221 protein-coding genes, 1 tRNA gene, 3 pseudogenes and 1 riboswitch (2 of these 226 cut by a window edge) are annotated in these 226,104 nt (G+C 65.7%); of the genes and pseudogenes, 91 read left to right on the top strand and 134 right to left on the bottom strand.

Annotated features, from left to right (window positions below; all coding sequences use genetic code 11):
• Together FDW83_RS01635 and FDW83_RS01630 are read left to right on the top strand one after the other, a co-directional pair.
• Window positions 1-519, top strand: the 3' portion of a protein-coding gene (locus tag FDW83_RS01635; protein ID WP_138135864.1) for a beta-ketoacyl-ACP reductase. The gene continues 207 nt to the left of window position 1, outside the view; only the last 519 of its 726 coding nucleotides appear in the window; the start codon falls outside the window, past its left edge; the stop codon is at window positions 517-519.
• Window positions 520-643: 124 nt separating this feature from the next.
• Entirely contained in the window at window positions 644-1,396 is a 753-nt protein-coding gene (locus tag FDW83_RS01630) for an SDR family oxidoreductase (RefSeq protein ID WP_138135863.1), read from the top strand.
• 148 nt (window positions 1,397-1,544) lie between these two features.
• Here FDW83_RS01630 and serB read toward each other — a convergent pair whose 3' ends face one another.
• Window positions 1,545-2,438 carry a phosphoserine phosphatase SerB gene (gene serB, locus FDW83_RS01625; RefSeq protein WP_138135862.1) on the bottom strand — a complete coding sequence of 298 codons (894 nt, stop codon included), beginning with the start codon at window positions 2,436-2,438 and terminating at the stop codon, window positions 1,545-1,547.
• Window positions 2,439-2,585: 147 nt separating this feature from the next.
• On the opposite strand from serB, the gene FDW83_RS01620 reads away from it, so the two are divergent.
• The 5 genes from FDW83_RS01620 to FDW83_RS01600 all read left to right on the top strand — a co-directional run bounded on the left by FDW83_RS01620 (window position 2,586) and on the right by FDW83_RS01600 (window position 6,585).
• Entirely contained in the window at window positions 2,586-3,371 is a 786-nt protein-coding gene (locus tag FDW83_RS01620) for an ABC transporter ATP-binding protein (RefSeq protein ID WP_138135861.1), read from the top strand.
• Between the two features lie 14 nt (window positions 3,372-3,385).
• Window positions 3,386-4,171: a sulfite exporter TauE/SafE family protein gene (locus tag FDW83_RS01615; protein ID WP_138135860.1), complete on the top strand. Its 786-nt coding sequence runs from the start codon at window positions 3,386-3,388 to the stop codon at window positions 4,169-4,171.
• Window positions 4,172-4,178: 7 nt separating this feature from the next.
• Complete coding sequence (locus tag FDW83_RS01610) at window positions 4,179-5,042, top strand: RNA methyltransferase (RefSeq protein ID WP_138135859.1); 864 nt, start codon at window positions 4,179-4,181, stop codon at window positions 5,040-5,042.
• A gap of 97 nt (window positions 5,043-5,139) precedes the next feature.
• Complete coding sequence (locus tag FDW83_RS01605) at window positions 5,140-5,397, top strand: type B 50S ribosomal protein L31 (protein WP_076803010.1); 258 nt, start codon at window positions 5,140-5,142, stop codon at window positions 5,395-5,397.
• Between the two features lie 93 nt (window positions 5,398-5,490).
• Window positions 5,491-6,585 carry a biotin/lipoate A/B protein ligase family protein gene (locus FDW83_RS01600; RefSeq protein WP_370281147.1) on the top strand — a complete coding sequence of 365 codons (1,095 nt, stop codon included), beginning with the start codon at window positions 5,491-5,493 and terminating at the stop codon, window positions 6,583-6,585.
• 19 nt (window positions 6,586-6,604) lie between these two features.
• Here the strand turns inward: FDW83_RS01600 and pepN are convergent, their stop codons facing one another.
• Together pepN and FDW83_RS01590 are read right to left on the bottom strand one after the other, a co-directional pair.
• Entirely contained in the window at window positions 6,605-9,238 is a 2,634-nt protein-coding gene (gene pepN / locus FDW83_RS01595) for an aminopeptidase N (protein WP_138135857.1), read from the bottom strand.
• Between the two features lie 29 nt (window positions 9,239-9,267).
• Entirely contained in the window at window positions 9,268-10,320 is a 1,053-nt protein-coding gene (locus FDW83_RS01590) for a YeiH family protein (RefSeq protein WP_138135856.1), read from the bottom strand.
• A 113-nt stretch (window positions 10,321-10,433) separates the two neighbouring features.
• On the opposite strand from FDW83_RS01590, the gene FDW83_RS01585 reads away from it, so the two are divergent.
• From FDW83_RS01585 to FDW83_RS01575, 3 genes are read left to right on the top strand one after another with little or no spacing between them, the layout of a single operon-like run.
• On the top strand, window positions 10,434-11,990 hold the full coding sequence (locus FDW83_RS01585; RefSeq protein ID WP_138135855.1) for a circularly permuted type 2 ATP-grasp protein: 1,557 nt from the start codon (window positions 10,434-10,436) through the stop codon (window positions 11,988-11,990).
• 60 nt (window positions 11,991-12,050) lie between these two features.
• Window positions 12,051-12,977, top strand: a complete 927-nt coding sequence (locus FDW83_RS01580; RefSeq protein WP_138135854.1) for an alpha-E domain-containing protein — start codon at window positions 12,051-12,053, stop codon at window positions 12,975-12,977.
• Complete coding sequence (locus tag FDW83_RS01575) at window positions 12,974-13,825, top strand: transglutaminase family protein (protein ID WP_138135853.1); 852 nt, start codon at window positions 12,974-12,976, stop codon at window positions 13,823-13,825. The genes FDW83_RS01580 and FDW83_RS01575 overlap by 4 nt, the downstream gene beginning before the upstream one ends.
• Before the next feature lie 96 nt (window positions 13,826-13,921).
• Here the strand turns inward: FDW83_RS01575 and FDW83_RS01570 are convergent.
• The 3 genes and pseudogenes from FDW83_RS01570 to glgC all read right to left on the bottom strand — a co-directional run.
• A pseudogene (locus FDW83_RS01570) lies at window positions 13,922-14,089 on the bottom strand (pyridoxamine 5'-phosphate oxidase family protein); the annotation flags it as partial.
• 16 nt (window positions 14,090-14,105) lie between these two features.
• Window positions 14,106-15,557 (bottom strand): SDR family NAD(P)-dependent oxidoreductase, encoded by a 1,452-nt coding sequence (locus tag FDW83_RS01565; protein WP_138135852.1) that lies wholly within the window; start codon window positions 15,555-15,557, stop codon window positions 14,106-14,108.
• A gap of 83 nt (window positions 15,558-15,640) precedes the next feature.
• A complete protein-coding gene (gene glgC, locus FDW83_RS01560; RefSeq protein ID WP_138135851.1) occupies window positions 15,641-17,050 on the bottom strand; it encodes a glucose-1-phosphate adenylyltransferase in 1,410 nt (469 codons plus the stop codon).
• Between the two features lie 102 nt (window positions 17,051-17,152).
• Between glgC and glgA the strand changes: the two genes are divergently transcribed.
• Window positions 17,153-18,358 (top strand): glycogen synthase, encoded by a 1,206-nt coding sequence (gene glgA / locus FDW83_RS01555; RefSeq protein WP_138135850.1) that lies wholly within the window; start codon window positions 17,153-17,155, stop codon window positions 18,356-18,358.
• A gap of 95 nt (window positions 18,359-18,453) precedes the next feature.
• Here the strand turns inward: glgA and FDW83_RS01550 are convergent, their stop codons facing one another.
• Window positions 18,454-20,526 (bottom strand): acyl-CoA dehydrogenase, encoded by a 2,073-nt coding sequence (locus FDW83_RS01550; protein ID WP_138135849.1) that lies wholly within the window; start codon window positions 20,524-20,526, stop codon window positions 18,454-18,456.
• Between the two features lies 1 nt (window position 20,527).
• Window positions 20,528-21,247, bottom strand: a complete 720-nt coding sequence (locus FDW83_RS01545) for a TetR family transcriptional regulator (RefSeq protein WP_370281146.1) — start codon at window positions 21,245-21,247, stop codon at window positions 20,528-20,530.
• 61 nt (window positions 21,248-21,308) lie between these two features.
• On the opposite strand from FDW83_RS01545, the gene FDW83_RS01540 reads away from it, so the two are divergent.
• Genes FDW83_RS01540 through FDW83_RS01530 form a run of 3 tightly spaced genes read left to right on the top strand, consistent with a single transcriptional unit; the run spans window position 21,309 to window position 24,920 of the window.
• Window positions 21,309-22,661, top strand: coding sequence for an acetyl-CoA C-acetyltransferase (locus tag FDW83_RS01540; protein ID WP_138135847.1), 1,353 nt, complete (start codon window positions 21,309-21,311; stop codon window positions 22,659-22,661).
• A 10-nt stretch (window positions 22,662-22,671) separates the two neighbouring features.
• Entirely contained in the window at window positions 22,672-24,012 is a 1,341-nt protein-coding gene (locus tag FDW83_RS01535) for a 3-oxoacyl-ACP reductase (RefSeq protein ID WP_138135846.1), read from the top strand.
• A complete protein-coding gene (locus FDW83_RS01530) occupies window positions 24,009-24,920 on the top strand; it encodes a MaoC/PaaZ C-terminal domain-containing protein (RefSeq protein WP_138135845.1) in 912 nt (303 codons plus the stop codon). The genes FDW83_RS01535 and FDW83_RS01530 overlap by 4 nt, the downstream gene beginning before the upstream one ends.
• A gap of 43 nt (window positions 24,921-24,963) precedes the next feature.
• On the opposite strand, the gene FDW83_RS01525 is transcribed toward FDW83_RS01530, so the two are convergent.
• The 5 genes from FDW83_RS01525 to FDW83_RS01505 all read right to left on the bottom strand — a co-directional run bounded on the left by FDW83_RS01525 (window position 24,964) and on the right by FDW83_RS01505 (window position 29,614).
• Window positions 24,964-26,082: an FUSC family protein gene (locus FDW83_RS01525; protein WP_240720798.1), complete on the bottom strand. Its 1,119-nt coding sequence runs from the start codon at window positions 26,080-26,082 to the stop codon at window positions 24,964-24,966.
• A 68-nt stretch (window positions 26,083-26,150) separates the two neighbouring features.
• A complete protein-coding gene (locus FDW83_RS01520; RefSeq protein ID WP_138135844.1) occupies window positions 26,151-27,260 on the bottom strand; it encodes a serine hydrolase domain-containing protein in 1,110 nt (369 codons plus the stop codon).
• A 46-nt stretch (window positions 27,261-27,306) separates the two neighbouring features.
• Window positions 27,307-28,395 (bottom strand): glutathione S-transferase family protein, encoded by a 1,089-nt coding sequence (locus tag FDW83_RS01515; protein ID WP_138135843.1) that lies wholly within the window; start codon window positions 28,393-28,395, stop codon window positions 27,307-27,309.
• Between the two features lie 9 nt (window positions 28,396-28,404).
• On the bottom strand, window positions 28,405-29,148 hold the full coding sequence (locus FDW83_RS01510) for a M50 family metallopeptidase (RefSeq protein WP_138136102.1): 744 nt from the start codon (window positions 29,146-29,148) through the stop codon (window positions 28,405-28,407).
• Between the two features lie 163 nt (window positions 29,149-29,311).
• A complete protein-coding gene (locus FDW83_RS01505) occupies window positions 29,312-29,614 on the bottom strand; it encodes a DUF4193 domain-containing protein (RefSeq protein WP_066275770.1) in 303 nt (100 codons plus the stop codon).
• A gap of 207 nt (window positions 29,615-29,821) precedes the next feature.
• Here FDW83_RS01505 and FDW83_RS01500 point away from each other — a divergent pair, with 207 nt between their 5' ends.
• The 3 genes from FDW83_RS01500 to FDW83_RS01490 all read left to right on the top strand — a co-directional run bounded on the left by FDW83_RS01500 (window position 29,822) and on the right by FDW83_RS01490 (window position 32,236).
• A complete protein-coding gene (locus tag FDW83_RS01500; RefSeq protein ID WP_138135842.1) occupies window positions 29,822-30,964 on the top strand; it encodes a glycosyltransferase family 9 protein in 1,143 nt (380 codons plus the stop codon).
• A complete protein-coding gene (locus tag FDW83_RS01495) occupies window positions 30,961-31,929 on the top strand; it encodes a glycosyltransferase family 9 protein (RefSeq protein WP_138135841.1) in 969 nt (322 codons plus the stop codon). The genes FDW83_RS01500 and FDW83_RS01495 overlap by 4 nt, the downstream gene beginning before the upstream one ends.
• 70 nt (window positions 31,930-31,999) lie before the next feature.
• Entirely contained in the window at window positions 32,000-32,236 is a 237-nt protein-coding gene (locus tag FDW83_RS01490; protein WP_138135840.1) for a hypothetical protein, read from the top strand.
• Here FDW83_RS01490 and FDW83_RS01485 read toward each other — a convergent pair.
• Entirely contained in the window at window positions 32,233-32,907 is a 675-nt protein-coding gene (locus FDW83_RS01485) for an SGNH/GDSL hydrolase family protein (protein WP_138135839.1), read from the bottom strand. The two genes, FDW83_RS01490 and FDW83_RS01485, sit on opposite strands and share 4 nt — an antisense overlap.
• 407 nt (window positions 32,908-33,314) lie before the next feature.
• Here FDW83_RS01485 and FDW83_RS01480 point away from each other — a divergent pair, with 407 nt between their 5' ends.
• Both FDW83_RS01480 and FDW83_RS01475 read left to right on the top strand, forming a co-directional pair.
• Entirely contained in the window at window positions 33,315-33,611 is a 297-nt protein-coding gene (locus tag FDW83_RS01480) for a hypothetical protein (RefSeq protein ID WP_138135838.1), read from the top strand.
• 87 nt (window positions 33,612-33,698) lie between these two features.
• On the top strand, window positions 33,699-33,905 hold the full coding sequence (locus FDW83_RS01475; protein ID WP_138135837.1) for a hypothetical protein: 207 nt from the start codon (window positions 33,699-33,701) through the stop codon (window positions 33,903-33,905).
• Window positions 33,906-34,028: 123 nt separating this feature from the next.
• Here the strand turns inward: FDW83_RS01475 and FDW83_RS19040 are convergent, their stop codons facing one another.
• The 4 genes from FDW83_RS19040 to FDW83_RS01460 all read right to left on the bottom strand — a co-directional run bounded on the left by FDW83_RS19040 (window position 34,029) and on the right by FDW83_RS01460 (window position 36,082).
• Entirely contained in the window at window positions 34,029-34,196 is a 168-nt protein-coding gene (locus FDW83_RS19040; RefSeq protein ID WP_171027406.1) for a hypothetical protein, read from the bottom strand.
• A gap of 102 nt (window positions 34,197-34,298) precedes the next feature.
• On the bottom strand, window positions 34,299-34,769 hold the full coding sequence (locus FDW83_RS01470; RefSeq protein WP_138135836.1) for a RidA family protein: 471 nt from the start codon (window positions 34,767-34,769) through the stop codon (window positions 34,299-34,301).
• Window positions 34,770-35,489: 720 nt separating this feature from the next.
• Window positions 35,490-35,831 (bottom strand): hypothetical protein, encoded by a 342-nt coding sequence (locus FDW83_RS01465; RefSeq protein ID WP_138135835.1) that lies wholly within the window; start codon window positions 35,829-35,831, stop codon window positions 35,490-35,492.
• Between the two features lie 168 nt (window positions 35,832-35,999).
• A tRNA-Leu gene (locus FDW83_RS01460) sits at window positions 36,000-36,082 on the bottom strand.
• Between the two features lie 168 nt (window positions 36,083-36,250).
• Between FDW83_RS01460 and FDW83_RS01455 the strand changes: the two genes are divergently transcribed.
• Together FDW83_RS01455 and FDW83_RS01450 are read left to right on the top strand one after the other, a co-directional pair.
• Window positions 36,251-37,555 carry a M20/M25/M40 family metallo-hydrolase gene (locus FDW83_RS01455; protein WP_138135834.1) on the top strand — a complete coding sequence of 435 codons (1,305 nt, stop codon included), beginning with the start codon at window positions 36,251-36,253 and terminating at the stop codon, window positions 37,553-37,555.
• An 11-nt stretch (window positions 37,556-37,566) separates the two neighbouring features.
• Window positions 37,567-38,727, top strand: coding sequence for an acyl-CoA dehydrogenase family protein (locus tag FDW83_RS01450; RefSeq protein ID WP_138135833.1), 1,161 nt, complete (start codon window positions 37,567-37,569; stop codon window positions 38,725-38,727).
• Between the two features lie 23 nt (window positions 38,728-38,750).
• Here the strand turns inward: FDW83_RS01450 and FDW83_RS01445 are convergent, their stop codons facing one another.
• Window positions 38,751-38,984 carry a DUF5703 family protein gene (locus tag FDW83_RS01445; protein WP_138135832.1) on the bottom strand — a complete coding sequence of 78 codons (234 nt, stop codon included), beginning with the start codon at window positions 38,982-38,984 and terminating at the stop codon, window positions 38,751-38,753.
• Window positions 38,985-39,023: 39 nt separating this feature from the next.
• On the opposite strand from FDW83_RS01445, the gene FDW83_RS01440 reads away from it, so the two are divergent.
• Window positions 39,024-39,287, top strand: coding sequence for a hypothetical protein (locus FDW83_RS01440; protein ID WP_013600974.1), 264 nt, complete (start codon window positions 39,024-39,026; stop codon window positions 39,285-39,287).
• 21 nt (window positions 39,288-39,308) lie between these two features.
• Here the strand turns inward: FDW83_RS01440 and FDW83_RS01435 are convergent, their stop codons facing one another.
• A complete protein-coding gene (locus FDW83_RS01435; RefSeq protein ID WP_138135831.1) occupies window positions 39,309-40,241 on the bottom strand; it encodes an aldo/keto reductase in 933 nt (310 codons plus the stop codon).
• 52 nt (window positions 40,242-40,293) lie between these two features.
• On the opposite strand from FDW83_RS01435, the gene FDW83_RS01430 reads away from it, so the two are divergent.
• Together FDW83_RS01430 and mshC are read left to right on the top strand one after the other, a co-directional pair.
• Entirely contained in the window at window positions 40,294-41,127 is an 834-nt protein-coding gene (locus tag FDW83_RS01430; RefSeq protein ID WP_138135830.1) for an undecaprenyl-diphosphate phosphatase, read from the top strand.
• A 15-nt stretch (window positions 41,128-41,142) separates the two neighbouring features.
• A complete protein-coding gene (gene mshC / locus FDW83_RS01425; protein WP_138135829.1) occupies window positions 41,143-42,420 on the top strand; it encodes a cysteine--1-D-myo-inosityl 2-amino-2-deoxy-alpha-D-glucopyranoside ligase in 1,278 nt (425 codons plus the stop codon).
• 74 nt (window positions 42,421-42,494) lie between these two features.
• Here mshC and FDW83_RS01420 read toward each other — a convergent pair whose 3' ends face one another.
• A complete protein-coding gene (locus tag FDW83_RS01420) occupies window positions 42,495-43,400 on the bottom strand; it encodes a PAC2 family protein (RefSeq protein WP_138135828.1) in 906 nt (301 codons plus the stop codon).
• Window positions 43,401-43,549: 149 nt separating this feature from the next.
• Here FDW83_RS01420 and FDW83_RS01415 point away from each other — a divergent pair, with 149 nt between their 5' ends.
• The 18 genes from FDW83_RS01415 (at window position 43,550) to FDW83_RS01330 (ending at window position 63,980) form a co-directional block, all read left to right on the top strand.
• Window positions 43,550-44,293: an HAD family phosphatase gene (locus FDW83_RS01415; protein WP_138135827.1), complete on the top strand. Its 744-nt coding sequence runs from the start codon at window positions 43,550-43,552 to the stop codon at window positions 44,291-44,293.
• Complete coding sequence (locus FDW83_RS01410) at window positions 44,286-45,449, top strand: site-2 protease family protein (RefSeq protein WP_138135826.1); 1,164 nt, start codon at window positions 44,286-44,288, stop codon at window positions 45,447-45,449. The genes FDW83_RS01415 and FDW83_RS01410 overlap by 8 nt, the downstream gene beginning before the upstream one ends.
• Window positions 45,450-45,548: 99 nt before the next feature.
• The gene (locus FDW83_RS01405) at window positions 45,549-46,607 is read left to right on the top strand and encodes a tRNA (adenine-N1)-methyltransferase (protein WP_138135825.1); all 1,059 of its coding nucleotides are present in this window, start codon (window positions 45,549-45,551) and stop codon (window positions 46,605-46,607) included.
• An 81-nt stretch (window positions 46,608-46,688) separates the two neighbouring features.
• Window positions 46,689-48,440, top strand: a complete 1,752-nt coding sequence (gene arc / locus FDW83_RS01400) for a proteasome ATPase (RefSeq protein ID WP_138135824.1) — start codon at window positions 46,689-46,691, stop codon at window positions 48,438-48,440.
• Window positions 48,437-50,110 (top strand): depupylase/deamidase Dop, encoded by a 1,674-nt coding sequence (gene dop / locus FDW83_RS01395; RefSeq protein WP_138135823.1) that lies wholly within the window; start codon window positions 48,437-48,439, stop codon window positions 50,108-50,110. Before arc ends, dop begins: the two co-directional genes overlap by 4 nt.
• Before the next feature lie 84 nt (window positions 50,111-50,194).
• Entirely contained in the window at window positions 50,195-50,398 is a 204-nt protein-coding gene (locus FDW83_RS01390; RefSeq protein ID WP_015937113.1) for a ubiquitin-like protein Pup, read from the top strand.
• A 96-nt stretch (window positions 50,399-50,494) separates the two neighbouring features.
• Window positions 50,495-51,316, top strand: a complete 822-nt coding sequence (gene prcB, locus FDW83_RS01385; protein WP_138135822.1) for a proteasome subunit beta — start codon at window positions 50,495-50,497, stop codon at window positions 51,314-51,316.
• Window position 51,317: 1 nt separating this feature from the next.
• The gene (gene prcA / locus FDW83_RS01380) at window positions 51,318-52,028 is read left to right on the top strand and encodes a proteasome subunit alpha (protein ID WP_138135821.1); all 711 of its coding nucleotides are present in this window, start codon (window positions 51,318-51,320) and stop codon (window positions 52,026-52,028) included.
• Between the two features lie 9 nt (window positions 52,029-52,037).
• Entirely contained in the window at window positions 52,038-53,402 is a 1,365-nt protein-coding gene (gene pafA, locus FDW83_RS01375) for a Pup--protein ligase (protein ID WP_138135820.1), read from the top strand.
• A gap of 112 nt (window positions 53,403-53,514) precedes the next feature.
• Window positions 53,515-54,438, top strand: coding sequence for an FKBP-type peptidyl-prolyl cis-trans isomerase (locus FDW83_RS01370; protein WP_138135819.1), 924 nt, complete (start codon window positions 53,515-53,517; stop codon window positions 54,436-54,438).
• 64 nt (window positions 54,439-54,502) lie between these two features.
• Window positions 54,503-54,898 carry an FKBP-type peptidyl-prolyl cis-trans isomerase gene (locus tag FDW83_RS01365; protein WP_138135818.1) on the top strand — a complete coding sequence of 132 codons (396 nt, stop codon included), beginning with the start codon at window positions 54,503-54,505 and terminating at the stop codon, window positions 54,896-54,898.
• Between the two features lie 133 nt (window positions 54,899-55,031).
• A complete protein-coding gene (locus tag FDW83_RS01360; protein WP_171027405.1) occupies window positions 55,032-57,014 on the top strand; it encodes a YafY family protein in 1,983 nt (660 codons plus the stop codon).
• Window positions 57,015-57,024: 10 nt separating this feature from the next.
• The gene (locus FDW83_RS01355) at window positions 57,025-57,372 is read left to right on the top strand and encodes a hypothetical protein (RefSeq protein WP_138135817.1); all 348 of its coding nucleotides are present in this window, start codon (window positions 57,025-57,027) and stop codon (window positions 57,370-57,372) included.
• Between the two features lie 32 nt (window positions 57,373-57,404).
• A complete protein-coding gene (gene tatA, locus FDW83_RS01350; RefSeq protein ID WP_009358592.1) occupies window positions 57,405-57,677 on the top strand; it encodes a Sec-independent protein translocase subunit TatA in 273 nt (90 codons plus the stop codon).
• Between the two features lie 48 nt (window positions 57,678-57,725).
• The gene (gene tatC, locus FDW83_RS01345; protein WP_138136100.1) at window positions 57,726-58,520 is read left to right on the top strand and encodes a twin-arginine translocase subunit TatC; all 795 of its coding nucleotides are present in this window, start codon (window positions 57,726-57,728) and stop codon (window positions 58,518-58,520) included.
• A 19-nt stretch (window positions 58,521-58,539) separates the two neighbouring features.
• Window positions 58,540-61,443 (top strand): RNA helicase, encoded by a 2,904-nt coding sequence (locus FDW83_RS01340; protein ID WP_138135816.1) that lies wholly within the window; start codon window positions 58,540-58,542, stop codon window positions 61,441-61,443.
• A gap of 48 nt (window positions 61,444-61,491) precedes the next feature.
• The gene (locus tag FDW83_RS01335) at window positions 61,492-63,147 is read left to right on the top strand and encodes an amidohydrolase (RefSeq protein WP_138135815.1); all 1,656 of its coding nucleotides are present in this window, start codon (window positions 61,492-61,494) and stop codon (window positions 63,145-63,147) included.
• A 92-nt stretch (window positions 63,148-63,239) separates the two neighbouring features.
• Complete coding sequence (locus tag FDW83_RS01330) at window positions 63,240-63,980, top strand: polyprenol monophosphomannose synthase (RefSeq protein WP_138135814.1); 741 nt, start codon at window positions 63,240-63,242, stop codon at window positions 63,978-63,980.
• Between the two features lie 75 nt (window positions 63,981-64,055).
• Here FDW83_RS01330 and FDW83_RS01325 read toward each other — a convergent pair whose 3' ends face one another.
• The 5 genes from FDW83_RS01325 to FDW83_RS01305 form a co-directional block, all read right to left on the bottom strand.
• Window positions 64,056-64,403 (bottom strand): RNA polymerase-binding protein RbpA, encoded by a 348-nt coding sequence (locus FDW83_RS01325; protein WP_138135813.1) that lies wholly within the window; start codon window positions 64,401-64,403, stop codon window positions 64,056-64,058.
• Window positions 64,404-64,647: 244 nt separating this feature from the next.
• Complete coding sequence (locus FDW83_RS01320) at window positions 64,648-65,595, bottom strand: SPFH domain-containing protein (protein ID WP_138135812.1); 948 nt, start codon at window positions 65,593-65,595, stop codon at window positions 64,648-64,650.
• 33 nt (window positions 65,596-65,628) lie between these two features.
• Window positions 65,629-66,093: an NfeD family protein gene (locus FDW83_RS01315; protein WP_138135811.1), complete on the bottom strand. Its 465-nt coding sequence runs from the start codon at window positions 66,091-66,093 to the stop codon at window positions 65,629-65,631.
• Between the two features lie 124 nt (window positions 66,094-66,217).
• The gene (locus FDW83_RS01310) at window positions 66,218-67,102 is read right to left on the bottom strand and encodes a putative RNA methyltransferase (protein ID WP_138135810.1); all 885 of its coding nucleotides are present in this window, start codon (window positions 67,100-67,102) and stop codon (window positions 66,218-66,220) included.
• 69 nt (window positions 67,103-67,171) lie between these two features.
• Window positions 67,172-67,852, bottom strand: a complete 681-nt coding sequence (locus tag FDW83_RS01305; protein WP_138135809.1) for a peptide deformylase — start codon at window positions 67,850-67,852, stop codon at window positions 67,172-67,174.
• Window positions 67,853-67,905: 53 nt separating this feature from the next.
• Between FDW83_RS01305 and FDW83_RS01300 the strand changes: the two genes are divergently transcribed.
• Entirely contained in the window at window positions 67,906-68,316 is a 411-nt protein-coding gene (locus tag FDW83_RS01300) for a nuclear transport factor 2 family protein (RefSeq protein ID WP_138135808.1), read from the top strand.
• 26 nt (window positions 68,317-68,342) lie between these two features.
• Here the strand turns inward: FDW83_RS01300 and FDW83_RS01295 are convergent, their stop codons facing one another.
• The 4 genes from FDW83_RS01295 to FDW83_RS19035 form a co-directional block, all read right to left on the bottom strand.
• Window positions 68,343-69,491 (bottom strand): NAD(P)/FAD-dependent oxidoreductase, encoded by a 1,149-nt coding sequence (locus tag FDW83_RS01295; RefSeq protein WP_138135807.1) that lies wholly within the window; start codon window positions 69,489-69,491, stop codon window positions 68,343-68,345.
• A 2-nt stretch (window positions 69,492-69,493) separates the two neighbouring features.
• Window positions 69,494-70,183, bottom strand: a complete 690-nt coding sequence (locus FDW83_RS01290; protein ID WP_255469928.1) for a class I SAM-dependent methyltransferase — start codon at window positions 70,181-70,183, stop codon at window positions 69,494-69,496.
• 5 nt (window positions 70,184-70,188) lie between these two features.
• Window positions 70,189-71,403, bottom strand: coding sequence for a type III polyketide synthase (locus tag FDW83_RS01285; protein WP_138135806.1), 1,215 nt, complete (start codon window positions 71,401-71,403; stop codon window positions 70,189-70,191).
• Between the two features lie 186 nt (window positions 71,404-71,589).
• Window positions 71,590-71,739, bottom strand: coding sequence for a hypothetical protein (locus FDW83_RS19035; RefSeq protein WP_171027404.1), 150 nt, complete (start codon window positions 71,737-71,739; stop codon window positions 71,590-71,592).
• 264 nt (window positions 71,740-72,003) lie between these two features.
• Here FDW83_RS19035 and FDW83_RS01280 point away from each other — a divergent pair, with 264 nt between their 5' ends.
• Entirely contained in the window at window positions 72,004-72,300 is a 297-nt protein-coding gene (locus tag FDW83_RS01280; protein WP_138135805.1) for a hypothetical protein, read from the top strand.
• 13 nt (window positions 72,301-72,313) lie between these two features.
• Here FDW83_RS01280 and FDW83_RS01275 read toward each other — a convergent pair whose 3' ends face one another.
• Window positions 72,314-72,787, bottom strand: a complete 474-nt coding sequence (locus FDW83_RS01275; protein ID WP_138135804.1) for a VOC family protein — start codon at window positions 72,785-72,787, stop codon at window positions 72,314-72,316.
• 70 nt (window positions 72,788-72,857) lie between these two features.
• Here FDW83_RS01275 and FDW83_RS01270 point away from each other — a divergent pair, with 70 nt between their 5' ends.
• On the top strand, window positions 72,858-73,259 hold the full coding sequence (locus FDW83_RS01270) for a DUF3054 domain-containing protein (protein ID WP_138135803.1): 402 nt from the start codon (window positions 72,858-72,860) through the stop codon (window positions 73,257-73,259).
• 112 nt (window positions 73,260-73,371) lie between these two features.
• Window positions 73,372-73,653, top strand: a complete 282-nt coding sequence (locus tag FDW83_RS01265) for an Lrp/AsnC family transcriptional regulator (RefSeq protein WP_138135802.1) — start codon at window positions 73,372-73,374, stop codon at window positions 73,651-73,653.
• A gap of 5 nt (window positions 73,654-73,658) precedes the next feature.
• On the opposite strand, the gene trpD is transcribed toward FDW83_RS01265, so the two are convergent.
• The gene (gene trpD, locus FDW83_RS01260) at window positions 73,659-74,714 is read right to left on the bottom strand and encodes an anthranilate phosphoribosyltransferase (RefSeq protein ID WP_138135801.1); all 1,056 of its coding nucleotides are present in this window, start codon (window positions 74,712-74,714) and stop codon (window positions 73,659-73,661) included.
• A gap of 208 nt (window positions 74,715-74,922) precedes the next feature.
• Between trpD and FDW83_RS01255 the strand changes: the two genes are divergently transcribed.
• The 4 genes from FDW83_RS01255 (at window position 74,923) to FDW83_RS01240 (ending at window position 79,202) form a co-directional block, all read left to right on the top strand.
• Window positions 74,923-75,501, top strand: a complete 579-nt coding sequence (locus FDW83_RS01255; protein ID WP_138136098.1) for a heme-copper oxidase subunit III — start codon at window positions 74,923-74,925, stop codon at window positions 75,499-75,501.
• A gap of 86 nt (window positions 75,502-75,587) precedes the next feature.
• Complete coding sequence (locus FDW83_RS01250) at window positions 75,588-76,376, top strand: c-type cytochrome (RefSeq protein ID WP_138135800.1); 789 nt, start codon at window positions 75,588-75,590, stop codon at window positions 76,374-76,376.
• A gap of 98 nt (window positions 76,377-76,474) precedes the next feature.
• The gene (locus FDW83_RS01245) at window positions 76,475-77,548 is read left to right on the top strand and encodes a ubiquinol-cytochrome c reductase iron-sulfur subunit (RefSeq protein WP_138135799.1); all 1,074 of its coding nucleotides are present in this window, start codon (window positions 76,475-76,477) and stop codon (window positions 77,546-77,548) included.
• A complete protein-coding gene (locus tag FDW83_RS01240; protein ID WP_138135798.1) occupies window positions 77,526-79,202 on the top strand; it encodes a ubiquinol-cytochrome c reductase cytochrome b subunit in 1,677 nt (558 codons plus the stop codon). Before FDW83_RS01245 ends, FDW83_RS01240 begins: the two co-directional genes overlap by 23 nt.
• A gap of 114 nt (window positions 79,203-79,316) precedes the next feature.
• On the opposite strand, the gene FDW83_RS01235 is transcribed toward FDW83_RS01240, so the two are convergent.
• Window positions 79,317-80,087: a GntR family transcriptional regulator gene (locus FDW83_RS01235; RefSeq protein ID WP_138135797.1), complete on the bottom strand. Its 771-nt coding sequence runs from the start codon at window positions 80,085-80,087 to the stop codon at window positions 79,317-79,319.
• Window positions 80,088-80,253: 166 nt separating this feature from the next.
• Here FDW83_RS01235 and FDW83_RS01230 point away from each other — a divergent pair, with 166 nt between their 5' ends.
• Complete coding sequence (locus tag FDW83_RS01230) at window positions 80,254-80,547, top strand: HPr family phosphocarrier protein (protein ID WP_171027402.1); 294 nt, start codon at window positions 80,254-80,256, stop codon at window positions 80,545-80,547.
• Between the two features lie 109 nt (window positions 80,548-80,656).
• On the opposite strand, the gene FDW83_RS01225 is transcribed toward FDW83_RS01230, so the two are convergent.
• The 5 genes from FDW83_RS01225 to FDW83_RS01205 all read right to left on the bottom strand — a co-directional run bounded on the left by FDW83_RS01225 (window position 80,657) and on the right by FDW83_RS01205 (window position 85,859).
• Entirely contained in the window at window positions 80,657-81,058 is a 402-nt protein-coding gene (locus tag FDW83_RS01225; protein WP_138135795.1) for a cytochrome c oxidase subunit 4, read from the bottom strand.
• Window positions 81,055-82,782, bottom strand: a complete 1,728-nt coding sequence (gene ctaD / locus FDW83_RS01220; RefSeq protein WP_138135794.1) for a cytochrome c oxidase subunit I — start codon at window positions 82,780-82,782, stop codon at window positions 81,055-81,057. Before ctaD ends, FDW83_RS01225 begins: the two co-directional genes overlap by 4 nt.
• Before the next feature lie 10 nt (window positions 82,783-82,792).
• Window positions 82,793-83,665, bottom strand: a complete 873-nt coding sequence (gene coxB, locus FDW83_RS01215; protein WP_138135793.1) for a cytochrome c oxidase subunit II — start codon at window positions 83,663-83,665, stop codon at window positions 82,793-82,795.
• A 187-nt stretch (window positions 83,666-83,852) separates the two neighbouring features.
• Window positions 83,853-84,239, bottom strand: a complete 387-nt coding sequence (locus FDW83_RS01210; RefSeq protein WP_009359026.1) for an iron-sulfur cluster assembly accessory protein — start codon at window positions 84,237-84,239, stop codon at window positions 83,853-83,855.
• 162 nt (window positions 84,240-84,401) lie between these two features.
• Window positions 84,402-85,859, bottom strand: coding sequence for a dipeptidase (locus FDW83_RS01205; RefSeq protein WP_138135792.1), 1,458 nt, complete (start codon window positions 85,857-85,859; stop codon window positions 84,402-84,404).
• Between the two features lie 93 nt (window positions 85,860-85,952).
• Here FDW83_RS01205 and FDW83_RS01200 point away from each other — a divergent pair, with 93 nt between their 5' ends.
• The gene (locus tag FDW83_RS01200) at window positions 85,953-86,555 is read left to right on the top strand and encodes a DUF3043 domain-containing protein (RefSeq protein WP_138135791.1); all 603 of its coding nucleotides are present in this window, start codon (window positions 85,953-85,955) and stop codon (window positions 86,553-86,555) included.
• Between the two features lie 79 nt (window positions 86,556-86,634).
• Here the strand turns inward: FDW83_RS01200 and FDW83_RS01195 are convergent, their stop codons facing one another.
• Window positions 86,635-87,705 (bottom strand): quinone-dependent dihydroorotate dehydrogenase, encoded by a 1,071-nt coding sequence (locus FDW83_RS01195; protein ID WP_138135790.1) that lies wholly within the window; start codon window positions 87,703-87,705, stop codon window positions 86,635-86,637.
• A gap of 74 nt (window positions 87,706-87,779) precedes the next feature.
• Between FDW83_RS01195 and FDW83_RS01190 the strand changes: the two genes are divergently transcribed.
• Complete coding sequence (locus FDW83_RS01190; protein ID WP_138135789.1) at window positions 87,780-88,775, top strand: alpha/beta hydrolase; 996 nt, start codon at window positions 87,780-87,782, stop codon at window positions 88,773-88,775.
• On the opposite strand, the gene FDW83_RS01185 is transcribed toward FDW83_RS01190, so the two are convergent.
• The 3 genes from FDW83_RS01185 to leuA form a co-directional block, all read right to left on the bottom strand.
• Window positions 88,733-89,560: an isoprenyl transferase gene (locus FDW83_RS01185; RefSeq protein WP_138135788.1), complete on the bottom strand. Its 828-nt coding sequence runs from the start codon at window positions 89,558-89,560 to the stop codon at window positions 88,733-88,735. The genes FDW83_RS01190 and FDW83_RS01185 overlap by 43 nt on opposite strands.
• 2 nt (window positions 89,561-89,562) lie before the next feature.
• Entirely contained in the window at window positions 89,563-90,315 is a 753-nt protein-coding gene (recO, locus tag FDW83_RS01180) for a DNA repair protein RecO (RefSeq protein ID WP_138135787.1), read from the bottom strand.
• An 85-nt stretch (window positions 90,316-90,400) separates the two neighbouring features.
• Window positions 90,401-92,140 carry a 2-isopropylmalate synthase gene (gene leuA / locus FDW83_RS01175; RefSeq protein WP_138135786.1) on the bottom strand — a complete coding sequence of 580 codons (1,740 nt, stop codon included), beginning with the start codon at window positions 92,138-92,140 and terminating at the stop codon, window positions 90,401-90,403.
• 254 nt (window positions 92,141-92,394) lie between these two features.
• On the opposite strand from leuA, the gene FDW83_RS01170 reads away from it, so the two are divergent.
• On the top strand, window positions 92,395-94,347 hold the full coding sequence (locus tag FDW83_RS01170) for a M13 family metallopeptidase (RefSeq protein ID WP_138135785.1): 1,953 nt from the start codon (window positions 92,395-92,397) through the stop codon (window positions 94,345-94,347).
• 68 nt (window positions 94,348-94,415) lie between these two features.
• Here FDW83_RS01170 and FDW83_RS01165 read toward each other — a convergent pair whose 3' ends face one another.
• The 5 genes from FDW83_RS01165 to FDW83_RS01145 all read right to left on the bottom strand — a co-directional run bounded on the left by FDW83_RS01165 (window position 94,416) and on the right by FDW83_RS01145 (window position 99,924).
• Window positions 94,416-95,999, bottom strand: a complete 1,584-nt coding sequence (locus tag FDW83_RS01165; protein WP_240720796.1) for an LCP family protein — start codon at window positions 95,997-95,999, stop codon at window positions 94,416-94,418.
• Between the two features lie 98 nt (window positions 96,000-96,097).
• A complete protein-coding gene (gene era, locus FDW83_RS01160; RefSeq protein WP_138135784.1) occupies window positions 96,098-97,057 on the bottom strand; it encodes a GTPase Era in 960 nt (319 codons plus the stop codon).
• Window positions 97,041-98,372 (bottom strand): hemolysin family protein, encoded by a 1,332-nt coding sequence (locus tag FDW83_RS01155; protein ID WP_138135783.1) that lies wholly within the window; start codon window positions 98,370-98,372, stop codon window positions 97,041-97,043. The genes era and FDW83_RS01155 overlap by 17 nt, the downstream gene beginning before the upstream one ends.
• Entirely contained in the window at window positions 98,369-98,842 is a 474-nt protein-coding gene (ybeY, locus tag FDW83_RS01150; protein ID WP_138135782.1) for an rRNA maturation RNase YbeY, read from the bottom strand. The genes FDW83_RS01155 and ybeY overlap by 4 nt, the downstream gene beginning before the upstream one ends.
• The gene (locus FDW83_RS01145; protein WP_138135781.1) at window positions 98,839-99,924 is read right to left on the bottom strand and encodes a PhoH family protein; all 1,086 of its coding nucleotides are present in this window, start codon (window positions 99,922-99,924) and stop codon (window positions 98,839-98,841) included. The genes ybeY and FDW83_RS01145 overlap by 4 nt, the downstream gene beginning before the upstream one ends.
• Before the next feature lie 304 nt (window positions 99,925-100,228).
• Here FDW83_RS01145 and FDW83_RS01140 point away from each other — a divergent pair, with 304 nt between their 5' ends.
• Window positions 100,229-101,173 carry a GerMN domain-containing protein gene (locus FDW83_RS01140; RefSeq protein ID WP_240720818.1) on the top strand — a complete coding sequence of 315 codons (945 nt, stop codon included), beginning with the start codon at window positions 100,229-100,231 and terminating at the stop codon, window positions 101,171-101,173.
• Here the strand turns inward: FDW83_RS01140 and FDW83_RS01135 are convergent.
• From FDW83_RS01135 to hrcA, 3 genes are all read right to left on the bottom strand, one after another.
• Window positions 101,160-101,954 carry a 16S rRNA (uracil(1498)-N(3))-methyltransferase gene (locus FDW83_RS01135; RefSeq protein WP_138135780.1) on the bottom strand — a complete coding sequence of 265 codons (795 nt, stop codon included), beginning with the start codon at window positions 101,952-101,954 and terminating at the stop codon, window positions 101,160-101,162. The two genes, FDW83_RS01140 and FDW83_RS01135, sit on opposite strands and share 14 nt — an antisense overlap.
• Window positions 101,955-101,956: 2 nt before the next feature.
• A complete protein-coding gene (dnaJ, locus tag FDW83_RS01130; RefSeq protein WP_138135779.1) occupies window positions 101,957-103,084 on the bottom strand; it encodes a molecular chaperone DnaJ in 1,128 nt (375 codons plus the stop codon).
• Window positions 103,085-103,168: 84 nt separating this feature from the next.
• On the bottom strand, window positions 103,169-104,182 hold the full coding sequence (gene hrcA, locus FDW83_RS01125; protein WP_138135778.1) for a heat-inducible transcriptional repressor HrcA: 1,014 nt from the start codon (window positions 104,180-104,182) through the stop codon (window positions 103,169-103,171).
• A gap of 173 nt (window positions 104,183-104,355) precedes the next feature.
• Between hrcA and FDW83_RS01120 the strand changes: the two genes are divergently transcribed.
• Both FDW83_RS01120 and FDW83_RS01115 read left to right on the top strand, forming a co-directional pair.
• The gene (locus FDW83_RS01120; protein ID WP_138135777.1) at window positions 104,356-105,204 is read left to right on the top strand and encodes a DUF3097 domain-containing protein; all 849 of its coding nucleotides are present in this window, start codon (window positions 104,356-104,358) and stop codon (window positions 105,202-105,204) included.
• Between the two features lie 120 nt (window positions 105,205-105,324).
• Window positions 105,325-105,744: a DUF4870 domain-containing protein gene (locus FDW83_RS01115; RefSeq protein WP_138135776.1), complete on the top strand. Its 420-nt coding sequence runs from the start codon at window positions 105,325-105,327 to the stop codon at window positions 105,742-105,744.
• Window positions 105,745-105,777: 33 nt separating this feature from the next.
• Here the strand turns inward: FDW83_RS01115 and hemW are convergent, their stop codons facing one another.
• Window positions 105,778-107,007, bottom strand: coding sequence for a radical SAM family heme chaperone HemW (gene hemW, locus FDW83_RS01110; protein WP_138135775.1), 1,230 nt, complete (start codon window positions 107,005-107,007; stop codon window positions 105,778-105,780).
• 36 nt (window positions 107,008-107,043) lie between these two features.
• Window positions 107,044-108,897, bottom strand: a complete 1,854-nt coding sequence (gene lepA / locus FDW83_RS01105) for a translation elongation factor 4 (RefSeq protein ID WP_171027400.1) — start codon at window positions 108,895-108,897, stop codon at window positions 107,044-107,046.
• Window positions 108,898-109,056: 159 nt separating this feature from the next.
• Between lepA and FDW83_RS01100 the strand changes: the two genes are divergently transcribed.
• Both FDW83_RS01100 and rpsT read left to right on the top strand, forming a co-directional pair.
• Complete coding sequence (locus FDW83_RS01100; RefSeq protein ID WP_138135774.1) at window positions 109,057-109,599, top strand: type II toxin-antitoxin system PemK/MazF family toxin; 543 nt, start codon at window positions 109,057-109,059, stop codon at window positions 109,597-109,599.
• 180 nt (window positions 109,600-109,779) lie between these two features.
• A complete protein-coding gene (rpsT, locus tag FDW83_RS01095; RefSeq protein ID WP_138135773.1) occupies window positions 109,780-110,040 on the top strand; it encodes a 30S ribosomal protein S20 in 261 nt (86 codons plus the stop codon).
• Window positions 110,041-110,109: 69 nt separating this feature from the next.
• Here rpsT and holA read toward each other — a convergent pair whose 3' ends face one another.
• From holA to FDW83_RS01055, 8 genes are all read right to left on the bottom strand, one after another.
• Complete coding sequence (holA, locus tag FDW83_RS01090; RefSeq protein ID WP_240720795.1) at window positions 110,110-111,003, bottom strand: DNA polymerase III subunit delta; 894 nt, start codon at window positions 111,001-111,003, stop codon at window positions 110,110-110,112.
• Window positions 110,952-113,039 carry a ComEC/Rec2 family competence protein gene (locus tag FDW83_RS01085; RefSeq protein WP_240720794.1) on the bottom strand — a complete coding sequence of 696 codons (2,088 nt, stop codon included), beginning with the start codon at window positions 113,037-113,039 and terminating at the stop codon, window positions 110,952-110,954. Before FDW83_RS01085 ends, holA begins: the two co-directional genes overlap by 52 nt.
• 1 nt (window position 113,040) lies before the next feature.
• Window positions 113,041-113,934, bottom strand: a complete 894-nt coding sequence (locus FDW83_RS01080) for a ComEA family DNA-binding protein (protein ID WP_138135771.1) — start codon at window positions 113,932-113,934, stop codon at window positions 113,041-113,043.
• 60 nt (window positions 113,935-113,994) lie between these two features.
• Window positions 113,995-114,990 carry a DegV family protein gene (locus tag FDW83_RS01075; protein ID WP_138135770.1) on the bottom strand — a complete coding sequence of 332 codons (996 nt, stop codon included), beginning with the start codon at window positions 114,988-114,990 and terminating at the stop codon, window positions 113,995-113,997.
• Between the two features lie 63 nt (window positions 114,991-115,053).
• The gene (gene leuS, locus FDW83_RS01070) at window positions 115,054-117,576 is read right to left on the bottom strand and encodes a leucine--tRNA ligase (RefSeq protein WP_138135769.1); all 2,523 of its coding nucleotides are present in this window, start codon (window positions 117,574-117,576) and stop codon (window positions 115,054-115,056) included.
• A gap of 254 nt (window positions 117,577-117,830) precedes the next feature.
• Entirely contained in the window at window positions 117,831-119,345 is a 1,515-nt protein-coding gene (gene glpK, locus FDW83_RS01065; RefSeq protein WP_138135768.1) for a glycerol kinase GlpK, read from the bottom strand.
• 60 nt (window positions 119,346-119,405) lie between these two features.
• Window positions 119,406-120,155 carry an MIP/aquaporin family protein gene (locus FDW83_RS01060; protein WP_138135767.1) on the bottom strand — a complete coding sequence of 250 codons (750 nt, stop codon included), beginning with the start codon at window positions 120,153-120,155 and terminating at the stop codon, window positions 119,406-119,408.
• Window positions 120,156-120,247: 92 nt separating this feature from the next.
• Window positions 120,248-122,041 carry a glycerol-3-phosphate dehydrogenase/oxidase gene (locus tag FDW83_RS01055; protein ID WP_138135766.1) on the bottom strand — a complete coding sequence of 598 codons (1,794 nt, stop codon included), beginning with the start codon at window positions 122,039-122,041 and terminating at the stop codon, window positions 120,248-120,250.
• A gap of 126 nt (window positions 122,042-122,167) precedes the next feature.
• Between FDW83_RS01055 and FDW83_RS01050 the strand changes: the two genes are divergently transcribed.
• Genes FDW83_RS01050 through FDW83_RS01035 form a run of 4 tightly spaced genes read left to right on the top strand, consistent with a single transcriptional unit; the run spans window position 122,168 to window position 126,031 of the window.
• Window positions 122,168-123,142, top strand: a complete 975-nt coding sequence (locus tag FDW83_RS01050; RefSeq protein WP_138135765.1) for a sugar-binding transcriptional regulator — start codon at window positions 122,168-122,170, stop codon at window positions 123,140-123,142.
• Window positions 123,143-123,152: 10 nt separating this feature from the next.
• Window positions 123,153-124,022, top strand: coding sequence for an aldo/keto reductase (locus FDW83_RS01045; protein ID WP_138135764.1), 870 nt, complete (start codon window positions 123,153-123,155; stop codon window positions 124,020-124,022).
• 6 nt (window positions 124,023-124,028) lie between these two features.
• On the top strand, window positions 124,029-124,958 hold the full coding sequence (locus FDW83_RS01040) for an alpha/beta fold hydrolase (protein WP_138135763.1): 930 nt from the start codon (window positions 124,029-124,031) through the stop codon (window positions 124,956-124,958).
• On the top strand, window positions 124,955-126,031 hold the full coding sequence (locus FDW83_RS01035) for a glycosyltransferase family 1 protein (RefSeq protein WP_138135762.1): 1,077 nt from the start codon (window positions 124,955-124,957) through the stop codon (window positions 126,029-126,031). The genes FDW83_RS01040 and FDW83_RS01035 overlap by 4 nt, the downstream gene beginning before the upstream one ends.
• Here the strand turns inward: FDW83_RS01035 and FDW83_RS01030 are convergent.
• The 13 genes from FDW83_RS01030 to pyrR all read right to left on the bottom strand — a co-directional run bounded on the left by FDW83_RS01030 (window position 126,028) and on the right by pyrR (window position 141,204).
• Entirely contained in the window at window positions 126,028-128,172 is a 2,145-nt protein-coding gene (locus tag FDW83_RS01030) for a primosomal protein N' (RefSeq protein WP_370281145.1), read from the bottom strand. The genes FDW83_RS01035 and FDW83_RS01030 overlap by 4 nt on opposite strands.
• 88 nt (window positions 128,173-128,260) lie before the next feature.
• Window positions 128,261-129,496, bottom strand: coding sequence for a methionine adenosyltransferase (metK, locus tag FDW83_RS01025; protein ID WP_240720793.1), 1,236 nt, complete (start codon window positions 129,494-129,496; stop codon window positions 128,261-128,263).
• Window positions 129,497-129,603: 107 nt separating this feature from the next.
• The gene (gene coaBC / locus FDW83_RS01020; RefSeq protein WP_138135761.1) at window positions 129,604-130,842 is read right to left on the bottom strand and encodes a bifunctional phosphopantothenoylcysteine decarboxylase/phosphopantothenate--cysteine ligase CoaBC; all 1,239 of its coding nucleotides are present in this window, start codon (window positions 130,840-130,842) and stop codon (window positions 129,604-129,606) included.
• Between the two features lie 36 nt (window positions 130,843-130,878).
• The gene (rpoZ, locus tag FDW83_RS01015) at window positions 130,879-131,139 is read right to left on the bottom strand and encodes a DNA-directed RNA polymerase subunit omega (RefSeq protein WP_003800778.1); all 261 of its coding nucleotides are present in this window, start codon (window positions 131,137-131,139) and stop codon (window positions 130,879-130,881) included.
• Between the two features lie 15 nt (window positions 131,140-131,154).
• Window positions 131,155-131,748 (bottom strand): guanylate kinase, encoded by a 594-nt coding sequence (gmk, locus tag FDW83_RS01010; RefSeq protein ID WP_138135760.1) that lies wholly within the window; start codon window positions 131,746-131,748, stop codon window positions 131,155-131,157.
• Window positions 131,749-131,792: 44 nt separating this feature from the next.
• Entirely contained in the window at window positions 131,793-132,110 is a 318-nt protein-coding gene (gene mihF / locus FDW83_RS01005) for an integration host factor, actinobacterial type (protein WP_171027399.1), read from the bottom strand.
• 111 nt (window positions 132,111-132,221) lie between these two features.
• Window positions 132,222-133,082, bottom strand: coding sequence for an orotidine-5'-phosphate decarboxylase (gene pyrF, locus FDW83_RS01000; RefSeq protein ID WP_138135758.1), 861 nt, complete (start codon window positions 133,080-133,082; stop codon window positions 132,222-132,224).
• A complete protein-coding gene (gene carB, locus FDW83_RS00995; RefSeq protein ID WP_138135757.1) occupies window positions 133,075-136,407 on the bottom strand; it encodes a carbamoyl-phosphate synthase large subunit in 3,333 nt (1,110 codons plus the stop codon). Before carB ends, pyrF begins: the two co-directional genes overlap by 8 nt.
• On the bottom strand, window positions 136,407-137,669 hold the full coding sequence (gene carA, locus FDW83_RS00990; RefSeq protein WP_240720792.1) for a glutamine-hydrolyzing carbamoyl-phosphate synthase small subunit: 1,263 nt from the start codon (window positions 137,667-137,669) through the stop codon (window positions 136,407-136,409). The genes carB and carA overlap by 1 nt, the downstream gene beginning before the upstream one ends.
• A gap of 64 nt (window positions 137,670-137,733) precedes the next feature.
• On the bottom strand, window positions 137,734-138,255 hold the full coding sequence (locus tag FDW83_RS00985; protein ID WP_138135755.1) for a hypothetical protein: 522 nt from the start codon (window positions 138,253-138,255) through the stop codon (window positions 137,734-137,736).
• Window positions 138,255-139,592 carry a dihydroorotase gene (locus tag FDW83_RS00980; protein WP_138135754.1) on the bottom strand — a complete coding sequence of 446 codons (1,338 nt, stop codon included), beginning with the start codon at window positions 139,590-139,592 and terminating at the stop codon, window positions 138,255-138,257. The genes FDW83_RS00985 and FDW83_RS00980 overlap by 1 nt, the downstream gene beginning before the upstream one ends.
• Window positions 139,592-140,620: an aspartate carbamoyltransferase catalytic subunit gene (locus FDW83_RS00975; RefSeq protein WP_138135753.1), complete on the bottom strand. Its 1,029-nt coding sequence runs from the start codon at window positions 140,618-140,620 to the stop codon at window positions 139,592-139,594. Before FDW83_RS00975 ends, FDW83_RS00980 begins: the two co-directional genes overlap by 1 nt.
• Window positions 140,617-141,204: a bifunctional pyr operon transcriptional regulator/uracil phosphoribosyltransferase PyrR gene (gene pyrR / locus FDW83_RS00970; protein ID WP_138135752.1), complete on the bottom strand. Its 588-nt coding sequence runs from the start codon at window positions 141,202-141,204 to the stop codon at window positions 140,617-140,619. The genes FDW83_RS00975 and pyrR overlap by 4 nt, the downstream gene beginning before the upstream one ends.
• A 180-nt stretch (window positions 141,205-141,384) precedes the next feature.
• On the opposite strand from pyrR, the gene FDW83_RS00965 reads away from it, so the two are divergent.
• A complete protein-coding gene (locus FDW83_RS00965; RefSeq protein ID WP_138135751.1) occupies window positions 141,385-142,662 on the top strand; it encodes a PrsW family intramembrane metalloprotease in 1,278 nt (425 codons plus the stop codon).
• A gap of 66 nt (window positions 142,663-142,728) precedes the next feature.
• Here FDW83_RS00965 and nusB read toward each other — a convergent pair whose 3' ends face one another.
• The 14 genes from nusB to FDW83_RS00895 form a co-directional block, all read right to left on the bottom strand.
• On the bottom strand, window positions 142,729-143,139 hold the full coding sequence (gene nusB, locus FDW83_RS00960) for a transcription antitermination factor NusB (protein WP_138135750.1): 411 nt from the start codon (window positions 143,137-143,139) through the stop codon (window positions 142,729-142,731).
• The gene (gene efp / locus FDW83_RS00955) at window positions 143,139-143,702 is read right to left on the bottom strand and encodes an elongation factor P (protein WP_050054941.1); all 564 of its coding nucleotides are present in this window, start codon (window positions 143,700-143,702) and stop codon (window positions 143,139-143,141) included. Before efp ends, nusB begins: the two co-directional genes overlap by 1 nt.
• Before the next feature lie 184 nt (window positions 143,703-143,886).
• Window positions 143,887-144,405 (bottom strand): tetratricopeptide repeat protein, encoded by a 519-nt coding sequence (locus FDW83_RS00950; protein ID WP_138135749.1) that lies wholly within the window; start codon window positions 144,403-144,405, stop codon window positions 143,887-143,889.
• A complete protein-coding gene (gene aroB / locus FDW83_RS00945; protein ID WP_138135748.1) occupies window positions 144,405-145,496 on the bottom strand; it encodes a 3-dehydroquinate synthase in 1,092 nt (363 codons plus the stop codon). The genes FDW83_RS00950 and aroB overlap by 1 nt, the downstream gene beginning before the upstream one ends.
• A complete protein-coding gene (locus tag FDW83_RS00940; RefSeq protein ID WP_138136092.1) occupies window positions 145,493-146,002 on the bottom strand; it encodes a shikimate kinase in 510 nt (169 codons plus the stop codon). Before FDW83_RS00940 ends, aroB begins: the two co-directional genes overlap by 4 nt.
• A gap of 56 nt (window positions 146,003-146,058) precedes the next feature.
• Window positions 146,059-147,258 (bottom strand): chorismate synthase, encoded by a 1,200-nt coding sequence (aroC, locus tag FDW83_RS00935; protein WP_138135747.1) that lies wholly within the window; start codon window positions 147,256-147,258, stop codon window positions 146,059-146,061.
• A gap of 26 nt (window positions 147,259-147,284) precedes the next feature.
• Window positions 147,285-148,145: a shikimate dehydrogenase gene (locus FDW83_RS00930; RefSeq protein WP_138135746.1), complete on the bottom strand. Its 861-nt coding sequence runs from the start codon at window positions 148,143-148,145 to the stop codon at window positions 147,285-147,287.
• A complete protein-coding gene (gene mltG / locus FDW83_RS00925; RefSeq protein WP_138135745.1) occupies window positions 148,142-149,791 on the bottom strand; it encodes an endolytic transglycosylase MltG in 1,650 nt (549 codons plus the stop codon). The genes FDW83_RS00930 and mltG overlap by 4 nt, the downstream gene beginning before the upstream one ends.
• On the bottom strand, window positions 149,788-150,387 hold the full coding sequence (gene ruvX, locus FDW83_RS00920; protein ID WP_138135744.1) for a Holliday junction resolvase RuvX: 600 nt from the start codon (window positions 150,385-150,387) through the stop codon (window positions 149,788-149,790). Before ruvX ends, mltG begins: the two co-directional genes overlap by 4 nt.
• 7 nt (window positions 150,388-150,394) lie before the next feature.
• Entirely contained in the window at window positions 150,395-153,073 is a 2,679-nt protein-coding gene (gene alaS, locus FDW83_RS00915; protein ID WP_138135743.1) for an alanine--tRNA ligase, read from the bottom strand.
• A gap of 109 nt (window positions 153,074-153,182) precedes the next feature.
• Window positions 153,183-153,413: a DUF6167 family protein gene (locus FDW83_RS00910; RefSeq protein WP_240720791.1), complete on the bottom strand. Its 231-nt coding sequence runs from the start codon at window positions 153,411-153,413 to the stop codon at window positions 153,183-153,185.
• A 19-nt stretch (window positions 153,414-153,432) separates the two neighbouring features.
• On the bottom strand, window positions 153,433-153,807 hold the full coding sequence (locus FDW83_RS00905; protein WP_138135742.1) for a DUF948 domain-containing protein: 375 nt from the start codon (window positions 153,805-153,807) through the stop codon (window positions 153,433-153,435).
• A 144-nt stretch (window positions 153,808-153,951) separates the two neighbouring features.
• On the bottom strand, window positions 153,952-154,578 hold the full coding sequence (gene rpsD / locus FDW83_RS00900; RefSeq protein WP_138135741.1) for a 30S ribosomal protein S4: 627 nt from the start codon (window positions 154,576-154,578) through the stop codon (window positions 153,952-153,954).
• Between the two features lie 171 nt (window positions 154,579-154,749).
• A complete protein-coding gene (locus FDW83_RS00895; RefSeq protein ID WP_138135740.1) occupies window positions 154,750-156,156 on the bottom strand; it encodes a replication-associated recombination protein A in 1,407 nt (468 codons plus the stop codon).
• A gap of 63 nt (window positions 156,157-156,219) precedes the next feature.
• On the opposite strand from FDW83_RS00895, the gene FDW83_RS00890 reads away from it, so the two are divergent.
• Window positions 156,220-156,894, top strand: a complete 675-nt coding sequence (locus FDW83_RS00890) for an acVLRF1 family peptidyl-tRNA hydrolase (RefSeq protein ID WP_138135739.1) — start codon at window positions 156,220-156,222, stop codon at window positions 156,892-156,894.
• A 45-nt stretch (window positions 156,895-156,939) separates the two neighbouring features.
• Here the strand turns inward: FDW83_RS00890 and FDW83_RS00885 are convergent, their stop codons facing one another.
• From FDW83_RS00885 to hisS, 3 genes are all read right to left on the bottom strand, one after another.
• Window positions 156,940-157,707 carry a GNAT family N-acetyltransferase gene (locus FDW83_RS00885; RefSeq protein ID WP_138136090.1) on the bottom strand — a complete coding sequence of 256 codons (768 nt, stop codon included), beginning with the start codon at window positions 157,705-157,707 and terminating at the stop codon, window positions 156,940-156,942.
• Between the two features lie 114 nt (window positions 157,708-157,821).
• A complete protein-coding gene (gene aspS, locus FDW83_RS00880; RefSeq protein WP_138135738.1) occupies window positions 157,822-159,624 on the bottom strand; it encodes an aspartate--tRNA ligase in 1,803 nt (600 codons plus the stop codon).
• Window positions 159,625-159,745: 121 nt separating this feature from the next.
• Complete coding sequence (gene hisS / locus FDW83_RS00875) at window positions 159,746-161,116, bottom strand: histidine--tRNA ligase (protein ID WP_138135737.1); 1,371 nt, start codon at window positions 161,114-161,116, stop codon at window positions 159,746-159,748.
• 222 nt (window positions 161,117-161,338) lie between these two features.
• Here hisS and FDW83_RS00870 point away from each other — a divergent pair, with 222 nt between their 5' ends.
• From FDW83_RS00870 to FDW83_RS00860, 3 genes are all read left to right on the top strand, one after another.
• Window positions 161,339-162,157: a peptidylprolyl isomerase gene (locus FDW83_RS00870; RefSeq protein WP_138135736.1), complete on the top strand. Its 819-nt coding sequence runs from the start codon at window positions 161,339-161,341 to the stop codon at window positions 162,155-162,157.
• Between the two features lie 67 nt (window positions 162,158-162,224).
• A complete protein-coding gene (locus FDW83_RS00865) occupies window positions 162,225-163,754 on the top strand; it encodes a DUF349 domain-containing protein (RefSeq protein ID WP_138135735.1) in 1,530 nt (509 codons plus the stop codon).
• A gap of 106 nt (window positions 163,755-163,860) precedes the next feature.
• A complete protein-coding gene (locus FDW83_RS00860; RefSeq protein WP_240720790.1) occupies window positions 163,861-164,592 on the top strand; it encodes a type IV toxin-antitoxin system AbiEi family antitoxin in 732 nt (243 codons plus the stop codon).
• Here the strand turns inward: FDW83_RS00860 and FDW83_RS00855 are convergent.
• The 9 genes from FDW83_RS00855 to pdxT all read right to left on the bottom strand — a co-directional run bounded on the left by FDW83_RS00855 (window position 164,473) and on the right by pdxT (window position 174,428).
• Window positions 164,473-166,863, bottom strand: a complete 2,391-nt coding sequence (locus FDW83_RS00855) for a bifunctional (p)ppGpp synthetase/guanosine-3',5'-bis(diphosphate) 3'-pyrophosphohydrolase (protein ID WP_138135734.1) — start codon at window positions 166,861-166,863, stop codon at window positions 164,473-164,475. The two genes, FDW83_RS00860 and FDW83_RS00855, sit on opposite strands and share 120 nt — an antisense overlap.
• A 161-nt stretch (window positions 166,864-167,024) precedes the next feature.
• Window positions 167,025-168,035 (bottom strand): protein translocase subunit SecF, encoded by a 1,011-nt coding sequence (gene secF / locus FDW83_RS00850; RefSeq protein WP_138135733.1) that lies wholly within the window; start codon window positions 168,033-168,035, stop codon window positions 167,025-167,027.
• On the bottom strand, window positions 168,035-169,792 hold the full coding sequence (gene secD / locus FDW83_RS00845) for a protein translocase subunit SecD (RefSeq protein WP_138135732.1): 1,758 nt from the start codon (window positions 169,790-169,792) through the stop codon (window positions 168,035-168,037). Before secD ends, secF begins: the two co-directional genes overlap by 1 nt.
• A 98-nt stretch (window positions 169,793-169,890) precedes the next feature.
• Window positions 169,891-170,304, bottom strand: a complete 414-nt coding sequence (yajC, locus tag FDW83_RS00840; RefSeq protein ID WP_138135731.1) for a preprotein translocase subunit YajC — start codon at window positions 170,302-170,304, stop codon at window positions 169,891-169,893.
• Window positions 170,305-170,513: 209 nt separating this feature from the next.
• The gene (gene ruvB / locus FDW83_RS00835; RefSeq protein WP_138135730.1) at window positions 170,514-171,602 is read right to left on the bottom strand and encodes a Holliday junction branch migration DNA helicase RuvB; all 1,089 of its coding nucleotides are present in this window, start codon (window positions 171,600-171,602) and stop codon (window positions 170,514-170,516) included.
• The gene (ruvA, locus tag FDW83_RS00830) at window positions 171,595-172,239 is read right to left on the bottom strand and encodes a Holliday junction branch migration protein RuvA (RefSeq protein ID WP_138135729.1); all 645 of its coding nucleotides are present in this window, start codon (window positions 172,237-172,239) and stop codon (window positions 171,595-171,597) included. Before ruvA ends, ruvB begins: the two co-directional genes overlap by 8 nt.
• Window positions 172,240-172,329: 90 nt before the next feature.
• Complete coding sequence (gene ruvC / locus FDW83_RS00825) at window positions 172,330-172,908, bottom strand: crossover junction endodeoxyribonuclease RuvC (protein ID WP_138135728.1); 579 nt, start codon at window positions 172,906-172,908, stop codon at window positions 172,330-172,332.
• A gap of 50 nt (window positions 172,909-172,958) precedes the next feature.
• Window positions 172,959-173,714 carry a YebC/PmpR family DNA-binding transcriptional regulator gene (locus tag FDW83_RS00820; protein WP_138135727.1) on the bottom strand — a complete coding sequence of 252 codons (756 nt, stop codon included), beginning with the start codon at window positions 173,712-173,714 and terminating at the stop codon, window positions 172,959-172,961.
• 3 nt (window positions 173,715-173,717) lie between these two features.
• Window positions 173,718-174,428, bottom strand: a complete 711-nt coding sequence (gene pdxT / locus FDW83_RS00815; RefSeq protein ID WP_138135726.1) for a pyridoxal 5'-phosphate synthase glutaminase subunit PdxT — start codon at window positions 174,426-174,428, stop codon at window positions 173,718-173,720.
• 91 nt (window positions 174,429-174,519) lie between these two features.
• Between pdxT and FDW83_RS00810 the strand changes: the two genes are divergently transcribed.
• Window positions 174,520-175,812: a Mur ligase family protein gene (locus tag FDW83_RS00810; RefSeq protein ID WP_171027398.1), complete on the top strand. Its 1,293-nt coding sequence runs from the start codon at window positions 174,520-174,522 to the stop codon at window positions 175,810-175,812.
• Window positions 175,809-176,567, top strand: coding sequence for a type 1 glutamine amidotransferase (locus FDW83_RS00805; protein WP_138135724.1), 759 nt, complete (start codon window positions 175,809-175,811; stop codon window positions 176,565-176,567). Before FDW83_RS00810 ends, FDW83_RS00805 begins: the two co-directional genes overlap by 4 nt.
• A gap of 2 nt (window positions 176,568-176,569) precedes the next feature.
• On the opposite strand, the gene FDW83_RS00800 is transcribed toward FDW83_RS00805, so the two are convergent.
• Window positions 176,570-177,853, bottom strand: a complete 1,284-nt coding sequence (locus tag FDW83_RS00800) for a CapA family protein (protein ID WP_138135723.1) — start codon at window positions 177,851-177,853, stop codon at window positions 176,570-176,572.
• Between the two features lie 84 nt (window positions 177,854-177,937).
• On the opposite strand from FDW83_RS00800, the gene FDW83_RS00795 reads away from it, so the two are divergent.
• Window positions 177,938-179,950, top strand: a complete 2,013-nt coding sequence (locus tag FDW83_RS00795; protein WP_138135722.1) for a M3 family metallopeptidase — start codon at window positions 177,938-177,940, stop codon at window positions 179,948-179,950.
• 235 nt (window positions 179,951-180,185) lie between these two features.
• On the opposite strand, the gene pdxS is transcribed toward FDW83_RS00795, so the two are convergent.
• The 6 genes from pdxS to FDW83_RS00765 all read right to left on the bottom strand — a co-directional run bounded on the left by pdxS (window position 180,186) and on the right by FDW83_RS00765 (window position 188,418).
• A complete protein-coding gene (gene pdxS / locus FDW83_RS00790; RefSeq protein ID WP_138135721.1) occupies window positions 180,186-181,112 on the bottom strand; it encodes a pyridoxal 5'-phosphate synthase lyase subunit PdxS in 927 nt (308 codons plus the stop codon).
• A gap of 141 nt (window positions 181,113-181,253) precedes the next feature.
• Window positions 181,254-181,877 (bottom strand): phosphatidylinositol phosphate synthase, encoded by a 624-nt coding sequence (gene pgsA / locus FDW83_RS00785; protein WP_138135720.1) that lies wholly within the window; start codon window positions 181,875-181,877, stop codon window positions 181,254-181,256.
• A complete protein-coding gene (locus FDW83_RS00780) occupies window positions 181,867-182,454 on the bottom strand; it encodes an HIT domain-containing protein (protein WP_138135719.1) in 588 nt (195 codons plus the stop codon). Before FDW83_RS00780 ends, pgsA begins: the two co-directional genes overlap by 11 nt.
• Window positions 182,455-182,471: 17 nt before the next feature.
• Complete coding sequence (gene thrS / locus FDW83_RS00775; protein WP_138135718.1) at window positions 182,472-184,481, bottom strand: threonine--tRNA ligase; 2,010 nt, start codon at window positions 184,479-184,481, stop codon at window positions 182,472-182,474.
• 116 nt (window positions 184,482-184,597) lie between these two features.
• The gene (locus FDW83_RS00770; RefSeq protein ID WP_138135717.1) at window positions 184,598-188,086 is read right to left on the bottom strand and encodes a DNA polymerase III subunit alpha; all 3,489 of its coding nucleotides are present in this window, start codon (window positions 188,084-188,086) and stop codon (window positions 184,598-184,600) included.
• Window positions 188,083-188,418, bottom strand: coding sequence for a DUF6504 family protein (locus FDW83_RS00765; protein WP_138135716.1), 336 nt, complete (start codon window positions 188,416-188,418; stop codon window positions 188,083-188,085). Before FDW83_RS00765 ends, FDW83_RS00770 begins: the two co-directional genes overlap by 4 nt.
• Before the next feature lie 189 nt (window positions 188,419-188,607).
• Here FDW83_RS00765 and FDW83_RS00760 point away from each other — a divergent pair, with 189 nt between their 5' ends.
• Window positions 188,608-188,997, top strand: coding sequence for a hypothetical protein (locus FDW83_RS00760; protein WP_138135715.1), 390 nt, complete (start codon window positions 188,608-188,610; stop codon window positions 188,995-188,997).
• Window positions 188,998-189,018: 21 nt separating this feature from the next.
• Here the strand turns inward: FDW83_RS00760 and FDW83_RS00755 are convergent, their stop codons facing one another.
• Window positions 189,019-189,339, bottom strand: a complete 321-nt coding sequence (locus FDW83_RS00755; RefSeq protein WP_138135714.1) for a chorismate mutase — start codon at window positions 189,337-189,339, stop codon at window positions 189,019-189,021.
• Window positions 189,340-189,358: 19 nt separating this feature from the next.
• On the opposite strand from FDW83_RS00755, the gene FDW83_RS00750 reads away from it, so the two are divergent.
• Entirely contained in the window at window positions 189,359-189,781 is a 423-nt protein-coding gene (locus FDW83_RS00750; RefSeq protein WP_138135713.1) for a VOC family protein, read from the top strand.
• 39 nt (window positions 189,782-189,820) lie between these two features.
• Here FDW83_RS00750 and FDW83_RS00745 read toward each other — a convergent pair whose 3' ends face one another.
• The gene (locus FDW83_RS00745; RefSeq protein ID WP_138135712.1) at window positions 189,821-190,582 is read right to left on the bottom strand and encodes an SOS response-associated peptidase; all 762 of its coding nucleotides are present in this window, start codon (window positions 190,580-190,582) and stop codon (window positions 189,821-189,823) included.
• A gap of 132 nt (window positions 190,583-190,714) precedes the next feature.
• On the opposite strand from FDW83_RS00745, the gene FDW83_RS00740 reads away from it, so the two are divergent.
• Complete coding sequence (locus FDW83_RS00740) at window positions 190,715-190,972, top strand: mycoredoxin (RefSeq protein WP_079596246.1); 258 nt, start codon at window positions 190,715-190,717, stop codon at window positions 190,970-190,972.
• Window positions 190,973-191,017: 45 nt separating this feature from the next.
• On the opposite strand, the gene FDW83_RS00735 is transcribed toward FDW83_RS00740, so the two are convergent.
• On the bottom strand, window positions 191,018-191,764 hold the full coding sequence (locus FDW83_RS00735; RefSeq protein ID WP_138135711.1) for a lipoate--protein ligase family protein: 747 nt from the start codon (window positions 191,762-191,764) through the stop codon (window positions 191,018-191,020).
• 109 nt (window positions 191,765-191,873) lie between these two features.
• Entirely contained in the window at window positions 191,874-192,677 is an 804-nt protein-coding gene (locus tag FDW83_RS00730; RefSeq protein WP_138136088.1) for a thioesterase family protein, read from the bottom strand.
• Between the two features lie 171 nt (window positions 192,678-192,848).
• On the opposite strand from FDW83_RS00730, the gene FDW83_RS00725 reads away from it, so the two are divergent.
• Complete coding sequence (locus tag FDW83_RS00725; protein WP_138135710.1) at window positions 192,849-193,526, top strand: endonuclease/exonuclease/phosphatase family protein; 678 nt, start codon at window positions 192,849-192,851, stop codon at window positions 193,524-193,526.
• Window positions 193,527-193,544: 18 nt separating this feature from the next.
• Here the strand turns inward: FDW83_RS00725 and FDW83_RS00720 are convergent, their stop codons facing one another.
• Both FDW83_RS00720 and FDW83_RS00715 read right to left on the bottom strand, forming a co-directional pair.
• Complete coding sequence (locus FDW83_RS00720; protein WP_138135709.1) at window positions 193,545-194,048, bottom strand: NUDIX domain-containing protein; 504 nt, start codon at window positions 194,046-194,048, stop codon at window positions 193,545-193,547.
• 51 nt (window positions 194,049-194,099) lie between these two features.
• On the bottom strand, window positions 194,100-194,291 hold the full coding sequence (locus FDW83_RS00715; protein ID WP_138135708.1) for a DUF1918 domain-containing protein: 192 nt from the start codon (window positions 194,289-194,291) through the stop codon (window positions 194,100-194,102).
• 73 nt (window positions 194,292-194,364) lie between these two features.
• Here FDW83_RS00715 and FDW83_RS00710 point away from each other — a divergent pair, with 73 nt between their 5' ends.
• Together FDW83_RS00710 and FDW83_RS00705 are read left to right on the top strand one after the other, a co-directional pair.
• A complete protein-coding gene (locus FDW83_RS00710) occupies window positions 194,365-194,871 on the top strand; it encodes a metallophosphoesterase (protein ID WP_138136087.1) in 507 nt (168 codons plus the stop codon).
• A 93-nt stretch (window positions 194,872-194,964) separates the two neighbouring features.
• On the top strand, window positions 194,965-195,858 hold the full coding sequence (locus FDW83_RS00705; RefSeq protein WP_138135707.1) for a glucose 1-dehydrogenase: 894 nt from the start codon (window positions 194,965-194,967) through the stop codon (window positions 195,856-195,858).
• A gap of 3 nt (window positions 195,859-195,861) precedes the next feature.
• Here the strand turns inward: FDW83_RS00705 and FDW83_RS00700 are convergent, their stop codons facing one another.
• Genes FDW83_RS00700 through FDW83_RS00690 form a run of 3 tightly spaced genes read right to left on the bottom strand, consistent with a single transcriptional unit; the run spans window position 195,862 to window position 197,227 of the window.
• On the bottom strand, window positions 195,862-196,305 hold the full coding sequence (locus FDW83_RS00700; RefSeq protein WP_138135706.1) for a DUF1810 domain-containing protein: 444 nt from the start codon (window positions 196,303-196,305) through the stop codon (window positions 195,862-195,864).
• Window positions 196,302-196,874, bottom strand: a complete 573-nt coding sequence (locus FDW83_RS00695) for a DNA alkylation repair protein (RefSeq protein ID WP_138135705.1) — start codon at window positions 196,872-196,874, stop codon at window positions 196,302-196,304. Before FDW83_RS00695 ends, FDW83_RS00700 begins: the two co-directional genes overlap by 4 nt.
• On the bottom strand, window positions 196,871-197,227 hold the full coding sequence (locus FDW83_RS00690) for a TraR/DksA C4-type zinc finger protein (protein WP_138135704.1): 357 nt from the start codon (window positions 197,225-197,227) through the stop codon (window positions 196,871-196,873). Before FDW83_RS00690 ends, FDW83_RS00695 begins: the two co-directional genes overlap by 4 nt.
• Window positions 197,228-197,548: 321 nt before the next feature.
• A riboswitch (cyclic di-AMP (ydaO/yuaA leader) is annotated at window positions 197,549-197,721 on the top strand.
• A 3-nt stretch (window positions 197,722-197,724) separates the two neighbouring features.
• On the opposite strand from FDW83_RS00690, the gene FDW83_RS00685 reads away from it, so the two are divergent.
• On the top strand, window positions 197,725-198,585 hold the full coding sequence (locus tag FDW83_RS00685) for a LysM peptidoglycan-binding domain-containing protein (protein WP_138135703.1): 861 nt from the start codon (window positions 197,725-197,727) through the stop codon (window positions 198,583-198,585).
• Window positions 198,586-198,670: 85 nt separating this feature from the next.
• Here FDW83_RS00685 and FDW83_RS00680 read toward each other — a convergent pair whose 3' ends face one another.
• From FDW83_RS00680 to FDW83_RS00655, 6 genes are all read right to left on the bottom strand, one after another.
• Window positions 198,671-200,146 carry a YdiU family protein gene (locus tag FDW83_RS00680; protein WP_138135702.1) on the bottom strand — a complete coding sequence of 492 codons (1,476 nt, stop codon included), beginning with the start codon at window positions 200,144-200,146 and terminating at the stop codon, window positions 198,671-198,673.
• On the bottom strand, window positions 200,143-201,585 hold the full coding sequence (locus tag FDW83_RS00675) for an APC family permease (protein WP_138135701.1): 1,443 nt from the start codon (window positions 201,583-201,585) through the stop codon (window positions 200,143-200,145). The genes FDW83_RS00680 and FDW83_RS00675 overlap by 4 nt, the downstream gene beginning before the upstream one ends.
• Window positions 201,582-202,523, bottom strand: coding sequence for a ribonuclease Z (locus tag FDW83_RS00670; RefSeq protein ID WP_138135700.1), 942 nt, complete (start codon window positions 202,521-202,523; stop codon window positions 201,582-201,584). The genes FDW83_RS00675 and FDW83_RS00670 overlap by 4 nt, the downstream gene beginning before the upstream one ends.
• Window positions 202,524-202,586: 63 nt before the next feature.
• Window positions 202,587-202,769 carry a hypothetical protein gene (locus FDW83_RS00665; protein WP_138135699.1) on the bottom strand — a complete coding sequence of 61 codons (183 nt, stop codon included), beginning with the start codon at window positions 202,767-202,769 and terminating at the stop codon, window positions 202,587-202,589.
• 106 nt (window positions 202,770-202,875) lie between these two features.
• A complete protein-coding gene (locus FDW83_RS00660; protein WP_138135698.1) occupies window positions 202,876-203,304 on the bottom strand; it encodes a hypothetical protein in 429 nt (142 codons plus the stop codon).
• 93 nt (window positions 203,305-203,397) lie between these two features.
• On the bottom strand, window positions 203,398-203,610 hold the full coding sequence (locus FDW83_RS00655) for a hypothetical protein (RefSeq protein WP_138135697.1): 213 nt from the start codon (window positions 203,608-203,610) through the stop codon (window positions 203,398-203,400).
• A gap of 325 nt (window positions 203,611-203,935) precedes the next feature.
• On the opposite strand from FDW83_RS00655, the gene FDW83_RS00650 reads away from it, so the two are divergent.
• Both FDW83_RS00650 and FDW83_RS00645 read left to right on the top strand, forming a co-directional pair.
• Window positions 203,936-204,790, top strand: coding sequence for a universal stress protein (locus FDW83_RS00650; RefSeq protein WP_138135696.1), 855 nt, complete (start codon window positions 203,936-203,938; stop codon window positions 204,788-204,790).
• 119 nt (window positions 204,791-204,909) lie between these two features.
• Complete coding sequence (locus FDW83_RS00645) at window positions 204,910-205,767, top strand: HNH endonuclease (protein WP_240720789.1); 858 nt, start codon at window positions 204,910-204,912, stop codon at window positions 205,765-205,767.
• A 13-nt stretch (window positions 205,768-205,780) separates the two neighbouring features.
• On the opposite strand, the gene FDW83_RS00640 is transcribed toward FDW83_RS00645, so the two are convergent.
• Entirely contained in the window at window positions 205,781-206,605 is an 825-nt protein-coding gene (locus FDW83_RS00640) for a nuclease-related domain-containing protein (protein WP_171027397.1), read from the bottom strand.
• A gap of 158 nt (window positions 206,606-206,763) precedes the next feature.
• Window positions 206,764-207,993 (bottom strand): hypothetical protein, encoded by a 1,230-nt coding sequence (locus FDW83_RS00635; RefSeq protein WP_138135694.1) that lies wholly within the window; start codon window positions 207,991-207,993, stop codon window positions 206,764-206,766.
• A 276-nt stretch (window positions 207,994-208,269) separates the two neighbouring features.
• Between FDW83_RS00635 and FDW83_RS00630 the strand changes: the two genes are divergently transcribed.
• On the top strand, window positions 208,270-210,195 hold the full coding sequence (locus tag FDW83_RS00630; protein ID WP_138135693.1) for a VWA domain-containing protein: 1,926 nt from the start codon (window positions 208,270-208,272) through the stop codon (window positions 210,193-210,195).
• An 86-nt stretch (window positions 210,196-210,281) separates the two neighbouring features.
• Entirely contained in the window at window positions 210,282-210,458 is a 177-nt protein-coding gene (locus tag FDW83_RS00625) for a CsbD family protein (protein WP_138135692.1), read from the top strand.
• Window positions 210,459-210,534: 76 nt separating this feature from the next.
• Here the strand turns inward: FDW83_RS00625 and FDW83_RS00620 are convergent, their stop codons facing one another.
• Both FDW83_RS00620 and FDW83_RS00615 read right to left on the bottom strand, forming a co-directional pair.
• Window positions 210,535-211,392 carry a hypothetical protein gene (locus FDW83_RS00620; RefSeq protein WP_138135691.1) on the bottom strand — a complete coding sequence of 286 codons (858 nt, stop codon included), beginning with the start codon at window positions 211,390-211,392 and terminating at the stop codon, window positions 210,535-210,537.
• The gene (locus tag FDW83_RS00615) at window positions 211,376-213,142 is read right to left on the bottom strand and encodes an FAD-dependent oxidoreductase (RefSeq protein WP_138135690.1); all 1,767 of its coding nucleotides are present in this window, start codon (window positions 213,140-213,142) and stop codon (window positions 211,376-211,378) included. The genes FDW83_RS00620 and FDW83_RS00615 overlap by 17 nt, the downstream gene beginning before the upstream one ends.
• A 179-nt stretch (window positions 213,143-213,321) precedes the next feature.
• Here FDW83_RS00615 and FDW83_RS00610 point away from each other — a divergent pair, with 179 nt between their 5' ends.
• Window positions 213,322-213,684 (top strand): UBP-type zinc finger domain-containing protein, encoded by a 363-nt coding sequence (locus FDW83_RS00610; protein ID WP_138135689.1) that lies wholly within the window; start codon window positions 213,322-213,324, stop codon window positions 213,682-213,684.
• A gap of 83 nt (window positions 213,685-213,767) precedes the next feature.
• Here FDW83_RS00610 and FDW83_RS00605 read toward each other — a convergent pair whose 3' ends face one another.
• Entirely contained in the window at window positions 213,768-214,265 is a 498-nt protein-coding gene (locus tag FDW83_RS00605) for a hypothetical protein (RefSeq protein ID WP_138135688.1), read from the bottom strand.
• A gap of 859 nt (window positions 214,266-215,124) precedes the next feature.
• On the opposite strand from FDW83_RS00605, the gene FDW83_RS00600 reads away from it, so the two are divergent.
• From FDW83_RS00600 to FDW83_RS00590, 3 genes are all read left to right on the top strand, one after another.
• Complete coding sequence (locus FDW83_RS00600) at window positions 215,125-215,796, top strand: hypothetical protein (protein WP_138135687.1); 672 nt, start codon at window positions 215,125-215,127, stop codon at window positions 215,794-215,796.
• Window positions 215,797-215,917: 121 nt separating this feature from the next.
• The gene (locus FDW83_RS00595) at window positions 215,918-216,310 is read left to right on the top strand and encodes a nuclear transport factor 2 family protein (RefSeq protein ID WP_138135686.1); all 393 of its coding nucleotides are present in this window, start codon (window positions 215,918-215,920) and stop codon (window positions 216,308-216,310) included.
• Window positions 216,311-216,414: 104 nt separating this feature from the next.
• The gene (locus tag FDW83_RS00590) at window positions 216,415-216,591 is read left to right on the top strand and encodes a CsbD family protein (RefSeq protein WP_138135685.1); all 177 of its coding nucleotides are present in this window, start codon (window positions 216,415-216,417) and stop codon (window positions 216,589-216,591) included.
• A 71-nt stretch (window positions 216,592-216,662) separates the two neighbouring features.
• Here the strand turns inward: FDW83_RS00590 and FDW83_RS00585 are convergent, their stop codons facing one another.
• Window positions 216,663-217,199 (bottom strand): GNAT family N-acetyltransferase, encoded by a 537-nt coding sequence (locus FDW83_RS00585; RefSeq protein WP_138135684.1) that lies wholly within the window; start codon window positions 217,197-217,199, stop codon window positions 216,663-216,665.
• A 242-nt stretch (window positions 217,200-217,441) separates the two neighbouring features.
• Between FDW83_RS00585 and FDW83_RS00580 the strand changes: the two genes are divergently transcribed.
• A complete protein-coding gene (locus tag FDW83_RS00580; protein ID WP_171027396.1) occupies window positions 217,442-217,870 on the top strand; it encodes a DUF6228 family protein in 429 nt (142 codons plus the stop codon).
• A 77-nt stretch (window positions 217,871-217,947) separates the two neighbouring features.
• Here FDW83_RS00580 and FDW83_RS00575 read toward each other — a convergent pair whose 3' ends face one another.
• A complete protein-coding gene (locus FDW83_RS00575) occupies window positions 217,948-218,346 on the bottom strand; it encodes a DUF4259 domain-containing protein (RefSeq protein ID WP_138135682.1) in 399 nt (132 codons plus the stop codon).
• A 165-nt stretch (window positions 218,347-218,511) separates the two neighbouring features.
• Between FDW83_RS00575 and FDW83_RS00570 the strand changes: the two genes are divergently transcribed.
• Together FDW83_RS00570 and FDW83_RS00565 are read left to right on the top strand one after the other, a co-directional pair.
• Window positions 218,512-218,934 carry a cupin domain-containing protein gene (locus FDW83_RS00570; protein ID WP_205754646.1) on the top strand — a complete coding sequence of 141 codons (423 nt, stop codon included), beginning with the start codon at window positions 218,512-218,514 and terminating at the stop codon, window positions 218,932-218,934.
• 268 nt (window positions 218,935-219,202) lie between these two features.
• Window positions 219,203-219,751: a hypothetical protein gene (locus FDW83_RS00565; protein WP_138135681.1), complete on the top strand. Its 549-nt coding sequence runs from the start codon at window positions 219,203-219,205 to the stop codon at window positions 219,749-219,751.
• Window positions 219,752-220,303: 552 nt separating this feature from the next.
• Here FDW83_RS00565 and FDW83_RS00555 read toward each other — a convergent pair.
• The 6 genes and pseudogenes from FDW83_RS00555 to FDW83_RS00530 all read right to left on the bottom strand — a co-directional run bounded on the left by FDW83_RS00555 (window position 220,304) and on the right by FDW83_RS00530 (window position 225,161).
• A pseudogene (locus tag FDW83_RS00555) lies at window positions 220,304-221,104 on the bottom strand (PspA/IM30 family protein).
• A gap of 186 nt (window positions 221,105-221,290) precedes the next feature.
• Entirely contained in the window at window positions 221,291-221,590 is a 300-nt protein-coding gene (locus FDW83_RS00550) for a hypothetical protein (protein ID WP_205754645.1), read from the bottom strand.
• Window positions 221,591-221,976: 386 nt separating this feature from the next.
• Window positions 221,977-223,239: an ABC transporter permease gene (locus FDW83_RS00545; RefSeq protein ID WP_138135680.1), complete on the bottom strand. Its 1,263-nt coding sequence runs from the start codon at window positions 223,237-223,239 to the stop codon at window positions 221,977-221,979.
• 2 nt (window positions 223,240-223,241) lie between these two features.
• A pseudogene (locus tag FDW83_RS00540) lies at window positions 223,242-224,110 on the bottom strand (ABC transporter ATP-binding protein).
• Between the two features lie 155 nt (window positions 224,111-224,265).
• The gene (locus FDW83_RS00535; protein ID WP_240720788.1) at window positions 224,266-224,502 is read right to left on the bottom strand and encodes a hypothetical protein; all 237 of its coding nucleotides are present in this window, start codon (window positions 224,500-224,502) and stop codon (window positions 224,266-224,268) included.
• A gap of 260 nt (window positions 224,503-224,762) precedes the next feature.
• Window positions 224,763-225,161 carry a helix-turn-helix domain-containing protein gene (locus FDW83_RS00530; protein ID WP_138135678.1) on the bottom strand — a complete coding sequence of 133 codons (399 nt, stop codon included), beginning with the start codon at window positions 225,159-225,161 and terminating at the stop codon, window positions 224,763-224,765.
• A gap of 95 nt (window positions 225,162-225,256) precedes the next feature.
• Between FDW83_RS00530 and FDW83_RS00525 the strand changes: the two genes are divergently transcribed.
• On the top strand, window positions 225,257-226,096 hold the full coding sequence (locus FDW83_RS00525) for an NmrA family NAD(P)-binding protein (protein WP_138135677.1): 840 nt from the start codon (window positions 225,257-225,259) through the stop codon (window positions 226,094-226,096).
• Window positions 226,093-226,104, top strand: the 5' portion of a protein-coding gene (locus FDW83_RS00520; RefSeq protein ID WP_138135676.1) for a Rid family hydrolase. The gene runs 837 nt beyond the window's last position; the window shows 12 of its 849 coding nt (coding positions 1-12); the start codon lies at window positions 226,093-226,095; the stop codon falls past the right edge of the window. The genes FDW83_RS00525 and FDW83_RS00520 overlap by 4 nt, the downstream gene beginning before the upstream one ends.

Below are 226,104 nucleotides of genomic sequence, written 5' to 3'. Positions count from 1 at the left end.
GAAGCAGCCCACGGTCCCGTGGAGGTCCTGGTGGCCAACGCCGGCATCACCAAGGACACCCTGCTGCTGCGCATGAGCGAAGACGATTTCACGTCCGTCATCGACACCAACCTCACCGGGGCCTTCCGCGTCATCAAACGCGCCTCCAAGGGCATGATCCGCCTCCGCAAGGGCCGCGTGGTCCTCATCTCTTCCGTCTCCGGCCTCTACGGTGCACCCGGCCAGATCAACTACTCGGCGTCCAAGGCCGGACTGGTGGGCATCGCCCGTTCGCTGACCCGCGAACTCGGTTCGCGCGGCATCACCGCCAACGTGGTGGCTCCCGGCTTCATCAACACGGACATGACCGCCGAACTCCCCGAAGCAACCCAGAAGGACTACCTGGCCAGCATTCCGGCGGGCCGGTTTGCAGAGGCCGCGGAGGTAGCGAACGTGGTCCGCTGGATCTCCAGCGACGAGGCAGCGTACATCTCCGGCGCCGTCATCCCCGTGGACGGCGGCCTGGGCATGGGCCACTGACGCCCCAGGCCCAATCCGGCCTGCAGTCCTTTGTCGGACCCGGACAACAGGATTCAGCGGCAGCCGCTGGCATGATGGACTGCAGGCCTTCAGGACTTAGACGTATCGAACAAAAGGAGCCCGTATGGGACTGCTGGACAACAAAACCGCCATCGTTACCGGTTCATCGCGGGGAATCGGCGCTGACGTAGCCAAGATCCTCGCAAGCGAGGGCGCCGCCGTCGTGGTCAACTACCGCCAAAAGGCGCCCCGCGCGAACAAGGTGGTCCAGGGCATCGAAGCTGCCGGCGGCCGCGCCGTGGCCGTAGGGGCGGACCTCACCAGCCAGGAAGGCGTCCAGGCCCTGGCCTCCGCCGCCATGGAAAACTTCGGCTCCCTGGACATCCTGGTCCTGAACGCATCCGGCGGCATGGAAACCGGCATGGGCGAGGATTACGCCCTCCGGCTCAACCGCGACGCCCAGGTCAACCTGCTCAACGCCGCTGTGCCGCTGATGAAGGAGGGCTCCCGCGTGGTCTTCGTCACCAGCCACCAGGCGCATTTCATCAACACCGTGCCCACCATGGAGGCCTATGAGCCGGTGGCCCGCAGCAAGCGTGCCGGTGAGGATGCCCTGCGTGAACTTATCCCCAGCCTCGCCGAGCAGGGCATCACCCTGGTGGTTGTCTCGGGCGACATGATCGAGGGCACTGTCACGGCTACGCTGCTGGACCGCTCCGCACCCGGTGCCATCGAGGCCCGCCGGGCGGAGGCCGGCAAGCTGTACTCCGTCGAGGAGTTCGCCCAGGTTGTGGCAAGCATGGTCACGGCCGACGTTGAGTCCGGCCACACCGAGTACGCCGGGGGAGCGGACTACTTCGGCAAGGGCGCGCAGTAAGCCTTCAGCCTCTCCAGCACCGCGGAATGACAGTTCGCGGCAATGTTCTACTGGGACACTGCCGCGAACTGTCCCCGCCCGCGCCCTTACCTCGCAAGCTCGGCCAGGGAACCCTGCGGGCGTGGGCCCATCTCGCGGCTAAGGACTGTCAGACCCCGGCGATGTGCCGGACGGCGTCGAGGTAGGGCATGTTCACCGCGGCGTCGGCCACCTCCCGGACGGCGGGCTTGGCGTTGAAAGCGACACCGATGCCGGCCGCGCCCAGCATGTCCAGATCGTTCGCGCCGTCACCCACGGCCACGGTGTGCTCCATCGCGATGCCTTCGGCGGCAGCCCATTCACGCAGGTACTTCTCCTTGGCCGCCCGGTCCACAACGGCGCCCAGCACCCGGCCCGTGAGTGCGCCGTCGACGATCTCCAGTTCATTGGCCTGCCAGTAGTCCAGGCCCAGGTCACCCGCGATGGGTTCCAGGATTTGGTTGAACCCGCCGGACACCACGGCCACCACGTGGCCTGCCGCCCTGAACGCCGCCACCAGCTCCGCGGCCCCTTCGCTAAGCTTCACTTCCTGCCGGACGGAATGGACGACGTCGGCCGGCAGCCCCGCGAGGACAGCCACCCGGGCGTGCAGGCTCTGGGTGAAGTCCAGTTCACCGCGCATGGCGGCTTCGGTGACGGCGGCAACCTCTTCGCGCTTGCCCGCGTACGCCGCGAGGAGCTCGATGACTTCCTGCTGGATCAGGGTGGAGTCCACGTCCATGATCAACAGCTTGCGTTCAGCGGTGCGCAGGCCGGCGGGTACCAGCGCGGTGTCCTGCCCCTCCAAAGCGGCGGCCGCGATGTCGCGCCGCAGCGCCGCCAGTCCGGCCGCGGTGGCATCGGGAAGCGTGAGATCCGCCACATGGACCTGGTAGCGGTCATCGCCGCCGCTGTTTTCGGAAACTACCCGGGCGCCGTGGGCGGCGAGGACGGAACGCAGCTGCTCCAGCCCGTTTGGAGTCATTTTGTGGCCGTAGCTGACCGCAGTCACGTTCGAAGTCATGCGTGCAATCTTATCGAGTGCCGGCACCGTCCCCTGAATTGGTTGCGCCCCGGCCGGCAATGCCCCGGTGACCCCGGCAAACCGGGCGTTTCAGCGCCCTGGCACCGGTTATCAGTCCGCCTCTTTTTTGTCCTAGTGTCTACTCCTATGAGTGATGTTCTGGAATTGTCTTCCGTCAGCGTTGTCCGAGGTAAGAAGACCCTGCTGGACAAGATCGACTGGGAAGTCAATGAGGGCGAACGCTGGGTCATCCTGGGCCCCAACGGTGCCGGCAAGACCACCCTCCTCCAGATCGCAGCCGCGCGCCTCCACCCGAGCAGCGGCACGGCCGGCATCCTCGACGAGACCCTGGGCCGTGTGGACGTCTTCGAACTCCGTCCGCGCATCGGCCTCTCCTCGGCAGCCCTGGCCACCCAGATTCCCGAACACGAGAACGTCCTGAACGTAGTGGTCACCGCCGCGTACGGCGTGACCGGGCGCTGGCGTGAAGGCTACGAGCGCGACGACGAGCGCCGGGCTTTCCGGCTGCTGAACGACTGGGGGATGGGCCCGCTGCTGAACCGGACCTTCGCCACCCTGTCCGAAGGCGAACGCAAGCGCGTCCAGATCGCACGCGCCCTCATGACCGATCCCGAACTGCTGCTGCTGGATGAACCCGCCGCCGGCCTTGACCTCGGCGGCCGCGAGGAACTTGTCCATAAGCTGGGCGAACTTGCCAGCGACGAAGCGGCGCCGGCCATGGTCCTGGTGACCCACCACCTGGAGGAAGTCCCGCCGGGATTCACCCACGCCATGCTGCTGCGCGACGGCGGCGTGGTGGCGGCCGGCCCCATCGCCGAGGTCCTCACCGATGAACACCTCAGCGCCACGTTCGGCCTGCCCCTGGATGTCACGGAGAATGCCGGCCGTTACTCCGCCACCGCCCGCCGCTAGGCGGCACCCGCTCCTTGGACCTGCTCGGCAGTATTTTTGTGTCCGTCGCCGGCCTGTGGGCCGGCACCATCAACGCGGTGGTCGGCTCCGGCACCCTGGTGACCTTCCCGGTGCTTATCGCACTGGGCATCACTCCCGTCGTCGCATCCATGAGCAACGCCATGGGACTCGTGGCGGGCGGCGCCGCGGGGGCCTTTGGGTACCGCAGGGAGCTGAAAGGCCGAGGCCGGCAGCTGCTCCGGCTCCTGCCGGCCTCGCTCCTCGGCGGCATCTCCGGCGCGTGGCTGCTGCTGCACCTGCCGGAGGAAGTCTTCCACTACGCCGCGCCCGTCCTCATTGTCCTGGCCCTCCTGATGGTGGTGTTCCAGCCCCGGCTGCAGGCGTGGGTCCGGAACCGCGAGGAAAATCCGGAGCACGCGGTGCGCGACAAACGCCACGGAATCCTCCTGGTGGTGCTGGTGTATCTTGCCGGGGTTTACGGCGGATACTTCGTTGCCGCCCAGGGCATCCTGCTGGTGGGCATCCTGGGCGTCTTCCTCACGGGCACCATCCAGAATGCCAACGCCATGAAGAACATCCTGGTCCTGGGCGTGAACCTGGTGGCAGCGGTGTCCTACATGCTGTTCGCATTCGACCGGATCAACTGGCTGGTGGTGTTGCTGATCGCGATCAGCTCCAGCATCGGCGGGCTCCTGGGAGCCAGGGTGGGCCGCCGGCTGTCACCCATAGTCCTGCGGTCGGTGATCCTGGTCCTGGGGCTGGTGGCCATGGGCTTCATGATCGCGGATCTGCTGCGATAATCACCCGGTGACAATCCACTACCTCGACTCCGCGGACGATCCGCGGGTGTCCGACTACACCCGGCTCACCGACGTCCACCTCCGCAAGCTCCGTGAGCCGGCGGAGGGGATGTACATCGCCGAATCGTCCAGGGTCCTCCGCCGCGCCCTTGCCGCAGGGCACCAGCCCCGGTCATTTTTCCTCGCCGAGAAATGGCTTGGGGACCTCGACGACGTGTTCCAGGCGCATCCGGACGTACCGGTCTTTGTGGGGAAGGCGGCCCTGCTCGAGGAGATCACCGGCTTCCACCTGCACCGAGGCGCCATGGCGGCCATGCAGCGCCCCGCACCCGTGCCCCTGCCCGGACTGCTGGCCGGCGCCCGGCGGGTGGCCGTGCTGGAGGACATTGTGGACCACACCAACGTGGGTGCCATCTTCCGGTCCGCAGCCGCACTGGACATTGACGCCGTCCTGGTTTCGCCTCGGTGCGGCGACCCGTTGTACCGGCGGAGCGTCCGGGTCAGCATGGGCACGGTCTTCCAGGTGCCGTGGGCGCGCCTGGACAGCTGGCCGCAGGACCTTCAGGTGCTGAAGGACCAGGGTTTCACTGTCGCTGCCCTGGAGCTGACCGAGGACGCCCAGGACGTGGATGCCGTGGCAGCCCGCAATCCGGAGAAACTCGCCCTGGTGCTCGGCACCGAAGGCGCCGGCATGAGCGCAGAGACGCTTGCCGCCGTCGACCTCGCCGTCAAAATCCCCATGCGCAGCGGCGTGGACTCGCTCAACGTCGCCGCAGCGTCAGCAGTGGCTTTCTGGGAACTCCGCGCACGGGACCAGGACGCCGCGCGGCAGGGACTCCCGGTTCGCCAGCCCTCCCCGCATCGGCTATGATTGGTAGCTGGCCGTCCTGCCCTGACTGCGCGGAACGGACCATCCCATTCATACCTGGCAGCTGGCAAAATCCAGCTGCGCGAACAAAGGTCCAATTATGAAGTCTGAGATCCACCCGAAGTACGAAGCTGTTGTTTTCAACGACCTGGCTTCCGGCACGAAGTTCCTGACCCGCTCCACCGTGTCTTCCTCGAAGACCATCGAGTGGGAAGACGGCAACACCTACCCGGTTATCGACGTCGAAATTTCGTCCGAGTCCCACCCGTTTTACACGGGCAAGCAGCGCATCATGGACTCCGCCGGCCGTGTCGAGCGCTTCAACGCTCGCTTCAAGGGCTTCGGCGGCAAGAAGTAATTCCTGCCCAGGCTTACCAGGAAGGCCCGCACCGGAAACGGTGCGGGCCTTTCCCTTTAACACCCGGCCCCGGTTCGGGGGAGGATGGGACGCATGACCAACCAGCATCCTGACATGAGTCCCTCCTCGAACCAGCGCCTGCACGGCGAGTACAAGGTCCCGGGCGGGAAGCTGGTGGTTGCGGACCTCACCGTCACCGACGGGCAGCTCGCCGGGGTCTCCATCAGCGGTGACTTCTTCCTCGAGCCGGACGAAGCCCTGCTGGACATCAACCGCGCCCTGACCGGCCTGCCGGAGTCAACCTCTGCCGCCGATCTTGCGGCGGCAGTAACAGCGGCCCTTCCGGCGGACGCCGCCCTGTTCGGATTCTCACCGGAGGCTGTGGCCGTCACGGTCCGCCGCGCGCTGGCGAAGGCCACTTCCTGGGCGGACCACCACTGGAACATCATCGGTCCCGCAGTCCTGCCCACCGAGATCAACGTCGCGCTGGATGAAGTTCTCACGGAAGAGGTGGGTGCCGGCCGGCGGAACCCCACGCTCCGGTTCTGGGACTGGGAGGAGCCGTCCGTGGTCATTGGGAGCTTCCAGTCCGTGCGGAACGAGGTGGACCCGCACGGCGTGTCGAAGCACGGCATCAAGGTGGTCCGGCGCATCAGCGGCGGGGGAGCGATGTTCATGGAAGCCGGCAACTGCATCACCTACTCGCTGTACCTTCCGCAGACGCTGGTGGACGGCCTCAGCTTCGCCGATTCCTACCCGTTCCTTGACGCCTGGGTGATGGCCGCACTGGAAAAGCTTGGCATCACTGCCTTCTACGTCCCGCTCAACGACATTGCCACGGACCAGGGCAAGATCGGCGGCGCGGCGCAAAAGCGGCTGGCGAACGGCGGCATGCTGCACCACGTCACCATGAGCTACGACATCGACGCCGACAAAATGGTGGAAGTCCTGCGCATCGGCAAGGAAAAGCTGTCCGACAAGGGCACGCGCAGCGCCAGGAAGCGGGTGGACCCGCTCCGCCGGCAGACCGGCCTAGCCCGCACGGAGATCATTGCGGCGATGATGGACGTGTTCACGGAGCGGTACGGCGCCACCCCGTCAGCACTGACTGTGGGCGAACTGGCGGCAGCCCGGGAGCGTGTTGCCACCAAGTTCGGCAGGGAGGAGTGGCTCCGCCGGGTGCCGTGACGCCACCGTGCAGCGTGGTTCAGGCGGGGGAAACCACGACGGCGGCCTGCGCCGTGAGTGCCCGCAGCAGGTGGCTGCGCTGCTCCACGATGATCCGGCGCAGTGCGCGCGGAGCGTCGGGATTGGCCGCCAGCCATTCGTCCGTCCGGCGTACCACGGGGTGTCCGGCCGGCTCCATCCCGTCCGCCAGGTCCTGGTCCTGGGGAAACAGGCCGCGGACAATGCGGCCGGCGATCTCGATGCTGCGGCTCTCCCAGACATCCCGCAGACAGCCGAAGTAGGGTTCGACGTACTGCGCCAGCAGTTCCGCCGGCGCAGTGTTGAAGCCGCTGATGGTTGCGCTGAGCAGCTGGTTGGACAGCGCCTGGCCGTGCACGGCTTCCTGCCACGCGGCAGCCTTGACAGCCAGATCCGGCCGTGCGGCGGCTGCCGTTGCATGCCCGGCGCGTCCCGAGGCAGTTGTGTCGCGTGCCAGTTCGGCATCGAGTTCGGCAAGGGTAGCCTGCCCGTTTGCCGCCAGCGCATGCCAGAAATGCCAGCGCAGCTCCGCATCCACCGCCAGGCCCTGCACGGGGGCCGTGCCGTCCAGCAGGCCACGCAGCCGGGGAAGAAGGGCAGCATCCTGCCTGCTGAGGGTTGCGAGGGTGCGCGCCCAGGCGAGCTGGTGGTCCGACCCCGGTTCCGCCCGGTCAAGTTCAGCTTCCACCGCTGCCAGGAGGGCGGAGCGCACGGCATGCCGCGCCGCCGGGGCAGTGTAGCGTTCGACGGCGGTGCAGGCGTTCTCAAGCACGGTCAGCAGCACGCCTATCCCGCTTTCAGCGGGACTGAAGGATGCCACCGCATCCACATACCGTGCTGCCGGACTTTCGCCGTCCCTGGTCGCGTTCCATAACGCCGTCCAGCAGAGCGCCCGGGCCATGGGATCGGGAAGCCTGTCCAGCGACCCCAACACCGTTGCGAGGGACACCGGGTCAAGGCGCACCTTGGCGTACGTCAGGTCGTCGTCGTTGAGAAGCAGCAGCGCAGGCCGGGGCCTTCCGGCCAGTTCCGGCACGGGCGTTGAGTCCCCTGCCATGTCGGTTTCCAGGCTGTCGGTGCGGACCAGTGCACCGGATTCGTCGAAGTCGTACAGCCCCAGCCGGAGCCGGTGCGGCCGCGGCTCGGAGCGTCCCGTAACTGGGTCCAAGGCTTCCTGGACGATTGTCACCGCGCCCAGGGCGCCGTCGTCGTTCCCCTTTCCGTCCGCCAGCTCCAGGGAGAGGGTGGAGATCCCGGAGGTCTGCAGCCATTGCCGGGCCCAGCCCGCAAGGTCCCGTCCGGAGGCGGCGCTGAGGGCCGCCAGCAGGTCCGACAGCGTTGTGTTGCCGTACGCGTGCTGGCGGAAGTATTCGCGGGAACCGGCAACGAACGCGTCGAAGCCCACGTACGCGACCAGTTGCTTCAGCACTGACGCGCCCTTGGCGTAGGTGATGCCGTCGAAGTTCTGCTTGGCCGCTTCCAGGTCCGGAATGTCCGCCACGATCGGATGCGTGGTGGGCAGCTGGTCCTGGACGTAGGCCCAGGCCTTGCGCTTGTTGGCGAAGTTGACCCACGCAGACTTCCAGTCCGTGGCCCGGTCCACGCCCAGCGTGCCCATGTAATCGGCGAAGGACTCCTTCAGCCACAGGTCGTCCCACCACTGCATGGTCACCAGGTCGCCGAACCACATGTGCGCCATCTCGTGCATCAGCGTGTTCGCGCGGCCCTGGTACTGCGCGTCCGTGGCGCGGGACGTGAACACGTAGCTTTCGGTGAAGGTGACCAGTCCGGGGTTCTCCATCGCGCCCAGGTTGTACTCGGGCACAAAGGCCTGGTCGTACTTGCCCCAGGGGTACGGGAAGGCGAACAGCCGGTTGAAGAAATCCAGCCCGTTCTTCGTCAGCCGGAACAGCTCGTCCGGGTCGAAGGATTCCGCCATGGATGCCCGGCAGTAAAGGGCCAGCGGGACATCAAGGTGCGTGCCGTCGTCGAGCGTTGCCTGCCAGCGGTCCTCCGCCCTGACATATGGGCCCGCCAAGACGGAGGTGATGTAGGTGGACATGGGTTCCGTGGCCGCGAAGTCCCAGCGCGCCGTGGCGGGATCGCTGGTGAGCAGGGTCCGGGCCGTTTCCACCCCGTTGGAGGCTACCTGCCATTCAGCCGGCGCCATCACGTGGAAGGTGAACACCGCCTTGAGGTCGGGCTGCTCGAAGTTGGCGAACACGCGGCGCGCGTCGGCAGGTTCGTACTGGGTGTAGAGGTAGCACTGGCCGTCCGCGGGGTCGAAGAACCGGTGCATGCCCTCGCCGGAGTGGCTGTAAAGGGCCGTGCCGGTGACGGTGACCTGGTTCTCCGCCTGCAGGTTGTCCAGCCGGATCCGGGACCCGTCCACCACATCCTCCACCCGGAGGCCCTTGCCGTTGAGGAACACGCTGTGGACGCTGCTGCCGATAAAATCCAGGAACGTGGATGAGCCCGGCTCGGCCGCGGTGAAGTTGATGACGCTGCGGGTGGTGTAGCCCGGCACGTCCGGGTCCGCTGCCTGCCGCACGTCCAGCGAAACGTCGTAGCTGGTGGTGGCGATCAGGGCTGAACGTCCGGCTGCTTCGTCCCGCCGCAGATTCTCATTCGACACCCAGCTATCTAATCACGCTGCCCGGCCGCTCACCCGGCGATCAGCAGGGCGGCCGCGAGACCCAGGACCGCGATCAACAGCCAGGATGCCAGGGCCGCCAGCAGCGCCCGCCCGCCGGTCAGCAGCAGGGTCCGGATCCGCACCGCCGAACCCAGCCCGAACAGGGCAGCGCCCAGCAGCACATCCTGCAGCATTGCCCCGGCTTCAAGCCAGTCCTCCGCCAGCCACCCAGTGGAGCGCAGGCCCACCATGGCCACGAACCCCAGGACGAAGAGCGGCACCACCGGCGGCAGCTTCGCGCCATCTGTCCCGGTTCCGTTTCCCGGCCTGGCAGAGAACCGGTGGTGCGTGCCGGCCAGGGCCGCCACCGGCGCCAGCAGCAGCACCCGCGTGAGCTTGACGACGACGGCGATGCCCAGCGCCGCTGTCCCTGCGGTTTGCGCCGTGGCCACTACTTGGCCAACGTCGTGCACGGACGCGCCCGTCCACGCACCGAACACGGGGGCGGTCAGCTGCAGGGGATGCACCAGCAGCGGCAGGACACCGATGGCCAGGGTGCCGCACAGTGTCACCAGCGCCACCGGAAGGACCGTGTCGATATGCCGGATGCGGCGGACGGCCGCCACTGCCCCGATGGCGGATGCGCCGCAGATCGAGAATCCGGTAGCCACCAGCAGCGATGTCACCGGGGACAGCCGGAAGAGCCGGGCTATCAGGTAGGTGCCGCCGAAGCCGGCCACCACCACTGCCGTGATGAGGACCAGTGCCAGCCAGCCCAGCCCCAGGACGTCCATGATGCTCACTTTCAGGCCGAGCAGCACGATCCCTCCGCGCATCAGGTGCTTGCCTGCGAAGTCCAGTCCGGGCCTGGCCCGCCCTGCCGTCCAGGCACCGGCCCCGGGCAGGTTGGCGGCCAGGACGCCCAGCACCACGGCGAGGGTCATTGCCGGCAGGACCGGAACCAGCCAGTGGACCAGGAACGCGGCCGCCAGGGCCATCGCGGCGGTGGCCAGGCCGGGCAGCAGCCGTCCGGCCCGGGGATGGCTTTCCCCGGGCGCTGGCTGGCTTCTGCTGACGGGCACCCACCTACTGTGCAGGATCAGGCCCGGAAACAGCGAACCGGCGGGCATCGCCAACACGCCACATCAGCGTGCGGTTTATGAATTCGAAACAAAAAGATGGTTGGCTATTGGGCATGCCAGACCTATTCCAGGATTACTCCGAGGCCGCCGGCCGCACCGGAGCCTACGACGAGATGTTCGCCCCCGGGCAACAGGCCAGGGACTCCTACGGGCAGGTGGCGGACGCCCTTCGCAAGCTCTCGCTGGCCGACGTCAGCGCGCGCGCCGACTCGATGGCCCGCACCTTCCTGGACCGCGGAGTGACCTTCGACTTCGCCGGGGAAGAGCGCCCCTTCCCGCTGGACATCGTTCCCCGCGTCATTCCCGCCGGGGAATGGGACGTCCTGGAGCGCGGCGTCGCGCAGCGCGTCCGCGCGCTGGAGGCGTTCCTCAACGACGTGTACGACAAGATGACCGTGGTGTCCGACGGCGTGATCCCGCGGCAGCTCGTGACCACCAGCGCACACTTCCACCGCCAGGTCCACGGGTTCGAACCCGCCGGCGGCGTCCGGGTGCACATCTCCGGCATCGACGTGGTCCGCGACGCCGCGGGCACCTTCCGGGTCCTGGAAGACAACGTGCGCGTCCCGTCGGGGGTCAGCTACGTCCTTGAAAACCGCCGCGCCATGGCCAAGGGCCTGCCCGAGGCGTTCGGGCAGCAGCTCATCCGGCCGGTTGAGGAGTACCCGCGCCGGCTCCTCTCCGCGCTGCGCAAAACCGCACCCGCCGGGGTGGATGACCCCACGGTCGTGGTGCTCACTCCCGGCGTCTTCAACAGCGCCTATTTTGAGCACACGCTGCTGGCCGGCCTGATGGGTGTGGAGCTGGTGGAGGGCCGTGACCTCATCTGCCGCGGCAACCGCGTCTACATGCGCACCACCGCGGGCGAGCAGCGTGTAGACGTGATCTACAAGCGCATCGACGACGACTTCCTGGACCCGCTGCAGTTCCGTGCCGACTCCATGCTGGGCTGCCCGGGCCTGGTCAACGCCGCCCGCGCCGGCGGCGTGACCATCGCCAACGCCGTCGGCAACGGCGTCGCGGACGACAAGCTCGTCTACAGCTACGTGCCGGACCTCGTCCGGTACTACCTCGGCGAGGAGCCGGTCATCGCGAACGTGGACACGTACCGCCTGGAAGAGCAGGAAGCCCGGGAGTACACCCTGGACAACCTGGCGGACCTCGTGGTCAAGCCGGTGGACGGCTCCGGCGGCAAGGGCCTGGTCATCGGCGCCGACGCCTCCAGGGACGAACTGGATGCGTTGCGGCAGCGGATCATCGCGGATCCGCGCGGCTGGATCGCCCAGCCCGTGCTGCAGCTTTCCACGGTGCCCACCCTGAGCGGCGACAAGTTCGGCCCGCGGCACGTGGACCTTCGCCCCTTCGCGGTGAACGACGGCGACAACGTCTGGGTGCTTCCCGGCGGGCTGACGCGGGTGGCGCTGAAGGAAGGCTCGCTGATCGTGAACTCCAGCCAGGGCGGCGGCTCCAAGGACACCTGGGTCCTGGCCGACTCGCCGCAGATGCCGGTGGAAAGCCTGCCCCGGCCGTCCATCGCCGTGCGGGAGCGGGTATCAGTGTGGCCGGTGGAGAGCAACTGGCGCGACCGCCAGTCGGAGCAGCAGCAGTGAGCCGCCCCGCCGTCGAACATCCGTCCTGTCATTTTTCGGGCCCGCTGGAGGTAGCCGCGAATGCTTAGCCGTATTGCCGAGTCCTTGTTCTGGATCGGCCGTTATGTCGAACGGGCCGACGGCACCGCCCGCATCCTCGACGTCCACCTGGAACGGTTGAACCACCTGCCCATGGAGGAACGCAAGAGCGTTGCCCAGGAACTAATCGCCGTGATGGGCGCCCGCCCGCAGAACGAGGACTTCGGGCTTCCCGAACTGCTGCACGCCCTGGCCTACGACAAGACCAGCGCCACGTCCATTGCCGGTTCCCTCGGTGCTGCCCGCGAGAATGCCCGCCGGGCCCGCGAAACGGTGTCCTCGGGACTATGGGAAAGCCTGAACACCACCTACTACGGGCTGAGCCAGCACCGCAAGGACGTGGTGGGCACCTACCGGTTCTGTAACTGGACGCTGGAGCGCACCGCCATGGTCAGCGGCCTGGCGGACACCACGGTGAGCCACGACGAAAGCTGGCTGTTCCTGGTGCTGGGCCGGTCACTGGAGCGCGCCGACATGACGGCGCGCATGCTGTCCACCCGGGACGTCCTGTCCGCCGGCATGTCCTGGGTGAACATGCTGCGCTGCGCCGGCGCCTACGAGTCTTTCCTGCGCACCCGCCGTGCAGCCTTCGGCGACCAGCACGCAGCCGAGTTCCTGCTGCTGGACCGTCTGTTCCCTCGCTCGATCGTCTACGCTCTGCGCGACGCGGACGAATGCCTGGCCAAGCTGGACCCCTCCGCGCAGCGGGTGGGCTTTATCAACGACGCCCGCCGGATTGTTGGCCAGGCACGCACCTTCCTTGAGTTCCACCACACCGACGACCTGATGTCGGAGCTGCCCGAACACATGGAACGCGTGCAGAAAGCAGTGTCCCAAACTTCGGACGCGATTTCCCGTAAGTACTTCAATCAGGCGGATGAGCTGGCCTGGGTGGGAGAAGTTTCATGACCCGGCTGAGCATCGTCCACACGACGGCCTACAAGTACAACAAGCGCGTCACGCTGTCCTACAACGAGGCGCGGATGACGCCGCTGACGGATTCTCAGCAGGTGGTGCTGGAGTCCGTGGTCAAGGTGTCGCCGTCGCAGGCCGCCGTCAGCACCTACCGCGACTACTGGGGCACCAGGGTCACGGCCTTCGACATGCAGATGCCGCACGACCACCTTGAAGTGGTGTCCAACATCACCGTGGAGGTGCACCGGGCGGAAAAGGTCCCGTCCGAGGCCGAAATTGTGGGTTGGGACGTCCTCGCGTCCCCCGAAACGCTGAACACGTTCAGTGACTGGCTGCCCCAGTCCCGGCTCAGCGGCCCGGGCGACGAAGTGCTGGGCATCATCCCGGAAGTTGTTGCCGGGAAGAACCCGCATGACGCCGCCATGGCAGTCTTCGCCTGGATGCGCGGCGAGATGACCTACATGTCCGGGTCCACCGGCGTCACCACTAACGCTGAGGAAGCCTGGGGCCAGCGCCAGGGCGTCTGCCAGGACCTGGCCCACCTGGCCATCGGTGCCCTCCGCAGCTGCGGCATCCCGGCACGCTACGTCTCCGGCTACCTGCACCCGCGCTCCAGCGCCGGTATCGGCGAGACGGTGGCCGGGCAGTCCCACGCCTGGCTTGAGTGGTGGGACGGCGAATGGCGCAGCTGGGACCCCACCAACCACAAGCCCGCGGGGGACTTCCACGTCACGGTGGCCCGGGGCCGGGACTACCGGGACGTGTCCCCGCTCAAGGGGATCCTGTCCGGCGGCGGCGGATCGGCGCTCTCCGTGAGCGTGGAGATTACGCAGCTGGCCTGAGCAACCCGGCGGAGCGGCAGGTTCGGGGCAGGGTACTCCATCGGCCGCAAGTGCCACCGGAGAGCCGCCGGACGCGCCGGACAGCTGGGTGCCTTCGCCGGTGCGGAACACCACCGTCCTGCCGTCCACCGTGTAGTTGATCGGAAGGATGTCCGGACGGCCGTCAGCCAGGACAGCGAGCCGGCCAACCGAGACCGTCCGCAGCAGTGCCCAGCATTCGTGCCGTTCGAGGTTCCGTACTTCGGGGGAGGTCCCGGCGTCCATGGCGCCGGGCTTACCGCTACCAGGGGCTGGGTTTGTAGTCCTTGAGGAATACGCCGTACTGGTCCTCACCCTTCTCTCCCATGACGATGGGATCGTAGACCCGGGCGGCGCCGTCCACCAGGTCAAGGGGAGCGTGGAAGCCTTCCTCCATTAGCCGGATCTTGGTGTAGTGTGGCCGCTCGTCGGTGATCCAGCCGGTGTCGACGGCGGTCATCAGGATGCCGTCCGTCTCCAGCATCTCCTGGGCGCTGGTCCGCGTCATCATGTTCAGCGCGGCCTTGGCCATGTTGGTGTGTGGATGGCCCGGGCCCTTGTAGGCGCGGGAGAACTGGCCTTCCATGGCAGAAACATTCACGATGTACTTCCGGCGTGCCGTTGAACGCCTCATGGCGTCCCGGAGGCGGCTCACCAGCAGGAACGGTGCCGTGACGTTGCAGAGCTGGACTTCGAGCATTTCCAGCGGATCCACCTGGTCCACAACCTGGGTCCAGCTGTTGATCGTGGCCAGGTCCGGGACCAGCCCGCCGGCGTCGATGGCTGTGCCGGACGCAATGCGCTCCAGCGATGCCGAACCGGTGGACAGGGCCAGGGACGTTATTGCGTCCCCGGCGAGGACTGGATGCTCGGTGACGCTGCCGGCCAGTGCCAGGGGGTGTTTGTCATGGGCGTGCCCGAAGGTCAGCAGCTCGGGACCGCCGTTGGCGCGCTCGAGGGCGGCGGGAAGGGGTTCGTCCTCGGCATCCACCAGCGGCTTGTAGGCGTTGCCGGAGCGGCGGACCGTCTGCGCGGCGTTGTTGATGATGATGTCCAGCGGGCCGGCCTCATTGAGGGAATCCGTCAGGGCCATCACCTGGGCGGGGTCGCGCAGGTCGATGCCCACGATGCGGAGCCGGTGCAGCCAGTCGGCGCTGTCCTCCATGGCCGCGAACCGGCGGGCGGCGTCCTTGGGGAACCGGGTGGTGATGGTGGTGTGTGCGCCGTCGCGGAGCAGCCGCAGCGCGATGTACATGCCAATCTTGGCGCGGCCGCCGGTCAGCAGCGCACGCCGGCCCGTCAGGTCGGTCCGGGCATCCCGTTTGCTGTGGCTGAAGGCGGCGCAGTCCGGACACAGCTGGTGGTAAAAGGCATCTACCTGGGTGTAGTGCTGCTTGCAGATGTAGCACGGGCGGGACCGGATGAGGTGGCCGGCGATTTTCCCGGTGGCCGAGGGTGCCAGTTTGTTGCCGCGGGTCTCGTCATCAATCCGGTCCGGCGCCGCGGTCGCAGTCTGCGCGATGACGGCCCGGTCAGCTTCGGCGACAAGGTCCCGCTTGGTGACCCTGCGGTGCCTCTTGACGGCCTTGAACATCTTGCCCGTGGCGCGGCGCACCGAGATATAGTCCGGGTGCTCCTCGTCGTAGGCGTGGATGGTGTTCAGGACCTTGAGGCAGGCCTGGATTTCCTCAGGGGTCAGGTCGGGGGAGCTCATTAGTCCAATTTTACAGGGCAGGGGCACGGCTTAAGCCCGGCGGGCGGCCTCCGGAGATGCCGCCCGCCGGACCACATGCCAAGCTACTGAAGCCGCGCCCCGGGCGAGGCCTCAGCCGCCGCGGCGGCGTGGGTCTTCGCCACCTTGTCCACGGATTCGCGGACGTCGGGGTACTGTTCCGCCGCGGCCTTGACGGCGTTTGGCAACAGGCGGAGGTTCTTGGCGGACAGCTGCCGCTCCTCCTCGCCCGGCTCCGGGACCTCCTGGCCCTTGGAAAGCACGGTGATGCCGGATTCTGTGACCTTGAAGCCGCGGGCGCGGTCCAGATCGGCGTCGAGGCCGATTGCGGCACCTGCAGGGATGCGGACGTTCTTGTCCACGATGGCCCGGCTGATGACGGCTCCTTCACCGACGTACACCTTGTCCATCAGGACCGAGTCCAGGACGCGGCTGCTGGTGCCGACGAACACGTCATTGGAAAGGACGGAGCCTTCCACAATTGCGCCGCTGATCACCACGCCGCTGGAGACGATCGAGTCCAGGGCCGTGCCCACGGTGTTGTTCTGTCCGCGGACGAACTTGGCCGGCGGGGAGATGCTTTGCCGGGTGTAGATGGGCCATTCGGAGTTGTACAGGTTGAACACGGGCAGCGGAGAGATGAGGTCCATGTGCGCGTCGTAGAAGGAATCGATGGTGCCGACGTCGCGCCAGTATGTGCGGTCGCGCTCGGTTGAACCCGGGATCTCGTTCAGGGTGAAGTCGTAGACGCCCGCCTCGCCCTTGTTGACGAAGTAGGGGATGATGTCGCCGCCCATGTCGTGCTTGGTGTCCAGCCGCTCGGCGTCCACGTGCAGGGCCGCCACCAGGGCGTCGGCGTCGAACACGTAGTTGCCCATCGAGGCCAGGAACTGGGACGGGTCGGCGGCCAGGCCGGGAGTGGAGGCGGGCTTTTCCACGAAGGCCGCAATCTTTTGCGGATCGTTCTGGTCCACCTCGATGACGCCGAACTGGTTGGCCATGTGCAGCGGCTGGCGTACCGCGGCCACCGTGGCCTTGGCACCGCTGTGGACGTGCTGGGCAACCATCTGGGCGAAGTCCATGCGGTAGACGTGGTCGGCGCCCACCACCACAACGATGTCCGGGTTGGCGTCGCGGATGAGGTTCAGGGACTGGTAGATGGCGTTGGCGCTGCCCAGGAACCAGCTCTTGCCCACGCGCTGCTGAGCCGGAACCGAGGCCACGTAGTTGCCCAGCTGGGTGGACATGCGCCAGGTCTCGGAGATGTGCCTGTCAAGGCTGTGGGACTTGTACTGGGTGAGGACGACGATCTGGAGGTAGCGGGAATTCACCAGGTTGGACAGGGCGAAGTCGATCAGCCGGTAGCTTCCCGCGAAGGGCACCGCCGGTTTCGCGCGGTCTGCCGTCAGTGGCATCAATCGGTTTCCCTCGCCGCCGGCGAGGACAATGGCCAGGACTTTTTTCGTCAACGGCATAATGGTCGCTCCTGTACGCCCTCGTAACTCCCCAAGTCAGTCCGGTTCGCCCGGACCCCTTCACACTAGAACAGTTAAGCGTGAAGGACTACCTTGGGTCTTGTGCGAATAGACATTGTGACTAAAGAGTTCCCGCCGGAGATCTATGGGGGCGCCGGAGTGCACGTGGCCGAATTGAGCAGGGTGCTTAGTAAGCATGTTGACCTGCAGGTTCGTGCTTTCGGGGCTCCGCGCGACTCCGATTACCACGGCGCCACGGTGACGTCCTACCCGGTGCCGGAAGACCTGGGAGCGGCCAACGCCGCTGTGCAGACGCTCGGTGTGGACCTGAGGATCGTTCCGGACGTCGAGGGCGCGGACCTGGTCCATTCGCACACCTGGTACGCCAACATGGCCGGGCACCTGGCATCGCTCCTCCACGGCATTCCGCATGTGCTCAGCGCCCACAGCCTGGAGCCGCTGCGCCCGTGGAAGGCCGAGCAGCTGGGCGGCGGCTACGCGCTCTCGTCCTGGGTGGAGAAGACCGCATACGAGTCTGCCGCCGCCATTATCGCTGTGTCCGACGGCATGCGGCAGGACATCCTGCGCAGTTACCCCAACGTGGACCCGGCGAAGGTGCGCGTGGTCCACAACGGCATCGATGTCGAGCTGTGGAAGCGTGACGAAAACCACGACGCCGTCCGCGCGCTGGGCATCGACCCCGCCAGGCCCAGCGTGGTCTTTGTGGGCCGGAACACGCGCCAGAAGGGCGTCCCGTACCTGCTCCGGGCTGCCGCCAAACTGCCCGACGACGTCCAGCTGGTCCTCTGCCTTGGCGCAGCGGACACTCCCGAACTTGCCGCCGAGACGGCGCGGCTGATCGAAGACCTGCAAAGCCGGCGGACGGGCGTCGTCCTCATTGAACGCATGCTGCCGCGCCACGAACTGATCCAGGTGCTCAGCCACGCCACCGCCTTCGCCTGCCCTTCCATCTACGAACCGCTCGGCATCGTGAACCTGGAGGCTATGGCCTGCGGGGCCGCTGTGGTGGCAAGCGCCACGGGCGGCATCCCGGAGGTGGTGGAGCACGGCCGGACGGGCCTGCTCGTCGACCTGGAACAGGTCACCGACGGCACCGGCACCCCGCTGGACCCGGACAAATTCGTCAGCGAGTTTGCCGCTGCGCTCACCGAAGTGGTCTCCGATCCCGAGCGCGCCCGTGCCATGGGCCAGGCGGGCAGGGAACGCGCCGAAAAACACTTCTCTTGGGAATCCATTACGGAGACCACCCTTGAGGTGTACCGCTCCGTCCTGCCAGCCTCGAGCTGACCGTCCCCACAGCACTACGACGACGGCGCCGCTCCCCTGGAGGGAAGCGGCGCCGTCGTTGTTTCCGCAGTGAGCAGGCGGACCGGGGGCCCGTGTCAGTTCTTGCGTGCCGCTGCCGTCCTGGCCAGCAGGACTTTCTCGTCCACCGGCGCCTGGCCGCTGGCGCGCTGGCTCCGGAAATGGGCCCGGGCCTCATCCTGGCGCGCCTTTTCGGCGCCGGTCGCGATGGCTGCGCGGACGTGCCCGTCCCCGTAACCGAACGCGTCAACCAGGTCCAATGCGTGTGGCCGGATCTTCACCAGCAGCCGGTTGATGTACTCGCCTACGGTGCGGCCGCGCTGCATGGAGAGCCGGCCGTTCATGAGGTACCAGGAGAGGTTCTTTTCAATCAGTGACAGGCCGAAGAGATCGCGCAGCCAGGTGAGGACCCTCTTGGTGCCGGGGTCTGCGACGCCGGCGAGCGCCTCGGTGAAAGCCTCCCACTGAAGCAGCTCCGCGTGCGCCCGGGCGGCGTCGATCAGCTCATTCTGGTGGCGGTTGAAGAGGGCAGCGCCTTTCTCGTGTGACAGCCTGTGGCTGCCTTTCAAGGCGGCGCCCGTCTCCGCCACCATGGTCTGCACGCGGTCCGTCAGCAAGGCGCGCTGGCTTTCTTCGTCGCGCAGGGCGATGGCTGCCTTCTGCACTGAACCGCTGTCAGCCATGAACTGGGCCACCTGCCGCAGCCCGGTGCGGTGGAGGGCGACGCCCGTCGCCTGACCCACCACGTACCGGGCCAGGACGCCGAAGTCGACGCTCCGGAACTCCCTGGCGTAGTCGGCGAGGAGGCGCTTGGCCACCAGTTGCAGCAGGACGGTGTTGTCCCCCTCGAACGTGGCGTAAACGTCCAGGTCGGCGCGGAGCGAGGCGAAGCGGTTTTCTATCAGGAATCCGGCGCCGCCGCAGGCCTCGCGGCATTCCTGCAGGGTGTCCAGGGCGTGCCAGGTGCTGAGCGGCTTGAGCGCGGCGGCGAGGGTCTCCAGGTCCTGGCGGTCCTCGTCGGTGTCGGCGGCACCGGAGAAAACGTCGTCGAACTTCTGCAGGAGTTGCTCGTGGGCAAAACCGGCCGCATATGTGGTGGCCAGGCGGGTGAAGAGGCGGCGCTGGTGGCGCTGGTAGTCGAGCAGGACTTCCTCGTCCGTGTGGGACGAGGCGTTGAACTGGCGGCGTTCGGCGGCGTACTGGATGGCAGCTTTGAGGGCGACTTTTGAGGCTGCCACGGCGGCACCGTCCAGGGAAACGCGCCCCTGGACCAGCGTGCCCAGCATGGTGAAGAACCGGCGGCCGGGACTCGCGATAGGAGAGGAGTAGGTTCCGTCAGGGGCGACGTCCCCGTAGCGGTTCAGCAGGTTGGTCCGGGGGATGCGCACGTGGGTGAAATGGAGCCGACCGTTGTCGATGCCGTTGAGGCCGCCCTTGACGCCGTCGTCCTCGCCGCCGATGCCTGGCAGGAATTCCCCTGTGACGGGGTCGCGCAGGTCGACGTAGAAGGCGTGGACGCCGTGGTTGACCCCCGTGGTCACCAACTGGGCAAAGACCACGGCCGCAAGACCGTCGATGGCCGCGTTGCCGATGTAGTCCTTCCAGGCCGCCCGGAACGGCGAGTGCACCACGAATTCTTCGGTTTCCGGCAGATAGGTTGCGGTGGTGGCGATACTGGCAACGTCCGAGCCGTGCCCGGTCTCCGTCATGGCAAAGCATCCGGGGATCTCCAGGCTCATGATGCCGGGAAGCCATTGTTTGTGGTGTTCCCCGGTGCCCAGGTGCATCACGGCCGAACCGAACAGGCCCCACTGCACGCCCGCCTTGATCTGCAGGGAAGGATCAGCCACAACGAGTTCCTCGAACCCGGCGATGTTGCCTCCGTGGTCGTCCAGGCCGCCCAGTGCCGAGGGGAACGCCCGGTGGACGGCTCCGTTTTCCACCAGGTACTTCAACTGGCCCGAAACCCGTGCCCTGTGCCCGGTGTGCGGCAGCCCCTCGGTTTTGTGCAGTTCGGGACGGGCAGCAAGGTCCCTTGCCTGCCGCCGGACGGACGCCCACCTGCCCAGCAATTGTTCACCGAGCGCCTCGACGTCGACGGCAGGTTCGGCGCTTTCGATGCCATTGCGGCGGTCCACTACTTGAGTCATATCAATGTCCTTCGTTGGCAGATGGCTTGGGTGTTTTGGAAGCTGGAGAAAGTTCGGGGGCGACGCCGACGCACAGCCAGGCGGTGATCTGGCGGGCCATGGCTTCCTGGCCGGGCTTGGCAGGGGAGTCCGGCGTGCTGAGCCACTGCTCGCCGGCGTTGCGCACCAGTCCGATGGCTGCTTTGGGCCAGTAACCGATGACTGTTTCCTTTCCGTCGCCGAGGTGCGAGCGCATGGGCGTGGCAATCATTTCCGCCACGACATCGAAGAAGTGGCCCAGCGCGCCGGAGACGGGCCCGGAGGATGCTTCGTCAGCCGGCTCACCGGTGGCGGCCCTCGTGACAAAGCTGTAGACGTTGGGGCTGGTGTCTGCCATTTGCAGGTAGGCGGAGACCATGGCCAGCAGTCCCTCCCTCGGAGTCACGGCGCTTTGCACGGCTTCCTGTATCCGGCGCTGCATCTGGCTCAGGACCACTTCGCCCACTGCCTGCTGCAGGCCCGCCTTGTCCCCGAAGTAGCGGTAGAAGACGGACTTGGACGTACCCGCTGCCGCGGCAATGTCTTCCATGGAAGCGTCGCTGCCCAGTGCATGGACAGCCCGCCGCGCCTGCTTGATCAGTTCCCGCCGGCGTTCCTCCCGGTGGCTCTGCCAGCGCGAGGAACGGCCGTCAGCGCCGGTTGCCAGGGGAGGCGGGATCAGGTGGGGGTCGGAAAGATTCACGATACCCAGCGTATCAGGTACGCTGGGTATCGGTAATCGCCCGCAACCAGAGGAGACAGCCATGTCCACTGACGGACAGTCCATTCCTGCCGCCGAAGCAGCAGCCGCTTCCGCCCCTGCCCTCCGCCGGGCCGTCGTCGTAGGAGGCAACCGGATACCCTTCGCGCGTGCCGGCGGCTCCTACGCGAAGTCCTCGAACCAGGACATGCTGACGGCCGCGCTGGACGGCCTGATCGCACGCTTCGGCCTGCAGGATGAGCGGCTGGGGGAGGTGGCCGCCGGCGCCGTGCTGAAGCACTCGCGCGATTTCAACCTCACACGCGAGGCAGTCCTCGGTTCGGCGCTGTCCCCCGAAACGCCGGCCTACGACCTTCAGCAGGCCTGCGCCACGGGCCTTGAGACCGTGGTGGGGCTGGCCAACAAGATCAGGCTTGGCCAGATTGAGTCAGCTATCGCAGGCGGTGTGGACTCTGCCTCGGACGCACCCATCGTGGTCAGCGAGGGGCTGCGGGAAGTCATCCTCGACCTCAACCGGGCCAAGACCCTACCGCAGCGCCTGCAGATCCTGGCACGGCTGCGGCCGAAGGACCTCGCTCCGCTGGCACCCGGCACCTCCGAACCCAGGACCGGCCTGTCCATGGGAGAACACCAGGCCCTCACGACGGCCCAGTGGAAGATATCCCGCGAAGCCCAGGATGAGGTGGCGCTCAACAGCCACCGCAACCTGGCTGCCGCCTACGAGTCCGGGTTCTTCGATGACCTGGTGACGCCCTACCGCGGAGTGACCCGGGACGGCAACCTGCGGGCCGACACCTCCATGGAAAAGCTGGCCGCCCTGAAGCCGGTGTTCGGCAAGAGCCTGGGCGCCGAAGCTACCATGACCGCCGGCAACTCCACACCCCTCACTGACGGTGCTTCCACCGTGCTGCTGGCCTCGGACGAGTGGGCCGACGCCCGCGACCTGCCCAAGTTGGCGGCCGTGGTGGACGCGGAAGCGGCGGCAGTGGATTTTGTGCACGGCAAGGACGGACTGCTGATGGCACCGGTCTTCGCGGTTCCCAGGCTCCTGGCCAGGCACAATCTCACGCTCGCGGACATCGACTTCTTCGAGATCCACGAGGCGTTCGCGGCCACCGTCCTGAGCACGCTGGCCGCCTGGGAAGACGAGGAGTTCGGCCGCACCCGCCTCGGCCTGGACGGCGCTTACGGGAAGATCGACAGGGCCCGCCTCAACGTCAATGGCTCCTCCCTGGCAGCCGGCCATCCGTTCGCCGCCACGGGAGGCAGGATCGTCGCTTCCCTGGCCAAGCAGCTGCATGAGAAGGGCAGCAGCGACGGCCGGCCGGCCCGCGGGCTGGTATCCGTCTGCGCAGCGGGCGGACAGGGCGTCGTCGCTATCCTCGAATCGCTGTAAGGGGGCATGGATGACTGACAAGTACGCCCAGTTGGTAAACCAGGGCATCGGCCGGAACGTTGCCAGGAAGCTGGGCCTGCCGCGGCCGGCGGTCCTTCGCAGGTACCGGCCAGGACAAGCCCTGGTCACCGGACCGGTTGTGGTCCAGGGGGACTCTGCGGCTGCCGATAAGCTCGCCGCCGAACTGCTCACCTGGGACCTCGACGTCCGGCGGCACGCCGTCCCGCGGGAAAAGCTTGGCGCCATCATCCTCGTGCTGGACGAGGTGGCCCACCCGGAAGACCTGGAAAGGCCGGTCCTCGCCGCAGCAGGTTCCCTGCGCGACCTGGATGCCGGTGCCCGGGTTATCACGGTCTCCCGGCCTGCGGCTGAAGCCGGTACGCCCGCAGCCGCTGCCGCCCGGCAGGGGGTGGACGGATTCCTGCGCTCGCTGGCCAAGGAACTCCGGGCGGGGGCCACGGGGAACGGCGTCCTCCTCGCCGAAGGCGTGGAGGTGTCCAGCCCGTCAGCACTGGCAGCAGTCCGCTTCTTCCTGTCCGGCCGGTCAGCCTTCGTGGACGGCCAGTTCCTGACGGTGTCGGGCAACGGCGGGAGCCTTCCCGACGACACCGGCAGGCCCCTGGCGGGCAAGATCGCCGCCGTAACGGGCGCAGCACGGGGAATTGGCGCTGACATCGCCCGCACCCTCCACCGCGACGGCGCCACGGTCATCCTTGTGGACCTTCCCGCAGCCGGTGACCATCTGGCGGCTGTGGCCAATGAGGTCAAGGGAACCGCCCTGCAACTGGACATCAGCCGGGAAGACGCCGGCAGGAAGATCATGGAACACGCGGTCCAGCGGCACGGACGGCTGGACGTCATGGTCCATAACGCAGGCATCACCCGCGACAAGCTGCTCGTTAACATGGACCAAGCGCGCTGGCACCCGGTGATCAACATCAACATCGCCGCGCAACTGCGCATCAACGAGGCGCTCCTGGCATCCGAACACTTTGGACCCGCTCCGCGTATTGTTTCTGTTGCGTCCACCAGCGGCATTGCCGGCAACAGGGGGCAAACCAACTATGCCGCGTCCAAGGGGGGAGTCATGGGAATGGTCCGTGCCACCGCACCGCTTATCGCCCGGGCCGGGGGTTCCATCAACGCCGTCGCCCCGGGGTTCATCGAGACCGAGATGACTGCACGGATACCGTTCGCGCTTCGGGAAATAGCCCGCCGCGCAAATTCACTGCAGCAGGGCGGCAGGCCAGGGGACGTTGCGGAAGCCATCGCGTTCCTGGCGAGTGATGCCGCCGGTGGGATCAACGGTGAAGTGCTGCGGGTCTGCGGGCAGAACATGGTGGGCGCATGATCCCCGTACAGCCGGTCATCCTCGGCGACATGCCGTCGTTGTCCAAGCTGTACGTCAATGCAGCGGCGCAGGCCGCCCGGCGCAGGCTGCTGGGAGCCCAGGGCTCGGCGGTCCTTCCGGCGGAAAACCATGAAGTACGCGGAGTCACCGCTGATGTCGCCAACCTGACCGCCTACCAGCACCTGTTGGGGGAGACTGCCAGCGATGTCCTGCCGGCCGGTTTCCTCCACGCCCTGGCTTTTCCCGTTGCCATGAGCGTGATGAACCGGGATGACTTTCCGCTTCCGCTGCTGGGCATGATCCACCTGCGCAACAGCGTGGAGCAGCGCTCGCCGGTGCTCTTCACCGACGCCCTGGACATCACGGCAGGGGTTGAGAACCTCCGGGGGCACCGCGTCGGAACGCAGGTGGACGTGGTGGCCGAGGTCCGCCTGGCAGGGAAGGAGGACCTCGCCTGGCGCGGTATTTCCACGTACCTGGCCAAGGGCGTGTTCCTGCCGGGGATCGACAAGCCGTCGGCCGGTTCCGCCAAGGCAGAGTTTGTGGCGCCGGATCCCACCGCCGTGTGGCAGCTGGGGGTCGACACGGGACGGGCCTACGCGGCAGTCTCCGGCGACTTCAATCCAATCCACCTCAGCGTACTGTCGGCGCGGGCCTTGGGACTGCGCAGCTCCATCGCCCACGGCATGTACCTTGCATCCCGGGCGCTCGCGGACGTGGGGTCCGTCCGTGGCGGGTCCTTCATCTGGGACGTGGAGTTTGATGCCCCGGCGTTCCTGCCCTGCCGGGTGGCGCTTGGGATCAGCAGCGAGGAGGGCGGTTCCGGCGCCTGGGAGCGTTCACGTTTCGTGGCCTGGAACCCGCGCTCGGGCCGGCGCCACTTCAGCGGTACTGTTGCCGCCCTTTAGTGCCCTGAACCAGCCGCAACCCAGGCAGGCGGGGAAGGACAATTCAGGAGGACGGACGGACGGCACGCAGGATGCGGTGCAGGCTGAGCAGGATTGATTCCGACGCCGGTACGGTCCCCTGCGCTGCCTGCCGGCCGGCGGTGGCAGCCATGCAGGCTTCCACCGCCGCCTGGGCTGCGTCATACCGCTGCCGCTGCACTTGCTCATCGCCGTCAAGATACGAGTGCAGCAATTCGCCGGTGGCAGTCATGGCGTCTGCCAGCGGGCCGCTGTCCTGCACTGGTAGCGCATAGGGAACGCCGCTCACCCAGATGACGTCCGAGAGGACGTCCGTCATGTCCTGGATGTGGAACGTCACCCGTTCCAGCTCGCGCAGGTTGCGGTAGTCATGATCCAGGTCCCGGGGATGGAACCTGCGGCGCGGGTTCGCCCTGCGGCTGGCATCCGCTTCCTTCACCAGGTGGCGGACCGAGCGGGCAGCCGAGGACAGCTCATCCGAGCGCCGGGACCATTCCTCGTGTTCCGGCGGCCATTCCTCCTTCAGCGCAGTACCCATGTCCGTCAGCTGTCTCCCAAGCGCCCGGCGCAGATCGTCCAGGCTCGCCGCAGCCGCGTTCAGGTGCAGCGGAGGGAAGAGCAGGAAGTTCACAGCGATGCCTACGGCAACACCGGCGCCCATCTGCACAAGATACCCAAAGGAAAAATCGTCCGCGTTACTGCCGCCGACCAGGAGGACCAGCAGCGCCGCCGTCGGGATCCAGTCACTGCCTGAACCTATGCCGGGCAGCCCGCCCAGTAATACTCCGATGCCCATAAAGACCGCCACCGTCAAGGGTGAAGGGTCCGTGATGTTCACCAGAAGTACAGCGAGCCCGATCCCCACCGCGAGGCCGGCGAGCGCTTGAAGGCCCTGCCTAACAGAATCGGCCACATTGTGGTACATCGCCACCAGTGCCCCCAGGGGCGCGTAGTAGGCGTAGTGGGCAGCAGCCCCCGGCATCAGCGGCGCGATCATGAACGCCAACCCGGCTGCGGCCGCCGCCTTGGCGGCGAGCTGAAGCCGCTGGGCGGCGAAAGCGGCTGTCAGTCCGGCCGCCGCGCGGTTCAAAACATGGGTCCCCTTGGCCCACTGGACTGCCGGACGTGCGTCAGAATTACCCACCGGACCCACCTTAGGCCGCCTTTCGCGTGAGGCCAAAGGCGCTGGTCAGGCCGGTGGGCTAAGGGAAACTACGCCAGCGCGGCCGCAGCACGCCGGACCTCGGCTGCCAACCGGTGTGCCCTTCCGGGGGTGCGGCCTTCCTCTGCCCGCCGCGGTATGTAACCGAACGAGAGCGAATAGGCGGGATCGGCGAAACCAAGGGCGGCGTTGGCGCCTTCGTGGCCAAACGCGCGGTGGCTGCCGAAGTTCCGCGAAGGGTGCGGCTTCATAAACACGACGGCGAACGCGTTGTCGAGCCCGGACGAACGGTCCAGGCCCCAGACCTGCTCCCGTGCCATCACGTCAATGGTTTCTGCCGTCAGGAATGGAGGGTCGCCCTGGACGCCGGTGGTGGCTGCAGCGTACAGCCTGGCCAGTCCGTCAGCCGAGCCGACGCCTCCGGCAGCGGACATCCCCGCGGCACGGACGCTGCGGATGTTGGGGAGTTCCATGACGGTGCTGACGGGCGCATTGCTGTTCAGGCCCTCCAGGCTCAGCGGATCTACCCAAGGTTGATCCGTAGCGGATTCGTACAGAACGTCGCGGTACCGCGGTTCGAGTTCGGCGGGCAGGCCCAGGAAAAAGTCGACGTCCTCCGGCTTGCGGATGCGTCGTTCGTAAAGGCTTTGCAGCGTCTCTCCGGCTGTCCGGCGGCACAGCTCCTCCATGATGATGCCGATGGTCAACGCGTGATAGCCGAACTGCGTGCCCGGTGGCCACGTGGATTTCAGTGCAGCCAGGCGCGCCGCGGCTGCGGGCGTGGTGAATTCGTCAAGGCCGAAGCCGCCCTCGATGCCCATCAGGCCGGCCTGGTGCGAAAGCGCCTCCCGAACCAGCAGCCGGTCCTTGCCGTGCACACCGAACTCGGGCCAGTACCGTACTACCGGACGGTCCAAATCCAGCAGTCCGTCCTGGACCAGCAGCGCTATTACCATGGCGGCCACACCCTTGGAACAGGAGTAGGCGCCGGTCAGGGTGTCCGTGGCCATGTCCGGACCGCCCGTCAGGGCCAGCACCTGCTCCCCCTGGTGGTAGGCGGCCACCTGCGCGCTGTAACCGGGGTCCTCTGCGACGAAGGTTGCGAAGAGGTCCAGGACGTTTTCGTATCCGGCCGCTACATGGCCGTAAGTAGTCTGCACCGGACCAGTCTAGGAGGAAAACGTTTTCCGCCGCTAGGTATGGAGCTTATTCCGCTCCGTGTCCCGGCGCGACTTCCTCCCCGGGCTTCACCGGACCGGGCGGCGTCCCGTCGCCAAACGGCCGGCCGCCCAGGCGTTCCCGGCCATGGTCCTCAAGCCAGCCGCCCAGGCTGGGCCCGGCAGGGACGATTCCGGTGGGATTGATGTCCTCGTGGACGATGTAGTAGTGCTGCTTGATTTGGACGAAGTCGATGGTGTCGCCGAATCCGGGCGTCTGGAACAGGTCCCTGGCGTAGCCCCAGAGGGCGGGCATCTCGCTGAGCTTCTGCCGGTTGCATTTGAAGTGCCCGTGGTAGACGGCGTCGAACCTGGCCAGGGTGGTGAACAACCGGACATCGGCTTCGGTGATGGTGTCACCCACCAGGTAGCGCTGGCGGGAAAGCCGGTCTTCCAGCCAGTCCAGCGCTGCCCACAACCGTTCATACGCGGCGTCGTATGCTTCCTGGGATCCTGCGAAGCCGCGCCGGTACACGCCATTGTTGACTTCGGTGAACACGCGCTTGCTGATTGCGTCAATCTCGTCCCTCAGGTGTTCGGGGTAGAGCAGGGGCGCGCCGGGTCGATGGAACTGCGTCCACTCGGTTGAAAAGTCGAGGGTGATTTGCGGGAAGTTGTTGGTTACAACCTCACCGCTGGCCACGTCCACAATGGCCGGGACGGTGATACCGCGCGGGTACCCGGGGAAGCGCTTGAAGTAGGCCTGCTGCAGGCGTTCTATGCCCAGGACAGGGTCCACTCCGCCGGGATCAAGGTCGAAGGTCCAGGACCGGGCATCGTGGGTGGGACCGGGCTGGCCCAAGGAGATCGCATCCTCCAGGCCAAGCAGGCGGCGGACAATGACGGTCCTGTTGGCCCAGGGGCACGCCCGGGCTGCGATAAGGCGGTAGCGGCCGGCCTCCACCGTCCAGCCAGGCTCCCCGTTAGGGCCCGGCATCCCGTCCCGGGTGATGCGGTCCTCGATGTAGCTGGTGTCGCGGGTGAACTCCGCACCGCCGGTGACATAAGCGCCACGGGTGCTGTGTTCAGGTGTCCTGTCATCAGTGGCCTGCTGGATGCTGTCCGTTTCCTGGCTCATGGCCTTAGCCTAGACGCCGCGGGCAAGGATCGTGGAGACGGGCTGCAGGGCGACCACCCATGAACCGGTGACGAATGCCGCAAAAAGGACGATCCATACGACGGAGGGCACCGCCGTTGCGCGGTAGAGGAGATAGGCGTCGGAGGTCGCAAGCCGCTCCCTCCTGTAGAGGTGCACGTGGGCGAGTTTTATGACGTCCCGCACCGCCGCGACCAGCAGCGCCAAACCCAGTATCACCGCAGCATGACCCACAAATTCGCCGGGCACCAGCAGGATCAGGGCAAGGGTGCCGGCAATGGCCAGGGCGGTTATGGCGAAGCCTGCCAGGTTCCGGAGGAAGAGCAGTGACGCGGCCAGAACCAGGACGCTTCCGCCGAAGGCGGCCGGCCCCCAGCCGTTGAAGCCGCATGCCACAAAGACGGCACCCACAACCGCCGGAACAGGATAACCCCAAAAGCAGGACCAGGCGGCAGCCGCCCTGCTGCGGCTGTAAGTTGTGGTGGTCCCTGAGTGATCGAACCGGAGCCGGATCCCGGACAAGCGTTGCCCGCTGGTGACGGCTGCAAAGGCGTGGCCAAGTTCATGGACCACGGTGGCCAGGAGACCGAAGTACCTCCAGGAGCGGTGTGGGATGGAGAGGGCGGCTGCAACCAGCACCGCGAGTACGAGCTCCGTCACGGTGATGGCCGGAGGTTCGGCACGGGAAAGTGATTCAGCCATTGCTTGGAAGACGTCGCCGGGCAGGTCGTTCATGCGCCACATCGGGAACGCGTCCGAATTTTCTTAACCATGAACGTCAACCGTAGCGGGGGCAGCTGCAGGTTGGCTTAAAGCGGAAAGGCACGCTGGCGTGCAGCGTGCCTTCGATCCGCCGGTGCCGTAGATTTGTCCGGAGCACCTGGAGAGGAATTTTGTCCTAGCCCTCGCACTCTGTGCAGTAGCTGTGCCCGTCCTTTTGGCGGGCGATCTGGGACCGGTGACGGACCAGGAAGCAGGAGTAGCAGGTGAATTCGTCTTCGGCCTGCGGAATGACCTGCACCACGAGTTCCTCGGCCACGAATTCGCCGCCGGGGACGCCGGCGCCGTCAAGCCCGTCAGCCTCGTCCAGCTCAAGGACTACACTGCGTGCGTCGGGAGCGTTTGCGGACTGAAGCTGCTCGAGGGAGTTGTCCTGCGATTCCTTGACGTCGGAACGCAGTTCATCGTAATCGGTTGCCACTTTAGGTGTTTCTCTTTTCTTTGGTTCGCCTGTCGGGTATGAAACGTACAGCATCCGGCGGGTATTCCCCAATAGGCGGAGTATATTTGCCGCTGCCTGGGTATAGGTTCTGGGAGGCGGCCACCCGGCTTGTGACCCCGGCGTGGCTGCACGAGCAGCGGAGGCAGGCGGATCCAACGCGGTCTCCGCCCGATCGAAGGGGCGTTTGTGGAGCAGCTGACTGCAGAGTTCGGCGGTGCCGGCCAGGTTGGCATCGGGGTAGGGCCTGTGCTGGAAAAGTTCGAGGACGTGTCCAGGATCGTCGTGCTGCGCGGGGGCGGGCTGGGCGACCTGATTTTCGCCATCCCCGCCATGGCGGCGCTGAAGGCCGCGTATCCCGGGGCAACCCTGACCCTGCTGGGCACGCCTATCCATAAGGCGCTGCTGGCGGCGGTGAAAAGTCCTGTTGACGAGGTGCAGGTCCTTCCCTATGCCGAAGGCGTGCGGCCCGGCACGGAGGACCCGGAGGCCCTGGAACGGTTCTTCGAGGAGATGCGGGCCCGCCGGTTCGACCTCGCGGTCCAGGTGCACGGGGGCGGGCGCTATTCGAACCCGTTCCTTTTGCGGCTGGGCGCCCGCCACACCGTGGGCACCCGTACGGCGGATGCTGCCAGCCTGGAACGGACCATCCCGTACATCTATTACCAGAACGAGCCGTTGCGGGCCGTGGAGGTGGCCGGGTTCGCCGGGGCTGACCCTGTTGACCTCGAGGCCCGGCTTGAGCCCGTTGCGGGGCTGCAGGAAGGCATCCCGGCAGCTGACGGCGGCGGCCAACCGCTTGTGGTGATCCACCCGGGCGCCACGGACCCCCGCCGTCGTTGGCCCGTGGAACGCTTCGCGGAACTGTCAGCCGCTTGTGCTGCCGACGGGTGCCAGGTGCTGGTGGTCGGGGACAAGAGCGAAGAGGACCTGGCGGAGCGCATCGCCGGCCTTGCAGGTTCCGCCAATGTCACTTCCGTGGCCGGGCAGCTGGATATGGCGGGCCTGGTTAACCTGTTGGCCAAGGCAGCCGTTGTAGTTGGCAATGACAGCGGTCCCCGTCACCTTGCCCAGGCCCTCGGCGTTCCCACCGTCGGCGTTTTCTGGTTGGGCAACGTCATCAACGCCGGAGCGCTCGGCAGGAGCCTTCACCGCATCCATGCCTCGTGGGTCACGGCGTGCCCTACCTGCGGGATCGATGTCACGCAGGTGGGCTGGACGGCGCCCCGTTGTTCCCACGACGACTCCGTAGTGGCAGATGTGGCAGTCCGGGACGTTTATGAGGACGTCCGAAGCCTCATCGCCACCGGCGCCGGCAGGCAGGACCCATGAGCCGCACGGGAGATCTTCACAAAGGCGAAGACCGCCTGATAGACGGAAAGCCCGAACTGCTAGTTCTGCGTGCGCTTAAGCTGGGGGACCTGCTGGTGGCAGTGCCCGCCCTCAAAGCACTCCGGCGGGAGTTTCCCGGGCACCGCCTGAGGTACGCCGCCCAGGGATGGCTGTCTGAGGCGTTGGGGCTCGTGGGCGGCTATGAACTGCTGCCCACACACGGCCTTGACGAGCCGCTCGCCATGGATCCGGGGGCGGTGGACGTCGCCGTCAACCTGCACGGCAGCGGCCCGGAAAGCGCGGGCAGGGTTGCGGCGCTTGAGGCCCGGCGCACGATCGGACACAAGAGCGACTTCTTCGACGGGCCACCATGGCGGCCAGAGCTGCACGAGCGGGAACGGTGGGTCCGCCTCCTCGAATGGCACGGCATCGAGGCCGACCCCCTGGACGTACACCTGGAGCGTCCGCATGTTCCCAGCCCGGTTCCGGGCGCCACGGTTCTGCACGTTGGGGCAGCGTACGGAAGCCGCCTGTGGCCGGCTGACCGATTTGCCGCCGTTGCCAGGGAGCTGGACCAGGCAGGCCACCACGTTGTCTTTACAGGAGGAGCTTCGGAAAAGGACCGGGCGGCGGAAGTGTGCCGGCTGGCAGGATTGCCGGATGAGGCAGTACTCGCATCCAGGCTGGGATTGGCCGAGTTTGCTGCGACGATTGCCGATGCGAAGGTGGTTGTTTCCGCGGACACCGGCGCAGCGCATCTGGCGTCGGCCTACGGAACACCATCGGTGGTGCTCTTTGGCCCTGCCCCGCCCGAGATCTGGGGACCGCCCCCGGGGCCGCACACCGTATTGACGTACGCTGAACTGCGTCTGGGTGAGACGTTCGCGGACCGGCCCGATCCGGCGCTCCTGGCGGTGACGGTACCGGACGTCATGGCAGCGGTACGGGGCCTGGGGTTGCTGTGACCGGAGCCAGGTGCCGCGACAGTTTCCACAGGCCCTCCCGGGAATGACGGCCAGGTCATAAAATTGGCCCATGGACACTGAGATGGGAATCTACTTGGTGTTGATGACAGCGCTGCTGTGGATGGTGGTGACGTTTGCCATCCTGTCCGCCATTGACCGGCCGGAAAGAAAGGCCAGGCGGCAGGAGCGGCGGGAAAACCGGACGGGCAACCGCCGGCGCAAGGTGGACTACCAGTCCGCCGCCGCGGGGTCGAGTCCGGAGCCGCAGGACCGGCACCCCCGGACACGGCGGCTGCGTCCGCACTAGCGCGGCGGCAGCTTCGCGTTTGCCACCACGAACGGCCACGCGGAAGGACCGGAGGTCCTCGCGAAGGCAGCAATGGCCTGCGCTATCTTTCGTCCGCCCTGTTCCGACGGCTCAATCGGGTTGGCATAGTCCCCGTCCTCGGAACAAATGAGCCGGAGGTCCACCACCGCCTGGCCACGTGTAAATGCTGCCCTGGTGATGGCGTCGTTGAAGAGGCACAGGGCTGCTTTGACCACAGGCTGTTGCGGACCGGATGGGGGAGTGTCGTAAATGGTGCATACGGCGGCGGGGAGGCCAATAGCTGTAACGGCGTCCAGCATGGCGTAGTACTCCTCCGCGAACCGTCTCTGTGCTGCAGCCAGGAGCAGGAGGGCATGGGCAACGGTCTCCGGGCGTTCCTGCAGCAAGGAGCCATACCCCAGGGCGTCGTTGCCGCCGACGCTGACTACGAGGTGCGTTGCATTCTGTGGCAATGCGCCCAACTGCCGCTGGACGCCCGCTATCACGTCGCCGTCGACGGCCAACAGCGAGCACTGCCAGCCGCCCAGTTCGTGCCTGAGCTGGGAGACGACGTCGGGGCTGCCGCCCACGTAGGCGGCATTGTCAAAGATGGAATCACCGAGCAGCACCACATGGCCCGGGACATTTCCCTCCGGCGCGACTTCCTCCATGCGCCTATCGTGCCGTGCCCGCCGCTGCGTTACCAGTGTGGCAAGAAATGAATTGCGGTTATCGATCAGCCTGGCGCAGGCCGGCAGAAGCAGGTTGGCACAAGAAAGGCCGGGAAGATTGATGATCTTCCAGGCCTTTTTCCTGTGTGCGCGGAGGGGGACTTGAACCCCACTCCCGGCGTGTCGTGATCAAGAAAAATCGCTAGATTACGGGCTTTTTGTTACACCTTGACCCGCCTCACACACCGCAAATTACAGTCGTTCAAGCACGCCAACCACGCCACACCTGCACTCGTGCGGCTTGCTCCAGAGCGGCTAACGTACACCCCCTATGCCCCGTGGGCCGCCGTCACGTCCTCTCGCGGATAGGAGTACGAGTACATCGTTTTCTCCGAAGGAGCAACAGAATGGCAATGACCGGTATGGACCAACTTTTCACGCCAGAAGAACTCGCTGAGCGCTTGGGCGTGTCCCTGCAAATGGTGCGGAAAATGTACTACACCAACGCTTGGCCTCACTTGCGGCTCAATAAGCGCACCATCCGCTTCACCGTAAGTCACTACGAACAGATCATCGCAATGAGCGAACGGCGGCCCACTACAGAGATTCGCAAAACTTCATCGGCTCAAAAGGCGGCTGAGTTGGCCGAACTGCTGGGAAGAAGAAGGTCAGCGCAGATACTGCCGCATCCATGCACGGAATAGCTTCACTAGACCTTGAGAGCGCCCGTCTCAACAACGGTTAGGCCAAGCAGGGTTCCGAGGAAGAACGGTAGCGTCCGAGCAGACCAGATGTCCGTGTACACGGCCCTGGAGGGCGTGGACGACCGGTGGTGGTCACAGAACCCGGAGCGCCAAGTCTTCGTCGTGACCGAGATCAGCAGGGATGAGAACAAGATGCTGGCTGTGACGTTCTCCACCAAGTACGGCATTGAGCGCACCCACTTGGTTTGGCGTGCCCGCCGCTTCATCGTGGCCGTACAGAAGGAGAAGGCATGACCGTCGTCCGCGTGAGGGCTCCGGCGCATCCCGACGACTCCAAGAGCCTCTTCACCCTGCCCAGGTAGCTGGACGCAGTCCTGCACTGAGAACCCCGGAGCCCGGCGGAACCAAGGGCTCTATCTACACTGCCTCAACATCAGCCGTCTGGGCCTCCGCCTGATCAGTGGTTCTGACTTCCGTCTGCGGACGCCGCCGGTCTTTCGCCAGGGCGATCAACAAGGTCAGGACGGTGACCGTCCAGGCAAGCCCGGTAAGGAACACCAGGCCGATCGCCACTAAGGGGTGCATGCCGAAAGTCTAGGACGGTACGGTCGGGAGAACCGGCCGAAACCCCGCACGGAAGGACCTGGGGCACGACAGGCTCGTCGCCTTGTGCGGTGAAGTGGGCGGTTAGGGGACGGCAGGGGCGATTTCAACAATCGCCTCGACTTCCACTGCGAACCCAAGTGGAAGGGAACTGACTCCAATAGCCGACCGGGCGGGCAGCCGCTCCTTGCCGAAAGCGGTAGCGAGCACTTCGGTGGAGCCATTGGCAACAAGATGGTGCTCAGAGAACTCGGGCGTACTGTTCACAAAAACGAGGACCTTCAGAACACGGTTGACTCGGTCCAGTCCGCCGATGTGGTCGCGCACACTGCCGAGCAGGGCAAGCATGACGGCCTGCGCAGCCTCCTTTCCTTCCGCTGTGGTGAGGTCCGCTCCCAGCTTGCCGCGATGGATCGGCTCTCCGTCCGCGAACGCCCCATGCCCGGAAACATAAAGGACGTCCCCGCGCTGCGCGACGAGCGCAAAGGTTCCAACCAGCGGGTGCGGCGGCGGCAACGTCAAGCCCGCCCCGGCGAGCTTCTGCTCTGGCGTCATAGGGTCATCCCACAGCGAATTTCAGGAGAAGGAGAAGGCCAGTGTCCTTGTTCCGGAAAGTCAGTCTCCCGTGTCTGCAGATGGAGCAATGAAGGTAGCTCACGCGGTGAGGCTACTCCAGTCATGTCTTCCGCGGAAGTTCCAGTCGAAGATGTCGCGCACCCGCGGTAGCTTCACGGCATGCAGGCGAGTTTAGCCGGGGCTTCGCTGCCGGGTTTATGCAACGCCCTGATCAGACGAACCAGCTGTGCGTTGGCGCAGGCGAGGTTGCACTGCCAGTCGCCTTGAATAACTCAATTCCTTGGTTGCATACATGAACGCCGAGCCACAAATCCTGGATTACCTTTGGGCCTTCAATCTGTGTTTGGCCTGGAGTCGCGCAGAAACCAAGAGCGCGCATGACGCAATGCGAGGTACAGTCTCCGCACCGCCTTCGAAGACGCCTCCGTGCCGACATCCTGGAACGACCCCATCCCGCCCCGGTAGAGGCTACTTAGAGCGTCTGAGGCGGCCTCCCGGAGCGCCCGACGGTTTGCAATGCCGACGAACTGTCCGTCGAGCCAGTCGGCGGCTTGGGTCCTCGGCTTGTCCTGCTCCGATTGGGCAACCGCGCGCAGCTCGGCAGTTGCCGCAACTATTTCGTCACGGACAGCTTCGACAGTTCGGGGTTTGCCACTCATAGCTGCATCCTATGTGGTGCCTCCATTGCCCGGTAAAGCACTAGACGACGGCGCCGTTATTGAGCCGCAGCCGGACGGAGCGGCGGGGGACCCCCCGGGCCCACCAGGCGATTATCAGCCCAGCTGTGGCGGCACCGCCCGCGTACACCCAAGGCGAGGACCATGACCCTTCGGGCGTGGGGATGGCAAAGGCAACCACGACGGCAATCACGGCCAGAACGACCTCCACGGCCGACTGTAGGGGTCGGGCCCGGTACTCAGGGTAGGCCAGCCGGACCAGGGAAATGATCGGGAGCAGGAACAGGCCTAGGCTGGGGATCGGGTGAATGATGTTCAGCGTGTAGATCGTCATGCCCAGCAGCAGCCCCAGAAACTTCAGCACCTGCACTGCAGGGAGCGGGTTCTCCGGCGTCCACCGGCCCAGGAGCAGGCCCCAGGCCGGCAGACCCAGCAGCCAGCCGCCACACCACCACCCGACGTCACATGGTTGGAAACGTGGTTCACGTGGTTGGAGACACAAAAAAACCCCGGTTTCCCGGGGTTTTTCCTGTGCGCGGAGGGGGACTTGAACCCCCACCCCCTTGCGAGGACTAGCACCTCAAGCTAGCGCGTCTGCCATTCCGCCACCCGCGCAGATGGTATTCCGGAGCCGTTCACACCCTTCGGTGTTTCGCGCCTCTCCGAAGCAGCGAGAAAAACTCTAACACGACTTCTCGTGAACAACGAATCGGGCCATGTGGGTAGGCTGGGGACAGCGATTTCGCGCGAGCCAACCGGTTATCACCAGACGAGGAGCCCTCCATGCCTGACGTCCTGCCCGAGGATGAAGTTGTCCGGATCTGCCAGGAGCTCATTCGGATCGACACCTCGAATTACGGCGACGGTTCCGGCCCGGGGGAGCGTGCCGCTGCAGAGTACGTCGCCGGCCTGATCGAGGAAGTCGGCATGGAGGCGGATATTTTCGAGTCCGAACCGGGACGGGCAAACGTGGTGACCCGCATGGCCGGCGAAGACCCGTCCGCCAGCGCCCTGGTGGTCCATGGCCACCTGGACGTGGTTCCCGCCCTTCGGGACCAGTGGTCCGTTGACCCCTTCGGCGCCGAACTGAAGGACGGACTCATCTGGGGCCGCGGTGCCGTCGACATGAAGGACATGGACGCCATGATCCTGGCCGTCCTGCGCAGCTTCGCCCGGTCGGGGACAAAGCCCAAGCGGGACATCATTTTCGCCTTCTTCGCCGACGAGGAAGCCGGCGGCGCCCTGGGGGCCCGCTACGCCGTCGACAAGCGGCCCGAACTCTTCGAAGGCGCCACCGAGGCCATCTCCGAGGTGGGTGGCTTCTCCGCCACTATCGGCGGGCAGCGCACCTACCTCCTGCAGACCGCAGAAAAGGGCATCTCCTGGCTCCGGCTCGTGGCGCACGGCCGGGCAGGCCACGGCTCCCAGATCAGCACCGACAACGCGATCACGCGGCTCGCTGCGGCGGTCACACGCATCGGCGAATACAAGTGGCCCATCGAACTGACGCCCACCACCCGCCAGTTCCTGGACGGCGTGACGGAACTCACGGGAATCGAGTTCGACGCCGACAACCCGGACCGCCTGCTGGACCAGCTGGGCACTGTATCGCGTTTCGTTGGCGCCACCCTGCAGAACACCACCAACCCCACCCTGCTCAAGGGCGGATACAAGCACAACGTGATCCCCGAATCCGCCGAGGCCCTGGTCGACTGCCGTACCCTCCCCGGCCAGGAGCAACACGTCCTGGAAATCGTCCGGGAACTCGCCGGAACCGGCGTGAACGTGAGCTACGTGCATAAGGACGTTTCCCTCGAGGTGCCGTTCGCCGGCAACCTGGTGGACTCCATGATCGACGCCCTCCACAAGGAAGACCCCGGCGCCCGGGTCCTGCCCTACACGCTCTCGGGCGGGACGGACAACAAGTCCCTTAGCCGGCTGGGCATCACCGGCTACGGTTTCGCACCCCTGATGCTGCCGGACGACCTCGACTTCACCGGCATGTTCCACGGCGTCGATGAGCGCGTTCCCGCCGACTCCCTCAAATTCGGTGCCCGGGTCCTGAACACCCTGCTCACCAACTACTGACCGGAACGCCCATGACCCCCGACGACGTCCTGCCGGACGCGCTGCTGGAACGGATCCGCAGCCGCGCTGCCGGCTACGACCGGGACAACTCCTTCTTCCACGAGGATCTGGAGGAGTTGACGGAGGCCGGTTACCTCAAGTTGTTTGTCCCGGCGTCCGACGGCGGCATGGGCTTTGGCCTCGAAGCGGCGGCGCAGTGCCAGCGGAGGCTGGCAACGGCCGCCCCGGCCACTGCCTTGGCCGTCAACATGCACCTGGTATGGACCGGCGTCGCCCACGTCCTGAAAGCCCGCGGCGACGACTCACTGGACTTTGTGCTCAAGGAAGCGGCCGGGGGAGAAATCTTCGCGTTCGGCAATTCTGAAGCGGGCAACGACGCTGTACTGTTTGACTCCCGCACCACCGCCGTGCCTTTGCCCGACGGCGGATACACCTTCACCGGCACCAAGATCTTCACCAGCCTTTCCCCGGTTTGGACGCGCCTGGGCATCTTCGGAAAGGACCCGGATGCCCGGGACGGCAATGGTGAACTGGTGCATGGTTTCATCACCCGGGCAACAGGCGGCTACCGCATCCTGGACGACTGGGACACCCTCGGCATGCGGGCAAGCCAGTCCGCCACCACGGTCCTCGAAGAGGTGCAGGTTCCGGCCGACCGCATCTTCCGCAAGCTGCCAGTGGGACCGGGCGCCGACCCGCTGATCTTTGCCATCTTTGCGTGCTTCGAAACGCTGCTCGCCGCGGTTTACACAGGCCTGGGGGAGCGCGCCCTGGCGATAGGCGTGGAAACCGCCAAGAGCCGCAACTCGTTCAAGAACGGCGGACGCAGCTACGCACAGGACCCTGACATCCGCTGGAAGGTTGCCGAGGCCGCCATGGCGATGGACAACCTCTACCCTCAGTTGAAGCTTGTTGCCGCCGACGTTGACGCCCTCGCGGACCACGGCGGCCAGTGGTTTCCAAAATTTGTGGGACTCAAGGTCAACGCCACGGAAACGGCGCGCCGGGTGGTGGATCTCGCCATCCGCGTCAGCGGCGGATCCAGCTACTTCCGCGGCTCGGAACTCGAGCGGCTCTACCGGGATGTGCTCGCCGGAATGTTCCACCCGTCCGACGACGAGTCCGCGCACAACACGGTCGCGAACGCCTGGCTGGGACCGCTCGAGACCTAAACGGTCCGCTGGACCGACATCTCCTAGACGGTCCGCTGGACCTGCATCACCTTGCGACGGAGCCAGAAACGCCGGCCCCCGCCCACATAAAGTCGGCTGCGCTCCAGTTCCCACTTGCCGTACTCGGAATGTTCCACCAGCCGGCGCCGGGCTTCATGCAGGGAATCGTTGGGGCTCACCGTCAGCACGAGGTACTCGTACTGCCTTAAATAATCCCGTTCCCGCTGGACCGAGCTGGTGAGAAATTGTTCCTTCATTGCTCTCCATTTTCGTCCTTTTCCGGCTAACGTGAAGTCATGAGCATCGATCCGCGTGTCGCGCTTTCGTCCCTGACCACCGCTTTGGAAGAACACCTTATAGCAGCATCAAACCGCCGCGGAGATGGTGACCCATCCGTGGAGGCGGCGTTTTTTGCAGTGGCAGACGCGTTCGAGGTTTACGAGGACGCCCTGTACGAGGCCTACAACGAGGTAACCCCGCTGCAGGTCTTTGACGACGAGGACGAAGAGGACGAAGAAAGCGACGTGGACGACGAGGACCTCGAAATCGTCGAGGAATAGCGCCACCGGTCACAACGGAACCTACGCCGCGGACACGTCCTCCAGGGCAAGGGCAATTTCAGGCGGAAGCGGCGTCAGTTGGGCTTCCAGGATTTCCTTCAGCTGCACGGGTGTGCGCGGACCCACAATTGCGGTTGCCACCCCGTGCTGAGAAACCAGCCAACTAAGCGCCACATCGTGCGGGGTCCGGCCCAGGCCCTTTGCCGCCATGCACACAGCCTCGACGGTCCGGGACGGCTTTTCGTCCAGGTATTGCTCCACGTAGGCAGCCCCGGACGAACTCCCACCCCGGGACCCGGCGGGAATGCTGCCCCTGTACTTGCCCGTCAGCACACCCCGGCCCAGGGGCGCCCAAGCCATCAGCCCCATGCCGGCGTCCTCCACCGCGGGAATAAGTTCAGCTTCCGGCCTGCGCTGCAGGAAGGAATACTCAGCCTGCGCAGCTACCAGCGGAAAACCCGCAACTGCTGCCGCCTTGGCGGTCTGCCAGCCGTTAAAGTTCGATATCCCCGCGTACCGCGCCCTGCCCGTACGGACGGCGAATTCCAGGGCTGAAAGCGTTTCGTCGAGAGGGACGTTCCCGTCCCAGGCCTGCGCAAACCAGATGTCCACATAATCTGTGCCCAGCCTCGCCAGGCTCCCCTCCAGGCCGGTGAGCATCGCGTTGCGTGACGTGTCGACGGCGCGCCGCCCGTCCGGCGTCGTCATTCCCGCCTTAGTGGAAATAGTCACCTCGGTGCGCGCCACCACGTCGCCGAGCAGCGCGCCCAGCATGGCCTCGGCCCGTCCATCCGAGTAGGAAGCAGCCGTGTCCACATGCCGTCCGCCGGCATCGAGGAATGTGCGCAGCAGCTCGGAGGCGTCCTGTTCGTCCGTTTCGCCGGCCCAGTGCATAGTGCCAAGCGAGAGGGCCGAAACACGCAATCCACTGTTGCCAACGTAACGCTGCTGCATAGCAGCAAGCTTACGGCCAGAACCACCAGTACCCATGCCGTAGGGTCTTAGCGTGAACTGGTTTGAGGCGGCCCTGCTGGGCCTTGTGCAGGGACTGACCGAATTTCTACCCATTTCTTCAAGCGCACACCTGCGCATCCTTGGGCAGTTCCTGCCCAATGCCGAGGATCCGGGAGCAGCTTTCACCGCCATCACCCAACTGGGTACCGAGACCGCCGTCCTGGTCTACTTCTGGCGGGACATCGTCCGGATCGTGAAGGCCTGGACCGGGTCCCTGGCGGGGAAAGTGCCGCGGCAGGATCCCGACGCGCGGATGGGCTGGCTGGTGATCCTTGGCAGCCTGCCGATCATCGTGCTGGGCCTCCTTTTCCAGGACCAGATTGAGTCAGTTCTCCGGAGCATGTGGATCGTGGCCACCATGCTCATCGTTTTCGGCCTGCTCCTTGCAGTCGCGGACGCTGTCGGCAGGCAGGAGCGCGACCTCAGCCGGCTGACCTACAAGCACGGCGTCCTGTACGGTTTCGCCCAGGCCATGGCCCTGATCCCCGGTGTGTCCCGGTCCGGCGGCACCATCACCGCCGGCCTCCTGATGGGGTACACCCGGGAGGCGGCTGCCCGGTATTCCTTCCTGCTGGCCATCCCGGCCGTGTTCGGCAGCGGGTTCTACCAGCTTTACAAAGTAGTATCCAAGGAAGGCATCACGGGCCCTTATGGCCTGCCCGAGACCGCCCTGGCCACGGCCATCGCCTTTGTGGTGGGCTACATCATCATCGGCTGGTTCCTGAAGTTTGTGTCCACCCGCAGCTACCGCCTGTTCGTGTGGTACCGGATTTTCCTCGGCTTGGCGCTGTACCTGCTCCTTGGTTTCGGCGTCATCAGCGCCTAGCACTAGGCTTGGTCTGTGAAATCCTGGTCTTCCCGCCCCGTTCCTGCCCTGCCCGGAAGCATGCCTGCCATCCGGCTGTTCGACACCGCAGCGGGCCGCGAGGTGGAATTAGAGCCTGAAACCCGGCCGTCCATGTACGTCTGCGGCATCACTCCGTACGACGCCACCCACATGGGACACGCCGCCAGCTATGTGGCGTTCGATGTACTGAACCGGGCCTGGCGCGACGCCGGTAAGGACGTTTCGTACGTCCAGAACGTCACGGACGTGGACGATCCGCTGCTGGAACGCGCAACCGCCACCGGCGTGGACTGGCAGGAGCTCGCTGCGAGCCAGGTTGAGCTGTTCCAGACGGACATGGAGGCCCTCAACGTCCTCTCCCCGGACCACTACATCGGCGCCGTGGAATCCATCGGCCTGATCGTTCCCGAGGTGGAGCGCCTGGTCAGCCTCGGGCTGGCGTACAAGGTGGCGGGCAGCAACGGAGAGCCGGACGGGGATGTCTATTACGACGTCGAAGCGGCGGGCAAGCAGTCAGTGGCACCGGGTGCATGGTCCCTCGGAAGCATCTCCGGGCTGTCGGAAAGCGAGATGCTGGAACTTTTTGCCGAACGCGGCGGGGATCCGGGACGGCCGGGCAAGCGCCAGGCGCTGGATCCGCTGCTGTGGCGGGTGGCGCGGGAGGGTGAGCCGAGCTGGCCTGGCGGCAGCCTCGGCGACGGCCGGCCGGGCTGGCACATCGAATGCACCGTTATTGCGCAGAAGTACCTGCCATCGCCCTTCACGGTCCAGGGCGGCGGCTCAGACCTGATCTTTCCGCACCACGAAATGGGTGCCGGGCACGCCTACTCGCTCGCCGGGGTTCCGCTGGCCAGGCACTTTGCCCATGCGGGCATGGTGGGCCTGCACGGCGAAAAGATGAGCAAGTCCAAGGGGAACCTGGTGCTGGTTTCCAAACTGCGGGCAGCAGGGGAGGACCCCGCGGCCATTCGGCTGGCCATCCTTGCCCACCACTACCGCTCGGACTGGTCCTGGACAGATGAAGGGTTTGCAGCGGCCAAGGCAGACCTCGCCTCCTGGCGCCGGGCGCTTGGGCACGCTCCGGAGCACTCCGCAGGGCCGCTGGTCGAGGAGATGCGCGCCGCGCTGGCGGCCGACCTCGACGCTCCGGCGGCCGTCGCCGCAGTGTCGCGGTGGGCACGGTCAGCGAACGACGGCGGTGCTGCCGCCAGCGCGTCTGACCGGGCCCTGGTAAAGGACGCGGTGGACGCCCTCCTGGGCATCCGTCTCTAGAGTTTTTCTTTCGGCGGCTTAACAAAAGAGGGCCTGGCCGGGATCCATCCCGGCCAGGCCCTCTTCTGTCTACGTCAGGGCCGGTCCTGTCCCCGCCGCTTGAGGTAGCGCTCGAACTCACGTGCGATCGACTCGCCGGTGGCCTCTGGCAGGTCTGCGGTGTCCTTGGCCTCTTCCAACTGGCGGACATACGCTGCGATCTCCGGGTCCTCGGTGGCCAGTTCGTCCACCCCCCGTTCCCAGGCGTCGGCTTCCTCTGCCAGTTCGTGCGTGTCCAGCGGGACCTGGAGCAACTCCTCGATCCGGTGCAGCAAGGCCAGCTGGGCCTTGGGGGAGGGGGCCTGCGCCACATAGTGCGGCACCGCAGCCCAGAGCGAGACCGTGGGAATTCCGGCCAGCAGCGCCACCTCGGACAGGACTCCGACGATCCCCACGGGACCTTCGTACTGCGACGCTTCCAGGTTCATGCGTTCCCGCAGGGGGGCATCGTCCGATGAGGTGCTGACCGGGATGGGCCTGCTGTGCGGCACGTCGGCGAGCAGAGCGCCAACCAGCACCACGTAATCAACGTTCAGCGCCTCCGCGTGCACCAGCAGCTCCGCGGTGTAGGCCCGCCATTTGTAGGACGGTTCCGTGCCTTGGACGAAGATAACGTCCACGTTGGAGTTGGGTGCACTCGCTTTGTAAATCCGGGTGGACGGCCACTTGATCTTGCGTTCCCCGGCGGCGTTCCGGCGGACCGTCGGCCGGGTGAACTGGAAGTCGTAGTATTCGTCGGCGTCGATGGACGCCACCTTTTTGCCGCCCCACAGCTTGTTCAAGTAACGCAGCGAATCGCTGGCCGCTTCACCGGCGTCGTTCCAGCCTTCAAAGGCGGCTAGCATCACGGTCACGCGCTGCCCCTCAGCCACAGGCTGCAGGAACCGTTCCCGCTCGGGCCGGGCGCCCGGTGCGTCAGTGTCTCCCTCGAAGCTATTCATTTCTTCACCCTACGTCCAAGGTGCTTCCCTGCGCATGACATGAAGCAGCGCAAATGCCCCAAAACGGTCCCTGCTGCGTTACCCGTCACGGATTCGCCAACGGCGTAAGCCTTCAGGGTCCTGCCAGCAACTCCCCGTAGACTGGGGACATGCAGCCGCCAGCTTCCAGTTCCCCGCTCAAAGCCGTCCTCTGGGACATGGACGGGACCATCGTGGACACCGAACCTTACTGGATTGCCGCCGAGCGCGCCCTCGTTGAAGCCCATGGCGGCTCATGGTCGCACGAGCAGGCCATGCAGCTGGTGGGCCAGGCACTGACGTTCTCGGCCGGGCTCCTGCAGAAAGCCGGCGTGCGGATGGAGATCAGGGACATCATCGACACCCTCACGGCGCAGGTCATCAACAGTGTCAGGCAGCAGGTTCCCTGGCGGCCGGGCGCGCGGGAACTGCTGGAAGAGCTCCACGGAGCCGGCGTGCGCTGCGCCCTGGTCACCATGTCCGAAGGGCCCCTCGCGCGGCAGGTAGTGGACAGCCTGCCCCGGCAATACTTTGAAGTATTGGTCACGGGCGACACTGTGTCCCGGGGCAAGCCGCACCCGGAGGCTTACCTTACAGCGGTGGAGCGGCTGCAGGAAACGGACCCGCAGCTGGGCATCGGGGACTGCGTGGCGCTGGAAGACTCTGCCCCAGGCGTTGCGGCCGCAGTGGCCTCCGGGGTAACCACCGTGGCTGTGCCCCACATCGTTCCCTTGCCGCAGGACAGCCGGTACACCCTGTGGGAGAGCCTGTCCGGCCGTTCCGTTGCCGATCTGGAAGCACTGCTCCCCGCACCGGCACGCGGGGCGGGGTTGGAAGAGGAGCCGGCGGCCGCCGTCGGACACTCCCGTGACTGAAGCCCCCGCGCCCGTCCGCCGTGAAGGCATACCCCTGGGCAAAATAGCCGGGGTGCCGGTGGTGCTCGCCTACTCGTGGTTCATCATCGCCGCGTTCACCGTGATGGTGTACGGTCCGGTCCTGGGCCGGCAGAACCCCGCCCTTGGCATCAGCGCCTACGTCGTGGCGTTCGCCTACGCAGTGCTGCTCCTTATTTCAGTGCTGGTCCACGAGCTCGCACATGCGCTCACGGCCCGGATCTACGGATGGCCGACACAGAAGATCGTCCTCAACCTGTGGGGCGGGCACACCCAGTTCGAGAGCTTCACGGCGTCGCCCGGCAGGTCGGTGCTGGTGGCGATGGCCGGGCCCGCGGCAAACTTCGCCCTGGCGGGTGGTGCCTGGCTGGTGCTCACTTCGGTTCCGATGGGAAGCGTCGCCGAAATCCTCACCAACATCTTTATGTGGGCCAACTTCCTGATCGCCGTGTTCAACGTCCTGCCCGGGCTCCCGCTCGACGGCGGCCGGCTCGTGGAGTCCGCCGTGTGGAAAGCCACCGGGAGCCAGGCCAAGGGAACGGTTGCCGCCGGCTGGGGCGGCAGGATCATTGTCGTCGCTATCGCGTTCTGGTTTATCCTCCGTCCGCTGCTTGCCGGCGGCGCACCCGACTTCAGCCTGGTGATGATCACCGTCCTGGTGGGCGGGTTCCTCTGGATGGGTGCCTCGGCCTCCATCCAGCAAGGGACGCTCCGCAGCCGCCTCCCGCTGGTGAGCGCAGCGGCCCTGTCCACGCCCGCCGTCGGCCTTCCGGCAACAGCGTCAGTGCAGGAAGCGCTCCAGCACGGCGCTGGCCAAACCGCCGTGGTGGTGTACGGGCCGGACCGGCGGCCGCAGGCCGTGGTGGATCCGGCAGCCGTCGCATCCGTTCCGGCGGGCGTGGCACACTCCACCCCCATCACGGCTGTGTCCTTTGCCCTGGCCCCCGGTGCCTACGTCCCTGAATGGGCAAAAGGGCAGGAGCTCATTACGTTCCTGTCACAGCTGGCCGGGCGGCACTACGCAGTGGTGGACCATAACGGCATCGTGACCGGGCTGCTGTCCCAGGACGCCGTGCTGGCGGCGATAACAGGGAAACGACAACGGCCGGATGGGCGGCCGCAGGGCCACAACCGGTAGAGTTACCTGCCGGTGCGCACGGCCGCCGCAGAAGCCACCCCGTCCGGACCAGGACGTCCCATGCGTTGGCACCACAGGTTTACAGGAGCGAGGAACATCATGAGCAGCGAAACTGCCGTCAACGAAGGCACAGCAGCCCAGGCCGGTACCGCCGGCAGCTCCCAGCCGGTTGGTGCGGCCCGGCGCCGGGGACCTTTCCGGGAGGGTGAACGAGTCCAGCTCACCGACGAGCGCGGGCGGATGAACACCATCACCCTCGAGCGCGGGGGAGCGTTCCATACCCACCGGGGCTTCCTCAACCACGACGACATCATCGGCAAGGTGGACGGTTCGGTGGTGGTCAACAACGTTGGCCAGCAGTACCAGACCCTCCGCCCGCTGCTCTCCGACTTCGTGCTCTCCATGCCGCGGGGCGCCGCCGTCGTTTACCCCAAGGATGCCGGCCAGATCGTTACCATGGCCGATATTTTCCCGGGGGCACGCGTTGTGGAAGCGGGCGTGGGATCCGGTGCGCTCTCCATCTCACTGCTCCGCGCCGTGGGCGACCAGGGCTACCTGCACTCGTTCGAACGGCGCCAGGAGTTTGCGGACATCGCCCGCGGCAACGTGGAAACCATTTTCGGCGGGCCGCACCCCGCGTGGCAGGTCTCGCTGGGCGACTTCCAGGAGGAAGTCGTCCGCAGCGAAGCCCCCGGCTCGGTGGACCGCGTGGTCCTGGACATGCTGGCACCGTGGGAATGCCTCGATGCCGTTGCCACCGTGCTGGCTCCCGGCGGTGTCTGGATCAACTACGTTGCCACGGTCACGCAGCTCTCCCGCACGGCGGAGGCCATCCGCGCGGACGGACGGTTCACCGAGCCCGACGCCTGGGAATCGATGGTCCGCGGCTGGCACCTCGAAGGCCTCGCGGTCCGCCCCGACCACCGGATGGTGGCCCACACCGGCTTCCTCCTCGTGACCCGCCGGCTCGCCGACGGCGTCACCGGCATCTCCGTCAAGCGCCGTCCCTCCAAGACCGAGTTCAACGAAGAGGACGTCAACGCGTGGACGCCGGGCGCGGTGGGGGAGCGGCTGGTGTCCGACAAGAAGCTGCGCCGCGCCGCCCGTGATGCGATCGCCGGCACCAACGTGAAGGAAGGCCCGGAGGTCACGAACTAGTCCACATTTCGGGAGTGTCCGTCCCCATCCGCCTTCTTGGGACTAATGTCTTAATAGAAGCGCAGGAAGGGGCTGATACAAATGGAGACTCCAAACCAGGATTCCGGGCGTACACCGGCAGAGCAGTCTGCCGCCAATGACCTCTCGGTTGCCGACCGCCAGGTCAACATCCTCCGGGACAAGCTCAGGCACATCGACCGCCAGTTGGCTGCCGCAACGCAGAACAACACCAAGCTGGTCAACATGCTTGAAGCCGCGAAGGCTGAGATCCTCCGGCTGAAGAACGCGTTGGACCAGGAAGGACAGCCGCCGTACAGCTTTGGCACCATCCTCCAGCTGAACCCGAAACGGCTTCCAACCCAGGGCAGCAGCGGCCAGGCGGCCACCGAGGAATCGGCGGACATCTTCAACGCAGGCCGGAAGATGCGGGTCGGGCTCAGCCCGCTGGTCAACATCAGCCAGCTCGCGGTGGGCCAGGAGGTCCTGCTGAACGAGGCGCTCCTCATTGTTGCCGGCCTCGGCTACGAGCGTGCCGGTGAGCTCGCGACGCTGAAGGAGATGCTCGGAGCCGACCGCGCGCTGGTGGTGGGCCGCGCGGATGAGGAGCGGGTGGTCCGGTTGTCTGGCGCCCTCCTGTCGGAAAAGCTGCGGGTGGGCGATGCGCTTTCCATTGACTCGCGCACCGGGTATGCCCTGGAAAAGGTGCCGCGTTCCGAGGTTGAAAACCTGGTGCTGGAGGAAGTCCCGGATATCACCTATGAGGACATCGGCGGTTTGGGGCCGCAGATTGAACAGATCCGCGATGCCGTTGAGCTTCCCTTCCTGCATCCGGACCTTTACCGCGAACACGGGCTCAAGGCACCCAAGGGCATCCTGCTCTACGGTCCTCCCGGCTGCGGTAAGACCCTCATCGCCAAGGCTGTGGCCAACTCCCTGGCCGCCCGCGCCGCGGAACGCTCCGGCAACATCGACCTGAAGAGCTACTTCCTTAACATCAAGGGCCCCGAACTTTTGGACAAGTACGTGGGCGAGACGGAGCGGCACATCCGGCTGATCTTCTCCCGTGCCCGTGAAAAGGCGTCGGACGGCAGCCCGGTGGTGGTGTTCTTCGACGAGATGGATTCGCTGTTCCGTACCCGCGGCACCGGTATCTCCTCCGACGTCGAAACAACCATCGTGCCCCAGCTCCTGAGCGAGATCGACGGCGTGGAGCGGCTGGACAACGTCATTGTCATCGGCGCGTCCAACCGCGAGGACATGATCGACCCCGCAATCCTTCGGCCCGGCCGCCTGGACGTCAAGGTCAAGATCCATCGCCCGGACGCCGAAGCAGCGGCGGACATCTTCAACAAGTACATCACCACGGACCTGCCGTTCCACGAGTCGGACCTGGCGGAACACGACGGCGACGTCCAGGCCACGGTGGACGCCATGGTGCAGCGCACGGTGGAAGCGATGTACTCCACGGACAAGTCGAACGAATTCCTGGAAGTCACGTATGCCAACGGCGATACCGAGATGCTGTACTTCAAGGACTTCAACTCCGGCGCCGTGGTCCAGAACGTCGTGGACCGGGCAAAGAAGTACGCCATTAAGGACCTCCTGACCACGCACCAGAAGGGGCTCCGGATCGAGCACCTGCTGCGGGCAGTGGTGGACGAATTCCGTGAACATGAGGACATGCCAAACACCACCAATCCCGACGACTGGGCCAGGATCTCCGGCAAGAAGGGCGAACGGATCACCTACATCCGCACCATCGTCCAGGGCAAGGCCGGCCAGGAACCCGGCAAGTCGATCGAAACCATGCCCACTACGGGACAGTATCTATGACGGCTGCACCGGAGCCCGCCGCCGGGGGAGCGCTCCCGGCAGGCGGGGCGATGCGGGTTATGGGCGCGGAAACCGAGTACGGCATCCATGCCCCCTCCGCCCCCTCCGCCAACGCAACCATGATGAGCGCCCGGGTGGTTCAGGCCTACGCCCAGGTCACGCGTCAGCGCGCCGCCGGCGGTGCCGAAACCCGCTGGGACTATACGGACGAAGAGCCGCTGCATGACGCGCGGGGCTGGACCGTTGACCGTGCATCCGCCCATCCCAGCCAGCTGACGGACCAGCCGCCCGTGCTGGACGCCGAAGCGGTGGCCCTGGCCTACGGCCGCGAGGAGCTCGAGCTCGACGGACAGGACGAATCAGGCACGCTCCTGATGAACATGGTGCTCGGCAACGGTGCACGGCTGTACGTCGACCATGCGCATCCCGAGTATTCCAGTCCGGAAGTCACGAATCCCCGGGATGCCGTGATCTGGGACGCCGCCGGCGACCTCGTTGCCCTGGCGGCGGTACGGCGGCTGGCGGCCGATCCCGACCTCCCGCCCGTGAACCTTTACAAGAACAACACGGACAACAAGTCAGTCTCCTACGGCTCCCATGAGAATTACCTCATGCCCCGGTCGGTTCCCTTCGGGGACATCGTGCGGGGGCTGACGCCGTTCTTCGTGACCCGCCAGATCTTTTGCGGGGCCGGCCGGCTGGGCATTGGACAGGACAGCTCCACTCCCGGCTTCCAGATCAGCCAGCGCGCCGACTTTTTCGAGGCTGAAGTGGGGCTGGAAACGACCATCCGCAGGCCCATCATCAATACCCGGGACGAGCCCCACGCCACGGCCGACAAGTACCGCCGCCTGCACGTCATCATCGGCGACGCCAACCTCAGCCAGGTCTCCAACTACCTCAAGTTCGGGACCACGGCCATGGTCCTTAGCCTGATTGAGGCGGGCCTGGCACCAAAGGTGGAGGTCCATGAGCCGGTCCAGGCCCTGCAGACGGTCAGCCATGACACGTCGCTGACGGCCATGCTCCGCCTGGTCGACGGCCGCAGGGTGACGGCATTGGACCTGCAGTGGATGTACCACGAGGCTGCGGCAAAGCTCGCTCAGGACACCGGCGTCGGTGATGCGGTGGACGGTGACGGGCACACCCATGATGTCCTGGACCGCTGGGCAACCGTCCTCACCCAGCTGGACAGCAACCGGGCAGCAGCAACCAGTTCGGTTGAATGGCTCGCCAAGCTTTCCCTCCTGGACGGGTATCGCCAGCGCGACGGCCTGGAGTGGAACGATGCCCGCCTGGGCCTCGTAGACCTGCAGTGGGCCGACATCCGGCCGGAAAAGGGCCTGTACTACAGGTTCCTTGCACGGAACAGGATGCAAAGAATCATCGACGACGGCGCTATCGCCGCCGCCGTGGGTGAACCCCCGGCTGATACCCGCGCGTTCTTCCGCGGCAAGTGCATCAGCAGCTTCGGCAAGGACGTGGTGGGGGCCAGCTGGGACTCGGTCATCTTTGACGTGCCCGGTTACGGGCGGCTTCAGCGGGTGCCCACCAGGGAGCCATTGAGGGGAACCAAAGCGCTCACCGGTCCGTTGTTCGAACGCTATCGGGAAGCGGGTCCCTTCCTGGGCGAGCTCCTGGGACATAACACCGCTCCGCCTGCGGCGTAAACCGCGCAGGAAGGCCGCTACCGTGGCAGGATGGGGATATTGGAGGATCCGCCGGATCCGCTGACCCACAAGGGAGGGATAACGATGGCAGGCCAGGAGCAGCAGCAGCCGCAATCACGCGACAGCCAGGTCGACGAAGACATTCCTGAGGCGCCGCCCGCACCGCCCGAAGCCCAGGCTTCGGCATCAACGGAAGGGGTGGATGATCTCCTCGACGAAATCGACGGCGTCCTCGAATCCAATGCCGAAGAGTTCGTCCGGGCATTCGTCCAAAAAGGCGGCCAGTAACCGGACCGGCACGCGGCGGAAGCCCCGGACGGCCGGAATCTGTACGAACGTTGAAGTTCTACTTTCGTTGGAGTTCTACTTTCAAGGAGTGCATGAGTGCAGGAATCAACCGCCAACCAGGTAGCCGCCAACGCCACCTCGTCCTTTACCGAACATCTGCAGCGGGACCGGCCTGAACTTTTGGCGTTCAACCGGTCCCCCCAGGGCGGCGCGTCCGCGGCCGCCCCGCTGCAGGTTCCGCACGCCACCACAATCGTTGCCATGAGCTACGGGGGCGGCGTGCTGATGGCGGGTGACCGGCGTGCGACCATGGGCAATGTGATTGCCAGCAGGCACATCGAGAAGGTGTTTCCCGCGGACCGGTTCTCGGTCCTGGGCATCGCGGGAACCGCCGGCATTGCCATCGACCTGACGCGGTTGTTCCAGGTTGAACTCGAACACTACGAAAAAATCGAGGGCACGCTCCTCAGCCTGGAAGGCAAAGCCAACAGGCTGGGGGCCATGATCCGCGGCAACCTCCCGCTCGCCCTGCAGGGCCTGGCGGTCGTTCCGCTATTCGCCGGTTTCGACACCAGTGCAGGTGTGGGCAGGCTCTTCTCCTATGACGTGACCGGTGGACGGTATGAGGAACACGAGCACCACAGCGTAGGGTCAGGCTCAGTCTTTGCCCGCGGAGCCCTGAAGAAACTGTGGCGGCCCAACCTGACCGCGGCCGAGGCACTGGCCGTTGCTGTGGAGTCCCTGTACGACGCCGCCGACGACGACTCCGCGACCGGTGGTCCGGACACCGTCCGGAAGCTGTGGCCCGTGGTCTACACGGTGGACAGCTCCGGCGCCCGCCGGATTGACGAGGCAGAACTCGCGGCAGCCGCAAGGAGCGTCATCGAAGCCCGTACCGTCGCCGGACGGGAGGCCTGAGATGACCCAGCAGTTTTATGTATCGCCTGAACAGCTGATGAAGGACCGTGCGGACTTCGCACGGAAAGGCATCGCCCGCGGCAGGTCCGTAGTGGTGATCAGCTGCGCCGACGGCATCGCGCTCGTGGCAGAAAACCCCTCGCCGTCACTGCACAAGATCGGTGAGATCTACGATAAAATCGCCTTCGCCGCCGTCGGAAAATACAACGAGTTTGAAAGCCTTCGCCAAGCGGGCGTCCGGTACGCGGATGTCCGCGGATACTCCTACGACCGTGAGGACGTGACGGCACGGGGCCTTGCCAGCGTCTACGCGCAGAGCCTGGGCGCCGTTTTCACCGCCGAGCAGAAACCGTTTGAGGTGGAACTTGCGGTAGCCGAGGTAGGCCCCACCCAGGCAGAGGACCACCTCTACCGGCTGACCTTCGACGGCTCCATCGCTGACGAACACAGCTTCGTGGTCATGGGCGGCCAGGCCGACAAAGTTTCCTCTGCCATCGAAGGCGGCTGGCGGAGCACACTGAGCTTCTCCGAAGCGGTGCGGCTGGCCCTGACCGGCCTGGCACCGGCACCCGAATCGGAAGAACAGGCCAAGGCACTGCCGGCGAGGGCGCTGGAGGTTGCAGTTCTGGACAGGATGTCCGAGAGCTCGCGCGGGTCCCGGCGCGCCTTCCGCCGGCTGAATGACGCGGACATCACTGCACTGCTGGCCTAGGAGGAGAACATGGACAAGCGGATCTTCGGTATCGAAACCGAATTCGGCATCTCGTACTCGAGCCCCGATTCGCGGCCCCTTGCCCCGGAAGAGGTGGCACGCTACCTCTTCCGCAAGGTGGTCAGCTGGGGACGCTCGTCCAATGTGTTCCTGACCAACGGCTCCCGGCTTTACCTGGACGTGGGCTCGCATCCCGAATATGCCACGGCAGAGTGTGACGACCTCGCACAGCTGATTGCCCACGACCGGGCAGGGGAGCTGATCCTTGACGACCTCGTGGACGAGGCGCAGGCCCGCCTGGCTGCCGAAGGTTTCAACGGAACGGTCTACTTGTTCAAGAACAACACGGACTCCGCCGGGAACTCCTACGGCAGCCATGAAAACTACCTCATCCCGCGCCGCGGCGAATTTTCCCGGTTAGCGGAGATCCTGATCCCGTTCCTTGTCACCCGCCAGCTGATCGCCGGTGCGGGCAAGATCCTGAAGACCCCGCACGGGGCAACGTACGCCTTCTCCCAGCGTGCAGACCACATTTGGGAGGGCGTTTCCTCGGCCACCACCCGTTCACGGCCCATCATCAATACCCGCGACGAGCCGCACGCGGACGCCGAGTTCTACCGCCGGCTGCATGTCATCGTGGGTGACTCCAACATGTCCGAGGCCACCGCCCTGATGAAGGTGGGAACGGTGGACCTGGTCCTGCGGATGATCGAGGCCGGGGTCATCATGCGTGACATGCGGATGGAAAACCCCATCCGCAGCATCCGCGAAATCTCACACGACCTCAGCGGCAGGGCTCTGGTCCGTCTGGCCAACGGGCGCCAGCTCACGGCACTGGAGATCCAGCAGGAGTACCTGACCAAGGTCACGGCGTTCGTCCAGGAGCACGGCGCGCACAACCCGCACGTTCCGCTGATCCTTGACCTGTGGGAACGGACGCTGAAAGCGATTGAGACCGGCGATTCACGGAGTATCGACACCGAGATCGACTGGGCCATCAAAAAGAAGCTGATGGACAACTACCGCGAACGCCACGGCTTGGGACTGGACTCGCCGCGGATCGCGCAGCTGGACCTTACCTACCACGACATCTCCCGTGCGCGCGGCCTCTTCTACCTCCTGCAGTCCCGCGGCGCCGTCCGGCGGATCGTCGACGACACCGTGATCAAGGACGCCGTCGACGCTCCGCCGCAGACCACACGCGCCAAGCTCCGCGGCGACTTTGTCCGCCGGGCGCAGGAGCTGGGCCGTGACTACACCGTGGACTGGGTGCACCTGAAGCTCAACGACAGGGCCCACCAGACCATCCTGTGCAAGGATCCCTTCCGCAGCGTGGACGAGCGGGTGGATGCATTGCTCGACTCTATGGGCTGACTCCCAGCTTCAGGGGCTATTCTGAATAAGGCCCTTTTACCGGGACCTGCCGCGTTTGCTGCCGCGCCCCGCGGAGCGTCGCATCCATCCTGCCCCGACGAAAGTTCTTTACGTGCGCCGACTACTAGCAATCCTTCTTCCCGGTCTGCTGCTGCTTACCGCGTGCGGCGGTCCCGCCGAGCCGGAACCCACCAGCCAGTCCGCCGGGGAGACTGCCAAGTTCGATTCCCTTAAACTGACCGACAACGGGGACAAGAAAGCTCCTGGGGTTGAATTCACCAAGCCGCTCGAAGTCGCCGAGCCCACCGTCAAGGTGATCACCGAAGGCACCGGGGAAAGGATGAAGGCCAACCAGATTGCCAACATCTCAGTTCTCGCCCTTAATGGCACCGACGGATCCACCCTTGAGGACACGTTCCCGAATGAGCCGGAGCCCCTTGAGCTCAACGAGGAACTGAAGACCGGCAGCGAACTGATCTACAACGCCTTCGTTGGTGCGAAGGTGGGCTCCAGCCTCGCCCTCGCAGTACCCGGACAGGCTGCAGCCGCCGGAGCCGAAGCCCAGCCCACGCAACTCCTGGTCATCAAAGTGCTGTCGGCCACCGACGTGACGCCGCCGCTGGAGAAGCCCGAAGGCGAGACTGTCACCCCGCCTGCCGGACTTCCCACCGTCACGGAAAAGGACGGCAAGCCGGAGATCAACGTGGAAGGCGTTGCCGCGCCCACGGCCCTGGTGTCCCAGGACCTCATCAAGGGCAACGGCGCGGTGGTCAAGGAAACCGACACCCTTACCGTCAACTACGTCGGCGTCACCCTGGTGGGCGGCACCAAGTTCGACTCAAGCTTTGACCGCGGCGAACCTGCAAGCTTCCCGCTTACCGGCGTCATCAAGGGATGGACGCAGGGCCTGGCGGGCAAGACCGTAGGCTCCCGCGTCCTGCTGGTCATCCCCAAGGACCTGGCTTACGGCGACGCCGGCCAGGGCGAAGCCAAGGGTGACTTGGTGTTCGTGGTGGACATCCTCGGTGCCAAGTAACAAGACTTACAACCAGACCGCGGCTTCCGCGGTAATCAACACAGCCCCACACAAAGGAGTAGCCATGTCATTTGGTCAGCGCCAGTTCGACCGCCAGAAGCCCGAGATCGATTTCCCGGAAGGCGACGTCCCCACCGAACTGGTCATCACCGACCTCATTGAGGGCGACGGCCGGGAAGCCAAGGCCGGCGACACCGTGTCCACCCACTACGTCGGCGTGGCCTGGTCCACCGGCGAAGAATTCGACGCCTCCTGGAACCGCGGGGCACCCCTGGACTTCCGCGTCGGCGTCGGCCAGGTCATCCAGGGCTGGGACCAGGGCCTGCTGGGCATGAAGGTGGGCGGCCGCCGCCGGCTGGAGATCCCCTCCGAGCTGGCGTACGGCTCCCGCGGCGCCGGCGGCGCCATCAAGCCGAACGAGGCCCTGATCTTCGTGGTGGACCTGGTCGGCATCCGCTGATCCGGGTGCCGGCCGCAGTGCAGCAGTAACGGCATCCCGGTTCCACCAGCGAAAGCGCGGCAACATCCGGACAGTAGTCCGGATGTTGCCGCGCTTTTCTGCGTTCCGCCGGGAGTTTAGTAACGTAACCAGAGTGTCCGCATCCCGCACAGAACGACTCCTCAACCTGCTGATCGCGCTCCTGAACACGCGGTACGGCCTCCGCCGCAGCGAACTGCGGGACAAGGTCTATCACGATACCTCAGGCAACGATGTCGCCTTCGGCCGGATGTTCGAACGCGACAAGAATGACCTGCGCCAGTTCGGCTTCGATGTGGAAACGCTGACGGAGCGGGGCTGGAGCGAGGACGACCCCGCCACCACCCGCTACCGGATCGGCAAGGAATCGAACCGGCTTCCGGACGTGCAGCTGGACCCGGAAGAGTGGACCGTCCTTCTTCTGGCTTCGCAGCTGTGGGAACGTGCCGCCCTCGGCTCAGCCGCCAAGAGCGCCCTTCGCAAGCTCCAGGCGTCGGGGCGGATGTCCGAGGTGGAACTGCCTGCCGGACTCCAGCCCCGTATCAAGCCCGCAGGGCAGGCATTTGATGACCTGGTCAACGCCATGCACGCCGGGCACCCCGTGACGTTCCGGTACCTGGCCGGAAGCACGGGCAAGGAAGAGCAGCGGACTGTCGAACCCTGGGGCCTCGGCAGCAGGTTCGGGCAGTGGTACCTTGTGGGCTTTGACCGGGCCCGGCAGGCGCCCCGGCACTTCCGGTTGTCACGCCTGACCGGCGCAGTCATCATCCTGGAACGGGAACGTTACTCACCTCCTGCGGACTTCGACGTCCGGAAGGAACTTGACCGCCTGCCGGAACTGCCGCTGCGCACCGCCGTCGTCGATGTCAGGGAAGGACGCTTGCTCGCCCTCCGCCGCCGGGCGCTGGAAAGTGTCCCGGCCGCCCCTGCGGCGGCCCGGCCAGGCTACGATCGGCTGGCCATCCAGTTCCGGGATCCGGAGGTCCTGGCCGAGGAACTGGCTTCCTACGGGCCCGACGCCGTGGCGGCCGCACCGGAGGAGCTTGCAGCCGCAGTGGGCCGCAGGCTTCGTGCGGCAGCGGACTTCAGCGCCTCGCCGGTGCCTGAGTACTCTTTCCCGCCCGTCCGCCCGCGGACGGCCCGGCCCCGGACTTCGGAGGACCAGCTCAAGCGGATGCTTCAGCTGGTGCCCTTCCTGGTGCATAACCAGGGCCTGCACATCCAGGAGGTCGCCAGCCGCTTCGGGGTAACCCGCAAGGAGCTTGAGGACGACCTCCGGATCCTCATCTGCTCAGGCCTGCCCGAGGGCTACCCGGACGACCTCCTGGACATCCAGTGGGAAAACGACCATGTCTTCATTACCCAGGACCTGGACTTCAAGAGACCCGTGCGGTTCACGGTGGACGAGGCATGCGCCCTGCTGACAGGCCTGGAAACCCTCAACGGACTGCCAGGCATCGCCGAGGGCGGCACACTCGAATCGGTAACCCTCAAACTGCTGGCAGCGGCAGGGCAGGAAGGGCTGCGCGCGGCATCGCTCGCCGGGCCCCGGATCGGGCCTGCGGACGCCGCCACCCACTCCGTCGTCCGCCAGGCCATCGAGAGCCGGGAGCAGCTGCACCTGACCTACCTGTCTCCGCAACGGGACAAGGTGACCGAACGGGACGTTGATCCAATACGGCTTTATTCACTGGACAATACCTGGTACTTTGAGGCCTACTGCCACCTTGTCCAAGGGCTGCGGAATTTCCGCCTTGACCGGATCGAGGACGTCCGTCCGAACGGCCGGCTGGCGTCGGTGGACATCACTCCGGGGACAGGGGTCCCGGTCAAGCTGTTCACACCGAACGACGACGACACTACGGTTATCCTCCAGCTCACCCGGCAGGGGAGGGGACTGGCGGACGACTACTACGCGGAGCGGACGGCGGAACTTCCCGACGGCGGTCTGGTGGCCGAGGTCCGGTTCGGCAACACCGCCTGGCTGCCGATGTTCGTTGCCCAGCACGGGGGCGCCGCCCGCATCATCGCACCGGCTGAAGTGGCCGGAGCGGCGCAGGACTGGCTGGACGCATCACTGGCAAGCTACGGCGGATAGACTTCTCAGCATGCCTTGGTGGTCCTGGATCCTTTTGTGGGTGGCGCTGGTTGCCGTCTCCCTGTTGTTCTATGCCCTTTTGGGTATCCGTCTTTTCCGGAAGTTCATGGCAACGGTCAAGGACCTGGGCGCAGCCGGCGAGAAACTGGGCAGGCTGGGTCCGCTTCCGGAACCCGCAGAAACTGCCGCGGCTGCCGGCCCGGCGGCGGGCTCTGCTGTTTTTGCCTCACCCGCAGACATGCGACATGATTACGAGGCATCCACATCAGCACGGCGGGAAGATCGCCGCCGCAGGAGGGTCCAGCGCAAGGCGGACCGGGGCCAGCCACAGGCGCTCGGGGATCTCGACTTCACATAGAAGTAGGATGTATTTAGAGGAAAGGATTTCCCATGGGAAGACTCTTTGATGGCCCCTGGCCCATCGTCATTATCATCGTTGTCGCTTTGCTTCTCTTCGCCGCGCCCAAGCTTCCGGCCATGGCACGCAGCCTCGGACAGTCCATGCGGATCATCAAGTCCGAGGTCAAGGAGATGAAGAATGACGGCAAAACCGATACCACCGACGCTTCCGGTCCGGTGGAGGGCACCATCGTGAACCACCCCAAGGCGAAGCCCGGTGAGCCGACAGACGGCACGGACGTTCCGCCGTCGAACCGCGCCTGACCCCCAGTGGCACTGTCGCGGGCCCGTAAAGCCAACCCCGAGGGGCGGATGTCCCTCTGGGACCACCTCAAGGAACTCAAGAACCGGCTGATCAAGTCGGCGATTGGTGTCGTCATCGGCGGCGTCGGGGGCTGGATACTTTACGATCCGCTGCTGAAGGCGCTGGCCGACCCCGTCAACCGGATTTCCCAGCAGACCGGGGGACTTTCGGCTATCAACTTCGGGACGATTGCCTCGCCCTTCGACTTCAAGCTCCAGATGTCGCTCTTGATCGGGGCCGTCATTTCCAGCCCCATCTGGATCTACCAGCTCTGGGCGTTCATAACCCCGGGCCTGACGTCCAAGGAGCGCCGGTACACACTCGGCTACATGGCCGCCGCCGTCCCGCTGTTCCTCGCCGGGATCTGGGCCGGATGGCTCGTGGTACCCCAGGTGGTCCGGGCCCTGACCCAGTTCACGCCCGACGGATCTTCCAGCGTGATCGACGCACGAACGTACATCGAGTTCGTGACGCGGATGGTGCTGGTCCTGGGCATCGCGTTCCTGGTCCCCGTGGTTCTCGTGGGCGTCAACATGGCCGGCGTCATCTCCGGCCGGACCATCCTGAAGGCGTGGCGCATCACGGTGTTCCTGGTCTTCGTCCTGGCCGCCATCGCCGCTCCCGGCGCGGATGCGATTTCAATGTTCATGCTGGCGGGACCGCTGCTGGTGCTGTTCTTCGCTGCCATCGGTATCTGCCTCATGAATGACAAGCGCCGTGCCCGCCGCGAGGCCAGAAGGGCGGCCGAGACCGAGGCCGCGGCCGACATCGCCACCCCAAGCAGTGAGCTGAAGAACCTCTAAGTCCCATTAGGCTTGGTGTATGTCCTCCAACACCGGGCCGTTTCCTGATTCCGAAGAACTCTCACCGGCCGAACGGTACCGCGCCAGTGCAGAGCGCAGGGCCGAGGCCGCGACGGACCTGGGCGCGTTCATCCGCACCCTGGACTTCGAGTTGGATGACTTCCAGAAACAGGCCTGCCGGTCACTGCAGGACGGCAGGGGAGTGCTGGTCGCAGCCCCGACCGGAGCCGGCAAGACCATTGTGGGCGAGTTCGCCATCTACCTGGCGCTCCGGCGGGGCCTCAAGGCCTTTTACACCACGCCCATCAAAGCGCTGAGCAACCAGAAGTTCACCGAACTGGCCGAAAAGTACGGCGCCGGCAACGTGGGGCTCCTGACCGGCGACACCAGCATCAACGGGGACGCTCCGGTGGTGGTCATGACCACCGAGGTACTCCGCAACATGCTCTACGCCGACTCCGCCACCCTTGACGACCTGGGCTACGTGGTGATGGACGAGGTGCACTACCTGGCAGACCGCTTCCGCGGAGCCGTGTGGGAGGAAGTGATTATCCACCTCCCCAGCGAAGTGCAGGTAGTCTCCCTCAGCGCCACCGTGTCCAACGCCGAGGAGTTCGGTGCGTGGCTGGACACCGTCCGCGGCGACACAGACATCATCGTCTCCGAGCACCGGCCCGTGCCACTCTGGCAGCACGTGATGGTGGGCCGGCAGATCATGGACCTGTTCGCCGGGGAAACCACGTTCGACGAGATTGCGCCGCCTGTTGACACCGGCGATACAAAGCCGGACTCCAGGAAGGACAGCGCCGGGAGCCGGGGTTTCGACGTGAACCCGGACCTCCTGACTGTCGCGAGAAGCGAAAGCATGCAGGGCTTCCGCGCCAGGTCGGGGCCCGGCGGCCGCGGCCAGCGGGGCCGGCGCGGGATCGACCGGCCGGGCGGGGCAGGCGACCAACGGGGAGTACGCCCCGCAAGCCGCCCGCAGGTTATCGCCAGCCTTGACCGGATGGACCTGCTGCCCGCCATCACCTTCATCTTCTCCCGGGCCGGCTGTGATGCGGCCGTGGCCCAGTGCGTCGGTTCCGGGCTGTGGCTGACCACGGAGAAAGAGCAGCGGATCATCGCGCAGCGGGTTGACGAGGCAGGGCATGACATCCCGCCCGACGACCTGGACGTCCTGGGCTTCTGGACGTGGCGGGACGGCCTGATCCGTGGCTTCGCCGCCCACCATGCCGGCATGCTGCCCACGTTCAAGGAAGTGGTGGAAAAGCTTTTCGCTGACGGCCTGGTCAAAGCCGTCTTCGCCACGGAAACGCTCGCCCTCGGAGTCAACATGCCCGCCCGGTCAGTGGTGCTTGAAAAACTGGACAAGTTCAACGGTGAAGCCCATGTGGACATCACCGCTGGCGAATACACCCAGCTGACCGGCCGGGCCGGACGGCGCGGCATCGACGTCGAAGGCCACGCAGTGGTCCTGTGGCAGCCGGGGACGGATCCGACCGCCGTCGCCGGCCTGGCGTCCCGCCGCACCTACCCGTTGAACTCGAGCTTCCGGCCCACGTACAACATGAGCATCAACCTCCTTGCACAGTTCGGCAGGGCCCGGGCGAGGGAGATCCTTGAGTCATCCTTTGCCCAGTTCCAGGCGGACCGGTCGGTGGTTGGCCTGGCCCGGCAGGTGCGCAGCAGGGAAGAATCCCTAGCCGGGTACGCCAAATCGATGACCTGCCACCTGGGCGACTTTACCGAGTACGCGCGCCTGCGGCGGGAGCTGTCGGACGCCGAACATTCCGCCTCGCGCACCAAGTCGAGGGCACGGAAGTCGCTGAGCGAGGATTCACTGGCACGGCTGCTTCCCGGCGATGTGGTGGACGTTCCGGGCGGCAGGGCGCCGGGCCCCGCCATCGTGCTCAGCTCCGACCACAGCAGCCGCGAGCCGCGGCCGGCCGTCCTGACGCTCGACAACCAGCTCCGCAGGATCGGCTTCGATGACATCGAGGGACCTATCTCTCCCGTTACCAGGATCCGGATCCCCAAATCGTTCAACGCAAAGGTGCCCAAGTCGCGCCGGGACCTGGCCTCATCGGCCCGGAACGCGCTGCGGGAAAACCGGCCCCCTGCCCCCGGCCATAACCGCAACAACGATTTCGGCCGGGCCGCAGCCATGCCCAACCAGGAAAAGCGCATCGCGGACCTGCGGCGTGCCCTCCGCGCACATCCCTGCCACGGATGCAGCGAACGCGAAGACCACGCCCGGTGGTCGGAGCGCTGGTGGAAGCTCCGGCGCGAGACGGACGGCCTGGTCCGGCAGATCCAGGGCCGCACCAACACCATCGCCAAGACCTTCGACCGGGTCTGTGATGTCCTCTCCGCTTACGGCTACCTGGAGGATGCCGGGGAAGGCCAGCTCAACATCAGTCCGGCGGGCCAGCGGCTCCGGCGGATCTACGGCGAGAAGGATCTGCTGATTTCCCAGGCATTGCGGCTTGGCGCTTTCGACGACCTGGACGCCGCCGAGGTTGCTGCCCTTGCCAGTGCCCTGGTCTACCAGGCCAAGCGTGAGGACCGCGGGCTCCGGCCGCGGATGCCAAGCGTCTCGCTGGAAACAGCCGTGGACATCGTGGTGCGGGAGTGGTCTGCCCTGGAGGATGTGGAAGAGGAGAACAAGCTTCCGCTGACCGGCGAACCGGAACTCGGCCTCATCTGGCCTGTGTACAAATGGGCTCGCGGGCGCCACCTCCAGGATGTGCTGAGCGGTACGGACCTCGCTGCAGGCGATTTTGTGCGCTGGGTCAAGCAGGTGGTGGACCTCCTGGACCAGCTGGCCAAGATTCCTGGCCTTGATCCCCGCCTCGCCAGGCTCTGCGCCGATGCCATCTCCATGATCCGCCGCGGCGTCGTGGCCTATTCCTCCGTCCTTTAGCCTTCCCCGCCCCAGCGCCGCTTCGTCCCACCCCAGGAGCCCTCCCGCATGCCTAATTCCGGTCCCGCTGCACCGTCCCGGTCCAAAGCTGTTCTCTACCGCAACGGCTCGGTTTACACCGCCGCCGATCCTTTTGCCACCGCCATGCTTGTGGACGGGGATACCGTGGCGTGGGTGGGATCCGAGCAGGCGGCGTCGTCCATTGCGGACAGTTCCATGGACGTCATCGACCTCCGCGGCGCGCTCGTGGCACCCGGATTTGTCGACTCGCATGCCCACCTGACCGAGACCGGCCTCGCCCTGGAATCCCTGCAGCTTGCAGGAGTTGGCTCGGCGCGGGAGCTGCTGGATGCCGTTGCCAGGGCCGGCGGAGACGGGCCTGTCCTCGGGCACGGATGGGATGAAACCACCTGGGCCGATCAGGCGCTGCCCAGCGCGGAGGAACTGGACCGTGCAGCGGCTGGCCGGCCAGTCTATCTGTCCCGGGTGGACGTCCACTCCGCTTTGGTTTCAACGTCCCTTGCCCGGACAGCGGAGCTCAGCAGCCGGGACGGGTTCGACGGCGGTGCGCGCGTCACGCGTGCCGCTCATACGGCGGCGCGGCAGGCGACCCGCCGGCTGCCGCAGGAGGACCTGCGCCGGCACCAGCAGCGTGCATTGTCTGAAGCAGCGGCAAACGGCTACGTGGCCGTAGCGGAAATGGGTGCACCGCATATCGGCGGGGCGGAGGACCTCCGCATTGCGGGAGCATGGAACAATCCAGCACCCGGCAGTGCACCCGTTCCCGAAGTCCTCCCGTACTGGGGCGAACTGGCAACTTCGGAAGAGCACGCCCGCAGCCTGGTGGAACAGTTCGGCCTCGGCCTGCGCGGCCTCGCCGGTGACCTTAACATCGACGGTTCGGTGGGCTCGCGGACTGCCGCCCTTCGCTCCGGGTACACCGACGCGCCGGACGAACGGGGCACCCTTTACCTGAGCGTGGAGCAGGCCGCTGCGCATCTCGCCGCATGCTCCCTGTCCGGCATCCAGGGCGGCTTCCACATCATCGGAGACGCCGGCCTCGACGCGGCGTTGTCAGCCCTCGATCTCGCCGCGCAGCAGGTGGGGGAGCAGCGCGTGCGCGCTGCGGGCCACCGGTTCGAGCACGTGGAGATGCTGGACCGGCCGGCTGTTGAAAGGCTTGCCCGCTACTCCGTGACGGTCAGCGCCCAACCTGCCTTCGACGCCGAATGGGGCGGATCCGGTGGACTGTACGAGCAGCGGCTGGGGGAGCGCAGCGCGGGCATGAATCCTTTCGCCACCCTTTTCGCGGCAGGTGTGCCCGTGTGCTTTGGCAGCGACAGCCCGGTCACTCCGCTGCGCCCGTGGTCCAGCGTCCGGGCGTGCCTGGAACACCATAACCAGGATGAGCGGATCTCCGCCCGTGCTGCGTTCCTGGGTCACACCCGGGCCGGTTGGCGTGCCGCGCGGTACTCCAATCCGATGGCCGGACAGCTGGTGCCGGGAGCCCCTGCCAGTTTCGCCGTGTGGGAGGTGGAGGAGCTGATGGTCCAGGTGGCCGACGGGCGCGTCCAGTCATGGAGCACCGACCCGCGGGCACGCACCCCGCTGCTGCCTGCCCTGGATACAGGCAACGATCCGGTGTGCCTGCAGACGGTGCGCGCCGGCGTCGAACTGTTCACCAGCCCGGCACTGCGTTCCTGAGCCGGCAGCCCGCCGCCCTATAATGGAAAGCTGCGCCTGCCGGCGGGTTACCGGCCGGGCGCACACGACCGTCCTCCCAGGAAAGGCCCTTTGTGCGCGTCCTTACGATCATTCCCACCTACAACGAACTGGAATCGTTGCCCAAGACCCTCGAACGGCTTCGGTCGGCTGTCCCGGCGTCGGACGTGCTGGTGGTGGATGACAACAGCCCTGACGGCACCGGCAAGCTCGCGGACACTATCGCCGGCCGGGATTCCCAGGTCCACGTCCTGCACCGGAAGGGCAAGGAAGGCCTCGGCGCTGCCTACATCGCGGGGTTCAAGTGGGGCCTGGAAGCCGGCTACGACGTGCTGGTGGAGATGGACGCGGACGGCTCGCACCAGCCGGAACAGCTGCCCCAACTCCTGGAAGCCGTGGACCATGGCGCTGACCTGGCGATGGGCTCCCGCTGGGTCCCGGGCGGGCGGGTCGTGAACTGGCCCCTCTACCGCCAGGCGATTTCCCGCGTGGGCAGCACCTACGCCCGCCTCATGCTGGGCTTGAAGATCAAGGACGTCACGGGCGGCTACCGCGCCTTCCGCCGGACCACCCTCGAAAAGCTCAACCTGGACCAGGTGGACTCCGTGGGCTACGGCTTCCAGGTGGACCTCGCCTGGCGCGTGGCGCAGATGGGCCTGCGGATCGAAGAACGCCCCATCACGTTCGTGGAACGCGAACTGGGAGCTTCGAAGATGAGCGGAAACATCGTGGTGGAGGCCATGATCAACGTCACCAGGTGGGGGCTCCAGGCGCGCTGGAACAAGCTCACGGGCAAAAAGGTTCTCCATCCCTAAGGGGGACTTCCCAACAACAACTAAGGGGCCGTTCCTGCACCAGGTGCAGGAACGGCCCCTTAGTTGTAGCCGGCGTCAGGCCGAACGGCGCTCACCGCGGCGTTCGCGAAGGATGTTGAGGCGGTCCTCGAGGATCTGCTCAAGCTCGGGCAGCGAACGGCGTTCGAGCAGCATGTCCCAGTGGGTACGGACGGCCTTGTCGCTGCTGGTGTCGGGGCGTTCGCCGTCCACCAGGAGCGCTTCCTTGCCGGTCTTGGAAACCCATACCGGGGGAATTTCGGCCTCGGAGGAGAAGGTGACGAAGACCTGTTCACCGTCCTCGCAACGGTATTCGACGCGCTGGCGGGGAGCCGGCTCGACTCCGGACTCGGTCTCCATGCTCTGCGCGCCAAGGCGCATACCCCGCAGGCTGCGATCGCTCATGATTTCTCCCTCTTATCGGTTCGCGGGGCAGGACCCCGCGCCAGCCGGTGGTGATGAAGCACCCCCGGGCTACTGTGTGCACTGTGCTGCATCATAGGATTCAACGCATTGCGAAGCTGTGTTGTTCCAGCCGATTACTCATGCCGGACAAATACCCAATTATACGGGTGCCATACCGGGGAGGACAAAACGGGGAAGCGCACCGCGGGCGGCTCGCTCCCCATTGCCGGCGATCCGCCGTCCGCTATTGCCCGGCCGGCTTTGCCGCCACCTCGTCGAACAAACCGCCCGCCGCAGCCGGATCCGGGTTGGTGCCGCCCAGCGCGTTGCCAATTCCCTTCAGCGCCTCGCCGACTTCACTCGGAATGATCCACAGCTTGTTCGAGCTGCCCTCGGCCAACTTCGGCAGGGTTTGCAGGTACTGGTAGGCCAGCAGCTTCTGGTCCGGGTTTCCCCGGTGAATGGCATCGAAGACCTTCTGGATGGCCTGCGCCTCACCGTCGGCACGGAGGATCGCCGCTTTGGCGTCGCCTTCCGCGGCAAGGATGGATGCCTGCCGCTGGCCCTCTGCAGTGAGGATGGCCGACTGCTTGGTGCCCTCGGCCGTGAGGATGGCCGCGCGCCGGTCGCGTTCAGCGCGCATCTGCTTTTCCATCGAATCCTGGATGGAGTGCGGAGGATCGATGGCCTTGAGTTCGACGCGCGAAACCCTGATGCCCCAGCGCCCCGTGGCTTCGTCCAGGACCCCGCGGAGCTGTCCGTTGATTTGGTCACGAGAGGTCAGGGCCTCTTCAAGGTTCAAGCCGCCCACCACATTGCGGAGTGTGGTGGTGGTGAGTTGTTCCACGGCCTGGATGTAGTTGGCGATCTCGTAGGTGGCGGCACGGGGATCTGTGACCTGGAAGTAGACAACGGTGTCGATCGAAACCACCAGGTTGTCCTCGGTGATGACCGGCTGCGGCGGGAACGAAACCACCTGCTCGCGGAGATCCAGGAGCGGCAGGAGCCGGTCCACGAAGGGGATGAGGATCGTCAGTCCCGGATTCAGCGTGCGCTGGTATTTCCCGAGCCGCTCCACAACGCCCGCCCGGGCCTGCGGAATGATCCGGACCGACCGGACAAGGACGATGATCACGAAGACGATCAGGACCACCAGCACGATGGCCATGGCCGCTCCTCCTGCGTTTTCCATGGAACTCCTTTTCCCCCAATTGTTGAGGCTGTATCAGGACTGCCCAGTTACAGCCGGCGGTGGCGAAACCACGGCGGTGGCACCCTCAATGGCTGCCACTACCACTTTTTGCCCGGCAGGAAGGACCCCGCCGGCCGAACGTGCGCTCCAGATGTCGCCGCCGATCTTCACCAGGCCCCCATCCGGGCTGACTGCTTCCATAACCACGGCCGGTTCACCGATCAGCCGGTCCACGTTGGTGCGCTGCCCGGCCGGACCCTTTTTCAGGTGGGACAGCGCCACCGGCCGGACGAAGGCGATCATCAGCAGGGATACGATGCAGAAAACGACGATCTGCAGCCAGCCGTCGGCACCGGCGAAGTCGGCTGCGAGTGCGGCGAGGGCGCCACCGCCGAGCATGATGAAAAACAGGTCAAGGGTGATCATCTCGATCACTGCAAACGCCAGGAAAGCCGTGAGCCACAGGGCCCACCAGTTTTCCCCCAACCATTCGAACACTGTTCCCCCTTCGCCACCGGGGCACGCGTCCGCGAACCCGCCGGTAACTGTCCTTCCATCCTAGTCCGGGGGGTCAGTGCTGTGGGCGGCGCTTCCCGCAGCCGGCGGGATAGTGGCCAAGTCGTTATGCGGCCCCGGAACCTTTGGGGCGGAAGATGTGCAGGCGGAACAGGGCTTCGGCCCGGATGGGTTCCAGCTGCTCCTGGAGATTCCCGTAGATGGCAGCGCGGTCCAGATGGTGGCCGGCCGGACCCATAAAGGCAAGGTCCGCTGCTTCCGCCCGGGTCAGGGCCAGCGGGATGTCGATGTTGATGCTTTCGTCCAGGTCGAAATGGCCGGCCATGGCTTCCGCGAGCCGGTGGTCCTTCCCTTCCTCGATGGCAAGCATTCCCGCAACGGCTGCCAGGCCGGCGAGGTGGCCTTTGCGTGGTGTCACCACCATCAGGCGTCCGCCGGGCCGAAGGACGCGTGAGAATTCGGCGGCATTGCGGGGCGCGAACACAACCGTGACGGCATCCACAGCATTATCCGCGAGGGGCAACCGGCGCCAGACGTCCCACACCAGCGTGACAGCGTCCGGGTTCAGCCGGGCAGCGCGCCGCAACGCGAACTTCGAGATGTCGAGCCCTACTGCGGCGGGCTTGCAGCCCCTTGCGGCCGCAGTGTCCAGCAGGACCCGAAGGTACTGCCCGGTTCCGGTGCCGGAGTCCAGCACCGCCGGCTCCTGCGGGGAAAGGCAGGGCACGACGGCGGCAGCCAGGGCATCTGCCAACGGCCGGTAATGGCCTGCAGCCAGGAAATTGAAGCGGGATTCCACCATGGCGGCGGAGTCCGCCTCGAAAGGTGTGCCCCTACCTACCAGCAGGTTGAAGTAACCCTGCCGCGCGGCGTCGAAGCTGTGCCTGGACGGACAGGCAAGGCGGGCCGGACCGGCCTCGGTTGGGTTTGTAAAGCCCAACGGATCGGAGCACACCGGGCACAGCAGGGGAAGGTCGGTTGCAGCGGGCACTGCACTATCTTAGGGGCCGGCCGCCACCCCCGCCCGCAGCCCGGATGCTTGCTGGGGTAAGCGGGGACGTCAGCCGATGCTGATGCCTGCCGGGCCGTCGTCGAACCCAAGGCCCTCCTGCGCCCTGCCGATTCCGGCCTCGGCCCAATGCGCGGCGTACTCGCTGTTGGTGCTCAACGAGCGAAGCTGGGCACGGTCCAGGTAGAGAATGCCGTTCAGGTGGTCCGTTTCATGCTGCATGATCCGCGCCTGCCAGCCGGTGAACTCCCGCTGCACGGCTGCGCCGTCGGGCGTCTCGAACTCCAGCAGCACCGTCTCCGGCCGGGCCACCACGGCCTGAAGCCCGTTCACGGACAGGCACCCCTCGTAAAAGGAGGCCAGCCCCGGTCCTTGCGGACGGTACCGCGGATTCACGATCGCCATGAACTCCAGCGGACTCCTGTTGCGGAGGGCGGCGGCTTCCGGATCGACGTCATACTGGTCCTCGACAACCGCAAGCTGGAGGGGAATGCCCAACTGGGGCGCCGCCAGTCCTACCCCAGGCGCCTCATGCATGACCTGGCGCATGACCTCTATCAGCCGGCCCAGCTGGCCGGCTGTTAGTTGGCCCTCGTATGCGGCAGCCCGCTGCCGCAGGACTGGGTGGCCGGCCTGTACGATCGGGGGCAGTGTTCCTGCTGACAGGATCCGCTCGACCGAGTCACGGATCTGCTCTGCATTCCTGGTGGTTCCGGGCACGGTTCGGGTCATGACGAAAGCCTAGTCCCCGCGGCATGCAGCCGGGACCGGCTATGGTCATACTTATGGCTGCCATCCCCACACCCCGTGCCCCGCAGGACCTCGTTCTTGCGTTCCTGCGTGCACTGGAAGCCGGTGGGGGAGCGGACGCCATCAGCCCGTACCTTGCCGACTCGTTCATCCTGACGGAGGCTCCCCACCTGCTGGCGCCGGAGGGGGCCACCCGAACGCTGGCCGAGGTCCTGGCGGGCGCGGACCAAAGTTCAGAGGTTGTGGCCGGCCAGAAGTTCAGCGTCCGGCGCACCACCTGTGAAGGCAGCCGGGTAGCAGTGGAAGCTGACTGGTCGGCGACGGTCCTGATGGATCTCCGGTACTGGGACGCGGGGGAAACGATCCGGGCAAGGACATCCTCGGTTTTCGAAGTACGAGACGGCAGGATCGTAAGCCAGGACAGCTACGACTGCTACTACCGCTGAAGCAGGCGTGCGGGCTGCCGCCGTCGTTATTGCATGGTGAACCGGCGGGCCACCCACCGGTTCACGGCCGGTGTTGCAGCTGCGGCTCCGATGCCGGCGTTGCGGAGGCGGAGCAAGGGTGCCGGCAGGGGGCGCCCGAGCAGCATGTTGATTTCCGACTGCCGCCTGGCCAGGGTGGCTGCGCGGCGCCGTTCCCCTTCAAACTGCCGGAACTCATGGTCCAGCGGCCTGCCGGCCAGGGCGTCGCGGAGCAGGGGAACCAGTGCCTGCGCATCCAGCCAGCCAAGATTCATGCCCTGCCCGCCGATGGGGCTGATTTCGTGGGCGGCGTCCCCGACCAGGACCGTCCGCCCCACCACTGCGCGGCACGCCAGCGTGGACCGGACGCTGAAGGCGCTGACCATGGTGTTCGTGGCGGCATCAGGCAGGATGCCGGTGCGGTGCTCCACCATCCGCGCCAGTTCCCCTGCCCCTGCCTCACCCGCCGGCGCTGCGAGGCGGACCACCCAGCGGCGCTTTCCGTCCGGAAGCGGGAATGATTCAACAATGCCGTCCCGTTCGAGGAACAGAACCGCCATGTCCCCGTGGAGGCGGGAGTCGGCAAAATCGCCCATGAGGTAGTGGTCCGGGTAGGTTCTCCTCCGCACCGGTACCGCCAGGGCATCCCTGATCCGCGATCTTGCACCGTCTGCGGCCACCACCAGGGACGCCGTAATTGTCCGCTGCTCGGCCGGTGCACCCGGCTGCGCGTTGACCGCCACGGTCACGCGGCCGCCGTCGTCCGTCACACCCGTGGCCTCCACGCACCGCACCAGGGCCTCGCTGTCGAGGCAGCGAACCCGTTCCTCCAGGAGTTGCTCGGTCCGCGACTGGGGGAGGGCAAGCACAAACGGGAAAGCGTCAGAGACGCCGTCGAATGGCATGACGCCCACCGTTTTGCCGCCGCTCATGGCCATTCCCGTGCGGATCTGCACCCCCTCGCGCACCAGGGACGGCGCCACCTGGACGGCGTCCAGCGCCGACAGCGCCGGGGGATGGATGCCGATGGCACGCGAATGCTGGTTCGGGAACTTCCGCCGCTCCAGCACGCGGACCGATATCCCCTGCTGAAGCAGCGCGGCGGCCAGGTAGAGGCCCACAGGGCCGCCGCCGACGATCACCACGTCAACAGTCATGGTCAGTTCCGCCGAAAGCTGAGGACCTGGTGGAAGCCTGTGCTGCGTTCCACTGACCAGCCCGCAGGAGCGATGGCCCGAAGTTCCTCCGGGGTGTAGCTCCGCCGGATGGATGTCAGTCCGTCTGTACGGATGAACGAGTCCCGGAAGGGCAGTGCGGCCACGCTGAACAGGGCGAAAGCCGCAGGGCTGCGGCGGAGGTCGTTGTGCAGGGCTTTCCGTCCGGCCAGCGCTTCCGAGTGCTCCAGCAACTGCTGGACCTCGTCCTCGGCCAGGTGGTGAAGGACGTGGTTGGAGATCACCACGTCGTAGGACCGGCCCTCGTCCACCAGGTCCGCGCTGTGCGCTGCGCGGAACTGCACGCCGTGCACCGGAGGCCGCTTCTGCGCGAAGGACGCGGCACGCGGATCCGGGTCGATGCCCGTGATATACAGGGTGAACCCGTCACGGAGCGCCCACCGGGCAAGCATCACCGCCACATCGCCGCCGCCCGAACCGATGTCCAGGAGCGACGCTGGCCCCTCTGCCAGCAGCGGTCGCAACTCCCGGACGTAAAGCCTCCGCCAGCCGCTGAGCGTCCTGTTGATCACGGCGAACTGGCGGTAGGTGTTGTTGAGGCGGTGCGGATCGCAGTCCGGCAGGTCCATCAGCTCCACTGCCGTGCTGGCACGCTCCCGCAGGAGAAACCCCACGTCCGTCAGGCCACCGGCGCTTCGACTGCCACGGGCTGCAGCAGGTGGTCCGCCTTTCCGCCTCCCGGTGCCTGCCGCAGCTTGGTCAGGAGGGCGGTCTCCACCGTCAGTCCCGGCCCGAAGGCCATGGAGCAGATACGCCCGCTCCCGGCCCCGCCTGTGGATTCCCCGGGTTCCATCTCCTGCTCAAGGATGTGCTTGAGGACGAAGAGGACGGTGGCACTGCTCATGTTGCCGTAGTTCCGCAGTACTTCGCGGGCAGGTACCAGTTGGCGGTCCGTGAGGCCCAGCCGGGACTGGATCTTGTCGAGGATACTCCGCCCGCCGGGGTGGATGCCCCAGTGCTGGATATCGGTGTAGGGGAGTGCTGCCAGTTCCGGTTCGCGGGCCAGAAGGGGCTGCAGGGCGCCTGAGATGTGGTCGTCGATGATGTGCGGCACGTAGTTACCGAGCACCATTTCGAAGCCGTTGTCACCGATATTCCAGGCCATGGAGTCCTCGCCCACCGGGGTAAGGACAGTTTCAAAGTGGTCCAGCTGGAGGAGCGCCTTGTCTGCCGCGTCCGGGCGGGCAGTGACGACGGCGGCAGCGGCCCCGTCCGCGAAAAGGGCAGAGCCCATGATGGTGTCAGGGTCATTGGAAGTCCGGACGTGCAGTGAGCACAGTTCGGCGCACACCACCAGGACGACGGCGTCGGGGTCGGCTTCGCAGAAAAGCTTGGCGGCACGCAGGGCAGGGAAAGCCGCATAGCAGCCCATGAAGCCCAGGTGATAGCGCTGGACTGCCGGACTCAGGCCGAGCTCCCGCACGATCTTGTAGTCGGGCCCCGGGTTGAAGAATCCAGTGCACGAAACCGTCACCAGATGAGTTATGTCAAGTAAATCGAGTTCCGGGCAGCCTTCCAGGGCCGCTCGTGCAGCTTCCACAAAAAGTTTGGTGGCCTCGCGGGCAAAGATGTCGTTCCGGACTTTGGTGCTCGGGTCAAGGAGGAGCCCTGAGTCTGAATCGTAGAACTGGGGGTCGTCCGCGCGGAAGTCGTTGGTGAGTTCATCGATGGCGGTGAATCTCGTGTCAATGGCGGCCGAGTCGAAGCAGGTGCTCACCAGCCGTGATCCCAGCCTGTTCAGACCCGGCTGGGCGGCGAACACGTCGCGCGCCTCCGACTGGATCAACATAGTTTTCGGAACTGCAGTTTCGAGTGAACGCACGTAGACCGTCATTGACTCATTCTTAACGAGGCGCCACCTTAAGACAATGGCACGCGCGGTTGACCTGCGGAACTACCCTGACGCGACGGCCTGCCGAGGACGAGGATACGTCCAGGCTCCTGCCAGCCCTTCTTAAACGCCGATAATCTACATTATGTCAAGTAAAGGGATTTGCCGCTCCCCGTCGCCGGCGTCCCACTACCGCCTGGTGCCGATCCCCGCTCCCACTATGGCGCCGATGCCCAGTCCCACAGCAAAACCGATGAAGGGGCTGTCGAAAACTGCCAGCCCAAGGGTGATGCCGGCTGCGGCTCCCAACAGGCAGCAAATCCACAGTGGCTTGTTCACGGAACCCCCAGACTTCTGCCTGCTACGGAAATAACCGCAGACTACTTCATAGACTGCCGGAAATGCCCCACAACAATCAGAAGACAGGTAGCAACCCGGAGCGAATCAGGTACCACCCACTGATGCAGCCGGAACGCCGGCGTCCTAGAGTCCTTGCATAGGTCCTGCTGTCGCGGGCAGGAAGAATTCCCATCCAGCGCGTTCTTCGCCAGCTTGCTTGAGCAGTTGGGCAGCGGTGCACACTTCCATTTCCGGGAGGTTTCCATGCCCCTCTCCCCCGATCGCGACAACAAGCAGGCCGTGTTTCCACAGTTGCCCCAACTCCTGGTTCCTGGAATCCAGAAAATCACGACGGATGAGGCCCTACGGCAGGCTCCCGGCACACCCGTGGTCATGCTCCGCCCGGTTCCGGTCAGGGTTCGCGGCGCAACCGGGTATGCCATCGCCTACACCGTGACCCACGTCCTGGTTGCAGGCCCAAGCGACGGCGGGTACCAGGCATGGTGGGAAGCCAGCTGGCTGGTGCGCAAACTGCGCAGCGCTGACTTGCGGGAATTCTGAAACCAGCACCCGCTCAGCCGTCATAAGCCTTCTGCAGTTCAGCGATGTCCAGCTTCCGCATTGCCAGCATGGCCTGCATCGCACGTTGCGAGCCCTCCGGGTCCAGGCCGGCGATCAGCGACGGCAGGACCGATGGGACCACCTGCCACGACACCCCGAACCTGTCCCGCAGCCAACCGCACATACTCTCGGTGCCGCCGTCGGACAAAGCGTCCCAGTAGCGGTCCACGGCAGCCTGGTCCTCGCAGTCCACCACGAAGGACACCGCCTCCGTGAAGCCTGACGAGCGCGCCCCGTTCAGTGCGGTGAAGGCACGGCCCTCCAGTTCGAATTCGACCGCAATTGCCTCCCCCGGCGTCCCCGGACCTCCTTGCCCGAAACGCGAGACATTGAGGATCCTGGCATCCTCGAAGATGCCCGTGTAGTAGTTGGCTGCTTCCTCCGCCTGGTTCTCGAACCACAGGCACGTTCCAATACGACGTGGCATTCCTGCTCCCTTCCGGCTCGAGCCTAATGCGGCTCGCCCCTGCCGGGAACAGGCCGCTAGGCTCGAATCCATGAATGTTCTGAATGCAAAGCCCACGGGGACTGCCTCACCAGTCACCGTGGCAGGCGCAGTGATGACAGACGCAGTCCTGATCCTCGTGTTCGCTGCCATCGGCCGCGACGCTCATCAGCGCGGAGACGTCGTCGCGGGGGTGCTGCTCACGGCATGGCCGTTCCTGGCGGGGGCAGCAGCCGGCTGGCTGATCACATGCGCATGGCGGCACCCGCTGTCAGTGCGAAAAGCGGGCATCGGAGTATGGCTTGGCAGCCTGGTTGTCGGCATGCTGCTGAGAGCCATCACCAACCAAACCGTGGTATTGCCCTTCGTAATCGTGGCCCTGATCAGCCTGGGCGTCCTGCTGCTGGGCTACCGCCTGGTCATCTCCGCATACCACCGCCGGAAAAGCGCATGACCCTGCAATGGGGCGGACCGGCCCGTGCCGCCAGCCGATGATGTAATAGGCTGGCAGCACTGAAAAGGGCGCCGGGCACCGGCACTGCCCAACTGATCCGGAAGGGTTTATCGTGATCACCGCATTCGTTCTGATCAAGACCGACGCTGCCCGCATTCCCGAGACCGCGGAGGAGATTTCGGCGCTCGACGGAATCAGCGAAGTGTATTCAGTCACAGGAGAATGGGACCTGATCGCAGTGGCCCGGGTGCACCGGCACGAGGATCTGGCCGAAGTCATCGCAGACCGGCTCTCCAAGGTGCCCGCGGTGGTTCACACCACAACCCATATCGCCTTCCGCGCCTACTCCCAACACGACCTGGACGCGGCATTCTCGCTCGGTTTCGAACAGTAGCGGCACTACTGCACCGTCAGCGAAACCCACTTATCCAGGACAGCGGCGGCAGCCCCGGAGTCGATTGATTCGGCCGCACGGGCGTAAGCACTTCGCATCCGGTCCAGGAGTGGCCCGTCGGCGGCACGGTCGAAGGCCACAAGGCCCGCGGCCGCATTGAGCAGCACGGCGTCCCGGATGGGTCCTTCCTTTCCTGCCAGCACTTCCCGCACCACGGCTGCGTTGGCCTGCGCGTCGCCTCCCCGCAGCTGGTCCACAGCGGCCAGGCTGATCCCCAGCTCCTGCGGTGAGAACGAGAGCTCGGCCACCTGTCCGCTGCGGATCTCCCAGACAGTGGACGGACCCGTCGTCGTGAGTTCGTCGAGGCCATCGTTGCCCCTGAACACCAGGCCCCGGCTCCCCCGCTGCGCGAGCACGCCCGCCACAAGCGGGGCCATCCTGGCATTGGCAACCCCTACGGCGGACGCCTGCACCTGCGCCGGGTTGGTCAGCGGCCCCAGGAAGTTGAAGGCGGTGGGGATTGCAAGCTCCCGCCTGGGGACAGCGGTATGGCGGAACGACGGATGGAAAACCTGGGCAAAGCAGAAGGTGATTCCTGCCACTTCGGCATTGCGCGCCACCTGGGCGATGGACAGGTCCAGGCGGACGCCCAGCGCTTCCAGCACGTCCGCAGATCCCGACGACGACGACGCGGCCCGGTTGCCGTGCTTGACCACTTTGGCGCCCGCTCCGGCAGCGACGAGGGCCGCCATCGTGGAGATGTTTACAGTGTTCAGCTGGTCCCCGCCGGTTCCGACAATGTCCAGCTTTTCGCCGGAGATTTCCACGGGGTTGGCATGGGCAAGCATGGCCTCCACAAGCCCGGAAAGCTCCTCAACGGTCTCGCCCTTGGCGCTGAGGGCCACGAGGAACCCCGCGATCTGGGCCGGCGTTGCCTCTCCGGACATGATGGTGTCCATCGCCCAGGAGGTGTTGTCCGCGGTGAGGTCCCTGCCGCCGATCAGTGCCGAGATCAGCCGTGGCCAGGTGTTGACGGACGCTGCAGAAGCCTGTGAAGTCACCTCCTGATGCTATCGAGGGAAACCGTGGAGTGACCAATGTGAACGGGCGCGGGAACTTTTTCCGGCAATTTCGTGTCTTTGTAGAAAAAGTGCCCCGAAAAGGCGGTTTGCGTTGGGCAGCACGGACTTTTGCAGACATAATGTCTATGTGACATCTGCGACCCATGCCCCCAGTACCCCGGCGCACCCCACGCTGAACCGCCCGAATATGGTTTCCGTCGGAACCGTCGTCTGGCTGTCCAGCGAGTTGATGTTCTTCGCCGGCCTCTTCGCCATGTACTTCACCCTGCGCTCTACCAGCGCGCAGATGTGGGCGGACGAGACGGCCAAGCTCAACTTCCCCTTTGCGCTCGTAAACACGATCATCCTCGTGGCCAGCTCCTTCACCTGCCAGATGGGCGTCTTCGCCGCTGAGCGGCTCCAGCCGCGGCGGACCGGTGGCGTTTTCCAGTTCTCCCGCTGGGGAATGAACGAATGGTTCATCCTGACGTTCGTCATGGGCGCGATCTTCGTCGGCGGCCAGTCCACCGAGTACGCCATGCTTGTTTCCGAACACGTCTCGCTGTCCTCCAACGCTTACGGCTCAGCCTTCTACATGACCACCGGTTTCCACGGCCTCCACGTGATCGGCGGGCTCATCGCCTTCCTGCTCATCATCGGCCGCGCGTTTGCCGCTAAGAAGTTCGGCCACTTTGAAGCAACGTCTGCGATTGTCACCTCCTACTACTGGCACTTCGTGGATGTCGTGTGGATCGGCCTCTTCCTGGTCATCTACGTGCTGAAGTAGCCAGCTTTGAATCTTTTTCTACAAGAGGCAGAATTTCAGGTAGCGGCTCCCGGAGCCGGCGCAGGAACGACTAAAGGAACCACCACGTGAAGGCACTCTCACAAAAGCGGCGTCACCCACTTGCAGCAATAGCGCTGCTCCTGATGGGGCTTCTCCTCACGGGTGGGCTGTACGCCGTTGCCACCACCGTCAACGAGGCGAAAGCTTCCTCCACCACGTACAGCGCCAACGACGTGGAAGAAGGCGGCAAGCTTTTCGCAGCCAACTGCGCCACCTGCCACGGCATGGGTGCAAGTGGAACGCAGGACGGCCCATCGCTGGTGGGCGTAGGTGCTGCCGCAGTGGACTTCCAGGTGGGCACCGGGCGCATGCCGATGCAGATGAACGGCCCGCAGGCGCTTGAGAAGCCGGTTCAGTTCAACGATGAGCAGACCCAGCAGCTTGCAGCCTATGTCGCTTCCCTGGGCGCCGGTCCGGCCATCCCTGATGAAAGCCTGCTGGACGAAGGCGGTAACGCAGCCGTTGGCGGCGAACTCTTCCGTACCAACTGCGCCATGTGCCACAACGCAGCTGCGGCCGGCGGTGCGCTGACGCGGGGCAAGTTCGCTCCGGGGCTGGAGGACACCTCCGGGAAGCACATTTACGAGGCAATGGTTACCGGACCGCAGAACATGCCGGTCTTCAGTGATTCAAACATCACTCCTGAGGGCAAGCGCGACATCATCACCTTCCTGAAGCAGATCGAAACCACAGGCTCCCCCGGCGGTGCAGCCCTCGGTTCCCTGGGTCCTGTTGCCGAAGGCCTGTTCGTCTGGGTTGCCGGGCTCGGCGTCATCATCGCCTTCACCATCTGGCTGACCTCCCGTACGTCCTGACGTCGGATTGGGCACATGAATTACTGCTGCACCATCAGCAGGTTGATATTGGAAACTAACCCGGCAACCGCCGGGACGAGAGAAGGATGAGGCGAATTATGGGCAACCATAGTGACGGCAGTCCGAACCACTCGGGCACCGTAGCTACGGCTGGTCAGAATGAGGTGGAGAAGTTCCAGGACCCTGGAATTCCCCCGCACCGTTTGCGCCTGGCTGACACGGACCCGAAGGCCGCAAAGCGGGCAGAACGGCAGGTCGCCTTTCTGTTTGGCATTTCTGTTGTTGGAACTGTGATCTTCCTGGTGGCGTACTTCGCCATCGACCTCGGTGTCGGTGAATCCACCATCGGCACCATCCGGCTGCAAAACATGCTGTTGGGCCTTGGCACCGCTTTCGCGATGCTCGGCATCGGAACCGGCATTGTGCACTGGGCCAAGGCCTTGATGCCGGACCACGAAGTCTCCGAGGAACGGCACGCCATCCGCTACGAAGAGGACCGCAAGGCCGCCGTGCGCATCGTGGACGACATCGTTGAGGAAACGGGCATCAAGCGCCGGCCGCTGATCCGCAACACGCTCCTCGGCGCCGTTGCCCTCGCCCCGCTTCCGGCCGTTGCCATCTTCGGTGACCTTGGCCCGCGTCCGGACGAGAAGCTTGCCCACACGATGTGGGCCCCCCAGGACGGTAAGCTGAAGCGCCTTGCCCGCGACCCCGACGGCACGCCCATCCGGGCAGCTGATGTCACCATCGGCTCGGCCTTCCACGTCATCCCCGAGGGCCTCAACGAACTCCACGAGGGCAAGCTCAACGAAAAAGCCAAGGCTGTTGTGCTCCTCATGCGCCTGGATCCGGCGTCGCTGAACCCTTCCCCGGGACGCGAGGAATGGGGTTACAACGGCATCGTTGCCTACTCCAAGATCTGCACCCACGTCGGCTGCCCTGTTGCTCTGTACGAGCAGCAGACGCACCACCTGCTGTGCCCGTGCCACCAGTCCACCTTTGACCTCACGCAGGAGTGCAAGGTGATCTTCGGCCCTGCCAGCCGGCCTCTCCCCCAGCTGCCCATCGCAGTTGATGACGAGGGCTACCTGGTCGCTACCAGCGACTTCAAAGAACCCGTAGGACCAAGTTACTGGGAGCGTGATATGCATGAGCGCAGCATCGACAGCTGAGCCCGCTTTCGTCGCCAAAACCAAGACCGGCCGGTTTACCGACTTCGTCGATTCACGTGTCGGCGGATCGGGCATCCTCCGGGAGTTCGGCCGCAAGGTCTTCCCCGACCACTGGTCCTTCATGTTCGGCGAAGTGGCCCTGTACTCCTTCGTCATCCTGCTGCTCTCGGGCACGTTCCTGACGTTCTTCTTCGATCCGTCCATGGCGGAAACGCACTACGAGGGTTCGTATGTTCCCCTCAAGGGCGTCGAAATGTCCGTGGCGTACAGCTCGTCCCTGAACATCTCCTTCGATATCCGTGGCGGCCTCTTCATGCGCCAGGTGCACCACTGGGCAGCCCTGCTGTTCGTGGCTGCCATCGCAGTGCATATGCTCCGCGTGTTCTTCACCGGCGCCTTCCGCCGGCCGCGTGAAATGAACTGGGTTGTGGGCGGCGTGCTGCTCATCCTGGCGATGGCTGCCGGCTTCACCGGCTACTCCCTTCCCGATGACCTGCTGTCCGGCAACGGCCTGCGCATCATCGACGGCGTAATCAAGTCCATCCCGGTCGTCGGCACGTACATCTCGTTCTTCCTCTTCGGCGGCGAGTTCCCCGGCACGGCCATCATCGGACGCCTGTACGTGCTCCACATCCTGCTGGTTCCGGCATTGATCCTCCTGATGATCGTGCTGCACCTGTTCATGGTGGTCATCCACAAGCACACGCAGTACCCCGGCCCCGGCCGCAACGACAACAACGTTGTCGGATACCCCCTGGGCCCGGTCTACGCGGCCAAGGCCGGCGGGTTCTTCTTCATCGTCTTCGGCGTCCTGGCCCTGATGGCCGGCTTCTTCACGATCAACCCGATCTGGAACTACGGTCCGTACGACCCCTCCCCCGTGTCCGCCGGTACCCAGCCCGACTGGTACATCGGCTTCGTTGACGGCGCTCTCCGCCTGATGCCGGGAACCCTCGGCGACTGGCAGGTCGAGCAGGTATGGTTCGGCTACGTCTTCTCGTTCAACGTGCTGCTGCCCGCCCTGGTCCCGGCCGGCATCCTGTTCACCGTGATGTTCGCCTACCCGTGGATCGAGCGGTGGATCACCAAGGATGACCGTGAGCATCATGTTCTTGACCGTCCGCGCAACGCCCCCACCCGGACGGCTATCGGCATGGCAGGTTTCGTCTGGTACTGCGTCATGTGGGCGGCCGCAGGTTCCGACCTCATCGCAACCCACTTCGGCGTCTCGCTGAACGACGTCACGTACTGGCTGCGGGCGCTGTTCATCGTCGGCCCGTTCATCGCGTTCATCGTCACCAAGCGTGTGGCCCTGGCGCTCCAGCGCAAGGACCGCGAAATTGCCCTGCACGGCCGCGAAACCGGCCGCATCGTGCGCCTCCCGCACGGTGAGTTCATCGAAGTCCACGCCCCGCTCGACGAGTACAAGCGGTACAAGCTGGTTGGCTTCGAGTCTCCTGAGGTCCTTCCTGCCGTACCGAACGAGCACGGTATCGTGACCCGCAAGGAGAAGCGCCGCGCGATGCTTTCCAAGTGGTTCTTCGAGGACCGTGTTGCTCCGGCAACTCCCGCGGAGCTAGAAGCCGCACACGGTCATGGCCACGGCCACGAGGCCGTTGAGGCTCCCGAGGCAGCCAGGAGCCTGTCCCACTAGAGGTTCAAGAGTCATAAAAAAGAGGCCCGGTCCAATATGGACCGGGCCTCTTGTCATTGCCCGGCGTCCTGCCTGCCTGCCGTTGCTGGAGTTGTGGCAGGCAGGCAGAGGAATTCAGTGGTTCCGTGACCGCCGCGCCCCGGGCCGCTGCAGGGGCACCCACAGTTTGTACCGGTCGGCGCGGTAGTACGACACCGAGTAGTCCACCATCGCCCTGGCCACGAAGGCATGGCGCTGGATCTTCAGCAGCGGCGACCCCACTTCAACGTTGAGCAGGCGGGCGGTGGAGGGGGAAGCAGCGGTGGCCTCGATCATGTCTTCGCCCCATTCCATGACGAGCCCGTATTGCTCGCTCAGCACGTTGTAGAGCGATGTGGGCGGTTCACTGTCGAGCAGGCCCGGAACACGGTGGGCAGGAATGAAGTTTTCGTCCACGCTCATTGGTTCACCATCCGCCAGGAGCAGCCGGCGGAACCGGACCAGCGGAGTCCCTTCGTCGAGTTGGAGCTCGCGGGCCAGGAAAGCGCTGGCTCCAATCTGTTCAAAGCTGAGCACCCTGGCGGCAGGAACCATGCCGCGACGCTGCATCTCCTCGCTGTATGACGTCAGCTTGACCTGCAGGTCCAGCTTGGGCCGGCGGACGAAAGTCCCGAGCCCCACCACGCGTTCGATGACCTCCTCGCCGACCAGTGCGTCGATGGCCTGCCGGACTGTCATCCGGGCAAGGCCAAAACGCTCGGCAAGGTCGCGTTCCGACGGCAGGGCACTGCCTGGCGGGCAGGACTCCGAGATGTAGGTCCTCAGGATCTCGCGCAGCTGGATGTAGATGGACGTTCCGCTGCTACGGTCGATTTCGCCTTTGATGGCCTTAGCGCCAGCCGCCATGGTCCTCTCCCCTGCCTCGGCTTTTCCCCTTCCATGGTAGGGCAGGTCTAGACCAGGGATTCACAGCCATGGTGCCGTTTCGCCGCACCGATGGACCGGCCGCTATATTTGGTCAGGAAATTTGGTTGGCCGACGGATGGGGGCCGTCAGAACGAAGGAGTCCCCATTGGCAACACAAAAGGCCGTGGTCACGGCCTCTGTCGGGCTGCATGCACGTCCTGCTGCAGTCTTCGTCCGCGCAGTTACCGCTACGGGGCTTCCGGTGACTATTGCCAAAGACGGCATCAGCGGCGTGGATGCACGCTCGCTGCTGCAGGTCATGACAGCGGACTTCCACCATGGTTGCGAGGTGGAGCTGGCTATCAGCGAGAACGTGCTGGAAGACGTTGTGAGCCGTGAAAAGGCCAGCAGGGTGCTGCAGGAGCTCGGTGAGCTTTTGGAGTCGCAGGGCGCCGTTTAGGCCTGCCACGGGCGGAAGTCCGGCAAGCTGTGCGTCAGCAGGTTCCACTTAACGGCGGCGGGCCCCCACCCTAGGGTGGGGGCCCGCCGCCGTTATGTATTTTTACTGCCTAGTGGGCGTGGTCTCCACGGCTGTACTCGTACACCCAGCCCACGAGGGCAACAAGTGCGAGGCCCGCCGCGATGTAGAAAATCCACCAGCCGACAGCCAGGCCAAGGAAGCCGCCTGCGCAGGCCAGGCCGAGAACCAGCGGCCACCAGCTCCAGGGGCTGAAGTGACCCTGCTCGCCGGCACCCTCGTGGATTTCGGCGTCGCTGCGGTCCTCGGGACGGAGGCCCACGCGCTTACCGGTGAAGCCAAGGTAGCCGCCGATCATGCCGGCAAGTCCACCAACCAGCAGGATGCCCAGGATGCCCACCCATTCGCCCCAGTTGGTCAGGAAGCCATAAATCAGCGCGACCGGGACGAAGAAGAAAACTCCGGCACCAAAGATCCAGGATTCGATTTTCACTGTGCAGTGTCCTTCTGGTCGGCGTTGCCCAGCGCCTGGGCTGCGGGAGCGGGGGACTCAACGGTGTGGACCTGGCGGAGTTCCGGGTGGTGCAGATCAAGCGCAGGGCGCTCGGACCGGATCCGGGGCAGGGAGGTGAAGTTGTGCCGCGGCGGCGGGCAGGACGTAGCCCACTCCAGCGATGCGCCGAAGCCCCAGGGGTCGTCCACCTGGACCTTCTCGGCGTTACGCCAGGTGATGTACACGTTCCAGAAGAACGGGATCAGCGAGGCGCCCAACACGAAGGAGGCAACCGTGGAGAACTGGTTCATCCAGGTGAAGTTGTCCTCGACCAGGTAGTCCGCGTAACGGCGCGGCATGCCCTCAACACCCAGCCAGTGCTGGATCAGGAAGGTGCCGTGGAAGCCGAGGAACAGGAGCCAGAAGTGGATCTTGCCCAGGCGCTCGTTCAGCATCTTGCCGGTGAATTTGGGCCACCAGAAGTAGAAGCCGGCGAACATCGCGAACACCACGGTGCCAAACACCACGTAGTGGAAGTGCGCCACCACAAAGTAGCTGTCCGATACGTGGAAGTCCAGCGGCGGCGAGGCCAGGATGATGCCGGTGAGTCCACCGAAGAGGAACGTGATCATGAACCCGATGCTCCACAGCATGGGGGTCTCGAACGTCAGGGAGCCGCGCCACATGGTGCCGATCCAGTTGAAGAACTTCACGCCCGTGGGAACCGCGATCAGCATGGTCATGAACGCGAAGAACGGCAGCAGCACGGAACCGGTGACGTACATGTGGTGCGCCCACACCGTCACGGACAGCGCCGCGATGGCGATGGTTGCGTAGACCAGGCCCTTGTAGCCGAAGATTGGCTTGCGGCTGAAGACCGGGAAGATCTCGGACACGATGCCGAAGAACGGCAGGGCGATGATGTACACCTCGGGGTGGCCGAAGAACCAGAACAGGTGCTGCCACAGGACGGCGCCGCCGTTCTCCGGATCGAAGATGTGGGCGCCGAAGCGGCGGTCCGCACCGAGGGCGAAGAGCGCTGCTGCCAGCGGCGGGAAGGCCATCAGGACCAGGATCGCGGTGACCAGGGTGTTCCACGTGAAGATCGGCATCCGCCACATGGTCATGCCCGGGGCACGCATGCAGATGATGGTGGTGATGAAGTTGACGGCACCGAGGATGGTACCGAAGCCGGACAGGGCCAGGCCGAAGACCCAAAGGTCACCACCGATGCCGGGGCTGAAGGTGGTGTTGGACAGCGGCGCGTACGCGAACCAGCCGAAGGATGCAGCACCCTGCGGGGTGATGAAGCCGGATACGGCGATGGTGGAGCCGAACAGGAAAAACCAGAAGGCCAGGGCGTTCAGTCGCGGGAAGGCGACGTCGGGGGCGCCGATCTGCAGCGGCATGATGACGTTCGCGAACCCGGCAAAGAGCGGCGTGGCGAACATCAGCAGCATGACGGTGCCATGCATGGTGAACAGCTGGTTGTACTGCTCCTTGGTCTGCAGGATCTGCATGCCGGGCTCAAAGAGTTCGGCACGGATCAGCAGCGCCATGACGCCGCCCAGGCAGAAGAACACGAAGGACGCGATCAGGTACATGTACCCGATGGTCTTGTGGTCGGTGGAGGTGATCCAGTTGACGACGATGCGCCCCTTGGATTTGGGAACCACGGGAGCCGGCAGGACTCCGGTGGGTGCGGATTGAGTGTACGTAGCCACGTCGCTCCCCTTACTTAATTTCGTTCAGGTTCGGGTTGCGGTCGTACTCCACACCGAGGAGGCCCGTGTTGCCCGCTGCCTTCAGGTCGTCCATGTGTGCCTGGAACTCAGCTTCGGACACCACCTTGACGCGGAACAGCATTTCGGAGTGGTACTCGCCGCATAGTTCGGCGCACTTGCCGTCGTAGGTGCCCTCTTTAGTGGGGGTAAACCGGATGTAGTTGGTCTTGCCGGGGATCATGTCGCGCTTCTGCAGGAAGGCGGGAACCCAGAAGGAGTGGATGACGTCACGGGCGTTGAGCTCAAGGTCAACGGACTTGTTCACAGGCAGGTACAGCGTGGGGAGCCGCTCCATGTCGATGGTGTTGCCGGTGAGATGCGCCTGGACGCCGGCCTCGTACACGTCCTCTTCGATGACGTCGCCGGCCTTGTAGTTGAAGTCCCAGGCCCACTGCTTGCCACGGACGTCAACAACGACGTCGGCGGGCTGGGAGCGGTCATCGATGGCCTGCTGGTCGCGGTCGGTGAAGTAGAAGAACACCAGCACCATGAACAGCGGGATGGTCAGGTAGAAGACTTCCAGGGGGAGGTTGAAGCTGGTCTGCCGGGGGAATCCCACGGTGCCCTTGCGGCGGCGGTACGCCACGATGCACCAAACGATCAGGCCCCAGGTGATGATGCCCACAACCAGGGCGGCAATCCATGAGTTGACCCAGAGGTCCATGATGCGGTCGGTGTTGCTGGTGGTGCCACGTTCAGTGGGCAGCCAGCCCTTCTCTACCTCTGGCGAACATCCGGTCAAAACCAACGCGCCGGCAATAGCCAAGCCTGTGATCGTGGTGATCGTTTTGCGTCGGCTGCCGGTTCGGTTCTGCGAACTCACAGACGGCCCTTCCTACTTGTTGCTGTTGTCCGGGCAGCCGTCGGCGGCCCCGGGCACACGAAAAGTTTTACTACTCGGTGTAGAGCTTACCGCTACGCCGGGCGATTCGCCCACATGTCGGCGCCGTGCCCCCGTACCAATCCAGCTGGCAGGAGACACGGCGCCGGCACCGGGCGAAACAACCGGCTTAGTGGAAGGAATCTCCACAGGCGCAGGAGCCACCGGCGTTGGGGTTGTCGATGGTGAAGCCCTGCTTGGAGATGGTGTCCTCAAAGTCGATGCTGGCGCCGCTGAGGTACGGAACGCTCATCTTGTCCACTACGACCTCGACGCCGTCAAAATCACGGACGGCGTCGCCGTCGAGAAGGCGCTCGTCGAAGTAGAGCTGGTAAATCAGGCCGGAGCAGCCGCCGGGCTGCACGGCAACCCGAAGGCGCAGATCCGTGCGGCCTTCCTGCTCGAGAAGGCTGCGGACCTTGCCTGCGGCGACGTCGGTCAGGTTGACCTCGTGGACCGGCAGTTCGCCGGCAGCGCTGGTGGTTTCGGTGCTGTTCTCATTGGTTGCGGTGCTCATGTGGCCTACCTTCTTAGGACGGGTCCTGGCGGCGCCGCCTGGGCGGTGCCAGCCCCTACGGATTGAGTATGGGCTATAGCTACATGCTACGTCGGACAGCCTTGTAGCTCTAACTCCAGGCATAACCACGCAGGCGCCCCGGTTGTTCCCCGGACAGCCGTCTCAGGCCCGGTCCCCGTCAAGTCCGCGGCTGTTGAGGCGGGCCAGCATCAGCGCTTCGGCAAGGATGGCCTTCCGGAAGTCGCCCAGGTGCAGCGACTCATTGGCGCTGTGGGCCCGCGAGTCCGGATCCTCCACCCCTGTCACAAGGATCTGCGCCCCGGGAAAGAGTTCCACCAGGTCGGCGATGAAGGGGATGGAGCCCCCGATTCCGGTCTCGACGGCAGGAACGCCCCAGGCCTCCCCCAGCGCCCACATTGCAACGCGGGCTGCCGGGGAGGAGGTGTCGGTCTGGAAAGGGTTGCCGCTCTCCCCCGGGGTGAACACGACCCGGGCATCGAACGGTGCGTTGGCTTCCACGTGCCGGCGTACAGCGTCCATGGCCGCAGCGGGATCCTGTCCCGGGGCCAGGCGCAGGCTGAACTTGGCGCGGGCACGCGGCAGGAGGGTGTTGGACGCGACGCCGACCGCCGGGGCGTCGAAGCCGATGATGGACAGCGCCGGCTTGGTCCACAACCGTGATGCGATGCTGCCCGAGCCCGCGAGGCGGACGCCGTCCAGCACCGACGCATCCGCCCGGTAGTCGGCCTCCGGAAGATCAACGGCGACGTTGTCCGTGGCCACGAGGCCCGGGATGGCGACGTTTCCCTCCTCGTCGTGGAAGGTGGCAATAAGCCGGGACAGCAGGGTGGGCGCGTCCAGGACCGCGCCTCCGTACATGCCCGAGTGGACAGCGTGCTCCAGTACCTGGACTTCGATGACGCCGTCGACGAGCCCGCGCAGGCTGGTGGTGAGCGCAGGGATGCCCACCTTCCAGTTGCTGGAGTCGGCCACCACGATGACATCGGCGCGCAACAGGTCGCGGTTGGCCTCAAGGAAAGGACGGAAGGTGGGCGAGCCGGCTTCCTCCTCGCCCTCGAAGAAGAACGTCACTCCCAGGCCCAGGCCGTTGCCCAGGACCCCGGCAACGGCGGCGTAGGCAGCCACGTGGGCCATGATGCCCGCTTTGTCGTCCGCGGCGCCGCGGCCGTAAAGCCGGCCGTCCCTCTCCACTGCCGTGAACGGTTCAGTGTCCCACAGGTTTTCGTCTCCTGCAGGCTGGACGTCGTGGTGGGCGTACAGGAGGACGGTCGGCTTTCCCTCGGCAGCGGGACGGCGGGCGACGACGGCGGGACCTCCCGGAGTGCCGTCCGCCTTGCTGGAGTGCAGGATCTGCACCCCGTCCACGCCTGCCGCGCGCAGCACGTCCGCCACTGCTTCCGCACTTTGCTCGAGCGGTGTGCGGTCGAAGCTGGGCCAGGCGATGCCCGGTATGGCCACAAGGTCCTTAAGGGTCCCCACGGTGCTGTCGAAGGCGCGGTCGACCGCCGTGCGGAGGCCTTCCGTCCAGTCCTGTCCGTCAGGGCCGGACATGGCTGGACTGCTGTAAGGGTGCGGGGCAGATGGCGGTGTTGAAGTCATGGCGGAAACATTACCTGTGTCACATCGTTCACCTGCCCGGGCCGCCACAGGATCGGAACGGCCAGCGGGGGCCTGCAAGGGTATTCTGTTCTGGTGTTCGGACGTAAAAAGGAAGCGCCTACGGCGCAGCAATCAGTAGAGCAGCAGGCGGCAGACGCGGCAGCACGGCCAAACGGCGTTGCTGGCAAGGGCGCCCCTACTCCCACCCGCAAGGCACAGGAGGCCGCGCGGAAGCGCCCCCTGGTGCCAGAGGACCGGAAAGCCTCCAAGGCGGCCGAGCGCCAGGCCATCCAGGACCAGCGCCAGAAGATGCGCCAGGCCCTGGACACCGGTGACGAAAAGTACCTGCCCCTGCGGGACAAGGGACCCCAAAAGCGCTTCGCACGCGATTTCGTGGACGCGCGGTTCAGCCTCGGTGAATACCTGATGTTCGGCGCGCTCGTCTTTGTCCTCGTGTCGCTGGTGGTGCCCGCGTCGAGCGACCTCATGATTTACGTCCTGGGCGGGTTCTGGGTCATGTTCCTGGTGGTGTTCATCGACGTGTTCGTCCTGTCCCGCCAGCTCCGCAAGCGGCTGACGGAGAGGTTCGGTGAGGTGGAGCGGGGCACCGTCTGGTACGGCTCCATGCGCTCCCTCCAGTTCCGCAAGCTGCGGCTGCCCAAGCCCCAGGTAAAGCGCGGCCAGTACCCCTCCTGACCCGGCTTCACCACTCGAAGCGACAACAGCGCAACGAACCCCGGCGGGATTCCGCCGGGGTTCTTCTTGCCGGAAAGGGTCAGGCCCGGCGGTCCTTCGCCAGTCCGCGGTTGATCCGGGCGGCCCAGAACGGTCCCTCGTAAAGGAAGGCGGTGTACCCCTGGACGAGCGTTGCCCCGGCATCAAGGCGTTCCTGGACGTCCTGCGCGGTTTCCACACCGCCTACCGCCACAAGGGTCAGGGCGTCGCCGGTGGCCGCCCTGAGCCGGCGCAGCACCTCAAGGGAGCGCTGCTTCAGCGGAGCTCCGGAGAGTCCGCCCGCGCCGCATTGTTCTACCTCCTCGGGTGAAGAGGTGAGACCCGTCCGTCCGATCGTGGTGTTGGTGGCGATGATCCCGTCCAGCTTGAGGTCCAGCGCAAGACGGGCAACGTCGTCGATATCCTCGTTGCTGAGGTCGGGAGCGATTTTGACGAGCAGAGGCACGTGCCGCCCTGCCGCACGGTCCGCCTCCTCCCCCACCGCGGTCAGCAGCGGACGGAGGCTTTCCACGTCCTGGAGCAACCGCAGGCCGGGAGTGTTCGGTGAACTGACATTGACGACCAGGTAGTCTGCGGCGGGAGCGAGGCTGCGGGCGCTGACCAGGTAGTCATCCACGGCGTCGGCAAGCTCAACCGCCTTGGTCTTGCCGATATTCACGCCAATGACGGGGCGCACGCCCGCGTGCCGGCGCTGCAAAGCAGCCCGGGCGGCCTTGAGCCGCGGAGCCACGGCGGCGGCGCCGTCGTTGTTGAAACCCATCCGGTTGATGACTGCGCGGTCCTGCACCAGCCGGAACAGCCGCGGCTTTTCATTGCCGGGTTGGGCCTGGCCGGTGATGGTGCCCACTTCGATGTGGCCAAAGCCCAGTTCGGTGAGGGCTTCGATGCCGTGCCCCTCCTTGTCGAAGCCGGCGGCCAGGCCGAACGGCGACGGGAAGGTCACCCCGAATGCCGTGGTCTGCAGGGACGGCGCAGGGGCGGTCAGCTTCTGCAGGGCCCTGCCGGCGCCGGAAGCATGCGCCAGCCGAATGCCCTTGAATCCGATCTTGTGGGCGCGCTCTGCGTCCATCCATGAAAAGGCCAGCCTGAAGAAAGTGGGGTAAACGCGCATGCCTCCAGTCTTCCGCCTCCTGCGCCCGGACCAAAATTGCGTATCCTGCCTGCCAGGCGGTCTAGCATGAAGCCATGGGCTGGCAACAGGACATCCTGGGCGGGGAGTTCGAGTCCCGCACCTTTATTGCCTCCGGACCTGACGGCATCGGGCGCACCGCGACACTGATCCGGTTCCGCCCGGCCCGGGAATTTCTCGGCCAAGCCGGCAGGAGCCCCACGCCGGTGCTCTTCCTGCATGGCTGGAGCGACTACTTCTTCAACACTGACCTCGCCCGTTTTTGGTCCAGTGAGGGTTACGACTTCTACGCGCTGGACATGCACAACCACGGCCGAAGCCTGCGCCCCGAATTTCCCGGCGGCTACGTGGCGGACCTTGCTGACTATGACGCAGAAATAGAGACTGCCTGCCGGCTGATCGCAGAGGAGGCCGGGCCCGGCCCTGTGACCCTGATGGGCCATTCCACCGGCGGGCTGGTGGCCGTGCTCTGGGCCAGCAGGCACCCCGGTGCCGTATCACGACTGGTACTGAACAGCCCCTGGCTGGAAATGCACAGCAGCACCCTGGTCCGGCGGGCGGCCCTGGGCCTCGTGGGACCCGTTGCGCGGCTCCGTCCCGAGGCGGTACTGCGGCTTCCGGAGCGCGGCTTCTACTGGCGCACCATCAGCAGCGCCGCGGACGGGGAATGGACCCTGGATGACAAGTACCGGCCGCCCATGGCGTTTCCGGTGCGGGCCGGGTGGCTGAGTGCGGTACTGGCAGGGCATACACGGGTGGCCCGCGGCCTCGACCTGGAAATGCCTATCCTTGTCCTGCTGTCCCGGGCAAGCGCGAACGGGCTCTTTTGGTCCGAGGAGATGCGGCGGACAGACGCCGTTCTCGACGTGAACGTCATCGGCGCCCGCGCCCTCACCCTGGGCCGGACAGTGACAGTTGAACGGATTGACGGCGCACTGCATGACGTCTTCCTCTCCCCCGCCGCCGTCCGGAAGGACGCCTACGCGCGGCTGGCGCGATGGCTTCGGGCCTATGGTGCCGCTGAGGGTGCCGCATCCACCGCGCCCCCGTAGCGGCGGTCCCGCCGGGCGTATTCTTCGACGGCGGCCCACAGTGTGCGCCTGTCGACGTCCGGCCAGAGGGTGTCCATGAAGACGAACTCGGCGTACGCGGACTGCCAGAGCAGGAAGTTGGACAACCGCTGCTCCCCGGAGCTGCGAAGGAAAAGATCCACGTCGGGAAGGTCCGGCTCATCCAGGTACTTCTGGACGGTCCGCTCGGTAATCGCATTGGGCTTGAGCCTGCCGGCGGCGACGTCGGCGGCAATGGCGGAGACGGCGTCGGTGATTTCCGCGCGGCCGCCGTAATTAACACACATGGTCAACGTGCACGTGCTGTTGCCCGCCGTGAACTCCTCGGCCTCTTCAAGTTCCCGGATGACGGAGCCCCAGAGCCTGGGCCGACGGCCGGACCACCTGACCCGGACGCCCCATTCATCCAGCTGGTTCCGCTGCCTGCGGAGCACGTCCTTGTTAAATCCCATCAGGAAGCGCACTTCCTCGGGGGACCGCCGCCAGTTCTCGGTGGAAAAGGCGTAGACACTGACATACTCGATGCCGAGTTCGATCGCCCCGGCCATGACGTCCAGCAGTGCGGGCTCGCCCGCCTTGTGGCCCTCGATGCGCGGCAGGCCCCGCTGGTTGGCCCAGCGCCCGTTGCCGTCCATCACGATGGCCACATGCCGGGGAATGAATTCGGCCGCAATGTCTGGCGCCACGGCGCCGGACGGATGGGGGTAGGGAACGACCACGGGACGGGTGCGCTTGCGGGTTGTTGTGTTCTTTTTGCCCAGGACCACTGTCAGCTACGCTCCACATGCTTGAGGGATTTGAGGACTCGTTCGAGATGCCATTGCAGATAGGCCGCCACCAGTCCGGCCGCCTCTTTCCGGTGGACGGGCAACGACGCGTCCGCGGTTGCCCAATCGCCGGTGAGCAGGGCCGCCAGCAGGACAACAGTTTCGGGGGCCGGGGCAAGTGCCCCGGGCGGCCTGCAGCCGCTGCAGACCATGCCGCCGAGCGCTGCGGCGAAGGCGGTGTGCGGACCCGGCAGCCCGCAACGGGCGCAATCGGTGAAACTTGGCGCCCAGCCGCCGGTTGCCAGTGCGCGGAGCAGGTAGGAGTCAAGGATCAGGCCGGCGGGATGCTCGTCCCGGCTGAGTGCGGCCAGGGCACCGACAAGCAGGTTGTACTGCGCCGTGCCGGATTCACCGTCGACGTCCGTCAGTTTTTCCGCAGTCTCGGTCATGGCGGCTGCCACGGTGTACCGGCCGTAGTCGGCCGCTATGCTTCCGCCGTAGGCCCCCTTAGCCACTGCCTGCGTGACGATGTCGAGGCTGCGTCCTGAGACCAGCTGGAGGTCCGCGACCATAAAGGGCTCGAGCCGTGCCCCAAACCTGCTGCTGGTGCGCCGGACGCCCTTGGCGACAGCGCGGACCTGGCCGTGGTGCTTTGTCAGGAGGGTAATGATGCGGTCGGCCTCGCCCAGTTTGTGCGTACGGAGCACGACGGCGTCGTCCCGGTACGCGCGGGAGGCGAAAGAATGTTGGGCCACGCTTTTATCTTCCCATCCCCGCGGGGGCAGCACTGCCGGGCGCGGCTGTGCCGCCGGGAGGTCCCGGCGGCACAGCCGGCCTGAATCAGGCCTGGGCGTCCCGGATGGCCCGGTTGACCGCGGAGATCACGGCTTTCAGGGCGGACATGCTGGTGTTGGCGTCGATGCCGACGCCCCACAGGACCCGTTCACCCACGGCGCACTCCACGTACGCGGCGGCCAGGGCGTTGCCGCCTTCGGAGAGGGCGTGCTCGCTGTAGTCCAGCACCCGGACATCCACGCCGTCCTCGTGCAGGATGCTGAGCAGCGCGGCGATAGGCCCGTTGCCGGTTCCCGTCCTGCTCACCTGCGCCCCGTCAACGGTGAGGGACGCGTGGAGCGTGGTGCCGCCGTCGTCATCCGTTTCAGTCTTCACGGCACCAAGGGAATAGCGTCCCCACTGCCCGTCCGCCTGGCCGGAGGGCAGGTACTCATCCTGGAAGATCTGCCACAGCTGCGCGGCGCTGACCTCGCCGCCCACGGTATCCGTGCGGCGCTGGATGACACCGGAGAATTCGATCTGGGCACGGCGCGGCAGGTCCAGGCTGTGCTCGTGCTTGAGCAGGTAGGCCACGCCGCCCTTGCCGGACTGGGAATTCACCCGGATAACTGCCTCGTAGCTGCGGCCGAGGTCCTTGGGGTCGATGGGCAGGTACGGGACCTGCCAGGTGAAGTCGTCCACGGACTTGCCCGCTGCGGCGGCGTCCCGCTCCAGCGCTTCGAAGCCCTTCTTGATGGCGTCCTGGTGCGAGCCGGAGAAGGCGGTGAACACGAGGTCGCCGCCATACGGCGAACGCTCGGGCACGGGCAGCTGGTTGCAGTATTCAACGGTCCGGCGGATCTCGTCGATGTTGGAGAAGTCGATCATCGGATCGATGCCCTGCACCAGCAGGTTCAGGCCCAGGGTCACCAGGTCCACGTTGCCGGTCCGCTCGCCGTTGCCGAACAGGCAGCCTTCGATCCGGTCCGCCCCTGCCATGTAGCCCAGCTCCGCCGCTGCCACGCCGGTTCCGCGGTCGTTGTGCGGGTGGAGCGAGAGGATGATGCCCTCACGGGGGTGCAGGTGGCGGCTCATCCACTCGATCGAGTCGGCGTAGACGTTGGGGGTGGCCATCTCCACCGTGGCCGGCAGGTTGATGATGACCTGTTTGTCCGCTGAGGCTTCAAAAATGTCAGCGACGGCGTTGCACACCCGGACGGCGTACTCCAGTTCCGTTCCGGTGAAGGACTCCGGGGAGTATTCGTAGGTCACGTGGGTATCGGCGAGGGTTTCCTCGTACTTCTTGCACAGCCGGGCGCCCTGCAGGGCGATATCCAGGATGCCGTCCTCGTCCTGGTTGAAGACCACGCGGCGCTGCAGGACCGAAGTGGAGTTGTACAGGTGGACGATGGCCTGCTTGGCACCGACCAGGGATTCATAGGTCCGCTCGATCAGGTGTTCGCGTGCCTGGGTCAGGACCTGGATGGTGACGTCGTCCGGGATGTGGTTGCCCTCGATGAGCTGGCGGACAAAGTCGAAGTCGGTCTGTGACGCGGACGGGAACCCGACTTCGATTTCCTTGTAGCCCATGCTGACCAGGAGGTCGAACATCTTCATCTTGCGGGCCGGGCTCATGGGATCGATCAGTGCCTGGTTGCCGTCGCGGAGGTCCACTGCACACCAGCGGGGAGCCTTGGTGATGACCTTGTCCGGCCAGGTGCGGTCCGGCAGTTCGACTTTGATCTGGTCCTGGAACGGCGTGTACCGGTGGGCAGGCATTCCTGAGGGCTTTTGTGCGTTTCGCATTACGTGGGGCCTTTTCTTGGAGATCTTCATTGAAAGGGTGGCCGGGCAACACAAACTCCGCAGCGAGGGTGGGCCTTTGCGCTAAATCGCGCCTGTGGCCTCGCCGCGGCAGCTAAGGAGAAGGAGCTCTGCACGCACCTTTTGAGCGTAGCACGCGTGCGTAAGATGAAAGGGCACTACCGTCCGATAAGTCCACCATGCAGACCCTTTCCGGTGTTCCAGCCGGGCGGGGCCTTCCAGCAAGAGGAGCTTCAGTGCCCGTTTCGGGGATCGACCTGTCCACCATAGACCACTCGGTACGGCCGCAGGATGACCTGTATCAGCACGTCAACGGCGCCTGGCTGAAGGCCACCGAGATTCCCGACGACCGTCCGCTCGAGGGCACATTCACCGCCTTGCGGGACGGATCCGAGATCGCCGTCCGCGACATCATCGAGGAGGCGGCGGCCAAGGCCGGATCAGCCAGCGGCATCGAAAGGAAGATCGGCGACCTCTACAACAGCTTCATGGACGAGGCAGCCGTCGAGGCCAAGGGGATGGAACCCATCCGCCAGCGGCTCGCCGACATTTTTGCCACTGCGTCAGCCACCGAACTCGTAGCCCTCGCCGGGAAGCTGTTCCGGTCCGATGTCAGCGGCCTGTTCTACATCTACCCGGCGCCGGACGCCGGCAACCCGGACCGTGTGCTGCTGTACACCGGCCAGGGGGGCCTGGGGCTTCCCGATGAGTCCTACTACCGGGAGGAGAAGTTCCAGCCGATCGTTTCCGCTTACCGGAAGCATGTGGCCACCATGTTCGGCCTCGCCGATGTAGCGGATGCTGAAGCCGCTGCGGAACGGGTGGTGGCGCTTGAGACAAACCTGGCTTCGCACCACTGGGACAACGTCACGCTGCGTGATCCGCAGAAAACCTACAACCTCAAAACCGCCGACGAAGCGTCGGCACTGTTCCCCCAGTTGCCCACCTGGTTTGAAGCCGCGGGGATTGACGCCGGCAAACGGCAGGAACTGGTGGTGAGCACACCCGACTTTTTTGCAGGCGCTGCCGGGCTTTTGGACTCCGAGCCGCTGGCCGTCTGGCAGGAGTGGCTGGCCATGCGGGTCATCAGCGCCGCCGCGCCGTACCTGTCGTCCGCCTTCGTTGATGCGAACTTCGCCTTTTACGGCACCACCCTTAGCGGAACCCCGCGGAACAAGGACCGCTGGAAGCGCGGCGTGGGCGTGGTGGAAGCGGCCCTGGGTGAAGCCGTCGGACAAATTTACGTGGCACGGCATTTCCCGGAGTCGCACAAGGCCCGGATGCAGACGCTGGTGGAGAACCTGATCGAGGCCTACCGCCGCAGCATAACGGACGTGGCCTGGATGGGCGCGGACACCAAAGCTGAAGCCCTTCGGAAGCTGGAGGCTTTCCGGGCCAAGATCGGCTTTCCGGAGGAATGGATTGACTACTCCGCCGTGGAGATCGATCCTGACGACCTGCTGGGGAATGTGGAGCGGGCACACAACGCCGACGTCGACCGCCACCTGGACGAGGTAGGCAAGCCGGTGGACCGCAACAAATGGCTGATGACCCCGCAGACGGTCAACGCCTACTACCATCCGATGATGAACGAGATCGTGTTCCCGGCGGCCATCCTGCAGCCTCCGTTCTTCACCGCCGAGGCCGACGACGCCGTCAACTACGGCGGCATCGGTGCGGTGATTGGCCACGAAATCGGGCACGGCTTCGACGACCGGGGCTCGCAGTTTGACGGCGGCGGCGCCCTGCGGAACTGGTGGACAGATGAGGACCGCCGGGCGTTCGAGAAGCTCACCGCAAAGCTGGTGGAGCAGTATGACGCCTTGTCGCCCTCCGCTGCACCCGGGCATAACGTTAACGGCCGCCTTACCCTTGGCGAAAACATCGGTGACCTTGCGGGGCTTGCCATCGCGTACAAGGCGTATCTGATCAGCCTCGATGGCAAGGATCCCGAGGTCCTGGACGGGCTTACCGGGCAGCAGCGTTTCTTCGCCTCCTGGGCTGCAGGCTGGCGGCAGGTGATCCGGCAGGAAGAGGCCGTGCGCAGGCTGGCCACCGACCCGCACTCCCCCAACGAGTTCCGAACGAATGCCATCGCGAAGAACCTGGACGCCTTCCACGAAGCGTTCGACGTCACCGACCAGGACGGCATGTGGATGGCTCCGGAGGAACGCGTCAGCATCTGGTAGCCGGAACATGACAGGCGGGGCCCGCCACCTTCCCAGGTGGCGGGCCCCGCCTTCTTGGCTATTGCGTCCTACTCCTGCACGATCAGGTACGGGTTGGCCTGCTGGCAGACGGTATCGCCTGCGGTCTGGTTGACAATGTCCTCCGGCAGTGCCGCCCCCGGCCCCGTGCCGTAGGTGGTGCCAGTGGTGAAGTCGGCGCCCAGGTAGACCTGAACCCCGGATACGTTGGGCGCCGGCACCAGTTGCCCCGCAGGGATGCCGAGCAGGGCAGCGACGTCAGCGGCCACATCGGCGAAATCGGCGCCGTAGTAGACCACCGACTGTTCAACGGCCGTGCTCTCGAACTGCGCCGCCTGGGTGAATCCGCCCGAGATCAGGGCCTGGACAATTTCCTGGGCACGGCCGGGAACGCCGCTGCCGTTCGCCACGGTGACCGGCTGCAGGGCCTTGTCGTACGGCGGCACGGCGGGGGCGGTTTCGGTGGGGGCAGCCGACGGCGGTGCACTTTCCGTTGGTGCCGGGGTGGCGGGCGCGGTGGGCTCGGTGAGGTCGATGTCCTGCCGGAGGGCTGCGAACAGCTGCGAGCCCGCGGGCTCCGCGATCTGGAGCCTGTTGGGGTCCGCCACGGCCGGCGTGGTGGGAACGGACACGAACGCCACCTTGCTGATGTCGATGTCCTTGAGCCTGTTGCCGATGGTCAGCAGGGTGGGAACGGACGCCAGGCCCTTGTCCACGGTCAGGTTCCGGGTGACGACGTCGGCGATGTTCAGCATCTTGCCCGGGTCGGAGAGGGTGCCGTCGTCCTTGATCTTGCGCGTGAGTGACGAGAGGAAACCCTGCTGGGCCCTGATGCGGCCCAGGTCGCCGCCGTCGGCAAAAGCGTGGCGTGTACGCAGGAAGGCGAGGGCCATCTCGCCCTGGACGGTGGAGGTGCCGGCAGGAAGACGAAGGCGGGAATCGGGATCGTAGACGGCGTCGCTGATGCAGACCTCCACGCCTCCCACAGCGTTGGACAGTTCCTTGACCGCATTGAAGTCGGCCATCATGAAGTGGTCGATTTCCAGGCCGGTGATCTTGTTTACGGTATCCACCGCGCAGCCAATGCCGGCCTCGGCCATGGCCTCGTTGATCATGATTCCGCTGCGGGCCGGGAACTCCCGGCCGGTTTCCTCGTCCTTGCACTTGGGGATGTCCACGAGCAGGTCACGGGGGAAGCTGATGACGCTGACGCGTTTGTTGTCCTCGGAAATGTCCATGAGCATCATGACGTCGGACTTGCCGTACCCTTTGGAGTCATCAGCAGTGCCGTATTCCGCGTTCTTCCCGTCGCGGGTGTCCGAACCAAGGATCAGGATCTGCATCCGGCCCGTGGCGTCGCTGACCTGCCCCTCGCTGTTGCCGCCGCCCGCGTTCAGCGGAGCCCTGGAGATGTTGTTCTGGAGCCGCAGGTACCAGAACCCCGCAAATGCCAGCCCGCCGATGATGGCCACAGAGACGACGGCCGTAACGACCTTGAGCCAGACCGGCATGCCGCGGAGGGGGCCCAGGTGGCGGGCGGCTCCCACGGCGCCGTCGTGTGCGTGCGGGGATACAGGTCCTGTGCCTGCAGGCAGGTCTGCTCCGTTGTCGCGCATCTCGCGGCCTCGCCCCACGTGTCTGAACCTTCCTCTAATTTCAAAATCCGGTCCATTTTAGTGGTCCAGTCTGGGAAAACACCGGGCAGCGCGCCACGCGCCCCGGCAGGAGCCTGTCAGAAGCCGAGCCTGACCAGCTGTTTCGGGTCGCGCTGCCAGTCCTTGGCCACCTTGACGTGAAGGTCAAGGTAGATGCGGGTGCCCAGAAGCGCTTCGATTCCCTTGCGGGCGTTCGTCCCGACTTCGCGGAGCCTGCTGCCGCCCTTGCCGATGATGATGGCCTTTTGCGAGGGCCGTTCCACGTAGAGGTTTACGCGGACGTCCAGCAGCGGGTTGTCTTCCGGCCGGTCCTCCCGGGGGATGATTTCCTCGACCACCACGGCCAGTGAGTGCGGCAGCTCATCCCGGACACCCTCAAGGGCCGCTTCCCGGATCAGCTCCGCCACCATCACTGCCTCCGGCTCGTCAGTCAACTCACCGTCCGGATAGAGCGGCGGCGACGGCGGCATGTGGCTGATCAGCACGTCGGCAACAGTGTCAACCTGGAAGCCGTCGGTAGCCGACACCGGCACGATGTCCTGCCAGCCGCCCTCCCCCATTACTTCGCGGCCAAGCTCCGCCACCGCCAGCAGCTGTTCGGTCAGGGCCTGGCGGTCCACCAGGTCAGCCTTTGTAACGATCGCAATGACGGGCTTTCTCCCCACGGCGGCCAGCTGGGACGCAATGAACTTATCGCCGGGCCCAATCTTCTCGTTGGCCGGCAGGCAGAAGCCAATGGCGTCCACTTCCGCGAGCGTGTCCGCCACGAGGTCATTCAAGCGCTTTCCCAACAGGGTCCGCGGACGGTGGAGGCCGGGCGTGTCCACGAGGATCAGCTGGGCGTCATCCCGGTGCACGATCCCGCGGATGGTGTGGCGCGTGGTTTGCGGCTTGGCAGAGGTGATGGCCACCTTCTTCCCCACCAGGGCGTTGGTCAGGGTGGATTTGCCGGCATTGGGACGGCCCACCAGGACGGAGAAACCTGCGTGGAAACCGCCGAACTCTTCCGCTTCCGGGGCCTTACTTTTCTTGCTCACGTGGAACTCCCTGCTGGGTTGCTTCCGCCTCGTCGAGGAGGTCTTCAAGGTCAGTGTCTACTCTTGGCACCGCCGCCGCAATGATGTGGCTGACGCGGTTCCTGCGGCCCTCGAGCCTATCGGCCCGCAGGGAAACGCCATGGACCTCCACGTGGCTGCCCACGATCGGAACCCGGCCCAGCGCTTTGGCGAGGAGCCCGCCCACGGTGTCAACCTCGTCATCCTCAAGCTCAATGTCGAAGAGCTCACCGAGATCGTCGATGCTCATGCGTGCGCTGACCCTGTAGGAGCCGTCACCGAGTTCCACCGCTTCGGCGCTTTCGGTGTCGTACTCGTCCACGATTTCCCCGACGATCTCCTCGATCAGGTCTTCGAGCGTGACAAGGCCCGCCGTGCCGCCATATTCGTCGATGACGATGGCCACATGCGTGGACTCCTTCTGCAGTTCACGCAGCAGGTCGCTCACCGGCTTGGACTCGGGCACGTACCGGACTTCGCGTGCCAGCGAATCCACCAGGGGCGGTTCCTCGTCCGGGGACAGGCCATGGACCACGGCGGCAACATCCTTAAGGTAAATGATGCCAAGAATGTGGTCGGTGTCGTCCCCGATGACCGGGATCCTTGAGTAGCCGGACCGAAGGAACAGGGACATCGCCTGGTGAAGGCTGGAGCCCGATTCGATGGTGACGATATCAGTCCGGGGAACCATGACGGCACGGACCAGGGTGTCACCGAAGTCGAACACGGACTGGATCATCTCGGCCTCGGTGTCCTCGATCATGTCGGACTCGCTGGCACGCTCCACCAGTTCGCGGAACTCCTGCTCGCTGAAGAACGCCTCATCGCCGCTTGGGGCCCCGGGCGCTGCCGTACTTCCCAGGGCCACAAGCCAGCCGGGAATCGGCCCAAGGACCCACGTGAGGAAACGGAGCATCGGAGCGGTGAACCGGACCACGGCCGCGGAGTGCAACCTGCCAAGCTGGCGGGGCGAGACGCCGACGATAACGAATCCAAGCAGCGCCATGATGCCCGTGGCTGCCAGGCCGGCGAGCCAGACGTTGTCCAGGAGGGTGGAGAGCAGCACGGCGACTGCGACCGCCGAAGCCATCTCGAACCAGATACGCCAGAACCGCAGAGCCCGGATGTGCGCCACGGGCTGGGCGAGGATGCGCCGCATAGCATTGCCGCGGCTCTTGAGCAGGGCCTCCTCCGCGTCATGCCGCGGGAGGAAGCTGAACGCTGCCTCGGCAGCTGTCAGCACCGCCGCGACCGCCAGGAAAAGCAGGGCCATCGCGACCAGGAGCAGGAGCGTCACCGGGTGGTCTCGGCAGGTGCTTCTTTGCCGGTGAAGCCGGTCAGGAGTTCGCGCTGGAGACCGAACATCTCGGCCTTTTCTTCGGGCTCTGCATGGTCGTAGCCCAGCAGGTGCAGGATGCCGTGCGTGGTCAGCAGCAGCATCTCATCCTGGAGCTCGTGGCCGGCATCCTTTGCCTGCACCCGGGCGACTTGCGGGCAGATGGCGATGTCCCCAAGCATTCCCTGCGGCGTGGGCCGGTCCGGCGTTCCCGGCGTGAGTTCGTCCATGGGCACGGACAGCACATCTGTGGCTCCGGGTTCGTCCATAAGTTCGATGTGCAGCTTTTCCATGGCGGGCTCATCAACCAGCAGGATGGACAGTTCCGCCTGGGGGTGGATGTAGAGCTGTTCGAAGATGTACCGCGACAAAGCCACGAGTGCCGCTTCGTCCACCTGGACGCCGGACTCGTTGTTCACCTCGATGCTCACGCGTGTTCCCCCCGCTTTTCCTTGACTGCCGAGTGTTTGGCCCGCGCCCGCTGGGCGTCGTCCCAGATGCTGTAGGCGTTCACGATATCGCCCACGAGCCGGTGCCGCACGACGTCTGCGGCGTCCAGGACGGAAAAGTTCACGCCCTCGATACCCTGCAGGATCTCCTCCACGATGCGCAGCCCGGAACGCGTGCCGAAGGGCAGGTCCACCTGGGTGATGTCGCCGGTGACAACCATCTTGGACCCGAACCCGAGCCTTGTCAGGAACATCTTCATCTGCTCGGGCGTAGTGTTCTGGGCCTCGTCAAGGATGATGAACGCATCATTGAGCGTGCGTCCGCGCATGTAGGCGAGGGGCGCCACTTCAATGGTTCCGGCGGCCATCAGCCGCGGGATGGACTCGGGGTCCATCATGTCGTGCAGCGCATCGTACAGGGGACGCAGGTAGGGGTCGATCTTGTCGCTCAAAGTGCCGGGCAGGAAACCAAGGCGTTCCCCGGCCTCCACCGCCGGACGCGTCAGGATGATCCGGTTGACTTCTTTTTGCTGGAGCGCCTGGACCGCCTTTGCCATGGCCAGGTAGGTCTTCCCGGTACCTGCCGGCCCGATACCGAAGATCACGGTGTTGTCGTCGATGGCGTCGACATAGTTCTTCTGGTTCAGCGTCTTCGGGCGGATGGTCCGGCCGCGGCTGGAGAGGATGTCGTGGGTCAGCACGTCCACCGGGTTCTGCAGGGACTGGGTCCGCAGGAGCGCAACCAGCTGCTGGAGCACCGACGGGCTGATGACGGTGCCGCGGGCAACAAGTCCGCGGACTTCATGGAGCAGCCGCATGATCCGCGGCACGTCCGCGGTGGGACCGCTGATGGAGAGCTCGTTGCCGCGGACGTGGAAGTTGACGTCCGGGAACTGTTCCTCGATGTACCGAAGCGCCTCATCGTGGCTGCCGAGCGACTGGACCATCTGGTCGGAGTTGTCGAAGCGGACCACTTCTGTCCGGATGCCTGGGAGGGAATGCGGGAACTCTCCGGTGGCGCCTTCGCCGGCGGGCCGGCGCTTTCCGTTCGCTGATTCAGTCATAGTGTTGGCCGGCAGGCCTGTGATCCCCTCGAGGTCGGTGCAGTCTGTCTTTCCATATTACGCCAGCAGGCACCGCCGCCAGATACCGGGAGGGGGCATTAACACCCAGGGGAAGGACCAGTTCCCGTCATTAGGTATCAACTTCATATCAGCCTCATATCGTTCCCGTTTCAGTTCGGGACCGCGCCGGCAGAAGAGCCGGGCCGGCCGCGTGGGGTATGCCATGCTGATAATCCAGCCGCAGCTGGAAGACCAGGCCGCCCGGGGACCGGCCCTTCACGCCATGAAAGGACAGGCAACACACGTGCCGAAAACCGCCGCGCCCCACGGGGGCTGCCGTGCCGCCGGCGCCCGCGCCCTGGTGCTGGCTGCCCTCCTTGCGGCTGCGCCGGCGATGGCCGGGTGCATCGCCGATGCCGGCCCGTCACCCACCGGCACGCTTGTCACAGTTCCTGCGGCCACCGGCACGCCGCCGTCCACGAGTGCTCCCCTGGAAACCACCCAGTCCTCCAACAAGGCCCCGGTTTACTGGATCGGCCGCAGCGATGCGGACATTTTTCTGTACCGCGAGTTCCGCGACGTTCCCGAGCAGGAAAATCCGGTGACCCGCGCCCTGCGGTCCATGATGTCTGACAAACCGCTGGACCCTGACTTCTTTACGCCGTGGCAGAATCCCAGCGAACTTGCCACGTCGATTTCCGGCAAGGACGTCATCACCGTGGACGTCTCCGAGGACGCCTTCAACAGCAACCTCGACGCCGATATGGCGGTCCGCGCCATCCAGCAGCTCGTTTACACCGCCACGGCAGCAGCTGCAAGCTCCGGCCTGATCGATTCAGGCCAGCAGATCCGGGTGCGGATATTGGTGGACGGGCATACGGACTACGTGGCGTTCGACCACGTCCGCCTGGGCGCACTGATGACCCGCACTGCAGGGCTGGTGGCCCCGGTGTGGATTATCGACCCCCAGGAGAACGTGGAGGTTCCGGGCGGCAGCGTGAAGATCACCGGACGCAGCACCACGGCCGGCGGCAAGCTGCGGTGGCAGATCCTGCGGTCCGTCGGCGACGGCCAGACGGAACCATTCCTGACCGGGGAAACAACGGCGTCGGTGGAACAGGGACAGGCGGGCGTCTTTACGCTGGCACTGACCCTGCCGGCGGGCGATTACGAGTTGCGGGTGGCGCAGGCAGGGCCAGGTGGCGGACCGGACCAGTACAAGGACACACGGTCCTTCAAGGTGCGCTAGGCGCCCAGCGTCCCAGGATGTCGCTGGCAAGGACGACGGCCGCCGGACCGGCTGTGGAGGACCGCAGGACATGGTGTCCCAGCAGCGCGGTCGCGGCGCCCTTGTCACAGAGCCTGGTCACTTCGCGGGGACTGATGCCGCCCTCCGGCCCGACGATGAGGAGAACCTCCCGGGGCTCCCCTCCCAGGTCGGCATTCCCAACGGAGGAGCTCCATGACTCGAGGACACTGCGCAGGGGGCGCACGGCGTCCTCATGCAGGATCACGGCCAGCCCGGCGGCCTCAACGGCACGTGCCAGGGCAGCGGTGTCGACGGCGGCACGCACCTCGGGGACCCACGCCCGTCTCGCCTGCTTGGCGGCTGCGGCAACCACGGACTGCCATTTTGCATGGGCTTTGGCAGCCCGGTCGCCTTTCCAGCGGACAATGGAGCGCTCGGACTGCCAGGGAATGACGGCGTCGATACCCAGCTCCGTGGCTGTCTCGATGGCCAGTTCGTCCCGGTCGCCCTTCGCCAGCGCCTGCACCAGCACCAGCCGGATGTCCGGCCGGCTTTCGACGGAAAGCGCCGCGCACTCAACCTCCAGGGCTGCGGAGGACGCTGTTGTGACGCGGCCGGTCAGGCGGGTGCCTGCGCCGTCCACGATGTCCACGGCCTCGCCGGGGGCGAGCCGTTTGACGGCCACCGCGTGCCTGGCCTCTGCCCCTTCGAGGAGGAAGCGGCGCCCGGCCGCCATCCCGTCCAGGGTTCCCGCGGGTGTGAAGAAGACGGGGTTGCTCACCGCTACAGGTTACCGAGGCGGTCCCGGAGCTTCGCGAACATGCCGCCGCTCGCGGCGAGCTTGCCGTCGGTGATCTGCTCGCCGCGGAGCTTGGCCAGCTGGCGGAGCAGGTCTTCCTGGGCGGCGTCGAGCTTCGCCGGCGTGTCCACCTGGAGGTGCACCTTCAGGTCGCCGCGGCCGTACCCGCGCAGGTGGGTGACGCCCAGGCCGCGGAGGGTGATGATTTCACCGGACTGGGTGCCGGGCTTGACGTCGATTTCCTGGGTGCCGTCGAAAGTTTCCAGGCTAACGTCGGTGCCGAGGGCAGCGGCTGTCATGGGGATGTGCAGGGTGGCGTGCAGGTCATCGCCTTCGCGGACATACGTGGGATCGTTGTTGACGCGGATTTCCACATAGAGGTCACCCGCCGGGCCGCCGGCCGGACCGGCCTCGCCCTGGCCGGCAAGCTGGATCCGGGTGCCGGTGGCGACGCCGGCAGGAACCTTGATGGTCAGCGAACGCCGGCTGCGGATGCGGCCCTGGCCGCTGCACTCGTTGCAGGGGTCTTTGATGACCGTGCCAAATCCCTCGCAGGTGCCGCACGGCGCGGCCGTCATGACCTGGCCCAGGATGGAGCGGACCGCCCTCTGCACCTGGCCGCTGCCGCCGCAGATGTCGCAGCGCTCGGGGTGGGTTCCGGGCCTGCAGCACGAGCCTTCGCAGGTGGGGCAGGTGACCGCCGTGTCCACTTCGAGTTTCTTGTTGACGCCGAACACGGCGTCGCGCAGGTCGATCCGGACGCTGATGAGGGCATCCTGGCCGCGGCGGACGCGGGAGGCAGGCCCGGTGGAACCGCCGGCACCGAAGAACGTGTCGAAGATGTCCTGGAACGCGAAGCCCTGCCCGGCGTAGCTGCCGCCGCCAAACCCGTTGTCCGTCCCGTTTTCGTTGCCGGTGGTGTCGTAGACGCGACGCTTTTGCGGGTCCGAGAGAACTTCGTAGGCATGGGTCACTGCCTTGAAGCGGTCGGCTGCCTCTTCACCAGGGTTCACGTCCGGGTGCAGCGTGCGGGCCAGCTTGCGGTAGGCCTTCTTGATTTCTTCCCCGGTGGCCTCGGGTGAGACTCCAAGGACTTCGTAGTGGCTGCTCAAAGTTCGTATCTCTTCCTTGTTGTAATGCTGCGGTAGGGGTTCCCTGTCCGTGGTCCGGGCGGCGGTGGGGCCGCGGCGGGCCGCTTAGGGTCCCAGGATCCGGGAAAGGTAGCGGGCGACGGCCCGGACGGCGGCCATGGTGGTGGGGTAGTCCATGCGGGTGGGTCCCAGGATGCCGACCTTCGCTGCGCTGTCCGGTCCGTAGCCGGTAGCCACCACGGATGCTTCGGCGAGGCCGTCGTAGGGGTTCTCCCGCCCGATGCTGACCGCCACGCCGTGGTGGTCCTGCGCCATCTCGCTCAACAGGCGCAGCATCACCACCTGCTCCTCCAGGGCTTCCAGCACAGGGCCGATGCTGAGTGGGAAGTCAACGTTGGACCGTGCGAGGTTGGCCGTGCCTGCCATGACCATGCGGTCCTCGCGGCTGCTATGGGCAAGCAGTTCGAGCCCTTGGGCGAGTGCCTGGGCGGCCTGGCGATGGCCGGGGCTGACAGCGGAGACGACGGCGGGAAGGGACTGCCCGAGCTGGCCCAGCGGCGTTCCGGCGAGGGAGCCGAGGAACCGGGTCCGCAGCCCGGCGAGGGCGTCGTCCCCGAGGTCCTGGCCGACGTCGATGACCCGTTGTTCCACCTTGCCGCTGTCGGCAATCAGTACCACCAGCACTTTCCGGGGCGCCAGCAGGACGAACTCAATGTGGCGGATCAGGGCCCGGCTGAGGTGCGGGTACTGAACCACTGCCACCTGGTTGGTGAGCTGGGACAGCAGGCGGACAGTGCGCTCGAGGACGTCGTCGAGGTCGTCCGAACCTTCCAGCAGCGACTGGATGGCCCGGCGTTCGGCCTGCGACAGGGGCTTGACGGCGGAGATCTGGTCGACGAACAGGCGGTAACCCTTGTCCGTGGGAATCCGTCCGGCACTGGTGTGCGGGGCCGTGATGAGGCCTTCCTCCTCAAGCGCGGCCATGTCGTTGCGGATCGTGGCACTGGAAACTCCGAGGTGGTGCCTTTCCACCAGCGCCTTGGAACCGACCGGCTCGCGGGAGTGGACGTAATCCTCCACGATGGCCCGCAGTACTTCCAGTTTGCGTGGCTCGCTCACACTCCACCTCCATCCAGGGTCGGGGCGGCTGCGCACCCCGGGCGTTCTCAATGGTTAGCACTCGACATGCCAAAGTGCTAACAGTCTATTATGCCTCGCCCCGTTGCTAGCATTGGTACCGCTCCGGGCGAAACTCCCGCGGGCACCGATCAAGCGCTGGGCGGAGACGAGCCATGGATTACCAGAACTGGGGGCCCCGGGACATGTCCGCTCCCGTGCAGACCAAACTGCCGGAAGTGCCCGCCGAACGCGGCATGGTGCTGGAAGACGTCCAGTCGGGCTGGGTGGGCGCCGTTACCCGCGTGGAAAAGTCCGGTGGCATGCACGTTGTTGCCCTCGAGGACAGGCGGGGCAAGTCACGGACTTTCCGCCTCGGTTACGGCTTCCTTCTTGAGGGACGCGCGATCCGCCTGATGCCGCCGGCACCCCGGGCGGCTACGGGGACGGGCGCCGGGAGGACTGCATCGGGCTCGGTGCGGGTGGCAGGCCAGCGCGCGCAGGTTGCCAAGGCCAGCCGCGTCTGGGTGGAAGGCAAGCACGACGCTGAACTTGTGGAAAAAGTGTGGGGCGACGACCTCCGGGTGGAAGGCATCGTCGTCGAGCCCCTTCACGGCATCGACGACCTGGCGGCGGCTGTGGCGGGCTTCCGCCCGGGGCCGGGCCGGCGCCTCGGCGTGCTCGTCGACCACCTGGTGCCCGACTCCAAGGAGTCCCGCATTGCCGAGGCGGTTATGGCCTCCCCGGGTGCCGCCGGGAACGTGCTTATTGTCGGCCATCCGTATGTCGACGTATGGCAGGCCATCCGGCCGTCGGTCCTTGGTATCGAACGCTGGCCTGACATACCCCGGGGACAGGACTGGAAGACCGGGATTTTGGCGGCGTTCGGGTGGCCGCACGCAACCAAGGAAGACATCGGGCTCGGCTGGCAGAAATTGCTGGGCGCGGTACGGACCTACGCGGACCTGGAAGCGTCGCTGCTGGGCCGGGTTGAGGAAGTGATCGACTTCCTCACCGTTCCCTGATGGGAAGTCCGGCACCGGACAGCCAGTATCCTTGGTACTGCGGCAGCCGCATCGACCATGCACGCGCCGCAGCCGGCCTGCCGGCATTCCGCACCATTTGCACTCTCGAAGGAACAGACTGTGGCAGAAAACGCACGTGATCACAGGGACAGCCAGGACGGCCCGGGCCGCTCCGAATACCATGGCGTCCCGGCGAACGCGCTGCCCCTGACGGCAAGCGAGGACAGGCAGTGGGCCACCCTGGCGCACTTCGGCGGGATCCTCGGCTGCGTGCCTGCGCTGCTCATTTTCCTGATTTTCCGTGACCGCGGGCCGTTCACCGCCCAGGAATCCAAGGAAGCGCTGAACTTTAGCCTTCCGCCCACCATCGCAGCCGTTGTGGCCAACATCCTGGTCTTCATCCCCGTGGTCGGGAACATCTTTGCCGTTATTGCCACACTGATCTGGATCGCCCTGACGTGCTTCTCAGTGGCCGCAGGCATCCATGTGAACAAGGGACAGCCGCACCGCTACCAGTACAACCTGCGCTGGATCAAGTAGTCCCCACCGGCTCCCCCGCCCGCACCCTCGCGGCTAGTCCGGGAGGAGCCGGCGCACTACAGCGTCGGCCAGCAGGCGGCCCTTCAGCGTGAGGACAAGGTTTCCGCGGAACGCCGCCACGGGGTCCACCAGGCCGTCGGCAATCAGGCCGGCAATTTCATGCCGCCCGGCAGCACTCAACGCGGAAGCGTCCAGGCCTGTCCGCAACCGCGCCTCAAGCATGATCCGCTCCACGTTCCGGGTCTCCGCATCCAGCGTTTCCCTGCCTGCAGCCGGCGACTGTCCCTGCGCGAGGCGGCCGGCATACGCTGTGGGGTGCTTGACGTTCCACCAGCGGACGCCCCCCACATGGGAATGGGCACCTGGGCCGATCCCCCACCAGTCATCCCCCCGCCAGTAGGCCAGGTTGTGGCGGCACGCCTGGTCGGGCGTGCGTGCCCAGTTGCTGACCTCGTACCATCCCAGGCCTGCTTCGGTGATGAGCTGGTCGGCCAGTTCGTATTTGTCCGCGTGGTCGTCGTCGTCAATTTTGGGAACCATGCCGCGCCGCATCTGCGCCGCCAGCTTGGTGCCCTCCTCGACAATCAGCGCGTAGGCGCTGATGTGGTCAGGCCGGTAGGACAGGGCGGTCTCCAGGGAATACCGCCAGTCGTCAAGGGACTCGCCCGGTGTTCCGTAGATCAGGTCAAGGCTGACGGCGAGACCCGCTTCGCGTGCCCACTGCACCACCTGCGGAACGCGGCTGGGTGTATGGGTGCGGTCCAGGACTTTGAGGACGTGCGGAACCGCCGACTGCATGCCGAAGGAGACGCGCGTGAACCCGGCCTCCTTGAGGACGGCGAGGGACTCGGGCGTGACCGAATCCGGATTTGCCTCGGTAGTGACCTCCACACCGTCTTCGATGCCCCACTCATCAATGGCGGCACGCAGGATCAGCGCGAGGTCAGCCGCGGGAAGCAGCGTGGGCGTTCCGCCGCCGAAGAAGACCGTGCTGAGCTTCCGCGCCGGAACCCCCGACGCGGCAAGGGCCTTGGCGGCGAAGGCCACCTCGGATTCGGCAGTGCGGGCATAAGCATCCTGCGAAGCGCCGCCGCCCAGTTCGGTGGCCGTGTAGGTGTTGAAGTCGCAGTACCCGCAGCGCACCGCGCAGAACGGAATGTGGACGTACAGCCCGAACGCCCGGTCCGCGGCACCTTCCGCCGCCTGGGCAGGCAGCAGACCGTCCGACGGCGCAGGGTCGCCGAGGGGAAGAACGCTAGGCATTGCTGCGGCCTCTAAAGCTTACGGCCACTGTCATCACTACTTCTTGGCCTTGTCCTTGGACTCGTCGGTGGTGAGCGCGGCGATGAAGGCCTCCTGCGGGACCTCCACGCGGCCCACCATCTTCATGCGCTTCTTGCCTTCCTTCTGCTTCTCCAGCAGTTTGCGCTTACGCGAGATGTCGCCGCCGTAGCACTTGGCAAGGACGTCCTTGCGGATGGCCCGGATGCTCTCGCGCGCGATGATCCGGGAACCGATAGCTGCCTGGATGGGCACCTCGAACTGCTGCCGCGGAATGAGCTCGCGGAGCTTGCTGGTCATCATCACGCCGTAGGCGTAGGCCTTGTCCTTGTGGGTGATGGCGCTGAAGGCGTCCACCTGTTCGCCCTGGAGCAGGATGTCCACCTTGACCAGGTCGGCCACCTGTTCGCCGTCGGCCTTCCAGTCCAGCGAAGCGTAGCCGCGCGTCTTGGACTTGAGGATGTCGAAGAAGTCAAAGACGATCTCGGCGAGCGGGATCCAATAGCGCAGTTCCACGCGGTCCTCGGAGAGGTAGTCCATCCCCTTCATCTGCCCGCGGCGGCCCTGGCACAGCTCCATGATCGCCCCGACGAACTCGTTGGGGGCCAGGATGGTGGCGGACACCATCGGCTCCCGGACTTCCTTGATCTTTCCGGCCGGGAATTCGCTGGGGTTGGTGACGGTCAGGACGCTCTTGTCCTCCAGCGTGACCTCGTACACCACGTTGGGTGCGGTGGAGATGAGGTCCAGGTTGAACTCCCGCTCCAGGCGTTCCCGCACGATTTCGAGGTGCAGCAGGCCCAGGAAGCCGACGCGGAATCCGAATCCCAGGGCGGCTGACGTTTCCGGCTCGTAGATCAGGGCGGCGTCGTTGAGCTTGAGCTTGTCCAGGGCGTCGCGGAGGACCGGGTAATCCGTGCCGTCCAGCGGGTAGAGCCCGGAGAACACCATGGGCTTGGGGTCCGCGTAGCCGCTGAGGGATTCCGACGCCGGCTTGGCAAGGTTGGTGACGGTGTCCCCGACCTTGGACTGGCGGACGTCCTTCACGCCGGTGATGAGGTAGCCCACCTCACCGACGCCCAGGCCCTTCGACGGGGTGGGCTCCGGGGAGCTGACGCCGATTTCCAGGAGCTCGTGGGAGGCCTTGGTGGACATCATCTGGATGCGCTCACGCGGGTGGAGCATGCCGTCCACCACACGTACGTAGGTGACCACTCCACGGTAGGTGTCGTAGACGGAGTCGAAGATCATGGCGCGGGCGGGGGCATCAGCGTTCCCCACGGGGGCCGGAAGGTCCGTGACGATCTTGTCGAGCAGGGCCTCGACGCCTACGCCGGTCTTGCCGGAGACCAGCAGGACGTCCTCGGGGTTGCCGCCGATCAGGTTGGCCAGCTCTGCCGCGTACTTCTCCGGCTGCGCTGCCGGCAGGTCGATCTTGTTGAGCACCGGGATGATGGTGAGGTCGTTCTCCATTGCCAGGTAGAGGTTGGCGAGCGTCTGCGCCTCGATGCCCTGGGCCGCGTCCACCAGCAGGACGGCACCTTCGCAGGCTGCCAGGGAGCGGGACACTTCGTAGGTGAAGTCAACGTGGCCGGGGGTGTCGATCATGTTCAGCGCGTAGCTGACGCCGTCCACCTCCCATGGCATGCGGACAGCCTGGGACTTGATGGTGATGCCGCGCTCACGCTCAATGTCCATCCGGTCCAGGTACTGGGCCTTCATGTCGCGTGCCTGCACCACGCCCGTGGACTGCAGCATGCGGTCGGCCAGGGTGGACTTACCGTGGTCAATGTGCGCGATGATGCAGAAATTCCGAATGATGGCCGGATCTGTCGCGGCGGGCACCGGGGCGGTGCGGGCCATGGGAGACACGCAGGGTCCTTACTGTTGGCTTTATCGCGGCAGCCGGCAGGATCACCCGAAAAGGCCCCTGCGGTTCCGCCGCACATCGTCAACCTCCAGTGTCCCACGTCCGGGCCGCTGGCACCGCATCCCGGCAACATGCACAAGGGGCGGTTATAGGGTGGCGTCATGGCATTCAAACTCCTGGACCTCCGCCGCGCCGTCCGCACCGGTCTCCGGCTGCTTCGGGCCGGCGGCTCCACAGGGGCCGGCAATGGGATGACAGCCGGCACTGCACCCCGCGGATCCGCCGGGGCGGGCAGTGGCACCGGCACCTACCCGGGTGATTTCCACGGGCGCTCGTCCGTCCGGTACGCGCCGAACCCTGACGGTGCGCCGGACCCCGGGGAAGTTGTGTGGGCGTGGGTCCCCTACGAAGAGGACTACTCCCTGGGCAAGGACCGCCCTGTACTGCTGGTGGGACGCAGCGGCCCGTATCTGCTGGGTCTGATGCTCACCAGCAGGGACCGGGTGCCGGCAGGGCCCGCGGCCGGGGACTACGTGGACGTCGGCGCCGGCGGCTGGGACCGCCAATCCAGGCCCAGTGAGGCACGGCTGGACCGCATCCTGCAAATCAGGCCCGGGGAGATCCGGCGGGAAGGTGCAGTGCTGGAGCGGGGACGGTTCGAGGCGGTAGCTGCCGGACTGCGGCGCAGGCACGGCTGGACCTAGCTCCGCCGCCGGCCGCGGAATGGCCAGACGGGGAGCTGACCTGCTATTATTTACAGCTGTGTGTCCGTGCAGGTCGACGGCCACTGATGGTTGGCCGCCATAGGTATCCCCACGCCGCTCAGTCAATGGCCAATCTGACAGCCCTCTAGACCATTTCCGCATTATAAAGAGAGTTCACACGTGGCGAATATCAAGTCCCAGAAGAAGCGCATTCTCACCAACGAGAAGGCCCGCCTGCGCAACAACGCAGTCAAGTCCGAGCTGAAGACGGCCATCCGCGCGGTCAACACCGCCGTTGAGTCCACGGACAAGGACGCAGCTGCCGCTGCCCTGAAGGTTGCCGGCCGCAAGCTGGACAAGGCCGTCAGCAAGGGTGTTCTGCACAAGAACAACGCAGCGAACCGCAAGTCGGCGATCTCCAAGAAGGTCAACGCACTCTAAGGTTTCCAGTTCCTGCGAACTGATGATGTGGCCGGTACCCTCGGGTACCGGCCACATGTCTTTAAGTTCCTACCTCCCCTGAACGGACATGGATATGACCGTTACTGCGTGTTCAACGGCGTAGACGGGATCACGGGACAGCCCCTTCACCTGTGCATCAGCCTCAGCTGTCGCCTGGATGGACCGGACGAGTCCCTCCGGCGTCCAGCGGCGGACCTCCCGCTGGGCCTGTTCCACCAGCCAGGGCTGCATGCCGAGTTCGGCGGCTATCTGGGCTGCCGGACCGGACGCGCCCGCCACCCGGGCCACCGTCCGCAGCTTGGCTGCCAGCGCGGCCACGAGAGGTACCGGATCCGCGCCGGTAGCCAGGGCGTGTCGCAGCGTGGAGAGGGCAAGAGGGCCGTTGCCCGCCATCGCCGCATCCGCCACTTTGAAAGCTGTCGCTTCGATCCGCCCGCCGTAGTACCGGTCCACAACGTCCGCCGTTACGGCAGGGCCGGCGTCGGCAATCAGCTGGCTGCAGGCGGCCGCCAGCTCCGAAAGGTTGGCCCCTACTGCGTTGACAAGGGCGAGGACGGCCTGCTGGTCGATCCTCCGGCCGGCGGCCTTGAACTCGGCGCTGACGAACGCGATTTTGTCGGCGTCTTTCTTGAGGGGCTGGCAGTCCACCACGGGCCAGCCCCCTTTCTTGACGGCGTCGAGGAGCTTCTTGCCCCGCGTACCCCCGCCGTGGCGCAGGACCAGTACGGCGTCCGGCTCGGGGTGTCCCAGGTAGTCAAGGGCATCGGCCAGGAACACCTCGTTCAGGGATTCCACGCCTTCGACCTCGATGAGCTTGTTCTCCCCGAAGAGCGACGGGCTGACCTGCATGGACAGTGTTCCCGGCTCGTATGCCGCGGCGCTGATGCGGCTCACTTCGACGTCCGGGGAGGACGCGCGGACCTTGGAACGGATGCTGTCCATCGCCCTGATCCCAAGGTATTCTTCTGGCCCGCTGACCAGGACCACGGCCGCCGGTGCTGCTTCCCGCCAGGCGGACGCGTCCGGGGACGGGGAACGGGTTGCTCGCTTTTGCGCAGCGGCCATCGGGGATCCCTTCGGGAGAGATTGGTGGAGTATTCCAGCCTGCCACGTTCACGGCTGCAGACAAAGCGGCAGCGGTGCCGCAGCAACGTAAGCTGCTGCTCCACCTGTCCAAGCAGGGCTTCCGCGCGCCGGTGGGCAGCCCTTGCGAGGCGGACAACCTGCCCCGGACGCGCGGCCGCCCAGGCGGCAGCCAGCGTCACGCCGGAGAGAAGGAGCATGGTCAGCATCCCGTAAATCCCTTCCGGCCACGGCAGTGACGACCCTGGCAGCCCCGCGGCGAACCTCGCGGTGCCGGCAATGCCTGCACAAAAAGTTCCCGCCACCGCGATGAGCACAAGTGCGGGCCAGGGCGCCACTGCCACGATGGGAACGGCTGCCGTACCCAGCAGCGTCACCGGGGCCACCAACGGTGCCGCGGCCACGTTCGCCAGAAGCGAGTACGTCGAGAACTGTGGCTGGAGCAGCACGATGACGGGCCCGCACAGCACCTGCGCGGACAGGGGAACGGCCACGGCCGCAGCCGCCCAGCGGGGAACAAAAGATGGGGTCCAGTCAATTATGCGCCGTCCCACCACGATGATCCCCAGGGTCGCGAGGACGGAGAGCAGGAAACCAAAGCTGCCGCCCAGCCCAGGATCGATGAGGAGGAGGCCTATCACTGCCAGGCAGAGGAAACTCAAGCCCCGTCCGGAGCGTCCGCTGGCGAGGGCGGCCACCGCTACCCCTCCCATCAGCGCCGCCCGCAGGACACTCGCGTCCGGGCCAACAAGGATCACGAACAGGCCTAAACCACCCAGGGCCACTGCGGCAGCTAAGGCCCGCGGCAGCCGGACCCCGCGGGCAGCGAGCAACAGGGCGCCGAGTACCAGGCTGCAGTTCGCCCCGCTGACAGCCGTCAGGTGTGTCATGCCCACCGTCTTCATCGAGTTTTCCAGTCCCGCGTCAAGGGCGCTGGTGTCCCCTGTCACCATGCCCGGGAGCAGCCCGGCCGCGTCCGGTGCCAGGTAGGAGGACGCGGCCACAAACCGCATCCGCAGGTCCTTTGCGGCACGCTCGAGCCCTGATCCGCCGGTTGCCCTGCCCGGAGGTGATGAAGCGGAAAGGGTGCCTGCTTCCACCCTGCCCGGGTCGGCGGGGCCAAGCTTCCCTGTGGCCCGCACTGTCTGGCCCGGCACCACAGTGCCCCACTCGCCCGTGCCTGTAACCACAAGTTGTGCGCGTGTTCGGAGCACCACGCCACCGGTGGCAACGTCCGCCGTCCATACAGGCACTGACCACCGCGCCGGCGGCCCTACCTGTCCCGGCATGCTGAGGGACCGCGGGGTGCCGGCCACCTCGACGACGGCCACCGCGGTTTTGCCCGACGCTATGGCTTCGGCAAGTGGCCCGTCGAAGCGCTGGCTCGAGGCTGCGGAGGAATGCGCTGCGGCAGCGGCCGACAGCATAAGGCCAACAGCGGTCGTGGCAGCGAAACTGCGCCTGGCAGGGTAACGCCCGGCGGGTCTTGTCCGCAGCACGGTGGCCAGCAGTATTGCCGCGGTGCATACTCCGGCCAGGCACAGAATGGCCAGGGGCGTCGGCGGCAGCCACAGCCCGGCGACGGAAGCCGCCCAGACCATGGCCGCGGGCAAGGCAAGGCGCACATCAGTCCGGCGGCGCGGGGACTCCCTCCCGGCGCCGTCCCCGTCCCCGCCTCCGGAGCCCTTCTTCAGGTACCCGCTGATGCGTGCACGAAGCTGCTTGGCGGCGGGCCACTTCCGTTCGCCTTCCGGAACGCTTGTGGTGGCCGGCCCGGCACCTGCGCCCCGGGCTTCACCGGCGGTGACGGCGGATTCAATAAACCGGCTCCACGGGCTGGGCTTCGGCCGCCCTGTACCGCTGCCCACCCCTGCCCGTTTCTGCAGTCCGTTCATGTCACACCGTCACCAGCGGCAGCAGCTGCTCGAGCATCTTAGGCCCCACGCCGTCCACGGCGTCCAGTTCGTCCACGCTCTTGAAGGCCCCATGATCTTCACGCCAGTCGACGATCCGCTGGGCCAGCACAGGCCCCACTTTCGGGAGGGCATCCAACTCTGCGACGCCCGCAGTATTGAGGTTCACCTTGGAACCGGCGGGCGCGTCGGCTCCCCCGCTGGCAGGGCCGGGTATGCCGGGCTGGTCCGGAGCCGGTGGAGCGTCTCCTCCCTGCCGCGGGACGTGGATCTTCTGGGCGTCCTCAAGGACGAGCGCCAGGTTGAGGCGGTTCAGGTCTGCATCGGGGGCGGCACCGCCTGCGTGATTGATGGCCTCGTGAACCCGGCTTCCCGCCGGCAGCTGCACAATGCCGGGAGACGTGACAGCCCCGGCGACATGGACCACGACTGTCCCGGCACCGGCGGCGGCAGGATCGGCGGTGCCTGGAGCGTCGGCATCAGCGGCAGTGCCGGCGCCCTCGCCCGCACTGCCGCCGGGAAGTGCTTCTTCCGTGCTGGCGGCACCGGCCAGGGGAAGGACCTGCGGCCGGTTGGAGGCCGTCTGCCACCAAAAGAACGCTCCTGCAGCCACAGCCAGGACTCCGAGCAGGATGGCGGCACGCAGTCCCAGCCGCCAGCGCAGTACCGGCCCCACCCCCGCCGTCTCCGCGTCCTCGCCCGGCCGGGAGTCAGGGCACGGACTGTCTGAAGCAGCATCGCCCGGGTTCCGGTATTCAAACTCCTGCCCTGCGGTATCCTGCATCAGCAGCCCGCGCGGCCCCCCGCCCAGCGTCGCCTGGAGCCTGGCCCTGGCATGGCGCGCCGGACCATCTGCTTCAGCATCCCGGCGCCACATAACTTCAGGCTATGGAAACGCTCCCGGGCAGGACAGCAGGTCCGCTGCTATGTGGACAGCCTACGGGGACCCGGGTAACGATGCGCCGGTCCCGCCGTCCCGGCCGACGATGACCGCCAGGACACCAAGGCCGGCGTGGGCGGCCAGCACGGCGGGCAACGAGCTGATCTGGGCGGGCGGGCATTCCGGAAGCGCTGCCGCCAACCGGACGGCAAGGCTTTCGGCCTCCGCCGAATTGCCGAAATGGTGGACGGCGAGCCGGACGGACGTTGCGGGGTGCGCCTGCGCCTCGGCAGCGACAATCTCCTCGAGCCGCGCCACCGCCCGCGAAGCCGAGCGCACTTTTTCCAGCGGAACGATCTTGCCGCCCTCTACTGCGAGGATGGGCTTGATGGCCAGCATGGTTCCCAGGAGGGACGCGGCTGCGCCAATCCGCCCGCCGCGGCGAAGCTGCTCCAGGCTGGGGACGTAGAAGTACACCCGTGTCCGTCCGGCCTGGTTCGAAGCGGCAGCGGCCGTTGCGGCAGCGTCGGCGCCGGCGGCCGCCGCTTCCACCCCGGCCTGCACCGCCATTCCCAGTGCCATGCCTACCGTCCGGGAATCGACCACTTCCACGGGAATGTCCACCCGGGCCGCGGCAAGGCGCGCGGCGTCCGCAGTGCCGGAAAGATCGCCGGAAATATGGATGGAGACGACCGACTCATACCCTTGGCGAAGGGCGGCACGGTACGCCTGCTCAAACTGCCCGGGGGACGGCCTGGACGTCTTGACCGGGGTACCTGTGGCCAGCGCCAGCGCGATGGTCTCCAGGATGTCGTCTTCACCCTCGCCGTAAATGTCCTGCCCCACCATCACGGGCATGGGAATGACCGAGAGCAGTCCTTCCACCCCGAGTCCGGCAACCCAGGAGGCCGGCAGGGCGGCAGCGGAGTCAGTGACAATGGCCGTCCTTACGACGGCGGCCTGGCCGCCGTGGGTGCGCGGCCGCGGCGCGAAGCGCAGGCCGGCCAGCCGGGCGCGGAACCACGGCCAGGCAGCAGCGGAACTCTCGGTCAAAAGGCCTCCCGGTCGGGGTGGCCGGCCACCGGATGTTACCGGTGGCCGGATCCGGCGCAACTGCTAGGCCGGGACGATGTTGACCAGTTTAGGTGCCCGGACAATAACCGTGCGGATGCCGCGGCCGTCCATGGCGCGCTGGACGTTCTCCGAGGCCAGCGCCAGTTCCCGCAGCTCGTCTTCCGAAACGCCAGGCGACACCTCGAGCCTGTCCCGGACCTTGCCCTGGACCTGCACAACCGCGGTGACCGTGGCCTGGACCAGCAGTGAAGGGTCGTGGGCAGGCCAGCCGGCATTCGCCACCGACGCCGGGTGGCCCAGGACGTTCCACATGTCCTCGGCGGTGTAGGGGGCGAAAAGGCTGAGGATGATGGCCACGGCTTCGGCTGCTTCGCGCACGGCGGGATCAGCGCCGCCTGCGCCGGAGTCAATTGCCTTGCGGGTAGCGTTGACCAGTTCCATGAGCTTGGCCACCACAACGTTGAACTTGTTCGCGTCCAGCAGTTCCGCGGAGTCGGCGATGGTGCGGTGCGTCACGGAACGCAGGGCGCGGTCGCCGCCGGTGAAATCGGTACCCGGTGCACTGGCCACGTCCTGCGCCAGGCGCCAGGCGCGGGCCAGGAACTTGGCCGACCCGGACGGCGACACGTCTGCCCAGTCCACATCGTCCTCGGGCGGGGAGGCGAAGACCATGGTGAGGCGGACGGCGTCGACACCGTACTTGTCCAGCTGCTCCCCCAGGTCCACGCCGTTGCCCAGGGACTTGCTCATGGCTTTGCCGCCGTTGAGCACCTGGCCCTGGTTCAGCAGCGCGCTGAAGGGCTCATTGGCCTCGATCATGCCGAGGTCGTTAATGACCTTGGTGAAGAAACGGGCGTACAGCAGGTGCAGGATGGCGTGCTCCACGCCGCCCACGTACTGGCCCACCGGCATCCAGTCGTTGATCTTCTGCGGGTCGAACGGACCTTCGGTGTACTGGGGCGAGACGAAGCGCAGGAAGTACCAGGACGAGTCGACGAAGGTGTCCATGGTGTCCGTATCACGTTTGGCCGGACCGTGGCAGGACGGGCACTCCACGTTGACCCAGGACTCGGCAGCAGCCAGGGGCGAGGTGCCCTTGGGCGCGAGGTCCTCGCCGCGCAGGTCCGAGGGCAGGGTGACGGGCAGCTGCTCGTCGGGCACCGGCACCTCGCCGCAGGACGGGCAGTGGATGATGGGGATGGGGGTGCCCCAGAAGCGCTGGCGGCTGAGCAGCCAGTCGCGGAGCCGGAAGTTGACGAACTTCTCCCCTGTGCCCTGGCGTTCCAGGATGGCTATGGCGGCCGGAATGGCTTCAGCCTTTGGCAGGCCGTCCAGCTCGCCGGAGTTGATCAGGGTGCCTTCACCGGCGGTGGCAATACCGGACACCGCGGGATCGTCCTCGCCGGTGTCCAGTACGGCCCGGACAGGCAGGCCGAAGGTGCGGGCGAAGTCCAGGTCGCGCTGGTCGTGCGCGGGCACAGCCATGATGGCCCCGGTGCCGTAGTCGGCCAGGACGTAGTCGGCGGCCCAGACGGGCAGCTTTTCACCGTTCAGCGGGTTGATGGCGTAGCGCCCGGTGAACACGCCGGTCTTTTCCCGCTCGGTGGACTGCCGTTCGATATCGGACAGCGCCTTGACCCGTTCGCGGTACTCGTCCAGGGCAGCAGCGTGTTCGTCGGTAACGAGTTCCGCGGCCAGTGGTGCATCCGCCGCCACAACGAAGAAGGTGGCGCCGTACAGGGTGTCCGGCCGGGTGGTGAACACCGTGACTTCCTTGGCGGGCTTGCCGGCATCGGCTTCGATCACGAAGTTGACGTGCGCACCCTCGGAACGGCCGATCCAGTTCTTCTGCATGGCCAGGACGCGCTCCGGCCAGTGGCCGCGCAGCTGCTCCATGTCGTCGAGCAGCCGGTCCGCGTAGTCCGTGATCTTGAAGTACCACTGGTTCAGCGACTTCTTGGTGACAGTGGTGCCGCAGCGCTCGCAGGCGCCGTTGACAACCTGCTCATTGGCCAGGACTGTCTGGTCCTTCGGGCACCAGTTGACCGGGGAGTCCTTGCGGTAAGCCAGCCCGCGTTCGTAGAACCGCTTGAAGAGCCACTGGGTCCAGCGGTAGTACTCGGGATCCGAGGTGTGCAACCGGCGCGACCAGTCGGCCGAAATGGCGTAGCGCTTGAAGGACGCAGCCTGGGTGTCGATGTTTGCGTAGGTCCACTCGCTGGGATGGGCGTTGCGCTTGATGGCGGCGTTTTCGGCCGGCAGGCCGAACGAATCCCAGCCGATCGGGTGCAGCACGTCGTAGCCCTGCTGGCGCAGGTAGCGGGCCACCACATCGCCCATGGCAAAGGCCTCAGCGTGGCCCATGTGCAGGTCGCCGGACGGGTAGGGGAACATGTCCAGCACGTACCGGCGTTCCCGTGATCCGTCGTCGACAGGCGTGAAGACCTTGAGGTCTTCCCACACCTGCGGCCACTTGGCCTCCATCGCCGTGAAGCTGTACGTACCCTCCCCGGGTGCTTCCGCTGCCACTGCTGCTCCGGTTTCTGTCTCCGGCTGAACGCCCACTGCTGCCCTCTTCTGTTCTGTTACGGCACTTGTGCTGCCATAACGGCCTGATCCTCCTGCTGCCCGCCCGGAAATCCGCCCGGACACACAAAAGCCCCTCACCATGGAGGGGCTGCCGCGCGGTTACCCGTTGTTTCGGATATCCGGCGGCTAGCTAAGCAGAAGGATCGCACGCATGAAACTACTTTAGCGCACCCTGGAAAGGCCTGGCCGGGCCAGGGATTACCTCCCCGGCCCGGCCAGCGTGGTAACGCTTACCGGACGTCCTCGTCCACCCAGTCCATGGATTTGGTGACGGCCTTCCGCCAGAGCCGCAGCTGGCGGTCCTGTTCGGCCTGGTCGAGCTGGGGCTCCCAGCGCTTGTCCTCCGACCAGTTGGCGGACAGTTCACCGAGGTCCTTCCAGAACCCAACAGCCAGGCCGGCCGCGTAGGCCGCTCCCAGCGCCGTGGTCTCGATGACCTTGGGGCGGATGACGGGGACACCCAGGATGTCCGCCTGGAACTGCATCAGCGCATCATTGGCCACCATGCCGCCGTCGACCTTCAACTCGCTGAGCGGAACACCCGAGTCGGCGTTGACGGCATCGAGGACCTCGCGGGTCTGGAAGGCTGTGGCTTCGAGCGCGGCGCGGGCAATGTGGCTCCTGTTGACGAACCGGGTCAAGCCCACGATCGCCCCGCGTGCGTCCGAGCGCCAGTACGGGGCGAACAGGCCGGAGAACGCCGGGACAATGTACACCCCGCCATTGTCCTTCACGGACGCGGCCAGTGTTTCCACCTCCGGGGCGCTGCTGATCATGCCCAGGTTGTCCCGCAGCCACTGGATGAGCGAGCCGGTGACGGCGATGGACCCTTCCAGGGCGTAGTGCGGCTTGGCGTCGCCGAGCTTGTAGCCGACGGTGGTCAGCAGCCCGTTCTTGGAGTGGACGATCTCCTCGCCGGTGTTGAAGATCAGGAAGCAGCCGGTGCCGTAGGTGTTTTTGGCCTCGCCGGTCTCGAAAGCGGCCTGGCCGAAGGTGGCTGCCTGCTGGTCGCCCAAGATGCCGGCGACGGGCGTTTCGCGGAGCAGCTGCGAGCCGTGGACCTGGCCGTACACCTCCGAGGAGGACCTGATCTCCGGCATCATGCTGCGCGGCACGCCGAAGATGCCCAGGATTTCGTCATCCCACTGCAGGCTCTCCAGGTCCATGAAAAGCGTGCGGGACGCGTTGGTGACGTCCGTGACGTGGACGCCGCCGTCCACGCCGCCAGTCAGGTTCCACAGCACCCACGCGTCGGTGTTCCCGAAGAGGAGGTCCCCCGCTTCGGCTTTTGCCCGGGCGCCCTCGACGTTGTCCAGAATCCATTTGATCTTGGTGCCGGAAAAGTATGTGGCCAGGGGCAGGCCCACCTTCTGCTTGAAGCGGTCCGCCCCGCCGTCTTTCGACAGCGCGTCCACGATGTCCTGGGTTCGCGTGTCCTGCCACACGATGGCGTTGTACACAGGCTTGCCCGTGGTCCGGTCCCAGACCACGGCGGTTTCGCGCTGGTTGGTGATGCCGACGGCGGCGATATCGTGCCGGGTCAGGTTCGCCTTGGAGAGGGCGGAGGCGATGACCTCGCGGGTGTTGTCCCAGATCTCCGTAGCGTCATGTTCCACCCAGCCGGCCTTCGGGAAGATCTGCTCGTGTTCCATCTGCCCCGACGAGACGATGCTTCCGGTGTGGTCAAAGATGATGGCGCGGGTGCTGGTGGTTCCCTGGTCGATGGCGATTACGTACTGGTTCATGATGACGTCCTTGTCTGGTTGGGGCTTGTCAGTGTCAATTGGCTGGGCGTTGGGGGAAAATCAGGCGGCGGCGGTGGCGATGATGGGGACAATCCTGGCGACGAAGCCGCCAAGGGCTCCACCGACCAGCGGGCCCACCACCGGAATCCAGGAATAGCCCCAGTCGCTGGAGCCCTTGCCCTTGATGGGAAGCACGGCGTGGGCGATGCGGGGGCCAAGGTCGCGGGCCGGGTTGATCGCGTACCCGGTGGGTCCGCCGAGGGAGACGCCGATGCCGACGACGAGCAGCGCGACAGCGAGCGGGCCAAGGCCGGAGGGCGTTCCGCCGAAGGTGAGGATCACGAAGACCAGGACGAAGGTGCCGATGATCTCGGTCACCAGGTTCCAGGGGGTGGAGCGGATGGCGGGGCCGGTAGAGAAGGTGCCGAGCTTGGCGGCGGGTTCCGGTTCGCCGTCGAAGTGCTGCTTGTAGGCCAGCCAGCACACCACAGCACCCAGGAAGGCGCCCAGAAATTGCCCGCCGAAGTACGTCAACGTGGAGAGGGCGTCAACGGGTACATCCGGGGCATATTCCGGCTTGCCGTTGACAAGCAACCCAAGGGTGACGGCGGGATTGATGTGGGCGCCGGACTGCACGGCAACGTAGACGCCGGCGAAAACGGCGACACCCCAGCCCCATGTGACCATCAGGAATCCGCCGCTGTTGCCCTTCGTTCCGCGCAGGGCGACGTTTGCCACCACGCCGCAGCCCAGCAGGGTCAGCATGGCAGTGCCAAATACTTCCGATAAGAACACAACTCCAAGAGACATCTTTGACTCCTTTTTTATTTTGTTATCGGTCCCCCGCGGTTTGGCGGACCGTGTTGGCAGGAACGGGTTGCCGCCCCTGCCGGCATCCTGGCCTAAGCGACCAGGCTGTGCGTTTCCACCCGGTGGAACCGCTTCAGCACGTCCTGCGCGTGCTTGATCTCCGAGGCCCGCGCAGCTGCGTCCCAATGCAGCGGTCCGGCCAGCACCTCTGCCAGTTCATTCAGCAGTTCGCCGGTGACCAGCCCGCGGAAGGCGAGCGGGGTGCGGCGGATGAGGACATCCACCAGGTGCCCCACCTGTTCGTGGGCGGCCATGTATTCGAGTTCACGGACACTCAGTTCGCGGGTGGAGTGCAGCAGCCGGTCGGGTCCGGCGTCGAGGTACTCCATGACCGCTTCCGCACGGGTGCCATAGCGGGTCAGCAGCCCGGCCGTGCGGTCGGCGTCCCTGCCGGGGGCCATATGCGCTTTGATCCACTGCTGCACGCCCGCTTCGTCCGCCGGGAATCCGGAACCTCCGCCGATGGGAAGCTGCGCCGTGGACACCTTCCGTTGCAGGCCCAGTTCGGTGAGGACCTCGTCGGTCATGTGCTCGGCCAGCGCCCGGAAGGTGGTCCATTTGCCGCCTACCAGGCTGAGCACGACGGCGCCTGTGGCGTCGGTTGCCGGGCCGCGCCGTTCGATCCGGTAGTCCCGCGAGACGAAGCCGGGCGAAGTGGCGTCGTGGCGCGGAAGCGGCCGTACGCCGGAGAACGTGTAGACAATCTGTCCGCTGTTGACCGGGATGGAGGGGAACACATGGCCGATCAGGTCGAAGAAATATGTGATTTCCTCGTCGGTGCAGACGGCGTCCTCCGCCATATCGGCATCCACGTCCGTTGTTCCCACCAGGACCCGGTCCCCCATCGGGTAGATGAGGACAATCCGCCCGTCCGTGTGTTCGAAGAAGATTTCCCGGCCCCGGCAGGCGTCCAGCAGCGCCGGGTTGTCCAGCACGATGTGGGAACCTTTGGTTCCGCCCATGAAGGTCGAGGCCTGTCCCATGGCCGCGTTGGTGAGATCCACCCAGGCGCCCGTAGTGTTGACGATAACGTCGGCCGTGAAGTCGAACTCCCCGCCCGTCAGCTCGTCGCGCAGCCGGACCGTGCCGCCCCGGCCGGTGCCCGGGTTGGGAGTGTCCGTCATGGACTGCAATGAGACGTAGTTGCTGGCGCGGGCGGCACCGTCCCGTCCGGCTTTTTCACCGTCCTGCAGGACATCAAGGGTCAGCCGCTCGGGATTGTGCACGGAGGCGTCAAAGTAGGTGGCTGCGTATTTGACGTCCGGGCGGAGATCCGGGAGCTCAGCCAGCGCTGATTTCCGGCCGTGGAACCGGTGCCGCGGAACGCTGCCGCCGTCCCGGGAGAACGAGTCGTACAGGCTGAGGCCCAGCTTGATCAAAAATGCGCCGCGCTCCTTCGGCCTGCCCTGCTGCTTGTGCGTCAGGAAGCGAAGCGGAGCGGAGAGCACGCCGGAAAAGGTGCTGAAGATCGGAATGGTGGTCTGCAGCGGCTTGACGTAGTGCGGCGCGATCCGGAGCAGGCGGTTCCGCTCCACCACCGATTCCCGGACCAGCCGGAACTCGCCGTTCTCAAGGTAGCGGATGCCGCCGTGGATCATATGGGACGAAGCGCCACTGGCGCCCTGGCAGTAATCGCCCCGCTCCACGAGAGCCACATCCACGCCCTGCAGGGCCAAATCACGGAAAATGCCGGAGCCGTTAATTCCGCCCCCCACCACAAGCACCTTTGCGTGCGGCCGCCTCCGGAGGGTTTGGACTGAGCTGCGTTCCACTGCAGGGCCTGCTGCGGAGACGGGGTGATGGACAGCGGAATCTTTGGGTCCCAAAACTGCTCCCTTGGGGCTTCGTGGAGGTCCGGCCACACGAAAGGTGGGACGGCGTTCTCATCTATTGTTTGGAGTAATGGAAAATGGCGTCAAGGACTATGCACAAACGTGCAGGACGGAAAATCAATGGACTCTTCGCGGCACGCCGATGCCCTCCGGGCTGCACAGATGTATTACCTGCAGGACCTCACGATGGACGCCATCGCGCGAGAACTCCGCACTTCCCGGTCCACGGTGTCCCGCCTGCTCTCCGCGGCGCGCGAGTCAGGGCTGGTCCAGGTGCAAATCCGGAACCCGCTGGACACCGGGCCGGAGCTGGAAAGCATGATCCGGCGGAGGTACAACGTGGACGTCCACGTGGTCCCGGTCCTCGAAACCCTTAACGAGGCGGAAACCCTGGACCGTGTTGCCATCCAGGCAGCGCGCACGATCGGTCCGCTGGTGGACTCGAACGCAATCGTCGGCGTTGCCTGGGGATCCACGCTCAGCGCAGTAAGCCGGCACCTGACCAGGAAAATTACCCATGACAGCGTGATCGTGCAGCTCAACGGTGCGGGCAACATGCACACCACCGGCATTACCTATGCCAGCGACATCATGCGGCGGTTCGGCAGCGCCTACGGTGCGCGGGTTGAACCGTTCCCGGTACCTGCGTTTTTCGACCACGCGGCCACCAAGGCGGCCATGTGGAACGAACGCAGCGTGCAACGCATCCTTGAGCTCCAGGCCAAGATGAGCATTGCCATCTTCGGGGTGGGGTCAGTGCACGCGGACTACCCAAGCCACGTGTATGCCGGCGGGTATCTGGACGAGGATGACCTGAACACGCTGGCCACCTCTGACGTGGTGGGAGACGTAGCCACGGTGTTCTTCCGGGCGGACGGGTCATCCGACGGCATCGTCCTCAACGAGCGCTCAACAGGGCCGGCACTGTCACAGCTTCGGCGGGTCCGGCGCCGCATCTGCGTGGTTTCCGGCGTCTCGAAAATCAACGGCCTGCGGGGCGCCCTGGCGGCCAACCTGGCCACGGACCTGATCCTGGACGAGGCCACCGCGCGGAGGCTGGTGCGTTTCGAAGGGCTGGCCGGCCTGAATGGGTAGAGTCGATGCCATGAGAATGTCACCCCGGCTCAGCCTGAACAACGGTGTGCTGATCCACCAGCTTGGCTTCGGGCTGTACAAGGTGCCGCCGGCCTCTGCGGAAAGCCTCGTGGCCATGGCCCTTGCAGCCGGCTACCGCCACTTCGATACGGCCGCGATGTACGGCAACGAGCTGGGCGTCGCCCGCGGCATCAATCCGCAACTCAGCCCCGGGGCAGGCAGCGGTGGTTCCGGCGAGCTTTTTCCGGCCTTGTCCAGGGAGGACGTCTTCGTCACCACCAAGGTATGGAATGACCACCACGGTTACGACGCCACACTGCGGGCCTTCGACGATTCCATGGTCAACCTCGGCCTGGACTATGTGGACATGTACCTCATTCACTGGCCCTGTCCCCGGAAGGGCCTGTTCCCTGATACCTACCGCGCCCTCGAAACCCTGTACCGGGAAGGCCGGGTCCGCGCCATAGGCGTCAGCAACTTCCAGCCCGCCCACCTGGACCGGCTGCTGCAGACAGCCGAGGTGGTACCCGCCGTCAACCAGGTGGAACTGCATCCCTGGCTGCAGCAGGAAGAACTGCGGCGCAAGCACAAGGAACTGGGCATCATGACCGAAGCATGGAGCCCCCTTGGCCGGGGCCAGGTCCTGGATGATCCCGTCATCAAAGCCTGCGCCGCGGAACACGGCAGGACCCCGGCGCAGGTCATCCTGCGGTGGCATATGCAGCTGGGGCACGTTGCCATTCCCAAAGCCAGCTCTGAAGCGCGTATCAGGGAAAACTTCAACGTCTTCGGCTTCGAGCTGTCCGAGCGGGATATGGCAGCGCTCGCAGGCCTGGAGCGGGGCTACCGCACCGGCTCACACCCGGACAAGGTGAATTAGGACCGCATGGAAACCACCAATTCCGGCCACTCCCCCGCGCCCGCCTTCATCAGTCCCGGCCTGGCAGCGCGCACCACCGCCTCGACAGTGGAACTGGACGGCTCCACCGTGGCGTACTGGACCTACGAACCTGAGCAGGCCACACCGGAAACCCGCACCATCCTGGTGATCCATGGCTTCCGCGGCGACCACCACGGCCTGCTGCGGGTGGCCGACCAGCTTCCCGGAATGCGGATTGTCATGCCCGATCTCCCCGGTTTTGGCAGGTCCGAAGCCTTCCGCTCGGGGATCCATTCCGTGGAGCGCTACGGCCGGTTCATCACCGGTTTCATGGCAGCCCTGGGGCTGGGGCCGGACACGGTACTCCTGGGCCACTCATTCGGGTCCATCATCGCTGCACACTTCGTGGCCGACCACCCGGAAACCGTGAATCCGCTGATCCTCATCAACCCCATTGCCGCCCCCGCGCTGGAGGGAGCAAAGGGGTTCATGACGCGGCTGGCCGTGCTTTACTACCGGCTCGCCGCCCGGCTCCCCCGCCAGGCAGGGCTGGCACTGCTGCGTAACCCGCTCATTGTCCGGGTGATGAGCGAGACGATGGCCAAGACCCGGGACCGTCGGCTCCGCGGTTTCATCCACGGCCAGCACCACGCCTACTTCAGCGCCTTCGCGAACCGCGACAGCCTCCTCGAATCGTTCACCGCCTCCGTCAACAGCCATGTCGCTGAAGTGGCACACAAGCTCAACCTCCCAGTCCTGCTGATCGCCGGGGAAAAGGACGAAATCGCAGCGCTCCCGGACCAGCACCGCCTTGCGGCGCTGCTGCCGGACGGCGAGCTCAAGGTGATTCCCGGCGTCGGGCACCTCATCCACTACGAGACTCCCGGCCCGGCAGCCAACTACATCCGCAACTTCCTGAAGGACCACCCCGCGTGAAGATCGTCATCGATGCCCGTTTCACCAGGACGGACCACCACGACGGCATCAGCCGGTACGGCGCAAGCCTCATTGCCGCCGCAGCGAAGATCGCCGATGTGTCCATGCTGATCTCAGATGCCAGGCAGCTGGCGCTCCTTCCGGACGTCCCCTACACCCTGATCAGCAGTCCGCTGTCCCCGCTGGAGCTGTTCGTGGCGCGCAAGGTGAACACCCTGGGCGCCGATGTCGTGGTGTGTCCCATGCAGACCATGGGAACCTGGGGCCGGAAGTACGGGCTGGTGCTCACCCTGCACGACCTGATCTACTACGAGCACCCGCAGCCGCCGGGGTTCCTGCCCGCGCCCGTGCGGCTGCTCTGGCGGCTCTACCACAAGGCATTCTGGCCGCAGCGCCTGCTCCTAAACCGGGCAGACACGGTGGCCACCATCAGCAGGACCACCGAAGCGTTAATCGCGAAGTACCGGCTGACCCGGCGTCCGGTGCGGATCATCGGGAATGCCCCGCAGCCTGAACAGAATCCGCGCCCCGCCGAGGCCGGGACAGAGAAGTCCCTGGTGTACATGGGTTCCTTCATGCCGTACAAGAACGTGGAAACCATGGTGGCGGGCATGGCAGACCTGCCCGGCTACACGCTGCATCTGCTGAGCAGGATCACGCCGCAGCGTCGGGCGGAGCTGGAGGCCCTGGTGCCCGAAGGCGCATCTGTGGTCTTCCATAACGGCGTCACGGACGAGGAGTACGGCGCCTTACTCCGGACAGCAACAGCCCTCGTGAGCCTGTCCCGGGCGGAAGGATACGGGCTTCCGCTGGTGGAGGCGATGGCCGTTGGCACCCCCGTGATCGCCAGCGACATCCCGATCTTCCGGGAGGTGGGCGGCGACGCAGCCTCCTACGTTGATCCGGATTCCCCGCAGCAGTTCGCCCAGGCCGTCGCCGCCTTGCAGGACCCCCAAGCGTGGCAGCAAGCATCCCGGAGGTCCGTTTCCCGCGCACGCCAGTTCACCTGGGACGAATCCGCCCGCCAGCTGGTGGAGGTGGCCGCCGACATTGTCAGGCGGCGGCGCCGCTAGAGCACATCCACGCCGTCGAGGCGCAGCTGGACCGGCTCCGTCAGGCGCTTTGCCGCTGCTGCTGCCCGGGCGGCCCGGAGCACACGGACGACGACGGCCGCCTGGGTGAAGGGGAAGAAGAGAAGCGTTCGTACTTCCTCCCTTGAGCGCCGAGCCGGCGGCGGCCCGGCCGGCACCAGCGGTGCCGGCCCCGCCGTCCGCAAGCTGATCCCTGCCGTTCCGAGTTCCGCTTCCACAGCCCCGGTGAAATGTTCGACGGCGGCCCTGGGCCCGGTGACGGAGGCTAGGCGCACTGCCGGCGGGAGTTGCAGTTCGGACCTCAGTGAAAGCTCCCGCTGGGCATAGCCGGCGGGATCCCAGCGCAGCAGGGCGCCGACGGCCGCGGTGTCCGCTGCCGTGACCACCACGAGTCCTCCGTCTGCGGCCGGGCGGACCAGGGCAGCTGCGTTGAACCAGCGCCGCACCGTGTCCTCACCGGCCCGCAGCGACTCGCGGCGCAGCAGGGAATCGCCGTCCAACAGCAGGGCTGCAGCATAGCCGGCGTCAGCCACGGGCTCTGCGCCCACAGTGGCCACCACCAGGGCTTTGCCGGCACTGACCGTTGCTTTCACCTGATCCCCGGAGGAGGTAATGACGGTTGTTCCCGGAAAAGCGCGGCCCAGTTCTTCCGCAGTCCGCAGCACGCCGGTGGCGCCTTTCCGGATCCGCCGGCCGCCGCAGTGCGGGCACTTCCAGTCGGGGGCCGGTGTGGAGCACCAGCGGCACTGCGGCATCGCGGATGCGCCGCCCAGAGCCAAGGGTCCCTGGCACGCCAGGCAGCGGGCAGGTTCGCGGCAGGTTTCGCAAGCCAGCGACGGCGCATAGCCTGCCCGGGCAACCTGGACCAGGACCGGTCCCCGCTCCAGGCCGTCCTTGGCAGCCCGCCAGGCTGCCCCTGGAAGGCGCGCCACCAGGGCCAGCGGGTCGCGCTCCTGCTCAAAGCTGTCCGCCGTATTCACTACCCGCGGCGCAGTGCGGCGGACAGCAGGACGGTCTGACTCAACGGGAAGGACCCAGCCCGCGTCCAGGAGGCGCTGGACCTCGGTGCTGCGGGCATGTGCGGCCAGCAGGCAGGCTGTCCCTTCCTGCTCCGCCCGCAGGAGCAGGACCTCCCGTACGTGGGCGTACGGTGCGCGCTGCTCGATGTGGAGATCGTCGCCGTCGTCCCAGCATGCCACCAGGCCAAGGTTGCGGACCGGCGCGAACGCCGCCGACCTGGTGCCGATGGCGACCCTGGCCTCGCCAGCCAGGAGGCGCAGGAAGTTCCGGTAGCGGGGGGTGGGGCCGTCATCGGCGGCCAGCCGGGCGACGGCGGCACCGGGCAGGAGTCCGGCCAGCGCCGCCTCAAGCCGGTCCAGGTCCCGGTAGTCCGGAACAACCAGGACCGCTCCGCGGCCGGAAGCATAGGCCGCGGCAGCAGCTTCTGCCAGCATCCGAGGCCAGCCGCCCGGGCCGAACCCCTGCAGCGGATTGAGGGCGGCGCGGGGGGAAGCGCCAGCTCCCACATGCCGGAGGAAAGCGGGGCCGTTACGGTACGCAGCCCAGGCGGAGTCCCCGGAAAAAGGCAGGTGGGCCCCGCCGTCCGGGGTTGGGTGTTCCGGCAGGGGCTGTGCCTGTTGTCCGCCGTCGGAATAGTCCTTTTCCAGGCGCGCAACACGCGGCGGAACGGCAAGCCGGAGGACATCGCTGACTGTTCCGGCGTACCGCGCGGCCACTGCGCCCGCCAACTCGCGTACGGCGGGCGTCAGGACCGGAACCGGGGAAACCACTTTCGCCAGGGGCACCAGCGTGCCGCCGACGTCGGATTCCGAGACCCGTTCCAGCAGGTAACCGCCGAGGTCCTGGCCGCCGAAGCTGACCTTGACCCGGACCCCGGGCTGCGCAGCCTGCTCGAGGGTGGACGGAACGGCATAATTGAAGGGCCGGTCCAGGTGGGGCAAGGGCGACTCCACCAATACCCTGGCGACAGGCAGGTGGCTGGCCAGGGCTAGGCCGGCAGGCAGCTTCCGCGCCGGGAATCCCTGGAGCAGGGAAGGCTGGACGGCCTGATTGGGTATGATGGGAACATCGGGTCCGGACTGGACGGACCTGTCAGCAACCACTGGGGCTACCTCCGTTCAGCTTCCGGGTGGACATGGCCAGCCAAGCACCAGGCACTGACATTCCGGGCCGGCCCGTCCGGCGCGTGGGCTAGGCGTTGAAGAACGCCTTCAGTTCGTCCACCCGGTCCAGGCGCTCCCAGGTGAAATCCGGCTCGTCGCGGCCAAAGTGGCCGTGCGCCGCGGTCTTGGCATAGATGGGCCGCTTAAGGTCCAGGGCGTCGATGATGGCGCGCGGCCGCAGGTCGAAGATTTCCGCAATTGCAGCACTGATGCGGGCCGGATCCACCGTCTCGGTACCGAAGGTTTCCACATAGGTGCCCACCGGACGCGCCTGCCCAATGGCGTAGGCGATCTGGATTTCGGCGCGCTTGGCCAGGCCGGCAGCCACCACGTTCTTGGCAACCCAGCGCATGGCGTAGGCGGCGGAGCGGTCCACCTTGGACGGATCCTTGCCGGAGAAGGCACCGCCGCCGTGCCGTGCCATGCCGCCGTAGGTGTCGACGATGATCTTGCGTCCGGTCAGGCCCGCGTCACCCACTGGTCCGCCGATGACGAACTCGCCGGCGGGGTTGAGGATGTTCGAGACGCGCGAGACGTCCAGGTTGGCTCCGGCGAGGACCGGGTCGATGACAATGGCGGCCAGGTCTGCCCGGAGCCGGTCCAGGCTGGCACCCTCGGCGTGCTGGCTGGAAATCACCACGGTTTCTACCGAGACCGCGAGGTCCTTGTCGTAGCCGACGGTGACCTGGGTCTTTCCGTCGGGACGGAGGTACGGCAGCTCGCCGGACTTGCGGACTTCCGTCAGCCGCTCGGACAGGCGGTGCGCCAGCCAGATGGGTGTGGGCATGTACGAAGGGGTCTCATCGCTGGCGTAGCCGAACATCAGGCCCTGGTCGCCGGCGCCCTGGAGGTCGTAGTCGTCCTCCTGGCGTCCCTCGCGGGCCTCAAGCGAGTTAAACACGCCGCCCGCGATGTCATTGGATTGCTGGCCGATGGACACCGAGACGCCGCAGCGGGCCCCGTCGAAGCCGTTGGCGGAGGAGTCGTACCCGATGCCCAAAATGGTCTCGCGGACAATTTGGGGAATTTCGACGTACGCGTCGGTGGTGACTTCGCCGGCCACGTGCACCAGCCCGGTGGTGGCCATGGTTTCGACGGCTACCCGCGATTCCGGGTCCGCAGCCAGCAGGGCGTCAAGGATGGCGTCACTGATCTGGTCGCAGATCTTGTCGGGATGGCCTTCGGTGACCGACTCGGATGTAAAGAGCCGGAGTGCGGAGGGCGCGGCCCCGGAAGTCTGGGGAAGGTGCAGGGGTAAAGTCACTCATCTACCTTACTGGTTGGGATCCGTGCAGCCGGCAGGAGACCTCCACAGATGTCCCCGTGCTACGCGGACGTGGCCTGGATCACCAGGCGCGGGGCGAAACAGGTTCAGTTCAACGCAAGATGGTTCAGTTCATCGCCGATCCGGCTGATAATCGCGGCAGAGACTTCGGCTTTGGTACCGGACGCCTCCTGCGGCCCGGAACCGGAACGCGAAAGGATGACCACCGAGTTGGTGTCCTGTCCGAACACCTTGTCCGAACCGACGTGGTTGACCACCAGCAGGTCGCAGCCCTTGCGCTGGAGCTTCGCCTCCGCATAGGCCAGCACATCGCCCTGGCTGTCTCCGGTCTCCGCAGCGAAGCCGACAATAAGCCGGTGCTGCCCCGACGGCCCTGCCGCATTCCGGACTTCCACCAGTTCCTGCAGGATGTCCGGGTTGCGGACCAGCGTGATGACGGGGTCCGCGCTGTCATCGCGTTTCTTGATCTTGGTGTCCGAAACAACCGCCGGACGGAAATCGGCCACCGCAGCAGACATGATGAAGACATCGGAGTCGCCGGCTGTGGCCAGCGCGGCCTCCCGCAGCTGCAGGGCCGTCTCCACGGGCACCACCTCGACGCCGGGCGGCGGCGGTACTTCCATGTGGGCCGCCAGCAGCCGCACAGTGGCCCCGGCGTTCCGGGCGGCGACGGCGAGGGCAACGCCCTGTTTGCCGGATGAACGGTTTCCGAGGAAACGGACCGGGTCCAGGGGCTCACGGGTGCCCCCTGCGCTGATGGTGACGGTCCGGCCGGCCAGCGGCAGCTGGAAGTCCGTCTGTCCCTGCACCAGGGCGATCGCTGCATCAAAGATGGCTTCCGGCTCCGGCAGCCTGCCCGGACCGGAGTCAGCGCCGGTGAGCCTGCCTGTAGCCGGCTCCAGGACTGCGGCGCCGCGGCTTCGCAGGGTCTCGACATTTGCCTGGGTGGCAGGGTGCTGCCACATTTCGGTGTGCATGGCGGGCGCGAAGAGCACCGGCCCGTGGGCCATCAGGAGCGTGTTGGTGAGGAGGTCGCCGGCCTGGCCGGTAGCTGCCCGGGCCAGGAGGTCCGCCGTGGCCGGGGCAATCACCACAAGGTCTGCCTCGTGGCCCAGCCTGACGTGGTTGACCTGGTGGACGCCGTCGAAGACGCTGTTGCTGACCGGGTTGCCGGACAGGGCCTCCCACGTGGCCGTGCCGACGAACCGGGTGGCGGCCTCGGTAGGAATAACAGTCACATTGTGGCCGGCTTCAGTAAAAAGCCGGAGGAGCGACGCCACCTTGTAGGCGGCTATCCCTCCCCCGACTCCGAGGACTATGCGCACGTGACCTCCGTCAACAGCAACCGGTTCAGCGGCAGGCTACTCTGCGGCTTCGATCGGCGTGGAAACCAGCTTGCCTTCGTTGATCTCGCGCAGGGCGATGGAAAGGGACTTCTCGTTCAGCTTGGTGTCGACCAGCGGGCCGACATACTCGAAGAGGCCCTCGTGCAGCTGGGCGTAGTAAGCGTTGATCTGACGAGCACGCTTGGCACCGAAGATCACCAGGCCGTACTTGGAGTCGGCTGCCTCAAGCAGCGAATCGATCGGCGGGTTGATGATGCCTTCAAGGTTCGTGGACACGAATTCTCCAAATTCCTAACGGGCTGACGGTTCCGGCAGGTGCGGGTGCGGGGTCAGCCCCATGAGTGAAACAAGCTCGTCCGCTGCCCGGCGGACGTCATCATTGATGACGGTGTGGTCGAACTCCGGTTCAGCAGCAAGTTCCAGTTTAGCGGTTTCCAGGCGCCGCTGCTGTTCCTCGGGCGTTTCGGTGCCGCGTCCCACCAGGCGGCGGACCATTTCGTCCCAGCTGGGCGGGGCCAGGAAGACGAACTGGGCGTTGGGAACGGCCGCTTTGACCTGCCGTGCACCCTGCAGGTCGATCTCCAGGAGCACCGAGCGGCCCTCGGCAATGGCGCGGTTTACGGTGCTCTTCAGCGTTCCGTAGGTGTTCTGGCCGTGCACCACTGCCCACTCCAGGAGCTCACCGTCGGCAATGAGCCGCTCGAACTCCTCCTTGGACTTGAAGAAGTAGTGGACCCCGTCAACTTCGCCGGGACGTGGCGCCCTGGTGGTGGCCGAGACGGAGAGCCATACCTCGGGATAGTTGTCGCGGATGTAGGTGGACACGGTGCCTTTGCCAACAGCCGTCGGACCTGCGAGGACTGTCAGTCCCGGTTTCTTGCTCACATATTCCTTTGCCGGAGTTCGGGGATGGGGGGTGGTAACCCGCCCTAATGCTCGTCAATAAAATTTACCAGCGCCTGGCGCTGGTGCACGCCGAGACCCCGGACCCGGCGGGACGTGGCGATGCCCAGCTGCTCCATGATGGCTGCTGCGCGGACCTTGCCGATGCCCGGCAGCGCTTCCAGCAGTTCCGAGACCCGCATGCGCGCGAGGGCATCGTCCTCCATGGCGGAGTTAATGATGTCCGCTGCCGACCGCTGGCCGTTCTTCAGGCTTTCCTTTGCGGCCGCCCGGGTGGCCCGTGCTGCGGCTGCCTTGTTCAGGGCGTCAGCCCGTTCCGACGCGGACAATGGTCGCAGCACCATGGCGGACACCCCCGGATTCGGCGGATTGCATCCAAAGGCGGCCGCCCTTGAACCTGTCCTGAAACTACCCTCTGGTGCGGTCCGAATCAATGCATCCCTGCAATCGGAAGGCTATCCGGCCAGCAACCCGTCGCGTGTCCGGAGAGCGGCTGCACGCAGTCCGCGCAGTTCCGGGCCGGCAGACAGGATATCCCTGCTGGAGGTGCCCAGCACCTGCGGGTAGGCGGCGCCAAAGGTGGCCCGCAGGTCTGCAGGGGTGGCACCCTGCGCGCCGAGCCCGGGAGCCAGGATGGGCCCACGGACCGCGGCAAGGTCAACGTCCAGGTCCGACAATGCAGTTCCCACGGTAGCCCCTACCACGAGGCCCACGGAGCCGAGGCTGCCCCGGTAGCGGGCGTTTTCCGCGGCCGCTGCCTGGGCGATCCTGTTTGCCACCGAGTCCGCTCCCCCGACGTGCTGGACCGAGGCGCCCTCCGGGTTGGAGGTCAGGGCCAGGACGAAGACGCCGCGGCCGGTTGCGGCGGCCAGGTCCAGCGCCGGACGCAGCGACTCGAAGCCCAGGTACGGGCTGAGCGTGACAGAGTCCGCTGCCAGCGGGGATCCGTCCCGGAGCCAGGCGTCAGCGTAGGCCGCCATGGTGGAACCGATATCGCCGCGCTTGGCGTCGGCAATGGTGAGCACGGATTCGTCGCGGGCCGCGGCAAGCAGTTCTTCGAGTACGGCCATGCCGGCCGACCCGTGGCGCTCGTAAAGCGCCACCTGCGGCTTGACCGCGGCAGCGAGCGAAGCCACGGCCTCCAGAACGGTGAGGGAGAAACGCCGCAGCCCTTCGGCGTCGTCGTCCACTCCCCAGCTCCCCAGCAGCGCCGGGTGGGGGTCGATGCCCACGCAGAGGGGCCCGCGGGCCGCCATGGCGGCACCGAGCCGGGAGCCGAAGGACTCCCGGCCGGCGCCTGGTACCTGCTCAGGCATTCTGCAGGGCCGCCTTCTGCGAGGCAGCTGCCTTCTGCGACTCGCCCAGGGCTGCAGCGTGCTCCTGCAGGCTGGTCACGGACCACTCGTAGGTGCGCTGTGCCTCGATGGCCTGGACCGCGGCGTTGAACTCGGCCACCGTGGTGATGCAGGGGATGCCGATGGAGGTTGCGGCGGCACGGAGTTCGTAGCCGTCGCTGCGGGCTTCGCCGCCGGACGGGGTGTTGAACACCATGTCGATCTGGCCGGCCACTACGAGGTCGGCGATGGTGCCTTCCCCTTCGGCGCTGCTGCCCTCGGCCACCTTGCGGACCGGGGTGGCCTGGATGCCGTTGCGGCGCAGGACGTCGGCGGTACCGCCGGTGGACACAATCTCGAACCCGAGGTCGGACAGGCGCTTGACGCCCATGATCACGGAACGCTTGTCGCGGTTGGCGACCGACACAAAGACCTTGCCTTCGGTGGGCAGCGCATTGTTGGCGCCGGCCTGGCTCTTCGCGAACGCGGTGTCGAAGTGCTTGTCGATGCCCATGACTTCGCCGGTGGAACGCATTTCCGGGCCGAGCAGCGAGTCCACCACCTTGCCCTGCGGAGTGCGGAAGCGGCTGAACGGCAGGACGGCTTCCTTGACGGCCACCGGGGCGTCCAGCGGCAGGGTGGACCCGTCGCCGGTTTCCGGCAGCATCTTGTAGGCCGTGCGCAGCTGGTTGATGGTCACGCCGGTGCCGATCAGGGCAGCGGCCTTGGCCATCTGCACGCCTGTGGCCTTGGAGACGAACGGTACCGTCCGGGAGGCGCGCGGGTTGGCTTCGAGCACGTACAGGACATCGGAGGCCAGCGCGAACTGGATGTTGATCAGGCCGCGCACGCCTACGCCTTCCGCGATGGCGCGGGTGGCGGTGCGGACGCGTTCGACGACGTTGCTCCCCAGGGTGATGGGCGGCAGGACGCATGCGGAGTCACCGGAGTGGATGCCGGCTTCCTCGATGTGCTCCATGATGCCGCCCAAGTAGAGGTCGGTGCCGTCGAAGAGGGCGTCGACGTCGATTTCGACGGCGTCCTCGAGGAAGCGGTCGATCAGGACCGGGTGGTCGGGGGTGATCTCGGTGGCGTTGGCGATGTACCGGGAGAGGTTGGCCTCGTCGTAGACGATTTCCATGCCGCGGCCGCCCAGGACGTAGGACGGGCGGACCAGCACGGGGTAGCCGATCTCGTCAGCGATCTTCTTGGCGTCCTCGAAGGAGACGGCCGTGCCGTTCTTCGGGGAAACCAGGCCGGCCTGGTCCAGCACCCGGGCGAACGCGCCGCGGTGTTCGGCGAGGTCGATGGCCTCCGGGGAGGTGCCGAGGATGGGAACACCGGCGTCCGCCAGCTGCTGTGCAAGCTTCAGCGGGGTCTGGCCGCCGAGCTGGACGAACACGCCCATGACTCCGCCGGTGCGTTCCTCGGCGGCGATGACCTCCAACACGTCCTCGAGGGTCAGCGGCTCGAAGTACAGGCGGGTGGAGATGTCGTAGTCGGTGGAGACGGTCTCCGGGTTGCAGTTGACCATCACCGTCTCGTAGCCGGCCTTGCGCAGCGCCATCGACGCATGGACGCACGAGTAGTCGAATTCGATGCCCTGGCCGATGCGGTTGGGGCCGGAACCCAGGATGATGATGGACGGCTTGGAGTGCAGCGCCACCTCGTCCTCTTCGTCGTAGGCCGAGTAGTGGTACGGGGTGTACGCGGCGAACTCTGCGGCGCAGGTGTCCACGGTCTTGTAGACCGGGCGGATGCCGAGGGCCTGCCGGACCCCGCGGACCACGGCCTCGGAGTTGTGCGTCAGGGCACCGATCTGCTCATCGGAGAAGCCGTGGCGCTTGGCCCGCTGCAGCATGTCCTTGGTGAGGGCGCCTGAATTGCGGATTTCGCGGGAAATCTCGTTCAACAGCTGCAGCTGGTCCAGGAACCAGGGGTCGATCTTCGTGGCGTCGAACAGCTGCTCCACGGTGGCGCCGCCCAGGAGGGCGCGCTGGACCTGGTGGAGGCGTTCGGTGGTGGGGCGCTTGGCTTTTTCGATGAGCTCGGCGACCTCCCATTCGGGAACGCTGCTGAAGTCCAGCTGCGAGCCCTTCTGCTCAAGGGAGCGCAGCGCTTTCTGCAGGGCCTCGGTGAAGTTGCGGCCCATGGCCATGGCTTCGCCCACGGACTTCATGGTGGTGGTCAGCGTGTTGTCCGCGGCCGGGAACTTCTCGAATGCGAAGCGCGGGACCTTGACCACCACGTAGTCGAGGGTGGGCTCGAAGGACGCGGGCGTCTTCTGGGTGATGTCGTTGGGGATCTCATCCAGCGTGTAGCCCAGCGAGAGCTTGGTGGCGATCTTCGCGATGGCGAAACCGGTGGCCTTGGACGCCAGGGCGGAGGACCGGGACACGCGGGGGTTCATTTCGATGACGACGACGCGGCCGGTGGCGGGGTCAATCGCGAACTGGATGTTGCAGCCGCCCGTGTCCACGCCCACCTCGCGGATAACGGCGATCGCGACGTCGCGCAGCTTCTGGTACTCGCGGTCCGTCAGGGTCAGCGCCGGGGCCACCGTGATCGAGTCGCCGGTGTGGACGCCGACGGGGTCGAAGTTCTCGATGGAGCAGACGACAACCACGTTGTCGTTCTTGTCCCGCATCATCTCGAGCTCGTATTCCTTCCAGCCGAGGATGCTCTCTTCGAGCAGCACCTCGGTGGTGGGGCTGTACTGCAGGCCCTGGCCGACGATGCGGCGCAGGTCGTCCTCGTTGTAGGCCAGGCCGGAACCGAGGCCGCCCATGGTGAAGGAAGGCCGCACCACCATGGGGTAGCCGAGTTCCTCGGCGGCCTTGAAGGCCTCGTCCATGGTGTGGATGATGTGGCTGCGGGCGGACTCGGCGCCGCAGCGCTCCACCACGCCCTTGAACTTCTCGCGGTCCTCGCCGAGCTCAATGGCGGCGATGTTCGCGCCGATCAGTTCCACGTTGTACTTCTCGAGCACGCCGTTCTTGTCCAGCGCGATGGCGGTGTTCAGCGCGGTCTGCCCGCCCAGGGTGGGCAGGACGGCGTCCGGGCGTTCCTTGGCGATGATCTTCTCCACCACCTCGGGAGTAATGGGCTCGATGTAGGTGGCGTCGGCGAACTCGGGGTCCGTCATGATGGTGGCCGGGTTGGAGTTCACCAGGATGACCCGCAGGCCTTCCTCCTTGAGGATGCGCAGTGCCTGCGTGCCGGAGTAGTCGAACTCGGCGGCCTGGCCGATGACGATGGGTCCGGATCCGATGACCAGGACACTCTTCAGGTCTGTTCTCTTGGGCATTACTTTTCGTCCTCAGTCTTGTTGGCGTCCTGCTGGCCGGCAGCGGCGCGGTCGATCGGATTGTGCACGGAGTCCACCGGTTCCTTGGACAGGTTGGCGGTCCGGCCGTCGCGGGTTCCGTCCATCAGTTCAATGAACCGGTCGAAGAGGTAGGCGGCGTCGTGCGGGCCGGCTGCGGCCTCTGGGTGGTACTGCACGGAAAACGCCGGGATGTCCAGGCAGGCGAGGCCTTCCACCACGTCGTCGTTCAGGCTCACGTGGCTGACCTCCACCCGGCCGTAACGCGCCTCGGGTGCCTGCGTGGCGCCGTCGAGCGGTGCGTCCACGGCAAAGCCGTGGTTCTGGGAGGTGATCTCCACCTTGCCCGTGCGGCGGTCCATCACCGGCTGGTTGATGCCGCGGTGGCCGTAGCGGAGCTTGTAGGTGCCGAACCCGAGGGCGCGGCCCAGGATCTGGTTGCCGAAGCAGATGCCGAAGTAGGGCAGCTTCTCGTCGAGGACGGAGCGGAGCAGCTTGACCTGCGTTTCGGCGGTGGCGGGGTCGCCGGGGCCGTTGGACATGAAGACGCCGTCCGGGTTCACGGCCTTGACGTCCTCCAGGGTGGCGGTGGCCGGCAGGACGTGGACGCGGACGCCGCGTTCGGCGAACCGGACCGGGGTCATGGCCTTGATGCCGAGGTCGATCGCGGCGACGGTGAAGAGCGGGTCCCCGTCCCAGCCGTGGTCCTTCGGTTCCACCACGTAGGCCTGGTCCACGCTGACTTCCTCGGCCAGGCGGGAGCCTTCCATGGGGGCGCTGGCCAGGACGGCGTCCAGGAGTTCCTTGTCCGTGCCGGCGGCGGCGTCACCGGAGAAGATTCCGGCACGCATGGTCTTGTGCTCGCGCAGGTGGCGGGTGATGGCGCGGGTGTCCACGCCCTGGATGCCCACAATGCCCTGTTCCGCGAGTTCCTCGTCCAGGGAACGCTCGGAGCGCCAGTTGGAGGGCCGGCGCGCGGCGTCGCGGACGATGTAGCCGGCAACCCAGATGCGGCGGGATTCTGCGTCCTCGCTGTTCACGCCGGTGTTGCCGATGTGCGGTGCGGTCTGGACCACCAGCTGGCGGGCGTAGGAGGGGTCGGTGATGGTTTCCTGGTAGCCGGTCATGCCGGTGGCGAAGACGGCTTCGCCCAGCGCCGTTCCGGTGGCGCCATAGCTGGTCCCGCGGAAGATGCGGCCGTCTTCGAGGACGAGGACTGCCGGAGCGGAGGTAGTTGCTGTCACTGTATTCGCTTTCACTGCTGGGTTTGTCGCTGCTGTCGGTTTCGCGGCTCTGGTGTCCGCTGCTTTACTGTCCACTGCCGGCACCACCTGCTGCCGGTGCCGTGGAGATGAGGTCCTGGAGCGCTGCGTACAGCGTGTCCTTGTCCGTGGCGCGCCGGGTACGGAAGCCGGTGTCCAGCTCGTGCGCGCCGAGCATCCACGTCAGTACCAGCAGGCCGTCCTTTTCCACGAACTTGCCGGTCATGCCGCTGTCCAGCCGGACGCCGCGGAGGGAGGCTGCGGGAATGTAGACGGCCTGGGCGCCTGAGCGGCCGAAGAGGACCCCGTGGGGGTACACCGCCAGCGTGGAGTTGGTGCGGATGCCGAGCCCGTGCACGGCGATCCGGTCCAGCCAGTCGCCGCCGGTGGTGGTGGCAACGTACTGGCCCTCGGCAAAGGCGCCCGGCTCACCGGGTGCCTCGGGCACCGGGGGCAACGGGTCGACGTCGGACTGCCGCCGAAGGCGGTTCCGCCAGCCGATCGCAAGAAGGACAAAGACGACGGCGGCAATCGCCAGCATCGCCAGTCCGGGAAGGATTTTGTCCATCAGGCGGCACCTGCCGGAGCGGCTGCGTACGGGAACGGGGTGTTGAGTCCGCCGTCCAGGACGGTGGGGTGCCCCTTGAAGAACGTGGCCACCACCTTGCCCGGCAGCTCGCGGCCCTTGAAGGGCGAGTTCCGTCCCATGGTGGCCATCCGGTACGGGTCGACGGTCCAGCGCGCGGCCGGGTCCACCAGGATTACGTTGGCCGGCTCCCCTGCCTCCAGCGGCCGGCCCTGGTCCTCGAGCCGGCCGATCCTGGCCGCCGCCGTGGAGGTGACGCGGGCAAAGTCGGCCCAGGTCATCATCCCGGTTTCGATCATCGTGTGCTGCACTACGGACAGGGCTGTCTCCAGGCCGGTCATGCCCATGGCTGCCTGGGCCCACTCGCATTCCTTGTGCTCGCTGGGGTGGGGTGCATGGTCCGTGCCTACGACGTCGATGGTGCCGTCCGCCAGCCCGGCGCGCAACGCCTGCACGTCGGCGTCGGTCCGCAGGGGCGGGTTCACCTTGAAGACGGGGTCGTAGCTGCGGACCAGGTCATCGGTGAGCAGGAGGTGGTGCGGCGTGACCTCGGCGGTGACGTTGATGCCGCGTTGCTTGGCCCAGCGGATGATCTCCACGGAACCGGCCGTGGACACGTGGCAAACATGGAGGCGTGAGCCCACGTGCTGGGCGAGCAGGACATCGCGGGCGATGATGCTTTCTTCGGCGACCGCGGGCCAGCCGGTGAGGCCGAGGACTGCTGATACCTCGCCCTCGTTCATCTGGGCACCGGCGGTGAGGCGGGGTTCCTGCGCATGCTGTGCCACGACGCCGTCGAACGCCTTGACGTACTCCAGCGCCCGGCGCATGAGGACGGGGTCGTGGACGCAGATGCCGTCATCGGAGAACATCCGGACCCGGGCGCGGGAATCTGCCATGGCGCCGAGTTCCGCCAGTTGCTCCCCAGCAAGGCCAACGGTGACGGCACCGACGGGCCGTACATCCACCCAGCCGGCGGCCCGGCCCAAGGAGTAGACCTGCTCCACCACGCCGGCGGTGTCCGCTACGGGGGTGCTGTTCGCCATGGCATGCACGGCGGTGTAGCCCCCAAGCGCCGCTGCGCGGGTACCGGTTTCCACGGTTTCGGCGTCCTCGCGGCCGGGTTCGCGGAGGTGGGTGTGCACATCCACCATGCCGGGAAGTGCCACCAGGGCGGCGGCATCGATGACTGTGGCGCCGTCAGCTGAGAGGCCGGTTCCGGTTTCGGCGATGACGCCGTCCCGGATCAGGAGGTCCGCCGGTGCGCCGCCCAGGATTGAGGCGCCGCGGATCAGGTAGGTTCCGGTGTTGCCTGGCATCAGTTGCTCTCCTTGGTGGAATGGGCGGCGCCGGCCGAGGCCAGGACCGGTGCGGCGGCTGCTTCACGGGTATCCCCGGAGAGCAGCAGGTACAGGGCGGCCATCCGCACGGACACGCCGTTGCGGACCTGGGCCAGGACGGTGGACCGCGGCGAGTCCGCGGCCGCCGCGGAAATTTCCAGGCCGCGGTTCATCGGGCCCGGGTGCATGATGATGGTGTCCTTCAGGCCGAACCGGTCGAGGGCCTTCAGGCGGTTGTCGTCAAAGCCCCAGCGGCGCGAGTATTCACGGGTGCTGGGGAAGTACGAGGCGTTCATCCGCTCGCCCTGGACCCGCAGCATCATGACCGCGTCCACGCCCTGCGCCAGCGTTTCGTCCAGGTTGTAGCTCACCTCGCAGGGCCACTTTTCGACGCCGATGGGGAGCAGCGTGGGCGGCGCCACCAGGGTGACGTCGGCGCCGAGGGTCTGGAGGAGCCACACGTTGGAGCGTGCCACGCGGGAGTGCAGGACATCGCCGGCAATGGCGACGCGCATCCCCTTCAGGTCGGCGCCCTCGGATTCCGTCCCGGCAAGCTTCGCCCAGTGCCGGCGCATGGTGAACGCATCCAGCAGCGCCTGGGTGGGGTGCTCATGGGTGCCGTCGCCGGCGTTGATAACGGCGGCGTCGATCCAGTCCGTCGCAGCCAGCCGGTGCGGCGCGCCCGAGGCCCAGTGCCGGATGACGACGGCGTCCGCACCCATTGCGGACAGCGTCTGGGCCGTGTCCTTGAGGGACTCCCCCTTGGACACCGAGGAGCCCTTGGCGGCGAAGTTGATGACGTCCGCCGAAAGGCGCTTCGCCGCGGCCTCGAAGGAGATGCGGGTGCGGGTGGAGTCCTCGAAGAAGAGGTTCACTACGGTCCGGCCCCGCAGGGCGGGGAGCTTCTTGACCTCCCGGTCCCCCACCGCCGCCATTTCCTCGGCGGTGTCGAGGATCCTGATGGCATTCGTCCGGCTGAGGTCCTGGGTGGAGAGCAGGTGCTTCACAGGCCGCCTTCGATCACTACTTCATTGACGGGGGTGCCGCCGGGGGGTGTGTCGGTTTCTTCGAGCCGGACCCGGACCTTCTCCGCAGATGAGGTGGGGAGGTTCTTGCCCACGTGGTCGGCGCGGATGGGGAGTTCACGGTGGCCGCGGTCAATCAGGACGGCCAGCCGGACGATGCGGGGGCGGCCAAGGTCCACCAGGGCATCCAGGGCGGCGCGAATGGTGCGGCCGGAGTACAGGACGTCATCGATGAGCACCACGACCTTGTTGTCGATGCCGGTGCGCGGCAGCCTGGTGGGATAGGGCGGCCGGGTTCCCTGGCGGGAGAGGTCGTCGCGGAACATCGTCACGTCAAGCTGGCCCACGATTGCGGCAGCATCAACGGTGCTGTCCGCGGCGGCAATTTTTTCGGCAAGCCGGACAGCCAGCGGGTAACCGCGGCGCGGGATGCCCAGCAGGACCAGGTCCTGGGACCCTTTGTTGGCCTCAAGGATCTCATGGGCGATACGAGTAAGTGCCCGGTCGATGTCAGCCTGGTTCAGGACTGTCCTGGCTGGAACCGGTGCGCTGGTGACAAAAGTCAACGCTCGTCTCCCCTTTCCCCGCCTCACAGGACGGAATTAAAAAAGGATCATGTGCGGTTCCAAAATTACCACAGAGGCTTCGGCACGCCCGTGCCGCAGGGACGCGGTGATGGTCACATGCATACTGCCGCACTCATATTGTCCTTGGTAGTCCTGCGCTGCGCACCTAGGCTTTCGGATATGTCGACGCATCCCCGCCAGCCCCCGTCCGGCCAGCCCGAAGATCCCTACTCCGGCCCGTCCGAATACCTTCCGCGCCAGGCGAATCCGAGCTGGATGGGCCATGTCCAGCCAGAAAACTACCGCCCTGCCCCGGGACACCAGGGGGGTCCCGTGCACGACGTGCTCCCCCCGCAGGTGCAGGGACGGGCGCTCGAGGCCGCACGCTCGCGGGGCGGCCTGGCAGGCCTGACGGTTGCCGGAAGCTTGCTCGCGTTCCTTAGCCTGTTCCTGGTGGTGCCGTTCCTGCTCTCCAACACGGGGACGGCAGGTTTCCTGATCGGTTTCCTCGCGTCCCTGCTTCCGCTTTCGGTGGTGCTGCTGGCGGTCCATGTCATCGACAAGTGGGAACCCGAACCCAAGCGGCTGCTGTTTTTCGCCTTCACCTGGGGAGCAGCCGTCTCGATCGCCGCCACCCTCCTCATCCAGCCGTTCTTCGTCCTGGCTTTCCAGTTCTCCGACGTCCCGGACCTGCAGACCTACATGGCCACCGTACAGGCCCCCATCGTGGAGGAATTCGCCAAGTCCCTGGGCCTGCTCCTGCTGCTCCTCCTTGCCCGGAGGCACTTCGACGGCCCTGTGGATGGCGTGGTGTTTGCCTTCACCATCGCCGGAGGATTCGCGTTCACAGAAAACATCCTGTACTTCGGCAGGGCAATCGCGGAATCGGCGAACCCGGCCAGCGACTTCGCCCAGGTGTTCTTCCTTCGCGGGGTGATGTCACCCTTTGCCCACGCGATCTTCACGGGCACCACCGGGCTCATCATGGGTTTCGCTGCCAGGCGCTGGCACGCGGGTGCTGCCGTGGGCGCCTTCTTTTTGGGTCTCCTGCCGGCGATGTTCCTGCATAACCGCTGGAACAGCATGGGCCAGGGATTCCTGGTGGATTACGTCGTAGTGCAGGTGCCGATTTTCTTCCTCGCCGTCGGCGGCATCGTCCTGCTGCGGGTGGCGGAAAAAAGGCTGACCCGGCAACGGTTGCTGGAGTATTCGGCAGCGGGGTGGTTCACTCCGGCCGAAGTGGAACTGCTGGGAACCGTGGGGGGCCGCCGGACCGCTTTGAACTGGGCTGCCGGCTACGGCAGGAGGCAGCACATGAAGGAGTTCCTCAAGGCGGCCACGCAACTGGCGAACACCCGCCAGCGCATCCTTAGCGGCCGCGACGTATCGCTGCACCAGGCGGAGGAACGGCAGCAGCTGCAGCGGATCCTGGCGTTGCGGGCCGCAGTCACCGGTTGACCTGCCAACACAAAGAAGGACACACGCCGCGGCGCGTGTCCTTCTTTCTTCGGCTGGTTCCGGCAGCTAGGCGAGCAACGACGGCTTCAGCTGCTGGAGGCGGCCCAGGAGTCCATTGATGAACTGGGGCGATTCGTCCGTGGAGAGCGTCTTGGCCAGGGCCACTGCTTCGCTCACCGCAACGCCGTCCGGGACGTCGTCGTTGTACAGCAGCTCCCAGGTGCCGATCCGCAGGATGATCCGGTCCACGGACGGCATGCGTTCGAGGCTCCAGCCCTGGGAGTAGGTTTCCAGGAACTCATCGATGGAGGCTTGCCGGGAGAGCACGCCTTCAACAATGTCCACGGTGTAGGGGTTGACGATCTGGTCAGTCTTTTCCCGGCGCGCCCGGAGGACGTCGAAGGGCGGGACGGAGCGTTGCTCGGCCTCGAAAAGAATGTCCAAAGCCCTGTTGCGGGCTTTACCGCGTGCGCTCACTACTCGGTGACCCGGCCCAGGTAGCTGCCGTCACGGGTGTCCACCTTGACCTTGGTGTTGTTCTCAATGAACAGCGGGACCTGGATTTCGTAGCCGGTCTCGAGGGTGGCAGGCTTGGTGCCTGCGGAGGAACGGTCGCCCTGCAGGCCCGGCTCTGTGTAGGTGATTTCCAGCACGACGCTCGGCGGCAGTTCGATGTACAGCGGGGTGCCCTCGTGGATGGCGATGTTGACCATCTGGTTCTCGAGCATGAAGTTGGTTGCGTCGCCTACGGTGGCGCCGGAAACCGTGATCTGGTCGTAGTCGGAGGTGTCCATGAACACGAAATCCGCGCCGTCCTGGTACAGGTACTGGTAGTCGCGGCGGTCCACGGTAGCGGTCTCGATCTTGAGGCCGGCGTTGAACGTCTTGTCCACAACCTTGCCGGACATCACGTTGCGCATCTTGGTGCGTACGAAGGCGCCGCCCTTGCCCGGCTTGACGTGCTGGAACTCGATGATGTTCCAGAGCTGGCCCTCAAGCTTAAGGACCGTTCCGTTCTTGATGTCGTTAGTGGTTGCCACAGGTTTCCTTTGGTTTCTCTGTCTGCTCGATGGTCAGACGTTCTATGCCGGCCGGAATGCCAAACGGCGTGCCGGCGCGTGTTTGTCAAAAATCACGGGGTATGGGAAAAATCCAAAAACCATTCTACCGGTAAATGCCGGCCCGGTTTCCGGCGGATGCAGGCGGCGGCTGCGTCCGCCGCCTTCAGCAGGCCAGGTCCAGGACGTCGCGGGCCCGCTGCAGTGCCACAGTTGAGGAGTAGATCAGTGCGGCGTCTGCGGATTCCGCAACCCGCAGGTCCAGCGCGCGGGCAAAGGATTCCACTGCTGCGGACGTCTGGCCAGCCGTGTACTGGGTCTTGCCCAGGAACTGCAGCACCAGGGCTTCACGGGGCGTCCCCTGCACTTCGGCCAGGAGCTGGCGGAAGAGTTCCACGGCACGGTCCAGCCGGTTCGAGACCCTGAGCACCTCGGCCTCGAAGGCGCGCAACCGGAACGATTCCGGGTCCTTGAAGCGCGCCTCTGCCAGCAGTTCAGCAGCTTCTGCGGCGTGGCCCTCCACCAGCAGGACAAAAATATGGTCCGCCGGATCCGTGGACGCCGCGAGGGCTTCCCGGCACGCTTCCCCGTTGACAATCTCCGGCAGCAGCGTTTCCGGGTTGATGCGGATCCCGGGGAATCCGGCTTCCGGCCAGTCGGCTGTTCCCGTCACGTCGCCCTGCATCAGGAAGCAATCTCCTGGTAGGCGGCGAAGAGGAGGGAGGTGTCCGGCACATCCAGGATGCCGGGCTTTGCCACGCCGTCCAGCACCACGAAACGCAGCAGGTCGCCACGGGATTTCTTGTCGCGGCGCATGCCGTCCAGCAGGCCCTGCCAGCGGTCCTTGCGGTAGGTGACCGGGAGTCCCAGGGATTCCAGGATGCTGCGGTGCCGGTCGGCGTCGGCGTCGCTGAGCCGTCCCACGCTGCGCGCGAGTTCAGCCGCGAACATCATTCCCACGGAGACCGCTGCCCCGTGGCGCCAGGAGTAGCGCTCCACCAGTTCGATGGCGTGGCCCAGGGTGTGGCCGTAGTTGAGGATCTCGCGGAGCCCGGATTCCTTCAGGTCTTCGGACACCACCTTGGCCTTGACGGCAATGGCCCGTTCAATGAGTTCCCGGACCGTCTCCGAGCGGGGGTCGGACACGGCGTCAGTGTCCTTTTCCACGAGGTCCAGGATGGCGGGGTCGGCGATGAACCCGCATTTGATGACCTCGGCCATTCCGGAGATGATCTCGTTCCTGGGCAGTGTGTCCAGTGTGTCCAGGTCAGCCAGTACTGCCGCGGGCGGGTGAAAGGCGCCGACAAGGTTTTTGCCTTCGGCGGTGTTGATACCGGTCTTTCCGCCCACGGATGCGTCCACCATGCCGAGCAGGCTGGTGGGCATATGGATGACCTTGACGCCGCGGAGCCACGTGGCCGCGACGAAGCCGGCGAGGTCCGTTACTGCGCCGCCGCCGACGGCGACGATCGCGTCGGAGCGGGTGAAGTCGTTCTGGCCCAGGACCTGCCAGCAGAATGCGGCCACCTGGATGTGCTTGCCTTCTTCGGCGTCGGGGATCTCGGCCGTCAGCGCGGTGAACCCGGCGGCTGCAAGCTCGTCGCGGACCGTATCGCCGGTAAGCCGGAGGGCGCGCGGGTGGATGACCAGCACGCGCCGTACGCGCTCACCCAGACGTCCCGGAAGATCACCAAGCAGGCCCCGCCCCACGACGACGTCGTAATTGTTGGCGGCGGACCCGCCGGTGACCTTGATCACTGTTGATGAGGTGTTCACTGTTCAACTTCCTGTTTGGCAGCTGCGTAGGTCCGCAGTGCTGCTTCCAGCCGTTCGCCCAGCTCGGCAACCGAACCATGGCGGACGTCCAGGGTGATATGAGCCAGCCGTTCATAGACAGGCTTTCTCGCGGCGAACATGGCCGTCCAGCGGCCTACGGCGTCTCCCGCCAGCAACGGCCGCCCTGTGTTCCGCGTAATCCGGCCCGCCACGGTCCCGGCGTCGCATTCGAGGTACACCACCGTGCAGCGGCTGACCAGCTGCTGGGTTCCGGAATCGAGCACGGCACCGCCGCCCAGGGAGATCACGGTTTCGGTGCCCTCCGCGGCCTCAACGGCACCGGCCACAGTCCGCGCCTCGATCTCGCGGAATGCGCGCTCACCGCGGCTGGCGAAGATATCGGCGATGGAACCATGCGCTTCCACGATGACGGCGTCGGTGTCCACGAAAGGGACGCCCAGCTGCTGGGCCAGCTGCTGTCCGATGGCGGATTTGCCGACGGCCATGGGACCGATCAGCACGATCGGCCGGCCGCCGACGGGACCAGTGTTGCTGCCGTGCACTACTTGCCGATCGAGTCCAGGGACGCCGGAATGTTGTCCAGGTAACCCTTGATGTTCCGGGCGGTCTCAGCCACCGAGTCGCCGCCGAATTTCTCGGTGACAGCCTCGGCCAGGACCAGTGCCACCATAGCTTCGGCCACGACGCCGGCCGCCGGAACCGCGCACACGTCGGACCGCTGGTGATGCGCCTTGGCGGGCTCACCGGTGCTAATGTCGATGGTCTTCAAAGCGCGCGGCACCGTGGCAATGGGCTTCATGGCAGCGCGGACGCGGAGGACATCACCGATGCTCATGCCGCCTTCGATCCCGCCGGCGCGGTTGCTGGCACGGACAATGCGGCCGTCTGCGTCGCGAACGATTTCGTCGTGGGCAGCGGAACCGCGGCGTGCGGCGGTGAGGAAGCCGTCACCGACTTCCACACCCTTGATGGCCTGGATGCCCATCAGGGCGGCGGCCAGCCGGGAATCAAGGCGTCGGTCCCAGTGCACGTAGCTGCCGAGTCCCGGAGGAAGCCCGTACGCGAGCACTTCCACCACGCCGCCAAGGGTTTCGCCTTCCTTGTGGGCGGCGTCCACCTCGGCCACCATCGCGTCCGATGTTTCACGGTCGAAGCAACGCAGCGGGTCGGCGTCCAGCGCGATCACATCGGCGGGTACGGGCAGCGGACGGCCCTCGGGCACGGTTACGCTGGCGATCGAGACGGTGTGGCTGACAAGTTCAATGCCGAGATGCTTGAGGAACTGCGCTGCCACGGTGCCCATGGCCACCCGCGTGGCGGTCTCGCGGGCACTGGCGCGTTCCAGGACGGGGCGGGCCTCGTCGAAGCCATACTTCTGCATCCCGGTGAAGTCGGCGTGCCCCGGACGGGGACGCGTCAAGGGGGCGTTGCGCGCCTGGTCTGCGAGGAGCGCGGGGTCCACGGGATCAGCGGACATGATCTGCTCCCACTTGGGCCACTCCGTGTTGCCCACCTGGATGGCCACGGGACCGCCCTGGGTCACGCCGTGGCGGACCCCGCCGAGGATGGTGACGACGTCCTGCTCGAACTTCATGCGTGCACCGCGGCCGTAGCCGAGGCGGCGGCGTGCCAGCGAGTCTGCGATGTGCCCGCTGGTGATTTCCACCCCGGCGGGGACGCCTTCAATAATTCCCATCAGAGCCGGACCATGGGATTCCCCGGCAGTCAACCAACGCAACATATCTTCCATCCTGCCACGTAGGGCGGTTACAAGGCCCGTCGGGGAAGGCCGACTGAGGCGCACATCACATCTATGACGGCCGCATCCACGTTATCTCCGCGGCGGCTGAAAAGCCGCACCTGTTCGACGGCCTGGTAGAGCAGCATCTCCAGTCCGGGCACCACCGCGCCTCCGCCCGCCTGCCACACGGACGCGGCCAGGCTGGGCCAGGGATCGTACGCCACGTCCAGCAGGACGCCGGACGTAGCGGTTTTCAGGGCGGCTATTTCGGCCGCAAGACCGTCCGCCGCACGGGGTGGGAGGGTGGAAATTACGACGTCGGCACACGCGGTTGGGCGCGCGGCTTCGGTCAGCGGGCGGACATCCAGGTCAACGCCAAGGCTCCTGGCGGCTGCATGGACGTCGCCGGCGCGCGAGGTGTCACGGACGAAGACCGTAACCTGCGACGCACCCAGTTCATGCAGGGCGGCGACCGCGGAGGCCGCAGTGCTGCCGCCGCCGAGGATGACGGCCGAGGGCGCAGTTCCTGTCCCGGCGTGTCGCAGGGCGTTGACGATTCCGGTGACATCCGTGTTCGAGCCGATGGCCCGCGGCGTACCGTGATGGTCTTCGAAGGACACGGTGTTCACCACGCCCAGCGTCCGGGCGACGCCCCGGACCTCGTCGACTTCGTGAAGGATCGCGGTTTTCAGCGGCATGGTGACGGACAGCCCGCACCAGCCCTGCTGATCGCGGATCTGGCGCATCACGGCCGGCAGGAGGTCCTTGGTGACGTCAATGGCGGTATAGCTGATGCCGATCCCCAGCCGCTCGTACGCCGCTTGGTGCAGCACGGGGGATTTTGAATGGCTGATCGGATGGCCAAGGACGGCGGCCCGGAGGCTCATGCGCAGCGGCCCACGTTGGCCATGCACCAGGCGTTGTACTGCTCCACGTATACGTTGTGTTCGGCCAGCGTCCGGGAGAACTTGGTTTCCTTGGTGTCCAGGTTGATGGTTACCCAGTAGAGGTAGTCGTTGGACTTGGGCCTGGCCGCTGCGTCGATGGCGGTCTTGCCCGGCGAACCGATCGGTCCGGGCGGCAGCCCGGGGTTGGCGTAGGTGTTGTACGGATTCGACTTGTCCTGGCGCTGTTCGTCCGTGAAGTTGTAGCTCTTGGTGCCCAGGCCGTAAGTCACGGCGGAGTCCACCTGCAGGAAGCCATTGGTCTGGTCATTGGGCTTGAGCCTGTTGTAGATGGCCCCGGCCACGTCCCCGTACTCGGCCTGGCCGCCTTCGGCCTGCACGATGCTGGCTACGATCACGGCCTCGTACTGCCTGGCAGGATCAGTGATGCCCTGCGAGACAAGTTCGTCGGTGGTGATCTTGACCAGCGCCTGGAGGATGTCCTTGGCCGGGGTGCCCAGCGGGAAACGGTGCTCGCCGGGGGCCAGGTAGCCTTCAAGGTTTTTGGCGTTGGCCGGCAGGCCGAACTGGGCCGGCTGGTTGCTGAGTGCCTGCAGGTCCTGGACGGACACGCCGGAACCTTCCGAGATGGCCTGCAGGGATTCGCCGATGCGCAGGCCTGCGCTGAGTGCGAAGTAGATGACCTTGGCTTTGTCCTGGCCCAGGAGGACGTCCACGGCGTCGCTGTTCTTCATCGCGGACTTGAAGACGTAGTCGCCCGGCGCCAGGACCCCCCCGGAAGCGGAAAATGCCTGCAGGAACGTGTCGGCGTTGGCCACGACGCCCTTGCTTTCGAGGTCCACGGCAACTGACCGGGTGCCTTCCCCGTTGTCCACGGTCACCTGGACTTCGCCGGATCCCGGGCCGGGGAAGTCGCTCGGCTTGCCGTCGCCCAGGAGGGGCTTGAGGAACTGGGCACCGACTGCCACCGCCGTAACGAAAACGGCAAGCGTGAGGAACAGCGCCAGCATCCGGCGCCGGCGCCGCACCTTTTTGGAGGGCCGGGCCACTACCTTCGCCTCTGACGATCCGGCGAGCAGTCCATGGTGGCTGGTGCCGTCGTGGTACCCGTCATCGTGGTGCCCGTGGTGGTAGCCGTCGTCATGGACATCCTCATAGTGCACGGCATCGTGGTGGACGTCGTCGTGGTGGACGTCGTCCTCGTAAGTCCCGTCGTGGTAGGCAGGCACGGAATGCCCGCGGTCATGGTGGTCGGAGTCGGTGTGCCGGACCTGCTCAAGGTACTGCGTCTCCGGCGCGTGCTGATGTCCTGCCATCGCCGGCTCAAAGGAGGTTGCGCGTGCGGTGTCCGTCCCGGGCTCATGCTGCTGCCGCACCGGCACGTCGTGGCCCTGCCCGGCACCTTCCGGAACCTCCTTCTGGATCGAAGGAGGTCCGGCGGGGGCAGCCGGGACAACCGGCGGCTCAGCCGGGGGCGGCGGCACATCGTGCCCTGTTTCGTACGCCTGCTCCGGAACAGTACCCTGGCTGCCTGTGTCAAGGCTCTTCTCGCGTGCCCGCAACTCCTTGCGGGTCAGCGGCCTCGCGTTCCCCTGGCCGGGAACGTCGTCAATGTTGGCAGGGCTCACTGTTGCCTTCCATTATCTGATGATTGGACCGTGTCCCCCGGGGTACCGGGGACAAACTCGTCCACCTCGTTGACCCCCAGGTCCACGGACGGGGCTGGCAGTGTCACGCGTGAGCCGACATCCGCTCGCCTGGCTTTCTGCATGTCGATGGCGTGCTGAAGGATACCTGCCGCCGCGACCTGATCCACTACTTTACGGTGATTCCTGCTGCTCATGCCAGCTTCGTGGAGGCTGCGGTGCGCGGTGACACTGCTGAGCCGTTCATCCACGAGGTTGACCGGCACGTCCAGGCCGCGTCCTGAAAGCTCGGCTGCAAGGAGCTCCGCATAATCGGTTGCCATCCGCGCAGACGCATGCTCCTCGCCTCTCAACGTCCGGGGCAGGCCCACGAAGACCTGGACCGCGCCCAGTTCCCCCGCCAGTCTGGCGATGACCTTGACGTCGGAATTCTTCCGGGCGTTCCGGTCCAGGGTCTTGTAGGGCGTGGCAAGGATCGAGTCGCGGTCGCAGACGGCGACGCCAACCCGGACGGTGCCCACGTCCACCCCCAGTTTCACGCCCTGGGGGTAGCCGCCGGCAGCTGCAGGAGTGGCCATGGCAGGATTAACGCCGTTCGACGGCGTCGACGACGGCTGCCAGGGCGGCACCCACCTTGCCGGCGTCCGTTCCGCCGCCCTGCGCGACGTCGTCCTTGCCGCCGCCGCCACCGCCGAGGATGCCGGCGGCGACGCGGACCAGGGCACCGGCCTTGACCCCGGCGCCGCGCGCCGCTTCGTTGGTGGCGACCAGGATGATGGGGCGGTCGTTGGCCACACCGGCCACGGCCACGGTGGCTGCTGCCGACCCCATGCGGTTGCGCAGGTCCAGGGCGAGGCCGCGGAGATCCTCCGCGCCGCTCACGGTGCCGGCGTCGTGGGCGATCACGCTGACGCCCGCGGCGTCCCTTGCGGTATTGACCAGCTGGGCCGCAGCTGCTGCAAGCTGCTCCTTGCGCAGGCGGTCCAGTTCCTTTTCCGTGGCCTTCAGCTTGGCGAGGGTTGCTGCGATCCGGTCCGCCAGCTGGCCGGACGGAACCTTGAGCATCTCAGTAAGTTCCGTGACCAGGGCGCGCTCAGCGGCCAGGTGCCGGAACGCGTCCATACCCACGAACGCTTCCACACGACGGTTGCCGGAACCGACGGACTGCTCGCCCAGCAGCGAAAGGCTGCCGATCAGGGAGGTGTTTTCCACATGCGTTCCGCCGCACAGTTCACGGGACCAGGCGCCGTCGATCTCCACCACGCGGACTTCACTGCCGTAGTTTTCGCCGAAGAGTGCCATGGCACCCATCGCCTTGGCCTGTGCCAGGGGCATCACGCTGGTTTCCACAGCGAAGTTGTTACGGATGGCGAGGTTGGAAACTTCCTCGATCTCGGACCGGGTGGCGGCACTCAGGCCTTCGCCCCAGGCGAAGTCGAACCGCAGGTATCCGGCCTTGTTGAAGGACCCGCGCTGGGTCGCCTCGGGACCCAGGATCTGGTGCAGCGCTGCATGCACGATGTGGGTGCCCGTGTGGGCCTGCTCTGCCGCGTGCCGGCGTTCACGGTCGACGGCGGCGCGCACCAGCGAGCCGGCGCCGACCTCGCCTTCGCGGACGATCGCCTTGTGCACGCTCAGGCCCTTGAGCGGGCGCTGCACGTCGAGGACTTCGACGACGAAGCCGTCGCCGGTGATCAGACCGGTGTCCGCGGCCTGGCCGCCCGCTTCGGCGTAGAACGGCGTTTCACCCAGGACCAGCTCGATCTCGTCGCCGGTGGAGGCCTGCTGTACCGGACGGCCGCCGGTGAGCAGCCCGCGGACCCGGGACTCGCCGTCGAGCTCGGTGTAGCCGGTGAAGACCGTCTCGCCCTGCGCCAGGATCTCCTGGAACACCGTGAGGTCGGCGTGGCCGCCCTTCTTGCCCTTGGCGTCCGCCTGGGCGCGCTGGCGCTGCTCCTGCATCAGGCTGCGGAAGGCTGCCTCGTCCACCTTGAGTCCGGCTTCCTCGGCCATCTCCAGGGTGAGGTCGATCGGGAAGCCGTAGGTGTCGTGCAGGGTGAACGCGTCGGCACCGGAAAGCGGCTTGTTGGCGGCCTTGGATTCCCGGACGGCGTCCTCGAGGCGGGCGGTACCGGAGGCAATGGTCCGCAGGAAGGCCTTTTCCTCGGCGTAGGCGATGCGGCTGATGCGGGCGAAGTCGGTCTCCACCACGGGGTAGACGCCCTTCATGGCATCGCGGGAGGCCGGCAGCAGTTCCGGCAGGCAGGCCTGTTCGACGCCCAGGAGGCGCATGGAACGGACGGCGCGGCGGATGAGGCGGCGAAGGACGTAGCCGCGGCCCTCGTTGGAGGGGGTGACGCCGTCGGAGATCAGCATCAGCGCCGACCGGATATGGTCGGCCACCACGCGCATGCGCACATCGTCTGCGTGGTGGGGGTCGTCGTCGGTCTCGGCGGACGTGTATTCCTTGCCGGACAGCTCGGCGGCCTTGTCGATGACGGGCCGGACCTGGTCCGTCTCGTACATGTTCTCGACGCCCTGGAGGATCATGGCGAGGCGTTCCATGCCCAGGCCGGTATCGATGTTGCGCTTGGGCAGCTCGCCGAGCACATCGAAGTCTTCCTTGGAGCGCACGTTGTCGATCTGGTACTGCATGAACACCAGGTTCCAGATTTCGATGTAGCGGGTCTCGTCCGCTATAGGGCCGCCTTCAACACCGTAGGCGGGTCCGCGGTCGTAGTAGATCTCCGAGCAGGGGCCGGCCGGGCCGGGCTGGCCGGTGTGCCAGTAGTTGTCCGACTTGCCCATCTTCTGGATCCGCTCCGCGGGGACGCCGGTGTTCTTCAGCCACAGTTCCTTGGCTTCGTCGTCCTCTTCGTAGACCGTCACCCACAGCAGTTCGGGCGCAAGGCCGTAGCCGCCGTCCTCAACACTCCTGGTGAGCAGCTCCCAGGCGAACTTGATGGCGTCTTCCTTGAAGTAGTCGCCGAAGGAGAAGTTGCCGCACATCTGGAAGAACGTGCCGTGCCGGGCGGTCTTGCCAACTTCCTCGATGTCGCCGGTGCGGATGCACTTCTGCACGCTGGTGGCACGGAAGTAGGGAGCTTCTTCGCGGGCGGTGAGGTAGGGAATGAACGGGACCATGCCGGCCACCGTGAACAGCAGCGAGGGGTCGCTGGAGACCAGCGATGCGGAGGGAACCGCGGTGTGGCCCTTGCTGACAAAAAAGTCCACCCAGCGCTTTGTGATCTCCTGCGACTTCATGAGCTGTTTTCTTACCCTTCTTGGTCCGCGCACCGGCGCGGATGTGTTCGTTCAGGTAGCAGGATCCGGAAAGTGTCCCGCCGCGTTTGGTTCAGGCTGCTGCCCGCGGTCAGCGGCGCGCCGATTCTTCCGGTTCGACGCCGAGGGCGGACCGGAGGTCCGTCTCCCGTTCGCGCATGCCATCGCGGACGGCGTCGGCGAAGTCGTAGACGCCGTCGGCCAGCCGGCCAACGGCCCGGTTCAGGCCTTCCGGTCCGAGGTTGGACTGGGCTTCGGTGACCTTGCGGAAGGCGATGATCCCGATGGCTACGCCGATTCCCATCCAGACAAGTCGTTTCATTGTTCGTTCTTTCCGAAACTCAGCGGCTGCGGCGGCCGGATGCGGGCTTCTTGCGGTTCGTCAGCGCGGTGCGCACGCCGTAGCTGAAGGCCGCCACCTTGATGAGCGGCGAGCCGACCGTTGCGGCCACCAGGGAGGACAGGGCGGAGAGGTTCGCGGAGGCGTCGGAGACGTTTGACGAAATGCCGTCCACCTTCTTCAGCTGCTGGTTGGTGGTGGACACCGTGGCGGTGACCTCGTCCATCAGCGGTGTGGCGCCGTCGCTGATCGACCTGATGGCCGTGCGGACCTCGTCGAACACCTTGCCCAGCTTCAGGATGGGCACGGCGAGCAGCAGCACCAGGAGCGCAAACACCCCGGCAGCGATCAGGCCGGCGATATCGCCACCAGACATAGACGTTCATCTCCTTGGAATTCTGTGGTTCGGTCCATCCTGCACGCGCCAGTGGTTGCGCGTTCCGCAGATGTCCCCCAAGTACCTTACATACAAAGAAGCCCGTGGCGCTTGCCACGGGCTTCTTTGGATACGCTGCTGGGATTAGCGTGCGTAGAATTCGACGACGAGCTGCTCTTCGCAGGTCACCGGGATTTCAGAGCGCTTGGGGCGGCGGACCAGTCGGGCCTGCAGAGCCTCGAGCTTGACGTCCAGGTAGGCCGGAACGGCAGGCAGGACGTCGCGGTGGGCACCGGCGGCTGCAACCTGGAGCGGAACCAGGGCTTCGCTGCGGCTGTGGACGTGGACCAGCTGGCCTTCGCCGACGCGGAACGACGGGCGGTCAACGCGGATGCCGTCAACCATGATGTGGCGGTGCACAACCAGCTGGCGGGCCTGGGCGATGGTGCGGGCGAAGCCGGCGCGCAGGACCAGGGCGTCGAGACGCATTTCGAGCAGTTCGATGAGGTTTTCACCGGTCAGGCCCTTGGTGCGGCGGGCTTCCTCGAAGGCACGGGTCATCTGTGCTTCGCGGATGCCGTACTGGGCGCGCAGGCGCTGCTTTTCGCGCAGACGCACCGCGTAGTCCGAGTCCTGCTTCTTGCGGGCGCGGCCATGCTCACCGGGGCCGTACGGACGGCGCTCCATGTATTTGGCGGCCTTGGGGGTCAGGGCGATGCCGAGGGACCGCGAAAGGCGGGCCTGACGGCGAGCACGAGTGTTGTTAGCCACTTGTGTCCTTCCAATATCTGCGGTGTGTCAGTGTTACTGGCCTCCACGATGGAGAGCATCGGCCAACCGCTGCCTTTTGCTACTGGGCGCAGGGCATAACCAACCCGAAGGAAGTTCGAGGGGATTATGCGTCCGCGCCTTGCCAGACGAACATCCATCCTACCACGGCGGTCACTTGCCCCGGACAATCTTCCGCAGCCGCTCCAGCCGGACAGCGATGTCCCGTTCAGCGCCGTTGCTCGTGGGCCGGTAGTAGTCCCGCCCCACAAGGTCGTCGGGCGGATACTGCTGGGTTGCCACTCCATGCGGGGCATCATGGGCGTACTTGTAGCCCACTCCGTGGCCCAGTTGCTTGGAGCCGGGATAGTGCGCGTCCCGCAGGTGGGCCGGGATTCCGTTGCCCATGCCTCCCCGGACGTCGGCGATGGCCTGGTTAATGCCCATGTAGGCGGCATTCGACTTGGGGGCGGTGGCCAGGTGGACCACGGCCTCCGCGAGAATGATCCTGCCCTCCGGCATGCCGATCAGCTGGACGGCCTGGGCTGCGGCCACGGCCGTCTGCAGGGCCGTGGGGTCCGCCATGCCCACGTCCTCGGCCGCGGAGATCACGATCCGCCGGGCCACGAACCGCGGGTCCTCCCCCGCTTCAAGCATCCGGGCCAGATAGTGGAGCGCGGCGTCAACGTCGGAACCCCGGATGGATTTGATGAAGGCGCTGGCAACGTCGTAGTGCTGGTCCCCCGCCCGGTCGTAGCGGACGGCGGCGACGTCCAGGGCGCGTTCGGTGTGCCGGAGCTCCACCTTGACCGGGCCGTTGTCGGCATCGTCGGCGTCGCCGAAAGCCACGCCGGCCGCCGCTTCCAGGGCCGTCAGGGCGCGCCGGGCGTCGCCGCCGGACAGCCGCACCAGGTGCGCCAGCGCTGTTGCCTCGAGTTCCACCTTGCCGTCAAGGCCGCGGGGATCATCGACGGCCCGGACCAGGAGTCCTTCGATATCGGCATCGGTCAGCGGCTTGAGGGTCAGCAGCAGGGACCGTGAGAGCAGCGGAGACACCACGGAAAACGACGGGTTCTCGGTGGTGGCGGCCACGAGGACCACCCAGCGGTTTTCCACGCCGGGCAGCAGGGCGTCCTGTTGTGCCTTGTTGAAGCGGTGGATTTCGTCGAGGAACAGGACCGTGGTGGTTTTGTACAGGTCCCGGGCAGTAAGGGCATCATCCATCACGCGGCGGACATCCTTGACGCCGGCGGTGATGGCTGAAAGCTCCACGAATTTCCGGCCGGGACCGTTGGCGATCACGTGCGCCAGGGTGGTCTTGCCCGTACCGGGAGGTCCCCACAGGATCAGTGAACTCGGCCCGGCAGGCCCTGCGGCGTCCGCGCCCGCAGCGAGCTGCCGCAGCGGCGAGCCCTGGCCCAGGAGGTGCTGCTGCCCCACCACGTCGTCGAGGGTCCTGGGCCGCATCCGGACCGCCAGCGGACTGCGGGGCGCGGTACTGCGCGGCGGCATGCCGCCAGCGGCGACGGAGCCGTCGTCGTCCTCGTCATTGCCTGGCCCGGAGCCGAAGAGATCATCCACATAGATAGGCTACTTTGAGTCGATCGGCATTCCTGCCGGCCCGCCCCACCGGAGGATTCAGCCATGACCGCACCAGCAGCCAGTGGTAACCGGCAGCCTTCCGTGCGGACGGCATTTGTTTCCGGAATCCGCTTGGCAGGCTGGGTTGAACGCTTCGCAGCCGCGCATGGCGGTTATGTGCTCAGGGATAACGACGACGGGTTGCGGCTTGTGGCGGGCGACGGCGCCGAAGCGCTCCTGCAGGCGCCGTGGCCGGCTGACGGACGGCCCGGCCGCGGTACGGATGCCTTGGAACGGCTCGCGTCACTGGCGTCCCAGCCGCGGCGCCTTGGCCTGCTGCTGGTCCGGCGCGGCGGCTACGGCATCGGCGTTGCCAGCGAAGGGACACTGCTCGCTTCGAAAGCAGGCACGCGCTACGTCCAGGGCAGGACCGCGGCGGGCGGGCAGTCACAGCAGAGGTTCGCGCGACGCCGGCCACAACAGGCCGATGCCCTGGTGGAGGCGGTGGCGTTACAGGCTGCCGCGGTCTTCGCAGCCGAACCATTCGAGTACGTGGTGCCCGGCGGGGACCGGACCCTGGCCGACCTTGTCCTGGCGGACGCGGCCCTGAAGGCCTACGTCCGGCTGCCGCGCCTGGCCTACCTGGACGTGGCAGAACCGAAGGCGGCAGTACTGAGGAAGGCGGCCGCGGACGCCTGTTCAGTGCGGGTGCAGGTGACGGACCCTGCCGGTGGTTGAGCTTGTCGAAACCAGGGACGGTACGCCCCGCAGCCGGTCCCTTGCTCAACAGCCGGCCAGGGCGCGCCGCGGCGGGTCCTGCCGGTAGCAGTAGCGGCTGGCCTCGGCAAAACCGGCCTGCAGGTACAGCTGCTGTGCTCCGCGGTTTGCAGCGGTGACCAGGAGCCAGTAACCGTCCAGCTTCTGTCCGGCACCGGCCTCGAGCAGCACCTGCAGGACTTTGCTGCCGTAACCACGGCGCCGGGCATCGGGGCGGGTAGGCATGCAGTAGATCCCGCCCCACCTGGCGGTGCCTCCGTCCGGGACGGCAAGGCGGCCGACGGCGGCGGGCCGGCGGGCGCTGTCCCGCACCAGGGCGTAGAGGGACGGGCATGCTTCGAGGATCCCGCGTGCAGTGGCCAGGGCCGGGTCTCCCCCGCGGCCGTCCACGCTCCACCACAGCTGGAGCCATTCGGCGGACGGACTGGGTGAGAGCTCCGCAAAACAGCCGGGCCCGGGGGCGCAAGCAGAGGCGGCAGCGGTCCAAATTCCCCGCGTCATGACCAGGGTTTCTGACTGCCGGGTGAAGCCCTCGGTGTCGAGGAATGCGTTGAGGGACGCAGTCCGGGCGCCATCCATCACTTGGAAAATCACGGGAAGCCGGTGGCTTTGGTACCAGGAACGGGCCCCGCGGAGCAACCCCGGAAATCCTGCGGCGCCCTCGGGATCCCGGCGCGGCCAGATGGAGTTGGCGCGCTGGGTTACCCCGTCCGCGGCTCGGAAGACCCAGCCGTCCACAGCCTGGCGGTCGGGAGCAGGCCAGGCAGCGTCCATTACTTCCTCGATTACTGCTTGCGACAGTTCAAAGCCTGTATCAGCGGCACCCACGGGTCCCCTTCGTTAAAGCCTGAAGGCTCCCCGGCCAAAGCCGGGGAGCCTTCTTCGGTGCTATTTCGCGACTGCTTCGGCCTTCTTGACCTCTGCAGGCCTGGTGGCCTCGGGTTTGAAGTCCACGCCGGCTTCCTTGCGCTGCTGCGGAGTAATCGGCGCGGGCGCGTCCGTGAGCGGGTCGTGGCCGCCGCCGGACTTGGGGAAGGCGATGACGTCGCGGATGGACTCCACGCCGGCCAGCAGGGACACCACACGGTCCCAGCCGAAGGCGATTCCGCCGTGCGGGGGCGCGCCGTACTTGAAGCCTTCGAGCAGGAAGCCGAACTTGGTCTGGGCGTCCTCCTTGTCCAGTCCCATCAGTTCGAAGACCCGCTCCTGCACGTCCCGCTGGTGGATACGGATGGAGCCGCCGCCGATTTCGTTGCCGTTGCAGACAATGTCGTAGGCGTAGGACAGCGCGGACTCGGGGTCCTTGTCGAACGTGTCCAGGAATTCCGGCTTGGGCGAGGTGAAGGCGTGGTGCACGGCGGTCCACTGGCCGGCGCCCACTGCAACGTCACCTGAGGCGACGGCGGCAGCGGCAGGTTCGAACATGGGGGCGTCCACAACCCAGCAGAAGGCCCAGTCGCTGGGGTTGATCAGGCCGGTACGGTGGCCGATCTCCACCCGAGCGGCACCGAGGAGGGCGCGGGACGGGGTCTTCTCGCCGGCGGCGAAGAAGATGCAGTCTCCCGGCTTGGCGCCGACGGCGTCGGCGAGGCCGGCACGCTCGGTGTCCGTGAGGTTCTTGGCCACCGGCCCGGCAAGCTCGCCGTCCTCCTTGTACAGGACGTAGGCCAGACCCTTGGCGCCACGCTGTTTGGCCCATTCCTGCCAGGCGTCGAGGGCGCGGCGGGCCTGGAAAGCCCCGCCCGGCATCACCACGGCACCCACGTAGGGTGCCTTGAAGACACCGAAGTTGGTGTCCTTGAAGAATTCCGTGAGCTCGGTCAACTCCTGGCCGAAACGCAGGTCCGGCTTGTCGGAACCAAAGCGCGCCATAGCGTCGGCGTAGGTGATGCGCTGGATGGGCGTCGGGATTTCGACGTCGATGAGCTTCCACACTGCCTTCACAATGTTCTCGCCCAGGGTGATGATGTCGTCCTGGTCCACGAAGCTCGCCTCGATGTCCAGCTGGGTGAATTCCGGCTGGCGGTCCGCGCGGAAGTCCTCATCCCGGTAGCAACGCGCGATCTGGTAGTACTTTTCGAAGCCGCCAACCTGCAGAAGCTGCTTGAAAAGCTGCGGGGACTGCGGAAGCGCATACCAGGAACCCGGCGCCAGGCGTGCCGGAACCAGGAAGTCGCGGGCGCCTTCCGGCGTCGAACGCGTCAGCGTGGGGGTCTCGACCTCCACGAAGCCCTCCTGGTGGAGCAGCCCGCGGGCCACCCGGTTGGCCTCGGAGCGCAGCCGCAGGTTGCGGCTGGGGCCGGGGCGGCGGAGGTCCAGGTAGCGGTGCTTCAGGCGCGCTTCCTCGCCCACCTCCACGTGCTCGTCGATTTGGAACGGCAGCGGCTCGGAGGTGTTGAGGATGACCACCTTGTCCGCCATGACCTCGATATCGCCGGTAGCCAGGGCCGGGTTTTCGTTGCCCGCCGGGCGCTTGGAGACCGTTCCGGTCACCTGCAGGACGTACTCGTTGCGCAGGCCGTGGAAAACCTCTTCCTCACGGACCACAACCTGCGCAACGCCGGAAGCGTCACGCAGGTCCACGAATGCGACGCCACCGTGGTCACGGCGCCGTCCCACCCAGCCGGCCAGGGTTACGGTTTGTCCAATGTGCTCGGAGCGAAGGGATCCGAGGTCATGTGTGCGCAGCACAGCACGCCTTTCTGAAGACAGCTGGAAATATAAAAGGGATCGTTGCAGGAACGGCCCTGTCCGAGTTTACCCGCTGGACAGGGACCCCCGCCTCACGGCCGCTCCGGAAAGCGGGGGGCCCTCACACGGCGGCGGGAGCCGGGGCGGTCGCCGCCACCTGGACCGAGAGGTCTTCCGACGGCGGCATCCAGGTTTCCGGGGCGGCCTCTGCCTGCTCCCCCGTGCGGATGTCCTTGACCTGGTGCGTTCCGTCGTCGTCCGTGAACCAGACGAACGGGATACCCCGCTTGTCCGCAAACTTGATTTGCTTGCCAAACTTCTCCGCCTTTGCGGCCACTTCCGTGGGAATTCCGCGGCTCCTGAGTTGGGCTGCAACGTCCTGGGCCGCACCCCAGCTGTCATCGGAGGTGAGGGCCACCAGCACCGCGGTGGGGACGGACCGTGAGGCCTTGGCCAGGTCCTGGCTAAGGATGCGGGACACCAGCCGGGTGACGCCGATGGAGAGGCCAACGCCCGGGAATTTCCGGTTGCCCTTGGATGCCAGAGCGTCGTACCGGCCGCCGGAACAAATGGAACCCAGCTGCTCGTGGCCTACGAGGACGGTCTCCACCACTGTGCCGGTGTAATAGTCCAGGCCGCGGGCGATGCTGAGGTCGGCGACTACCTTGCCGGGTGCCCGCTGGACGGCGGCGTCGATGACCTGGCCGAGCTCGTCCAGGCCTTCGTCCAGGAGGTCGTCGCTGACGCCAAGGGCGCGCACCTGCGCAACAAAGGAGGTGTCCTCGGTCCGGATCGCGGCCAGCTGCAGGGCTTTCTGCGCCTGCTCGTCTGTGGCGCCCAGCTCGGACTTGAGGAGTCCGGCCACCTTGTCCGGGCCGATCTTTTCCAGTTTGTCGATGCTGCGGAGCACGCCGGCGGTATCGTCCAGGCCGATGCCGCGGTAGAAGCCTTCGGCCAGCTTGCGGTTGTTGATCCGCAGCCGGAAGTCCGGAATCGGCAGCGCGCTCAGCGCCTCGGCAATGACCAGGGCGATCTCGACGTCGTAGCGGAAGGGCAGCTCGCCGTCGCCCACCACGTCGATGTCCGCCTGGGTGAATTCGCGGGCACGGCCTTCCTGCGGCCGCTCGCCCCGCCACACCTTCTGGATCTGGTAGCGCCGGAACGGGAACGCCAGGTACCCGGCGTTTTCCACCACATAGCGGGCGAAAGGAACCGTGAGGTCGAAATGCAGGGCCAGGGCGTGCGGATCCGCCTTGCCTCCCTTGACCGGGTTGTCGCTCTCGTCCTCCTGGAGCCGGCTGAGCCCGTACACTTCCTTGTCGATCTCGCCCTTGCGCAGCAGCTGCCCCACGGTTTCCACGGCACGGGTCTCAATCGAGGCGAAGCCGTGCAGTTCGAACACGCGCCGCAGGGTGTCCAGGACATGAAGTTCCACCAGCCGCTCCTCGGGAAGCCACTCGGGGAATCCGGACAGGGAGGCGGTGCGTGCCATGGAAAGTTCTCCTCTGAATGCGCCGGAACCCTGCCGCGGGGTGCCCGTACGGGCGCCGAACCGCGGCGGTCCGGCAAGTCATGCATAAACTATGTGCGGCAGTCAGTTTATGCGTCATCGGTGTGCATCTCTAATGCGTCCGGGCGGCAGGGCTGGGCCGTCACATCGCTGCGCGTCCGGCTGCAAGACCCGGTGCGCGGAGCCCGACAATGAGGAGGATCCTTGGCGGCCAGTTCACGCAGTGCCCGCGAAGCGAAACGGCGCATCCAGCAGATGGAGGCCAAACGCGAGCTGCGGCGGGACCAGGAGAAGCGGCGCAAGCGGGACAACCTCGTAGCCGCCGGCGCCGGTGCCGCCGCCGTGGTGCTCGCCGTCGTCCTTCAACTCACTGCCTTTGCCGGAAACCCGACCGAGGACGAATTCGCTGCTGCCGAAGCCGGGCTGACCAGCCCCTCCGCCTCAGCCGACCCGTCCGCAAGCCCTACCGCCCAAGCCACCAACGGACCGAACATTCCCGCCGCGGATACTGCAGCCGGCAAGACCTTCACGGGCGAGCTGGTCCTGAACGGCAGCCCGCTGGGCGTGGAGCTGGACGGGAGCAGCGCGCCGCAGGCTGCCGCGGTCTTCAAGTCCCTCAGCGACGAGGGTTTCTACAGCGGCAAGACCTGCCACCGCCTCACCACCGCAGACGCCTTCGGCGTCCTGCAGTGCGGCTCGGCAGGCGGCGACGGCCAGGGCGACCCCAACTACACCTGGGGACCGCTCGAGAACACACCGGCGGACAACAGCTATCCGGCCGGGACCATCGCGGTGGCCCGGACGGGCAACAATGCCTACGGCAACGGGACCCAGTTCTTCATCGTCTACAAGGACACCACTATCCCGGCGGACAGCGCGGGCGGCTACACGGTGGTGGGACGGGTGACATCCGGGCTGGACGTGGTGTCCAACATTGCGGCCGCCGGCATCACGCCGGGCAGCAGCGACACAGACGGCGCACCTGCGCAACCAGTCACGATAGACTCGTTTTCTCTGAAGTAGGAAGCCCGGCCGTCGCGGCCGGCGTGCATTACGTGAGTATTTCCCTCCAAGCGAAAGACTTTTAGCGGTGACAGACAGTCAGAAATCCGACGAAACAGCAACAGACCTGACCGAAGCGGCGGTGCCCGCCGGCGAAGAGGCAGGGACTGAGGCAGCCCGCGCACCGGAAACGGAAGCTTTCGCAACGGAAGCAACGTCCATCGACGCACCGGCGTCCGCCGCACCTGCACCCGCCCCGGTTCCCGGGCCCAAGCCGTCAGCGCCCTCACCCGCCGCCTTCGCGTCACGCCCCAAGCCCGCAGCCGTTCCGGCACCGGCACCGGTCCAGGCTCCCCCTTCAACGTCGGCTGCAGAAGCCTCCAAGTGGGGCCGGGTGGAAGGCGACGGCCACGTTTTCCTCACAATCGACGGCGGCGAGCACCCCGTCGGCCAGTACCCCGGCGTGAGCAACGACGAGGCGCTGGCCTACTTTGCGCGGAAATACTACGACGTCGTGGCACAAATCGTGCTGCTTGAGCAGCGCGTCAGCTCGAAGGCACCCAGCACGGACATGCAGAAGACGGCGAACCACCTCCGGGAGCAGCTCGCCGAACGCAACATGGTGGGTGATCTTCGCGCCGCCGAAGCCCGGCTGGACAAGTTGTCCGCGCAGATTGCGGACCTCGAAAAGGCCGAAAAAGCCGAGCACGAAGCCGTCCGCGCGTCCGAGCTTGCTGCCCGTGAGGCCATCGTCGCCGAGGCCGAACAGATTTCCGCCCAGGACCCGGCACAGACGCAGTGGAAAACTTCCAGCGCCCGGATGAACGAGCTCTTCGAAAGCTGGAAAGCCGCACAGAAGAGCGGCGTCCGGCTGGGCCGGAGCAACGAGGATGCGCTGTGGAAGCGGTTCCGTGCGGCCCGTACCGTTTTCGACCGTCACCGCCGCGCCTACTTCTCCCAGCTGGACAGCAATAACTCGGCAGCCAAGGCTGCCAAGGAAAAGCTGATCGCCGAGGCCGAAGCCCTGTCGACCTCCACGGACTGGGGCTTTGCCGCCGGCGAATACCGCCGGCTCATGGACCAGTGGAAGGCGTCCCCGCGAGCCAGCCGCAAGGACGACGACGCCTTGTGGGCCCGTTTCCGCGCCGCGCAGGACGTGTTCTTTACCAACAGGCAGGCTGCCAACGACGAGATCGACCAGGAGTACGCGGCAAACCTCACGGTCAAGGAAGCACTGCTGACTGAGGCGAACGCCATCCTCCCGGTCAAGGACCTCGCTGCTGCCAAGAAGGCTCTGCAGTCCATCCGGGACCGCTGGGAGGAAGCCGGCAAGGTTCCCAGGGGCGACATGGGCCGGATCGAGGCGGGCCTCCGCAAAGTTGAGGACGCCGTCCGGCAGGCCGAGGAAGAGCAGTGGCAGCGGTCCGACCCCGAGCGCAAGGCGCGCACCAACAGCGCCCTGTCCCAGCTTGAATCTGCTATTGCGGGGCTGCAGGACGATCTCGCCAAGGCGGAAAAGACCGGTGACCAGCGCAAGATCAAGTCGGCCCGGGAAGCCCTCGAAGCCCGCCAGGCCTGGCTTGACCAAATTCAGCGGTCGGCCAGCGAGCTGTCCTGATTCCGGTTTCCTGAGTGTAGGCTTCCGCGCATCAGGCCCGGTTCCGGTTATCCACATACCGGAACCGGGCCTGTCGGCTTCAACCGGGGCTTGGCAGGATGGGCGAATGGCAACACCACCGGCTCCTCCTGCGGGGCACGATTCCCTATCCGGCAGCCAGGTTGCGCCGCCACGGTTTCCCGAACTGTATGCGCCCGGCATGCCGTTCGCCGGACCGGAGCTGCAGTCCCTCGCATCGGACGGACTCCTGGTCCGCCTCAACCAGCACGGCTATACCCTGCCCGGGGTGCTGGCTTCTCCGCAGTTGCGTGCCCGGGCTGCCGCCGGTGCCGTCCCGGCAGCAGTCAGGCAGCGGGTGGTGGCGGGACGTATGACGGCCGCCTGGATCTACGGGTGTGCCGCCGAGCCGGACAGGCTCGCCCTCCTCGTGGACACCAAGCGGCGCGTATCCAGTCTCCGCAATACGCGGGGCTGCAGCCTGCACGAGGTAAAGCTCGGCCCGTTCGACGTTGTCAGCCTGGGCGGCCTGATGGTGTCGAGTCCGCTGCGCACGGCGCTGGATATCGCCCTGCATGTGGACACCGAGAGTGCCGTCCCCACCCTCGCAGGCCTTCTGGCACGCCCGCAGAACGACGTGCGGCTGCGTCTGCTGGTCCTGGCGATTGAGGCAAGCCCCCGGGTGCCCCACAAAAAGGCGGCCTTGGAAAAGCTCGCCCGGCTAGCTCCGACGCTTGTTGCCGGTGGTCCGGTAGACGTCGAACACCCCGTCGATCCGGCGGACGGCGCTGAGGACGTGGCTCAGGTACTTGGGGTCGCCCATCTCAAAGGCGAACCTTGAGATGGCCACACGGTCCGTGGACGTATGCACGCTCGCGGCAAGGATGTTCACGTGGTTGTCCGACAGTACCCGGGTTACGTCGGACAACAGCGACTTGCGGTCCAGGGCTTCCACCTGGATCTCCACAAGGAACACACTCGACTGGGTGGGCGCCCAATCCACGTCCACAATGCGGTCCGGCTGGTCCTTGAGGTCGGAGATGTTGGTGCAATCGGTCCGGTGTACTGAAACGCCGGAGCCGCGGGTGACAAAACCCAGGATGGGGTCCGGCGGCACCGGCGTGCAGCAGCGGGCAAGCTTCACCCAGACGTCGCCGACGCCGCGCACCACCACACCGGAGTCGGAGAAGCGTGCCTTGGTGACCTGGGTGGGGATGCTGACTTCGGTGATGTCGTCGTCGGCGCTCTCGTTCCCGCCGAGGCTCTCGACGAGCTTCTCCATGACCGCCTGGGCGGACGTATGCCCATCGCCCACACCGGCGTAGAGCCCGGAGATGTCCACGTACTTGAACTCTTCGGCCACCGCGGCCAGGGCCTCGTGCGTCATGAGCCGCTGCAACGGAAGATTCTGTTTCCGCATGGCGCGGGTCAGCAGTTCCTTGCCGCGGTCGATCGCCTCTTCACGGCGTTCCTTGCTGAACCACTGCCGGATCTTGTTCCGTGCCCTGGCGCTCTTGACGAAGTGCTGCCAGTCCTGGCTTGGCCCTGCGCCTTCGGCCTTGGAGGTGAAAATTTCCACCCAGTCGCCGTGGTTCAATTCGCTGTTGAGCGGGACCAGTTTCCCGTTGACACGTGCCCCGATGGTGCGGTGCCCCACTTCAGTGTGGACTGCGTAGGCGAAGTCCACCGGTGTGGAGCCGGCCGGCAAGGCCATGACCTCACCCTTGGGCGTGAAGACGAACACCTCGCGGGCGTTGATTTCGAAGCGCAGCGAATCGAGGAACTCGCCGGGATCCGAAGTTTCCTGCTGCCAGTCCACCAGCGACCGCAGCCATCCCATGTCCCCGTCACGGGGGCTTCCCGGCCCGACGGCTGTCCGGTTGGGCTGGTCCTTGTACTTCCAGTGCGCAGCCACGCCGTATTCCGCGCGGCGGTGCATCTCGTGGGTCCGGATCTGGATCTCCACCGGCTTGCCGCCCGGGCCGATCACCGTGGTGTGCAGCGACTGGTACATGTTGAACTTGGGCATCGCGATGTAGTCCTTGAACCTGCCCGGGAGCGGGTTCCAGCGCGAGTGCATGGTGCCGAGGGCCGCGTAGCAGTCCCGGACAGAGTCCACCAGGACACGGACACCCATCAGGTCATTGATATCGTCGAAATCCTTATCCCGGACGATCATCTTCTGGTAAATCGAGTAGTAATGCTTGGGCCGGCCGGTGATGGTCGCCTTGATCCGGGCGGTCCGCAGGTCCTCGGTGATCTGGTCGCGGATGACGCTGAGGCTCTTCTCGCGCTCGGGCGTCCTGTCCCCCACCATGCGGACAATCTCTTCGTACACCTTTGGGTAGAGCGCCGCGAAGGACAGGTCCTCAAGTTCCCACTTGATGGTGTTCATGCCCAGGCGGTGTGCCAGCGGGGCGAAGATTTCCAGCGTCTCCCGCGCCTTGCGGGCGGAAGACTCGGCGGACACAAAGCGCCACGTGCGGGCGTTGTGGAGCCGGTCGGCCAGCTTGATCATCAGCACGCGGATGTCCTTGGCCATGGCCACGACCATCTTGCGGACCGTTTCGGACTGGGCAGCCTCGCCGAAGCTGACCTTGTCCAGCTTGGTGACGCCGTCCACGAGCATGGCCACTTCAGGACCGAAGTCCCGCTTGAGGTCCTCCAGCGTGTAGGGCGTGTCCTCCACGGTGTCGTGCAGCAGGGCCGCCGCGAGAGTGGTGCCGCTCAGGCCCAGCTCGGCGAGGATGGTTGCCACCGCTACCGGGTGGGTGATGTAGGGGTCGCCGCTCTTACGCTTCTGCCCCCGGTGGCTCTGTTCGGCGACGTCGAACGCGCGCTGGATGAGGTCGAAGTCCTCTTTGGGGTTGTTGGCCCGGACTGTCCGGAGCAGCGGCTCCAGGATGGGCGAATAGGTGGCCGTGTTCCGTCCGGTCAGCCGGGCCAGCCGGGACCGGGTCCGTTCCCGGCGGCCGGGAAACGTGGGGCGGGACCCCGAGTTGTCAACGGGCACCAACGAACCAGGGCGCGCTGATGCCGCGGCCCCGGTTTGAACACCGGCAGGATTCTTGTCTCCCTGTGCCGTTGGCGCTGACGCCGAACGTTCTTCCAATGAAGCACCCCTCACCACCGTTTCAATTACCTCAGTCTATTCCCCACGGCGGTGAGTTTTATAACCGGCCCCTAAACGCACAGCGGGCCGGACCCCGTGGAATCACGTTGTCCGGCCCGTTACAGGCGGCCTGGCTTTGACGGCCCTCGTGTTGCGGCGGATCAGGCCCCTGCGGGAGCCGCGGAAGCGCTGCGCTCAGTGCTCCGGCGGTGGGACACGCGTTTGGCCTGCTTCACGAGGTCGGGCTCATTCCGGCGGAGCCAGGCGTACATCGGGGCGGCCACGAAGATGGTGGCTGCCGTGCCGATGAGGATGCCGACGAACAGTGCCAGCGACAGGTCGCGGAGCGTCCCGGCGCCCAGCAGCCCGGCGCCGATGAACAGGATGGCACCCACCGGGAGGATGGCAACCATCATGGTGTTGATCGAACGGACAAGGGTCTGGTTGACGGCGAGGTTGACTTCCTCCGCAAAGGTGCGGCGGGTGGACGAGTCGATATCCGCCGTGTTCTCGCGGATCTTGTCGAAGACCACCACCGTGTCGTACAGCGAGTAGCTCAGCACTGTCAGGAAGCCGATAATCGCCGAAGGCGTAACCTCGAAGTCGCTCAGCGCGTAGACACCGGCAGTGACGAACATTGTGACCGCCATGCCGGCGATGGCCGAGAGGGACATCTTCCAGGTGCGGAAGTACAGTGCCATCAGGACAGCCGCGAGCAGGACGAAGATGACCAGGCCGATCAGGGCCTGCTTGGTGACATCAGCACCCCAGGTGGGCCCCACGAAAGTGGAGGTCACCTCGTTGTCGGTGACACCGTACGCCGTGGTCAACCCCTCCTTGATGCGGAGCGTTTCGTCATCCGTGAGCCTGTCCGTCTGGATCCGCATGGTGGTTCCGGCGACGTTCGCAACGCGGGGAACACTTCCCTCGACGACGTCCGTGACGGCCTTCTCGCCCAGGGCCGCATCCGTGGTCTGTACGTTAGAGACCGTAAATTCCGATCCGCCACGGAATTCAATGCCGAGGTTGAAGCCGCCCTTGACAACCGGGATGAGGATGGACAGGGCCACCGCTACGGCAGCTATGAGGAACCAGATCTTCTTGGCGCCCACGAAGTCGTAGGAGCGCTTCCCGGTGTAAAGCTCGTTGCCGAAATTGGCGAAGCCTGACATTACTTGTTCTCCTTCGCTGCCGTCTTGGAGGAACCGGCAAGCTGCTCCTGCTTCTCCGCCAGGCGGCGTTCAGCGATAGTCATCCGGCGCTCAGCCTCAGCGGCTGCCCCTGCGTTCTTGGCCCGGACCACTGCCGGCTTGACTTCAGGGGTCCGCAGGCGTCCAGCACCGCGGTACAGCGGCACGGCCCCGAGGCGCTTGGGGTCAAGGCCGGACAGCGGATGTCCCTCGCCGAAGAACCTGGTGCGGGCCAGCAACTGCAGCGTCGGGTGCGTGAACATGAACACCACGATGAGGTCGGCGATGGCGGTGAGGCCAAGGGTGAAGGCGAAGCCTCGGACGTTGCCGACGGCCACGAAGTACAGGACCAGCGCCGCCAGGAGGTTGACGGCCTTGGAGGCCAGCACCGTGCGCTTTGCCCGCTTCCAGCCGTTTTCGACGGCGGACACCAGCCCGCGGCCTTCCCGGAGTTCGTCGCGGATGCGTTCAAAGTAGACGATGAACGAGTCAGCCGTCTGGCCGATGGCGACGATGATGCCCGCCACGCCGGCCAGGGAGAGCCGGTAGTTTTCGGTCCAGCCGAGGATGGCGATGGCCAGGTAGGTGAGGATGCCGGCCACCACCAGCGAGGCGATGGTGACGAAGCCAAGCGCCCGGTACTGGAAGAGCGAATAGACCACAACCAGCAGCAAGCCGATCAGGCCCGCCAGGAGGCCCATCCGCAGCTGTTCCCCGCCGAGGGTGGCGGAAATCTGCTGCTCGCTCTGGATCTCGAAGCTGATGGGCAGGGCACCGAAACGGAGTTGGTCTGACAGCGTCTTGGCGGTCTGCTCGGTGAAACCGCCGGTGATCTGGGGACGGCCGTCGGTGATCACGGCAAGGGCACGGGGTGCGGAGATGACCTGGTCGTCCAGGACGATGGCGAACTGCGCCTTGGGGTCGGTTCCTGATTCGCCGCCCGCAGCCACATAAAACTGGTTCAGGCGCTCGGTGACCTCTTTGAACTTGGCGGTGCCTTCGTCGTCGAACTGGATGTTGACGGCCCAGTCGTTGGTGACGGCGCCCTGGGCGCCCTGCTGCAGCTGGAAGGAGGAGGTGACGATGTTGCTGCCCTTGACCTCCACCGGACCAAGGATGTACTTGATCGCCGGATTGGTGTCCGTAGCCGGTTCACACGTGACCAGCGGCTTGGCGGGGTCGGAGCGCTCCTGCTCGTCCTGCGACGGGTTGTCACAGTCCAGGGCCTCGAATTGGCGGTAGACCTCGGGAGTGATCCAGTTGGTGTCACTGCTGTTTACAGGCTCAGCCGTCGGCTTGGGCAACTGGTCTTCCGGCGCGCGGGATTCCTCGGGGACGGGTGCGCCGGCACCGTTAAGCAACACCGGGCGGAAGTTCATGTCGGCGGACGCCTGGATCAAGTCGCGGGTCTGGCTGGAGGGTGTTCCCGGAAGGCTGACCACCACGTTGCGCCCGGACTGGGTGCTGATTTCGGCCTCGGCGACGCCGGATCCGTCGACGCGCTGGCGGATGATCGCCACCGCCTGGTTCAACTGTTCCTCGTTGATCTCTGAACCGCCCTCGACCTTCGGCGCCAGGATCATCTGGGTTCCGCCCTCAAGGTCCAGCGCGAGTTTGGGCGCCCAGCTTGCCTGCCCGGTGAGGGTGCCGCCGGCCAGGACAGCGGTCAGCGCGGCGATGATTACACCGAGCCAGACCAGGACCCGGAGGCCTGGTTTCTTAGGGCCAGTTCGTGCCATTGTCGATCTTTCTCTTGATCATGGAAGAACCGCCGGTGCCTGCTGGGGCCAGCACCGGCGGCAGTCCGCTGCGGTAGAGGGTCGTACGGTCAGCGGGACTAGATGTCCTTCTTGCCCTCGTCGTTGAGGCGCTTCAGGGTTTCGTCGGGTGTTTCGGCCGGGGCAGCGCTGCTGCCGCCCTCGCGGCCAGTCAGGGACGAGGCATCGTCCGGTACGGCCGGAGCAGCAGGCTCGGGCTCTGCAACCACGGGCTCTGCAACCACGGGCTCGATGATCTTGGTGACAGCCTGGCGGTGGACGGTTGCGAGGTTTCCCGGGGACAGTTCAAGGGTGACCTTGTTCTCCGCGTCGTCGAGGTCGACGATGCGGCCGAAGAGACCGAAGCTGGTCATGACGTCGACGCCGGGGCCGAACTTCGACTGGAGCTCCGCCTGCTGCTGCTGCGTCTTCTTGTTGCGCCGGAACATCATGAAGATGAACACTCCGAGCATGACGAACAAGAGAATTGACATTAGATCCAAGGGGAATTCCGTTCCTTAAGTGCCGAACCGATTTTTCCGGCACGTCGGCCCTGTTCCGGCCAGGGGTCGGACTGACAGGCAGAAGCCTGGCGGAATCCCTTCCCCACGGTGGCGGCCAGTTTGTATGGCGCCGGCAGAAACTAAGGCCCGGACGTGCCGAGCGTCATACCAGTCTAAGGGGAAAAGCTGGACGGAGCCTGTTATTGACTTTCCGGGCCCCACTCCCCCGCCGCCGCGGCGGCATCGGAATCCGGCTCGAAGAGCTCCAGTTGTTCCTGTGCGAAGACACCCGACGGAATTGCATAACCGAGGTGCGTCCACGCCGGCGCCATGGCTATCCTGCCCCGCGGTGTCCGGCCCAGCAGGCCTTCCCGGACGAGGAAGGGCTCGGCGACGGTTTCGACGGTTTCGGTTTCTTCCCCTACCGCGATGGCCAGGGTGGACAGCCCCACCGGCCCGCCGCCGAACTTGGTGATGAGGGCTTCCAGGACGGAGCGGTCCAGGCGGTCCAGCCCCTTTTTGTCCACCTCGTACATGTCCAGGGCGGCCGAGGCCGCGCGGGCGTCGATCTGTTCAATGCCATGCACCAGCGCCCAGTCGCGGACGCGCCGCAGCAGCCGGTTGGCGATGCGGGGCGTTCCCCGGGAGCGGCCGGCGATCTCGGTAAAGCCGGCCGAGTTGACCTTCAGGTCAAGCAACCCGGCGGAGCGGCGCAGGACCAGTTCCAGCTCCGGCACGGAGTAGAACTCCAGGTGTCCGGTGAAACCGAAACGGTCGCGCAACGGTCCCGGAAGCAATCCCGCCCGGGTGGTGGCTCCCACCAGGGTGAAGGGCGGCAGCTCCAGGGGAATGGCGGTGGCCCCGGCCCCCTTGCCCACCACGATGTCCACCCGAAAGTCCTCCATGGCCATGTACAGCATCTCTTCGGCCGGGCGGGACATGCGATGGATTTCGTCGAGGAACAGGACCTCACCCTCGGACAGCGAGGACAGGATGGCAGCGAGGTCGCCCGCGTGCTGGATGGCCGGGCCGCTGCTGAGGCGCAGCGGGGCGTTCATTTCCGCGGCCACGATCATGGCCAGGGTGGTCTTGCCCAGGCCGGGCGGACCGGAAAAAAGCACGTGGTCCGCGGTACGGCCCCGCATGCGGGACGCCTTGAGCACCAGCGAAAGTTGCTTCCGGACCCGGTGCTGGCCCACGAAGTCGTCGAGGTTCTTCGGGCGGAGGGCGGCCTCGATGGCCCGTTCCTCCGGCTCCTCCCCCGCGGCCACCAGCGATGGTTCAGCCACGGCTGCCTACGCGGTTGCCGGCGCGTGCACCGTCCTGGCCCAGCCAGCGCAGCGTGGTCCGGAGGATTTCGGGCACGTTGCCGCGGAACGACACCTCGGGCTCATCCGCAAGGGCCTTGTCGATGCTGCTGGAAGCGTCCTTCTCGGACCAGCCCAGGCTGGTCATTGCGGCAACCACCTGCGGTTTCCAGGCGGCTTCGGCCGCGGTGGGCGCGGCTGCCGAACCGGCGGTGCCATGCGGCACCAGTTTCCCGGCGAGCTCCAGCACGATCCGTCCCGCCACCTTGGGACCGATGCCGGGCACCTTGGTGAACGTCTTGCTGTCACCTGTGTGCGCCGCAACCCTGATGGCCTCCGGATCGTGGACAGCCAGGACGGCAAGGGCCAGGCGTGGGCCCACCCCGCTGACGCTGAGGAGCACGTCGAATACTTCGCGCTCGTCGTCGGTGGCGAAGCCGAAAAGGGTGAGGGAATCCTCGCGGACGATCAGGGAGGTGAAGAGCTTGCCTTCCTCGCCGGTGCGCAGGCCGCTCAGGGTCTGCGGGGTGGCGAAGACGCTCATGCCGGCGCCGTTGAGGTCGATCACGGCCGTGGACAGGCCTATGTGCGCTACGGTTCCGCGGAGGAAACTGATCAAGGCCAAGCTCCTGGTGTCTGCCGTGCCCCGGGGCGGGAGGACCGGCTATCCGAACATATCTACGAATACCCTAGCAAGCAGCATGGACATTCAGCGGGCACGGCGCGCCTTGGCTTCCGCCTCCGCCCAGGCGCGCTGCGCGGGCGTGAGCGACGAACTTCCGGGTCCGGTGGTCGCGACTGCTGCACCGCTGCCCGCCCGCCAGGCGTGCGTGATGGCCAGCGCCAGCGCATCGGCGGCGTCGGCGGGCCGGGGCGGGGCTTCAAGGCGCAGGATTTTGGTGACGAGCTTTGTCACAGCGTCCTTGTTGGACGACCCGCTTCCCGTCACAGCGGCTTTGACCTCCGACGGCGTGTGCAGGGCCACCGGAATCCCCCGCCGGGCGGCGGCTGCGATGACCACGCCGGACGCTTGGGCGACGCCCATCACCGTGCTGACGTTGAGCTGGGAGAAGACGCGTTCGACGGCCAATACCTGCGGCTCGTAGCGGTCCAGCCATTCATCGATGGCGGAAGCGATCACCAGAAGGCGCTGGTCAAGGCTCTCCTCGGGCGTTGTTCCCACCACGCCGACGGCAACCATGGTGGCCCGCCGGTTGCGCTCCACATCCACTACGCCGATGCCGCAGCGCGTCAGGCCGGGGTCTACCCCCAGGACACGAAGCGTCACCTGCTTCCGCTCCCTGGCAGGAACCCGGCTTCAGCAGGCAAAGCCGGACGTCACTCGGATTCCAGGGCGGCCTGGACTTCGTCGCTGAAATCGGCGTTGCTGTAGACGTTCTGGACGTCGTCGAGGTCTTCCAGCGCGTCGGCAAGCCTCATGAACTTGCGTGCACCGTCCACGTCCAGCTCCACCTGCATGGAGGGCACGAATTCCACTTCATCGGTGTCGTATTCGATTCCGGCAGTGTTGAGGGCTTCACGGATGGCGGGCAGGTCACCGGGCTCGGAGTGGATTTCGAAGGATTCGCCGTTGTCCTTGACTTCTTCAGCTCCGGCGTCCAGGACTGCCATCAGGACGTCGTCCTCGCTGAGTCCGTTCTTGGGCAGGTTCACCACACCCTTCCGGGTGAACAGGTAGCTGACGGAGCCGGGATCGGCGATGGTGCCGCCATTGCGGGAGATGGCGAGGCGGACTTCGGACGCCGCCCGGTTCTTGTTGTCGGTAAGGCACTCGACCAGCAGCGCCGAGCCCTGCGGACCGCGGGCTTCGTACATGATCTCGGTGTAATCCACCACCTCGCCGGTCAGGCCTGCGCCGCGCTTGATGGCCCGGTCAATGTTGTCGTTGGGGACGGACGTCTTCTTCGCCTTGGTAACGGCAAGTTCCAGGCCGGGGTTGCCGGCCAGGTCCGGTCCGCCCATTCGTGCGGCTACTTCGATGTTCTTGATCAGCTTGGCGAACGACTTGGCACGCCGTGCGTCGATGACGGCCTTCTTGTGCTTGGTCGTCGCCCATTTGGAGTGGCCTGACATGCTTTACGCTTCTCCTCTGATCATGCGGATAAAAAGTTCATGTACGCGCTTCTCCCCTGTCACTTCCGGATGGAAGGAGGTGGCCAGCAGCCGGCCGGAACGCACTGCCACAATTCTAGCCGTCCCGGGCAGGGGGACTGCGTGGGACGCGTGCCCGGGTTCCGCGGGCTCCACCTGCGCCAGGACCTCCACGCCGGGGCCAACCCGCTCCACCCAGGGCCCGCGGATGAACACGGCATGCACCGGAGGCACGCCTTCTTCGCCCGCGCTGAAATCAAGCCCTTTGAATTCAAGGTCTGTTTCGAACGAGTCCCGCTGTCGGCCGAATGCGTTGCGGCGGACCGTCATGTCCAGCCCGCCGAACGTCTGCTGCGGGGCGCCTGAAAGATCAGTGGCGGGGTCCGCTATATCCGAGGCCAACAGGATCATTCCCGCACAGGACCCGTAGACCGGCAGCCCCTCGGTGATCCGCTCCCGCAGCGGTTCCGCGAGCTCGAAGGCCCGGGCCAGTTTGTCCATGGCGGTTGATTCACCGCCGGGAATGATCAGCCCGTCCAGGCCGTCCAGTTCCTTGGGCCGGCGGATTCCCACAGCCTCGGCCCCCGTGGCCTCTGCGGCGCTGAGGTGCTCCCGGAAGTCGCCCTGGAGCGCCAGGACGCCGATCCGCAGGCCTGAGCCCACGCGCGCGGAAGCAGCTGAAGTGGCATTTGTCATCCATCCAGCATACGGGGCCTGGCATGACCGACCGGTCCGCTGTCGGAGCCGGAGCGAAAGTTGCATGCCGCTGCTGGGATATATTCGAAACATGTTTTCCTTTAGTGTTCCGCTTGGCAAGTTGGTTCGCCGGGCATCCCGGCTCCGGGGCGGCGGTTCGGCCCTGCCGGGCCTGGTGGTCGAGAAAATCGACCCCGGCTTCATGCGGCGGACTCTCAGCACCCTCCCCCACGGCGTGGCGGTGGTCAGCGGCACCAACGGGAAGACCACCACCACCAAGATGGTGGTGGAACTGCTGGAAAGCCAGGGGCTCAAGGTCTTCACCAACCGGACAGGCAGCAATTTCACCCGCGGCGTTGCAGCTGCCCTGCTCGGTGAGGTGGACTGGCGCGGCCGGCTCGAGGCGGATATCGCTGTCCTGGAACTGGATGAAGCCCACGCCGTCCACTTCGTCAACAGTGTTCCGCCCCGCTACTGCCTCCTTCTCAATGTCCTCCGGGACCAGCTTGACCGGTTCGGCGAAATCGACAAGACGGCCCAGCTGCTCCAGCACATCGCCGCCAAAACCACTGGCACGGTGGTCCTGAATCGCGAAGACCCGCGGGTGGCCCGGATCGCCGAAACGCTCACGGGACAGGAAGTCCGGTACTTCGGCCTGGACGATTCACTGCTGGCTACCTTTCCGAACGATGACGACATGCGCGCCGCTCCCGGCAGCCCCGCCCCGGCGGACCTTCCGGAAAAGCCCGCAGCCGACGTCGTGCTTCGCAAAGTGGGCGCCGACAGCGCCGAGTTTGAGTACGACGGCGGCACGGTCACCACCGGGATGAAGTTGCGCGGGGTGTACAACATCTTCAACGCAGCCGCGGCCCTGACCCTGGCGCGAAGCATCTGCGGCGGAGGTGCCGTCGACGCGGACCACGCAACGCTGCTGGAAGCCCTCTCCCAGGTGGCGCCCGCCTTCGGCCGCGGCGAAAGCCTCACCGTCGATGGCCAGCCGCTGGACCTGGTGCTGGTCAAGAACCCGAGCGGCTTCCGGCTCGGGCTGAAGTCGTTTCCGGCCGGCGGCTACGCAACGATGATCGCCATCAACGACAACTACGCGGACGGCCGGGACATGTCCTGGCTGTGGGACGTGGAGTTCGACTCCCTTCGCGAAGAGGGCGTGGACCAGCTCACCGGTTCCCGCGCCTACGACATGGCGTTGCGGCTGCAGTATGACGAGGTTCCGTTCGGGGACGTGCAGCCGGACATCGCACCGGCCCTGGCCGCCTTCATCAGGGAAGCTGCCGGCAAGCCAAAACGCATCTTCTGCACCTACACCGCCATGCTGGCCATCCGCCGCGAACTGTCCAAGATCACCACCGTGGAGGTTGTCTCGTGAATCCGGAAACGTCCGCCGTCCCTGCCGCCGGCCAGGGGAAGGGCAGCCTCCGGGTGGTCCAGCTGTATCCCCGGGACATGAACATCTACGGCGACTGGGGCAACGCCCTGGTTCTGCAGCGACGGATCAGCTGGCACGGGTACACCCCCGAACTGCTGGAGTACAACGTGGGTGATCCGTTTCCCGACGACGTCGACATCATCGTGGGCGGCGGCGGCCAGGACAGCGGCCAACTGGTCATCCAGGAGGACCTGCAGGACCGGGCGGCCGCCTTGAAGGACCTCGCAGAGGACGGCACCCCCATGCTGCTTATTTGCGGCCTGTACCAGCTTTTTGGCCGGTTCTTCAAAACACGGACCGGTGCCGTGATTCCCGGCATCGGCGTCCTCGATGTTGAAACCCACGGCACCGACGAACGCCTGATCGGGAACGTGAAGGTTGCGACGCCCGAATTCGGGGAGGTCCTCGGCTACGAAAACCACAGCGGCCAGACCAGCCTGGGCAGCGGAGTCCGACCGCTGGGCACGACAGCCAAGGGAACCGGCAACAACAGCAGCGACGGGCACGAGGGCGCCCGCTACCGCAACATCGTGGCCAGCTACCTGCACGGATCCCTGCTGCCAAAGAACCCGGCCATCGCTGACTTCCTGATCCGCACAGCGGCGGAACGGAAGTTCGGATCGTTTGAACCCGGCCAACCGGACGACCGCTACGCGGAACTGGCCCGCGAACACGCCGGCCGCCGTCCCCGCTGACCTTACGGCTCGCGGGTGATGAGGAGTTCGCGGGCACCGGCCGCCGCCGCGCCCATCGATTCCACCACGCTCTGTGTCCGTTGCCGGGTTTCAGCGTCAGCCCCGGCTCCTTCACACGGTCCCTGCGGCGCGTCCGAAGCCACCGAGCACCAACGGTAGGGATTGCTGACGATCACGGACGGCGCCCAGGCGAGGTCGGTGACGGACCACTTGCCCGACTCGTCCTGTCCGAACTGTGCGCGCACCAGCAGGCCTTCATTGTTGACGGTATAAGTGGGCGAGAGCTCCGTAACCCCGTTGCCGAGCCCGTAGACAATCCAGGTGCCGTTGTAGTTTTCGATGGGCAGGACCGAATGCGTATGGTGCCCGTAGATCAGGTTGAACTGTCCGCTGTCCGCCAGGGCATGGGCAACGTCCAGCTGCTGGGCATTTGGGGCGCTGGAGTATTCGTCACCGGCATGCATCGCGGCGAGGACGATGTCGGCGCCCTGGGCCCTGGCCCTTTCCGCCTTGGCAATCATGGCCGGTGCGTCCAGCATGTCCACCTGCCACGGGTATTCCGCAACCAGTCCGTTGAGTCCGTAGGTGGCCTGGATGAGTGCCACCTTGGCGGCCGGCGTCTGCAGGATCAGGATTCCCGCGGACTCGTTCTCTGTCCGATAGGAGCCGGTGTGCTTCAGCCCTGCCGCGTCAAGGGCGTCAAGCGTACGCAGCAGGCCGTCCGTGCCGCGGTCGATTGTGTGGTTGCTGGCGGTGGTGCAGGCCTGGTAGCCCACTTCTTTTGCGGCTGCAATGATCTGGGGTGGAACGTTGAAGGACGGGTAGGTGGAGAACGGCCCTTCCGGTCCCGCCACCGGCGTCTCCTGGTGGCAGACGGCAAGGTCGCTGTTGCTGATGTAGCGGCGCTGGCCCTCCAGCAGGGGAACGAAATCCAAGCCGGGCTTACCCGCGGCCGCAGCGTCCTGCTGCGCCTGGTGCCACAACTCATCGTGCACCAGCATGTCGCCGGTGACCAGCACCGTGGTGCAGCGAAGAACCGGGCAGCCGAGACCCTTGCCGGGCGTCGGGGTTGGTGCAGCTGTGGCTGGAGGTTCGGTCACGGGATCAGCGGCAGGCGTGCCCGTCGCTGATGTGGTGGACTGCGCAGCAGGCGTGGAGGTTCCGTTTTGTTCGGCGAGCAGGCCGCAGCCGGCCAGCACACCCGGGAGAGTGAGTGCTCCGGCCAACGACATTGCCAGGGCGCAGACGCGCAAGCGCCACGCCGACAACCCGGCTACGGTCCCCATAACCGCCATTGTAAGGACGGTCACGTCCCGGAATCGATATTTCGCCGCGTTGAGAAGCGTGCCGTGCTGTGAAAGGTTTACCTCATGACGAACCCCCTCCTGGCCCCGAGTCCCCTGCCCTACGGGTTGCCGCCGTTCAATGAGATCGACTCCTCCCATTACGCGGAAGCCATCGAGGCCGGGCTGGCGGAGCACCTGGCCGAAATCCAGGCAATTGCGGACAACCCGGAGCCGGCAGGGTTCGAAAACACTGTGGTGGCCATGGAACGCTCCGGCCGCCTTTTGGAGCGCGCCGCGGCAGCCTTCTTCACGCTGGTGTCCGCCGACGCTTCGGACGAAATCCGGGAACTCGAGACGACGTTCTCACCACGGTTTTCCGCCCACCAGGACGATATCTACTTGAACCGTGCGCTGTTCGAGAGGTTCGCCGCTGTTGATGGCTCCGCCTGCGGCCCCGAAGCGGCACGCCTGCTGGAGGAGTACCTGAAGGAGTTCCGGCAGTCCGGCATCCAGCTCGACGGGCCGGCGCAGGAAAGGCTTAAGGCCATCAACGCCGAACTTGCCCGGCTCGGTACTGAATTCGGCCAGCGCGTGAAGGAGGGAATGAAGTCGGCGGCCCTCCTGCTCGACAGCGCAGATGAACTCGCCGGCCTGCCGGCGGACGACGTCGCCAGCGCAGCCGAAGCTGCCCGGGCAGCCGGCCACGGCGGGAAGTACCTGCTGACCCTGGTGCAGCCCGGCAACCAGCCTGCCCTCGCCGCGCTTGAAAACCGGGACGTCCGCCGTCGTCTCTTCGAAGCGTCCGTGGCCCGCGGCAGCGGCGGCGGGAAGCTCGACGTGCTGGAACTGGCCCGGCAGATGAGCGGCCTGCGGGCTGACAAAGCGGCCCTCCTGGGCTTCGCCAACTACGCTGAGCTCGTGGTGGACCGGCAGACCGCACCGGACTTCGGGTCGGTCCAGACAATGCTCGCCCGGATGGCCCCGTCAGCCGTCCGCAATGCCGATGCCGAGGCCGCCGCGCTGGCCGAAGCCGCCGGCCACCCGCTGGAGGCCTGGGACTGGGCCTACTACTCGGCGAAGGTCCGCAAGGAGAAGTACGAGGTTGACGAGCAGGCGCTCCGGCCGTACTTCGAACTGGACCGGGTCCTCCAGGATGGCGTCTTCTTTGCGGCCAACTCCCTCTACGGCATCACCTTCCATGAACGCCCGGATCTGGCCGGCTACCACCCCGACGTGCGGGTCTGGGAGGTGCGCAACGGGGATGGCAGCGGCCTTGGCCTGTTCCTGGGCGACTACTACAGCCGGGAATCCAAACGCGGCGGGGCCTGGATGAACTCGCTCGTTGAACAGTCAGCCTTGCTGGGGACCCGGCCCGTGGTTATCAATAACCTCAACATTTCAAAGCCCCCGGCCGGCGAACCAACGCTGCTGACCCTGGATGAACTCCGCACCGCGTTCCACGAGTTCGGCCATGCCCTGCACGGGCTTTTCTCGAGCGTCACCTATCCGCGTTTCTCCGGAACATCCGTGCCCCGCGACTTTGTTGAGTACCCGTCGCAGGTCAACGAGATGTGGATCATGTGGCCGGAGGTTCTGGCCAACTACGCGCGGCATCACGTCACGGGCGAACCGCTGCCGCAGGATGTTGTGGACAAGCTGAATGAATCCCGGTTGTGGGGTGAGGGCTTTGCCACCACGGAGTACCTCGGCGCTGCACTGCTGGATCTTGCCTGGCACGTGCTGGAGCCCGGCGAAGTTCCGGACGACGCCCTGGAGTTCGAGGCGAAAGCCCTGGCTGCGGCAGGAATCGCCCATCCCCTGATTCCGCCCCGGTACCGGACGGGCTACTTCCAGCACATCTTCGCGGGTGCAGGGTACGCGGCGGGCTACTACTCGTACATCTGGAGCGAGGTGCTGGACGCCGAGACGGTGGACTGGTTCAGCGAAAACGGCGGACTAACCCGCGCCAACGGGGAACGGTTCCGGCAGGAACTGCTGTCGCGCGGCAACAGCCGCGACCCCCTGAATTCCTTCCGCACCCTCCGCGGCCGCGACGCAAGGCTGGAACCCCTCCTGAAACGCCGCGGCCTCGAATAGAACGCGCCACTTCTCTGCAAGAAAAAGGACGACGCCGGTCCCCCACCACAGAAGGTGAGGGACCGGCGTCGTCATCTCATGAGTGAAGTGCACCGCGGCGACAGGCGGTGGTGATCCGTCAGCGTGCGTAAAAGGGCCCCCGCGCCCCGACCAGCGATAAAGCTGCCGAGGGAGCGCGGGGAATAGCACGCAGAGGATCAGCGCTGCCAGGCGCCCACAAGGCGCGAGGAGAAAATTACCAGCCGCGCTCGGCGAGGCGGTGCGGCTGGGGGATCTCGTCGACGTTGATGCCCACCATGGCTTCGCCCAGGCCACGGGAGGCCTTGGCGATGACGTCGGGGTCGTCGTAGAAGGTGGTGGCCTTCACGACGGCGGCGGCGCGCTGGGCGGGGTTGCCGGACTTGAAGATACCCGAGCCAACGAACACGCCGTCAGCGCCGAGCTGCATCATCATGGCAGCGTCGGCGGGGGTGGCGATGCCGCCGGCGGTGAACAGCACCACCGGGAGCTTGCCGGTGGAGGCAACTTCCTTGACCAGCTCGTAAGGGGCCTGCAGCTCCTTCGCCGCAACGTACAGCTCGTCCTCCGGAAGGGCGGCGAGCTTGAGCAGCTCGGCGCGGATCTGGCGCATGTGCGTGGTTGCGTTGGAGACGTCGCCGGTGCCGGCCTCGCCCTTGGAACGGATCATCGCCGCACCCTCGTTGATGCGGCGCAGCGCCTCACCGAGGTTGGTGGCACCGCAGACGAAGGGAACGGTGAAGTTCCACTTGTCGATGTGGTTGGTGTAGTCGGCCGGCGTCAGGACCTCGGACTCGTCAATGTAGTCCACGCCCAGCGACTGCAGGACCTGGGCCTCGACGAAGTGGCCGATGCGGGCCTTGGCCATGACCGGGATGGACACGGCATCGATGATCTGGTCGATCATGTCCGGATCGGACATCCGGGACACGCCGCCCTGGGCGCGGATATCGGCCGGAACGCGTTCCAGCGCCATTACAGCAACAGCACCGGCGTCCTCGGCGATGCGGGCCTGTTCGACATTGACGACGTCCATGATGACGCCGCCCTTGAGCATCTCGGCCATGCCCCGCTTCACGCGGCTGCTGCCCGTGAAGCTGTTCGCGGACGAACCGGCCTCGCTGCTTACATCAGGTGTAGACACAAAAACCCCTATGGGTAGATAGATGACCTTCGCCGCGCGTGCAGGCGGCAGATGCCGTACTGTGCACACACGGATTTTGCCGGAACATTGACCGGGCAGTCCTAATACTAGTCCCCCGGCGGCCGGCCGGCTTAATCATGCTTAATCCGCAGTTGACGGTTCTGCCTGGGCCTGCCGGCGGACGGAAAGTACCCGCTGGACCACGGTGACAAGGCTTGCCAGCGCGAGGAGCACCAGGGTCACCTGGAGCACCACCGGAGGCAGGCCCAGGCCCGTGAGGCCGGTGACCACCAGGACCGAAACGAGGCGTTCGGCGCGTTCGGCGATTCCCACGTTGGCGGTGAAGCCGAGGGACTCCGCTTTGGCCCGGGCATAGGAAACCACCATGCCCAGAACCAGGCAGAGCGTGGCCGCCACGGCGATGGGAGTGTTGGCCCCTGCGGTGAAGAACCAGACGGCCAGCCCCGCGAAAAGCGCACCGTCCGCGATCCGGTCGAGGGTGGAGTCGAGGAAGTTGCCCCACCGGCTTTTCACGTCCTGCATCCTGGCCATGATGCCGTCCAGGACGTCGGAGAAGATGAAGGCGGTGATGAAGAGCGTTCCCCAGAAGAGCTGCCCCAGGGGATAGAACACCAGGGCACCAACAACAACTCCGGCGGTGCCGATAACCGTCACCGCGTCAGGGGAAACACCGATCCGAAGCAACCAGCGTGCAAGCGGGGTGAACAGCGCAGTGAAGAAACCGCGCGCGTGCCTATTCAGCATCCGTCTCCCCGGGCCAGGCATCTGCCACCTGCTGGCGGACCTCATCGAGTGTCTGGGTGATGGCCTTCGTTTGGGCAATGATGGGGAAAAAGTTGCCGTCCCCACCCCAGCGCGGAACCACGTGCTGGTGCAGGTGGGCGGCGATGCCGGCGCCGCCCACCACACCCTGGTTCATGCCAAGGTTGAACCCGCCGGGGTTCGCCACCTTCCGCAGGACCCGCATGGCCGTTTGCGTCAGGTCGGCGAATTCCGCGGTCTCCTCCACCGTCAGGTCCGTGTAGTCAGGGATGTGGCGGTAGGGGCATACCAGCAGATGCCCGGGGTTGTAGGGAAACAGGTTGAGCACCACGTAGCAGGTCTTCCCGCGGTGGACGATGAGCGCGTCTTCGTCCGTGCGGCCTGGCCCGACGCAGAAGGGACAGTCATCTTCGTTCTTGAACTGGTGCTGCCCGCCCTTGATGTAGGCCATGCGGTGCGGAGTCCACAGGCGCTGGAAAGCGTCCGGGACACCGGCGAGGGCAAAGTCGTCGGTAACGCCGGCATCACCGGGATACCCTCCGCCTGTGTTCTCCTGCACGCTGCTGTTCCGTTCCGTCAGCTGGTCCGGTTACGGACGGCTTCCGTGATCCGCTTGACGGCTTCCGCCACCGGCACCCCGTTGTCCTGGCTTCCGTCGCGGAAGCGGAAGGACACGGCGCCGGCCTCGGCGTCGTCGCCGCCTGCGATCAGCACAAACGGGATCTTGTCCTTACTGGCCGTGCGGATCTTCTTCGGGAAGCGGTCCGAGGAAGTGTCCACCTCGGCGCGGATGCCTGCCGCCTTGAGCTGACCCACGACGTCGAACATGTAGTCGTTGAACGCTTCCGCCACAGGGATGCCCACCACCTGGACGGGTGCCAGCCATGCGGGGAAGGCACCTGCGTAGTGCTCCGTGAGCACACCCATGAAGCGCTCGATGGAACCGAACAGTGCGCGGTGGATCATGACCGGACGCTGGCGGGTACCGTCCGCTGCCTGGAACTCAAGCTCGAAGCGCTCGGGAAGGTTGAAGTCCAGCTGGATGGTGGACATCTGCCAGGTGCGGCCCAGGGCGTCCTTGGCCTGCACCGAGATCTTGGGGCCATAGAAGGCCGCCCCGCCCGGATCCGGGACCAGTTCCAGCCCCGATTCCTGGGCCACCTCGGCAAGCGTACGGGTGGCTTCTTCCCAGGTGGCGTCGTCGCCGACGTACTTTTCCGGGTCCTTGGTGGACAGCTCCAGGTAGAAGTCGTTCAGCCCGTAGTCCTTGAGCAGGCCCAGGACGAAGTTCAGGGTCTTTGTGAGTTCATCCTTCATCTGCTCGCGGGTGCAGTAGATGTGGGCGTCGTCCTGGGTCATACCGCGGACGCGGGTGAGTCCGTGCACCACGCCGGATTTCTCGTACCGGTAGACGGACCCGAACTCGAACAGGCGCAGTGGCAGTTCGCGGTAGGAGCGGCCGCGCGACCTGAAGATCAGGTTGTGCATGGGGCAGTTCATCGGCTTCAGGTAGTAGTCCTGGCCGGGCTTGCGCACAGTGCCGTCCTCGTTGAGTTCGGCGTCCACTTGCATGGCCGGGAACATGCCTTCCTTGTACCAGTCCAGGTGGCCTGACACCTCGTACAGGTGCCCCTTGGTGATGTGGGGCGTGTACACAAACTCGTAGCCGGCCTCGACGTGCCGCTGGCGTGAGTAGTCCTCCATCTCCTTGCGGATGATGCCGCCTTTGGGATGGAACACCGGCAGGCCGGAACCGAGCTCGTCAGGGAACGAGAACAGGTCCAGTTCCGAACCAAGCTTGCGGTGGTCGCGGCGCTCGGCCTCAGCAATGCGTTCCTGGTACGCCTTCAATGCGTCCTTGGTGGGCCAGGCGGTGCCGTAGATGCGCTGCAGCTGCTGGTTTTTCTGGTTGCCCAGCCAATACGCGGAAGAGGACCGGGTCAGGGCGAAAGCGTTGGAGATCAGTTTGGTGTTGGGCAGGTGCGGCCCGCGGCACAGGTCGCACCAGACCGTGGTGCCGTCCTTGCGCTCCACGTTGTCGTAGATGGTGATGTCGCCGGCGCCGACCTCCACGTTCACGCCTTCACCGGCCTCGGCGGCGTCGTTCTTCTTGCCCAGCAGCTCAAGTTTGTAGGGCTCGTTCTTCATGGCCTCGCGGGCCTCGTCCTCGTTTACCACGCGGCGGACGAACTTCTGGTTCTGGTTGATGATCTTCTGCATCATCTTTTCGAGGGTCTTGAGGTCCTCCGGTGTGAAGGGCTCGGCGACGTCGAAATCGAAGTAGAAACCGTCGGTGATGTAGGGCCCGATTCCGAGCTTGGCGTCCGGACGCAGCTGCTGCACCGCCTGGGCCATGACGTGGGCGGTGGAGTGCCGGAGCACGTTCAGTCCGTCAGGCGAATCGATGGTGACGCCTTCGACGTCGGCACCCTCCGGAAGTTCCTGGTCCAGGTCTTTCAGTTCACCGTTGACGCGGGCCACAACGACATCGCGGCGCTCAAAGAAGAGTTCCGCACCGGTTGTCCCGGTAGTCACCTTTGTCTCTTCGCCATCGACGACGAGGGTGATCTGCTGGGCATCTGACACGGGTGTCTCCTATTCAAAGTTCAGGCTTCATAGCTTGTGGCATACAGGGACCACAGCCAGCCATCGTCAATGCTATCCGTTCAATGTAGGGCCGACCAACGCGGCACACGGCAGGGTCAACCGTTGAATCCGGTGATGGCGAGGCTCCTGCTGATGCCGTCCAGCGGGTGCTCAACCTCCGGTTCCGGTGCTGCGGCATCCGGGAACGGCAGGGTTTCTGTCCTGCTCAGGTCCCAGGCCATGCTGGCACTGAGGCTGATCCCCCGGGGACCCGTGCGGCGCGTGGTGCCGCGGATCAGCAGCAGGCGGGTACCAAACAGCAGGCTTCCGGCGTATTCCTGTGCTTCATGGAAGAAGACCGAATCGACGCAGCCGGTGCCGTCGTCGATGCTGATGAAAACCACCCTCCTGCCGCCCCGCATCGGGGGTGTCTGCGTGGCAACGCGGACGCCGGCCACCAGCACCTCTGTCCCGTTGCGCAGGCCAAGGAGTTTGTCCGCCGTGGTTACACCCAGCTTGTCCAGCAGGGGCCGGTGGCTGTCCATCAGGTGGCTGCTGACATCAACGGCCATCAGGTCAAGTTCTGAACGCACGTTTTCCACGAGGGTGGGTGCGGGCAGGCCAGGGCTGACATTGCGCAGTTCCACATCACCCAACGGCAGGGACAGCTGGCCCTCGAGGACCTCGACGCCTTTCCTGCTGCTTCCTGAGGACTGGAGTTTCTGCAGGTGGTGCACCAGGTCCGCGCGGTTTGCTGTTCCGCCGGCTTCCCGGTGCAGGAAATCAAAGGCGCCAAGCTGGGCCAGCCTCTTGATGCCCGGCTTGCTGATCCTGGACCTGGTCCTCAGGTCCGCGAGCGAGTCGTAGGGCTGGCCTGCCACGATCCTTTTCAGCTCTGCACCGGAAAGCCCGTAGATCCCGTTTAGGCTCAGGCGGATCCCCAATTTACCGGCGTCCTGCCCTTCAAGGATCCGTTCCACACGGTACTCCGCCTTGCTCCGGTTGATATCCAGGGGAAGGATCGGGATGCCCAGCCGCCGCGCTTCGGACACCAGCAGCCGTTTGGGGTACATGCCGGGATCATGTTCCCACAGACCAGCAAGGAATGCCTCCGGATGGTGGGCTTTGAGCCAGGCCGACTGGTAGGTGGGTACTGCAAAGGCAGCCCCGTGTGCCTTGCAGAAACCGAAGCTGGCGAAGGACTTCAAGGTTTCCCAGACCTTGTCCACCACGTCAGGGGAAAACCCTTTGGCTTTTGCCCCCCGCCGGAAAAACTCCTCTACCTGGAATACCCCGGTTTCGCTGCTCAAGGCCCTGCGGAACTCGTCTGCCTTTGCCAGCCCGCACCCGGTCATAACGTGGAAGGTCCGAAGGATCTGCTCATGGAACACCGTCACCCCGTGGGTTTCCTGCAGCACCGGTTTCAGGAGGGGGTGCGGATAGACCTCCGGAGCGAAACCGTGCCGGTGCTCCAGGAATGGCCGGACCATGTCTGATTTCATGGGTCCGGGACGGAAGAGGGAGATGTCGATGATCAGGTCATTGAACTCCCGCGGGGCCATTTTGCCGATCAGTTCCCGCTGCCCGGGGGATTCGATCTGGAAGCAGCCAAGGGTATGGGTGCTCCTGATCAGCTCATAGGTTGCTTCGTCATCAAGGGGTACGGCATTGAGGTCGATGTGCCCGTTGTCTGCGATGTAGTCCGGTCCGGTACCGTCGGGGCCAGAAGGATGGCGGCCAGCCTTGACCACCTCTCCCTTGGAATTATGGATGCGGATAATTTCCCTGACGGCAAAAGCCATGGCACTCTGCATCCGGACTCCCAGGACGTCCAGCTTGAGCATGCCCATGGGATCCATGTCGTGTTTATCGAACTGGCTCATGGGCAGGCCAATGCCACTGGGCTGGACGGGGGTGCGGTCCAGGAGGGTGGCATCACCCAGGATCACTCCGCAGGGGTGCATGGAGATGTGCCGCGGAAGACGGTCAAGGCGTTCAGTCAGGTCAACCAGCATGTCCAGTTGCTGGTTTCCGTCAACATCCCGCTGGTCAACCCTCCCGGCAAACTCCCGCAGTTCAGGTTTCTCCTGCAACGCTTCCCGGAACTTCCTGGCTGAAAAGCGCCACAACTGCTTGGCAATCTCCCCTACTTCGCCCTCGTCCATGCCGAGTGCCAGACCGGCGTCGCGGACCGCTCCCCTGGCCCGGTAGCCGTTCTGCATGCTCATCAGCGTGACCCGTTCCGGGCCGAACCGCTCAAAAATGCGACGGTAAACGTTGTGGCGTTCAGCGCTTTCAACGTCGATGTCGATGTCCGGCAGGGTTGACCTGTCCTGCGAGAGGAAGCGTTCAAAGATCAGGTCATGCTGCAGCGGGTTCACGTGGCTTACATCGGTGAGGTAGTTGACCAGGCTTGATGCACCCGACCCCCGGGCAGCAGCCCGGACCCCCATCTCCTGGATCATCCGTGACACTTCGGCGACCGTCAGGAAGTAGGAAGAGAAGCCGAGGTCCCGGATAATCCCGAGTTCATGGTCCAGCCGTGCCAGCACGGTCCTTTCGGCCGCACCTGAGACCCCAGGGAACCGCCTGCCGATGCCTGACCGGCATCTTTGAACCAGTTCTGCATGGGGGTCCTGGCTGATTCCTATGACAGAAGCCTCCGGCACAACGGGCTGCTTCCATCCCATGTCAGTTACGGGGTCGATGCGGCACAGATCCGCGAGCGCCTCGGTTTGCGCCATCAGCTGTTTGAGGTCGGCCATACCGTACCCTGCGGCGGAAATAATTTCCTTGCCAAGCTGAAGCATCTGGCCAGCATTTTTCAGCCATCCCTGGCCTGTAGGCTGCAGCAGCGGCTCGGCGGCGAGTTCCGGAAGCGACTTCAAGGTCCGGGCAGAATCAAGCACGTCGGCTGTGGGCGCGCCATCCGCAGCGCAGTACCGGACAGCGTTGGTCAGGATTGCCGGCACGTGGTGTTCCTCGGCCAGCCTCAGCATGCGCACTGCGTGGGCTGTGCTCAGCGGCGAACCCGGTGCACTCAGCTGGGAGACGATTTCGGCAACAACCGTGCCGCCGGGCATGACATCAAGCCATTGCTTGAAGAGGGTCCGGGGCCGGAGATAGCGGCGGCCGCCCATGGCGCGGCCAACATCGGAATCCGGTCCGATCAGAACTGTCAGCACCGGCTTGAGGGTGTGCGGATCGAGGGTGCGGGAGGCCAGTTCCGCCCGGCTGACAGCTACCGGGACGGCTCCCCCCGCCTTCCCGGAAGTCCTGGCATGGGCGTCAGAAATGAGCCGGCACAACGCCCTGTATCCGGCACCGTTGTTATGGCCGCGGGCAAGCACCACTACCCTGCCTGCCACCTGGGTGCGGTGATCGCCGTCGTCGTCCAGGACAGCAAGGTCCACTCCAACAATGGGATCCAGCCCTGCGTCCATGCAGGCCTTCAGGTGCTTGATGGTTCCATAGAGGCCGTCGCGGTCTGTGCAGGCAAGCGCAGTGGCTCCATCCGCGGCGGCAGCCTGGGCCAGTTCTTCCGGCCACGAGACCCCGTAATGGGCGCTGAAGGCTGTGGAGACGTGGAGGTGCGTAAAGCTCATGCTGTTCTGGGCTGAAGGGCGTCGTGGATCCGCAGGAGCCGCCAGCGGCCGCTCCTGATATGCCTGGTGAGGTCAAGGGTGAGGGGTTCCTGGACCTTGCCTTTTCCCGTGCCGCTGCCGGCAGGCAGCACCTGGACACGCCAGATCTCGTGGTCTACCACGCCGGGACCGCTTCCCAACGGCGCCCTGCTGTCTTCAGCCCACCACTGGCGGCGTTCATACCAGCGCAACGGTTCCGCGCAGACTTCGTAGGAGCGCCCGGTCCACACCAGGCTTTGAGGCTGCCCGTCCGGGGCGCAAACGACAGCAACAGCTTCGCTGAACATGCCCATGGCGCCTCCTGACGGACTGTTGCGTATTCGAACATGTGTTCGAACAGCTCCAGTCTACGCCCGGTTGCTGCCAATGCATAGAAACGGCTTCAGGGGGACCCCATGAACCTGGTTGGCACGCGCATAGATGGACACCAGTTTCCCAAAACAGGGGTGGACGGACCGTACAGCAGGGAGCAGGATTGTGCCATGAAAACCCAAGACGCACTCCTCAAGCAGGTCAGCATCAAAGCCGAGGAATCCACCCTCGTGGCCACGTTCGACGTCGACGGCGACATTCCCGACTCCGGTGCTTTTGTGGTGGGCCTGGTTGCCGCAACCCCTGACTATTCGTCCCAGCGAAGGCTCGGCATCGAATTCATGAACGGGAAGGCTGTTTCCTTCTTCTCGTTCAACCATGACCAAAGCGGCGAGGAGAACTACGACCTCTCGGGCGTGACCCATTCAGGGAGCACCATTACCGGCCACTTCCCCCTGGCCGCCATCAACGGGCTCAGCGAGAAGCACCTCATCAGCGGTTTCAGTGAGGCGGACGGCCGGGACTACCAGTCCGGTGTCCCCGTAGAGGAAAATCTGTAACAGCTGGACTGCCGCGGCAGTTCAGCTGTTCTGTTTGTGGACCCGCATCTCCAGCTCGATGAATCCGGAGATCATGGCCCGGTAGGTGGATTCCACAATGTCCGGGTCGATGTCCTTTTTCACGGCGGCTGAACGCACGTGCTCGATGATTTTTTCTACACGGTCAGGCGCACGGACCTCGGCGTCATCGCCTTTCAGCGTTCCGGCGATCTTGATCAGCCGTTCACGGCGGGCGATGAGGGTGACAATTTGCTCATCCACCTCATCAACAGCAACCCGGACGGCAGCGAGCTGTTCCTTGTCGGCCAGGGCGTCCCTATCGTTTCCTTGAATTGTTGCCATCGTCTGACAGTATCGAAGCATGCAACCCAGAGTCGACTTCATTTCACTCGGCGTCCGCAGCGTTCCGGTGTCCCGCGCGTTCTATGTTGACGGCCTCGGCTGGCCGGTCCACAAGGAGGTGGCCGGCGACGTGGTGTTCATCCAGGTCAACCACGGCTTGGTGCTCTCGCTCTGGGACGCAGGGCAGATGCAGGCCGAGGCCGGCGTCGCTGCGCCCGGTCCGGCGCCCTGCATCACCCTGAGCCACAATCTTGGCAGTGCCGAGGAGGTGGACAGGGTAATGGCAGAGGGAGCAGCGGCCGGCGCCACTGTTGTCGCCGAACCTGTCACCCAGCCCTGGGGCGGCTACAGCGGTTACATCGCCGATCCGGACGGCTTCCGTTGGGAGATTGCGTACAACCCGTCCTGGACAGTGGACGACGGCGGCAGAGTCACCGTCTGAGCCAATCCCGCCCGCCGCCGGGCTGTTGAAGCCGAGTGGCTAGAACAGCGCCTCCACCGGCCGGATGAGTTCCGGCCCGTTATTGCGGACGTTGCCTACCTCCTTGCCCACCGAGTCGACGTGCCAGTCTGCCGCAACATCCTTGACCCCAGACCGCACCAGGTCCACCAGACCGGCGGCGTCATCCACCTCAGGATCCAGCCAGGCCTGCATGGTGGCTTTATCCATGGGCAGGGGGACCCGGTCATGCAGCGCCGTCAGCTTGCCGAACACAGTGGATTCGGACCCGGGCGGCGGGGTGTCAGTAGTCAGGATCGACGTCGACAGCATCCACTGCCCCGGCTCGCCGGCGGGCACCGAAGGGTCCCGCCACCATTCGTAGAGCCCGGCAAACACCAGTCCCCGGTTTTCGCCGGGGTGCACGTAGTAGGGCTGCTTGGACTTGCCGGGCCCCTGCTTCCATTCGTAATAGCCGTCGGCGGGGACCGCGCAGCGGCGGGACTGCACGGCCTTGCGGAACGCCGGCTTCTCCAGTACCGATTCGCTCCGGGCGTTGATCATCCGGGAACCAATCCCGGGATCCTTCGCCCACGATGGAACCAGGCCCCACCGGGCCACGTGCAGCTGCCTCACCTGTTTCCGGGCGGGGCCGTCATCGATCAGCCGTTCCAGGACGATGGGGACGCCGTCGGTGGGTGCCACGTTCCAGGAGGGGGGAATGCTTACCTCGTCCTCCAATTCGGCGTCGAACTCGGCCAAAAGGTCCCCCACGGCCCGTGCCATCACATAGCGTCCACACATGGCTCCAGCATGCCATCGGCGTCACAGGCTGTCATCCGGAGCGAAGGACCGGCCGAAGGCACCGGGGAATACGGGCCGGCACGTTACCGTTGACAGGAACGGACCCTACAACCGAACACAGAGGAGAACCCTGTGGACTTCACTCCCGAATCCGGCACCATCACCATGTTTTCCACCACCTGGTGCGGCTACTGCAACCGGCTGAAGAAGCAGCTGGACGCGCAGGGCATTGGCTATACCGAGATCAACATCGAGGAAGTGGAAGGCACCGCCGAACTCGTGGAGCAGCTGAACGGCGGAAACCGCACCGTTCCCACGGTCCTGTTCCCGGACGGCACCGCCGCCACCAACCCGTCCGCTGCCGAGGTCAAGACGCGCCTGGCCGCGTAGTTGTCCCTGCGGCCGGATCGCCGCTGCACCACCACATTACGCGGGTCATGCCCCCAGGCTGCTGAAGGAAGCAGATTCAAGGGTGGCATGGTCCGCGTAGGTTTTAAGCAGGGCGTCCTCCACGGCCGGCACATCCACGCCGGGCACGAGGTCCTCGACGGCGCCGGCAGTGGCGGAATCCCAGTCCAGCTCCAGGGCGGCGTAGCTGTCCGTGAGGACTTTGCGGATGGGCGCGGAGTTCTCCACAACAATCACGGAGCTGAACAGCCAGCCGCCGGACACCACCCGCTGTGCCGTGCCCACCAGCTTGATCCGCGATCCGTCTGCGGGCGCCGTGCCGTGCACGCTGAACTCGCCGGGGCAGTATTCCCCCGGGATCTCCCCCACACCGGCCTGCACGCCAACCGATTGCAGTGCGTCGGCAAACAGTTGTCCGAAGTATCCGAAGCGGGTTTTTGAACCTGCGATCGCGTCCGCGTCCGGTTCGATGTGGTCCACAACCAAGGTCCCCCGGTGGTAGGCAGCAGCCCGTCCGCCGGCCCTGCGGACCAACGGTTCGAAGCCGTTGTCGCGGCACGCCCGGGCTGCTGCCTCAAACCCGGGCAGGCGCGTATCGCGCTGGCCGAAGGCGACAGTGGGCTCGGGGCGGTACAGCCGCAGGGTGGGGCCGATCTCCCCGGCCTTTGCCCTGGCCAGCAGCTCAAGGCCGAATTCGAGGTCCCGCCCGGCCCCGAGAGAGGTGTCCTGCCGGACCACGGTAAGTGTGCGCGTCGCGGGAACGGCGTGTTGCATGGTGCTGGACTCCCTTGGTCATTGTGCGGTTGGCCCAAACCTAGGTTACGGGCAGCCGGCGCCGGGGCGGGGCCCGGCCGCCCGGCAGGGGCAAGAGCCCGGACAGTTGTCAGGTCCTGCGCAGCGTGAGGATCTGTTCTGCCCGCCCGAACGGGCCCTGCAAATCATGCAGGACGGTGGACGTAAGCCCGATGCCGTCGGCGCCGAAAGAAACCGCATTGTCCAGCCCGAGCCACTCGCCTTCCGGCCGGCGGTACATATGGATCTGCAGGTCCAGGTTGGGGAACGCATAGCTGTCCCTGCCGGGCGGCACCCGCGCCGCGATGCCGTTGGCTGTGTCCACCAGGCCGATCAGGCGGGCCATGTCGCTGCTGTCCTCCCGGTCGGTCAAGGGATGGCCGGTGCGCAGCCAGACCTTGCCTGCTCCGGGCCGGTGCCCTTCGGCGGCCCGCATCTCCAGGGACCTGATGTAGCCGCCGGGCCAGACGGCGGCGCCGTCGTAGGGCTTGCACTCGTCCGGCCCCTGAATCGCCGCGTCCTCGGTGGCAGCCACCGCGGCGGTGTCGCTGGTGGCCATCCGCCAGGCAGTTGCCCGGATGGCAGCCCGGCCGCCGGCAACCATCTCGGCCTGCAGCAGCTCAATGGTCCTGCCCGGGCGGAGGACGGATGTATCGATGTGAAATTCTCCGCCGGGAATGAGACCCAGAATTTCGTAGCTGAGCCGCGCCATCCGCATGTCCGGGCGCGGCTGGTGGCGTTCCAGGGCCTCCGCCAGCAGTCCGGAAGCCGGCGCCATGTGCTGCTCGTGGACGTTCCAGGCACCCTGGGCATGAATGGTGGAGCGGAACCTTCCCCCGCCCAGGGCCTGGTAGTAGGCATTGCCTTCCGCGAGCCCGGGAAGCTCTTCCGTCACTGCCGGCCTTTCAGTGAAGTTTTCAGTCAAGTGCCACTCACTCTATCCGCCGGGATGATGCAGGACGGACCGGCGCGGAAAGTTGGACCGGCGAAATGTTTGAGTTTGGGGGAAGACTGCGGACTAGACTCAGGAACTGGTCCTGTCACCATCCCTCGAAAAGAGGTGTCCATGCGCGTCATCAGTTACAACCTCCGCAAGCACAAGGCCAGCGGGGAACTCCTCGCCCTTGCCCGGAACCATGCCATCGATGCGCTCTGCCTCCAGGAGGTGGATGCCAGCGACCTCCCGGAGACCCTGGGCCCGCTCCATCTGGCACACGTCACCAAGGGCAACCGGCTGGGGCTCGCCGTCTACTACCGCACCAGCCGCTTCACCGCGCTGGACACCCAGTCCTTCGCGCTGCAGAAGTCCATGCATGACCGGGTCCTGGCGCCGGCGCACGAACGGTTGATCGGCGTGCGGGTCATGGACAACGACACGCAGCACGAGCTGGTGATCGGCTCCTTCCACGCCGCGCCACTCACCGCCTCCAACTCCCTGCGGCGGAAGCAGATCCACGCCGCGCACGCCGAACTCCTCAGCATGGGCCGCGGCCTGATGACCCTAATGGTGGGCGACTTCAACTACCCGTTCTTCACCAGGAACCTGCACATCCACATGAAGAAGTCCGGGTATGCCCTGTCCCTGAGCAACCACCGCACGTACACCCGCTACAAGGTGTTCAAGGGGCACTTCGACTTCGCCACGTCGCTGGGACTGGACATCCAGAGCGTGGAGACGCTGCCGCGCGGCAACTCGGACCACCTTCCCATCCTGGTCACGGCCGAGTACGGCCCGGATTACTAGGAGGGGCCGGAAAGACGGCTAGGAAGCCAGCCGCCGCCGCAGGTCGGGCCAGGCGGCGGCGAAGCCCGGGTGCAGTTCCTTGCCTTCCACCCCGTCCAACGGCACCCACAGCAGTTCGATGCTTTCGGGGTCGCTGATTACGGGGTCGAACGGCTCGTTCACCAGCACCACCACGGTGGTGTAGGACCAGTAGCCCAGATCCAGGAGCGAGGTAAACAGCACCTCCACACCCTCCGGCGGTACGGCCGCTTCCTCATTGGCTTCCCGGAGGGCGCCGGCGACGGCATCCTCACCCTGGTGCAGGGCTCCGCCGGGCAGTCCCCAGGTTCCCCCGTTATCGCTCCAGACCGCACGGTGCTGCAGCAGCACTCCCTTGTCGGGGTCGTACGCAAGCACGCCGGCAGCGCCGAACCGGCCCCAGAATCGCCCCCGGTCCCCTTCCACCCAGGCGTCGCCAGGATCACGGGGACCGGTGCGGACAGGCGGGGTGGCGGACGCGGCTGAGGCCAGTGAATGATCCATCAATCCAGTCTGACAGGTACGTTGCGCCCGGCCCAGCACACGGACCGCGCGTCAGTGGCCGTGCCCGCGTTCGACGGCGAAATCACCGCCGGGATACATGATGGTTTCGTGCCCGTCGTCAAAGCGGACCAGGTAAGGCGGGGTTCCGTCCTGGCCCCGCACCTCCAGGATCACCCCGTGACGGTCCGTAGAACCAACATGCCGGCCGTGGACGATGATGCGGTCGCCCTGCGCTGCCTCCATGGCAATCACCTCCCAGCCCCCAGATTACGACTCCCACGCGCGCCGGAACAGGCCGGCATGGCAGGATTTCGATATGCCGCTCAACCTGGTCCTGCTTGCCGATACCCACGTTCCCAAGCGCGCCCGGGACCTGCCGGCCCAGGTGTGGGCCGCCGTCGAACGCGCCGACGTTGTGTTCCACGCCGGAGACTGGGTTGGGGCGCCGCTGCTGGACGAATTCGAGCGGCGGAGCCGCTCCCTGCTGGGCGTCTACGGCAACAACGACGGCCCGGAACTGCGCGGCCGCCTGCCGGAAACCCTGCACGCCACGCTGGAGGGCGTCCGTTTTGCGATGGTGCATGAAACCGGCCAGGCCAAGGGCCGGGAGCAGCGCTGCGAAGCGCTGTATCCCGAGGCCGACGTCCTGGTGTTCGGGCACAGCCACATTCCCTGGGACACCACTTCCGCCGGCGGCCTGCGGCTGTTGAACCCCGGTTCGCCAACGGACCGCCGACGCCAGCCAGTGTGCACGTACATGACGGCAAGGGTTGACGACGGCAGGTTGGCCGAGGTGCAGCTGGTGGAAGTTGGGCCGAAGTAACCGCACGGGTTGGCAGCAGGCCTTCGGGTGCCTAGGCTGGAACGGTAAGCATGCTTAGCTTCTTGGAATCCACCAGCAATCAGGAGGACCACCATGACAGACCAGTACACGTTCCGTAACCCGGTCACTGCCTATGAACACATCTCCCCGCCCCAGCAGCACCAGCCCGAGCCCGGCCTGGATGCAGAATTGACGCCCAAGGCGGACCTTGGCGAGGAGACCTACCGCGGGACCGGCCGGCTGGAGGGCCGGAAGGCAATCGTCACCGGAGCGGATTCCGGGATCGGTGCAGCGACCGCCATCGCTTTCGCCCGCGAGGGTGCCGACGTCGTGCTGTCCTACCTGCCGCAGGAGGAAGAGGACGCGGCCCGGATTGCCGGCATTATCGAAGCCGCCGGCCGCAAAGCGGTGAAGGTGCCGGGCGACCTCAAGGACCCGGGGGTCTGCCGGGACGTGGTGGACACAGCCGTGGCGGTTTTGGGCGGCATCGACATCCTGGTCAACAACGCCGGGAAGCAGGTGGCCCAGGAGAACCTGACGGACATCACGGACGAACAGTTCGACCACACGCTCAAAACCAATGTGTATGCCATGTTCTGGCTGACCAAGGCCGCCCTGCCGCATATGCCGGCCGGGTCCACCATCATCAACACCACGTCGGTGCAGGCGTACAACCCGTCGCCCACGCTGTTGGATTACGCAACCACCAAGGGCAGCATCAACAACTTCACCAAGGGCCTGGCGCAGCAGCTGGCGCCCAAGGGCATCCGGGTGAACGCTGTTGCCCCCGGCCCCATCTGGACACCACTGCAGGTCAGCAGCGGCCAGCCCAAGGAGGACCTGCCGGAGTTCGGGCAGTCCACTCCCCTGGGCCGGGCCGGCCAGCCGGCTGAACTGGCGCCGGCGTACGTGTTCCTCGCCTCGCCGGAGTCCAGCTATGTGGTGGGCGAAACCCTCAACGTTAACGGCGGCAGCCCGACTCCCTAGGGGTTATTCCCCGTCCTGGTCAGCCAGCAGCGCATCTGTGGCTTCGTCGGGCTGTCCGTCGAAGAACTGCGCCAGGACCGTCTTGAACACCGTCTCGCCGGGCGCGGCGCGGAGGAACAGCGTCATGGACGACTGCAGTTTGCGGGCGTCTATGCCGCCCAGGATGTCTTCCGCGGAGCGCCCGGCGTGTGTGGTGAGGGCCTGGGCGCATTCAAGCAGGCGCGGACCAAGCACCTCGTGGTCGAGGTACTCCCGGGCTTCCGCCAGTGAACTGATCGCGTACCTGCGGGAGGTGGCACTCTGCCCCAGGCCGGCGACCTGGGGAAAGATGAACCACATCCAGTGGCCCGTCTTGCTGCCGAGCTGCAGTTCAGCCAGGGCCTGGCCGTAGGTCCCGCCGCTGTCCTGGGCCGACACAAAGCGCTCCAGGCCATAGGGATCGTTCATGGTTGTCTCCTTCGCGTAGCGGCACCGGAGTGGACGGCACCTGGGTCCTGTTCCTGCTCCAGCCGGGCGGCCGCCTGCCGCAGCCGGCCGTCCGCGTCCCCGGCCCAGCGTGCCAGCACCACGTCCGCCCGCCGCCGGTCCCGGCCGGGGAGCCCCGCCAAAAGGGGCGCCACAACGTCTGACACCAGGGGGTCAGCCAGTTCCGGCGTTTGTGCTGACCGGAGGAAGCCTTCGATCCGGGTCAGGTCGGAGTGCCGCAACATGCCTGCCCGGCTCTGCAGCAGCACGACGGCGGCGAGCCGGCGTTCAAACACCGGCTGCGCACCCGGGCGCGGCTGGCTCCACAGGGCGGAGGCCAGCATGACCACGGCGTCATGGTCAAGGTCCTTGAACTTCCGCAAGCCGTCGCGGACCGTTCCCCGGACGGCACCAACGGAACAGCCGTAGGAGGCAAGGACACCGCCCAGCCGCGTCCCGACGTCGTCCGCGCGGTACCAGGTGCCCTCGTTCTGCAGCGTGCGGTCAATGAATTCCGCCGCCGCGGCAACATCTTCGGTGCCGGAGGTCATCGCCGCGCCGCCCCGGCGTGGCTGATGCAGTACGGCGTCCAGGGGCGGGCTTCGAGCCGCCCCTCTGCGATGGCTTCGCCGCAGACCGCACACGTGCCGTACGTTCCTGCCGCAATCCGCGCAAGTGCTGCCTCCACCTGCTCAAGGCCGGCACTGCTCTGCTCCAGGAGCGCAGACGCCTGGGACAGTTCGAAGGCTATGGTGGCGCCCTCGGGGTCGTGTTCGTCATCCACGTTCGCATCCTGCCGTGCGGAATTGGCGGAGGCGATGTCCGCGCGAAGGTCCGGGAGCAGGGCCACCTTCCGCTGCCGCTCCTCCTCGAGCAGGATACGGAACCGCTCAAAATCAGGCATGCAGAAAGCCTAGCGCGGTGTCAGTTCGAGCTCGCGGCAACAGGGTAGCCATCCTGCCCGGCTTACCCCAGCCCGCCAAGAATGCTCCAGGAATACGTTCGTGATTTATAACTTTGTGACAAAGGAAACACGAATCGCCGGGTACCCGCTATCTCGCGAGGTCAAACGCATGTGCTAGCAACATCAAGACGTTTGCTAAATACGAGAGAACCGCCTCGTATGTTACCCAAACGTGACAATCACCCCAGGGCCGGGTTAGGGTCGTACACGTGTCCCTCCCAGACGGGACATTCCCGTCAGTATGCCGAGCCCTGCCACTGATCCGGGATTCAACCGCTTTCATGCTGGCAGGGACGGGGGAACCAAGTTTCCACGGCCGTTAAGGCCTTGGGGTTAAGTCGAATAGCGCCTTCGTCCGGTACGGGGTTGCTTTCGGCCGGGTATCTCCAACCCGAACCCGACAGCTCACCCCGCAGGCATGGGAGAGGCGATCAACCGTGTCAAAAAATTTTCCTACCGCCCGTCACCGCGCGACTCCGGCCCGCTCAATCGTGCTCCAGGGCTTGGCTGCATCGGCCAAGTCTCAGGCCCGGACGCTCGGCCGCCCGGTACTCGCCGTTGCCGCTGCATCCGGCATTGCGTTCGGTGTTGGAGCCCCGGCCCACGCAGGCGTGACCGGCCCGGACACCACCGAAACCACTAACGTCCAGGCTAACTCCGCTCCTGCAGCTGCAGTTGCTGCACCGGCCCCGGCCCCGGCAAACGTCCACACCGTGGTTTCCGGGGACACCCTGGGCGCCATCTCTGCAGCCCACGGTGTCAGCCTGAACGACGTCCTGGCCGCCAATGGCCTGGACATCTCCACCATCATCTACCCGGGCGACCAGATCACCATCCCCGGCGCCGGCTACGCGGCCCCCGCTGCCGCTCCGGTCCAGGCCGCGGCCGCTCCTGCCAACACCGGCATGAGCCTGTCCTACGCCTCCACCGCTGCCGCACCGGCACCGGCACCGGCACCGGCCCCCGCACCCGCTCCGGCCCCCGCCGGCACGGGCACTGGAGCAGCCATCCTGGCCAACGCCTACGGCCAGCTCGGCGTCCAGCAGGACTGCACCGCCATGGTGGAGAAGGCCCTGCGCGCCGTCGGCAAGTCCGTGGGCGACCTGGCTCCCGGCCAGTTCTACCAGTACGGCAGCGTTGTGGGCAGCCCGGCTCCCGGTGACCTGGTCATCACTGCCGGCCACGTTGGCGTTTACGCCGGTAACGGCCAGGTTGTCAGCGGCGGCGTTGACGGCTACAAGACTGAGGTCCACTCCATCAGCTGGCTCGGCGGCGCCTCCTTCGTTCGCGTGGCATAACCAGCCCGTATAACGAAAGCACCACGAACAAGGGCGGCAGCCGGGACACCCCGGCTGCCGCCCTTCTTTGTCAAGAGGGAAAACGCTACGTTCCGCAGAACGTCATGTAGTTGCCGAAGTCCTCAGGCGCTCCTTCCGCGTAGCGCTCCAGGCCGGGGCGCTCCTGGTAAGGAGCACGGACGGCTTCAAGGAGCCGGGTGAACGGCTCCATGTCCCCCTCGGTGGCGGCTGCGAGCGCTTCCTCCACCAGGTGGTTGCGCGGAATGTACACCGGGTTTGCCTGGTCCATCCGGTCCGCATCCGGCTTCAGGGACTGCCAGCGTTCGGCCCAGGAATCGAAGGCGGGAAGGTCAAGAACCATGCCGCGGACGGGTTTGATGTTGCCGCGCGCTGCTTTTCCGAGGTTCCGGAAAAACTGTGTGTAGTCCACGGGCCCGTCCTTGAGGATGGCAATGGCCCCGTCCACGAGTTCGGACGCTGCGTCGGACTCCGGTGTGCCGGCTTCGCTGGCCGGCAGGCCCAGTTTTGTTTTCATGCCCGTGAACCAGGCATCGCTGTACTGCTTCCGGAACGCACCGAGGGCCTCAACGGCGGGGGCAACGGCCTGCTCCTGGTCCTCGTTGATGAGCGGGAGCATTGACTCGGCGAGGCGGGCGAGGTTCCATTCGGCAATCACGGGCTGGTTCGCATAGGCGTAGCGTCCGCCGACGTCGATGGAGCTGTAAACGGCGGAAGGGTTGAAGGCATCCATGTAAGCGCAGGGGCCGTAGTCGATGGTTTCCCCGGAGATGGTCATGTTGTCCGTGTTCATCACGCCGTGGACGAATCCGACCAGCATCCATTGCGCCAGGAGCGAAGCCTGCGAGGACACCACGCCGGCGAAGAGTGCAAGGTAAGGGTTATCCGCGTCAGCGGCAGCCGGGTAGTGCCGGCTGATGGCGTGGTCCGCGAGCCGCTTGAGGAGTTCGATGTTGTCCGTTGCCCGCGCGTATTGGAAACTTCCCACCCGCAGGTGGCTGGCAGCCACCCGGGCCAGGACGGCGCCGGGCAGCATGTCGTCCCGGCGCACCTGGCGCCCTGTTCCCACCACGGCAAGGGACCGCGTGGTGGGAATGCCCAGCGCGTGCATTGCCTCGCTCACCAGGTATTCCCGCAGCATGGGCCCGACGACGGCGCGTCCGTCGCCTGCCCGCGCGAACGGCGTGCGGCCCGAGCCTTTGAGGTGGATGTCCCGGAGCCGGCCGTTGCTGTCCGTGATCTCGCCAAGGAGCAGCGCCCGGCCGTCCCCGAGCAGCGGCGAGTAGCCGCCAAACTGGTGGCCCGCATAAGCCTGGGCGACCGGCGTCGCACCTTCCGGTATCCGGTTGCCAACGAGGAGCCGCACGCCCTCGGGGGTGCGCAGGTACCCGGGATCGAGCCCCAGCTCGTCCGCCAGTGCCTCGTTCAGGACCAGGAGTTTGGGGTCCTGGGCCTCTTCCGCCTGCCAGGGCACTGCCAGTTCCGCCAGTTCCCTTGCGAAACGGCCGTCGAAATTTACCGTCGATTCTGCAGCGGTGGTCATGAATCAACCCTATCCCTGTCGTTCGTCCGCCGGTTGATCAACCAAGTAATCAGCCAAAGGAGCACGCCGATTGCCATCAGCCCGCCTGCGATCTGGTATTGGATCACGTTGCGGCCCACCCAGGGGCCCGCTAGGAAAGCGCACAGGATGGCCGCCACGAGGGGCAGGGGCCCGGGCGAGGTGAAGAACACCTTGCGGTTTGGGTCCCGCTTCCGCCGCAGCACCACGCACGCCACGTTCACCACGGTGAAGACACACAGCAGCAGGAACGCCGTGGTGCCGGAGAGGTTGGCAACGATGTTGCTCTCGGGGTCGCTGGTTACGTAGAGGATGAGTCCCAGGGCCAGGATGGTGGAGAAGGCGATGCCTGCCCATGGGGTGCGTCGGACGGGCAGGACTTTGCCCAGCGGACGCGGCAGGACGTGCTGGCGGGCCATGCCGTAAATCAGCCGGCTCGCCATCAGCATGTTGATCAAGGCGGTGTTGGCGACGGCGAAGACGGCCAGGAACGGGAAGACCCGGTCGATCGGGAAGTCCGGCGAGCCCTTGTGCACCACTTCCAGCAGCGCGGCGCCTTCCGCCTCCCGGATTCCCTCAAGTTCGGTGGGCGACAGCACGCTGACAACGGAGACTGCCACCAGCATGTAGAGCAGCACAGCAATACCAAGGCCGGTCAGCATGGTCCGCGGAAAGATCCGCTCCGGGTCCCGGGTCTCCTCCACCATGTTCACGGAGTCCTCAAAACCCACCATCGCGAAAAACGCGATGGACGTTGCGGCCGTGACGGCGAGGAACAGTCCCTTGTCCTGGTAGTCCTGGAAGACGAAGATCTCGCCGGGGTTCCCGGTGCCCTGGGCCATCACGAAGAACCCGACGCCGATGACGATGCACAGGGCAATCATTTCCACCAGCGTCAGCACCACGTTGAACTTGACGCTCTCGCCCACGCCGCGCAGGTTGATTGCCGCCAGCAGGAGCATGAAGCCGAGCGCGACGGCGGTGACGGCACCCCGCCCAGGGTCACCCATGACGCCGTTGACTTCGAGGCCGCCGAAGAAGTTTTGTGCCAGGACGTTCGCCGACGTCGAGGCACTGGTGATGCCGGAGCAGACCACGGCAAACGCCACCAGGAAGGTGATGAAGTGGATGCCGAACGCCTTGTGCGTATACAGTGCAGCGCCCGCGGCCTGCGGGTATTGCGTGACGAGTTCCAAGTAGGAGAACGCGGTCAGGGTTGCCACGACGAAGGCCAGCAGGAACGGCAGCCAGACGATACCACCCACCGTGCCGGCCATGGTCCCGGTCACCGCGTAGACACCGGCACCGAGAATGTCCCCCACGATGAACAGCAGGAGAAGCTTGGGGCCAAGAACCCGCTTCAGCGCGGGTTCGTCCCCCTCGGGAGTTGCGTCGTAGACTTCCTCCGACGTTGCGCTCATGGCCCACCTCCTTGACGGGACAACTGGTTGGACGAAGTGGTGTTTGCGGCGCTGTTGCGGCGCGGCGGAAAGGCAATCCGCTGCAGGTCGCGCGCCGCCATGACCGTCCTTTCGCCGGCACGGTCCCGGGCCTGCCGCGCAAGCAACGCCATGTCCTCGCCGTACCGGGATGAAAAGTGCGTCAATACCAGCGTCCCGGCGCCCGCCCCCTTCGCCAGCTCCCCCGCCTGCCCGGCGGTGAGGTGCCGGTATTGCTGCGCCAGCCCGCCGTCGTCGTCGCTGAAGGTGGACTCGGCAACCAGCAGGTCCGCGCCGTCGGCAAGTGCGCCGGCACCGGCGCAGGGCGCCGTGTCCATCACAAAAGCGAAGCGCTGGCCCGGCCTGGGAACGCTGACATCGTCCAGTACGACGCCGGCAAGGGCGCCCTCGCGCTGCAGGCGCCCGACGTCGGGGCCGGCTATGCCCGCTGCCGCAAGGCGTTCGGGCAGCAGGGTCCTGCCGTCCGGCTCGCTGAGGCGGTAGCCGTAGGTTTCTATGCGGTGCTTCAGCGGTTGCACTTCAAGTCCTTCGGCGATGGACCCCGCGCTGCCATGCGGGTGAAGCCGCAGGTCAATGCCCGGCGAGCTGATGGAGACCAGCGCACGGACCACGTCCTCACCGGAGGCTGGATAATGCAGGTGGACCGGATGGCCGACGCCGTCGAGGGCCATCCGGGAGAGCACGCCGGGAAGACCGAAGCAGTGGTCGCCATGAACGTGGGTGAGGCAGATCCTGGTGACCTGCGTTGCCGGGACTCCGGCATGGATCATTTGGCGCTGGGTGCCCTCGCCCGGGTCGAAGAGCAGCCCTTCCCCGTCCCAGCGCAGGAGGTACCCGTTATGGTTCCTGGTGCGGGTGGGGACCTGCGACGCGGTGCCGAGAATGACAAGTTCACGCATGGTGCCGGGGAGTCAGAAAGCAGGTTCCGGATTACTCCGGGACCTGCTTTCTGGCTTGCGGGCTCAGTGCCGCTTGAGCATGCCCATGATCCTGTGGGCCATGCCTTCTGCCCTGCCGCCCATGGCGCCGGTGGTGCGTGGCGTCCGGCCGGTGGTGTTCATCCTGTAGCCGCGGCCCGTTCCTGTGGTCCCGGTCCTGCCCGAGAGGCGTCCGGCGGCATTCCTGATCATGCTTCCCAAGTTCATGTGAAACTCCTAAGTCTTGATCCGGCCACTGACATTCATCAGTGTGCTTATCAGTCTAGTCCCGATCCTGTTTTCGGCTAGGGCAACCGGCATATTGCCCGGCACTTCAGCGTTCCAGGTCGTCCGGGTCGAACTCGCTCAGCGGGGACCCGCCGAAGTTTTCCACGTCGTCGCTGCCCTCCGCTTCCGGGCCGGTGGGGTTCTCGCCGAAGTCGACGTCGGCAACCGCCTCACCGAGGGTGGGTGTGGCGGCGGGCACCTCGTTGCCGGCCCCGTCGGCGGTGGCTTTCATGTCATCGCGCAGGGTCTGGTCACTCAGGAAGTCCTCCTCCTCGCCGGAAACCTCGTCCTGCAGCAGCGGGTCCTCCTGCCAGCGGTCCGGGTTGTTCTCCGCGGCTCCCGGATAGTCGTCCGGCTTGCCGAGGGAGACGGGGTCCAGTTCAAGGGATGCTGCGGCGCCCGGAGTCTCGTCCAGGAGCACGTCGTTTTCGTCGACGACTTCGAGTTCGTCATCCGGAAGGTTCTGTTCTGTCATGGTGATGCCCTTCTCTTTGTCGGCTGCGTGGACATAGTAAGCATACTGATGAACCGCGCAGGAGTGAACCGAGGATGTGTTTCCTGGCCACCGTCAGTGCAGAAGCCACGAACCGTCCTGCGGCGGCTCGGGCTTCCGGCGGATTTTGCGGACCAGGACAATGAAGGGCCAGGCCAGCAGTTGCAGCATGCCCGCCGCCAGAAGGAGGCCGACAATGAGAACCAGGACCGGAGAGTACAGCAGGAAGACGCCGATGCAGGCCGCGATGTAACCGCCGGCGAGCGCAAGAAGCGCCCCAGTGTCCATGGGAACTCCTCGAAGTTTGATTGGTGTGCAGTGATTGGCGGGACTGCATCGTGCCGCCAGGGGAGCGAAGAGGCGTGGGAACGCGGCAGGAACCGCAAAGCGGGAGGAGTTCGAACGGCTGCCAGGCATCCCTCCGGATTGCCGGGGATCGTCACCCGGGAGCAGGGGGCCGCATTCTTCCAAACGGTCATCCCAGCGTACTCTCCTCCCTGCCGCCCCGGAAGAACCGGGTTGGCAGCCCTGCAACTTGCCGCCGGGTTGCGCGACCATTAAGCAAACGCCAGGGCGCGCAAAGCGGCACGCATGAGAAGGAAGGGAGCATCCCGTGGAGGAACACAGGTCGGTCATCGCGGGCTATGACGGCTCCGACGAGGCCGCGGCCGCCATCCGCTGGGCGGCGCGCCATGCCCGGCAACGCAGCCTGCCCCTCCATGTGGTGCACTGCTCCCTGTGGCCGCTGCTGACCAGGAATTTGGGCCCTGTTCCGGGTGTGGCTGGCAGTGGACTGGAGCGGGCAGCAGAGGCGGTGCTGGAAGAAGGACTTCAGATCGCGCAGGCAGCCGCTCCGGCGCTGGACATCGACGCGACCCTGCTCCATGGACTGCCGGCTTCACATCTCGCGGCGGTCTCGGCCCGCCAGGAACTGGTAGTGGTAGGAAGCCGGGGGCTGGGCGGATTCCTCGGACTGCTGGTGGGATCCGTGAGCCTGGAACTCGCGGCGACCGCGAGCTGTCCCGTGGCTGTCATCAGGTCAGACCTGCACCCTGACGGTCCGGTCGTCGTCGCCGTTGACGCCTTAGGTTCTCCTGCCGCCTTATCAGACGCCTGCACGTTGGCCTCAGCAGCGCAGGCCGCCCTCACTGTGATCCATGTGCACCAAACCCCCGCCGGATACGCGCATCACGGCCGGCACTGGGGCGGGGACGCTGCAGGAGCTGTGCTTCAGGAGGCCCTCCACCGGGCACGGAAGCAGGCGCCCTCCGTTCCCGTGGATGGCTCAGTCCTGCATGACGTGTCGGTCCCCCATGCCATCCTCGAGGCCTCGGCCGCTGCACGGATGGTGGTTGTCGGCACCAAGGGACAGGGACTCCTCAGGGAAACCATCGGTTCAACGGCCCACGCTGTCCTCCACCACGCGCAGGGGCCGGTCCTCGTCTCCCGCCGGGGAGGCAGCTATTGAGCGGCCGGAGGCACATCAGCCGGCGGTTCCTTGCGACGCCCGCCTAAGCTGATGGTGTGACCGGAAGATCGCCCGCATGCAGCGAGCACAGGTGCGGAAATGGGTGAATGGTGGCAGCGGTGATCTTGGGTTGGGACACGAGCCGGCGGGACCGCTGGGACTATCGCGACGTCGTCGAACACGTCGCCACGTACGGCCGCGTCCTGCAACGTTGGCAGGTCGGCGCCTACCGGGACATCCGGCTGGACACGGAAGCCTGGCTCCTGGCGGCAGGCAGCACCGATGCAAGTTCCGGCCTGATCGGACACGGCACAGTTGAATCGGAACCTTATGATCCCTCCCAGCCGGGTGAGCCGGGGAACACCTGGTGCGTCACGGTCGCTTTCGATGCCCTGCTCGCCCTGGGCGACCAGGTGCGTCCCGATGTTTTGCGCGAAGCCGTGCCCGGCGTCGACTGGGCCACTGCAGCCTACAGCGTCACAGCCCTACCGCCGGAAGCGGAACCAGCCCTCCGCCGGCTGTGGCGGGACCAGGGGCCGGAAGTTTACGGCCCCGCCAGGCTTGTCCCGGGAACATACCCGTCCCATGCGGTCAGCAGCGCAGCAGTTAACCGCTACGAGCAGGACCCGGATGCCCGTCGGGTGTGCCTGGCATTCCACGGCACGGCCTGCGCCGCCTGCGGTTTTTCCTTCGAGGCCTCCTACGGCAGCATTGGGGAAGGTTTCATGGAGGTCCATCACACGGTGCCTGTTTCCCTGCTGGACTCCGGCTACGCGCTCGATGCGGTGACGGACCTTGTCCCCCTTTGCGCCAACTGCCACGCCATGGCGCACCGGGGTGCCGGCACGCCGCGGACCGTCCAGGAACTGCGCAACATCCTGGCCTCCGCGGGGCACCTGCGGGGTGACGTGGTGACCAGCCAGGAACTGGAAGCCCGGGAGAACGCCCGGCGGATCCTTGAGGCGCGCAACGACTGACAGTACAGCTGCCTTAGCGCCCCGCCAGCGCCTGGAAGAGTGCCGCACCCATCCCGGCGCCGTTGGCCAGCATCATGAAGCCCACCGCCGGAATGCCGAGCAGCCAGGCAGCCCGCCGCCGTCGTGCCTGGTTCTCCAGTTGGTGCAGCCTCGTAAAGGTGTGTTGCAGCGCTGCCGGATCGCCAGGGTGGGCGGGGCGGCGGTGCCAGGTGCCCGGCCGGGCCGCCGCTGCAGAGATTCGCGCGACCTCCTGCTGGTCCAGCACGTCCGGACACCGGTGCAGCCAGCGCAGCAGCTGTGCGTCGGTGACCACCGCCGCCTGTTCCGGACGCGCCTTGATAGTCAGGCTCTTCGGGCCAACAACAACGACGACGCCTGTCACCTCCACAGGAAAGCCCGCCGCAGTGGTGAGGAGTTTCGATGCCCTCGACGCTTCATGCGCAGAGTTGTAGAGGTGCCGCGTCTTCTGCCCGGCTACCATCAGCGTGCGGCCCGCCACCCAGACGGGCTGGCCCTCGTGGTTCTTTGTGTTGAGGGTGAAGACGCCGGCGGGCCCCACCAGCACGTGGTCGATATCGGACGCCCCGGTTCCAACCGGCACGGCGTGCAGGACCAGCCACTCCGGCCCGAGCCGCTGAAGCAGGCGTCCGACGGCGATTTCGCCGAGCGCCCCCCGGTACCAGGGCAGCCCTTCCGGGCTGAGCGGGCTGGCACCGAAGATGCGCTGCAGGACAGTGCGGGGCCGCAGATGCCCGGGACCCGCCAGCAACTCTTCCATCACCGCCTGCCCCGGAACCCGCTCGCCGAGATGTGCTGGCCTTTCGCCGGCAGTGGTCATGCTTCTCCCCCAGTTTTTGTTATTGACCAGGGGAAGCTTATGGATGCAGCGCAGCGGACACCAGCGTTGTCGGGCGCAAGGCACCGATCTTTCCGGAATGCTTGGGCAAAGCTGCGGAAAGCCATGCACCGGCGCCCGCCGCCGGTCGCCGACGGATCCTAACCTACCGGCGCGGCCAGCTCTTCGTCCTCGAGGCTTTCCTCCAGGCCAAGTCGGGCCAGCAGCAGCGGGTCATCGAACACCTCCGCAACACTTTCGATGAGCACCGGCGGCACCCGGAAGTGGGTGTCGATGGTCAGCAGCCCGAGCTCGGAAAGTTCTTCGAGCCGGCCCATCACCACCCTGGTCAGCTGGGCTGCGGCTTCCTGTTCCGATTCCGGGGCGTGGTCGGGAGCAGCGAGGAACCGGGCCACCAGAGGCGGTTCCGGAGAGGCTGCCGCCAGCAGAAGGGATACCAGCAGGGCAGCGATAGTGGTCTCCCAGGGCTGCTCGGGATGAAGCCGGAGCACTGCCTGCCGCAGGAAGGACTCAGTGAACATCCTGAAGTCATCCAGCTGCTGCGCTGGCTCGCCGCCGAGGAAATGTCCCGGCTCCTCGAAGGGCACCACCTTTGTTGGCTTGACCCTGACCAGCTCGACGTCCTGGAGCACAGCCCACATCCGGGCCAGCAGCGGGACCTCGTACATGCTCCGCACGGCCAGGGTGTCGACCGAAGAATTGTCCTGGTTCGTTTCACCTGTGGCGGCTACTCCAACACAGGCGGCCGCCGCCTCAATATCCCGCAGGCGAAGGGCACCCGTTCCTGTTACCGGCTTCCCGTCACCGATCCACTGGAGCAATGCTGTGGCCTTCTGAATCAGCGGAAGGCCGGAGAACCCGGCGAGCGCCTGTTCCTGGGAAATGTCCGGGACCTGAATGCCGGACTGCCCGCCGTCGTCGGCGAGGCCTTCAAAGAAGTCCAGGACTTTGGCCAGGTGCTCTTCCGTTCCCGTCCACCTGTCGGTTTCGGACAGGAACTCGATGTAGCTGCGCACGGCGTCCACGATGTAGGCAGCCAGCTCTGATTCCGGCACTTCGGCGTCCTGCCCGGCCTCAGTATCCGTCACTGTTTGAGCGACTGCCTCGGCCAGGGCGGGCGGGTCCAGGTTTGTGATGTCCGTTGTCGCCGTGGCGTCCAAATAGCGGCTCAGGACGGGTTCCATCAGCTTCAGGTACTCCAGGGCAGCGTTGGCTGCGCCGGGCATGCCGTCGTCGAACCACTGCACAAAAGCCGGCGCCAGGGAGTCCAGGGCACGTCCGGCGCGGAACGAACTCAGGGATACAGACCGGGAGCGCTGCTTTCCCGCTTTGCCTTTTGCATCGCGCCTTTTCTTGCTGTTCTTGCCCACCGTCTGCCTGTCTCCTGGAAAAATGTAGCGGGTTCGACGCTACTGATTCCGACGGCGGGAAGCCAGTTTGCTGCCGCGGGTACGGGTAGTGCGCTCCTTTGGAATGAGTACCGGCTACTCGGGTGCTGCGTAGTAATCAGCTATAGCGTGGTGGTCAGAGCCGGCGACGAGGGCGTTCGTCTGAGACCGCGAACGCCTCCCCCCAGCCGTCGCCGGCTCCACAACTGATCCGGACTTTGACTCAGACATACACGGAGGATTCCAAAGGAAACCAGCATGGGCCGTCGACGTGCAGAAGCCGCCCCAAGCTATCCGCGATGGGTGTGGTTCGCCGCGGCGGCCGCAGTTGCACTCCTGATCCTTGGCGGCGCGTTTGCGGTGCGGACGCTGCTCTTTCCTGCAGAGTCGGGCGACGGCGGGACAGCGGGGGGCGCCGGAAGCAATCCGCCGGCAGGCGAACCGCTGGCACAGGACCGTCCCGCCGCCGTCGCCGGCAGTTCCCCCTGCATAAACCTGAACATTCTCACGTCACTTGAGAATGCTGACATGGCGCGGGCGCTGGCAGCCGAATACGCGGCGAAACCCCGCAATGTGGACGGTAAGTGCGTGAAACCCACGGTGGCGCAGGAGAAGTCAGGGACAGCTGCGGGCAAAACCGCGGCGCAGTTTCCCGGTGTGGATCCCGCCGACCGGCCTGCAGTGTGGCTTCCTGATTCCTCCGCGTGGTTGCGTACCGCGGGGGCAGGCGAGGGTGGCAGCTCTGTTCCTCAAGAGGGAGTCAGCCTGGCACGGAGTGCGGTGGTTGTGGCCATGCCTGAATCAATGGCTGCCGCCCTCGGCTGGGACAGCAAACCGCCGTCGTGGTCCAATGTCTTCAGGACAGCGGAGGACCAGGATGTCTGGGCGCGACTCGGCCACGCGGACTGGGGAAAGTTCAAGTTCGGCAAGGCCAGCCCGCTGGTGTCGACGTCGGGCCTGATGGCACTTGCCGCCTCCTACGACGCTGCGGACGGCAACATGCAGGGCCTGGATGATGCCGACCTCAAGGCCCCCTCACTGGTTGAACGGGTCCGCGCGGGGGAACTGCGCACCAGCCACTACATGGCCACTCCGGAGCACTTCCTGTGGCATGTTCGGGAGGCGGACGACGCCGGCAACGTGTCGGAATTCCTCTCGGCCGTCATCGTGGATGAAAAGTTTGTGTGGGATTACAACCGTGGGGTCGTCAGCGAAGACGGATTGACCAAGCAGTCCGGGCCCGCGCCGAGCGAGCCCCTTCGCGCCATCTACCCTGCAGGCGGTGTGCACGTGGCGGACAACCCCGCAGTGATCCTTGAGGGCGAGTGGGTGGGAAACCAACAGCGCCTTGCGGCCCGGGATTTCCTCGCGTTCGCGGTGACGGAACAGGGCCAGAACGTCGTCAAGGCCTCCGGTTACCGAACCATCCAGGGTGAGCTTGACCCGGCGGTGGCGGGCACAGGACGTTACCCTGAGGGGCTCCAGCCGCTGCCCCTGCCCGAGGCGGAGACCCTCGTGGCAATGCAGGACAACTTTCCGGAAGTCCGCAAACGGGCCAGGGCGCTGTTCCTGCTGGACGTTTCGGAGTCCATGATCCAGGAGCAGGGAGTCACCAAGCTGCAGCGCGCCAAGGATGCCGTCGTCAAGGCGCTGAACCATTTCACGGGTGATGACGAGGTTGGACTTGCCGCCTTCTCGCATGTCGACGACGGACCGTTGCAGCCGGGCATCGTCAGCCCGGTGGCCCCGCTGAGCACCAACAAAGCAGACATCACCGCGAAGCTCAACGAACTTCAGGCCGTGGACGCCACGCCCCTGTTCGAGGCGGTCAGCCGTTTCGCAGGCGATCAGGCGAAGGACTACAAGGACAGCTTTATTAACACCATCGTGCTTCTCAGTGACGGCAAGAACGATTCCACACATCAGGGTGACCTGCCCGGTCTTGCCGAACAGCTGCGCCACCAAAACCACACAACCCCGGTACTCGTTTTTACACTCGCCTGGGCCGGAAGCCGACGTACCGACGCTCCTGGAAATAGCCAAGGCCAGCGGGGCGCACTACTACGACGCCACCGATCCGAACAGACTGGAAGAGGTTTTCGGCGAACTGGTAACCAGCTTCTGAATGTGCTTGGCGGTGGACCAAACCGGAAGAAAATTCCTTTTAGTGGACCTCTGGCGTAAGGGGGACTTGAAAATATTAAGCTAAGCATGCTTATGATGTTCTTAGCCGAATGCGAACGGCTGCCACAACCAGAGGAGGAAACACCATGGGACTGGGCGACAAGATTGAGAACGCTGCCGAGAAGGCCGGCGGCAAGGGCAAGGAAGCGACTGGCGCAGCCACGGGCGACGAGAGCCTGCGGACCGAGGGCCAAACCGACCAGGCCAAAGGCGATTTGAAGCAGGCCGGCGAAAAGGTCAAGGACGCCTTCAAGAAGGACTGACCGCTTTCATACCATAGGGCGCACCCAGCGAACGGGGTGCGCCCTTTGTTGTGCCGGAACCCCTATGGCATGCCGCTCAACTGTGCAGTGCCGGCGACCGTGACAGTGCGAGTGCCCATCCGCCGGCCACTCCAATAGCAAGCAGTACGGCTATGAACCCGACGGCCGGTGCACTGGGCCACGCCAAGGCCTCGCCATAGCGCAGCAGGGCAAGCGCCTGCAGAATGACGAAAGCAACCGAGGTAATGGCGACGGGGCGGACCATGCGAAGGTCGGCACTCAACTGGCCCTGGGCGGCAGCCCACCCAAGACCCACCAGCCATGCCCCGACAGCCCTTGCTGTAAGTTCGGACAGTGGCCATGGCCACCAGGCGGCGGCGGGAACGGGTGCGGTCAGGAGCGCCACACCATAAACCAGCAGTACAGCGGCGATTCCCCCCAGGAGCAGCCGGAGCGCAAGGGGCAGCACTGGCCGTCGTTCCGTTGGAGACTTTTGCCCAGGGCGGTGGGACAGGACCTGCATCCGGCTGATGACGAGCATCGCCACGGGCACGCCGGCATAGATCGCGAGCCACGCCCAGGCGGCTACCTGGGCAAGCAGGGCAACGCCCGGCGACAGGTGGAAGCGATCGAGATGAAGCAGGGTGACTCCGAGGGTCAGGGTCGTGAAGACGAACACCGGCCATACGGCCAGCTTCGCTGTGCCCCAATCAGCTGACCGGGCACCCGTCACCTCCAGGCCAGCACTCGCCCAGTATGCGGCCCCGAGGAACACTGCCGTCATGGGCGGGTTGACTGTCCATGCAAACCAGTCCGCAGTCCGGAGCGGAAACACGAACAGCACGAGCCCGGCAAGAAACACGAGGAATGCAGCGACGTAAAGCAGCCGGCGCATTGGTGCGATCACCGGTGTGGCATCAGTTGGTGCGGACATCACCGGGCAGCTCTCCGCGTGCGGTTGCTTCATTAGCGGCAGGGGGCGGAGCAGGCAAGGGGTTCTCGGCCAGGTAGGTGTGCAGCATCGAGACCACTGTGGCGCCATCCCCCACCGCGGTGGCCACTCTCTTAATCGAACCGGCACGCACGTCCCCGATCGCGAAGATGCCGGGCATGCTGGTTTCCAGCGCCAACGGCGGCCTGTCCGGCCGGGGGTACCCGGTGTCACCGGCATACAGGCTGCCACCCGTTCGCAGGAAACCAGCCGGGTCGCGTTCGACGGCGTCAGGCAGCCAGGAGGTCCGCGGCACCGACCCGATCAGGACGAACAAACCGCCAGCTTCGATCTCCTCTCCCGGGCTTGCGTCGGCGGCTCCGGACGCGGCGATGCTGATTGCGGAAAGGAACCCGTCCTGGTTACGGGCCCCCACAACCACCGTGCCATAGCGGATCGCAACGTTCCGCGTGGCCTCGAGTTGGGAAATGAGGTACTCAGACATGGTGACAGCGAGACTGGGTCCGCGTACCAGCAGTGTTACCTTCTTCGCATACTTGGCCAGGTGCAGAACAGCCTGTCCAGCCGAGTTGCCGCCGCCCACAACGCAGACATTTTTACCGGTCATCGACGGCGCCTCGGAGACTGTCGCCCCGTAGAAGACGCCTCTGCCGACCAGATCCTCGAGCTGGGGTATGCCGAGACGCCGATAGTCCACGCCGGTGGCCACCACCACTGTGCGGCAGCGTACAACGTTGCCATCGGAAATCGACACGGTGTACAGGGATCCGTCCACGCTAAGCCCCTCAACCTTCCGCAGGAACAGGAAGTCCGTGCCCAAAGTCCAGGCCTGGTGGAATGAGCGATAGGCCAGGTGGGCGCCGCTCACACCGCGGGAAAAGCCAGGGTAGTTGCGGATCAACGAACTGGTGCCGGCCTGGCCTCCCACGGCCTCTCCCTCCACGACCATGGTGGAGAGGCCTTCGGAGGAGGCATATACGGCGGTGGCGAGTCCGGATGGGCCGGCTCCCACGACAACCACATCGAAAATTCTGTCCGCCGGTGGCGGCCGGGTCACCCCCATCGCCTGGGCGATTTCCAGGTCGCTGGGGTTCTCGAGGACAATCGGTGGAGCGGTGAATTGCAGCACCATGACCGGCAGCGCGGGGTTCTGCAGGTCGAGGCTCTCCAACGTCCGTTGCGCGATTTCGGATTCCACGGGGTGGAACACGGCGGGGATGTGGTTTCGGCTCAACGAGTCGCGCAACGTGTGAGTCCTTCCGTCGCCCACCTCCCCGATCAGCCGGACCGCCTCAAAGGCCACCCCCTGGGCCAGGTGCCAGTCGTCAAGCGCGTCGGTAATCGCTCCATGGAATTCTTCATCGCGCGATCTTTCAGGACGTATGATCAGCAACTCGGCGTATCCCTGCGCGATGGCCCGGAATACGGTGGGCGCGCTGGCGAAATCACCCCAAGTCACCACTACCGCACGCTTGGCGGCCGGATGGAAGCCATAGGCACGCCGGAGAAAATCGAGTCCGCCGCGGTCAGCAGGTCCGTAGCACGCAAGTATGAGGGCGATCGGACGCTCCCAGCGGCGAAGCCCCTCGAGCACCGCCCGCCCATGCGCGTAACTGGCGCAGGCCACCACCTCGTAGTCCGCACCGTAGCGTCGACGCAGCTCATCTCCGAGAATGCGCCGGGAGGCGGGGTCTGTGGTTGCCAGCAGCATGATCGGGACCGAGTCATCCATGGCCGCCGTCTTTCCGGTTCAAGGGTTCGGTGCCGCTCACGATACTCGCGCCCGGACATGGGCGACAAGGGTTGCCACCCCGTCATTCCGACGATGCGGCGTTTCTGCCACAATAGCTCCCGACGGCGGCCAAACAGGATGGTCTGAGCTATCTCGATCGATGCACAATGGAGGACTCCATGGATTATCGCGCTGTTCCGGGAATCAACCTCGCCGCCACGCCGAGTGGAACCGGGTGTCTGGAGTGCCTCAGCGGTGACGGGCCGGGATGGTGGCTGCATCTTCGCCGCTGCGCCGAATGCGGCCACATCGGATGCTGCGACTCCTCACCGTCCCAGCATGCCAGTGCGCACGCGCGCGCTGTTAGCCACCCCGTCGTAAAGTCGTTTGAACCCGGGGAGGACTGGTTCTACGAGCACACCAAAAAGAAGTTTTTCCGCGGCCCGCGGCTTCCGGATCCTCAATCCAGGCCAGTCGAGCAGCCGTCACCTGGCCCGGCGGACAAGGTGCCGGCAGACTGGCGGGAGCGCCTGCGCGGGTAACCCCGGATCGAGAACCGTGAGCATTGCTGGCCAAACCAAGTTGGGCCCATTGATGTGCTTGCATCGTTAATTAGCCGGCGTCTTCAGGGCAAAGTGTTCCGCCAGTGATCCCGCCAGTTGCCAGTAAGCTCCATATCGAAAGTCAATCGCTGCTTGGAGCTTAGCCGTTCGGTAAATCGTGCACCCGCAGCCCTTTCACTCACTGCAGCTCCACGTGATTGGCGACGAGTCCGAAGCCCGAGCATCTCCTCGTGTTCACGCAGCACCTGCAAAGCAAGCCCCATGTGGGCGAAGTCCGACTTGTCTCTGCGTAGCTTCCCAAGAGCGAGACGTTCGCGCTCTATGTGGTATTGCCGTTTCATCAAATCCATGTCTGGCAACCGCGCTGCTGGCAGGGCGTTCAGAGCGATAGCCGAGTCAACGAGGAGGTTAAGCCGGTTTGCCTCCCTATCGGACTCCTCACGGTTGCTGCCATAGACATCGGCCAGAGCGCTCCACTTCAGGATCAGGTTATTCAGCATGCCTTCCTCGTTCAGTGCCGAAGTCAGTGCCGAATGTTCAAGTTCAATGATGTCCAGCACAAGCGACGGAGGGAGGCTTCGCTCCCGTTCGTGCCCCACTTCCAGGAACCTCTCGACACGTGCTGCAGTTGCGCTGAAGCTGCGGATCCAGCTACGCGCCATCGACTTGCTAATGCACCAGGATGCGCTTCTTCCGGCCCGGCCTGGCCGGCTCAGCTGGCGGGACTGACTGCTCAGGGCCGGTTTCAGGCCTCGCGTCCCGTGACGTTTCATACGTTCCAAGTACTTCGCGACCCGTAAGGCCGCCTAATCCATCTGAAAAACCAGAAAACCTCGTGATAGCGGGTCAGGTGAGGTGCCTAGGAAACGACTCATTGGGGGAATGATGAAACGGGTCCTAGTTACAGTGCTAGCTGGAATCCTGACCACGGGACTTACCGGCTGCACGTACACCGATCCCGGGCCAGAGCAAGAAACCCGGCAGGTGGAATCCCCCGCGACTCCAAGTTCTGCCCCGTCTACGTCAGCCATCCTAGAGGGGAATTTTCAGTCCCAGGCTGCCGCCACCACCGGCACAGCCACACTCGAGATCAGCGATTCCGGCGCGGTTCTGCTGCTTGAAAACATGTCAACTGACCCCGGCAAAGATCTTCGCGTCATGCTTCAGTCCGGGAATTCTGACTCGCAGGGCCGGCGGCGAGCCCACATTGTCGTCATCGAGGATGGTCGAGATCGGCCCGTTCCGAGCCGCTGCCCCCCATCGCTTCGTGATGGACTCCCAGATGTGGGACACCATAGGAGCCGGTCCTGAGCGTATTGATCTACGACTACGCCACCAAGACCACGTACGGCACCGCAAACCTCAGCGCTACTCCGAGCTCCGCTCCTACCACAACTGTGAACGAGGGCTAAGTTCACATTGAACCAGTCCGAGGCCCGCCGCCCGTGGACGTTCGCCGGGGTGTGCGTCATGGTCCCCGCTCTGACGCTGATGGTGTTCAACCTGGCCGACCCGGTGATCCGGTTGCTGCCTTGGTACGCGGCCACGTATCTGCTGATCGGGGCCTGCATTTTTGCTCCCACCGGCAGGTTTCCGTCGCTGCGGCAGGCCGTGGCGTTCCTGCTTCCCGGCGTCCTGCTCGTGCCGCTGGCTCTCACAAACGTGGGCTGGTGGTGTGGCGCCTGGCTGCTCGGTCTGCCGGCCTGGGGGCTGCTCCTGACCCGGTGGACGCCGGAGAACCCGCTCCCTGCCGTGCGGGTGCTGAAATTCCTTGGGTTGCTGCTGCTGGGCATGACGATCTTCACGTTCAACAACATCATCTACCCGGTTCCCAGCCTGGGCCTGTTCCTGCTTCCGATCATTCCCCTAGTACGGCTGGCCGACCCTGAGTACTGGGTGAGACCTCTGCAAGCGGCCGTGGAAGTCCTCCTTGCCGTGACTGCCGTCGTGATCGCCTTTACCATCCCCACCCCCGAAGGGTCGTGGTCTTCGCCCTGGATCTACGCTGGCGGGGCGGCCACTGCAGGGCTGATGATCGCCTGGTGGGCCCGGGGACTCCCCCGCCGTTCCCCGGCGAACGCACCTCCGTGACGGAGCCATCGTCTAGGTCTGCGACCCGAGGGGCCCGGTGCCGGACTTGCCCTCGACAAACCCGTCAGCCGAGCCTACTCTGGCCTCGCAAGAATCCGACGATGATGACGGAGGCGCCGAAATGGGAGCACAGGAAAACGCCGCACTGGTTCGGCGAGGCTATGAAGCATTCAGCGCTGGCGACATAGATGCGCTTAGGGACCTGTTTCCCGAGGACGCGGTGTGGCATGCCGCAGGAAACGGCCCACTGTCCGGGGTCAAACAGGGGCGGGATGCCATCCTGGCCTATTTCGGCGAACTCTTTTCGCGGTCCAACGGGTCGGTGAAGGTCACCGTGGAGGACGTGGCACCGGGTGACAGGTACACCGTTGGCGTTCAGTTCACGCATGCCGAGCGCAACGGCAAGACCCTGGACCAACGACAGGTCATCGTATTCAGCATCTCCGACGGGAAGGTGGCCGAGGGCATTGAAATGGCCGGGGACACCACCACGGCGGCCGACTTCTGGACCTGAACTTGTTGCCGTGCGGCCAGTGGGCGGACTTGAAAATCCAATACTAAGCATGCTTAGTTTAGATAGCCGAATGCGAACGGCTGCCAACCAGAGGAGGAAACACCATGGGACTGGGCGACAAGATTGAGAACGCTGTCGAGAAGGCTGGCGGTAAGGGCAAGGAAGCTGCCGGCAACGCCAGCGGCGATGAGAGCCTGAAGGCTGAAGGCCAGACCGACCAGGCCAAGGGCGATCTGAAGCAGGCCGGCGAGAAGGTCAAGGACGCCTTCAAAAAGGACTGACTGGCAGTACGGGAAGGGCGCGCTCAGCGAATGGGGCGCGCCTCTTTCGTGCCGTTCGGCATGCCCTCGTATCAGAGGATCCGCTGGAATATGCGATGGTCCTGCCAGAGCCCGGCGATCCGCAGATAGGCTCGGGCTGTCCCGTAGGGCTCAAAACCGTTCTTCTCCAAGACCCGCTGTGACGCTGTGTTGTGTACCAGGGTGGCGGCCTCGATCCGGTGCAGGCCCAGGTTGTCTTTGGCGACACCTGTGGCGGCTGCGACTGCCGCCGTCATGATGCCCGCCCCTTGCAGAGTGTGGTCGATCCAGTAACCAAGGTGGGCGTTCTGGAACACGCCGCGCACGATCGAGCTGAGTGTGAGCAGGCCGAGGACATCACCATCCCGCACCAGCACCATCGGCAGGGCAGTTCCGGCGGCGACTTCCTGGCGCTGCCGGGCAATAACATCCTGCTGCCCGGGGACCGTGTAGAACTTGTCAGGCCGGATGGGCTCCCAGGGCGCAAGGTGTTCCCGGTTTCTCAGGAAGGCTGCTGTCAACGCCCCGGCATCCGATGTCTTAACCGTCCGGAGCAGAACGCCGGCGGGAAGCTCAGAGGAGAGGTCCATCTGTTCACACTACCCAGACAGAGCTCGTCATACCCGGCTGGCGTAGCCTAGGGAGCAACAACTATGTGGGGGTAGTAATGAATCTGAGCCCAGCTTTGGCCTCATCGGCGTCCTGACGCGATCTTCACGATCGTCGTGGCCGCCCTGACGGTCTACGCCCTGGTGTTGGCCATCATCTTCCTCCGGCTGCGGATCGCCGAGCTGAAGCGGGTCGCCCCGCCGAAAAGCAGCTCGCTGAATTGATGGGGACAGACAAGGTCGAGGTGAGCCGCCGGGACAGGTTGATGTTTGGGGACCTACAGCGCAGCCGGGACGGCCAGGTGCTCAGCATGGTCGTAACCGCGGAGCTGAAGGATCTCACGGCCCGCCGCGGGATGGTGGCCCACTACGGGAATGGGTTCGCAGATCTGGCAGGCTTCTTCGCTGACCTTGCCGTGAACTGGCGTGGCTGGAGCGGACCAAAGAGGTACGAATCCGTTGAGGGGGACCTGTTGTTGGAGGCTGCCCACACGGGGAGTCATGTCGAGCTAGCCTTCACACTTCAGGATCCCTCACTCCACGACATCTGGTCAGTACGCGGCAAGCTGACGCTCGACCCGGGGGAAGAGCTCACGGACGTCAGCGAGAACCTCAAAGAGTTGTTCGCACCCCCGCAGCGACCAGCCCCTTGACCCAGAGGATTCACCACACCCGGATCCACAGTGGGGGCTGATGCATCGCAAGCATCAGCTGACCCCGCGAGTCACTGCTACCGCAGCGCCGCACGCAGCCGTTCCGTAAGGTCTTCGAGAAATTCGCGCCATCCGGGTTCGTCGGCGTCATCCCACAGCTCGGCCAGCTCGGACTTCTCCCCCGCTACCCGTTCGACGGCCTCCAGGGCGAGCTCCACATCCTCGGCAGTGATCTCTGCCCCGTGCGTGGTCACCCAGTCGACGACGTTCTCAGGCAGCTCCGCAGCCGGATCGCCCTGGCAGGCTGCAGTGATGTCGGCGGCCGCGATGGCGACGCTACCCTCAGAAGCTTCAACGTAGCCGTTATTCGCTTTGGCCAAAGCCCCGCGGACGACGTCCGCTCCGCCGCCTTCGAGCTCGTCCAGCCAGTCCAGTGCGTCGTCGTTTTCAAACGGCAGGTAGCCCCATGCGCCCATCGGTCCTTCCGGTTGCCGGTGTGCTGGCACCAATATGGCAGATCCTGTTCGAATTTCTGAGTACCCACACGGATTCCATGGTCCTACGATGGCGGTATGGATACGCCGTCTGGCCCTCACGTTGTCCGTGCAGATGAAGCCGAGGCCACTGGAGAACCAGGGTTCTTGGACAGGTACCTTCTTGAGAGCGCGGCTTCCGCCGGCAGGGTTGCACTGGTCGAACACGTGCTCGGACCAAGGATGCTGGCCGCGCCCATGCACCGCCATGGCCGCGAAGACGAATACTCGTTCGTGCTGGCCGGGACGCTGGGTGTGATCGAGGAGGGCATCGAGGTGACGGCAGGGCCGGGCGACCTGGTGGCCAAGCCGCGGGGGCGCTGGCACACCTTCTGGAATGCCGGCGAGGATGAACTGCGCGTGCTTGAGATCATCGTTCCGGGCGGCATTGAAGCACTGTTCCGCCGGCTTGCCGAACCCGGCGGGGAATACTCCCCGGAGACCCTTCCCGCCCTCGCGGCCGAGTATGGCGCCGAGGTGGACTTCGACGCGACCATGCCGTTGGTCGAGCGTCACGGGCTGATCGTCTAAAAGCTCGCCGCGGACACTGCGGGCCCTCACCGTCATTCCGGCTCCTATCCTTATTCCTGGCCTCGTTACCCGAATAACGGCGGGGTTCAGAAACGGCACCGAAACGGTCAAGAATGGCGCTCAGAAGCCCTGGGATTTACTGGCGTGTGACCCGGCCGGTGCGTTCTTTACGGTTCCGCCTAGAAGCGGCAACAGACCTCGTTTCCTGTGTGCGTGATCCCTAATCTTGAGCTGTCCAACCACACCACTCCCCTCTTGGATGGCACCAATGAAAAAACTCCTACTCTGGCTCACCGCGCTCCTCGCAGTCGTTGGGCTGGGCATCGTGGCACCGGGGCCCGCTTCGGCTGCCACCTCGTATTGCGGTCTCGAATGGGGATCCCTGGCTAAAACCGCGCCCGGGATGAGCTCCGCATCTGTCACCAACGTCCGCACCGGGCAGCAACCCTGCTTCGACCGGCTGGTGGTTGACCTCAACGGCCCCGTGAAGGGCTACACGGTCCGGTACGTCCCGGAAATCATCCAGGACGGCTCCGGCTTCACGATCCCGGTGTACGGCAACGCACGGCTGCAGATCACCGTGAACGCACCCTCGTATGACAACAACGGCAACCTCACCTACAACCCGGCCGCGAAGGCCGAGCTGTCCAACGTGGCCGGCTACCAGACCTTCCGGCAAGTGGTCTACGCCGGAAGCTTCGAGGGCTCCACCAGCATCGGCCTGGGCGTCCGTGCCCGGCTGCCCTTCAGGGTCTTGACTCTGGACGGGCCAGGGGCAGGCTCCCGGCTGATAGTGGACGTTGCCCACCGCTGGTGACGGAATCCAAGAAGGTGCCGCACGCCCCTAATAGGACTTGCGGCACCTTCTCCGCGATGTCCCATGCACGACCGTGGGCCGGTCCCCCAAACGGCTGGCACCGGCCCACGGCGGCGGCCCCACCCCTCCAGGACCGCCTTCCCTGCTGTCGCGCATCGTTGGCGCAGCAGAGGGTTTAGCCCGCTTCCGGGGGGTGTCCTTCTGGTGGCGGGATGATGCCGCCGGTCGATGATGAGCGGCGTGTGAGTTCTGCGTCGACGAGATGGAGGAGCTCATTTGTTGCCGCCGTTGATGCGGGGGTGCGCCCAACCGCGTGCCGTAGCCGGAGGAGGTCGGATACCGGCACTGCGGACCAGCAGTGGAATGACCTGAAGATTTTGCCAGATGATGTCAGGCCGAGCGTTGTGTCTTTTGAATGGGAGTAGTCAGTGCCGTTCAAGATCGGGGCTCCCTTTAGGTGCCAAGCCGGCCGACTGCTCAACCACGAGTAGGTCAAAGCTACCTAGGCAGGAGCCGGGTGTCACGGGCCCGAAAAAAGTTTCGTAGCGAAGATTATTCTGGACGTCCCCGCCTGAAGGAACGCCAAAGGTCCCGGACCGGTGTTGGCCCAGGGCCTTCGAGGGGGCTTAGGAGTCGATGGGCCTTCCGGTCGATGGACTTGAGGGCGGCGAGCCGTGCTTCCACTTCGATCTGCTCGCAGAGGTCTTCCATAGGCGAACTGGGCCTCCAGGGATGATGCCGCGAGTTCCTGCTGGCCGCGGACCGTGGCTTCCTGGCGGCGGATGTTCGCCTCGTACCGGCCAATGGCCGAGGTCGGGTCCCCGGCGGCAAGAGCCTTCAGGGCGTCGTTCATCTGGGACTGGGTGGCGGCAACGCGGCAACGGTTGACCAGCTCGTTGCGCTTGTCGGTCAGCTCGCCGAGTTTGCTCCGCATCTGGTCCAGCCCGTTTCAAGCTGGTCAACGACCTGATTCTGTGCGGCCAGGCTCGGTTCCTGGGCCTTGGCGGTGGATTCTGCGGTAATCTGCCGGCCCAGGGCCACCCGGGCAAGGGCATCGGATTTGTCAGCGTCCGCACTGTTTCCGGCGGACCGGAACTCGTCGGCCTTGCGGGACGCGGCAATGGCCTTGTTGCCCCAGGTGGTTGCGTCGTTCACGGCCCGGGCGTAGTCGTCCTCGGCCATCCGGAGGTTGCCAATCGTGGTGGCAACAGCTGCTTCGGCTTCGCGGATGTTCTCGGAATAGTCGCGGACCATCTGGTCCAGCATCTTCTGCGGGTCCTCCGCGGAGTCCGGGAGGGCGTTCAGGTTGGCCTTGGCGAGCTGGGCAACGCGGGCGATAATATTCTGCTTCACGGGGGTTTTTCTATCGGTAATGTAATCGCATCATACGTGTACGGCACGGGCCGGGACCAGTATCGGTGAACCGCCGGATAAGCCTTCTAGTCCCTCTTTGCCGGCGTCCCCGCACGCGGTGGACCTCGGCGATGGCGGCGAGGGCCAAGGGGAACGACACGACGGCGGCCATGTGGCGCAGAAGACCTAGGGCTGGTGCAGCGTCGCCCAGCCGACGAGGAGCCCTGGCAGGCCAACGCAGACGCTCACCCAGACCTGGTTGCCCCGGATATGCGACCAGACGGCGGCCGTGACGGACAGCGCACACCCGGCGTAGATGTAGCGGCTGCCAATCCGCGACTCCTCCTGCTCGGCGGGGGTCGGCAGCCAGACGTGCCAGTCGACGCGCACGATCCCGTAGGCGATCAGGGCCATCGAGGCGATGACGAGCAGGATCCACGCAATGGTCCTGGTCCAGCGGCGCCTTGTCTCAAGTGAGCACTTCATCTGGTCTTCTCCCAATCACGTCCTTCATCGGCCAGCCGAAGGCCCTACGGCGCGGTTACCGGCCGAGAGGCCCCAGACACCCCCGGCTTGGTCAGAGTGGACGGCCGAAGGGATAGTCCACCCACGCCCCTGTGCCTTCTTCCGGACATGCTCGGCCGGCACCCTGGACCGTTGACCAATAATCAGCGGGGAAGCGCGCCCCTTGGAGAACAGCGTTCAAATCGACGCCATGTTCCTCGCGCCCGTCCGCGAAACGCACGTCATAGCGGATGCTGCGGTACCGGCTCTTTAACCAACGACGTGTCTTCCACATTGCAGTGGCCCGGACAGCAATCGGCATTTGCGCAGTCATTCCTTCATCACCTCTTGTTTATTCGCGCGAGCGGTCATGGCTGGGTAGAGATTGTTCGGCATTTGGCGGCCAGTTTTTTGCGCCGGAAGGTCCCGGCGATGGAGAGCTTCTTGCCGTATTCGATGGACCCGTACCGGAAGAGGTGGACGGCGAGGCGGACGATGAGGAGCCCGACGATGAACAGTTCGGCGATGACGATGGCGGCCTCGACCGTGCTGAGGGTGCCGAAGCCGTTGCGGAGCATGGCGGTGACCGGGGAGGTCAGCGGGAAGTAGGTGAAGACCTGCACGATGAGGGATTTCGGGAGGGAGATGATCAGGCTGTGGGCGTAGAAGGGGATGAACATCGCGGCCATGAGCGGGCCGAAGATGGTCCCGGCTTCCTTGGCTGTGGGCATGATGGCGCCGATGGCGACCAGCACCCCGGTGAACAGGCTAAATCCACCCAGCAGCAGCAGGGCTCCGACGATCAGGGGTACGGGCTCGAACACGAGGGTGGACAGGTCCGGGTCGGGCAGTGCCAGGGAGTCGCGGAGGAACGGGTAGCCAGCCGCGATCGGGGCAAGGAACACGAGCATCTGGACGAGACCGACGGCGAACAGGGAGATGATCTTCCCGGTGATCAACGTGGTCGGGTTCAGGGTTGTCAGGATCATTTCGGTGACCCGGTTCTCCTTCTCCTCCAGGGTGGAGTTCAGCATCTGGTTGGAGAGCAAGATCATCGAGATGTAGAAGACGATCAGGAACAGCATCGGCGGGATGACCGAGCCGACTCCGCCGGAGGCTTTCCCGTCCTTGAAGGTCTCGGACTCGAAGGCCACTCCCCCGGCCAGGGCCGCCGTCAGCTGCGGGTTGTTGACCTGGGCCTGCGCGGCGGCAGTGAGCAGCTGCTTGGCCACTGCCTCATACTTGCCGTTCTCGAACACCCCCATATCGGCCCCGTAGACCTTCACCGGTTCGGCGGCCGGGTCTTTCGGGTAGGCGAAGTACGACTCGCTGGTCCCGTCCTTGACCGCGGCCAGGGCGGTATCCGGATCCCCGGTTGACTTGCCGCCGGCGGCCTGGGCCATCTGCGGCGGGAGGATGCCGGAGGCGTCCGTGTACGTGAAGGACAGCTCCAAGTTCTTCTGAGCGTCGGCGCTGGCCTCGGTCCTGGAGTTGGACGCGAAGATCAGGGCGAAGACGAACACCAGGACAACGGGGATCGCCAGGGTGGCGACCACGAAGCCCTTCTTCTTGATGGTCCGCATAAATTCGAACGCCACGACGGTGCCCAGGTTGTGCTGTGAAAGTGCCATTGCTAGACCTCTGCCATCTGCTGTTCGCCGTAGACCTGGATGAAGATCTCCTCCAGGGAGACCCGCGCGGTGGTGAAGGATCGCACGGAGACGCCAGCTTCGATCAGCTCTCGAAGGACCGCCGCCTCGGTGGCACCTGCCCGCGGGGCGAGCTCCGCCTTCCCACCGGCGTCGGTGACAATGTCGTAGAGGCCGGAAGCGGGCAGGATGCCTTCGTAGCTGACCCAGTAGACGCTTCCGCCGAACTGCTCCTGCACCTCCGCGACGGTCCCGTAGGCGCGGGCGGTGCCGTCCTTGAGCAGGATGACCCGGTCGCAGAGCCGCTCCACTTCCTCCATCTGGTGGGTGACCATGATGACGGTCGCGCCAACCAGTTTCTGCTCCTCGATGATGTCCATCAGCAGGCGCCGGTTCACCGGGTTAAAACCCTTGGTCGGCTCGTCCAGGATGAGGAGCTCCGGGTCGTTCATAATGGTCACGCCCAGCTGGACTTTCTGCTGCTGGCCGCCGGAGAGCTTATCCAGCCGCACCGCTGCCTTGTCGGCCAACCCAACCCGCTCCAGGTAGTCCATTGACCAGGACTTGGCCGCCGCCTTGGACAGCCCTTTGAGCCGGCCGAAGTAGACCATCACGTCCAGGACGGCTTCCTTCTTGTACAGGCCGCGCTCCTCCGGCAGGTACCCGAGCCGGGCACCGTCCCGCGGTTCGAAGACCTTACCGCAAATGTGCAGGGTGCCCGCAGTGGGCTGGTAAATGCCCAGCAGCGCCCGCAGGTCGTGGTCTTCCCGGACCCGTTCGACCCCAGGAAACCGAAGGTCTCCCCAACATCGAAGGACAGCTCCTTGATGACCCTGGTGTCCCCAAAATCCATCCGGAAGTCTTTGATGTGCACAAGCGGCTCCGCCGCGTCCCCAACGTCATCCTGCCAGCCTATCGTTCGCCCGGAATGGTCCTTCACCGGTAGGCATGCGTAGGGGGCACAGCGGCGGTCCTGGCTTGCATGATTAGTGGCCGCCGTGAGGCTCGTCAATCAGAAACCGCTTTGCCCGCACCTTCGTCAATGGGTGCAACGATGGCGCCCATGCCCTGAAGGAGCATCCTGCGCCCCTTCCCGCAGTCGGTCCACAGCCAAACGATGGCCCAGTCATCGGTGGCAGCTTCGACTACTCCGGTACCGGACTCCGGACCCTCCGAGTAGCGAACGTGCTGTCCGATGTCGAACCTCGGGTGACGGACCCGGTTCCGGTAGCGCCTCTTCTGCACAGGTTCGGAACTTACCAAGGCTGATCGCCCCAGGTCTCTGAATGCTGGTCGTGCGTCATCGTCGTACCTCCGGTCGTCTGGCCGGCGCCAATCACCTTCTGGGCCGGCGCTGCTTTGGCGCCAGCTCATTACGACCCTGCCCGCTGCTCCCAGGCCACGTGACGAACACGTAGTGGACCCAGCGTAGCCGGACGGCCGTCGAAGATCCCTTGAACCGAATGTGACCGACAGAGCGGGTGGACGTTTTGAGCCGCCGTGGGTCAGCGGATCGCTTGCTCCGGGTTCTGGCGATCGTAAAGCTCGCGGGAGGCGCCGATGGCGTCTTTGTGTTCCAGAGACCAGTCCGCCAACTGTTTGACCAGCAGAGTGAGACTGCTCCCACGCTCGGTGAGCTCGTAGGTGACCTGGGCCGGCACAGTGGGATAAACCGTGCGGGTGACCAGCCCATCTCGTTCAAGGCGCCTTACCGTAAGGGTCAGCATGCGCTGCGAAATCCCATCAATGGCCCGCTGAAGCTCCCGAAAGCGCCTGACGCCGGAGGCCAATTCCACAATGACCAGCACCGACCATTTATCCCCGATCCGGTCCAAAACATCGCGGATCCCACAGTCCGGGTGGCTGGCTTCGCCGCAGGGTTCCATGACAGGGGTTACTTCCATGTGACTGCCTAACACCAAAGTGCCTCCTTGTGGGCCCTCGGCCGGTTACGAAAGATGGGTCTAGTTACCGAAAAGTACCACTGAAATGAGCACGCATGATCCTTGTTACCGGAGCCTCCGGCCATCTCGCCCAGTCCGTCCTGGAACACCTCACCCGGGCCGGAGCACCTGCAACCGGAGCGACCCGCAATCCCAGCGGCGGCCAGTTCCAGTACATGGACTTCGACCTCCCCGGGACGATCAACTTTCGAGGCGTGGAAACCCTGGTCCTGGTGTCAGCGGGGGCGGAGGAAGACGACGTCGTCATCAGTCGTCACGGGAACGCTATTGAGGCGGCCGAACGTGACGGAGTTGGGCACATCGTGTACACGAGCCTCACCGATGCCGGCGACCATCTGGGATTCGCGCTGGCCCACCGCTGGACAGAGAACCGGCTCCGCAGTGGAAAAGCTCAATGGACGATTCTGAGGAACGGTCTCTACGCCGAGCTGATCGGCCAGCTCCTTGCCCCACGGGAAGGGCTGATTACCGCACCCCTCGGACAGGGCGGCGTCGCCGCGGTCGCCAGCAAAGACCTGGCCGAAGCAGCAGCCATCATCGCCCGGAACCCCGACAAGCACCAGGGCAAAACCTACAATCTCGTCGGAGACAGGGTCGTCACGGCCCAAGACCTCGCGGACGAGCTGGGGGCGGAATACCGGCCAGGCAACCTTGGCGAACTGCGGCAGGCTTTGGACTGTGCAGGACTACTGCCCTTCCAGCCGGCGATGCTGCTCTCCATCCATTCCGCGGCAAGCCATGGATTCCTCGAAGGGACCGAAACCGACATCACCGGGATTCTCGGACGGAATCCTATGGACGCACTGGGCATAGCCGTGGCAACTGCCAAAACCATCGTGCAGGCTTCGCCGTCGGAGGTTTCGGTACAAGCATGAGCACCGAC

Origin of the sequence: Pseudarthrobacter sp. NamE2 (assembly GCF_005796205.1) — a bacterium.
In the GTDB taxonomy this organism is placed as follows: Bacteria; Actinomycetota; Actinomycetes; order Actinomycetales; family Micrococcaceae; genus Arthrobacter.
The sequence above is the reverse complement of the archived record's forward strand: the minus strand, read 5'-3'. Positions and strand labels throughout refer to the sequence as shown.

Excerpts from the sequence above, each read along its gene's own strand:
- FDW83_RS01405 (WP_138135825.1), top strand. The coding sequence starts at position 45,549 with ATGAGCAGCGAAACTGCCGTCAACGAAGGCACAGCAGCCCAGGCCGGT.
- FDW83_RS00630 (WP_138135693.1), top strand. The coding sequence starts at position 208,270 with ATGGGCCGTCGACGTGCAGAAGCCGCCCCAAGCTATCCGCGATGGGTG.
- FDW83_RS00665 (WP_138135699.1), bottom strand. The coding sequence starts at position 202,769 with ATGAACTTGGGAAGCATGATCAGGAATGCCGCCGGACGCCTCTCGGGC.
- FDW83_RS00550 (WP_205754645.1), bottom strand. The coding sequence starts at position 221,590 with ATGAAGTGCTCACTTGAGACAAGGCGCCGCTGGACCAGGACCATTGCG.
- yajC (WP_138135731.1), bottom strand. The coding sequence starts at position 170,304 with ATGTCAATTCTCTTGTTCGTCATGCTCGGAGTGTTCATCTTCATGATG.
- FDW83_RS01435 (WP_138135831.1), bottom strand. The coding sequence starts at position 40,241 with ATGCAGCAGCGTTACGTTGGCAACAGTGGATTGCGTGTTTCGGCCCTC.
- pgsA (WP_138135720.1), bottom strand. The coding sequence starts at position 181,877 with ATGCTGAATAGGCACGCGCGCGGTTTCTTCACTGCGCTGTTCACCCCG.
- FDW83_RS01120 (WP_138135777.1), top strand. The coding sequence starts at position 104,356 with ATGGATTACCAGAACTGGGGGCCCCGGGACATGTCCGCTCCCGTGCAG.
- FDW83_RS00910 (WP_240720791.1), bottom strand. The coding sequence starts at position 153,413 with ATGAAACGACTTGTCTGGATGGGAATCGGCGTAGCCATCGGGATCATC.
- FDW83_RS01515 (WP_138135843.1), bottom strand. The coding sequence starts at position 28,395 with ATGAGCCAGGAAACGGACAGCATCCAGCAGGCCACTGATGACAGGACA.
- FDW83_RS01480 (WP_138135838.1), top strand. The coding sequence starts at position 33,315 with ATGGCAATGACCGGTATGGACCAACTTTTCACGCCAGAAGAACTCGCT.
- FDW83_RS01470 (WP_138135836.1), bottom strand. The coding sequence starts at position 34,769 with ATGACGCCAGAGCAGAAGCTCGCCGGGGCGGGCTTGACGTTGCCGCCG.
- FDW83_RS01575 (WP_138135853.1), top strand. The coding sequence starts at position 12,974 with ATGACCCGGCTGAGCATCGTCCACACGACGGCCTACAAGTACAACAAG.
- FDW83_RS01490 (WP_138135840.1), top strand. The coding sequence starts at position 32,000 with ATGGACACTGAGATGGGAATCTACTTGGTGTTGATGACAGCGCTGCTG.
- FDW83_RS01630 (WP_138135863.1), top strand. The coding sequence starts at position 644 with ATGGGACTGCTGGACAACAAAACCGCCATCGTTACCGGTTCATCGCGG.
- FDW83_RS01100 (WP_138135774.1), top strand. The coding sequence starts at position 109,057 with ATGGCATTCAAACTCCTGGACCTCCGCCGCGCCGTCCGCACCGGTCTC.
- leuA (WP_138135786.1), bottom strand. The coding sequence starts at position 92,140 with ATGCGAAACGCACAAAAGCCCTCAGGAATGCCTGCCCACCGGTACACG.
- FDW83_RS00595 (WP_138135686.1), top strand. The coding sequence starts at position 215,918 with ATGGGAGCACAGGAAAACGCCGCACTGGTTCGGCGAGGCTATGAAGCA.
- FDW83_RS00575 (WP_138135682.1), bottom strand. The coding sequence starts at position 218,346 with ATGGGCGCATGGGGCTACCTGCCGTTTGAAAACGACGACGCACTGGAC.
- FDW83_RS00530 (WP_138135678.1), bottom strand. The coding sequence starts at position 225,161 with ATGGAAGTAACCCCTGTCATGGAACCCTGCGGCGAAGCCAGCCACCCG.
- FDW83_RS01280 (WP_138135805.1), top strand. The coding sequence starts at position 72,004 with ATGCCCCTCTCCCCCGATCGCGACAACAAGCAGGCCGTGTTTCCACAG.
- FDW83_RS01440 (WP_013600974.1), top strand. The coding sequence starts at position 39,024 with ATGAGCATCGATCCGCGTGTCGCGCTTTCGTCCCTGACCACCGCTTTG.
- FDW83_RS01080 (WP_138135771.1), bottom strand. The coding sequence starts at position 113,934 with ATGTGGCGCCGGGATGCTGAAGCAGATGGTCCGGCGCGCCATGCCAGG.
- aroC (WP_138135747.1), bottom strand. The coding sequence starts at position 147,258 with ATGTTGCGTTGGTTGACTGCCGGGGAATCCCATGGTCCGGCTCTGATG.
- FDW83_RS00810 (WP_171027398.1), top strand. The coding sequence starts at position 174,520 with ATGTTTTCCTTTAGTGTTCCGCTTGGCAAGTTGGTTCGCCGGGCATCC.
- FDW83_RS01550 (WP_138135849.1), bottom strand. The coding sequence starts at position 20,526 with ATGACTCAAGTAGTGGACCGCCGCAATGGCATCGAAAGCGCCGAACCT.
- carB (WP_138135757.1), bottom strand. The coding sequence starts at position 136,407 with ATGCCCAAGAGAACAGACCTGAAGAGTGTCCTGGTCATCGGATCCGGA.
- pyrF (WP_138135758.1), bottom strand. The coding sequence starts at position 133,082 with ATGCCTGAGCAGGTACCAGGCGCCGGCCGGGAGTCCTTCGGCTCCCGG.
- FDW83_RS01450 (WP_138135833.1), top strand. The coding sequence starts at position 37,567 with ATGACCCCCGACGACGTCCTGCCGGACGCGCTGCTGGAACGGATCCGC.
- FDW83_RS01495 (WP_138135841.1), top strand. The coding sequence starts at position 30,961 with ATGAGCCGCACGGGAGATCTTCACAAAGGCGAAGACCGCCTGATAGAC.
- FDW83_RS01565 (WP_138135852.1), bottom strand. The coding sequence starts at position 15,557 with ATGAGCTCCCCCGACCTGACCCCTGAGGAAATCCAGGCCTGCCTCAAG.
- FDW83_RS01235 (WP_138135797.1), bottom strand. The coding sequence starts at position 80,087 with ATGGCGGCTGGCGCTAAGGCCATCAAAGGCGAAATCGACCGTAGCAGC.
- alaS (WP_138135743.1), bottom strand. The coding sequence starts at position 153,073 with ATGAAGTCGCAGGAGATCACAAAGCGCTGGGTGGACTTTTTTGTCAGC.
- FDW83_RS01390 (WP_015937113.1), top strand. The coding sequence starts at position 50,195 with ATGGCAGGCCAGGAGCAGCAGCAGCCGCAATCACGCGACAGCCAGGTC.
- FDW83_RS00670 (WP_138135700.1), bottom strand. The coding sequence starts at position 202,523 with ATGCGTGAACTTGTCATTCTCGGCACCGCGTCGCAGGTCCCCACCCGC.
- FDW83_RS00760 (WP_138135715.1), top strand. The coding sequence starts at position 188,608 with ATGAAAACCCAAGACGCACTCCTCAAGCAGGTCAGCATCAAAGCCGAG.
- FDW83_RS01620 (WP_138135861.1), top strand. The coding sequence starts at position 2,586 with ATGAGTGATGTTCTGGAATTGTCTTCCGTCAGCGTTGTCCGAGGTAAG.
- FDW83_RS00720 (WP_138135709.1), bottom strand. The coding sequence starts at position 194,048 with ATGGATCATTCACTGGCCTCAGCCGCGTCCGCCACCCCGCCTGTCCGC.
- FDW83_RS01605 (WP_076803010.1), top strand. The coding sequence starts at position 5,140 with ATGAAGTCTGAGATCCACCCGAAGTACGAAGCTGTTGTTTTCAACGAC.
- FDW83_RS01365 (WP_138135818.1), top strand. The coding sequence starts at position 54,503 with ATGTCATTTGGTCAGCGCCAGTTCGACCGCCAGAAGCCCGAGATCGAT.
- FDW83_RS01190 (WP_138135789.1), top strand. The coding sequence starts at position 87,780 with ATGGGCTGGCAACAGGACATCCTGGGCGGGGAGTTCGAGTCCCGCACC.
- FDW83_RS00905 (WP_138135742.1), bottom strand. The coding sequence starts at position 153,807 with ATGTCTGGTGGCGATATCGCCGGCCTGATCGCTGCCGGGGTGTTTGCG.
- FDW83_RS00795 (WP_138135722.1), top strand. The coding sequence starts at position 177,938 with ATGACGAACCCCCTCCTGGCCCCGAGTCCCCTGCCCTACGGGTTGCCG.
- FDW83_RS01295 (WP_138135807.1), bottom strand. The coding sequence starts at position 69,491 with ATGACTGTTGACGTGGTGATCGTCGGCGGCGGCCCTGTGGGCCTCTAC.
- FDW83_RS01455 (WP_138135834.1), top strand. The coding sequence starts at position 36,251 with ATGCCTGACGTCCTGCCCGAGGATGAAGTTGTCCGGATCTGCCAGGAG.
- FDW83_RS00715 (WP_138135708.1), bottom strand. The coding sequence starts at position 194,291 with ATGGAGGCAGCGCAGGGCGACCGCATCATCGTCCACGGCCGGCATGTT.
- FDW83_RS01600 (WP_370281147.1), top strand. The coding sequence starts at position 5,491 with ATGACCAACCAGCATCCTGACATGAGTCCCTCCTCGAACCAGCGCCTG.
- FDW83_RS00585 (WP_138135684.1), bottom strand. The coding sequence starts at position 217,199 with ATGGACCTCTCCTCTGAGCTTCCCGCCGGCGTTCTGCTCCGGACGGTT.
- FDW83_RS01530 (WP_138135845.1), top strand. The coding sequence starts at position 24,009 with ATGATCCCCGTACAGCCGGTCATCCTCGGCGACATGCCGTCGTTGTCC.
- serB (WP_138135862.1), bottom strand. The coding sequence starts at position 2,438 with ATGACTTCGAACGTGACTGCGGTCAGCTACGGCCACAAAATGACTCCA.
- FDW83_RS00860 (WP_240720790.1), top strand. The coding sequence starts at position 163,861 with ATGGCAACACCACCGGCTCCTCCTGCGGGGCACGATTCCCTATCCGGC.
- FDW83_RS01540 (WP_138135847.1), top strand. The coding sequence starts at position 21,309 with ATGTCCACTGACGGACAGTCCATTCCTGCCGCCGAAGCAGCAGCCGCT.
- ruvX (WP_138135744.1), bottom strand. The coding sequence starts at position 150,387 with ATGGCCACTCCTGCAGCTGCCGGCGGCTACCCCCAGGGCGTGAAACTG.
- mihF (WP_171027399.1), bottom strand. The coding sequence starts at position 132,110 with ATGGTGCTGCGACCATTGTCCGCGTCGGAACGGGCTGACGCCCTGAAC.
- FDW83_RS01195 (WP_138135790.1), bottom strand. The coding sequence starts at position 87,705 with ATGCGCGTTTACCCCACTTTCTTCAGGCTGGCCTTTTCATGGATGGAC.
- FDW83_RS00545 (WP_138135680.1), bottom strand. The coding sequence starts at position 223,239 with ATGGCACTTTCACAGCACAACCTGGGCACCGTCGTGGCGTTCGAATTT.
- FDW83_RS00745 (WP_138135712.1), bottom strand. The coding sequence starts at position 190,582 with ATGTGTGGACGCTATGTGATGGCACGGGCCGTGGGGGACCTTTTGGCC.
- FDW83_RS00885 (WP_138136090.1), bottom strand. The coding sequence starts at position 157,707 with ATGGACGCTGCCTGGCCTGCTCCCGACCGCCAGGCTGTGGACGGCTGG.
- FDW83_RS01535 (WP_138135846.1), top strand. The coding sequence starts at position 22,672 with ATGACTGACAAGTACGCCCAGTTGGTAAACCAGGGCATCGGCCGGAAC.
- tatA (WP_009358592.1), top strand. The coding sequence starts at position 57,405 with ATGGGAAGACTCTTTGATGGCCCCTGGCCCATCGTCATTATCATCGTT.
- FDW83_RS00765 (WP_138135716.1), bottom strand. The coding sequence starts at position 188,418 with ATGGGCATGTTCAGCGAAGCTGTTGCTGTCGTTTGCGCCCCGGACGGG.
- FDW83_RS00965 (WP_138135751.1), top strand. The coding sequence starts at position 141,385 with ATGTCGACGCATCCCCGCCAGCCCCCGTCCGGCCAGCCCGAAGATCCC.
- FDW83_RS01585 (WP_138135855.1), top strand. The coding sequence starts at position 10,434 with ATGCCAGACCTATTCCAGGATTACTCCGAGGCCGCCGGCCGCACCGGA.
- FDW83_RS01320 (WP_138135812.1), bottom strand. The coding sequence starts at position 65,595 with ATGGAAAACGCAGGAGGAGCGGCCATGGCCATCGTGCTGGTGGTCCTG.
- FDW83_RS00820 (WP_138135727.1), bottom strand. The coding sequence starts at position 173,714 with ATGTCAGGCCACTCCAAATGGGCGACGACCAAGCACAAGAAGGCCGTC.
- FDW83_RS00735 (WP_138135711.1), bottom strand. The coding sequence starts at position 191,764 with ATGCAACACGCCGTTCCCGCGACGCGCACACTTACCGTGGTCCGGCAG.
- FDW83_RS00565 (WP_138135681.1), top strand. The coding sequence starts at position 219,203 with ATGAAAAAACTCCTACTCTGGCTCACCGCGCTCCTCGCAGTCGTTGGG.
- FDW83_RS00620 (WP_138135691.1), bottom strand. The coding sequence starts at position 211,392 with ATGTCCGCACCAACTGATGCCACACCGGTGATCGCACCAATGCGCCGG.
- FDW83_RS00690 (WP_138135704.1), bottom strand. The coding sequence starts at position 197,227 with ATGCCTGATTTTGAGCGGTTCCGTATCCTGCTCGAGGAGGAGCGGCAG.
- FDW83_RS01335 (WP_138135815.1), top strand. The coding sequence starts at position 61,492 with ATGCCTAATTCCGGTCCCGCTGCACCGTCCCGGTCCAAAGCTGTTCTC.
- holA (WP_240720795.1), bottom strand. The coding sequence starts at position 111,003 with ATGGACAGCATCCGTTCCAAGGTCCGCGCGTCCTCCCCGGACGTCGAA.
- FDW83_RS01245 (WP_138135799.1), top strand. The coding sequence starts at position 76,475 with ATGGGCAACCATAGTGACGGCAGTCCGAACCACTCGGGCACCGTAGCT.
- FDW83_RS00680 (WP_138135702.1), bottom strand. The coding sequence starts at position 200,146 with ATGACCACCGCTGCAGAATCGACGGTAAATTTCGACGGCCGTTTCGCA.
- FDW83_RS00770 (WP_138135717.1), bottom strand. The coding sequence starts at position 188,086 with ATGAGCTTTACGCACCTCCACGTCTCCACAGCCTTCAGCGCCCATTAC.
- FDW83_RS00705 (WP_138135707.1), top strand. The coding sequence starts at position 194,965 with ATGACAGACCAGTACACGTTCCGTAACCCGGTCACTGCCTATGAACAC.
- FDW83_RS00980 (WP_138135754.1), bottom strand. The coding sequence starts at position 139,592 with ATGCCAGGCAACACCGGAACCTACCTGATCCGCGGCGCCTCAATCCTG.
- FDW83_RS00675 (WP_138135701.1), bottom strand. The coding sequence starts at position 201,585 with ATGAGCGCAACGTCGGAGGAAGTCTACGACGCAACTCCCGAGGGGGAC.
- FDW83_RS00525 (WP_138135677.1), top strand. The coding sequence starts at position 225,257 with ATGATCCTTGTTACCGGAGCCTCCGGCCATCTCGCCCAGTCCGTCCTG.
- FDW83_RS00615 (WP_138135690.1), bottom strand. The coding sequence starts at position 213,142 with ATGGATGACTCGGTCCCGATCATGCTGCTGGCAACCACAGACCCCGCC.
- FDW83_RS00655 (WP_138135697.1), bottom strand. The coding sequence starts at position 203,610 with ATGGACACTGGGGCGCTTCTTGCGCTCGCCGGCGGTTACATCGCGGCC.
- arc (WP_138135824.1), top strand. The coding sequence starts at position 46,689 with ATGGAGACTCCAAACCAGGATTCCGGGCGTACACCGGCAGAGCAGTCT.
- FDW83_RS01270 (WP_138135803.1), top strand. The coding sequence starts at position 72,858 with ATGAATGTTCTGAATGCAAAGCCCACGGGGACTGCCTCACCAGTCACC.
- FDW83_RS00725 (WP_138135710.1), top strand. The coding sequence starts at position 192,849 with ATGCGCGTCATCAGTTACAACCTCCGCAAGCACAAGGCCAGCGGGGAA.
- pafA (WP_138135820.1), top strand. The coding sequence starts at position 52,038 with ATGGACAAGCGGATCTTCGGTATCGAAACCGAATTCGGCATCTCGTAC.
- FDW83_RS00660 (WP_138135698.1), bottom strand. The coding sequence starts at position 203,304 with ATGACAGAACAGAACCTTCCGGATGACGAACTCGAAGTCGTCGACGAA.
- tatC (WP_138136100.1), top strand. The coding sequence starts at position 57,726 with ATGTCCCTCTGGGACCACCTCAAGGAACTCAAGAACCGGCTGATCAAG.
- FDW83_RS01340 (WP_138135816.1), top strand. The coding sequence starts at position 58,540 with ATGTCCTCCAACACCGGGCCGTTTCCTGATTCCGAAGAACTCTCACCG.
- FDW83_RS01300 (WP_138135808.1), top strand. The coding sequence starts at position 67,906 with ATGGCTGCCATCCCCACACCCCGTGCCCCGCAGGACCTCGTTCTTGCG.
- FDW83_RS01485 (WP_138135839.1), bottom strand. The coding sequence starts at position 32,907 with ATGGAGGAAGTCGCGCCGGAGGGAAATGTCCCGGGCCATGTGGTGCTG.
- FDW83_RS01475 (WP_138135837.1), top strand. The coding sequence starts at position 33,699 with ATGTCCGTGTACACGGCCCTGGAGGGCGTGGACGACCGGTGGTGGTCA.
- glpK (WP_138135768.1), bottom strand. The coding sequence starts at position 119,345 with ATGAACCAGTACGTAATCGCCATCGACCAGGGAACCACCAGCACCCGC.
- FDW83_RS01060 (WP_138135767.1), bottom strand. The coding sequence starts at position 120,155 with ATGTCTCTTGGAGTTGTGTTCTTATCGGAAGTATTTGGCACTGCCATG.
- FDW83_RS01325 (WP_138135813.1), bottom strand. The coding sequence starts at position 64,403 with ATGAGCGATCGCAGCCTGCGGGGTATGCGCCTTGGCGCGCAGAGCATG.
- secF (WP_138135733.1), bottom strand. The coding sequence starts at position 168,035 with ATGTCAGGCTTCGCCAATTTCGGCAACGAGCTTTACACCGGGAAGCGC.
- pdxT (WP_138135726.1), bottom strand. The coding sequence starts at position 174,428 with ATGACAAATGCCACTTCAGCTGCTTCCGCGCGCGTGGGCTCAGGCCTG.
- FDW83_RS01050 (WP_138135765.1), top strand. The coding sequence starts at position 122,168 with ATGGACTCTTCGCGGCACGCCGATGCCCTCCGGGCTGCACAGATGTAT.
- FDW83_RS01210 (WP_009359026.1), bottom strand. The coding sequence starts at position 84,239 with ATGAGCACCGCAACCAATGAGAACAGCACCGAAACCACCAGCGCTGCC.
- prcA (WP_138135821.1), top strand. The coding sequence starts at position 51,318 with ATGACCCAGCAGTTTTATGTATCGCCTGAACAGCTGATGAAGGACCGT.
- FDW83_RS01510 (WP_138136102.1), bottom strand. The coding sequence starts at position 29,148 with ATGAACGACCTGCCCGGCGACGTCTTCCAAGCAATGGCTGAATCACTT.
- FDW83_RS01145 (WP_138135781.1), bottom strand. The coding sequence starts at position 99,924 with ATGACTGAATCAGCGAACGGAAAGCGCCGGCCCGCCGGCGAAGGCGCC.
- FDW83_RS19040 (WP_171027406.1), bottom strand. The coding sequence starts at position 34,196 with ATGCACCCCTTAGTGGCGATCGGCCTGGTGTTCCTTACCGGGCTTGCC.
- FDW83_RS00710 (WP_138136087.1), top strand. The coding sequence starts at position 194,365 with ATGCCGCTCAACCTGGTCCTGCTTGCCGATACCCACGTTCCCAAGCGC.
- FDW83_RS01305 (WP_138135809.1), bottom strand. The coding sequence starts at position 67,852 with ATGACCCGAACCGTGCCCGGAACCACCAGGAATGCAGAGCAGATCCGT.
- FDW83_RS00695 (WP_138135705.1), bottom strand. The coding sequence starts at position 196,874 with ATGACCTCCGGCACCGAAGATGTTGCCGCGGCGGCGGAATTCATTGAC.
- FDW83_RS01040 (WP_138135763.1), top strand. The coding sequence starts at position 124,029 with ATGGAAACCACCAATTCCGGCCACTCCCCCGCGCCCGCCTTCATCAGT.
- FDW83_RS00750 (WP_138135713.1), top strand. The coding sequence starts at position 189,359 with ATGCAACCCAGAGTCGACTTCATTTCACTCGGCGTCCGCAGCGTTCCG.
- FDW83_RS00940 (WP_138136092.1), bottom strand. The coding sequence starts at position 146,002 with ATGGCCGTCGGCAAATCCGCCATCGGACAGCAGCTGGCCCAGCAGCTG.
- FDW83_RS00610 (WP_138135689.1), top strand. The coding sequence starts at position 213,322 with ATGGATTATCGCGCTGTTCCGGGAATCAACCTCGCCGCCACGCCGAGT.
- FDW83_RS00625 (WP_138135692.1), top strand. The coding sequence starts at position 210,282 with ATGGGACTGGGCGACAAGATTGAGAACGCTGCCGAGAAGGCCGGCGGC.
- FDW83_RS00640 (WP_171027397.1), bottom strand. The coding sequence starts at position 206,605 with ATGACCACTGCCGGCGAAAGGCCAGCACATCTCGGCGAGCGGGTTCCG.
- glgC (WP_138135851.1), bottom strand. The coding sequence starts at position 17,050 with ATGCCGTTGACGAAAAAAGTCCTGGCCATTGTCCTCGCCGGCGGCGAG.
- FDW83_RS01445 (WP_138135832.1), bottom strand. The coding sequence starts at position 38,984 with ATGAAGGAACAATTTCTCACCAGCTCGGTCCAGCGGGAACGGGATTAT.
- FDW83_RS01085 (WP_240720794.1), bottom strand. The coding sequence starts at position 113,039 with ATGAACGGACTGCAGAAACGGGCAGGGGTGGGCAGCGGTACAGGGCGG.
- FDW83_RS01355 (WP_138135817.1), top strand. The coding sequence starts at position 57,025 with ATGCCTTGGTGGTCCTGGATCCTTTTGTGGGTGGCGCTGGTTGCCGTC.
- FDW83_RS01415 (WP_138135827.1), top strand. The coding sequence starts at position 43,550 with ATGCAGCCGCCAGCTTCCAGTTCCCCGCTCAAAGCCGTCCTCTGGGAC.
- FDW83_RS01045 (WP_138135764.1), top strand. The coding sequence starts at position 123,153 with ATGAGAATGTCACCCCGGCTCAGCCTGAACAACGGTGTGCTGATCCAC.
- FDW83_RS00985 (WP_138135755.1), bottom strand. The coding sequence starts at position 138,255 with ATGGACAAAATCCTTCCCGGACTGGCGATGCTGGCGATTGCCGCCGTC.
- FDW83_RS01205 (WP_138135792.1), bottom strand. The coding sequence starts at position 85,859 with ATGACTTCAACACCGCCATCTGCCCCGCACCCTTACAGCAGTCCAGCC.
- FDW83_RS01240 (WP_138135798.1), top strand. The coding sequence starts at position 77,526 with ATGAGCGCAGCATCGACAGCTGAGCCCGCTTTCGTCGCCAAAACCAAG.
- FDW83_RS00580 (WP_171027396.1), top strand. The coding sequence starts at position 217,442 with ATGGGGACAGACAAGGTCGAGGTGAGCCGCCGGGACAGGTTGATGTTT.
- FDW83_RS01420 (WP_138135828.1), bottom strand. The coding sequence starts at position 43,400 with ATGAATAGCTTCGAGGGAGACACTGACGCACCGGGCGCCCGGCCCGAG.
- dop (WP_138135823.1), top strand. The coding sequence starts at position 48,437 with ATGACGGCTGCACCGGAGCCCGCCGCCGGGGGAGCGCTCCCGGCAGGC.
- FDW83_RS01285 (WP_138135806.1), bottom strand. The coding sequence starts at position 71,403 with ATGACGGTCTACGTGCGTTCACTCGAAACTGCAGTTCCGAAAACTATG.
- hisS (WP_138135737.1), bottom strand. The coding sequence starts at position 161,116 with ATGGCACGCACCGCCTCCCTGTCCGGATTCCCCGAGTGGCTTCCCGAG.
- FDW83_RS00800 (WP_138135723.1), bottom strand. The coding sequence starts at position 177,853 with ATGGGGACCGTAGCCGGGTTGTCGGCGTGGCGCTTGCGCGTCTGCGCC.
- secD (WP_138135732.1), bottom strand. The coding sequence starts at position 169,792 with ATGGCACGAACTGGCCCTAAGAAACCAGGCCTCCGGGTCCTGGTCTGG.
- FDW83_RS01580 (WP_138135854.1), top strand. The coding sequence starts at position 12,051 with ATGCTTAGCCGTATTGCCGAGTCCTTGTTCTGGATCGGCCGTTATGTC.
- FDW83_RS01275 (WP_138135804.1), bottom strand. The coding sequence starts at position 72,787 with ATGCCACGTCGTATTGGAACGTGCCTGTGGTTCGAGAACCAGGCGGAG.
- FDW83_RS01255 (WP_138136098.1), top strand. The coding sequence starts at position 74,923 with ATGGTTTCCGTCGGAACCGTCGTCTGGCTGTCCAGCGAGTTGATGTTC.
- FDW83_RS00700 (WP_138135706.1), bottom strand. The coding sequence starts at position 196,305 with ATGAACGATCCCTATGGCCTGGAGCGCTTTGTGTCGGCCCAGGACAGC.
- FDW83_RS00590 (WP_138135685.1), top strand. The coding sequence starts at position 216,415 with ATGGGACTGGGCGACAAGATTGAGAACGCTGTCGAGAAGGCTGGCGGT.
- FDW83_RS00890 (WP_138135739.1), top strand. The coding sequence starts at position 156,220 with ATGACCGCACCAGCAGCCAGTGGTAACCGGCAGCCTTCCGTGCGGACG.
- FDW83_RS00755 (WP_138135714.1), bottom strand. The coding sequence starts at position 189,339 with ATGGCAACAATTCAAGGAAACGATAGGGACGCCCTGGCCGACAAGGAA.
- hemW (WP_138135775.1), bottom strand. The coding sequence starts at position 107,007 with ATGCCTAGCGTTCTTCCCCTCGGCGACCCTGCGCCGTCGGACGGTCTG.
- FDW83_RS00930 (WP_138135746.1), bottom strand. The coding sequence starts at position 148,145 with ATGAGCCTCCGGGCCGCCGTCCTTGGCCATCCGATCAGCCATTCAAAA.
- FDW83_RS00950 (WP_138135749.1), bottom strand. The coding sequence starts at position 144,405 with ATGCAGGGCGACGTGACGGGAACAGCCGACTGGCCGGAAGCCGGATTC.